The organism is Actinomyces sp. oral taxon 175 str. F0384 (assembly GCF_000223355.1).
Lineage (GTDB): Bacteria > Actinomycetota > Actinomycetes > Actinomycetales > Actinomycetaceae > Actinomyces > Actinomyces oris.
Genome location: NZ_AFUR01000001.1, coordinates 1 through 230,686, shown reverse-complemented (window position 1 = coordinate 230,686; position 230,686 = coordinate 1). Strand labels below are relative to the sequence as shown.

The 230,686-nt window shown below is 69.3% G+C and carries 187 protein-coding genes, 5 tRNA genes and 1 pseudogene (1 of these 193 cut by a window edge); 82 read left to right on the top strand and 111 right to left on the bottom strand.

Features of this window, described 5'->3' with window-relative positions; all coding sequences use genetic code 11:
- On the bottom strand, positions 1-508 hold the start of the coding sequence (gene ychF / locus HMPREF9058_RS00930) for a redox-regulated ATPase YchF (RefSeq protein WP_009405440.1). It extends 596 nt beyond the left edge of the window; the window shows 508 of its 1,104 coding nt (coding positions 1-508); its start codon is at positions 506-508; the stop codon falls past the left edge of the window.
- An 80-nt stretch (positions 509-588) separates the two neighbouring features.
- On the bottom strand, positions 589-2,139 hold the full coding sequence (locus HMPREF9058_RS00925; protein WP_009406347.1) for an esterase family protein: 1,551 nt from the start codon (positions 2,137-2,139) through the stop codon (positions 589-591).
- Between the two features lie 443 nt (positions 2,140-2,582).
- Between HMPREF9058_RS00925 and HMPREF9058_RS00920 the strand changes: the two genes are divergently transcribed.
- From HMPREF9058_RS00920 to HMPREF9058_RS00875, 10 genes are all read left to right on the top strand, one after another.
- On the top strand, positions 2,583-3,878 hold the full coding sequence (locus HMPREF9058_RS00920; protein ID WP_009406115.1) for a DNA recombination protein RmuC: 1,296 nt from the start codon (positions 2,583-2,585) through the stop codon (positions 3,876-3,878).
- Positions 3,879-4,036: 158 nt separating this feature from the next.
- Complete coding sequence (locus tag HMPREF9058_RS00915; RefSeq protein ID WP_009747610.1) at positions 4,037-4,294, top strand: GlsB/YeaQ/YmgE family stress response membrane protein; 258 nt, start codon at positions 4,037-4,039, stop codon at positions 4,292-4,294.
- 286 nt (positions 4,295-4,580) lie between these two features.
- Entirely contained in the window at positions 4,581-5,057 is a 477-nt protein-coding gene (locus HMPREF9058_RS00910; RefSeq protein WP_009406062.1) for an Asp23/Gls24 family envelope stress response protein, read from the top strand.
- Positions 5,058-5,090: 33 nt separating this feature from the next.
- Positions 5,091-5,267 (top strand): hypothetical protein, encoded by a 177-nt coding sequence (locus tag HMPREF9058_RS13565; protein WP_003789010.1) that lies wholly within the window; start codon positions 5,091-5,093, stop codon positions 5,265-5,267.
- Between the two features lie 2 nt (positions 5,268-5,269).
- Positions 5,270-5,686 (top strand): Asp23/Gls24 family envelope stress response protein, encoded by a 417-nt coding sequence (locus HMPREF9058_RS00900; RefSeq protein WP_009406016.1) that lies wholly within the window; start codon positions 5,270-5,272, stop codon positions 5,684-5,686.
- On the top strand, positions 5,683-6,231 hold the full coding sequence (locus HMPREF9058_RS00895) for a DUF6286 domain-containing protein (RefSeq protein ID WP_009747584.1): 549 nt from the start codon (positions 5,683-5,685) through the stop codon (positions 6,229-6,231). Before HMPREF9058_RS00900 ends, HMPREF9058_RS00895 begins: the two co-directional genes overlap by 4 nt.
- A gap of 13 nt (positions 6,232-6,244) precedes the next feature.
- Positions 6,245-6,892, top strand: a complete 648-nt coding sequence (locus HMPREF9058_RS00890; protein ID WP_009405937.1) for a hypothetical protein — start codon at positions 6,245-6,247, stop codon at positions 6,890-6,892.
- Positions 6,882-7,538, top strand: a complete 657-nt coding sequence (locus HMPREF9058_RS00885; protein WP_009747321.1) for an RNA polymerase sigma factor — start codon at positions 6,882-6,884, stop codon at positions 7,536-7,538. The genes HMPREF9058_RS00890 and HMPREF9058_RS00885 overlap by 11 nt, the downstream gene beginning before the upstream one ends.
- Positions 7,535-8,086, top strand: coding sequence for a hypothetical protein (locus tag HMPREF9058_RS00880; RefSeq protein ID WP_009405750.1), 552 nt, complete (start codon positions 7,535-7,537; stop codon positions 8,084-8,086). The genes HMPREF9058_RS00885 and HMPREF9058_RS00880 overlap by 4 nt, the downstream gene beginning before the upstream one ends.
- Entirely contained in the window at positions 8,076-8,447 is a 372-nt protein-coding gene (locus HMPREF9058_RS00875; RefSeq protein ID WP_009406382.1) for a hypothetical protein, read from the top strand. The genes HMPREF9058_RS00880 and HMPREF9058_RS00875 overlap by 11 nt, the downstream gene beginning before the upstream one ends.
- 150 nt (positions 8,448-8,597) lie before the next feature.
- On the opposite strand, the gene HMPREF9058_RS00870 is transcribed toward HMPREF9058_RS00875, so the two are convergent.
- Positions 8,598-10,049, bottom strand: coding sequence for an amino acid permease (locus HMPREF9058_RS00870; protein ID WP_139018956.1), 1,452 nt, complete (start codon positions 10,047-10,049; stop codon positions 8,598-8,600).
- Positions 10,050-10,346: 297 nt separating this feature from the next.
- Positions 10,347-11,396, bottom strand: coding sequence for a 4-hydroxy-3-methylbut-2-enyl diphosphate reductase (locus HMPREF9058_RS00865; RefSeq protein ID WP_043537701.1), 1,050 nt, complete (start codon positions 11,394-11,396; stop codon positions 10,347-10,349).
- Between the two features lie 62 nt (positions 11,397-11,458).
- Here HMPREF9058_RS00865 and xseA point away from each other — a divergent pair, with 62 nt between their 5' ends.
- The 3 genes from xseA (at position 11,459) to HMPREF9058_RS00850 (ending at position 15,029) form a co-directional block, all read left to right on the top strand.
- Complete coding sequence (gene xseA / locus HMPREF9058_RS00860; protein WP_009405638.1) at positions 11,459-12,847, top strand: exodeoxyribonuclease VII large subunit; 1,389 nt, start codon at positions 11,459-11,461, stop codon at positions 12,845-12,847.
- Positions 12,848-13,142: 295 nt separating this feature from the next.
- On the top strand, positions 13,143-13,493 hold the full coding sequence (locus HMPREF9058_RS12865) for an exodeoxyribonuclease VII small subunit (RefSeq protein WP_009406146.1): 351 nt from the start codon (positions 13,143-13,145) through the stop codon (positions 13,491-13,493).
- A 594-nt stretch (positions 13,494-14,087) separates the two neighbouring features.
- Entirely contained in the window at positions 14,088-15,029 is a 942-nt protein-coding gene (locus HMPREF9058_RS00850; RefSeq protein ID WP_009747602.1) for a carbohydrate kinase, read from the top strand.
- Between the two features lie 127 nt (positions 15,030-15,156).
- On the opposite strand, the gene HMPREF9058_RS00845 is transcribed toward HMPREF9058_RS00850, so the two are convergent.
- The 4 genes from HMPREF9058_RS00845 to HMPREF9058_RS00830 form a co-directional block, all read right to left on the bottom strand.
- Positions 15,157-16,290, bottom strand: a complete 1,134-nt coding sequence (locus tag HMPREF9058_RS00845) for an AEC family transporter (protein WP_009747344.1) — start codon at positions 16,288-16,290, stop codon at positions 15,157-15,159.
- Between the two features lie 180 nt (positions 16,291-16,470).
- Positions 16,471-17,442, bottom strand: coding sequence for an endonuclease/exonuclease/phosphatase family protein (locus tag HMPREF9058_RS00840; RefSeq protein WP_009405801.1), 972 nt, complete (start codon positions 17,440-17,442; stop codon positions 16,471-16,473).
- Positions 17,439-17,924 carry a peptide-methionine (R)-S-oxide reductase MsrB gene (gene msrB, locus HMPREF9058_RS00835; RefSeq protein ID WP_009405973.1) on the bottom strand — a complete coding sequence of 162 codons (486 nt, stop codon included), beginning with the start codon at positions 17,922-17,924 and terminating at the stop codon, positions 17,439-17,441. Before msrB ends, HMPREF9058_RS00840 begins: the two co-directional genes overlap by 4 nt.
- 97 nt (positions 17,925-18,021) lie before the next feature.
- Complete coding sequence (locus tag HMPREF9058_RS00830; protein ID WP_009747451.1) at positions 18,022-19,446, bottom strand: mechanosensitive ion channel family protein; 1,425 nt, start codon at positions 19,444-19,446, stop codon at positions 18,022-18,024.
- Positions 19,447-19,611: 165 nt separating this feature from the next.
- On the opposite strand from HMPREF9058_RS00830, the gene HMPREF9058_RS00825 reads away from it, so the two are divergent.
- A complete protein-coding gene (locus HMPREF9058_RS00825; RefSeq protein ID WP_009406163.1) occupies positions 19,612-19,941 on the top strand; it encodes a PadR family transcriptional regulator in 330 nt (109 codons plus the stop codon).
- Entirely contained in the window at positions 19,941-20,456 is a 516-nt protein-coding gene (locus HMPREF9058_RS00820) for a permease prefix domain 1-containing protein (protein WP_009747416.1), read from the top strand. The genes HMPREF9058_RS00825 and HMPREF9058_RS00820 overlap by 1 nt, the downstream gene beginning before the upstream one ends.
- A gap of 77 nt (positions 20,457-20,533) precedes the next feature.
- Here HMPREF9058_RS00820 and HMPREF9058_RS00815 read toward each other — a convergent pair.
- The 3 genes from HMPREF9058_RS00815 to HMPREF9058_RS00805 all read right to left on the bottom strand — a co-directional run bounded on the left by HMPREF9058_RS00815 (position 20,534) and on the right by HMPREF9058_RS00805 (position 20,838).
- Positions 20,534-20,606, bottom strand: a tRNA-Phe gene (locus HMPREF9058_RS00815).
- 47 nt (positions 20,607-20,653) lie between these two features.
- Positions 20,654-20,727, bottom strand: a tRNA-Asp gene (locus HMPREF9058_RS00810).
- A gap of 38 nt (positions 20,728-20,765) precedes the next feature.
- Positions 20,766-20,838: transfer RNA gene (locus HMPREF9058_RS00805), tRNA-Glu, on the bottom strand.
- Positions 20,839-21,063: 225 nt separating this feature from the next.
- Here HMPREF9058_RS00805 and HMPREF9058_RS00800 point away from each other — a divergent pair.
- Together HMPREF9058_RS00800 and HMPREF9058_RS00795 are read left to right on the top strand one after the other, a co-directional pair.
- Positions 21,064-21,438 (top strand): metallopeptidase family protein, encoded by a 375-nt coding sequence (locus tag HMPREF9058_RS00800; RefSeq protein ID WP_175284681.1) that lies wholly within the window; start codon positions 21,064-21,066, stop codon positions 21,436-21,438.
- Positions 21,439-21,507: 69 nt separating this feature from the next.
- Positions 21,508-22,842 carry a glycoside hydrolase family 3 N-terminal domain-containing protein gene (locus tag HMPREF9058_RS00795; protein WP_009747553.1) on the top strand — a complete coding sequence of 445 codons (1,335 nt, stop codon included), beginning with the start codon at positions 21,508-21,510 and terminating at the stop codon, positions 22,840-22,842.
- Between the two features lie 84 nt (positions 22,843-22,926).
- Here the strand turns inward: HMPREF9058_RS00795 and HMPREF9058_RS00790 are convergent, their stop codons facing one another.
- Positions 22,927-25,530 (bottom strand): hypothetical protein, encoded by a 2,604-nt coding sequence (locus HMPREF9058_RS00790; protein WP_009405628.1) that lies wholly within the window; start codon positions 25,528-25,530, stop codon positions 22,927-22,929.
- Between the two features lie 292 nt (positions 25,531-25,822).
- Here HMPREF9058_RS00790 and HMPREF9058_RS00785 point away from each other — a divergent pair, with 292 nt between their 5' ends.
- The 10 genes from HMPREF9058_RS00785 (at position 25,823) to HMPREF9058_RS12860 (ending at position 44,940) form a co-directional block, all read left to right on the top strand.
- Positions 25,823-26,659 (top strand): ABC transporter ATP-binding protein, encoded by an 837-nt coding sequence (locus HMPREF9058_RS00785; RefSeq protein ID WP_009406305.1) that lies wholly within the window; start codon positions 25,823-25,825, stop codon positions 26,657-26,659.
- Between the two features lie 3 nt (positions 26,660-26,662).
- The gene (locus HMPREF9058_RS00780) at positions 26,663-29,236 is read left to right on the top strand and encodes an ABC transporter permease (protein WP_009406138.1); all 2,574 of its coding nucleotides are present in this window, start codon (positions 26,663-26,665) and stop codon (positions 29,234-29,236) included.
- A 271-nt stretch (positions 29,237-29,507) separates the two neighbouring features.
- On the top strand, positions 29,508-31,376 hold the full coding sequence (locus HMPREF9058_RS00775; RefSeq protein WP_009406265.1) for an ABC transporter ATP-binding protein: 1,869 nt from the start codon (positions 29,508-29,510) through the stop codon (positions 31,374-31,376).
- Positions 31,376-33,112 carry an ABC transporter ATP-binding protein gene (locus HMPREF9058_RS00770; RefSeq protein WP_009405607.1) on the top strand — a complete coding sequence of 579 codons (1,737 nt, stop codon included), beginning with the start codon at positions 31,376-31,378 and terminating at the stop codon, positions 33,110-33,112. The genes HMPREF9058_RS00775 and HMPREF9058_RS00770 overlap by 1 nt, the downstream gene beginning before the upstream one ends.
- A 329-nt stretch (positions 33,113-33,441) precedes the next feature.
- Positions 33,442-33,930 carry a phage holin family protein gene (locus HMPREF9058_RS00765; RefSeq protein ID WP_009405738.1) on the top strand — a complete coding sequence of 163 codons (489 nt, stop codon included), beginning with the start codon at positions 33,442-33,444 and terminating at the stop codon, positions 33,928-33,930.
- The gene (locus tag HMPREF9058_RS00760) at positions 33,927-34,430 is read left to right on the top strand and encodes a DUF3618 domain-containing protein (protein ID WP_009747535.1); all 504 of its coding nucleotides are present in this window, start codon (positions 33,927-33,929) and stop codon (positions 34,428-34,430) included. Before HMPREF9058_RS00765 ends, HMPREF9058_RS00760 begins: the two co-directional genes overlap by 4 nt.
- A complete protein-coding gene (locus HMPREF9058_RS00755; protein ID WP_009406238.1) occupies positions 34,427-34,873 on the top strand; it encodes a DUF3618 domain-containing protein in 447 nt (148 codons plus the stop codon). The genes HMPREF9058_RS00760 and HMPREF9058_RS00755 overlap by 4 nt, the downstream gene beginning before the upstream one ends.
- Positions 34,874-35,574: 701 nt before the next feature.
- On the top strand, positions 35,575-38,652 hold the full coding sequence (locus HMPREF9058_RS00750) for a helicase-related protein (protein WP_254654017.1): 3,078 nt from the start codon (positions 35,575-35,577) through the stop codon (positions 38,650-38,652).
- Positions 38,652-43,385 carry a hypothetical protein gene (locus HMPREF9058_RS00745; RefSeq protein WP_009747352.1) on the top strand — a complete coding sequence of 1,578 codons (4,734 nt, stop codon included), beginning with the start codon at positions 38,652-38,654 and terminating at the stop codon, positions 43,383-43,385. Before HMPREF9058_RS00750 ends, HMPREF9058_RS00745 begins: the two co-directional genes overlap by 1 nt.
- Before the next feature lie 169 nt (positions 43,386-43,554).
- Positions 43,555-44,940, top strand: coding sequence for a hypothetical protein (locus HMPREF9058_RS12860; RefSeq protein ID WP_009405740.1), 1,386 nt, complete (start codon positions 43,555-43,557; stop codon positions 44,938-44,940).
- Between the two features lie 487 nt (positions 44,941-45,427).
- Here HMPREF9058_RS12860 and HMPREF9058_RS00740 read toward each other — a convergent pair whose 3' ends face one another.
- The 3 genes from HMPREF9058_RS00740 to HMPREF9058_RS00735 form a co-directional block, all read right to left on the bottom strand.
- Complete coding sequence (locus HMPREF9058_RS00740; RefSeq protein ID WP_009406328.1) at positions 45,428-45,679, bottom strand: hypothetical protein; 252 nt, start codon at positions 45,677-45,679, stop codon at positions 45,428-45,430.
- A 159-nt stretch (positions 45,680-45,838) separates the two neighbouring features.
- Positions 45,839-46,102 carry a type II toxin-antitoxin system RelE/ParE family toxin gene (locus HMPREF9058_RS12855; protein WP_009406325.1) on the bottom strand — a complete coding sequence of 88 codons (264 nt, stop codon included), beginning with the start codon at positions 46,100-46,102 and terminating at the stop codon, positions 45,839-45,841.
- Positions 46,099-46,359, bottom strand: coding sequence for a type II toxin-antitoxin system Phd/YefM family antitoxin (locus HMPREF9058_RS00735; protein WP_009747519.1), 261 nt, complete (start codon positions 46,357-46,359; stop codon positions 46,099-46,101). Before HMPREF9058_RS00735 ends, HMPREF9058_RS12855 begins: the two co-directional genes overlap by 4 nt.
- Before the next feature lie 210 nt (positions 46,360-46,569).
- On the opposite strand from HMPREF9058_RS00735, the gene HMPREF9058_RS00730 reads away from it, so the two are divergent.
- From HMPREF9058_RS00730 to HMPREF9058_RS00720, 3 genes are all read left to right on the top strand, one after another.
- Positions 46,570-53,118 (top strand): DEAD/DEAH box helicase, encoded by a 6,549-nt coding sequence (locus HMPREF9058_RS00730; protein WP_009406042.1) that lies wholly within the window; start codon positions 46,570-46,572, stop codon positions 53,116-53,118.
- 1 nt (position 53,119) lies between these two features.
- The gene (locus HMPREF9058_RS00725; RefSeq protein WP_009747372.1) at positions 53,120-55,606 is read left to right on the top strand and encodes a 3'-5' exonuclease; all 2,487 of its coding nucleotides are present in this window, start codon (positions 53,120-53,122) and stop codon (positions 55,604-55,606) included.
- Positions 55,607-56,159: 553 nt separating this feature from the next.
- Positions 56,160-56,363, top strand: a complete 204-nt coding sequence (locus HMPREF9058_RS00720; RefSeq protein WP_003781441.1) for a DUF3073 domain-containing protein — start codon at positions 56,160-56,162, stop codon at positions 56,361-56,363.
- 269 nt (positions 56,364-56,632) lie between these two features.
- Here HMPREF9058_RS00720 and purM read toward each other — a convergent pair whose 3' ends face one another.
- From purM to HMPREF9058_RS00705, 3 genes are all read right to left on the bottom strand, one after another.
- Positions 56,633-57,784 (bottom strand): phosphoribosylformylglycinamidine cyclo-ligase, encoded by a 1,152-nt coding sequence (purM, locus tag HMPREF9058_RS00715; protein ID WP_009747268.1) that lies wholly within the window; start codon positions 57,782-57,784, stop codon positions 56,633-56,635.
- Between the two features lie 143 nt (positions 57,785-57,927).
- Positions 57,928-59,601 (bottom strand): amidophosphoribosyltransferase, encoded by a 1,674-nt coding sequence (gene purF / locus HMPREF9058_RS00710; RefSeq protein WP_083816356.1) that lies wholly within the window; start codon positions 59,599-59,601, stop codon positions 57,928-57,930.
- A gap of 259 nt (positions 59,602-59,860) precedes the next feature.
- Entirely contained in the window at positions 59,861-60,727 is an 867-nt protein-coding gene (locus HMPREF9058_RS00705; RefSeq protein ID WP_009405591.1) for a DMT family transporter, read from the bottom strand.
- A 36-nt stretch (positions 60,728-60,763) separates the two neighbouring features.
- Between HMPREF9058_RS00705 and HMPREF9058_RS00700 the strand changes: the two genes are divergently transcribed.
- Positions 60,764-61,282, top strand: a complete 519-nt coding sequence (locus HMPREF9058_RS00700) for a TetR/AcrR family transcriptional regulator (RefSeq protein ID WP_009406275.1) — start codon at positions 60,764-60,766, stop codon at positions 61,280-61,282.
- Between the two features lie 13 nt (positions 61,283-61,295).
- Here the strand turns inward: HMPREF9058_RS00700 and HMPREF9058_RS00695 are convergent, their stop codons facing one another.
- The 7 genes from HMPREF9058_RS00695 to gdhA form a co-directional block, all read right to left on the bottom strand.
- Positions 61,296-62,948, bottom strand: coding sequence for an RNB domain-containing ribonuclease (locus tag HMPREF9058_RS00695; RefSeq protein ID WP_009747634.1), 1,653 nt, complete (start codon positions 62,946-62,948; stop codon positions 61,296-61,298).
- 468 nt (positions 62,949-63,416) lie between these two features.
- On the bottom strand, positions 63,417-63,854 hold the full coding sequence (locus HMPREF9058_RS00690; protein WP_009406045.1) for a sterol carrier family protein: 438 nt from the start codon (positions 63,852-63,854) through the stop codon (positions 63,417-63,419).
- A gap of 513 nt (positions 63,855-64,367) precedes the next feature.
- A complete protein-coding gene (locus HMPREF9058_RS00685) occupies positions 64,368-66,530 on the bottom strand; it encodes a fructose-specific PTS transporter subunit EIIC (RefSeq protein WP_009406490.1) in 2,163 nt (720 codons plus the stop codon).
- A 252-nt stretch (positions 66,531-66,782) separates the two neighbouring features.
- Positions 66,783-67,793 carry a 1-phosphofructokinase family hexose kinase gene (locus HMPREF9058_RS00680; protein WP_009405571.1) on the bottom strand — a complete coding sequence of 337 codons (1,011 nt, stop codon included), beginning with the start codon at positions 67,791-67,793 and terminating at the stop codon, positions 66,783-66,785.
- Positions 67,790-68,554 carry a DeoR/GlpR family DNA-binding transcription regulator gene (locus tag HMPREF9058_RS00675; RefSeq protein WP_009406393.1) on the bottom strand — a complete coding sequence of 255 codons (765 nt, stop codon included), beginning with the start codon at positions 68,552-68,554 and terminating at the stop codon, positions 67,790-67,792. Before HMPREF9058_RS00675 ends, HMPREF9058_RS00680 begins: the two co-directional genes overlap by 4 nt.
- Positions 68,555-69,069: 515 nt before the next feature.
- On the bottom strand, positions 69,070-71,499 hold the full coding sequence (locus tag HMPREF9058_RS00670; RefSeq protein WP_009406327.1) for a 5'-nucleotidase C-terminal domain-containing protein: 2,430 nt from the start codon (positions 71,497-71,499) through the stop codon (positions 69,070-69,072).
- Positions 71,500-71,850: 351 nt separating this feature from the next.
- Positions 71,851-73,188 (bottom strand): NADP-specific glutamate dehydrogenase, encoded by a 1,338-nt coding sequence (gene gdhA, locus HMPREF9058_RS00665; RefSeq protein ID WP_009405620.1) that lies wholly within the window; start codon positions 73,186-73,188, stop codon positions 71,851-71,853.
- A gap of 187 nt (positions 73,189-73,375) precedes the next feature.
- Here gdhA and HMPREF9058_RS00660 point away from each other — a divergent pair, with 187 nt between their 5' ends.
- Positions 73,376-74,209: a class I SAM-dependent methyltransferase gene (locus HMPREF9058_RS00660; RefSeq protein WP_009747576.1), complete on the top strand. Its 834-nt coding sequence runs from the start codon at positions 73,376-73,378 to the stop codon at positions 74,207-74,209.
- 42 nt (positions 74,210-74,251) lie between these two features.
- On the opposite strand, the gene HMPREF9058_RS00655 is transcribed toward HMPREF9058_RS00660, so the two are convergent.
- A complete protein-coding gene (locus HMPREF9058_RS00655; protein ID WP_009406241.1) occupies positions 74,252-75,265 on the bottom strand; it encodes a TIGR01777 family oxidoreductase in 1,014 nt (337 codons plus the stop codon).
- Between the two features lie 163 nt (positions 75,266-75,428).
- Between HMPREF9058_RS00655 and HMPREF9058_RS00650 the strand changes: the two genes are divergently transcribed.
- Positions 75,429-76,430: a hypothetical protein gene (locus HMPREF9058_RS00650; protein WP_009747424.1), complete on the top strand. Its 1,002-nt coding sequence runs from the start codon at positions 75,429-75,431 to the stop codon at positions 76,428-76,430.
- Positions 76,431-76,436: 6 nt separating this feature from the next.
- Here HMPREF9058_RS00650 and HMPREF9058_RS00645 read toward each other — a convergent pair whose 3' ends face one another.
- From HMPREF9058_RS00645 to HMPREF9058_RS00635, 3 genes are all read right to left on the bottom strand, one after another.
- Positions 76,437-77,174, bottom strand: coding sequence for a phosphatidylcholine/phosphatidylserine synthase (locus HMPREF9058_RS00645; RefSeq protein WP_009406105.1), 738 nt, complete (start codon positions 77,172-77,174; stop codon positions 76,437-76,439).
- Positions 77,175-77,369: 195 nt separating this feature from the next.
- The gene (locus HMPREF9058_RS00640; protein WP_043537552.1) at positions 77,370-81,410 is read right to left on the bottom strand and encodes a hypothetical protein; all 4,041 of its coding nucleotides are present in this window, start codon (positions 81,408-81,410) and stop codon (positions 77,370-77,372) included.
- 546 nt (positions 81,411-81,956) lie between these two features.
- Entirely contained in the window at positions 81,957-82,349 is a 393-nt protein-coding gene (locus HMPREF9058_RS00635; RefSeq protein ID WP_009405993.1) for a VOC family protein, read from the bottom strand.
- Between the two features lie 55 nt (positions 82,350-82,404).
- Here HMPREF9058_RS00635 and HMPREF9058_RS13560 point away from each other — a divergent pair, with 55 nt between their 5' ends.
- Complete coding sequence (locus tag HMPREF9058_RS13560; protein WP_175284658.1) at positions 82,405-82,926, top strand: hypothetical protein; 522 nt, start codon at positions 82,405-82,407, stop codon at positions 82,924-82,926.
- Between the two features lie 186 nt (positions 82,927-83,112).
- Here HMPREF9058_RS13560 and purL read toward each other — a convergent pair whose 3' ends face one another.
- Positions 83,113-85,473, bottom strand: coding sequence for a phosphoribosylformylglycinamidine synthase subunit PurL (gene purL, locus HMPREF9058_RS00625; RefSeq protein ID WP_009406114.1), 2,361 nt, complete (start codon positions 85,471-85,473; stop codon positions 83,113-83,115).
- Positions 85,474-85,700: 227 nt separating this feature from the next.
- On the opposite strand from purL, the gene HMPREF9058_RS00620 reads away from it, so the two are divergent.
- The 5 genes from HMPREF9058_RS00620 (at position 85,701) to HMPREF9058_RS00600 (ending at position 89,102) form a co-directional block, all read left to right on the top strand.
- Positions 85,701-87,113 (top strand): glycosyltransferase, encoded by a 1,413-nt coding sequence (locus HMPREF9058_RS00620; RefSeq protein WP_009405550.1) that lies wholly within the window; start codon positions 85,701-85,703, stop codon positions 87,111-87,113.
- A 177-nt stretch (positions 87,114-87,290) separates the two neighbouring features.
- Positions 87,291-87,626 (top strand): helix-turn-helix transcriptional regulator, encoded by a 336-nt coding sequence (locus HMPREF9058_RS00615; protein ID WP_009405462.1) that lies wholly within the window; start codon positions 87,291-87,293, stop codon positions 87,624-87,626.
- The gene (locus tag HMPREF9058_RS00610) at positions 87,619-88,053 is read left to right on the top strand and encodes an SRPBCC domain-containing protein (protein WP_009406375.1); all 435 of its coding nucleotides are present in this window, start codon (positions 87,619-87,621) and stop codon (positions 88,051-88,053) included. The genes HMPREF9058_RS00615 and HMPREF9058_RS00610 overlap by 8 nt, the downstream gene beginning before the upstream one ends.
- Positions 88,054-88,074: 21 nt before the next feature.
- Positions 88,075-88,446, top strand: a complete 372-nt coding sequence (locus HMPREF9058_RS00605; RefSeq protein WP_009405625.1) for a TfoX/Sxy family protein — start codon at positions 88,075-88,077, stop codon at positions 88,444-88,446.
- Complete coding sequence (locus tag HMPREF9058_RS00600; protein WP_009406288.1) at positions 88,443-89,102, top strand: DUF2461 domain-containing protein; 660 nt, start codon at positions 88,443-88,445, stop codon at positions 89,100-89,102. Before HMPREF9058_RS00605 ends, HMPREF9058_RS00600 begins: the two co-directional genes overlap by 4 nt.
- 510 nt (positions 89,103-89,612) lie before the next feature.
- On the opposite strand, the gene purQ is transcribed toward HMPREF9058_RS00600, so the two are convergent.
- The 7 genes from purQ to purD all read right to left on the bottom strand — a co-directional run bounded on the left by purQ (position 89,613) and on the right by purD (position 95,809).
- Positions 89,613-90,335, bottom strand: a complete 723-nt coding sequence (gene purQ, locus HMPREF9058_RS00595; RefSeq protein WP_009406249.1) for a phosphoribosylformylglycinamidine synthase subunit PurQ — start codon at positions 90,333-90,335, stop codon at positions 89,613-89,615.
- Positions 90,336-90,338: 3 nt separating this feature from the next.
- Positions 90,339-90,593, bottom strand: a complete 255-nt coding sequence (purS, locus tag HMPREF9058_RS00590; RefSeq protein WP_009747555.1) for a phosphoribosylformylglycinamidine synthase subunit PurS — start codon at positions 90,591-90,593, stop codon at positions 90,339-90,341.
- Between the two features lie 87 nt (positions 90,594-90,680).
- A complete protein-coding gene (locus tag HMPREF9058_RS00585) occupies positions 90,681-91,262 on the bottom strand; it encodes a hypothetical protein (protein ID WP_254654016.1) in 582 nt (193 codons plus the stop codon).
- On the bottom strand, positions 91,190-92,428 hold the full coding sequence (locus HMPREF9058_RS13690; RefSeq protein WP_009405568.1) for a hypothetical protein: 1,239 nt from the start codon (positions 92,426-92,428) through the stop codon (positions 91,190-91,192). Before HMPREF9058_RS13690 ends, HMPREF9058_RS00585 begins: the two co-directional genes overlap by 73 nt.
- Positions 92,425-93,114, bottom strand: a complete 690-nt coding sequence (locus tag HMPREF9058_RS00580) for a hypothetical protein (protein ID WP_009747390.1) — start codon at positions 93,112-93,114, stop codon at positions 92,425-92,427. The genes HMPREF9058_RS13690 and HMPREF9058_RS00580 overlap by 4 nt, the downstream gene beginning before the upstream one ends.
- Entirely contained in the window at positions 93,111-94,061 is a 951-nt protein-coding gene (locus HMPREF9058_RS00575) for a phosphoribosylaminoimidazolesuccinocarboxamide synthase (protein ID WP_009405742.1), read from the bottom strand. The genes HMPREF9058_RS00580 and HMPREF9058_RS00575 overlap by 4 nt, the downstream gene beginning before the upstream one ends.
- Positions 94,062-94,492: 431 nt before the next feature.
- Positions 94,493-95,809, bottom strand: coding sequence for a phosphoribosylamine--glycine ligase (purD, locus tag HMPREF9058_RS00570; protein ID WP_009747511.1), 1,317 nt, complete (start codon positions 95,807-95,809; stop codon positions 94,493-94,495).
- A gap of 293 nt (positions 95,810-96,102) precedes the next feature.
- On the opposite strand from purD, the gene HMPREF9058_RS00565 reads away from it, so the two are divergent.
- Positions 96,103-97,410, top strand: coding sequence for a hypothetical protein (locus HMPREF9058_RS00565; RefSeq protein WP_254654015.1), 1,308 nt, complete (start codon positions 96,103-96,105; stop codon positions 97,408-97,410).
- A 105-nt stretch (positions 97,411-97,515) separates the two neighbouring features.
- Complete coding sequence (locus HMPREF9058_RS00560) at positions 97,516-99,828, top strand: TerD family protein (protein ID WP_009747621.1); 2,313 nt, start codon at positions 97,516-97,518, stop codon at positions 99,826-99,828.
- A gap of 124 nt (positions 99,829-99,952) precedes the next feature.
- On the opposite strand, the gene HMPREF9058_RS00555 is transcribed toward HMPREF9058_RS00560, so the two are convergent.
- Positions 99,953-100,735, bottom strand: coding sequence for a VOC family protein (locus tag HMPREF9058_RS00555; protein WP_009406281.1), 783 nt, complete (start codon positions 100,733-100,735; stop codon positions 99,953-99,955).
- 138 nt (positions 100,736-100,873) lie between these two features.
- Positions 100,874-101,701, bottom strand: coding sequence for a helix-turn-helix transcriptional regulator (locus tag HMPREF9058_RS00550; protein WP_043537693.1), 828 nt, complete (start codon positions 101,699-101,701; stop codon positions 100,874-100,876).
- A 210-nt stretch (positions 101,702-101,911) separates the two neighbouring features.
- Here HMPREF9058_RS00550 and HMPREF9058_RS00545 point away from each other — a divergent pair, with 210 nt between their 5' ends.
- The 3 genes from HMPREF9058_RS00545 (at position 101,912) to HMPREF9058_RS00535 (ending at position 103,171) form a co-directional block, all read left to right on the top strand.
- A complete protein-coding gene (locus HMPREF9058_RS00545; protein WP_003787711.1) occupies positions 101,912-102,109 on the top strand; it encodes a type II toxin-antitoxin system VapB family antitoxin in 198 nt (65 codons plus the stop codon).
- A complete protein-coding gene (locus HMPREF9058_RS00540) occupies positions 102,106-102,483 on the top strand; it encodes a type II toxin-antitoxin system VapC family toxin (protein ID WP_009405961.1) in 378 nt (125 codons plus the stop codon). The genes HMPREF9058_RS00545 and HMPREF9058_RS00540 overlap by 4 nt, the downstream gene beginning before the upstream one ends.
- 82 nt (positions 102,484-102,565) lie before the next feature.
- Positions 102,566-103,171 carry a hypothetical protein gene (locus tag HMPREF9058_RS00535; RefSeq protein WP_043537551.1) on the top strand — a complete coding sequence of 202 codons (606 nt, stop codon included), beginning with the start codon at positions 102,566-102,568 and terminating at the stop codon, positions 103,169-103,171.
- Here HMPREF9058_RS00535 and HMPREF9058_RS00530 read toward each other — a convergent pair.
- Together HMPREF9058_RS00530 and HMPREF9058_RS00525 are read right to left on the bottom strand one after the other, a co-directional pair.
- Positions 103,159-104,409, bottom strand: coding sequence for a hypothetical protein (locus HMPREF9058_RS00530; protein WP_009747436.1), 1,251 nt, complete (start codon positions 104,407-104,409; stop codon positions 103,159-103,161). The genes HMPREF9058_RS00535 and HMPREF9058_RS00530 overlap by 13 nt on opposite strands.
- A 979-nt stretch (positions 104,410-105,388) precedes the next feature.
- Entirely contained in the window at positions 105,389-107,236 is a 1,848-nt protein-coding gene (locus HMPREF9058_RS00525) for a phosphoenolpyruvate carboxykinase (GTP) (RefSeq protein ID WP_009747636.1), read from the bottom strand.
- 243 nt (positions 107,237-107,479) lie between these two features.
- Between HMPREF9058_RS00525 and HMPREF9058_RS00520 the strand changes: the two genes are divergently transcribed.
- The 5 genes from HMPREF9058_RS00520 to HMPREF9058_RS00500 all read left to right on the top strand — a co-directional run bounded on the left by HMPREF9058_RS00520 (position 107,480) and on the right by HMPREF9058_RS00500 (position 112,472).
- Positions 107,480-108,331: a hypothetical protein gene (locus HMPREF9058_RS00520; protein ID WP_043537550.1), complete on the top strand. Its 852-nt coding sequence runs from the start codon at positions 107,480-107,482 to the stop codon at positions 108,329-108,331.
- A gap of 48 nt (positions 108,332-108,379) precedes the next feature.
- A complete protein-coding gene (locus HMPREF9058_RS00515; RefSeq protein WP_043537549.1) occupies positions 108,380-109,423 on the top strand; it encodes a hypothetical protein in 1,044 nt (347 codons plus the stop codon).
- Positions 109,424-109,499: 76 nt separating this feature from the next.
- Positions 109,500-110,375, top strand: a complete 876-nt coding sequence (locus tag HMPREF9058_RS00510; protein WP_043537548.1) for a hypothetical protein — start codon at positions 109,500-109,502, stop codon at positions 110,373-110,375.
- 263 nt (positions 110,376-110,638) lie between these two features.
- Entirely contained in the window at positions 110,639-111,391 is a 753-nt protein-coding gene (locus tag HMPREF9058_RS00505) for a hypothetical protein (RefSeq protein WP_009405756.1), read from the top strand.
- 94 nt (positions 111,392-111,485) lie between these two features.
- A complete protein-coding gene (locus HMPREF9058_RS00500) occupies positions 111,486-112,472 on the top strand; it encodes a hypothetical protein (protein WP_043537546.1) in 987 nt (328 codons plus the stop codon).
- 269 nt (positions 112,473-112,741) lie between these two features.
- On the opposite strand, the gene HMPREF9058_RS00495 is transcribed toward HMPREF9058_RS00500, so the two are convergent.
- Positions 112,742-114,028 carry an adenylosuccinate synthase gene (locus HMPREF9058_RS00495; RefSeq protein WP_009747422.1) on the bottom strand — a complete coding sequence of 429 codons (1,287 nt, stop codon included), beginning with the start codon at positions 114,026-114,028 and terminating at the stop codon, positions 112,742-112,744.
- 126 nt (positions 114,029-114,154) lie between these two features.
- Here HMPREF9058_RS00495 and HMPREF9058_RS00490 point away from each other — a divergent pair, with 126 nt between their 5' ends.
- Positions 114,155-115,273 carry a viral protein TPX gene (locus HMPREF9058_RS00490; RefSeq protein WP_043537692.1) on the top strand — a complete coding sequence of 373 codons (1,119 nt, stop codon included), beginning with the start codon at positions 114,155-114,157 and terminating at the stop codon, positions 115,271-115,273.
- Between the two features lie 96 nt (positions 115,274-115,369).
- Here the strand turns inward: HMPREF9058_RS00490 and HMPREF9058_RS00485 are convergent, their stop codons facing one another.
- The 9 genes from HMPREF9058_RS00485 to HMPREF9058_RS00445 form a co-directional block, all read right to left on the bottom strand.
- The gene (locus tag HMPREF9058_RS00485; protein WP_009405679.1) at positions 115,370-116,026 is read right to left on the bottom strand and encodes a DUF624 domain-containing protein; all 657 of its coding nucleotides are present in this window, start codon (positions 116,024-116,026) and stop codon (positions 115,370-115,372) included.
- A gap of 112 nt (positions 116,027-116,138) precedes the next feature.
- Positions 116,139-117,026: a carbohydrate ABC transporter permease gene (locus HMPREF9058_RS00480; protein WP_009406407.1), complete on the bottom strand. Its 888-nt coding sequence runs from the start codon at positions 117,024-117,026 to the stop codon at positions 116,139-116,141.
- Positions 117,023-117,868: a carbohydrate ABC transporter permease gene (locus tag HMPREF9058_RS00475; RefSeq protein ID WP_009406368.1), complete on the bottom strand. Its 846-nt coding sequence runs from the start codon at positions 117,866-117,868 to the stop codon at positions 117,023-117,025. Before HMPREF9058_RS00475 ends, HMPREF9058_RS00480 begins: the two co-directional genes overlap by 4 nt.
- A 191-nt stretch (positions 117,869-118,059) precedes the next feature.
- Positions 118,060-119,403 carry an ABC transporter substrate-binding protein gene (locus HMPREF9058_RS00470; protein ID WP_009405466.1) on the bottom strand — a complete coding sequence of 448 codons (1,344 nt, stop codon included), beginning with the start codon at positions 119,401-119,403 and terminating at the stop codon, positions 118,060-118,062.
- 400 nt (positions 119,404-119,803) lie between these two features.
- Positions 119,804-120,853 (bottom strand): class II fructose-bisphosphate aldolase, encoded by a 1,050-nt coding sequence (gene fbaA, locus HMPREF9058_RS00465; RefSeq protein WP_009747394.1) that lies wholly within the window; start codon positions 120,851-120,853, stop codon positions 119,804-119,806.
- Positions 120,854-121,050: 197 nt separating this feature from the next.
- Positions 121,051-121,704 carry a TrmH family RNA methyltransferase gene (locus HMPREF9058_RS00460; protein ID WP_254654074.1) on the bottom strand — a complete coding sequence of 218 codons (654 nt, stop codon included), beginning with the start codon at positions 121,702-121,704 and terminating at the stop codon, positions 121,051-121,053.
- A 98-nt stretch (positions 121,705-121,802) separates the two neighbouring features.
- The gene (gene pyrE / locus HMPREF9058_RS00455; protein WP_009747411.1) at positions 121,803-122,372 is read right to left on the bottom strand and encodes an orotate phosphoribosyltransferase; all 570 of its coding nucleotides are present in this window, start codon (positions 122,370-122,372) and stop codon (positions 121,803-121,805) included.
- Between the two features lie 123 nt (positions 122,373-122,495).
- Positions 122,496-122,993 (bottom strand): thiol peroxidase, encoded by a 498-nt coding sequence (gene tpx, locus HMPREF9058_RS00450; protein WP_043537690.1) that lies wholly within the window; start codon positions 122,991-122,993, stop codon positions 122,496-122,498.
- A gap of 230 nt (positions 122,994-123,223) precedes the next feature.
- Positions 123,224-123,997, bottom strand: a complete 774-nt coding sequence (locus HMPREF9058_RS00445) for an SDR family oxidoreductase (protein ID WP_009406350.1) — start codon at positions 123,995-123,997, stop codon at positions 123,224-123,226.
- A gap of 64 nt (positions 123,998-124,061) precedes the next feature.
- Between HMPREF9058_RS00445 and HMPREF9058_RS00440 the strand changes: the two genes are divergently transcribed.
- The 4 genes from HMPREF9058_RS00440 (at position 124,062) to HMPREF9058_RS00425 (ending at position 127,658) form a co-directional block, all read left to right on the top strand.
- The gene (locus tag HMPREF9058_RS00440) at positions 124,062-124,871 is read left to right on the top strand and encodes an exodeoxyribonuclease III (RefSeq protein WP_043537545.1); all 810 of its coding nucleotides are present in this window, start codon (positions 124,062-124,064) and stop codon (positions 124,869-124,871) included.
- Between the two features lie 186 nt (positions 124,872-125,057).
- Positions 125,058-125,777, top strand: coding sequence for a hypothetical protein (locus tag HMPREF9058_RS00435; RefSeq protein WP_009747590.1), 720 nt, complete (start codon positions 125,058-125,060; stop codon positions 125,775-125,777).
- Between the two features lie 145 nt (positions 125,778-125,922).
- Positions 125,923-126,666: a hypothetical protein gene (locus tag HMPREF9058_RS00430; protein ID WP_254654014.1), complete on the top strand. Its 744-nt coding sequence runs from the start codon at positions 125,923-125,925 to the stop codon at positions 126,664-126,666.
- Positions 126,667-126,950: 284 nt separating this feature from the next.
- Positions 126,951-127,658, top strand: a complete 708-nt coding sequence (locus HMPREF9058_RS00425) for a hypothetical protein (protein ID WP_009405877.1) — start codon at positions 126,951-126,953, stop codon at positions 127,656-127,658.
- A 62-nt stretch (positions 127,659-127,720) separates the two neighbouring features.
- On the opposite strand, the gene HMPREF9058_RS00420 is transcribed toward HMPREF9058_RS00425, so the two are convergent.
- On the bottom strand, positions 127,721-128,572 hold the full coding sequence (locus HMPREF9058_RS00420) for a serine hydrolase (RefSeq protein ID WP_009747265.1): 852 nt from the start codon (positions 128,570-128,572) through the stop codon (positions 127,721-127,723).
- A gap of 233 nt (positions 128,573-128,805) precedes the next feature.
- Here HMPREF9058_RS00420 and HMPREF9058_RS00415 point away from each other — a divergent pair, with 233 nt between their 5' ends.
- Complete coding sequence (locus tag HMPREF9058_RS00415; RefSeq protein WP_009406430.1) at positions 128,806-129,648, top strand: 3'-5' exonuclease; 843 nt, start codon at positions 128,806-128,808, stop codon at positions 129,646-129,648.
- Between the two features lie 303 nt (positions 129,649-129,951).
- Here HMPREF9058_RS00415 and HMPREF9058_RS00410 read toward each other — a convergent pair whose 3' ends face one another.
- From HMPREF9058_RS00410 to HMPREF9058_RS13685, 3 genes are all read right to left on the bottom strand, one after another.
- Entirely contained in the window at positions 129,952-131,079 is a 1,128-nt protein-coding gene (locus HMPREF9058_RS00410) for a hypothetical protein (protein WP_009405558.1), read from the bottom strand.
- Positions 131,076-131,711 carry a dCTP deaminase gene (gene dcd / locus HMPREF9058_RS00405; protein WP_009406034.1) on the bottom strand — a complete coding sequence of 212 codons (636 nt, stop codon included), beginning with the start codon at positions 131,709-131,711 and terminating at the stop codon, positions 131,076-131,078. Before dcd ends, HMPREF9058_RS00410 begins: the two co-directional genes overlap by 4 nt.
- 78 nt (positions 131,712-131,789) lie before the next feature.
- Positions 131,790-132,308 carry a TM2 domain-containing protein gene (locus HMPREF9058_RS13685; RefSeq protein ID WP_254654013.1) on the bottom strand — a complete coding sequence of 173 codons (519 nt, stop codon included), beginning with the start codon at positions 132,306-132,308 and terminating at the stop codon, positions 131,790-131,792.
- Between the two features lie 167 nt (positions 132,309-132,475).
- On the opposite strand from HMPREF9058_RS13685, the gene HMPREF9058_RS00395 reads away from it, so the two are divergent.
- A tRNA-Gly gene (locus tag HMPREF9058_RS00395) sits at positions 132,476-132,549 on the top strand.
- A gap of 305 nt (positions 132,550-132,854) precedes the next feature.
- Here the strand turns inward: HMPREF9058_RS00395 and HMPREF9058_RS00390 are convergent.
- The 14 genes from HMPREF9058_RS00390 to HMPREF9058_RS00325 all read right to left on the bottom strand — a co-directional run bounded on the left by HMPREF9058_RS00390 (position 132,855) and on the right by HMPREF9058_RS00325 (position 146,819).
- Positions 132,855-134,072 carry an extracellular solute-binding protein gene (locus tag HMPREF9058_RS00390; RefSeq protein ID WP_009406094.1) on the bottom strand — a complete coding sequence of 406 codons (1,218 nt, stop codon included), beginning with the start codon at positions 134,070-134,072 and terminating at the stop codon, positions 132,855-132,857.
- Positions 134,073-134,259: 187 nt separating this feature from the next.
- A complete protein-coding gene (locus tag HMPREF9058_RS00385; protein WP_009405540.1) occupies positions 134,260-134,967 on the bottom strand; it encodes a M50 family metallopeptidase in 708 nt (235 codons plus the stop codon).
- A gap of 54 nt (positions 134,968-135,021) precedes the next feature.
- Entirely contained in the window at positions 135,022-135,714 is a 693-nt protein-coding gene (locus HMPREF9058_RS00380) for a TetR/AcrR family transcriptional regulator (RefSeq protein WP_009406248.1), read from the bottom strand.
- Between the two features lie 148 nt (positions 135,715-135,862).
- Positions 135,863-136,360 (bottom strand): NUDIX domain-containing protein, encoded by a 498-nt coding sequence (locus HMPREF9058_RS00375; protein ID WP_009747338.1) that lies wholly within the window; start codon positions 136,358-136,360, stop codon positions 135,863-135,865.
- Positions 136,357-137,382, bottom strand: a complete 1,026-nt coding sequence (locus tag HMPREF9058_RS00370; protein WP_254654012.1) for a hypothetical protein — start codon at positions 137,380-137,382, stop codon at positions 136,357-136,359. The genes HMPREF9058_RS00375 and HMPREF9058_RS00370 overlap by 4 nt, the downstream gene beginning before the upstream one ends.
- Positions 137,382-138,485 (bottom strand): VWA domain-containing protein, encoded by a 1,104-nt coding sequence (locus HMPREF9058_RS00365; protein WP_009406415.1) that lies wholly within the window; start codon positions 138,483-138,485, stop codon positions 137,382-137,384. Before HMPREF9058_RS00365 ends, HMPREF9058_RS00370 begins: the two co-directional genes overlap by 1 nt.
- The gene (locus HMPREF9058_RS00360) at positions 138,482-139,594 is read right to left on the bottom strand and encodes a VWA domain-containing protein (RefSeq protein WP_003787792.1); all 1,113 of its coding nucleotides are present in this window, start codon (positions 139,592-139,594) and stop codon (positions 138,482-138,484) included. Before HMPREF9058_RS00360 ends, HMPREF9058_RS00365 begins: the two co-directional genes overlap by 4 nt.
- Positions 139,588-140,109 (bottom strand): hypothetical protein, encoded by a 522-nt coding sequence (locus HMPREF9058_RS00355; RefSeq protein ID WP_009405425.1) that lies wholly within the window; start codon positions 140,107-140,109, stop codon positions 139,588-139,590. Before HMPREF9058_RS00355 ends, HMPREF9058_RS00360 begins: the two co-directional genes overlap by 7 nt.
- A gap of 3 nt (positions 140,110-140,112) precedes the next feature.
- Positions 140,113-141,114, bottom strand: a complete 1,002-nt coding sequence (locus tag HMPREF9058_RS00350; RefSeq protein WP_003787794.1) for a DUF58 domain-containing protein — start codon at positions 141,112-141,114, stop codon at positions 140,113-140,115.
- A 23-nt stretch (positions 141,115-141,137) separates the two neighbouring features.
- Complete coding sequence (locus HMPREF9058_RS00345; RefSeq protein WP_139018953.1) at positions 141,138-142,478, bottom strand: MoxR family ATPase; 1,341 nt, start codon at positions 142,476-142,478, stop codon at positions 141,138-141,140.
- 219 nt (positions 142,479-142,697) lie between these two features.
- Positions 142,698-143,615 (bottom strand): DUF2993 domain-containing protein, encoded by a 918-nt coding sequence (locus HMPREF9058_RS00340; RefSeq protein WP_009406323.1) that lies wholly within the window; start codon positions 143,613-143,615, stop codon positions 142,698-142,700.
- A 16-nt stretch (positions 143,616-143,631) separates the two neighbouring features.
- Positions 143,632-144,465 (bottom strand): hypothetical protein, encoded by an 834-nt coding sequence (locus HMPREF9058_RS00335; protein ID WP_009405622.1) that lies wholly within the window; start codon positions 144,463-144,465, stop codon positions 143,632-143,634.
- 99 nt (positions 144,466-144,564) lie between these two features.
- On the bottom strand, positions 144,565-145,956 hold the full coding sequence (locus HMPREF9058_RS00330; protein WP_009406178.1) for a hypothetical protein: 1,392 nt from the start codon (positions 145,954-145,956) through the stop codon (positions 144,565-144,567).
- The gene (locus HMPREF9058_RS00325; protein ID WP_009747650.1) at positions 145,953-146,819 is read right to left on the bottom strand and encodes a PP2C family serine/threonine-protein phosphatase; all 867 of its coding nucleotides are present in this window, start codon (positions 146,817-146,819) and stop codon (positions 145,953-145,955) included. The genes HMPREF9058_RS00330 and HMPREF9058_RS00325 overlap by 4 nt, the downstream gene beginning before the upstream one ends.
- 90 nt (positions 146,820-146,909) lie before the next feature.
- On the opposite strand from HMPREF9058_RS00325, the gene HMPREF9058_RS13935 reads away from it, so the two are divergent.
- The 7 genes from HMPREF9058_RS13935 (at position 146,910) to HMPREF9058_RS00295 (ending at position 153,814) form a co-directional block, all read left to right on the top strand.
- Complete coding sequence (locus tag HMPREF9058_RS13935) at positions 146,910-147,035, top strand: hypothetical protein (RefSeq protein ID WP_302621217.1); 126 nt, start codon at positions 146,910-146,912, stop codon at positions 147,033-147,035.
- Between the two features lie 196 nt (positions 147,036-147,231).
- Entirely contained in the window at positions 147,232-148,533 is a 1,302-nt protein-coding gene (locus HMPREF9058_RS00320; protein ID WP_009406494.1) for a hypothetical protein, read from the top strand.
- Between the two features lie 104 nt (positions 148,534-148,637).
- Positions 148,638-149,891, top strand: coding sequence for an MFS transporter (locus HMPREF9058_RS00315; protein WP_009405584.1), 1,254 nt, complete (start codon positions 148,638-148,640; stop codon positions 149,889-149,891).
- A gap of 147 nt (positions 149,892-150,038) precedes the next feature.
- The gene (locus HMPREF9058_RS00310) at positions 150,039-151,310 is read left to right on the top strand and encodes a glycosyltransferase 87 family protein (protein WP_009747521.1); all 1,272 of its coding nucleotides are present in this window, start codon (positions 150,039-150,041) and stop codon (positions 151,308-151,310) included.
- A 182-nt stretch (positions 151,311-151,492) separates the two neighbouring features.
- Entirely contained in the window at positions 151,493-152,767 is a 1,275-nt protein-coding gene (locus tag HMPREF9058_RS00305; RefSeq protein ID WP_009406050.1) for an App1 family protein, read from the top strand.
- Positions 152,768-153,008: 241 nt separating this feature from the next.
- Positions 153,009-153,338 carry a hypothetical protein gene (locus HMPREF9058_RS00300; protein WP_009406470.1) on the top strand — a complete coding sequence of 110 codons (330 nt, stop codon included), beginning with the start codon at positions 153,009-153,011 and terminating at the stop codon, positions 153,336-153,338.
- A 158-nt stretch (positions 153,339-153,496) separates the two neighbouring features.
- A complete protein-coding gene (locus HMPREF9058_RS00295; protein ID WP_009406192.1) occupies positions 153,497-153,814 on the top strand; it encodes a hypothetical protein in 318 nt (105 codons plus the stop codon).
- 62 nt (positions 153,815-153,876) lie between these two features.
- On the opposite strand, the gene HMPREF9058_RS00290 is transcribed toward HMPREF9058_RS00295, so the two are convergent.
- Positions 153,877-154,686, bottom strand: coding sequence for a trimeric intracellular cation channel family protein (locus HMPREF9058_RS00290; RefSeq protein ID WP_009405643.1), 810 nt, complete (start codon positions 154,684-154,686; stop codon positions 153,877-153,879).
- 197 nt (positions 154,687-154,883) lie between these two features.
- Here HMPREF9058_RS00290 and HMPREF9058_RS00285 point away from each other — a divergent pair, with 197 nt between their 5' ends.
- The 3 genes from HMPREF9058_RS00285 to HMPREF9058_RS00275 all read left to right on the top strand — a co-directional run bounded on the left by HMPREF9058_RS00285 (position 154,884) and on the right by HMPREF9058_RS00275 (position 157,893).
- Entirely contained in the window at positions 154,884-155,798 is a 915-nt protein-coding gene (locus HMPREF9058_RS00285) for a cation diffusion facilitator family transporter (RefSeq protein ID WP_009747291.1), read from the top strand.
- Positions 155,799-155,864: 66 nt separating this feature from the next.
- Positions 155,865-156,776: a copper homeostasis protein CutC gene (locus HMPREF9058_RS00280; protein WP_009405732.1), complete on the top strand. Its 912-nt coding sequence runs from the start codon at positions 155,865-155,867 to the stop codon at positions 156,774-156,776.
- Between the two features lie 295 nt (positions 156,777-157,071).
- The gene (locus HMPREF9058_RS00275; RefSeq protein ID WP_009747469.1) at positions 157,072-157,893 is read left to right on the top strand and encodes a S9 family peptidase; all 822 of its coding nucleotides are present in this window, start codon (positions 157,072-157,074) and stop codon (positions 157,891-157,893) included.
- A 71-nt stretch (positions 157,894-157,964) separates the two neighbouring features.
- Here HMPREF9058_RS00275 and HMPREF9058_RS00270 read toward each other — a convergent pair whose 3' ends face one another.
- Complete coding sequence (locus tag HMPREF9058_RS00270) at positions 157,965-159,530, bottom strand: hypothetical protein (RefSeq protein ID WP_254654011.1); 1,566 nt, start codon at positions 159,528-159,530, stop codon at positions 157,965-157,967.
- Between the two features lie 106 nt (positions 159,531-159,636).
- Here HMPREF9058_RS00270 and HMPREF9058_RS00265 point away from each other — a divergent pair, with 106 nt between their 5' ends.
- The 4 genes from HMPREF9058_RS00265 to HMPREF9058_RS00250 all read left to right on the top strand — a co-directional run bounded on the left by HMPREF9058_RS00265 (position 159,637) and on the right by HMPREF9058_RS00250 (position 168,086).
- Positions 159,637-164,418 (top strand): DUF3418 domain-containing protein, encoded by a 4,782-nt coding sequence (locus HMPREF9058_RS00265; RefSeq protein ID WP_009747332.1) that lies wholly within the window; start codon positions 159,637-159,639, stop codon positions 164,416-164,418.
- Positions 164,419-164,592: 174 nt separating this feature from the next.
- Entirely contained in the window at positions 164,593-165,669 is a 1,077-nt protein-coding gene (locus HMPREF9058_RS00260; RefSeq protein WP_009405527.1) for a hypothetical protein, read from the top strand.
- Between the two features lie 105 nt (positions 165,670-165,774).
- Positions 165,775-166,929 carry a hypothetical protein gene (locus HMPREF9058_RS00255; protein WP_009406304.1) on the top strand — a complete coding sequence of 385 codons (1,155 nt, stop codon included), beginning with the start codon at positions 165,775-165,777 and terminating at the stop codon, positions 166,927-166,929.
- Positions 166,930-167,147: 218 nt separating this feature from the next.
- A complete protein-coding gene (locus HMPREF9058_RS00250; protein WP_009405729.1) occupies positions 167,148-168,086 on the top strand; it encodes an ABC transporter permease subunit in 939 nt (312 codons plus the stop codon).
- Between the two features lie 717 nt (positions 168,087-168,803).
- On the opposite strand, the gene HMPREF9058_RS00245 is transcribed toward HMPREF9058_RS00250, so the two are convergent.
- Together HMPREF9058_RS00245 and HMPREF9058_RS00240 are read right to left on the bottom strand one after the other, a co-directional pair.
- Entirely contained in the window at positions 168,804-170,330 is a 1,527-nt protein-coding gene (locus HMPREF9058_RS00245; RefSeq protein ID WP_009405486.1) for a phospholipase D-like domain-containing protein, read from the bottom strand.
- A 425-nt stretch (positions 170,331-170,755) separates the two neighbouring features.
- Positions 170,756-171,874, bottom strand: a complete 1,119-nt coding sequence (locus HMPREF9058_RS00240; protein WP_254654010.1) for a hemagglutinin — start codon at positions 171,872-171,874, stop codon at positions 170,756-170,758.
- 151 nt (positions 171,875-172,025) lie between these two features.
- Here HMPREF9058_RS00240 and HMPREF9058_RS00235 point away from each other — a divergent pair, with 151 nt between their 5' ends.
- The 3 genes from HMPREF9058_RS00235 (at position 172,026) to HMPREF9058_RS00225 (ending at position 173,806) form a co-directional block, all read left to right on the top strand.
- A complete protein-coding gene (locus HMPREF9058_RS00235; RefSeq protein ID WP_009405683.1) occupies positions 172,026-172,580 on the top strand; it encodes a SprT-like domain-containing protein in 555 nt (184 codons plus the stop codon).
- A 29-nt stretch (positions 172,581-172,609) separates the two neighbouring features.
- Entirely contained in the window at positions 172,610-172,939 is a 330-nt protein-coding gene (locus tag HMPREF9058_RS00230; protein WP_003787857.1) for a heavy metal-binding domain-containing protein, read from the top strand.
- A gap of 438 nt (positions 172,940-173,377) precedes the next feature.
- Positions 173,378-173,806, top strand: a complete 429-nt coding sequence (locus tag HMPREF9058_RS00225) for a DUF2218 domain-containing protein (RefSeq protein WP_009747606.1) — start codon at positions 173,378-173,380, stop codon at positions 173,804-173,806.
- An 87-nt stretch (positions 173,807-173,893) separates the two neighbouring features.
- Here HMPREF9058_RS00225 and HMPREF9058_RS00220 read toward each other — a convergent pair whose 3' ends face one another.
- From HMPREF9058_RS00220 to HMPREF9058_RS00200, 5 genes and pseudogenes are all read right to left on the bottom strand, one after another.
- Positions 173,894-175,339 (bottom strand): MFS transporter, encoded by a 1,446-nt coding sequence (locus HMPREF9058_RS00220; RefSeq protein WP_043537544.1) that lies wholly within the window; start codon positions 175,337-175,339, stop codon positions 173,894-173,896.
- A gap of 61 nt (positions 175,340-175,400) precedes the next feature.
- A pseudogene (locus HMPREF9058_RS00215) lies at positions 175,401-176,245 on the bottom strand (2-C-methyl-D-erythritol 4-phosphate cytidylyltransferase).
- A 47-nt stretch (positions 176,246-176,292) separates the two neighbouring features.
- Positions 176,293-176,775 carry a CarD family transcriptional regulator gene (locus HMPREF9058_RS00210; protein WP_003779424.1) on the bottom strand — a complete coding sequence of 161 codons (483 nt, stop codon included), beginning with the start codon at positions 176,773-176,775 and terminating at the stop codon, positions 176,293-176,295.
- A 143-nt stretch (positions 176,776-176,918) separates the two neighbouring features.
- Positions 176,919-177,650, bottom strand: coding sequence for a response regulator transcription factor (locus HMPREF9058_RS00205; RefSeq protein WP_043537685.1), 732 nt, complete (start codon positions 177,648-177,650; stop codon positions 176,919-176,921).
- 71 nt (positions 177,651-177,721) lie between these two features.
- A complete protein-coding gene (locus tag HMPREF9058_RS00200) occupies positions 177,722-178,957 on the bottom strand; it encodes a cell wall metabolism sensor histidine kinase WalK (protein WP_009405920.1) in 1,236 nt (411 codons plus the stop codon).
- Positions 178,958-179,160: 203 nt separating this feature from the next.
- Here HMPREF9058_RS00200 and phoU point away from each other — a divergent pair, with 203 nt between their 5' ends.
- A complete protein-coding gene (gene phoU / locus HMPREF9058_RS00195; protein WP_003787867.1) occupies positions 179,161-179,841 on the top strand; it encodes a phosphate signaling complex protein PhoU in 681 nt (226 codons plus the stop codon).
- A gap of 90 nt (positions 179,842-179,931) precedes the next feature.
- On the opposite strand, the gene HMPREF9058_RS00190 is transcribed toward phoU, so the two are convergent.
- The 3 genes from HMPREF9058_RS00190 to HMPREF9058_RS00180 form a co-directional block, all read right to left on the bottom strand.
- Positions 179,932-180,669 (bottom strand): phosphoglyceromutase, encoded by a 738-nt coding sequence (locus tag HMPREF9058_RS00190; protein ID WP_009406077.1) that lies wholly within the window; start codon positions 180,667-180,669, stop codon positions 179,932-179,934.
- A 268-nt stretch (positions 180,670-180,937) separates the two neighbouring features.
- Positions 180,938-181,267 (bottom strand): Lsr2 family protein, encoded by a 330-nt coding sequence (locus HMPREF9058_RS00185; protein ID WP_009406140.1) that lies wholly within the window; start codon positions 181,265-181,267, stop codon positions 180,938-180,940.
- Between the two features lie 613 nt (positions 181,268-181,880).
- A tRNA-Thr gene (locus tag HMPREF9058_RS00180) sits at positions 181,881-181,953 on the bottom strand.
- A 316-nt stretch (positions 181,954-182,269) separates the two neighbouring features.
- Between HMPREF9058_RS00180 and HMPREF9058_RS00175 the strand changes: the two genes are divergently transcribed.
- Together HMPREF9058_RS00175 and HMPREF9058_RS00170 are read left to right on the top strand one after the other, a co-directional pair.
- Positions 182,270-183,817, top strand: coding sequence for an amino acid permease (locus tag HMPREF9058_RS00175; RefSeq protein ID WP_009747588.1), 1,548 nt, complete (start codon positions 182,270-182,272; stop codon positions 183,815-183,817).
- A 19-nt stretch (positions 183,818-183,836) separates the two neighbouring features.
- Complete coding sequence (locus HMPREF9058_RS00170) at positions 183,837-184,835, top strand: asparaginase (protein WP_009747591.1); 999 nt, start codon at positions 183,837-183,839, stop codon at positions 184,833-184,835.
- A gap of 136 nt (positions 184,836-184,971) precedes the next feature.
- On the opposite strand, the gene HMPREF9058_RS00165 is transcribed toward HMPREF9058_RS00170, so the two are convergent.
- The 13 genes from HMPREF9058_RS00165 to HMPREF9058_RS00105 all read right to left on the bottom strand — a co-directional run bounded on the left by HMPREF9058_RS00165 (position 184,972) and on the right by HMPREF9058_RS00105 (position 198,949).
- The gene (locus HMPREF9058_RS00165; RefSeq protein WP_043537543.1) at positions 184,972-186,579 is read right to left on the bottom strand and encodes an alpha/beta hydrolase; all 1,608 of its coding nucleotides are present in this window, start codon (positions 186,577-186,579) and stop codon (positions 184,972-184,974) included.
- Positions 186,580-186,666: 87 nt separating this feature from the next.
- Positions 186,667-188,337, bottom strand: a complete 1,671-nt coding sequence (locus HMPREF9058_RS00160) for an alpha/beta hydrolase (RefSeq protein WP_083816330.1) — start codon at positions 188,335-188,337, stop codon at positions 186,667-186,669.
- Positions 188,338-188,587: 250 nt separating this feature from the next.
- Positions 188,588-190,225, bottom strand: coding sequence for an alpha/beta hydrolase (locus HMPREF9058_RS00155; RefSeq protein WP_009405565.1), 1,638 nt, complete (start codon positions 190,223-190,225; stop codon positions 188,588-188,590).
- 81 nt (positions 190,226-190,306) lie between these two features.
- Entirely contained in the window at positions 190,307-190,891 is a 585-nt protein-coding gene (locus HMPREF9058_RS00150; protein ID WP_009747301.1) for a hypothetical protein, read from the bottom strand.
- A 118-nt stretch (positions 190,892-191,009) separates the two neighbouring features.
- Complete coding sequence (locus HMPREF9058_RS00145; protein WP_009405867.1) at positions 191,010-192,263, bottom strand: DNA polymerase III subunit delta'; 1,254 nt, start codon at positions 192,261-192,263, stop codon at positions 191,010-191,012.
- A complete protein-coding gene (gene tmk / locus HMPREF9058_RS00140; protein WP_009747430.1) occupies positions 192,260-193,048 on the bottom strand; it encodes a dTMP kinase in 789 nt (262 codons plus the stop codon). Before tmk ends, HMPREF9058_RS00145 begins: the two co-directional genes overlap by 4 nt.
- Before the next feature lie 139 nt (positions 193,049-193,187).
- Positions 193,188-193,997 carry an ABC-2 transporter permease gene (locus HMPREF9058_RS00135; protein ID WP_009405883.1) on the bottom strand — a complete coding sequence of 270 codons (810 nt, stop codon included), beginning with the start codon at positions 193,995-193,997 and terminating at the stop codon, positions 193,188-193,190.
- A 43-nt stretch (positions 193,998-194,040) separates the two neighbouring features.
- Complete coding sequence (locus tag HMPREF9058_RS00130; RefSeq protein WP_009406355.1) at positions 194,041-194,766, bottom strand: hypothetical protein; 726 nt, start codon at positions 194,764-194,766, stop codon at positions 194,041-194,043.
- Positions 194,763-195,473, bottom strand: coding sequence for an ABC-2 transporter permease (locus HMPREF9058_RS00125; RefSeq protein WP_009405460.1), 711 nt, complete (start codon positions 195,471-195,473; stop codon positions 194,763-194,765). Before HMPREF9058_RS00125 ends, HMPREF9058_RS00130 begins: the two co-directional genes overlap by 4 nt.
- Entirely contained in the window at positions 195,466-196,293 is an 828-nt protein-coding gene (locus tag HMPREF9058_RS00120) for an ABC transporter ATP-binding protein (protein ID WP_009747323.1), read from the bottom strand. Before HMPREF9058_RS00120 ends, HMPREF9058_RS00125 begins: the two co-directional genes overlap by 8 nt.
- Complete coding sequence (locus HMPREF9058_RS00115; RefSeq protein ID WP_009405699.1) at positions 196,290-196,691, bottom strand: GntR family transcriptional regulator; 402 nt, start codon at positions 196,689-196,691, stop codon at positions 196,290-196,292. Before HMPREF9058_RS00115 ends, HMPREF9058_RS00120 begins: the two co-directional genes overlap by 4 nt.
- Before the next feature lie 258 nt (positions 196,692-196,949).
- Positions 196,950-197,615: a DUF3060 domain-containing protein gene (locus tag HMPREF9058_RS00110; RefSeq protein ID WP_009406048.1), complete on the bottom strand. Its 666-nt coding sequence runs from the start codon at positions 197,613-197,615 to the stop codon at positions 196,950-196,952.
- A gap of 80 nt (positions 197,616-197,695) precedes the next feature.
- Positions 197,696-198,949, bottom strand: a complete 1,254-nt coding sequence (locus tag HMPREF9058_RS00105; protein WP_043537542.1) for an OmpA family protein — start codon at positions 198,947-198,949, stop codon at positions 197,696-197,698.
- 238 nt (positions 198,950-199,187) lie between these two features.
- Between HMPREF9058_RS00105 and HMPREF9058_RS00100 the strand changes: the two genes are divergently transcribed.
- Entirely contained in the window at positions 199,188-199,838 is a 651-nt protein-coding gene (locus HMPREF9058_RS00100; protein ID WP_254654008.1) for a hypothetical protein, read from the top strand.
- 114 nt (positions 199,839-199,952) lie between these two features.
- On the top strand, positions 199,953-200,879 hold the full coding sequence (locus HMPREF9058_RS13680; protein ID WP_254654007.1) for a hypothetical protein: 927 nt from the start codon (positions 199,953-199,955) through the stop codon (positions 200,877-200,879).
- 69 nt (positions 200,880-200,948) lie between these two features.
- On the opposite strand, the gene HMPREF9058_RS13265 is transcribed toward HMPREF9058_RS13680, so the two are convergent.
- The 9 genes from HMPREF9058_RS13265 to HMPREF9058_RS00065 form a co-directional block, all read right to left on the bottom strand.
- Positions 200,949-201,467 (bottom strand): hypothetical protein, encoded by a 519-nt coding sequence (locus HMPREF9058_RS13265; RefSeq protein ID WP_139018906.1) that lies wholly within the window; start codon positions 201,465-201,467, stop codon positions 200,949-200,951.
- Positions 201,468-201,641: 174 nt separating this feature from the next.
- On the bottom strand, positions 201,642-203,858 hold the full coding sequence (locus HMPREF9058_RS12840; RefSeq protein WP_009747389.1) for a DUF6571 family protein: 2,217 nt from the start codon (positions 203,856-203,858) through the stop codon (positions 201,642-201,644).
- Between the two features lie 51 nt (positions 203,859-203,909).
- On the bottom strand, positions 203,910-204,290 hold the full coding sequence (locus tag HMPREF9058_RS13260) for a hypothetical protein (protein ID WP_009406148.1): 381 nt from the start codon (positions 204,288-204,290) through the stop codon (positions 203,910-203,912).
- A 95-nt stretch (positions 204,291-204,385) separates the two neighbouring features.
- On the bottom strand, positions 204,386-205,642 hold the full coding sequence (locus tag HMPREF9058_RS00090; RefSeq protein WP_009405621.1) for a sensor histidine kinase KdpD: 1,257 nt from the start codon (positions 205,640-205,642) through the stop codon (positions 204,386-204,388).
- Positions 205,639-206,367 carry a response regulator transcription factor gene (locus tag HMPREF9058_RS00085; protein ID WP_009406309.1) on the bottom strand — a complete coding sequence of 243 codons (729 nt, stop codon included), beginning with the start codon at positions 206,365-206,367 and terminating at the stop codon, positions 205,639-205,641. The genes HMPREF9058_RS00090 and HMPREF9058_RS00085 overlap by 4 nt, the downstream gene beginning before the upstream one ends.
- Positions 206,368-206,374: 7 nt before the next feature.
- On the bottom strand, positions 206,375-206,992 hold the full coding sequence (locus HMPREF9058_RS00080) for a DUF3060 domain-containing protein (protein WP_009406026.1): 618 nt from the start codon (positions 206,990-206,992) through the stop codon (positions 206,375-206,377).
- 476 nt (positions 206,993-207,468) lie between these two features.
- Positions 207,469-210,366, bottom strand: coding sequence for a type I DNA topoisomerase (gene topA, locus HMPREF9058_RS00075; protein ID WP_009405700.1), 2,898 nt, complete (start codon positions 210,364-210,366; stop codon positions 207,469-207,471).
- Between the two features lie 223 nt (positions 210,367-210,589).
- Positions 210,590-211,924, bottom strand: a complete 1,335-nt coding sequence (locus HMPREF9058_RS00070) for a hypothetical protein (protein WP_009405427.1) — start codon at positions 211,922-211,924, stop codon at positions 210,590-210,592.
- 169 nt (positions 211,925-212,093) lie between these two features.
- On the bottom strand, positions 212,094-213,446 hold the full coding sequence (locus HMPREF9058_RS00065; RefSeq protein WP_009405879.1) for a PAS domain S-box protein: 1,353 nt from the start codon (positions 213,444-213,446) through the stop codon (positions 212,094-212,096).
- Between the two features lie 302 nt (positions 213,447-213,748).
- Here HMPREF9058_RS00065 and HMPREF9058_RS00060 point away from each other — a divergent pair, with 302 nt between their 5' ends.
- Complete coding sequence (locus HMPREF9058_RS00060; RefSeq protein WP_009406511.1) at positions 213,749-214,495, top strand: response regulator transcription factor; 747 nt, start codon at positions 213,749-213,751, stop codon at positions 214,493-214,495.
- A gap of 10 nt (positions 214,496-214,505) precedes the next feature.
- The gene (locus tag HMPREF9058_RS00055) at positions 214,506-216,188 is read left to right on the top strand and encodes a cell wall metabolism sensor histidine kinase WalK (RefSeq protein WP_009406298.1); all 1,683 of its coding nucleotides are present in this window, start codon (positions 214,506-214,508) and stop codon (positions 216,186-216,188) included.
- Positions 216,189-216,197: 9 nt separating this feature from the next.
- On the opposite strand, the gene HMPREF9058_RS00050 is transcribed toward HMPREF9058_RS00055, so the two are convergent.
- The 6 genes from HMPREF9058_RS00050 to HMPREF9058_RS00025 all read right to left on the bottom strand — a co-directional run bounded on the left by HMPREF9058_RS00050 (position 216,198) and on the right by HMPREF9058_RS00025 (position 227,876).
- On the bottom strand, positions 216,198-217,181 hold the full coding sequence (locus HMPREF9058_RS00050) for a phosphatase PAP2 family protein (RefSeq protein WP_043537682.1): 984 nt from the start codon (positions 217,179-217,181) through the stop codon (positions 216,198-216,200).
- Between the two features lie 68 nt (positions 217,182-217,249).
- On the bottom strand, positions 217,250-218,614 hold the full coding sequence (locus HMPREF9058_RS00045; RefSeq protein ID WP_009406395.1) for a class C sortase: 1,365 nt from the start codon (positions 218,612-218,614) through the stop codon (positions 217,250-217,252).
- 205 nt (positions 218,615-218,819) lie between these two features.
- A complete protein-coding gene (locus HMPREF9058_RS00040) occupies positions 218,820-220,421 on the bottom strand; it encodes a SpaH/EbpB family LPXTG-anchored major pilin (protein ID WP_009747618.1) in 1,602 nt (533 codons plus the stop codon).
- Between the two features lie 89 nt (positions 220,422-220,510).
- Positions 220,511-224,689, bottom strand: coding sequence for a SpaA isopeptide-forming pilin-related protein (locus HMPREF9058_RS00035; RefSeq protein ID WP_009406135.1), 4,179 nt, complete (start codon positions 224,687-224,689; stop codon positions 220,511-220,513).
- A gap of 386 nt (positions 224,690-225,075) precedes the next feature.
- Positions 225,076-226,779, bottom strand: a complete 1,704-nt coding sequence (locus HMPREF9058_RS00030; protein ID WP_009747460.1) for a methyltransferase — start codon at positions 226,777-226,779, stop codon at positions 225,076-225,078.
- Between the two features lie 86 nt (positions 226,780-226,865).
- Entirely contained in the window at positions 226,866-227,876 is a 1,011-nt protein-coding gene (locus HMPREF9058_RS00025) for an MsnO8 family LLM class oxidoreductase (protein WP_009405935.1), read from the bottom strand.
- A 316-nt stretch (positions 227,877-228,192) separates the two neighbouring features.
- Between HMPREF9058_RS00025 and HMPREF9058_RS00020 the strand changes: the two genes are divergently transcribed.
- Both HMPREF9058_RS00020 and HMPREF9058_RS00015 read left to right on the top strand, forming a co-directional pair.
- The gene (locus HMPREF9058_RS00020; RefSeq protein WP_009747315.1) at positions 228,193-228,771 is read left to right on the top strand and encodes a peroxiredoxin; all 579 of its coding nucleotides are present in this window, start codon (positions 228,193-228,195) and stop codon (positions 228,769-228,771) included.
- Between the two features lie 56 nt (positions 228,772-228,827).
- Positions 228,828-229,358 (top strand): carboxymuconolactone decarboxylase family protein, encoded by a 531-nt coding sequence (locus HMPREF9058_RS00015; RefSeq protein WP_009405795.1) that lies wholly within the window; start codon positions 228,828-228,830, stop codon positions 229,356-229,358.
- A gap of 105 nt (positions 229,359-229,463) precedes the next feature.
- Here the strand turns inward: HMPREF9058_RS00015 and HMPREF9058_RS00010 are convergent, their stop codons facing one another.
- Positions 229,464-229,976, bottom strand: coding sequence for a PH domain-containing protein (locus HMPREF9058_RS00010; protein WP_009747236.1), 513 nt, complete (start codon positions 229,974-229,976; stop codon positions 229,464-229,466).
- Positions 229,977-230,059: 83 nt separating this feature from the next.
- Positions 230,060-230,686 (bottom strand): hypothetical protein (locus HMPREF9058_RS00005; RefSeq protein ID WP_009406164.1); only part of this gene is annotated, 627 nt, incomplete at its 5' end.

The following is a 230,686-nucleotide window of genomic DNA, read 5'->3' as shown; positions in this document are numbered from 1 at the left end:
CCTTGAGGGCCGCCTGCGCCGTCTCCAGCACCACCGGCTCAGTCTTCCTACCCCGCACCTCCTTCTCCAGGCGCGGGATCGCCTTCTCCAGGGTCTGCATATCCGCCAGCACCAGCTCGGTGCTGATCGTCTCGATGTCCCCGGCCGGCTCCACCTTCCCATCCACGTGGACCACGTCCGGGTCCTCGAAGGCGCGCGTCACCATGCAGATGGCGTCCGCCTCGCGGATGTTGGCCAGGAACTGGTTGCCCAGCCCCTCGCCCTCGCTGGCGCCGCGCACGATCCCGGCGATGTCCACGAAGGAGACCGTCGCCGGCACCACCCTCGCGGAGTGGAACAGCTCGGCGAGCTTGTCCAGGCGCGCGTCCGGCAGGGGCACAACCCCCACGTTCGGCTCAATGGTCGCGAACGGGTAGTTGGCGGCCAGGACGGTCGCGCGGGTCAGAGCATTGAACAGGGTGGACTTGCCGACGTTGGGCAGTCCGACGATTCCGATGGTAAGTGCCACGCAGGAGAGTTTAGACGGCCCCTGTGACACTGTGCGCCCCGACGGCGTCTCCGGGCCGGGTCACGCCGTCGGCACCCCGCTTACTTACCGGCCCTCTCGTTCACCCGGACCGAGGCCCGCAGATCACGCCACGAGGTGTAGAAGCCCCCGCTGGCGTTGGCCCCGATCCCGGCCGTGACCGCAACCAGGCCCGCCGCCACCAGGATCACCACGACCCGCCCCAGGATCGCGCCGCCCAGCCGCGCCACCGACCGCCTACCGCCATCGCGCCGTCGGCCCCAGCGGGGTGACCAGAACATGACCACCCCCAGCGCCCCCAGCGAGGCGACCACGGCCACGATGATCGTGCCCAGACCGTTGATCTCGAACGGCATGGCGCGCACCGGCGAGACCGACCCCACCACGCGCTGGTCCTTGGGCGTCTCCGACAGGGGCTTCACACCGGCGGCGGTGGCCTTGGCCCAGGTATCGCCCTGGGGCGCCGTCACGCCGGCCGCCTTGAACACGGCCGGGTCCGAGCCCCACCACGTCAGCAGCGACGGGAAGTAGTTGTTCCACAGGGTCCAGGAGTGCCCACCCGAGGCCGGGGTGTCGACCGTCAACGAGTCCGGCTTGCGCACCGCGTCATCCATGAGCCAGGCGGCCCGGGCCGCACCGGAGGAGTCGTCCTGCGCCCCCAGGACGTAGAAGCGCATGCCGTCGGGCTTGCGCTTCCCCAGCATGGTGGACAGCCCGTTCTGCGCCTGGAGCGTCTTGCCGCTGTGCGCCAGCGAGCCCTCACCGGGCAGGTCGTAGGACGACATGACCCCCACCGCGCCGAAGCGCTGCGGGACGTCGTAGGCGGTCCGGGCCGCGCAGTAGGCGCCCGCAGAAATCCCCATAATCATCCAGCCGGCCCGCTGCGTGGTGACGTTGGGGAAGGTCGCCTGGATCATGCGGGGAATCTCCTCCGCGGTCCAGGTCCCCACGGCCGGGCGGCCGGCGATGTTGACGCAGTCGGGCTGGCCGCCGTCCACGTTGAGCGAGGGGAACACCAGGATCGACGGCGGGATGCGGCCGGCGTCGATCGCCTCCTGGAGCCGCTGAGGTGAGGCGATGCCCGTCACCAGGGACTGCGGGTCACCGACCCAGCCGTGGAGCCCCTCGAGGACGTTGTAGGTGCGGCCGTCGTCGGGCCGGTAGCCCGCCGGCAGGACGACGCGCACCGGCAGCTTGATGCCGCTGACCGGGCCGGTCCAGGTGGCCTCCTTCGAACCGTCGCCGACGTCGTGGAAGGAAGCCTTCCAGGCCGAGGCCGGGACGGCACCGTAGGCGGATGCCTGCGGCAGGGGCGCGATGCGAGAGGTGGCCTGGGTGCGAGGGGTCAGGGCTTTGACGACGTCGCCGACGTTGCGCACGTAGTGCATGGGCCGGTTGATGAGCAGGCCCCCAAGCACGATGACGAGCACCACCGGCACGCCCACCATGACGGTGCGCGCCGTGTAGCGGCCCACGGCCCGCAGTACCGCGCGCAGCGTGGGGCGGGCGAGTCGGGTGGGACTGTCCGCGCCGCTGGCACGCGTGGTGGCCGGAACAGTTCGCGGCAGAAGGACCGCGGCGACGATGGTGGTCAGAACGGCAAGGACCAGCACGACTGCGATCGTTCGGAGGCTGGTCAGCGGGATGCTGCGCAAGAGGCTCACGTCCGATAAGCATGGCACCACCTGCCCAAATACCCATCATCCAGGAGTCGCAGAAGGACCGTGCTCTTGGTCTCCTCCCCTCCGCCGTAGGCAGGATCGGGCAGGACCCAGGACTGTTGCCCCAGGTCCGAACGGTCGGTTGGTACATGCCCGGGAGAAATATGCCCGACGACGCCGCAGGAGCGGGCCGGTGGGCCGGATCGGCGAGCAGGCGGGTGGGCCGGATCGGCGAGCAGGCGGGTGGGCCGGATCGGCGAGGCGGGGTCGTGCCGGTCCGTTCGACGGACGGACGGGCCGGTCGAACCAGCCAGGCGGGGCGATCTGCGCAGGCGGGGCTCCGGGGGGCTTAAGGGCGCCGAATAGATGTCGCACCTCTGGGGCACCATCAGTTCATGAGCTCCTCAGCGGTCCTTCTTCCCATCCTGCTGCTCCTCGTCGGCCTGGTGATCGGCGCGGTCATCGGCTACCTCGGTGCGCTCGCCCGGCGCACCACCGCGCACCAGTCCGAGGGCGAGCAGGTGGCCGAGCTGCGAGCGCAGGCCGCCCAGTGGCAGGCCCGGGCCGAGGAGCTGTCCTCGCGCACCCAGGTGGCCGAGGAACGCGCCGAGCGGGACGGCTCCGTGCTGCGGGCGCTCGCACCTGTACGCAGCCAGCTGGAGCAGGTGGGGGCCCGGGTGGAGTCCTTGGAGAAGCAGCGGGCCGAGCAGCACGCGGCCCTGGCCGAGCAGCTGAGGGCCACCGCCCTGCGCGAGCAGGACCTGGCCCGCTCCACGGCCTCTCTGGAGGGGGCGCTGCGCTCACGCTCGGCACGCGGCATGTGGGGTGAGGTCGAGCTGGCCCGGGTCCTGGAGGCCTCCGGGATGATGCGGCACGTGGACTTCTCCGAGCAGCGCACCATCGGGGCTCTGGTCCAGCGGCGCGGTGGCCCGGCCGGCGCACCGGGCGCAGTGGGCTCAGTGGGCTCGGCGGGTTCGGTGGGCTCGGCCGCCGGTGAGGGTGCTGCCGGCCGCTCCCGTCCGGACGTCGTCGTCCATCTGCCCGGGGAGGGATACCTGGCCGTGGACGCGAAGGCGCCCATGGACTCCTACCTGGCGGCCACCACCGTCCAGGGCTCCGGCCCCGAGGACGAGGAGCGGCGCGGGCAGCTTCTGGAAGCTCATGCCCGGGCGCTACGCGGGCACGTCGACCAGCTCGCCGCGCACCGCTACGACCGGGCACTGGGGGACTCCCCCGAGCTCGTGGTCCTCTTCGTCCCGGCGGAGGCGGTGCTCTCGGCCGCCCTGGAGGCGGATCCCGCACTCCTGGAGCACGCGCTGGGGCGCGGCGTCGCCCTGGCCTCGCCCGTGTCGCTGCTGACCCTGCTGCGCACCTGCGCCACGGCCTGGGCCCGCACTGCCGTCAACGACGACGCCCGCGAGCTGCTGGAGCTCGGCCGCACCCTCTACGAGCGCCTGGGGACCGTCGCCGGTCACCTCGACACCCTCGGTGGGGCACTGCGGCGCAGCGTCACCGCCTACAACAAGGCGGTCGGCTCCATGGAGAACCGCCTCCTGGTAACCGCCCGCTCCCTGGAGACCCTCGGGGAGCAGGTGGACTCCCCCACGCTCATCAGTGCCGACGCCGCCCAGATACGCACCTTCACCGCACCCGAGCTCACCGCCGACGGGCACCCCATCTCCATGTCGTAACGCATGCCACACTCTCAGTCCGTGACGATTGACGCTTCCATGGCGTCTATCAGGCAGCGTTGCCTGCCATCTCATGACTGGCTGACACGCTGCCAGAACGTTTCCATACCCGGTGGGCGGATGCCTCCCCTCATCGGACCTTCTCGGAGGAAGTCATCATGCTGTCATTCATCGGAATGATTATCGCCGGTGCCGTGCTCGGCGCCCTCGCCCGCCTCGTCATGCGGGGCGAGCAGAACATCTCGGTCCTCTGGACCATCGTGCTGGGCGCCGTGGGCGCACTCGTCGGAGGCGCGGTCGCCAGCTTCTTCGGCGTCGCCCACACCAACGGCATCGACTGGATCCGTTGGGCCCTGTCCCTCGTCGCCGCCATCGTGGCGATCTCCGTCTACCTGGGCGTCACCGGCCGCAAGTAGCCCTTCAGCGCCCTGAAGCGGGTTCCGCAGAGGCAGCCACCGCCTCCACGGAACCCGCTTCAATTTTTGTGACGCAAGCCATGACGCAAGGTCGTGAGGATTCCCCAGCTTGCGGCGTCCTACCTACAGCGCGGCAATCAAGACGGGTAGCAACACCAGTCAGTCACGTCGGCCACTCACCCGAGCGGGCCACGGCAGCCACTACGGCGCCGTGACGGACCAGTTGCTGGGCCGCGCGCCACACATCCCGTCACCATCCATTCACGGATCAACGAAAGAGGCTCCTATGAGCAACAACGCCATCCCCCAGACCGGTCAGCAGCGCGAGCGCAACGAGCAGGCCGAGGAGGACAAGACCCCCCGCGGCCCCCTCCAGACCTCGCACGGCGTGACCACCATTGAGGAGAACGTCGTCGCCAAGATCGCCGGTATGGCCGCTCGTGAGGTGCCCGGCGTCTACGACATGGGCAACGCCGTGCGTCGCGCCTTCAGCGCCGTGACCGACCGCATCCCCAACGCCCAGACCAACGTCGCCGGCGGCATCAGCGTCCAGAAGGGCGAGACCCAGGCCGCCGTCGAGGTCACCGTGGTCGTTGAGTACGGTGTCTCCATCGTCGAGGTCTCTGACGCCATCCGCCGCAATATCATCGAGCAGATCGAGGGCACCACCGGCCTGGAGGTCGTCGAGGTCAACATCAACGTCACCGACGTCCACCTGCCCGACGACGACTCCGGCAGCTCCGAGGCCGCCGACCTCAAGTGACCCGTCCTGACGCCCTGATCTGAGGAGCTCTCAATGAAGACAACGTACCTGGCCCTCCTGGTGGGCCTGTTCCTTGGCACCATTCTCGCCTTCGGCTCTTTCGCCGACTTCGTCCTGGTGGCCCTGTGCGGCGCGGCCGGACTGGGGGTGGGCCTCTACCTGGAGGGCCGGGTCGATGTCCACAGCATCCTGGATCGGCGAAAGAAGTGACGATGGCGACCGCTACCCAGCCCGCCATCACGCAGCCGGGGCCCGCCCAGGACGAGGCCTCCTCCTGGGAGCAGCGCGGCACCACCACCATTCCGGCCAAGGTCGTCGCCCAGATCGCCGCCCAGGCCGCCTATGAGACCGGCAACGTCGGCTCCAACGCCGGGGGGCTCCTGGGAATCGGCGCCCGCCGCAACTTCGCCTCCCGGCCGGAGGCCCAGTGCGAGCTCTACGGGCAGGTCGCCGTCCTCCACCTGGACCTCGGCCTGGTCTTTCCCACGCCACTGTCCTCCACCGTTGACGATCTGCGCGCCCACGTGCGCGGCCGCGTCGAGCACCTCACCGGGCTGAGCGTCGGCAAGATCACCATCGAGATCTCCTGGCTCAATCCGAGCAGCCACGTCAGGAAGAGCCTGAAATGAGAACACCCGTCCCGAAACTCATTCGTCGCCCCTCTCGCAGCACCCCCAGTGTCATCCTGGCACTGCTGCTGCTCACGGCCGGAGGCCTGGGGGCCTGGCTGGCGGGGCACCGGATCATCACCGGCACCTGGCCGGACCGCACCGTCACCACGCTCGACGCCATCGGCTCTGCCATCCTCGGCTCCGTCGCGGTGCTCGCCGCCGCCGGGATCGCCGCGGTGTGCGCCCTGGCCATGATCCTCGCGGCCCTGTGGCCGGGTCTGCCCGAGCGCGTCGCGCTCCTCCCAGACACCGTCCCCGGCCAGACCGCGGTGAGGCGCCGTGACCTGGCCAGCCTGGTGAGGACCCAGGTCGAGCAGATCGGCGGGGTCCACTCCGCCACCGTCACCACCCGTCGCTCCAGGGTCGACGTCGTCGTCCTCAGTGTCCTGGACGACCTCGCCCCGGTGCAGGAAGCCGCCCGTAAGACGACCGACGAGGCCCTGGAGACACTCCAGCCCGCGGGCATCACGCGCAGCCGCGTGCGGATCAAGCGCACGAGCTGAAGGAGATACGACCATGCGTTCAGTTTCTGGTGTCCTCAACCGGACGGCCCTGGCCGGCTGCGGGCTTCTCATCGCGGCGGCGTCATCCTGGGTCCTGGCCTCCGGCCTCAGTGCCGGTCGCTCCTGGCCCGATGCCGCCCCCTACCTGGCCACGGCGCAGGACCGAGTCGGCGGCCTCATCGCAGCCCAGGCGCACTGGCTCCTGCCGGTGGCCGCGCTGGTCTCCGTGCTCGCCGTCATCGCCGGGTTGGTCCTGCTCGCCATGCAGATCCCCCGCAAAGCGGCCGCCTCCCCCCTGAGGCTTAGCGACTCCGAGGGCGTCCTCATGGCCACCGTCGCCCCCGAGGTCCTGTCACAGGCCCTGTCCGAGCGGGCCGAGGACGTCCCCGGGGTGGAGCAGTGCGCCGTGTGGGTCACCGGTTCCCCCAGCAGTCTGTGGGTGCAGGCGGACGCCACCGTGTCCCAGGACTGCGAGGTCGCATGGGCCGTGGCGGAGCTCAGGGGCCGGCTCGAGGATGACGTGACCACGTCCCTGGGCACGCGCCCCCGGCAGGTCGACGTCCTGGTGGGGCTGGAGCGCTCCACGAGCAAGCGCAGCGTCTCGCAGACCGTCACGGGGCAGCACTCGCCCAAGACCATCGGGAACGGCGATGGCGCGTGAGACGCGGGACGAGGCCGCAGCGGCGCATCGCCCGCGTCCAGACCACGCCGCACAATCGAGCGTCTCGTCCACCGCGTCGCATGACAAGGACCGCTACCTGGTCCTGCGCGCCCAGGACGGAGACATCAACGCCTTCGAGCAGCTCGTCGAGCGTTATCAGGGCCGCCTGTTCCGCACCGCCTACATGATCGTGCGCAACCGTCACGACAGTGAGGACATCGTCCAGGACACCCTCATCCAGGCCTGGCGCAGTCTTCACCTCGTCAGGGAGCCCGCCGCCTTCCGGGGCTGGCTCATGCGGATCTGCACCAACAAAGCCACCAGCATGGCGCGCAAGCGTCAGCGCCGGGCCACCGACGCCTACGACGCCGAGGGCCTGGAGACCGCGAGCGCCATGGCGGAGACGACGTCGAACAGCACCGCTGACCCGGCCGATTCCAGCGAGGTCAACGCCCAGATCGAGGCGCTGGCCGACCTGTTGGCCTCCGTGCAGCCCGAGCTGCGCATCGTCTGGGTGCTCCGAGAGGTCGACGACATGTCCTACGAAGAGATCGCCCAGACCCTGAACCTGACCGAGTCCACCGTCCGAGGGAGGCTGGCACGCGCCCGTTCTCTCGTCATGCGCCAGATGAAGGAGTGGGCATGAGCACCGTCAACCAGCTCTCACACAGCGTCCGACGCGCGACGGCGTCGGCCACCAAGTCCTTCGCCCGGTCTCATGAGCAGGACGACGCCGACACGCGGGAGTACCAGCGTCTGATCGCCTCCCTGCACGAGGAGTGGGACCGGCTGGAGTCTCAGGCGAGCGCCTCGGTCATGCCCAAGCGCCACCTGATGGATGCCATCCTCGCCGAGACCCGTCACGGCGCCCAGGTGGAGATGCCCGCCACCGACCTGGGCCCCTACAGCATGTCCGAGTTCTCGCTGCGGGCGCTCATCCGACGCACCGTGGACGGCGTGCCCGGGGCGCGCGCCCTGTGCTCCGCCTGCGAGCACGCGCCCTCAGGCGAGGGTCACCGCGGCCTGGGGGTTCCACAGACCATCTCCTGCCGGATCTCCGCCCACCTCAGCGTGGACAGCCTGCCGCAGCTCGGCCAGCAGGTGCGCGACGCCGTTCGGGCCGCCTGCCATGAGAACCTTAGGGTGTCCCCAACCGTCAACGTCCACATCGAGGATCTCCACGATGACGACTAGTCTCTCAGCGGCCGAGCTGGCCCACCTGGTCACTGCTGTCCCCGGCGTCCGAGCAATCGAGCCGGGGATCGGCAGCACGTTGAGGGCGCTCGATAGCCGCATGCGCCAGCAGGATCCTCAGCAGGCCCGCTTCGGAGTGATCGTCGAGGAGGGCTCGAGCCGGGCCGTCATCGAGATCGGTATCGATGGCTCACGGCCCGTCAAGGACATCGTGCGCGACGTCCAGGAGGCCATCATCGGCTCCCTGTCCCAGGCGAACGAGTCCGACGGCGCCTCCGAGGCCCAGGAGGGCTCCGGCTCCTCCGACGTCGGGGAGGAGAACATGCCTCAGGTCACGGTGCGGGTCCAGTCCCTGCTGTAGGCGCTCAGCCCACAGCAGCACCAACCTCGTGCAGGTTCCAGCACGAGACGACGTCGGGGCACCGGTCAGATGATCGGTGCCCCGACGTCGGTCATGGGGTACAAGGGGCGAGCCCAGCGGCCACGGAGGTTCGGCCGGGCTCAGCCAGGCTCAGCTGCGCTCGTCAACAACGGCGCCCGAGACGTCGGCCTCCTCCAGGCGCACCATGCGCGACCCGGTCACCAGGCGGTGCCCCAGCCAGATGGCCCCAAAGACCGGCAGTCCGATGTAGGAGGAGAGCACCTCCACCAGCTGGCCCTTGAAGACCGCCTCGTAGTTCTGGCCCAGGATCACCAGGGCGCACAGGGTGAAGGCCAGGACCGGCCCCAGCGGGAACCAGGGCGCCTGGTAGGGGAGGTCGGCCGGGTCGTTGCCCTGGAGCACGTAGGCGCGCCGGAAGCGGAAGTGGCACACGGCGATACCCAACCACACGATGAAGCCGCACAGGGCGGAGACGTTGAGCAGCCACGTGTAGGCGGTGTCCTGTCCCACCACGGCGGTCAGGAAGCCGGCGGCCCCCACCAGCGCCGTCGCCCCCAGGGCCCGCACCGGGACCCCATGGCGGTTGACATAGGCGAACCAGGCCGGTGCCTGGCCCTGCAGGGCCATCGAGTGCAGCATGCGGGTCGAGGCGTACAGGCCCGAGTTCCCGGCGCTGAGCACGGCGGTGAGGATGACCGCGTTCATGATGGCGGCCGCGATCCCGATCCCCGCCCGCTCGAAGACCAGGGTGAAGGGCGAGTAGGAGATGTCGGAGGTATCCGAACGCAGCAGGTTGGGGTCGGTGTACGGAACCAGGAAGCCGACCACCGTGATCGCCCCGATGTAGAAGATCATGATCCGCCAGAACACCGTGTGGATCGCCTTGGGCACGTCCCGGCGCGGGTTGCGGGCCTCACCGGCCGCCACGCCCACCAGCTCGGTGCCCTGGAAGGAGAACCCGGCCACCATGAACACCGACACGATGGCCAGCATCCCGCCGTGGAAGGGGGCGTCGCCGGTGGTCCAGTTGCTGAAGCCCGGGGACGTCCCACCGATGATGCCGGCGATCATCGCCAGGCCTGCCACGAGGAAGACGATGACCGTGACCACCTTGATGGCCGACAGCCAGAACTCCCCCTCCCCGAAGGCGCGGGCGGACAGAGCGTTGAGCGTCGTCAGCAGTGCTAGGAACAGTGCCGCCCAGATCCACGAGGGCACCCCCGGCAGCCAGTAGCCCATGACGATTCCGGCGGCCACCAGCTCGGCCGCCACCGTGATCGCCCAGTTGAACCAGTAGTTCCAGCCCATGGCGAAGCCGAAGGAGGGGCTGACGAACCTGGTGGCGTAGGTCTGGAAGGAGCCGGCCACCGGCATGTGCGCCGTCATCTCGCCCAGGGACTGCATGAGCAGCAGCACCATGAGGCCGATGGCCGCGTAGGCGACCAGGGCGCCGCCCGGGCCGGCCGTAGAGACCGTGGCGCCCGAGGCCACGAACAGCCCCGTGCCGATGGCGCCGCCGATAGCGATCATCTGCATGTGCCTGTTGGTCAGGCTCCGGTGCAGCCCGCCGTCCTCCTCCAGGGTCTCGTTGGAGACCTGGCCGGAGCCGCCGGAGACCACCGCGCCCACGGGGTCTGCGGAGGTCACAGGGTCAGCACTGTCGGAGCTGCCGGCGCCGTCGGCAGCGGGCCGCCCACCCGACGCGGCGGGGGCAGGGCCACTGGGGGCCGACTCGTCATGAGAATGTGTCACCCGACCGAGGGTAATGGTCACCTACGCAACCCGGCGTTCACCTTCGGCCTGTCTCACGCAGCCGGGCGTGTGCTGACGCTCACGGCCGGCCCTGCGGACGGCCCCGTCACCAGGGGCGACGCGGCCTCAGCAGGTGTGGTCGGCGGCCGGCTCACGGCGCTTGTGAGCTGAGGCGGCCCCCTGGGCCGCCATGAGGTCGGCGCGCAGGTTCTTGGGCAGAGAGAAGGAGATCTTCTCCGTGGTGGTGCGCACTTCCTCGACGTCGTCGAAGCCGAACTCGGCCAGGCGCTCCACCACCTCGCGCACCAGGATCTCCGGCACCGAGGCGCCCGAGGTCAGGCCGACCGTCTCCACGCCGTCGAACCAGGACGGGTCGATCTCGCTGGCGAAGTCCACCCGGTGGGCGGCGCCCGCACCGGCCTCAAGGGCCACCTCCTTGAGGCGCACCGAGTTCGAGGAGTTGCCGGAGCCGACCACGATCATGAGGTCCACCCTCGGGGCGATCTTCTTGACCGCGGCCTGACGGTTCTGGGTGGCGTAGCAGATGTCCTCACCGGGCGGATCGATCATCTCCGGGAAGCGCTCGCGCAGCAGGCGCACCGTCTCCAGGGTCTCGTCGACGCTCAGGGTGGTCTGGCTGATCCACACGACCTTGGAGGGGTCGCGCACCTCGACCTGGTCCACCTCGTGGGGGCCGTTGACGACCTGGATGTGGTCGGGGGCCTCGCCCTGGGTGCCCTCGACCTCCTCGTGGCCGGTGTGGCCCACGAGGATGATGTCGTAGTCCTTGTCCGCGAAGCGCACCGCCTGCTTGTGCACCTTGGTCACCAGCGGGCAGGTCGCGTCAATCGTGTCCAGCCGGCGCTCGGCGGCCTCGGCGTGGACCGCCGGGGAGACGCCGTGGGCGGAGAAGACGACGCGGGCGCCCACCGGCACCTCGTCGGTCTCGGAGACGAAGATGGCGCCGCGCTTGGAGAGGGTCTCCACGACGTACTTGTTGTGGACGATCTCCTTGCGCACGTAGATCGGCGCCCCGTAGTGGGCCAGGGCCTGCTCCACGGCGTCGACGGCGCGGTCCACGCCGGCGCAGTAGCCGCGCGGGGAGGCCATGAGGATCCGCTTGCCGCCCTTGGGAGAGGGGGCCGCGGCGTCGGTGTGCTCACTGGAGAGCTCGATGGTCGTCACGGTCACCACTGTGCCACAGTGGGACCCAGGTCCCCAGTGGTGGACGTGGCACAGTGGTGCATGTGACAGGCCAGAGCCCCTCCCAGCCCAGCCCGCAGCCCTCCCCCGGTGCCGGCCGCGCGTCCGGCCCCGACGCGGGCGGCGGCCCCGGCAACTCCGGCAGCCCCGACAGCCCCCGGGAGCTGGCGCCGCGAGCGAACCTCACCACCGCGGAGAACCCGTGGCCGCTGCGGCTGCTGTCCTCCAAGATCGACCAGTACGTGGCCCGCATGAGCCAGGTGTGGGTGGAGGGGCAGGTCATTCAGCTCAACCGCCGCCCCGGCGCCGGCATGGCCTTCCTCACCCTGAGGGACACGGACGCCGATATCTCCATGTCGGTGTCCATCTACGCCCGGGTCCTCGACGCCGTTCTGGCCCGCACCGGCGCCGAGCTTGGCGAAGGAGCCCGCGTGGTGGTGCGCGCCAAGCCCACCTTCTGGGCCAAGCGGGGCTCGCTCCAGCTGCAGGCCGACGACATCCGGCCCGTCGGCGTCGGCGACCTGCTGGCGCGCATTGAGCAGCTGCGCCGCATCCTGGCCGCCGAGGGCCTGTTCGACGCCGAGCGCAAGCGACCCCTGCCCTTCCTGCCGCGCAAGGTGGGCCTCGTGTGCGGGCGCCAGGCCAAGGCCAAGGACGACGTGCTCGTCAACGCCCGCCTGCGCTGGCCCGGCCTGCCCTTCGAGGTGCGCGAGGTCGCCGTCCAGGGGGCGCGCGCCGTCGGCGAGGTCACTCGGGCCATCCAGGAGCTCGACACCGATGCGCAGATCGACGTCATCGTCGTGGCCCGCGGGGGCGGCGCCGTCGAGGACCTGCTGCCCTTCTCCGATGAGGGGCTCGTGCGCGCCGCGGCCGCCTGCCGCACGCCGCTGGTCTCGGCGATCGGCCACGAGACCGACTGCCCCCTGCTGGACCTGGTGGCCGACTACCGGGCCTCCACCCCCACCGACGCCGCCCGCCGGATCGTCCCCGACCTCGCCCAGGAGACCGTGGGCCTGGACTCGGCCCGCGAGCGCCTGCGCAGCGTGCTCGCCTCGCGGCTGGATGCCGAGCAGGCGGCCCTGGACCAGCTGCGGGCCCGGCCGGTCATGGCCGACCCCACCTCGATCGTGCGCGACCGGGTGATCGAGCTGGGGCAGGCCCGCGACAGGATGCGCCGGGCCGTGGAGCATCGCCTGTCGCTGGCGGCCGCGGATCTGCGCGCCGACCGCGCCCGGCTGACGGCCCTGTCGCCGCAGGGGGTCCTGGATCGCGGCTACACGATTCTGCGCACTCCCGGCGGCAAGGTCATCACCAGCGCCGAGGACGTCAAGAAGGGCGATCTCATCGAGGGGGTCCTGGCTTCGGGGCGGCTCGTCGCCCAGGTAGTCGGCGCCACCAAGCCCCGGCCCGCCGATATCGACTGAGCGGCAGCTAAGTGCCGGCTGCACTTCGGGCACCGCGCCGACACAAGCGCTAGTCAATCGCGCCTGGATCGCGCGCATCGGGCGGACCCGGGCGGTGAAACTCACAGAGGCCGGCCGCGAGGCACTGGCGCAGGCAGGTTTGGAGGGAGTGCTGACACGCCTCGATGAAACGGCCTCCAACGACGCAGCCGGGTAGCGGTCTGACGTGTCGGTCTGGGCACTTTCGCGCCGAGGACATCACCTGGGCCCGCCTTGTCCACTCCGCCCCCGGGCCGGTCCGTGCGAGAATCGGGGTGTGAGCTCCGAGATGAACCCCGGCCCGTACTCCGACCAGTACCCAGACGAGTACTCACCCCAGAGCAGCCCCTACTCGGCGTCCTCAGGGGCGTCAGGGTCTTCAGCGTCGTCTGCCCCTGCCGCAGGCGGGGCGTCCGGCGCCAATGAGGACGTCGCCTCGCTCAGCTATGAGCGGGCCCGTGAGGAGCTGGTGGCTGTCGTGCAACGCCTTGAGGCGGGCTCCGTCCCCCTGGAGGACTCCTTGGCGCTGTGGGAGCGCGGTGAGGCCCTGGCCCAGCGCTGCCAGACCTGGCTCGATGAGGCCCGCGCCCGCCTGGCCGCGGTCGCGCAGGAGGACCCTGAAGACTGACGCGACCTGGGACTGACCAGGCATGACCCGCCGGGCCAGCAGTTCCAGGCCGCGCGTGCCCGCACGCGCGACGAATCGACCGTCGTGGCAACGTGGCCGTTTGTCCGGGGGCCTGGCATGCGCCCGCCTGCGCGGCGGACTGACCGAGTTGCCCGGGCCCCTCTGGCGGTGGCGCCCCCATCGAGGGCCGCTGGGAACCAGCGCAGGAGCCCGGAAGGAGCCGTGGATGTCCAAATCGGACACAAAGGCTTGGGTCGCACTCATCCGGTCGAAACACAACCGCATGATTCCAAGGTTTTCATTCATGCGGCCTGTGCGCTGAAAGCCCTTTGTATCCGATTTGGACATTCTTGGGCGAGACGAGCCCTGTGGGCGGCGCCGGATCGGTAGTCTGTGGGCATTCACCCCCGGACGCGCGCATCGACCAGCGCGCCGGCCGCTTCCGGGCAGTGTGGCGCCGCCGCGTTCCTCATCCGCCCGAGTCCCCTCACCGCCTCTTGCCATCTCCCGGTCCACCACTCCGGCCAGCTCTCCACCCCTCGCACGTCTCAGCTCACTACCACCGGACCCCGGTCCTGCACGAAGGAGTCACCCATGACCGCACCCGGCCGCCCAGGATCCGCTCTCGTCATCGGCGAGGCCCTGGTTGATGTCGTCATCCACCCCGGGCAGGAGCCCGTGGACATCCCCGGCGGCTCGCCTGCCAACGTCGCCCTGGGACTGGCGCGCCTGGGCCGCGACGCCGAGCTGCACTGCTGGATCGGCACCGACGAGCGCGGCCAGGCCGTGCGCTCCCACCTGGAGGCCTCCGGGGTCCGTCTGGCTCCGGGCGCCGACGGTGCGGCGCGCACCTCCACGGCACAGGCCACCATCGGCGAGGACCGCGCCGCCAGCTACGTCTTCGACCTGGACTGGAACCCGCCGCGCCCGACACTGCCCGACGGGCAGGCGCCGCTGCTGGTGCACACCGGCTCGATCGCCGCGATCCTGGCGCCCGGCGCCGCCACCGTGGAGCAGGTGCTGCGCGAGACCCGAGCCACCTCCACCATTGCCTACGACCCCAATGCCCGGCCTCAGCTCATGGGTGAGCCCGAGGACGCCCGAGAGGTCGTCGAGCGCCTGGTGGGCTTGTCGGACCTGGTCAAGTGCTCCGATGAGGACATCGCCTGGCTCTACGGCCAGGACGCGGACCTGGAGACGGTGCTGCGCTCCTGGCTGGAGAAGGGCGCGGCCGTCGTGGTCGTCACGCGCGGCAAGCAGGGGGCCCTGGCCCTGTCCGCCTCGGGGGTGCGCCTCGAGGTGCCCGCCGACCCGAGCGTCGTGGTGGCGGACACGGTGGGCGCCGGCGACTCCTTCATGGGCGGTCTGGAGGATGCCCTGTGGAGCGAGGACCTCGTGGGTGCGGACCGGCGCGAGGCGCTGCGCGCGGTGGACACCGCGACCCTGGAACGGATCGTGCGCCACGCCGCGGCCATCGCCGACATCACGGTCTCGCGGGCCGGAGCCAACCCTCCCACTCGCGACGAGCTTCCCTGACAGGCCCCGCCGCGACGAGGTCGTGGATTAACCCGCGAGATCGCACCCTGAACCCTCGACAGCGCGACCTCAGGCACGACTGCGCGGATGAGGGAAACGCCGGCACCGGGCAGTGCTAGCCGCGGGCTCAGTGCAGGAGCGCAGCGGCCAGCAGGACCACGGGCACGAATCCGGCCGTCGTCAGCAGGACGGCGTCGCGGGCCAGGTCCTTGGCCGCTCCGTAGCGCGAGGCGTACATGAAGACGTTCTGCGCCGTGGGCAGGGCGGCGGTGACGACCGGGGCAAGCAGCTGGCCTCCGCTGAGTCCCGCCGCCAGTCCGACGACGACGGCCAGCCCCGGCATGACGGCAAGCTTCCAGCCCACGGCCAGCCACAGGCCGCTGCGCCGACCCGCGCCACGCTGGGACGTCGACCTCACCCCGTGCGCCGGCTCCTCCTCCACCCGGAGAAGTCGGCCTCCCGCGGTGTCGATCTCGTGCGCCTCCGATCCGGCCTCCGCCGCCGGTAGCTCCTGACCCTGACGGTCCTTCCCCTGGCGGGCTGACTGGGCCGGCGAGCCCTGCGGGGACGGGGACGCCTCCTCCGGCGCGGGATTGCGCAGGGGCCGGGGCGCCCCGGCCAGGCTCATCCCCAGGGCCAGCATCATGAGCGGCACGGCGACGCGCCCGAGCATCTCCAGGCCCTGGGCCGGGTAGCCGCCGCCCCACTCCTTGAGGTCCACCCCACCCAGGTTCGCCGCGGTCCCGGCCACGACTCCCCACAGCAGCGGGTTGCGCAGCGGTACGGTCAGGGTCGCCAGGCGGGACGGGTTGCCGCGGCGGGTGACGGCGTCGAGCACGGTGAAGGTGGCCGGGGTGAGCACGAGGAGCTGGAGCAGGAGGATCGGGGCGATGGTGGCCGCATCCCCCAGGACGAGGACGGCCACCGGGATCCCCAGGTTCGCGGCATTGACGTAGCCGGAGGCGAGCGCGCCGATGGTGGCCTCGGCGGTGGGGCGGCGCAGCACGAGGCGGTGGAGGCACCAGGCCGAGACGATGGCCGTGAGCTCGGCGGCCACGGCCACAGCGGTGGAGCGGGAGAGGACCGCCGTCAGGTCAGCGCGGCTCAGCGTGGTCACGAGTAGGGCCGGGGTGGCGGCGAAGAAGCAGACGCGGGTGAGGACCCCGTCGGCGTCAGCGGGCACGGCGCGGGTGCGCACCAGCAGCCAACCGACGGCGATGACCGCGCCGAAGACGGCCAGTCCCGCCACCACATCAGCCATGGTCTCCCCCTCTCATGGGCCCCGCCGCACCGAGGTCGTAGGGTAGCCCGCGCGGTCGCACCCTTTACCCCTCGACCGCGCGGCCTACAGTACGACCGTGCGGGCAGGGCTGCGGCGGGGCCCGACAACGACGAAGCCGGCAGTACGACCTCGCGGGTACTGGGCCCTGGCGGACGCCCCTCAGCCGACCGGCTCGAGGTCCACCCAGGTGCCGACGTGGTCGGAGATGATGAAGGAGCTCGTGCCCCACTCCACGGCACGCAGGAGCGGGCTCCCGTCGGCCGCGGCGGCCTCATCGGTCAGCGGCAGGCCGTCGGGGCCGGTGGGCCACAGGTCGGTCAGCACGTGGTCGATGCGCCGCTTGGGGTCGGCTGCTGGGAAGGTGAGCCCCTCCCCCACGGTCCGCCCGAGCCCCAGGACGTCGACCTGCTCGGCGGAGAGGTTGTAGTCGCCCACGAGCAGGTGCGGCCCGGGCAGCCCGGCGAGCGCCCCCCAGGCGGCGGCGAGCTGGCGCGCCGCCATGGACTCGCGGGTCGCCAGGTGGGTGGAGGCGACCGAGAGCTGCCGGATCGGCCCGCCAGCGCCTTCGGGCACCTCGAGGGTGGCGGCCACCATGACGCGCTGGGAGGCGGTGGACACGTGGTAGGAGCGCGGGTCCCAGGCCCGCTTGCCGCGCTTCTCCACGCTGGAGGCCCCGCGCCCCAGGCGCTTGACGTGCCAGCCGGAGACCGGGAAGCGCGACAGGAGGGCGTTGCCGTAGCCGATCGGCCCGGCCCCGACGGCGGCGCGCAGCGGCCCCAGGACGTCATCGGTCGGCGAGCTCAGCGCGGTGCGCAGGGGCCGACGGCGCAGCCCCACCACCGGCCCGGCGTAGCTGGCGGAGAAACGACAGGTCGGCATGCCCAGCTCCTCGGCGAGGAAGGCCGCCTGGTGGAGGCGCCCGGAGCGGGCCTGCCCCAGGTCCACCTCCTGGAGGGCGATGATGTCGGGGGCCAGCTCGGCGATCTGCTCGGCCGTGGCCCGCATAACGGCACGGGCGGTGGCGGGGTCGGAGATGTCGGCGCCGGCCAGCGAGCCGGTCGAGGCGCTGCCGTCACCGGCCCCGGCGCCAGGCAGGCCATGCTGGAGGTTGAGGCTCAGGACCCGGATCATGCTTGCTCCTCCTCGAAGGTCAGGCTCACGGAGTTCATACAGTAGCGCTGGCCGGTGGGGGTCTGGGGGGCGTCGTCGAAGACGTGTCCCAGGTGGCTGTGGCAGGTGGCGCAGCGGACCTCGGTGCGCACCATGCCGTGGGAGGTGTCGGTGCTCAGGGTGACCGCCTCGGAGTCGGAGGGGTCGTAGAAGGAGGGCCAGCCGCAGTGGGAGTCGAACTTGGTGGTGGAGCGGAACAGCTCGGCGCCGCAGCCGCGGCAGCGGTAGACGCCCTCGCGGTGCTCGTCGAGCAGGGCTCCGGTGAAGGGGCGCTCGGTGCCGGCCTCGCGCAGCACGTGGTACTCCATGGGGGTCAGGGCGGCGCGCCACTGGGCGTCGGTGCGCGCGGCGGCCTCCAGGTCGAGGATCGGGCCGTCGAGGGCCGGGCCGGAGGGCTCGGAGGCGGGCGTCACGGAGGGGTCGCTGCTGGCGTTCGTAGTCATGGGCTCATCGTCACCCGCCCGACGACGCCGGGCGACCTGCGTTCACGCAGCGAAAACTCACCCATCCGCCGGGGCGTCGGCCACGTAGCGGCTCGGCTCACCTGGGTCCCAGGCCCCCGCGCCGGGCGCGGTGCAGCAGGGAGCGCCCCATGGCCCGCCCCAGGGTGACGGCCCGCCGGGCCCCCAGCCCGTGGGCGGCGCTCTCCCCCTCGGCCTCCGTGGTCGCGGCGCCATCGCCTCCGTTGTCTGGAGCGGCCGTGGTGGCGCTGGCGGGGCCGACCTTCTGCTTGGCGACGATCTGCTCAGCGGCGCGGGCCACCTCCTCGGGGCCGAGGTCCTGGGTGACCTCGACCTGCTCAACCTCCACTCGCGTGCGCGGCAGGGCATAGGGGGCCTCCCGCTGGAGCCAGGAAACCAGCTCTTCGCGCACGTAGGACTTGAGGGCGCCGACGTCGCCGGGGTCGTCCCCCGTCAGGACGATGCGCACGGTGACGTGGCCGCCGACGGCGTCGAAGACCTCCAGGGAGGCCTGGCGCCCGTCCCAGACCGGCGAGGCGGCCACGAGGCGGGCCAGCTCGGCGCGCAGCGAGGCGATGGGCACGCGCCAGTCCAGGTCGAGGGTGAAGGAGCCGGTGGCCTGGGAGCCTCCGCGCGTCCAGTTGGCGAAGGGGTTCTCGGTGAAGTGGGTCGAGGGCAGGATGAGCCGCCGGTCGTCCCAGGTGCGCATGACCACGTAGGTCAGGGTGATCTCCTCGATGGTGCCCTGCTCGTTATCGACGACGACGATGTCGTCCACCCGGATGGCGTCGGTGGTGGCCAGCTGGAGGCCGGCGAAGACGTTGCCGAGCATGGAGCGGGCGGCCATACCGGCGATGACGGAGGCCAGGCCGGCCGAGGCGAGCAGCGAGCCCATGGCGAACTGGACGCTGGGGAAGGTCATGATGGCGCTGACGAGCCCGGCGATGACGATGACGACCTGGGCGACGCGCCGGATGATCTGGCTCTGGGTGGTCACCCGGTTGGCGCGCCCCTGGTTCCCGCCGGCCTGCGCCCCCTTGACGACGGTGGACTCGATGGCCTTGGCGAAGGCAACGACGAGCCAGGTCACCGCGAAGATGAGGGCAATGGTGACCCCGCGTTCGATGACCACCATCGTCGTGGAGTCGCTCTTGGTGTGCCGCAGCCCGGTCAGGGCGAGCTGGGAGCCCAGGAAGGCTCCGGTCATGGCGCCGACGGCGACGATCGGCCGGCGTCCGAAGTCCACGATCTCGCGGTACAGGAGGCGCCGCCGGCCCATGAACGTCAGGATCGCCACCACCACGAAGGCGATGACCAGGCCGATGACGACTCCCACGCCGGCCTGCCAGGCGATGGTGACCAGGTCGTTGGTCGTCTTGGTCACCGCCTTGACGGTCTCGTCGACGTTGACTTCGGGCACACCCGTGGGAGTGGGCGTGGTCGAGGCACTCGCACTGGGATCTGCGCTGGGGGTCGCGGGAGGGGTGGTGGCTGCGACGAGCATGAAGCCACCTTAAGCAGCCCGGCTGTGCCTGGGCTGTGACGTATGGCCGCCAGCGGAAGCATCCCCCTCCAACACCCGCTTGACGTACTACGTGTGCCGTAGTACGTTAGATGCACACAAGGACCTCAGGGCCCCGTCATCACGAACCAAGGAAGGAGGGTTCACATGATTAGCGCAGACGCCATTCGCGGCTACATCGACCTCATCGTCCTGTCCCTGCTCAAGCGACAGCCGTCCTACGCCTACGATCTGGCCAAGACCATCACCGAGGTCTCCGACGGCGAGTACACCATCAAGCAGACCACGCTCTACACGGCCCTCAAGCGCCTGGAGTCCACCGGCCTGGCGGCCTCCTACTCGGGAGTGTCCGACTCCGGCAAGTCCCGCACCTACTACCGCCTCACCTCCGAAGGCACCACCCACCTGACCGCCAAGGTCGCCGAGTGGGAGGACACCAAGACCCTCATCGACCGCTTCGCGAAAGGAGCCCACTGATGGACACCATCGAGACCTTCCTCGACAACATGTTCGCCCCCTACCCCGCCACCCCTCGCCTGATCGAGGCCCGCTCCGAGCTGCGCGCCATGATGGAGGACGCCTACAACGACGCCATCGCCCAGGGCAAGACCCACAATGAGGCGGTCGGGCAGGTCATCACCGACTTCGGCAACCTTCACGAGCTGGCCCCGGTCCTGGGCATCGCTCAGGACATCCAGCCCGGCGGCGCTCCGCAGGTGGCCCCCGCCGGCGCCCCGACGACATTCGCCCCCAATCGTCCCACCACCCCCGCCCCTGTCGGCCAGCCGTCCTCCTGGCAGGGAGAGCAGGACGATGACGATCCCTTCACCACCCTCGTGGCCGGGATCTACTGGCCGGCCACTCTCATCATCTACCTGCTGTGGAGCTTCCTGTTCAGCGCCTGGGACATCTCCTGGATCATCTGGCCGGTGGCCGCCGTCGCCTTCGGCATCTTCGCCACCGTGCGCCGCTACCGGCGCGACCGCCAGTGAGTCCCTCCGCCCCGGCGCGGGGCTCACCTGGTCATGAGCGAAGGCCCGGAACCTTGTGGGTTCCGGGCCTTTCGCAGTGGCTCCGACCGGCGTCGATCCGGTGACCTTTCGATTTTCAGTCGAACGCTCTACCAACTGAGCTACAGAGCCTCGGGATGGAATCGGCCCGACCATTTCTGATCGGACCGACCGTTCCGCGACCTCGACGGGACTTGAACCCGCGACCTCCGCCGTGACAGGGCGGCGCGCTAACCAACTGCGCCACGAGGCCAGTGTGAATTCACTGTGTTATTCACTTGTGCGAATCCGTACCCCCAACGGGATTCGAACCCGTGCTACCGCCGTGAAAGGGCGGGGTCCTAGGCCGCTAGACGATGGGGGCCAGGGGCCTTCGACGTCGTCGCGCCTCGAACCGGGATGAACACTAAGGGGACAGTCTTCCGCAGCGCAAATCCCAGGAGCGTGACCCTCCTCACCGCTCGGTTTTCGGCGGAATTCCGGCCCGCGAGGACTGCCGGGCCGGAGCCGGGCGGTCTGGCAGGCTGTGCCCGTGAGCCACGAGCAGCAGCAGGAGCCTGACCGCCCCCGGGAGCCGCAGCCTGTCAGGATGTCGCATCAGGACTTCGAGGACGTCGTCAGCGACGCCCTCGACCGGATCCCGGAGGACCTGGCCGAGGTGATGGATAACGTCGTCGTCCTCGTTCAGGACGAGCCCGATCCGGAGATGCTCACCGAGGATGACTACGACGATTCCGGCATGCCCACGCTCCTGGGTCTGTACGACGGCGTTCCCCTGACCGAGCGCGATGAGGGCTGGTCCATGGTGCTGCCCGACCGCATCCTCATCTTCCGCGGCCCCTTGGAGCGCTGGTGCACGAGTCGCGAGGAGCTGGAGGAGGAGATCACCGTGACCGTCATCCACGAGGTGGCCCACCACTTCGGCATCCCCGACGAGCGCCTCCACGAGCTGGGCTGGGAGTAGCGCCGCGAGCAGTGCATGAACAGACCGTCAGGGTCATGACCTCGCGAGCACCCAGGGACCTGTCTTAGTGTGGCCGACATGAACGACCGTCATCGGCCTGCAGCTCCGGATGCCGGGGAGACTCCCACCCCCGCCGACCCGAGCACGTCCCCGCAGCACCACATGAGTCGACGACCAGTGCTCCTGGCGGCCCTGGTGGGCGCCGGGTCCCTGGCGGGATGCTCCCTCATCCCCGGCTCCTCGTCGGCCGGCTCCTCCCCCAGTGCGAAGCCCCAGGCCCCAGAGCCGGCGACGTCGAGCGCCGCCCCCTCGCCCACCGCGGCCGCGAGCCCGGCTCCGTCGGCCACGGCGACGGCAACGGCCACCGACGGAGCGCTGGCGGGTTGGAGCCTGGAGGAGAAGGTCGGCCAGCTCATGATGGTCGGGGTGGACGCCCAGGCCCCCAAGCAGTCCTCCAACGAGGCCGTTGACACCCACCATGTCGGCAACATCTTCATCGCCGGACGCACCACGGCGGGCAGCCAGGCGACCCAGAAGGTCATCAGCTCCTTCACCTCCAAGGTCGGCCCGGGCACGACCCACGCCACCCCGATGCTCGTGGCCACCGACCAGGAGGGCGGCGAGGTCCAGGTCCTGGCCGGATCGGGCTTCTCCGACATCCCCTCGGCGCTGGACCAGTCGGCTCAGCCGCGCGACCAGCTGGTGGCCTCGGCGCGCACCTGGGGCAAGGAGCTGGCCGACGTCGGCGTCAACATGAACCTGGCCCCGGTCGCCGACCTGGTCGACATTGCCCGGCCGGCCTCCAACGAGCCCATCGGCCGCTGGGGGCGGGAGTACGGGCACGACGCCGCCACGGTCTCCTCCCAGGCCGGCGCCTTCGCCGAGGGGATGCAGGCCTCGAAGGTCATCCCCACCTACAAGCACTTCCCGGGCCTGGGGCGGGTGAAGGACAACACGGACACCTCTGCGGGCGTCGTCGACTCCACCACGACCCGCAGCGCCGACACCGCCGTCAGTGTCATCTTTGGCGCCGCCATCGCCGCCGGGGCGCCGGTCATCATGGTCTCCTCGGCCACATACTCCCTCATCGACCCCTCAGCGCCGGCGGTCTTCTCCTCGACGATCGTCACCGACATGCTGCGCAGGGAGATGGGCTTCTCCGGGGTGGTCATCACCGACGACGTCTCCGCCGCCGTCCAGGTCCAGGACGTGAGCGCGGGCGATCGGGCCGTGCGGGCGATCCGGGCCGGCTGCGACATCGTGCTGGCCTCGGCGGACCCGACAGTGGCCGCAGACATGGTCAAGGCCCTCATCGCCACCGCCCGGTCCGATCCGGCCTTCGCGGCGCGGGTGGACGAGTCGGCCACGCGGGTGCTGAACCTGAAGAAGAGCCTGCAGTCCTGACACGCGCCGAGATGCGCATCGGCCCGCCTTGAGCCAGTGGCTCGGGGCGGGCCGATCACGTTGTCGGGCGAGCCGGCTCAGGTCTCAGCGAAGCTTGGTGGTGCCCTGGGAGGTTCCGTTGGACTCGATGCGCTTGGCCAGACAGTGGTCGGAGTCGTAGCCCTGGGCGTCGCACCAGGCATTGGCCTGGTCGCCGTCGGAGTAGGTATCACCCTGCAGGGTCACCCACCAGCCGCCGGTGTCGTAGACCGGCCACTGGCTGGTGTCGATGATGACGGCCTTCGGGTTGGTCTGCTGCGTCTTGAGGTACTCGGCGAGGATCGAGCGTTTGGTCCAGGTCTGCCCGTCGGCCACGAGCCCCACCTGCTTGGAGGACAGCTGCGGGGTCCACTTGCCCCGCAAGCTGTTCATGACGATGGGGTAGTCGTGCTTGATCTGCCACTGGATGGCGTCTCCGGCGGCCTGCTCGTCCTGCGCCTCCTGGTTGGCGTTGGAGCTCGCGGAGGAGGCGATGGTCATCGCGGAGTTCGTCGAGCTCTTCGCGGTGGCGGTCGATGAGGAGCCGCGGTCGAAGGAGGGCCGGACCGTCAGGCCCTTGAGGTCGAGGTCCTTGGCGGTGCGGAAGTAGTGCTGCTCGCCGAAGCGCAGCGTCACCGCCCGGCCGCCGTTGGGGATGATGAGCGGGTCGCTGGAAAGGTCGAAGGTTCCCGAGGCCACAAGGTGGTCGACGTCGGCGCCGCCGGTGGGGCTGGTGGAGCTGTAGACGAGGACCTGGCTGGACGATCCGGCCAGGAAGTCGCCCTCGGCGCAGGAGGTCGCCATGTTGCCGTGGACCTTGAGCTCGCCCTGGCCGTCCTCCACCGAGGTGATCGTGAAGGTGGGCATGCTGGAGCAGGCCTTGACCGCGCCCGAGGGCAGGGCCGCGGCGGTCGACGTGGCCGCGGCGTCGGCCTGACCGTTCTGCTTGCCGTCCTCGCCCCCGTTGCTGTCGGCCTTGTCCTGGGAGGTGTCCCCACTCTTGTCCTTGTTGGCGAAGTGGCTGCCGGCCCACAGGCCGCCTCCGCCGACGATGACGAGCAGGAGGACCACGATGATCGCGACCAGGCGACCGCTGCTGGACTTCGACGGCTGCTTCTGCTGGGGAGGCGGCATCTGAGCCACCATCTGGGGGCCGAACATGTCCAGTTCCACGGCCGGCTGAGCGGCGGAGAAGCCCGACGGCGCCCCACTGGGGGTCTCGGCCCAGGCGGCGATGTCCTCGGCCGACGGCGGCGGGGGCACGGGGAAGGCCACCGACTCGGCCGAGCCCGCTGTCCAGCCGGAGGTCACGGCCGCGGACTGGGCTGACGCCGTGACGTCAGTCGTGTCAGCCGAGTCGACCTCGTGCCACTGCGATGCGGGGGCGAGGACGGTCGTGTCGTTGTTGTCGGAGTCCGCAGCCTCGTCGACGGCGCCCTCCGCCTCCGCATCGGGCTCAGTGGCAGCCTCAGCCGCATCGGAGTCCTCAGCGGGTTCGTCAGTTCCCGGTTCCTCGGCCGCATCAGAGGGCTCCGCGACGCGCTCGTCGGCAGACTCGTCGACGGCGGTTTCCTCAACTGCCTGCTCTCCAGAGGCCTCGTCCTCAGGCTGATCGGTCCCCGACTCCCGAACCTCGTCGGCATCCGCGGCCACCTCGTCGGCGACCTCCGGCTCTGCGTCGGGCTCAGTGGCAGTCTCAGCCCCCTCGGTGTCTTCGGAGTGCTCGGCAGACTCCTCTGTCTCCGGCTCGACACCGGCCTCGCCAGAGCCGCCATCGGCAGCATCCTCAGCCGCGCCGGAGTCCTCGGCAGGCTGGTCTTCCGAATCCGGGCTCTCAGCCTCGGCATCCTCAACGTCTTCGGAGTCCTCGTCAGACTCGTCAGTCCCCGGTTCCTCGGCCTCATCGGCAGGCTCCGCGCTGCGCTCATCGGCAGACTCGTCAACGGCGGCGTCCTTGACGTGCGGGTCCTCCGAAGCCTGGCTCTCAGCCTCGGCATCCTCAGCGCCCTCGGAGTCCTCGGCAGGCTCGTCCGTCTTCTGGTCGTCACCAGCCTCGCCAGGGTCCTCGGCATCCACGGTCTCCTCGGCGGCGTCCTCCGCATCGGGCTCGATGGCAGCCTCAGCCGCAGACTCCGTGACCTGGGCGTCCTCAACCGCATCAGGACTCTCGACGGGTTCTTCTGCGTCCTGGTTGTCACCAGCCTCGCCAAAGTCGGCGCCAGCGACACCTTCGACCTCATCGCCGTCAACCGGCCCGGGCTCATCGGCCGCCTCGTCCTCGTCCACCGGCGTGCCGCCGTCTCCGGCCGACTCGGTCGGCTCCGTCGGCTCCGTCTGCGCCGGGTCCCCCTGACTGAAAGCAGGGTCCACAGTGGGCTCGCCGGCCGCACTAACAGCCGCAGCCCCTGCGTCACCCACGCCACCAGCAGCACTGGCGGCCGCGTCGTCGGTCAGGTAGCCGCGCGCCCGGAGATTGGCGAGGACCTCGACGTTCCCGGTACTAGCCAGCCAGCCGAGCAGGTCGGGATAGGCGGCCGGGTTGGTCGACAGCGGCGCCCACAGGTCGGGCCGGCTCTGTGCGATGGCGGCCTGCAGGGCCTGGTCCGGAGTCTGAGCGGCAACCGTCGCATCGGCCTGATGCGCCGCCATCATGAGCTGAACCGGATCCATGCAGAGCCTTTCCGGGAGAACGTATGGGTGACCTCGACTGATCGGGCGCGCAGCCAACCCATCCCGGGTCCTTCACCAGGCTCCGATCATCCCCGATGGTAATCACGAATCGTCGGAAAAGTTAGAAAACGGACTCCACCTCGACGAACGCCCGCATCCTCCAAGCGCCCATTCCACCCCGCGTCTCAGGGACCTCCCCGACCCCGGCTCAGGGTCGAGCCTCCACGCGCTCAGGGGACCTGTCCTCCGCCAGGAGGATTCACCCGCCCCATGCCACTGCCAGACTGAACCTATGAGTAGTTCCACCCCCGTCGCCGCATCCTCCGTCCTCACACCTCACCATCCGGTGGATGACCCCGTGGTCTCCGCACGCAACCTCACCAAGGTCTACGGCCGTGGATCGGGCGCCGTCACAGCGCTCGACTCGGTCAACGTCGACATCGCCCGTGCCCGCTTCACCGCCATCATGGGGCCGTCCGGCTCCGGCAAGTCCACACTCATGCACTGCCTGGCCGGCCTGGACTCGATCACCTCCGGGGAGATCATGCTCGACGGCGACATGGTCTCCTCCATGAATCAGCGTCGCCTCACCCGCCTGCGCCGCGAGCGCATCGGCTTCATCTTCCAGTCCTTCAACCTGGTCCCCACCCTCACGGCGGCAGAGAACATCACCCTGCCCCTGGATATCGCCCGCAAGAAGGTCAACCCGCAGCGCTTCGACCAGGTCATCGACGCCGTCGGCCTCAGGGAGCGCCTGTCCCACCGGCCCGCCGAGCTCTCGGGCGGCCAGGTCCAGCGCGTGGCCTGCGCCCGGGCGCTCGTGGGCGAGCCGGCGGTCGTCTTCGCCGACGAGCCCACCGGCAACCTGGACTCCCACTCCACCGACCAGGTCCTGGAGATCCTGCGCCGCAGCGTCGACGACCTGGGGCAGTCGGTGGTCATGGTGACCCACGAGCCGGAGGCGGCCGCCTGGGCCGACACCGTCATCTTCCTGCGCGACGGGCACGTCGTCGCCCAGCTGGACGACCCCGACCGCGACCGGGTCCTGGACGCCCTGCGCGAGCTGAGCGAGACCGAGCCCACCCCCGCAGCCGCCCCGCAGTCCGGCTCGGCCGTCAAGGGGGCCTGAGCCATGAGACGAGTCGCCTGGCGCTCTGTGCGCGCCCACGCCAAACAATTCTTCCTGACCACCTTCGCCGTCATGCTCGGGGTGGCGTTCCTGTCGGGCACGCTCGCCCTGCGCGCCTCCATGTCGGAGACCTTCTCCAATCTGACCTCCTCCACCGTCACCTCGGACCTGTACGCCCAAGGCCCCAAGATCGCCGGCAGCGGCTCCTCCAACTCGACGCAGACCAAGCCCATCGACAGCTCCCTGACCGAGCAGATCAAGCAGATCGACGGCGTCGAGGCCGCCAACCCCGGCGTCCAGATGGTCGGGGTCCTCGTGGGCTCCAACGACGCCCCGGTGACCACCACCGGCGCCCCCACACTCTTCATACCGCTGTACGACAACGAGAAGGGCCTGACCTGGGCCCAGGGCCACAAGCCTCAAGGGGCCGGTGAGATCACCCTGGAGTCCGGAGCCCTGAAGAACTCCGGTCTCAAGGTCGGGGACAAGACCCACATCGTGGTGCAGGGCTCACCCAGCGAGGTCACCGTGGTCGGCGAGTTCCACTACGAGTCCTCCATGGCCAGCGCGACGGTCGTGGGCGTGGACCCGAACTGGCTCATGCCCATCGCCGCCCCGGACGGGAAGGTGACGACCATCGCCGTCGACGTCGCTCAGGGCTCCTCAGTGGACACCGTCAAGTCCGAGATCACCAAGATCCTTCCCGACGGCGCCCAGGTCCAGACCCGCGCCGAGGTCATCAAGGAGCAGAACAAGGCCATTGAGGAGCAGCTGGGCTTCGTTCAGGTCTTCCTGCTGGTCTTCGTCGTCGTCGCGATGTTCGTGGGCTCCTTCATCATCATGAACTCCTTCGCGATGAGCGTGCGTCAGCGGGTCAAGGAGTTCGCCCTGCTGCGGGCGGTCGGGGCCTCGCCGGCCTCCGTGTTCGGCGTGGTGTTCCTGCAGGCGGTCGTCATCGGCGTCGTCGGCTCCGCCCTGGGCGTGGCCGCGGGTGCGGGGCTGCTGGCCGGACTGTCCGCGCTGCTCGACGCCGCCGGCATGCCGCTGCTGGAGGGCACAGGCCTGAGCGGGACGATCATCGCGATCTCACTGGCGGTGGGGCTGGCTGTCACCGTCGTCGGCGCTCTGCTGCCGGCTCGGGAGGCCGCCCTGACCCACCCGGTCGAGGCCATGCGCGGCGTGTCAGGTTCCCGGGAGAAGTCCCTGGTGCTGCGCACGATCCTGGGCGGGCTGCTGCTGGCGGCCGGAGCGGCCGCGATCGCCGCCGCGTGGGTGAACGCGGACCTGACGCAGCGCGGTCTCATCATGGGGCTGGGCGCGGGCGGCACCGTCCTGGGGCTGCTCATCGTCTCCCCGACCCTGGCCCGCCCAGTGGTGGCGGTGCTGGGCCTGCCCTTCCGGCTGCTGCGGCCCGCCGGCCGCCTGGCGGTGCGCAACATCGTCCACAACCCGCGCCGCACGGCCAACACCTCCGGCGCCCTCATGGTGGGTATGGCCCTGGTGTGCGCCGGCGCCACGCTGGCCGCCTCCTTCCAGTCCTCGACCTCCGACGAGATCGACAAGTCCCTCAAGGCCGACCTCGTGGTCCAGCCGGCCACCATCGGCAGCCTGGGCACCCGGCTCTCGGCCGACAAGGCCAAGGAGATCGCCGCCATCGACGGGGTCAAGGAGACCTCCTCCTACTCCATCTACGTCGACTCCGTCACCAAGCCCGACGGCAGCCAGACCCCCACCGCCACCGTCATCGTCGTCGATCCCGCCACCTACTCCAAGGCCTACGACGTCTCCGCGAGCGCCGGGTCGATGAAGGATCTGGACGCCACCCACGTGGCCGCGAAGAAGGACGAGGGCCTCAAGCTCGGGGACAAGGTCTCCGTCACCGGCCCCACCGGGTCGGTTGAGGCCACGGTCAGCGCCGTCGTCGACCCGAAGGGAACCGGCGGGAACTACTACATCGCCCCCGAGCTGGCTGCGGCAGTGGGCTCCTGGAACTCCCCGGGCACCACCACGGACCCGACCCACGTCCTGGACTCGCCGCAGGGCATGCTCCTGACCCTCAAGGAGGGCACCGACCTCGACACGGTGCGGGGCAAGGCCCGCGACATCGTGGCTGGCACCTACCAGTACGCGGTGCGCGACGCCAGCGAGATCTCCGACCAGGTCGGTCAGCAGATCAACCGGATGCTCGCCGTCCTCTACGGCCTGCTGGGACTGAGCATCGCCATCGCCATCCTGGGCATCGTCAACACCCTGGTGCTCTCGGTCTCGGAGCGCACCCGAGAGATCGGGCTCATGCGCGCCGTCGGCCTGGGCAAGGCCCAGCTGTCCGGGGAGATCATCACCGAGTCGGTCCTCACCTCCCTGTACGGCACTGTCCTGGGCGGGGCGACCGGGGTGGTCCTGGCCGCCGCCCTCAAGGAGGTCCTGGAGGATCAGGGGCTGACGAGCCTCAGCATCCCCTGGGGCCAGATGGTGGGCATGCTCGTACTCTCCGTGGTGGTCGGCGTCATCGCGGCCCTGTGGCCGGCACTGCGCGCCTCCCGGATTCCCGTCCTGGACGCCATCGCCACCGAGTGAGCGGCGTTCGCCGAGTAAGCCGAGCAAGCCCGGCGCCCCGGCCGACCCCCGAGAGGGGCGGGCCGGGGCGCCGGCACGTCTGCGCGGCCCGTCCGGCAGCTGCCCGAGTCGCGCCCGGCGCGTATTCCCGCGCCCGGTATCTTCCTTGTCACCGCCTCTGCCTCTGCCGCGCCGGCTTCCCCTCCGATAGCCTCATGCGATCATGCCCGAATCGTCCTCCCGGTCGTTCCCGACCGTCCCGACCGCGCTGTCCGCCCTGACCGCACAGTCCATGACCCCCGACGCCCCGCTGCCCCATCCCCCGTCCTTGGGGGCCGGGGCGCTTCTGCGCTGGCTGCTGCGCCGCGCCGCCGTCCCGGTCACCCTGGCGACCCTGGCGGCCTGCACCTCCAACATCATCCAGGCGATCGTGCCGGCCTTCCTGGGGCAGGCCCTGGACGCCGGCATCGAGAACGGTCTCAACGGCCGCGTCTGGGGCATCGGCGCGCTGCTGCTGGTGCTGTTCGTCGTCTACGCCATCGGGGACACGATGCTGTCCTACTTCGGGGTGACGGCCTGGATGCGCACCGCCTTCGACGTCGACCGGATCGTGGGCCGGCAGATCTCCGCCACCGGCAAGGACCTGTCCCGGCAGGTCTCCACCGGTGAGGTCGCCACCATCATCGCCTCCGACGCCGACTACCTGGGCAAGCTCATCGAGTACGTGCCGGCCCTGCTGGGGGCGGCGGCAAGCTTCCTCGTCGTGGCCGTCCTCATGCTGCGCACCTCGGTGAGCCTGGGGCTCATCGTCATCCTGGGCATGCCGCTGGTGGCGGCCATCGTCACCCTGGTCATCCGCCCCCTGCAGAAGCGTCAGGCCGTCCAGCGCGAGGCCCAGTCCGCGGTCACCACGATCACCACGGACACGGTGGCGGGGCTGCGGATCCTGCGGGGCATCGGCGGGGAGGACGTCTTCGCCCGCCGCTACCGGGACGCCTCCCAGGAGCTGCGGCGCCGCGGCGTCGAGGTGGCCTCCTCGCAGGCCACTCTCATGACCCTCCAGGTGCTGCTGCCCGGGCTCTTCGCCGCGATCGTCGTGTGGGTGGCGGCGCGCATGGCCGTGGCCGGCAGCCTCACCCCCGGCGGGCTCATCACCTTCTACGGCTATACCGCCTACCTGTCCTGGCCGCTGTGGGTGTTCACCAGCTCCGTGCAGGACTACACCCGGGCTGTCGTCGGCGCCCGGCGCCTGAGCCGCCTGCTGGAGGTGGCGCCGGCCGCCGGCAGCCTCGTGGAGCGCCTCAGCCTGGACCCGGCCGCCGCCCACCCCGTCAGCGGCGACCTGGTGGACACCGGCAGCGGCCTGCGCCTGGAGGAGGGCCGCATGACGGCCCTCGTGTGCCCCGACCCGCAGGTCTCCGCCGACCTGGCCATGCGCCTGGGGCGCTTCACCGACGCCGGCCCCACCGTGACCCTGGCGGGCCGGCCACTGACCACCATGCCCCTGGAGCAGGTGCGCGCCAGCGTCGTCGTCTCCGGCGCCACCGCCCAGCTCTTCACCGGGACCCTGCGTGAGGCCCTCGACGTGCGCGGCGGCCCCGACCCGCAGCCGGCGGGCCTGGAGGACCTCGTGCGCGCCGAGACCGAGCGCACCACCGGGGCCGACGTCGACCAGCAGGTCCGCCCCCAGGAGCGCGAGGCCCCCGGCGACGACCGACTCATCGAGGCCATCGGGATCGCCGACGCCGGTGACGTCCTGACCTCCCTGAGCGAGGGCCTGGCCGGAATGATTACGGAGAAGGGCCGGTCCCTATCCGGCGGGCAGCGTCAGCGCGTGGCCCTGGCCCGGGCGCTGCTGACCGAGGCGCCCACGCTCGTGCTCATCGAGCCGACCTCCGCCCTGGACTCCCACACCGAGGCCCGGGTGGCCGCCCAGGTGCACCGGGCGCGCGCCGGGCGCACGACCGTCGTCGTCACCGCCTCGCCGCTGGTCCTGGAGGCCTGCGACGAGGTCGTCCTCCTGGACTCCAGCGGGACCGAGCTGCTGCGCTCCACGCACCGCGAGCTCATGGCGATGGCCCGCGACGGCCACGCGCAGGCGGCCGACTACCGCGCCGTCGTCTCACGGGCCATGGGTGAGGATGCGGAGGCGAGCTGCTGATGGCACTTCCCGTCGCGCCCGGGCCCGTCGCCCTGCGCAAGACCTTCCGCATCATGGCCTCCTACCGGGGGCGCTTCGCCGTCGTCCTGGCCCTCCAGATCACGGCGGTCCTGTCCACGCTCGTGGCCCCCCAGCTGCTGGGGCGGCTGGTCGGGCGGGTCTCGGCCGGGCGGGCCGACGCCGGCTACGTGGACCGGATCGTGCTGACCATCATCGCGGTCACGCTCGTGGGGGCGCTCATCAACCGCTTCGCCCAGAAGCACGCCCGCACCCTGGGCGAGTCGGTCTTCGCGGACCTGCGCGAGCGCATGATGAACCGGGTGGTGCACCTGCCGCTGAGCGCCGTGGAGTCCGCCGGCACCGGCGACCTCGTGGGGCGCACCACCACCGACGTCTCCCGCATCGAGTTCCTCGTGCGGGTGGGGATCCCCCAGATCCTCGTGTGCGTGGTGACGATCGTCTTCACTCTCCTTGCCGCCGCCGTCGCCGACCCCCTTCTGGCGCTCGGGCTGCTCGTCATCGCCCCGCCCGTGTGGTCGATGATGCGCTGGTACCTGCCGATCTCCATCCCCGCCTACCGAGCCGAGTCGGCCGCCCAGGCCCGCCTCAACGGGGCGGTCTCCGAGACGGTCGAGCACGCCGAGACCGTGGACGCGCTGGGCATCGGGGCGCGCCGCGAGCGGGCCATCATGGCCTCCATCAAGGAGGCCTGGTCCCTGGAGCGCTACACGGCGGCGCTGCGGGTGCGCCTGTTCATGGTACTCGACGTCGCTTGGCGGGCACCCGTCGTCGCCGTCCTCCTGTGGGGAGGGTTCCTGGCCGGCCGCGGCTACGCGACCCTGGAGGCGATCACCACGGTCGCCCTGTACTCCATGGAGCTGCGCAAGCCGGTGGGCCAGCTCATGTTCTGGGTCGACCAGGTCCAGATCGCCCAGGCCTCCCTGTCCCGCATCCTGGGGGTGGAGGAGGTCCCCGACGACCGTACCCCCACCGGCCAGGAGCCCCAGGGCACGCGGATCGTGCTCGACGACGTGCGCTTCTCCTACCGGGAGGGCGTCGAGGTGCTCCACGGGATCGACCTGGAGCTCGTGCCCGGGGAGCGGCTGGCCGTCGTCGGGCCCTCGGGGTCGGGCAAGTCCACGCTGGGGCGGATGCTGGCGGGCATCAACCCGCCCACCTCCGGGAGCGTCACCGTGGGCGGGGTGTCGCTGACGGACCTGACCGAGGACGAGCTGCGCCGCCACGTGGCCCTGGTGACTCAGGAGCACCACGTGTTCGTCGGCACCGTGGCGGACAACGTGCGCCTGGGGCGACCGGGCGCCTCCGACGACACGATCCGCGAGGCGATCGAGGCCATAGGGGCCGATGCCTGGGTGGACGGGCTGCCCGAGGGGATGGACACGATGGTCGGCTCGGGGCACCTCGAGCTGAGCCCCGCCCAGGCCCAGGAAGTGGCGCTGGCCCGGCTGGTGCTGCTGGACCCGCACACGCTCATCCTGGACGAGGCCACCTCACTGCTGGACCCGCGCGCCGCCCGCACCCTGGAGCGGACCCTGTCCACGGCGCTGGCCGGGCGCACCGTCATCGAGGTGGCCCATCGTCTCTACACGGCCGCCGACGCCGACCGGGTCGCCGTCGTCATGGACGGGCGGATCGTGGAGCTCGGCACCCACGACGAGCTCGTGGCCCTCGGCGGGGAGTACGCGCGCCTCTGGCAGGCCTGGAACCAGGAGTAGCCGGGCGGAGGTGCGGTGGGGAGACCCGTGAGTCGGCCGTGCCGACGTCGGGCACCGGGCCGGTCCGCGCCGTCGGCACGGTTAGGGCCGCCGGTACGGTTCAGGCCACCCTGCCGATCAGGGCGACGATGGCGGCCCTTCACAGATCGCCGGTGGCGAAAGCCGGCCCTTATCACCCAAACCTACAAACCCGCTCGGGCCTGCGTTGTTCCACGAGGGCGCAGGCTGTGAGATTCTTAGGGTGGCGAGTCGTCCCACTGTCGCGATCCCGCCGCCTCGCAGTCAGCTGACTGCGTCCAACGCCGTGCCTCACACAAGAAGGTTCGTTCATGCCCAACAACCAGCCACCTCCCCCGCCGTCGCAGGCGACGTCGTCGGCCTCCACCACGCCTCCTCGCAGGGCCGCCGGCAGCGCCCAGCCCACGCTCGGGGAGCTCATCGCCCGCATCTCGGAGAACATCTCCGCGCTGGTGCGCGGCGAGATCGACCTGGCCAAGGCCAAGGGCCAGCGCATGGCCAAGGAGATGGGGCTGGGGGCCGGGCTGCTCGCCGCCGCCGGGGTGCTGGCCCTGTTCATCTTCGGGCTGCTGCTGGGTGCCCTGACGACCGGGCTGTCCCACGTCATGCCGCTGTGGGCCGCCTTCCTCGTGGTGGCGCTGATCCTCACCCTCATCGCCGTGCCGATGGCCCTCATCGGCATCAAGCGCCTCAAGGCCGCCAAGGCCGACACGCCGACGCCGCAGGAGGGGCTGAAGGAGTCCGTCAACGCCGTCAAGGGGGCCGTGACCTCCGGCCTGCAGAGGGGGAACGCCCAGTGAGCACCCACGCCGCACCCACGCCCGTCCCCGCCGCGTCGGCCGCGCCCGCCGTGGAGGCCGCACAGGCGGCGCCGTCGGCTGACGACGTCCTGTCCGACCTGGCGGCCAGGCGTCTGGCGCTGGCCGCCGACGTCGACGAGCTCGCCGCGCGCCTGGCCCCGAACAACCTGGCCAAGGTCGCCAAGCACAAGGCCCGCGAGAAGGTCCAGGAGCTGCGCAGCCAGGCCGTCAGCAAGGTCCAGGACACAGCCGGGCAGGTCAAGAACCGCCTGGCCTCCCTGGCCGGCGGCGGCACCGACCCCGAGGGCGGGGTCGACACCTACGACCCCAGCACGCGGACCCTCGGCCAGCGCGTCTCCCGGCTGTTCGACGACGCCCGCGACGGCGACCCCGCCTCCCTGGGGATCGTCACGGTTGCGGGACTCGCCCTGGCGGGCCTCAGCGTGACGGCGACCGTCGCCGCGGTCAAGGCCTTCCGCGCCCGGGCGGCTCGGGCATGACCAGCGGGCAGCAGGCCGGCGCCTCCGGCGCTGAGGGTGCCGGGGCCGCAGGGTCTGGGTCGCTGAGCCCCGAGCAGATCGAGGAGCGGCTGCGCGCTCAGCGCGAGGCCCTGGCGGCGAGCGTCGACGAGTTCGCCTCCCGGGTCGACCCGCGCACGCAGGCGAGGGAGGCCGGGGAGCACCTGCGCGAGCAGGCGAGCGCCAAGGCCGAGCATCTGCGTGAGCAGGCTGCGGCCGGGGCCGGTCGTTTGCGTGAGCAGGCGGAGGCCAGCGCCGGCCGACTGCGCGAGGGGGCCCGACGCTGGGCCGAGCAGGCGGAGGAGACCTGGGAGCGTGCCAAGCAGGGCGACTCCGAGGCATCGTCTCGACTCGCCAAGGCGGCCGCCGTCGCCGGAGGCGTGGTGACCGCCGGCATCGTCCTGACCCGCCTCGCCCGCCGCTGAGGCCAGCGCCGCACACCGAGAACACGCAGCCTCTCCCCATCAACCACATCACCCACCCGCCGAGGACGCACCATCGGGCTCGCGGACTGCATCCCTGGGATCAGTCCTCAGCCCCTAGGGTGCGTCCTCGCTTCGCATCGGCGTTCCACCGTACTCCAGCGCCAGGAGCCAGTCGTCCGCATCGGGAACTGCGATGTCCGCCGGGGACGTACTTCTCCTCCAGATCACTGTGTTCAAACCTCAGTGACCTGGAGGAGAACGCAGTCCTCGATCACAAAGTACGTCCTCGAGGGTGCGTCCTCGCGCACTGATAGTTGGGAGAACAGCTTCCCGTCATACCTGAGCAAGGCAGTAGGGCGCGCTCCCACCAAACAAGATGTGTCCCAAGCCGCACCTACGCTGTCTGGCCCTGTACCTCGAGTTCCCCTAACCTCATCCCATAACTCCCCGCCGTCCTCCGGGACTGGCGGGGTCTATTTTTCTTTGCAGGAGGCTACTCGTGGCCCTCAAAATGGCGGTCGTCGTTGACTACCAGAACGCCCACCTCACGGCGGCAGGCCTGTACATGCCCGGGCGTCCTCCCGAAGACACAGGCCCGCCGGCTCTTCTCTCACTGATCCCGCACCGGCCCGCAGGTCACAGATCAGTCACTGCCCCGAATTGGTCTCGACCACCTGCGCCGGCGTCCTAAAATCACTTCCGTGACAACGGCGCCCACGACTCCCCAGGATGCGGTGACGGATCCTGCTCCTTCCCTCCCTTCTCTTGATGTCGCTCCGGGCTCTGTGGTCCGGGTGCGCGACGAGGACTGGCTGGTAACTCAGGTCTCCACCACGTCTGACGGCATGCTGGTGACGGTGCAGGGCCTGTCCGAGCTGGTTCGGGACACGACGGCGCAGTTCTCCGCTGGTCTTGACCACATCGTCCCGGTGGATCCGCGCCACACCCGGGTCATCGCGGACACCTCCACCCGTCACCGGCTCTCGCGCCTGTGGCTGGAGGCGACGCTGCGCAAGACGGCCCTCCCGGCGACCTCCACCGACCTGGCCGTGGTCAGTGACGTCCTCGCCGACCCGCTGGCCTACCAGCTGACGGCGGTTCGCCAGGCCCTGGACCCGGCGAACCTGCGCCCGCGTATCCTCCTGGCTGACACCGTGGGCCTGGGCAAGACCCTGGAGATCGGCATGATTCTGGCCGAGCTCGTGCGCCGCGGCCGGGGCGACCGCATTCTCATCGTCACGCCCCGTCACGTGCTCGAGCAGATGCAGCACGAGATGTGGTCGCGCTTCGCCCTGCCCTTCGTGCGCCTGGACTCGGTGGGCATTCAGCGGGTGCGCCGTTCGGTGCCGGCCTCACGCAACCCGTTCTCGGTGTTCCACCGCGCGATCATCTCCATCGACACGCTGAAGTCGGACCGCTACCTCAACCATCTGCGCAAGCAGCGTTGGGACGCGGTCGTCATCGACGAGTCGCACAACGTCACCAACAAGGGCACGCTCAACAACCGGCTCGCGGACATCCTGGCCCGTCAGACCGATGCCCTTATCCTGGCCTCGGCCACGCCCCACAACGGCAACCCGAAGTCCTTCGCCGAGCTCATCCGTCTGCTGGAGCCGACGGCGGTGCGCGCGGACGGCTCCCTCGATGAGGAGGCGGTGCGTCGTCTCGTCATCCGCCGTCACCGTCACTCCGACGAGGTGCGCGACGTCGTGGGCGGCCGCTGGAAGGAGCGGCTGACTCCGGTCAACAAGCCGGTGAAGCCCTCTCCGGCTGAGGACGCGGTGGCCGGCGAGCTGTCACGCACCTGGCTACACCGTGACGGCGCCTCGGCACCGGGTGGCCCCAAGCCCTCCGCCCGCGGCGGCGACTCCCTGTTCGCCTGGACCCTCGCCAAGTCCTTCCTGTCCTCGCCTGCGGCCCTCATCCAGACGATCGACGAGCGCCTGGCCCGACGCCGCAGCCGAGCAGCAGCAGCTGGCTCCACCCCGGAGCCCTCGGAGCAGTCCCAGGCGCTGACCCGCCTGCGCGAGCTGGCCGTGGAGGCCAACACGACGGCCTCGGGCAAGTACCAGGAGCTACTGGCCGAGCTGCGCCGCATCGGGATCGGCCCCAGGTCGACCGAGCGCGTCGTCGTCTTCGCCGAGCGCATCGCGACGCTGACCTGGCTGGCCGAGCACCTGCGCGAGGACCTGCGCCTGCCCGACGATGCGGTGCGGGTCATGCACGGGAGCCTGTCGGACGTGGAGCAGCAGGAGATCGTCGAGCAGTTCCGCCAGGCCCACACGCCGGTGCGCGTCCTGGTGACTGGCGACGTCGCCTCGGAGGGCGTCAACCTGCACGCCCAGTGCCATGAGCTCATCCACTATGACATCCCCTGGTCGCTTATTCGCATCGAGCAGCGCAACGGCCGCATCGACCGCTACGGCCAGTCCGTCTCACCGCAGATCACGACCCTGCTGCTGAGCCCATCGGACACGCACTTCTCCGGCGATGTCCACGTCCTCAAGCGCTTGATGGAGAAGGAGGATCAGGCGCACCGGGCCCTGGGCGACGCCGCCTCCCTCATGGGCCTGTACTCGGGCGAGCGTGAGGAGAATGCGATCCGCGATGCACTGGCGGCCGGGAAGGACATTGACGTCGTCGTCCCCGACGCCGACGACACCCTCAACCTGGATCCGATGGCGGCCCTGTTCGCGAAGCTGACGGGCACGGCCGAGGCCAAGGGCGACGGCGCTGCTGCCCCCACCGATGCCAAGGACTCTCCTGCTGCTCCAAGCAATCCCAGCGACCCGGCCGGTCCAGCCACCGCCACCCAGCCCACTGCCCCGCTGGCGACGTCGACGCTGTACGAGACCCAGCTGGACTATCTGCGCCAGGCCCTCACCGAGCTTTATGAGCGCCCCGAGGAGCCCGAGCAGCGCCAGACCGGCGGCGGGGGCGTCTCCTGGCGCGAGCACGGCACGCAGCACGTGGTGGAGATGGTGCCCCCGGCGGGGCTGCGCCATCGCCTGTCAGTGCTGCCGCAGTCCTACCTGCGTGAGCGCCGTGTCCAGGAGCACCTCAAGCTGGCGACGACGCAGACGAAGGGCGCACGTCTTCTCACGGAGGCCCTGAGTGACTCCTCGGACTCCTCCTGGCCGGAGGCTCACTACCTGGGGCCGCTGCACCCGGTGCTGGACTGGGCCGGCGACCGGGTGCTGGCCAAGCTCGGCCGCTCCTCAGTGTTCGCGGTACGCGGCGACGTCGACTCACCGACCGTCCTGCTTCTGGGGACTCTGACGAACCAGGCGGGCCGGACGGTGTCGATGGTGTGTGTCAGTATCGCCTTCCCCTACCTGGACCTGGCGGCCGCGCAGTCGGAGCTGGATGCGGGCCGGCCGGTCGAGGCGGTGCCGATCGGGCAGGTGCACGACTCCCCCACCGCCATGTTCGAGGCGGTGGGCATCTCCCGGCAGCTGCGGAACTCTGGGCCGGTGACGCAGACCAGTCTGCTGGAGGCGCTCATCCCTCCGGCGGTGGATACGGCTAAGGACCACATGAGACTGACCCTCGACGCAGCGGAGGAACAGGCGACGGCTCGGGTGGAGGCCTGGGCGGAGCGCGCGAATGCCTGGGATGACGAGGCCGGTCGCCTCATCCAGAACCGCCATCTGCGCGAGCAGCGGATCACGGTGGCTCAGGAGCGCGAGCTCAGGAAACAGCACCGGCCCGCGCACACGCTGGTGCGCCCGCTGCTGGTGGTGGTGCCGCAGGACTTCGGGATGGAAGGGGATCTCTGATGGCGGTGTCGGATGCGCTGGTCGTCGGCGAGGACTGGATCAGCGAGCACTACTTCACGACCGACGCCACCAAGGAGTCCTTCCTGGCGCGCGTGCTGGAGCGTCGCAAGGAGTGGGAGGCCCTGGAGAAGCCGGCCGATCCCGGTACTGCCTCGACGCCGACGCCTCGCTCCCGGTTCCGTTCCGAGCGCTCCCGCTTGGAGGAGCTGCTGGCGGCCCTTCCCGCCGACGACGCAGGCTCCCTGACCGGCGCCGCCCTGGAGGCGGCCGGCGAGCTCGATGCGCTTCTGCGCGAGATTCTGGGCTTCACGTCGTCGGAGTACCGGCTGACCGAGCGGGGTCCGGTGACCCTGGTGAGGCCGGTGGGCGATGAGGGCCCGGCGCCGCTGGCGCTGCTGCGCGCCCGCCCGGTGACGACGGTGGAGGACCTGCTGGTCAAGGACGCCCCCACGCTCGCTGAGGAGTGGCAGCCCGTGGACCTGGGGGACCCCGACGCCCCGGTCCTGGAGGGAGCCGAGCCGGTCGAGTCAGTGTCCCGGGCACTGTCGACGCTCATGACGGATGGTCACAGCCCGGCCTTCGCCCTGGTCCTGGCGGGCCAGTGGGCGCTGGTGGCGGAGCGGGAGCGGTGGCCGGAGGGCCGCTGGCTGGCGGTGAACGTGCAGCTCGTCGTCGAGCGTCATGAGGCCACGCGCGGCGGCGAGGTGGAGCGGGCGCTGACCTGCCTGGATGCTCGTTCTCTGCTGCCGACGGCGGAGGGCGAGACGTGGTGGGCGGCCACCTTGGAGGACTCGGCGGCCCACACGGTGGGGGTCTCGAAGGATCTGCGTGAGGGCGTGCGCTCCTCGATTGAGATCCTTGCGAATGAGGTGGTGCGCCGTCGCGCTGCGCGGGGGCTGGAGCCGCTGCCCCAGGAGCGGGCGCAGGATCTGGCCCTGCAGTCGCTGCGCTACATCTACCGGATCATCTTCCTGCTGTATGCGGAGGCGAGCCCCGAGCTGGGGGTCCTGCCGGTGGGCGCCACCGAGTACGACGCCGGCTACGGCCTGGATCGTCTGCGCGAGCTGGCCTTGAGGGAGTTGCATGAGGAGTCGGCCCTGGCGGGCACGCACATTTACGAGTCCTTGGACCGACTGTTCCACCTGGTCGATGAGGGGCACAACGAGCAGGTGCCGGCCGCGCAGGAGGGCAGCTTCGATGGATTGGTCTTCCGGCCGATGCGCGCCGACCTTTTCCGCCCGGCGGCGACTGCCCTCATTGACGAGGTGGGTCTGGGCAACGGGGCGCTGCTGCGGGTACTGCGCCACCTGCTGCTGACTAAGGAGAACAGCAAGGGCGGCCGTGGCTTCATCTCCTACGTGGAGCTGGGTATCAACCAGCTGGGCGCCGTCTACGAGGGGCTGATGAGCTACTCGGGTTCCTTCGCCACCGAGCGCCTGTGGGAGGTGGCGCCGGGCGGGGACGCCTCGAAGGGCTCGTGGGTGGTGCCCGAGGACGTCATGGAGGGCCTGGAGGAGAAGGACTTCGTGACGGTGGAGGATGAGGTGACGGGCGAGCGCCGCAACGTCACCTATGAGAAGGGCCAGTTCGTCTACCGGCTTTCCGGCCGGGACCGGCAGCGCTCGGCTTCCTTCTACACCCCGGAGGTGCTGACGCGTTTCACGGTGCAGCAGGCGCTGGAGGAGCTGCTGGATCAGGATGGGCGGAAGACGAGTGCTGAGGAGATTCTGCATCTGACGGTGTGCGAGCCGGCGCTGGGGTCGGGGGCCTTCGCGATCGAGGCGGTGCGACAGCTGGCGGAGCAGTACCTCTCGCGGCGTGAGCGCGAGCTGGGCCGGCGCGTGGACCCTGAGGAGCGGCCCCGGGAGCTGGCGAAGGTGAAGGCATATCTCGCCCTGCACCAGGTCTACGGGGTGGACCTCAATGCGACGGCGGTGGAGCTGGCGGAGGTGTCCCTGTGGCTGGACACGATGGTGGAGGGGCTGGCGGCCCCCTGGTTCGGGCTGCGGCTGCGGCGCGGTAACTCCCTGGTGGGAGCACGCCGGGCCCTGTACTCGACCTCCCAGCTGAAGAAGCGGGCCTGGCTGTCGGCCACGCCGGTGGCCGAGCCGCTGAGCCAGGTGGCGGCTGTGCTCGACGACGCCGATGTCGCCTCACGGCACCGGATCGGTGGGGCGCTGGACGTCTCTGGGTGCATCCATCATTTCCTCCTGCCGGCCAAGGGCTGGGGCAGTGCGGTGGAGGCCCCCAAGCAGGTACGGGACCTGGTTGATGCCGGCAGGCTCAAGGCCCTCAAGACATGGCGTAAGGACATCACGAAGGCACTGAGCACGACTCAGGCCTTGCGGCTGACGGCCTTGGCCCGACGCGTGGAGGTCCTGTGGGAGATGACCTTGCGGCGCCTGCGGGTGGCGGAAGCGGAGGCCTCGCGCCGTATCGACCTGTGGGGCCGCGAGGCGCAGGAGGGCTCCGGTTCAACGGTGTCCCGTGAGGAGATTGAGGCCTACCTGGCGGCACCGGGTTCGGCGTACCGGCGGCTGCGGCTGGTCATGGACGCGTGGTGCGCCCTGTGGTTCTGGCCGCTGACCACGGATGTGACGCCGCCGAGTCTCGATGAGTGGCTGGGCGCGCTGGAGGGGCTGCTGGGCAAGCAGGTCAAGGACGCCAAGGGCACCGATGGGACCCTGGTGGATGCTTCCTCTTGGGCGGAGCTGGAGACCATGGAGGAGGTTGAGCTCGGTCTCGCCGGAGCCCGCAAAGTGCAGTCGGTTGTTGACGAGCATGAGTGGTTCACCGTGGTTCGGGAGGTAGCGGAGGCACAGGGTTTCTTCCACTGGGAGCTGGACTTTGCCACCGTCTTCGCCCGCGGCGGCTTCGACCTTCAGGTAGGGAACCCGCCGTGGGTGAGGCCCGACGTCTCGGTCGAGACCCTTCTGGCCGATGGCGATCCCTGGTGGATGCTCACGAAGAAGCCGTCGCTTGCGGACCGGCAGGAGCGCCTGCCGCAGACTCTGGCACGTCCTGGCGTCCTCGCCACAGTGCTCGACGGGGCCGCCGAGACTGAGGTCCTCGCTGAGTTCATCAGCGACCAGACCGTTTACTCAATCATGGAAGGACGCCCCGACCTCTATCGGGCCTTCATGTGCCAAGCCTGGGAGCACCAGAGTGGGCGGGGCATCTCTTCACTCATCCATATGGAGACCCACTTCACCGACGCCAAGACTCCAGGACTCCGCGCCGCTACCTATCGGCATTTGCGCCGGCACTGGCAGTTCATCAACGAACTCCATCTATTCGAAATCCAGAACCAAAAACAGTACGGCGTCAACATCTACGGAACGGAGCGGGCACCATTATTCCTTCACGCGACATCGCTGTACCATCCCGAGACTGTGCAGCGCTCCCTCGTCCACGATGGCAGCGGAGAGGAACCAGGATTCAAGGATCCACACACCGGGACCTGGGACTTACGGTCACACGCAGCCCGAATTCAGTCTGTTGACGAATCTACGTTGACGACCTGGAGAACGGTGACCAAAGCCGACGACTGGCAGTCCACACCTATGGTGTCGACAGTCAATTCCGCAGCATCACGCACGCTCGCAACACTGGGCTCCCGACCACGCATCGGTGCTCGCAGCCTCCAGTTCTCGACTGGCTGGAACGAAACAACAGACTTTCAAAAAGGGCTGTTCTCAAAACAATGGGGACCAGCATCCTGGAAAAATGCGATCCTTCAAGGATCACATCTCTATGTATCCACGCCGTTATACAAACAACCAAACCAGACGATGGCTAATCAGCGCGACTGGACTGCAACCGACCTGGAGTCCCTTCCTTCAAGCATTCAGCCAGTTACCCAGTACAAGCCTGCGGGTGACCATGCCACCTACGACCGCCTCTACACCCACTGGCGCAATCACTCCGCCTTCGAATACTACCGCGTAGCTTGGCGCAACATGGCGCCACTGACGGGTGAACGCACTCTTGTTCCATCAATTATCCCTACAGGAACCGCGCATCTCCAGTCCGTGACATCGACATCCACACCCACGAGCAGCGTGCATTATATCCCGATGATCGCAGGCGTTTCTTCATCGCTCATTTCTGACTTCATGATTCGAGCCGCAGGGCGTGGCCACATTAATGGAGCGGACTTCTCGCTTCTACCGTCGCTTGACACGAGCCACTTCCTCACTATGGCGGTCATACTCCGAGCTCTTCGTCTCAACTGTATATCCGATGTTTACGCGGACCTGTGGGCCGAATGTTGGCATGAGTCATTCATGACTGATTCTCCGATTCTGGAACGTTATGACAAGCGTCCGATTGGTCCGGAGTGGACTGCGGATACGCCCTTGCGTCGGGCGGAGGATCGTCGTAATGCTCAGGCGGAGATCGATGTCATGGTGGCGATGATGCTGGGCGTGCCGATCGAGGACTTGTGCACGATCTACCGCACCCAGTTCGCGGTGCTGTACGACTATGACCATGGCCGCGGCCAGGGCGCCTACGTCTATGACGCGAACGGCCGTCAGCTACCGACTCCAGTCCGCCAGGCCTGGGAGAAGCGCCAACGCCCGACCGCCAATGAGGACATGCCATTATCGGAGCGTACTCACACCCATCCTGGCTCTGGCGTCTCCTACGTCTACGACCTCCCCTTCCGCATCCGCGACCGCGAATCCGACTTCCGCCGCATCCACACCGCCCTCACCCAGAAATCCGCCTGAACACCCTAATCTTTCCCCTCACATGAACCAGATTAGAGGCTTCAGGCATTACATCGGAGATCTATAGAAACTGCCCCATCAAGACCAACATTAGTTCACATACGGACCAAATACATGCTTCATCATACAATTTACTTAATCCATTAATCGGCAACAGGGAACAGAATCCATGACAGAAATACCCAAATCACCCTCGCCCCAACCCACCACCTTGGACACAAACGCCATACCCCTAGGCGAGCGCTCCTGGCACGCAATCCTTCAACACGTCATGGAATTCGGCGATGAAGCCGAAACCTCGTACTTGGAGATAAAAAGCGCACTGGACATCAAAAGCGTTCGAGGAGCAGCACACGCCAACAAGCACGCAGTGGCTAAGATCGCTAAGTTTCTACTCGGCGCCGCAAACCGATCACCCAAGGACGCAGCTCGATATTTTCAGGGATACGCAGTTTTAGTCATTGGCGCCGAGAAGGGACAGGCCCTCGGAGTGCCTCGCGGCATAGAACTGCATGACTTAGAGAATTCACTTCGTCCTTATCTGGGCCCAAAGTTTCCTAATTTCGAACTGGGACGAATCACCCTTAGCGATGAACGGGAGGTGCTACTTATTATCGCTCCACCTCCAAAGGATGGAGAACAGATCTACCCATGCTGCAAGAATTACCAACCCGAAGAAAGGCGCGACAACCTCCGCGATGGCGCCATCTACGTACGTGGATCAAGCAGTACTCGGGAGGCCCGGCACGAGGAGGTCCTCGCTTTAGTAGAACGTTCACGAGACCGAAAGAAGCCTCCGATCGACCTCGAGGTTAGTCTAGACGGACCAATATACCGAGTAGGCGAAATAGATGACACGCTAAATAGATTATACGATCAAGAAGAGCAACATTTTAACGAGAGAATCGCGGAGCAGTATAGGCGCGAAAACAATACTGTGTCACGATTCCCTTTCATGCAACCCCTCCCTTTCGCGAAACCGATGACTGGCAACGAAATGGAAGAGGCGCTCCGAGCCTGGAAGGACGCACGCCCTGAGTACATCTCCACTGGACGGCAACACTTACTTGGCGTCAGCCTAGATTTCTCTCGCATTCAAGTGGTTAGCCACGGCAAGTTCATTGCCAAACCACAGCTATCAGTACATTTTTACGGATGCGAGATTTTAGAATGGAACGACCCAGATAATGCTGATTTAGAGAAACTGGTTGAGCCAGTCATACACAAAACGGACGCCTTCGGATACAGGATTGACACTGGCACTCTTTCAATCAATATACCCCATCGGGAGCCAACCTTTGGCAATGACCCCAATAAAGCATGGATGGCCTTTGACACAGAATCATTCCGCCCCAACACGCCATGGCACAGCGGAAGCAAAGAATGCATCCTCGTTGCTCGAGACATTTCATCCGAACACATAGAGGCCACATGGACGTTAACTGAAGATGGTAATGACGAAGTAGTGACAGGAGGTTTCACCATCAAAACCGAACCGCCTGTTTCTGCAAGCGATCTGGTGTTACATAATTTTTTAGAACGAAACTTCACATAATACCGCTTCACCTAACTCCTCTTACAATGCGGAAATCTTGTATGACACACATCCGAGGCGAAGGCGGTATGCAGATCACCCTCGTCGAGGATCGCAACCACACAATCAGGTTTTCCGGCGAATATTAAGTTCCCTGTTGCGACAAGATCATCAAACTCCTCATCGGGCGGGAATTCAGCAATTTCACGGCGGCGCGATTCATGCTTTCCGCTCTCCAGAAAACGCCCGGTCGTTACACTATCAGACCAACGTAGCACTAAACTCAGGGTCCCGGCGTAAGTTGACATCATTGGATATGCCTGCCTGTGGCGCCTTTCTCAGCAACGCCAATGTTTTTGGGATAACAGAAATGGCGAGGAGATGGGAGGCTGCACCCAATTCAAAGGAGCGACGTTCAAATGTTCACAATGACATAAACTTGTTAAGAGCACCCACCGACGATTTTTTATACCTCGGATCGAACTACCTGCAGAATTCACAGACGACCTCAGGCGGCGTGGAAACGTTTATTCGCACCTTGGCGAGTCATGCCCAATACATCCCCGATCGCTTGCCATGACAGGCCAACATCGCGTGCAACCATCACAGCCTCATCCAGCTCACGCTCGGCGGCACGAAGACGTATCTGCGCGACCGCAATTCTCGCGAGAGCGGGATCGCCGACCGTAGCCACAGGATCCGGGCCATCCCCGTTGTTGGCGTTTTCGATCTCGTCAAGCATCTCTTCGACGGTCTTCATACTTCACTTTTTCCTCAAGAAGTTCTCGCGCACAGCCATAGCACGAAGCGCAAGATCTTCATTATCATTGGCGCGGAACTCGAGCAAGCGACCGACGAAAGATTTCGACGATAATGACGCTAGCAGTCTGACGGATGATCTAGTGCGGGGCACCCGTCGCTACCTTCGGCGATAGACCTCACGACGGTGACCAACGGCGAGGACGAGAACTACCAAGACTCCATCATCGATTTCGTAAATGATGCGGTAGTTGCCGGTGCGCACACGCCATTCACCATGCCCTCCAACGAGCTTCTTGGCGCCAGCTGGGCGGGGCTCCTGAGCAAGCAACTCGACGACAGCTTGAATCCGGCGTTGGGTGCGGCCGTCCAGCTTGCGCAGCTGACGGGCGGAGGCCGGGCTGAACTGGATCTGGTAGGTCATGCGAGCCCGAGGTCAGCCTTGACCTCGTCCCAGGGGATGGTGCCGTGCTTTGCGATCTCAGCTCGGGCGGCGTCGGCAGCCTCAATGTCCGCCAGATCCTCCGCCGCCTGGGTAAGCCGCTCCAGGTCATCCGCGTCGATCACCGCGGCCACGCGGCGGCCCCTGCGGGTGAGGAACACAGGCGCATGGGTCACCCGGGCGTCGTCGATGACATCGGCGAGCCTGTTGCGCGCAGCGGTAACAGTCATTTCAGTCATAAAAGACATTATGGACGAAAAGTGCGGGAATGTACATTCCGTTACTAACAAGCGTCTCACCCCTCACGTAGCCTGCGGTAGCCTCTGACCTGCGGGATCACTCCCGGAACAACGACGATCCGCGCGAAGTGGCGCCGGCCCCAGCAGACACCACTCCCGAACACCATTCGCCGCATCCACCCCACCGCCCATCACCACCACGCTCCAGCTATGACGCTCCTCCTCCCTAGCCTCCAGGCCGAACGCATCCGTCGGTCCATCGTCGACTACCTCTCGACGACCTTCGCCCTCACCGACGCCGAGCCACGGCGCGTACTCACCGACTTCCTGGAGGACGAGAAGCAGGGAGTCTTCGTCGGCCCCTTCGTCCGCCTGCGCCTGCCCTACCTGGCCGCGAGCGCCCGCCCCGGCACAACCGACCCGGCCCACCCCACCGACCGCCCCCTCGACTGGGACCCGGGCCTCACCCCTTACCAGCACCAGGAGGACTCCTACCGGCGCCTGACCACTAAGGGCGGCCACCACCCCGAGCCGACCATCGTCACCACCGGCACCGGCTCAGGTAAGACCGAGTCCTTCCTCCACCCCGTCCTCGACCACGTCCTGCGCGCCCGCGCCCAGGGCGTCACCGGCATCAAGGCCCTCATCCTCTACCCCATGAACGCCCTGGCCTCTGACCAGGCCAGCCGCCTCGCCAGCCTCATCACCAAGGATCCCGTCCTGGCCGGCGTGCGCGCCGCCATCTACACCGGGGACTCCTCCGCCAGCCCCCGCAAGCACGTCACCGCCGACTCCCTCATCACCGACCGCTACGTCATCCGCGACAACCCGCCGGACATCCTGCTCACCAACTACAAGATGCTCGACCAGCTCCTCCTGCGCCCCGAGGACCGCGAGCTGTGGCGGGCCTCAGCCGGGTCGCTCACCTACCTGGTCCTCGACGAGTTCCACACCTACGACGGCGCCCAGGGCACCGACGTCGCCATGCTGCTGCGGCGCCTGGGCCTGACCCTGCGCGCCCACCTGCCCGCCGATCACCCCCGCCAGGAGGCCTTCGCCTCCGCCCCACTCGGCCCCGTGTGCCCTGTGGCAACCTCCGCCACCCTCGGGGACGGCGGCGACCCCTCCCAGATGCTCGCCTTCGCCCGCGACGTCTTCGGAACCGACCTGCCCACCAGCGCCGTCGTCACCGAGACCCGCGCCGCGCTCGACCAGTGGGCCGCCACGCACCGCCAGGTGGCCGAGTCCAAGGGCCTGGCCGACCGCGCCCTGCGCCTGCGTTCCCTGCCCGGTGAGAACCTGCAGGCCCTGGCGCGCCTCGCCGAGGCCGGCTCCCCCAACCCCGAGGAACTGCTCCGCGGCGTCGTCGCCCACCTCTACGACCTGCCCGAAGAAGTGGAGGACACCCTGGACGCCGCCGGCCTCGCCTCCGCCCTCCAGGCCCACCCCGACGTCCTGGACCTCGTGCGCACCGCCGAGCACTCCACGTCACTGGCCGACCTCGCCCGTGGCCTCCTGGGCCCCATCCCCGAGTCGGGCCTGGCCCGGCGGGTCCTCTCCGCGATCCTGGCCGCCCTGTCCGTCGTGCGCGCCGGACTCGACGGCAACCCCGACCGCAGCGCAGTCAACGTAGAGGTCACCCTGTGGATCCGGGAGGTCACCCGCGTCGACCGGGCCCTGAGCTCCCTGCCCTCCTTCCGCTGGGCCGACGCCGCCTCCGAGCAGACACAGGTCGAGGAGCCCGCGCGCCCCGCCCTGTACTGCCGCTCCTGCGGGCGCTCCGGCTGGGGCATCGTCCTGGCCCCCACCGGCCAGAAGGAGAAGGACGACCAGAACCACGTGCGCCGCGACCGCAAGTCCGGCGACCCCCGCTTCCGGGCCCTCCTGCACGCCCCCGGGGAGGACGCCGACTACCGCACCCGCGCCGAGGCCGGCGAGATCAACCTGGAGGCCCGCCACCCCGGGCTGCGCTGGTACTCCATCAACAGCCGCGAAATCCTCACCCGCCGCCCGGACCAGGAGAGCACCGAGGCCAAGGAGGGCCTCGTCCTGCCGGTCCTCATGCTCACCGGGGACGAGCGCAGCATCACCGAGGACTCCACCAACGACGTCTGCCCCTCCTGCGGGACCAAGGACTCCATCCGCTTCCTCGGCTCGGCCGTCGCCACCCTCCTGTCGGTGTCCCTGACCACCCTGTTCGGCGACGACGCCCTCGACAACACCGAAAAGCGTGCCCTCATCTTCACCGACTCCGTGCAGGACGCCGCCCACCGCGCCGGCTACGTCAACCAGCGCTCCCACACGATGAGCCTGCGCTCGGCCCTGCGCGGGGCGCTGCGAGCAGAGATGCCCATTGAGGAGTGGGCCGAGGCCACTCTCGACGACGCCCAGGCCAGCGCCTTCGACCGCTACCGGCTGGTCCCCGCGGCCCTGTCCGAGCACCAGCGATTCAAGCCCTACTGGGACCCGAAAGCCCCGGCCTCCAAGCGCAGCCGCGCCAAGCCGCACGTGCGCCGTCGGCTCCTGTTCGACATCGCCCTGGAGGTGGGGCTCCAGTCCACCTACGGGCGCACCCTGGAGGCCACCGGCTCGGTCACCGTCCACGTCAGCGCCGGGCGCGCCAACGCCCTGGTGGCCCTTGCCCGTCAGGCCCTCGGCACCGACCAGCAGGGCGTCCTCGACGGCTTCAAGGACACCAGCGACGCGGACCTGCTCGCCTGGGTGCGCGGCACCCTGGAGCACATGCGCCGCGAGGGCGCCATCGACCACGAATGGCTCTCGCACTACAAGCGCGACGACGGCAAGCGCCTGTGGATCTGGTACAAGCGCGACCGCAATCAGGGCCAGCCGGCCTTCCCCACCGGGCGCGCCGCCCCGGCCTTCCCCCAGGTCGGCGGCGGCCTCGACACCCGCAAGTCGGCCTTCACGCCAGTGGGCTCCTCGAAGTCCTGGTACGCCACCTGGGCCCGCAAGTGCCTGGGAGTCGTGCCCACCCACGCCTCCCGTCTGGCCTGCGCGCTCCTGGCCCACCTGGCCGAGGCCGGGATCCTCAGCGTCACCACCACCGACTCCGGAGGCACCGTCTACGGGCTGCCGGCCGGCCGCGTCGTCGTCTCCCCGCTGCGGGAGACCACGCGCGAGGCCCTGCTCCTGGTGTGCGACACCTGCCGCACCCAGCTGCCCGCCGCCATCGCCACCGTCGACCAGCTCGACAGCGCCCCCTGCCTGGCCGCCACCTGCCCCGGCCACCTGAGGGCCCAGCCGCACCCAGCCGAGAGCTTCTACCGCAGCATGTACGCCGGGGCCCACGTGCGCCGGGTCGACTCCCACGAGCACACCTCCCTGCTCGATGCCAAGGAGCGCGCCGACGTCGAGACCGGGTTCAAGCGCCCCACACAGGTGCCCGGTGACCCCAACATCCTCGTGGCCACCCCCACCCTGGAGATGGGTATCGACATCGGGGACCTGTCCACCGTCATGCTCGGTTCCCTGCCGGCCACCGTCGCCTCCTACGTGCAGCGGGTGGGCCGCGCGGGCCGCCGCAGCGGCTCGGCGCTCGCCCTGGCCTACGTGCCCGGCAGGCGCAGCCAGCTCCCGATCCTCGAGGCCCCGGATCGGCTCCTCAACGGCTCTGTCGCGCCGCCGTCGACCTACCTGGGGGCCGAGGAGATCCTGCGCCGCCAGTTCCTGGCCTCCGTCATCGACACCCTCGCCCGCGAGAACCACCCGGCCATCCCCTCCGGCGGTCACGGCGGCGGCACCGCGAAGACCGCCCTGGGTGCCACCGGCGAGGGCTCGCTCATCACCACGCTGTGCGAGCGGATCGAGCGCGACGGCGCCCTGCTGGTACAGGCCTTCACCACCGCCTTCCAGGAGCGCACGCCGGCGCTCGACCGGCTCAGCAGCTGGGTGACCCAGGACGCCGGCGCCGGACCCCGCGAGATGCTCCAGCGCGCCGCGGCCGAGCACCGCGCCGAGTCCGAGCAGCTCCACCGCCAGGAGCGCCAGATCCGCGAGGCCCTGCCCGAGCTCAAGGTCGCCGCCGAGCGCCCCAACGCCACCGAGGAGGACAAGCGGGCCCATCGCTCCGCCGAAGGAGCCCGGAAGGCGGCCGAGTCCCGGATCTTCGACCTGGATCGTGAGCACTGGGTCTCGGCCCTGGAGCGCCACGGCATCCTGCCCAACTACACCCTCATCGACGACTCCGTGCGCCTGTCCGCCCGCGTCTCCTGGCGCGACCCAGACGACGACGAGTTCCACTCCGAGCCCTGCGATGTCGATCGAGCCTCCGTCCACGCCCTGCACGAGTTCGCCCCAGGCGCCACCTTCTACACCCGCGGCCTGGAGATGGAGATCGAGGGCATTGACGCCTCCGACCTGAACAACCAGGCCCAGTGGTGGTTCTGCTGCAAGGCCTGCGGCTACATCGACGTGCGCGAGCCGCAGGAGACCCGGCCCGCCGCGCCCACGGAGTGCCCCAGGTGCCGCGACACCGACATTGCCGAGGTCGGACGGGCCCGGCGGGTCCTGCGCCTGAGCCGGGTCTTCGCTGACGTCTCCCAGGACGACGCCCGCATCGGGGACTCCAGCGACGAGCGGCTCCGCACCCACTTCGAGGTCCTGCCCCTAGCCGACTTCGACCCCACCCGCGCGGTGCGCCAGTGGAACGTGGAGGCCTCCGGGTTCGGGGTGACCCGCTACCGCGGCATGAACCTGCGCTGGCTCAACACCGGGCGGCCCCTGGCCGGCCAGAGCGTCGACCGGGTCTCCGGCAACGCCCTCTCCTCGCGGGACTTCCGCCTGTGCGAGGCCTGCGGCAAGCTCGACACGGACACGCGGGCCACCTCCGCCCGGGAGCACCGACCCTGGTGCCGCTACCGCAGCGACTCCGCTGAGCACGTGATCGCCGTCGATCTCATGCGCGAGCTGAGCACCGAGGCACTCGCCTTCGTCCTGCCGCTGGGTTTCGCCACCGACCGGGTGGGGGTGGACTCGCTGGCTTCCGCGATCCTCCTGGGGCTGGAGATCACCACCGGCGGCTCCCCCGACCACCTGGGCATCGCCTCCGTCCCCCACCCCGTGGCCGGCGGCGCCCCCGGCGAGACCCGTCCCGCCCTCCTGCTGCACGACACCGTGCCCGGGGGCACCGGCTACCTCACCGACCATGACGACTCCAGCCGGCTCTGGAACCTCCTCATTCGCACCGGCCAGCGCCTGGAGAACTGCCCGTGCCGCGCCGAGGGCAAGGACATGTGCCCGGACTGTCTGCGGCCCCACGCCGTCTCCGCTGAGGTGACCCGCGCCGCAGCCCTGCACGCCATCGGCCAGCTCTTGGGACGGGAGAACAACAGCGCCCAGGACACCGAGGGCGTGTTCGCCGAGCTCGACCCGGACCTCCCCCAGTGGACGGTCACCGACGAGGCCGTGCGCGCCGGCACTGGGGAGAGCCCCCTGGAGGTGCGCTTCCGCGCCGCACTCGCCGAGCTCCTGGGCAGGAAGATGGCCGTGCGCACCACCAGCGACCCCTCGGGTGCGCCCGCGTTGGAGATCGACGGGGGCCGCTGGCGGATCCGTCCCCAGCTTGACGCCCGCGGCACCCGCCCCGACTTCACCTGCCTGCGTCCCGGCGGGCGCAGTCCCATCGCCATCTTCACCGACGGCCACAATTTCCACGCCAGTCGCAAGTACAACCGTCTCGCCGACGACGCCGACAAACGTGCACGCCTGCGTGCCGCCGGCTACCGGGTCATCTCCGTAAGCGTCGAGGACCTGGACGGGCCGTGGAACCCGGCCTGGCTGAATGAGGCCGCCGTCGCCCAGCTCAAGAACGGCTCCCTGGGGGCCGCGCGTGCCGGCGGCGTCACCGACCAGGCCATCGACGCCTGGCGCGGCGGGCCAATGGCGCTGCTGGAGACGATGCTCAGCGATGACAACGAGGACCCCGAGGCCAGTCCGACCACCGCCGCTCTGGCGGCTTTGGCCGACTCCGCCTGGGGACCGCTCATCGTCGGCGCCGCCAGCCACCTGCCCCTGGGACAAAACGCGTCCCTGCGGTACTCCTCCACCCAGGGCACCGGGGCGGACCCGTTGTGGGAAGCGTTGCGCGTGCTGCAGCCTGAGGCCGAGCTGCCCGAGCCGGCTGGTGCTGCTGATGCCGCAGGCGCTCCTGCGGCATCGACGCACTCCGGTTCGGTTTTCGCCATCCCCCACCTTGCCCTGGCGGTCCAGCTCACCGGTACCTCCACCACAGGGATGGCCCTCGTGCTGGACGACTCCGATGAGGCTGTGGGGACTCCCGAGCACTCGGAGGCCTGGCTGGCCTGGCTGCGGCTCAGCAACGTGCTCGCCCTGGCTCAGGTGCCCGTGGACATCACCACGACTAGCCGGGCCCTGGCCGAGCTGCGCGCCCGCGCCCAGGCCGAGGTCGCTGTGGCGGATGTCGCCGGCAGCTCAGCCACCATGAGCGATCTCGGTTGGGACAACGTCGACCAGGACCTCACTCCCGAGCCTGTCCTGGCTCTTCTGCCCCACCTGGCTGCGGCCGGCCTCCCCCACGAGGGCGACGGCATCGAGGTTGGCGGCATCATGACGGACCTGTCCTGGGCTGCTCCCAAGGTTGCTGTCCTCACCGAGCCGCTGGACGGCGACGAGGAGGCCCTGACGGCGGCCGGCTGGCGCGTCATCGTCACCGGCGACGATCCGGCCCGCACCGCCACCGATATCTGCGCGCTCATCCCCGAGCTCCTGGAAGGACACTGACATGGCCACGATCCTGTTGCCCAGCAGCAAGACGAAGGACGCCACCGCCAAGGACCCCTCCCTCAGGGCGAAGATCGGGCCGTTCATCAGCAAGCTGTCCACCATGGCCACGAGCTCGGGGCTGCACCTGGAGCCCATTCGTGGATCGCGGGACCGGCGTGTGCGTACCGCGCGCGTCACCGACTTCTACCGGGCCGTCCTATTCGAGCTCGCCGCTGACGGCGAGGTCGTCTACGTCATTCACGGCATCTGGCCACATGACGAGGCCATCAAGATCGCCGAATCCGTCACCGTCCACGTCAACCCCCGCAATGGCATCACCGAGGTCGTCAACGTCGGGGACCTCATCGGCCTGGATCCCCGTGCCGTTGAGGAGGCGCGGCGCACGGCCCAGGCCGAGCTCGCCGCCGCCCAGCGCGAGGCCGATGAGCTCGCCCGCGAGACGGCCCGCATCCAGGCCGCCAACGCTGAGGCGCGCCGTCGCAACGAGGAAGCCAGAGGAGCCGACGCCGGTTCCGCGCCCACCCAGGCAGCTGGCACCGAGGTGGTCGCAGCGGGGGGCCAGCGGGGCGAAGGCGGAACGGCTGCCGGAGTGGCCGTCGGGGCCGCCGCTGTGCCGGGCGCCGTCGTCGTTCCCAGCCGGGACCAGGCACCGGTGTGGCCCGACGGACTCACCGTGGAGATGCTGCACGACGAGCTCGGCATTGACGTCCGACTCGGCGCAGCAGCACTGGCGGCGCAGCGCGAGTCCCAGCTCCTCGACCTGGCCTCCACCGCCCGGGTCGCCTGGCAGGGCGAGGCGCTGCTCAACCTGGCCACGGGGGCGACGATTGAGGAGATCCGTGAGGACTTCGGGCTGCGGCCCTCGCGTGACGTATCCGCAGAGCCCACCGACGCCGACCTCATCGCCGGTCTGCGTACTCGCGCGGCACGCTCGACCTTCACCTGGTTGGAAAGTGACGAGGACCTGCGCCGCGCCATCGAGGGGCTCAGCTTCGCCGAGTGGCAGCTCTTCCTGCACCCCCAGCAGAGGGCCCTCGTGGAGCGGCGCGCGAACGGCCCCATGCGTGTCTCGGGCGGCGCCGGAACCGGGAAGACCGTCATTGCCGTGCACCGCGCCGTCGAGCTGGCCAAGCGGGACAAGGCTGACGGGCAGGAGCCGCGGATCCTGCTGACGACCTACACGCGCAACCTCGCCGACGACCTGCGCCGTCAGGTCGCCCAGCTCGAACCACGGCTGCCCTTCACCGAGAAGCTGAGCGAGCCAGGAGTCATGGTCAGCGGCCTGGACCGGGTGGCGCGCATGATCCTCCAGCAGGCCGGGGCCAAGATTTCCCCCATCGCCCAGGAGGTCATCGGCCAGCCGCGCGGGCGAGTGCTCACCTACCCCAGGGAGAACGTGTGGCAGGAGGTCCTCACCCTCATGGGCGATGAGCTGCCCGAGGGCCTGCGCTCCGCCGACTTCCTGGAGTCCGAGTACGAGCTGATCGTGCTCCCCCAGCGCGTGACGACTCTCAAGCAGTACCTGCGCGTGCGCCGCCCCGGTCGGGGCGTGGCCCTGGACCGGTCCAAGCGGGCCGCCGTGTGGAAGGCGATGGAGCGCTACCGGGACCGCAGCGCCGACCTGGGCGTGACCTCCTTTGACGAACAGCTCGCGCTGGCCGCCGCCTGGCTCGATCACAAGGCAGCCCTTGGCACGCCCCGACCTTTCCGGCACGTACTCGTCGATGAGGCGCAGGACCTCACGCCCGCTCACCTGCAGCTGCTGCGGGCGCTGGTGGAACCTGGCCCAGACGACCTGTTCCTGGCTGAGGACTCCCACCAGCGGATCTACGGCAAGAAGATCACGCTGAGCCACTACGGGATCCAGGTGCGCGGGAGGTCGCGGCGGCTGACGCGCAACTATCGCACCACCCGTCAGAACCTCGATGTCGCCTTCGGGATCCTCGATCCCGGCACCTATGAAGACATGGAGGGGCAGGCCGAGGAGCACCACTACGTCTCACCGCGCTCCGGGCCCGAGCCGCTGCTGCTACACGCCACCGACCGCGCCGACGAGCTGAGCAAGGCCGCTGAGCTGCTGACAGTGTGGCTGGAGCAGGACCGAGACAGTGAGGACAGCGCCCCGGAGAGCATCGCCATCCTCGTGCGTGACCGCTACCAGCGCGACGCCGTCGTCAACGGTCTGGCACAGCACGGGGTAGAGGTGCGCGCCGTGGACCGGGAGGCGGCCGGTCGGGGCAGGCCCGTGGTCATGACGATGCACCGCGCCAAGGGCCTGGAGTTCCGCAAGGTCCTGCTCTTCGACGTCTCGAAGAACGCGATCCCTCGGCCGCTGCGGGACCAGCAGTACTCCGACGCAGACAGCGACGACGCCCTCCTGCGGGAGCGTTCCTTGCTGTACGTGGCCGCGACCCGCGCCCGAGACCAGCTCGCCATCTCCTGGAGCGGCGAGGCCAGCCCCCTCATCACCGCCCTCGCGCCGTAGGTTGTAGCCTCTCAGCTGCGTTTTCACAAGTTGGGCACCCAGGCCCACCAGCCGAGGACGCACCATCGGGCTCGTGGACTGCACCCCCAGGGTCAGTCCTCGGCCCCTAGGGTGCGTCCTCGCGGCTCGGCCGGTCAGGGCCGCCACCCGCGCACCCGTCAGGGCCGCCACCCCCCGCACATGTCAGGCCCTTCGCGTACGCCCCCGGCGAAGTGCCTGCCCCGACTCACCAGGCAGCCTCCCTTCCCGTTCCCAGGAGTCCCCGAGCCAGCAGCCCCGCACCCTTGAGATTCCCTGCCTCTCTGAAGGAACGTCGGGCCGATATTGGGCAGCATCCGCAGGCCCACTGAGGGCCTACCGAAGACCCTCTGGGCAATCCCTATGGGACTCTTGGACCCCGTGTCCAACATGTGGGGTGTGCGTCACCACGACTCTCCCCCGGTGTCTGAATGGTGCTCGTGACCGTTGACGTTGTACGGTTGCCCCACGACATATTTGACCAGGAAGAGCGCGCCCACGTGCGCGCCGTGACACGTTGGAGGGGGTCGAGCCTATGGGGCGCGGCCGTCAGAAGGCCAAGGCAACCAAGGTTGCCCGTAAGCTCAAGTACTTCAGCCCGGAGACTGATTACAAGGCTCTGGAGCGGGAGCTCGTCTCAGCGTCCTCGGGATCTGAGCCTGACGACGAGATCGACTACGAGGAGCTGGCCGCCAAGTATGCCGTCGACGACGATGACTGGGACGAGGGCGGCAAGTAGCCCCACCCAGTGAGGGCCGGAGGAATGCACCTGCCGGCCCTTCCTCGCGCCTACGAACGCGCACGTCGAGGCCGTCGGGCGGCCATCCGTGTCACTCTCGGCGACTTTTCACTCCCGAACCGAAACACCTGTGTCGCATCGACCCAGGTCAGGGCGGTGCTGCCCTGACCCGTTTCTCCAGAACCGGCCCGGTGGGGTGTGAATAGTCGCCATCCGTGACACCTCGCGACGCGAACGCCCCGCTGGCACAGCGGGGCGTTCGCCGTGGCTCAGGCGGTGTAGGTGCCGTGGATGTCGACCGCTCCCCCGTCGACGCCCTTCGTGCCGGAGACGACCCGGCCCTGAGCCTCATACTTCCCGGCGTCGTGCACCTCGCCCAGCACCCAGGCGGGAATCTCAGAGCCCTCGGCGACCCGCAGGACGGCGTCGACCACGCCCGGCTCGACAACGGCCACCATTCCCACGCCCAGGTTGAGGGTGCCCTCGAGGTCCTCCCACGGCACCGAGCCGAGCTCGCGCACGGTGGAGAAGACCGGCGGCACCGTCCAGGAGGAGCGGTCGACGTCGGCGATGAGCCCATCCGGTAGGACCCGGGCGACGTTGGCGGCCAGCCCCCCACCGGTGATGTGGGACAGGGCGTGGATCGGACCCGGAGCGGCCGGCGAGGAGAGGGTCTCCAGCATGGCCAGGCACACTCGGGTGTACAGGCGTGTGGGCTCGAGCAGCTCCTGTCCCAGGGTGCGGCCGAACTCAGGGACCTCGCGCTCCAGGCCCCAGCCGGCGTGCTCGATGACGCGGCGCACCAGGGAGTAGCCGTTGGAGTGCAGCCCGGAGGCGCCCAGGGCGACCAGGACGTCGCCGGCGCGCACCTTCTCGGCACCGAGCATGCGGTCGGCCTCGACGACGCCGGTGGCGGCCCCGGCGACGTCGTACTCGTCTGGGGCCATGAGGCCGGGGTGCTCGGCGGTCTCCCCGCCCAGCAGCGGGGTGCCGATGGCGGCGCAGGCCTGGGCGATGCCGCGCACGATGTCGGCGATCCGCTCGGGGACGACGTGCCCGCAGGCGATGTAGTCGGTCATGAGCAGGGGGCGGGCCCCGACCACGACGATGTCGTCGACGACCATGCCCACCAGGTCCTGGCCGATGGTGTCGTGGATGTCGAGGGCCTGGGCGATGGCGACCTTGGTGCCCACTCCGTCGGTGGAGGTGGCCAGCAGGGGGCGGCGGTAGTCGCGCAGGGTGGAGACGTCCACGAGCCCGGCGAAGCCCCCGACGCCGCCGACGACGGCCGGGGTCATGGTGGAGGCCACGGCGTCCTTCATGAGCGCGACGGCCCGGTCCCCGGCGGCGGTGTCCACGCCGGCGTCGGCGTAGGTGATGGCGGGGGCGGGCTGCTCAGGCTGCTCGGGCTGCTGGGTCATGTGGGGGCTCCTTGTGGACTCGGGTCGAAGGTGCGGTGGCGGGTGGAATGGGGCGAGGGCGCGGCGGGTGGCCGGTGCGCATCGCCGACGTCGGACCGGGAGGACCGGGGCCGGCCGGGGCGCGGCGGGCGCCGGGCCCCGGACTAGGTCGTCGATCCCAGGGGGCTGCCGGAGGCCAGGTCCGGGCGGGTGATGCTGCCCGGCGGCACGGTACGGCCGGCGTCGTCGGCCTGATCGCGGCGCCGACCGCGGTAGGCGGTGGGGACACGGCGCACCGGGATGGCGGCGCCCGTCAGGCTGCGCACGGGCGGCGGGATCGGGTAGTCGCCGGTGAAGCAGGCCAGGCACAGCTCGTCGGCCTTCTGGCCGCTGGCGGCCACCATGCCCTCGACGGACAGGAAGCCCAGGGAGTCGGCGCCGATGGATTGACCGATCTCCTCCACGCTCATGCCGGTGGCGATGAGCTCGGCGCGGGTGGCGAAGTCGATGCCGTAGAAGCAGGGCCACATGACCGGCGGGGAGGAGATGCGCACGTGGACCTCGGCGGCGCCGGCCTCGCGCAGCATCCGCACCAGGGCCCGCTGGGTGTTGCCGCGCACGATGGAGTCGTCGACGACGACGAGGCGCTTGCCTTCGATGACCTCGCGCAGGGGGTTGAGCTTGAGGCGGATGCCGAGCTGGCGCAGGGTCTGGGTGGGCTGGATGAAGGTGCGCCCCACGTAGGCGTTCTTCACCAGGCCCTGCCCGTAGGGGATGCCGGAGGCCTGGGCGTAGCCGATGGCGGCCGGGGTGCCCGACTCCGGCGTGGCGATGACGAGGTCGGCTTCCACCGGGTGCTCGCGGGCCAGGGCCGCGCCCATCTCGTTGCGTGAGGTGATGACGCTGCGCCCGGCGATGCGGGTGTCGGGGCGGGCCAGGTAGACGTACTCGAAGACGCAGCCGGCCCGGCGGGCGGTGGCGAAGCGAGTGGAGCGCACGCCGTCCTCGTCGATCTCGATGAGCTCGCCGGGCTCGATCTCGCGCACGAAGGCGGCGCCGACGATGTCCAGGGCGGCGGTCTCGGATGCCACGGCCCACCCGTTGCCCAGTCGCCCGAGCACCAGGGGGCGCACCCCGTGGGGGTCGCGGGCGGCGTAGAGGGTGCGCTCGTCCATGAAGACCAGGGAGAAGGCGCCGCGCAGCATGGGCAGGACCCGGCGGGCGGCCTGGTGGACGCTCAAGGGTGCCGGTGCGCTGTAGACGGCGTCGAGCTCGGCGTCGTCGGTGATGCCGGAGGTGAGGATGTCGGCGGCCGAGTCCCAGCCCTCCAGGGCGCCGCGCTCGGAGACGAGGTTGAGCAGGGCGGCCAGGACGGCGGTGTCGGTGGAGGAGCCGCGGCCGAGCTCGCCGCTGAGGTCCTCCCCGGAGGTGGCGTGCACGGCGTCCATGAGCTCGCGGGTGTTGGTGAGGTTGCCGTTGTGGGCCAGGGCGAGGGTGGAGCCGGCCGCCGGGCCGAGCATCGGCTGGGCGTTCTCCCAGGTGGTGGCGCCCTGGGTGGCGTAACGGACGTGGCCGACGGCGATATGGCCGGTGAGGTTGGACAGGGCCTGGTCGTCGAAGACCTGGGAGACCAGGCCGAGGTCCTTGTAGACGAGGATCTGGGAGCCGTTGGAGGTGGCGATGCCGGCCGACTCCTGGCCGCGGTGCTGGAGGGCGTACAGGCCGAAGTAGGTCAGGCGGGAGACCTCCTCGCCGGGGGCCCAGACGCCGAAGACACCGCACTCCTCACGCGGCGAGGGCTCGAGCTCATTGGAGTGGTCGTCGGGCAGGGCGGTCAGGCCGGGGACGCCGGTGGGCGCTGCGGAAGCCGCAGGAGCCCCGGGGGCCTCAGGGGCCGCCGGGTCGGGCGGGCTCGGACGGCTGGTCCGCCCCAGGGGCTCGGAGGAGTCGGCCCGCGGTGTGGGGCGGGCGCCGTCGGGATGGTCGAAGGTGATCTGCGAGGGGTTCTCACCGGTGCGCACACGCACAGTCTGTCACGCCCGGGCGCCGTCTGACCATTGCGTCCGCCGGAGCCGGTCAGCGCGGGCGGCTTCGGAATCAGCTGGCGCCCATCAGGACTCCGACGACGATCATCGAGACGCCCAGTATGGATCGCCTGGTGAAGGGCTCACGTAGGAGCCACACGCCGGCGATGACACCGAAGACGACGTTGAGGCTCCGGGAGGTGGCGACGACGGACGGAGGCCCGAAGCGCATGGCGACAAGCACCAGCGCGTAGCTCGCCGGCACCAGCACCGCGATCGGGAGGGCTCGGGTCCAGCCTGCAGCCAAAGCAGCGGGCAGCTCGCGACGACGCCGGCCCAGCACGATGGTGAGCAGCACGAACTGAGCCAGACTGGACAGCGCCATGTAGGGCACGACCGCGACGTGCAGCTCCGCGACGGCAAAAGCGTCCCACAGGGTGTAGGCGGCGGTGCAGGAAGCGACGGCGCCGCCCGCCCAGAGGCCTCGGGCCCGGGTCAGATTCCGCCAGGTGACCCTCGAGGCGAGGACGACGCCGACGAGGACCGCCATCAGCGCGAGCGTCTGGATGGCACTCGGGCCCCCGGTCCACGGCGCCACCACCGCCGTCACCAGAACCGGCGCCAGTCCGCGTGAGACCGGGTAGACCACTGACAGGTCCGCCGCCGAGTAGGCGCGTTGGAGAACCGCCGCGTAGGCCGTGTGCAGCGCCGTGCTGACGAGGGCCGCCCACCAGGCCGGCCCCAGACCTCCCCATATCGCCCCCACTGTCAGTACCACGAGCCACAGCGGTGCGGTGATGGCGCTGTAGACCCACACGAAGGCGACATCCGAGGTACCGGACCTCTTCACCAGCACGTTCCACAGGGCGTGCAGGGCGGACCCGGCCGAGACCAGGGCGAGGGAGTATCCGAAAGCCATCATGTAGACGTTGTCTACCATGTTGTAGACGCCGTCTACAAGAGGCAGGCTAGGGCCATGAGCCAGACAACGGAGGACCGTCTGATCCAAGCAGGGCGGCAGCTGCTCGAAGACGACGGCATCAGCGCGGTGACGGTGCGGGAGGTGGCTCGGCGCTGCGGCGTCTCCCACGGAGCACCGAGACGCCACTTCCCCACCCTCGCGCTGCTACTGGCCGCGATCGCCGAGGTGTGCCTCGGAGAGCTCCGCGAGCGCATCGCTGACGCCGGAGGAAGCCTCAAGGGGACCGCGAGGGCCTACGTCGCCTACGCCGTCGAGCACCCCCACGCATTCGACCTCATCACCCGTCACGACGTGCTGGCCGGCAGCGGACGGGAGCTTCGGGCCACGTCCCTGCCGCTCCTTCAGCAGTGGCAGACCCGCTTCGCGGAGCAGCACCCGGACGCTCCCAACGCCACCGCGACCGCCGCCTGGGCGGCCATCCACGGCGTTGCCTCGCTCGCCTCACGGGGCGTGCTGGACCTGGTCGGAACCGATGCCCAGGAGCTGCTGGATCAGATTCTCCCGCAGGACTGACGCATCGGGCGCCTCAGGGCTGGTGCGTCAGGAGCTGGAAGCGGATGCCGGAGGTGGGGTCGGCGGACAGGAGGCGGACCCGCACGCGCTCACCCACCGGGAGGCCGCCGTCTAAGGCCTTCTTGCCGGCGCGGATCTCGGTGACGACGGCGGGCTCGGCCAGGACGAGCTCGCCGCGGCCGTCGCGCTCGGAGGTGATGACGCCGTCGAAGACCTCGCCCTCGTGTCCGCGCAGGACCAGGGCCTCCAGGGCGGTCAGGGCCCCGCGGCCGATGGCGCGGGCGCGCTTACCGGTCTGCTCCATGACGCCCGGCAGGTCGGGCAGCGCCTGGAGGACCCACTCGGGCACGGGCGCCTGGGCGCAGGCGGCGATGCAGACCTCCTCGCCGTAGCGGTCCACGAGTCGTCGCAGCGGCGCGGTGACGTGGGCGTAGCGGGCGGCGATCGCGGAGTGGACGGCCTCCTCGGAGTCGGCGGCCTCGTCGTCGGCGGGGACCCCGACGCCACCCACCCCGAAGGCGAGGTAGCCCGATCCGCGGAAGAGGGACATGGCCTGCTCCAGGAATGCGGCGTGGGCGGGGATGGCGTGGTCCAGTCCGCGCACGAGCTCGGGGTAGGGCTGGGCGGCCGGCCAGTCGATGCCCAGGGCCGCGGCGACGCGCCGCAGGCGGGCGTAGTCCTCGGGGCGCGCCGGCGGCAGGGTCCGCAGGATGCCGATGCCGCACTCGACCATGATCCGGGCGGCGCACATGCCGGTGAGCAGGGAGATCTGGGCGTTGTACTGCTCGGCGGGCACGGGCACGCGGTAGGCGAGCCGGTAGCCGGCCGGGCCGGCGCTCTTGGCGGGCTCGGCGGGCTCGGCGTCACCCGACGGCGACGGCTCCCCTGCTACCTCTGTTGCTTCTGCTGCCTCGGTCACCTCGACGACCTGCTCGGGCGTGGTCATGCTGATGCCGCCGCGGGCGGCCTCGCGCTCCAGGCGCAGGCGGCCGATTTCGGCCAGGAGCTCGGGCAGGTCGGCGGGTGCCTCCTGGGGCAGGGCTCCCTGTCCGTCGATGGCGTCCTGGACCTGGGCGTAGCTGAGGCGCGCCCGCGAGCGCACGAGGGCCCGCTCGACGCGGGCGGAGACGACCTCTCCGCGTTCGTCGAGGTCGATGGTCCACAGGCAGGCCGGGCGCTCCGCATCCTCCAGGAGGGAGGCGGCGCCGTGGGAGAGGACCTCGGGGTGCAGGGGCGTGGCCGTGTCGGGGGCGTAGATGGTCTCGCCGCGGCGGCGCAGCTCGACGTCCAGGGCGCCGCCGGGGGTGACGAAGGTGGCCAGGGAAGCGATGGCGTAGTGGACTCGGTAGGTGGCCGACGGCTCGGGGGCGGCCCCGGTCCCCACACCGGCCTGTGCGGGCAGGCGCTCCAGGAGCACCGCCTGGTCAAGGTCCATGGAGCCGGGCGGGTCGATGGTGACCAGCTCCAGGTCGCGGGCGTCGCGGGCGCCGTCGGCCAGGAGACGGGCGGGGCCGTCCTGGGCCCAGGCGCCGGCGGCGGCCTCCGCCTCGGCGAGGGCCTCGGGCGGGAAGGCGGCAGGCACCTCGTAGTGCGCGCGCAACGCGTCCAAGGTCCGGGCGACCTCGGCGGGCGGGGCGGTGTAGGTGCTCAGGCGCGTGCGACTCATGGGATGAACCTACCGGCGCGGGCCCTCAGCGCAGCAACCAACGGGCGGATGGGGCAGAATCGGCCCAATCTGTCACGGGCGGCGACTTTTAGGACCGAGTGCGCTCCGCAGACGACCAGTCAGAACGCATTAACGCTGGTCAGGACCTTGCGCCCTGACGCCTGCCCCGACAGCACGCGTTGAAAAGTCGCCATTCGTGACACTTTCGTCCTCTGCGCGGTTGGCACAACAGTCCGCGAAGCCTCAGGACATGGGGTAACCGGCCCCAACGAGTCCGCGGAGCAGCCCCGGCTCCCAAAGCGACAGTCAGAATCGGAGCGGTGCTACGGCGGCACGGCGACGGCCATACCGGCACCGGTCCTCGGGGCAGTGCCCAACGGGCGCGCACAGCCCCAGCGCGCCCCACACATCGACCAAAACTTCAGAATCGACGCGGCTCCGGGTCGTTTTTGAAGAAAATGTTGATGTTTACCCGGGGAGCCGGACCAGGGGCAGGTAGGCGGACAGGTCGCAGCGCTCACCGGAGGCGTGCAGGGCGCCGCCGGCCAGGGCGTCCTGCCAGGCGAGTCGGCCGGTAGCCAGGGCCAGCCAGGTGGCGGCGTCGGTCTCGACGACGCTGGGCGGGGTGCCCCGGCGGTGGACGGTGCCGGCGACGGCCTGGGTGACACCGAAGGGCGGGACCCGCACCTCGACCGAGCGCCCGGGCGCGCAGGCGGCGAGCTCCTCGAGGGTGTAGCGCACGGCGGTGGCGGTCATCCGACGTCGGGCGGCCCGGTCAGTGGGACTGGCGGAGTCGGCACCGTTCCCAGCTCCGGCCGGTTCGTCGTCGGACGTGCCCTGCTCCTGGGCCCACTGGCGCAGGGCCTGGGCGCCGGCGTCGGGGTCGATGCGTCGTCTTGCAGCCATGGCGCGAAGCCTATGCCGGAGCAGCCCGGAACTGACAGGCGATCCCAGCCCGACGGCACCTCGCGCCAGGCCTGGCCCATCGGGGACTGCGTTCTGCGCCCAGGACGTACTTCTCCCCCAAACGACTGCGCCCGGGCCGTCACCTTCTGTAGGAGAACGCAGTCCTCGACCGAAAAGTACGTCCTCGATCCGGGGCGGCACAGTCCACAGGAACGTTCCGCGCAGCCGGGGGCATCCTGCGCGGCGGGGTGCGTGTCGTCCCGGCCGGGGGCATTCGACGCCGTCGGGGACAGGATTCCTGTCCCCGCACGCGCGGATCGCACCCGACGGGAGGAGAGCGTCCCCGTGCGCGCGAGATGTCCCCGACGGGAGGGGTGCGTCCCCGGCCGCGTGAAGCGTCCCCGCCGAGGGCCACCGAGCCCCACGACCCCGGCCCCTGAGGTCCTCACACGCATCATGCGAGGCCCCACACCTGGCGGGACCCCGCACGACGCGGCGATGAGGCTCGCCGGCTCAAGCGGCAGCCGCGGCCTGCGCCTCAACGCCCTTCTTGCCGTCCGCGTTGCGCCCCAGCCCCTTGAGGACGATGACCAGCGCGGTGCTCACCACCGTCCCGGCCAGGATCGCCAGAAGGAAGCCACCGAAGTTGGTGATGGCGAAGGCGACGAACACACCGCCGTGGGGCGCACGGGAGCCGACGTGCATCGCCATGGTCATCGCACCGGTGATCGCCCCGCCGGCCATGGTGGCCGGGATGACGCGCAGCGGGTCGGCGGCGGCGAAGGGGATGGCTCCCTCGGAGATGAAGGACAGCCCCAGCAGCCAGGCGCTGCGCCCGTTCTCGACCTCGGCCTTGGTGAACAGCCGCGAGCGCAGGAAGGTCGCGGCGGACATCGCCAGCGGCGGCACCATGCCGGCGGCCATGACGGTGGCCATGATCTCGTAGGGAGCAGTGTTGCTGGCGCTGGCCGCGGACAGTCCCGCGGTGCCGAACAGGTAGGCGGCCTTGTTGACCGGCCCGCCCAGGTCGAAGCACATCATGAGCCCGAGGATGACGCCGAGCAGCACGGCCGACCCGCCCCCGGACATGGAGGTCAGCCCGTCCTGCAGCGCGGTCATGAGGGCGGCAAGCGGCAGCCCGAGGACCAGGTACATGACGGCGCCGACCACCAGCGTGGTGCCCAACGGGATGATGACCACGGGCATGAGCCCCCGCAGCCAGGCCGGCACGCCGAGCCCGGCGAGCCAGGCCGCGAAGTAGCCCGCGAGGATGCCGCCGACCAGGCCGCCGATGAACCCGGCACCGACCTCGACCGCGACGACCCCCATGACGAATCCGGGCGCGATCCCGGGCCTGCCGGCCAGCCCGAAGGAGATGTAGCCGGCCAGCGCCGGGACGAGGAAGCTCATGGCCGCCTGCCCCAGCAGGAACAGCGTCCACCCGATGTACAGCAGCAGCCCGGACTGGGAGACGGTGATCGTCTCGGTGCCGACGACGTCGCCGGCCGAGTTCTTGATCTCGTGGACGAACTCGTTGCCGGGCAGGTTCCACAGGGAGTAGTCGCTGATGGAGATCTTCTCGTAGAGGTTGGCCACGTCGTACCCGGCCAGGAGGAAGCCCAGCGCAATGAGCAGACCGCCGGCGGCCACGAAGGGGATCATGTAGGACACCCCGGTCATGACGGACCTCTGGAGGCGCCGGGCCCAGTGCTCGGAGCCCTCCTCACTCTCCTCGGCGGACTCGCCGCCGGCCGGCACTCGGGCGGCGCTCGGGTCGTCGACGGCGGCCAGGGCCTTGTCCACCAGGGAGCCGGCATCGTTCACGGCGGCCTTGACGCCGACGTCGATGACGGGCTTGCCGGCGAAGCGCTCGCGGCCCTTGACGGGCAGGTCGTGGGCGAAGATGACGGCGCTGGCCCGCTTGATGAGCTCGGGGTCGAGGGCGTCGATCTTGCCCGAGCCCTGGCCCTCGATGGCCACGGTGATGCCGCGGTCCTTGCCGGCCTGCTCCAGGGCCTCGGCGGCCATGAAGGTGTGGGCGATGCCGGTGGGGCACGAGGAGACCCCCACGATGACGGTCTCACCCTCCGCCTGAACCGACGACGCCGCAGCGGCCTTGGTCTGCGCGGCACCAACCCCTGCGGCTGAGTCCGCGGCGCTTCCAGCCTTGCCGGCCTCGCTGTCCTCGGCGCCCTCCCCGCCGTCGAGAAGCTCGGGCTGGACCTGCCCGGTGACGATTCGGGTGATCTCCTCGGCGTCGGCGGCCTGGCGCAGGGCGTCGGTGAACTCGGTCTGCATGAGTCCGCGGGCGAGCTTGGCCAGGAGCTGGAGGTGGAAGTCGTCGGCACCGTCGGGGGCGGCGATCATGAAGATGAGGTCGGCGGCCTGTCCGTCGGCGGCCCCGAAGTCGACCGGCTCGGCCAGGCGGGCGAAGCCGAGGCTGGGGGCCAGGACGTGGGGGCTGCGGCAGTGCGGGATGGCGATGCCGCCGGGGATCCCGGTGGGAGCGGTGGACTCGCGCTTCTTGGCGTCGGCGGCCAGGCCGTCGGGGCTGGAGGCCCGGCCGGCGCCGGCCACGGTGGCGGCCAGGAACTCGATGACGTCTTCCTTGCCCGGGCCGGCGTCGGCGTCGAGCGCGACCAGCTCGGGGATGATGAGGGGCTTGTTCTCGGTCATGGTCTTCCTTGGTGTCCGAGGTGCCGTCGCCCGGTGGGCTGCGGCGGGTCACAGGTGGTCAAGGGTGGTGGGCGGCGGTCATGCGGTCGGTGATGGTGATGCGGTGGGTCGGCGGGCGGGTGGTGAACAGGTCAGTGGACGGTCAGTGGCGGAGCCGGTTCGGCGGCCGGTAGCCGCAGCCTGCAGCCGCCGGCGCATGCGGGGGCCGCGGGCTCGCGGGTCCGCGGCCCCGGCGCCTGCGGGTGCCCCAACTCAGGAGAGCCGGGTGACGACGGCCGCCTGCTCGGGCAGGTCAGCGGGCGTGGGCAGGGTGGTTCCGGGCAGGGAGGCGGCGGCCGAGCCGTAGGCCATGGCGGTGCGCAGGCGCTCGGCCTCGTCGCCGCCGTTGACGTCGGCCAGGATGTAGCCGGCCACTGAGGAGTCCCCGGCGCCGACGGTGGAGACCACCGGGACCTCGGGGGCGGTGGCGTGCCAGGCGCCGTCGGCGGTCACCAGGACGGCGCCGGCGGGGCCGAGGGTCACCATGACGGCGCCGAGCCCCAGGCCCACCAGGAGGCGGGCGGCGTCGACGACGGGACCGTAGTTCCCCTGGACGGCACCCTCCTCGAGGGCCATGGCGCGCTCGGCGGGCAGGCCGGCGAGCTGACCGAGCTCCTCACCGTTGGGCTTGATGAGGTCGGGGGCCGATGCGGGCAGCTCGGCGGCCAGGGCCGCCAGGGGCTCGTCGGAGGTGTCGACGGCGATGCGCAGCCCCGGAGCGGCCTCCCGCAGGAGCCCCACGAGGCGGGCGTACCACCTGGCCGGCGCACCCGGCGGCAGGGAGCCGGACAGGACCGCCCAGTGGTGGGTGTCGGCTTCGGCCGACACCCCCGTGAGGGTGAGGGTCTCCAGGAGGGCCTGCTCGACGGCGTCGATCTCCTCCCCACTCAGGCCCGCCCCCAGCTCGTTGAGCTTGGTGGTGGTGCCGTCGGGCTCGGTGACGGCGGTGTTGATGCGGGCGGGTCCGGCCACGGGCACGGATCGCACGGTGAGGCCGGGCAGCTCGAGGGCGCCCAGGGCGGTGAGGATGGGGTCGTTCTCTGCGGCGGGCAGGACGGCGGTGGCCGCACGCCCGGCGTTGGACAGGACGCGGGCGACGTTGACGCCCTTGCCTCCCGGTTCCATGACGACGCCGGTCAGGCGCTGGACGGCGCCGCGCTGGAGGGGTCCGGGCAGGGAGACGGTGCGGTCGAGGGACGGGTTGGGTGTGAGGGTCAGGATCATGCGACAAGGACCTCGGTTTCGGTGGCGGTGAGCTGGTCGATGAGTGCGGGCGGGAGCTCGACGTCGGTGACCAGGAGGTCGATGTCGTCGAGGGAGGCGAAGGAGACCAGGTGCTCCTGGCCGATCTTGGTGGAGTCGACCAGGGCCACCACCTGGCGGGCGCTGCGCACCATGGCGCGTTTGACGGTGGCTTCGTCGGGGTCGGGCGTGGACAGTCCGTGGGCTGCGCTCAGGCCGTTGGCTCCCAGGACGGCGACGTCGACCCTCAGGGTGGACAGGGCCTCGACGGCTTCGGGGCCGACGGCGGCCTGGGTGAGTCCGCGTAGCTGGCCGCCGAGGATCCGTACCCGGGTGCGTCCGGCGCCGGCCAACCAGGCGGCGGTCAGGACGGAGTTGGTGATGACGGTCAGGTCGGTGTCGCCCGGCAGGAGGCGGGCGAGCGAGCCGGTGGTGGTTCCGGCGTCGATGAGGAGGGTAGTGCCGGGCTTCGGTGCGAGCCGCGCCAGGGCGGCTCGGGCGATGGCCTGCTTGGCGGTGGGGTTGACCTGCTCGCGCTGGGTCACGCCGGTCTCCGGCAGGGCGGGGGCGGGGATGGCGCCGCCGTGGACCTTGCGCAGGGCGCCACTGCGGTCCAGGGCGGTCAGGTCGCGGCGGATCGTCTCGGGGGTGACGTCGAAGTGCTCGGCGAGCTCGGTGACGAGAACCCGCCCTGCACCGCGTACCTGCTCCACGATCTGGCGGTGCCTGTCCTCAATGCGCATGTTCACCTCCTGGAAGGTCCGTGCCGTAAGCCCAGTACGCCCGTTCGGGCATCCACTCGACCCTGAATGTTTGAACAGACGTAAGAGTATGTCCGTTCAGACATACACGTCTACCCCTTTGTGATCCACAATACAATCCATAGGTTGTTTTGAGAACAGGGTCCGCCCAACGGGCACCACCGCCCCATCGAGGACGTCCTTCTGCGACCAGGACTGCGTTCTCCCCCAAAAGACGACGGTGAGATCCCAGTAGCCTGGAGGAGAACGCAGTCCCCGACCGGAAAGTACGTCCTCGGCGCGAACCGCAGTCCCCACAACCCCGGCCGCCCGGGCCGCCCGAACCATCCCCGGTGACGCCCCGTCGTCGACGCCCCGCAGACAGCACTCGTGCCCGCCCCCCCGAGTGGGGAGGCGGGCACGAGTCTCGATCCGCGTGTCGCTGCGGGTCAGCCTGGAGCGGTCTGCGTCAGCCTGACCCAGCCGGCATCAGCCGAGTCAGCCGGCGTCAGGCAGCGTCAGGCGACCTGCCGTCTGCGGCGCAGGATGAGGTAGCCGCCGACGACGAGCAGGGCGAGGGCGAGTACCCCCGCACCGAGTGAGGCGCCGGTGCGGGCCAGAGGACTATCGCCGGCCGCCTGGTTCGGACGCTCGGCTCCGGCCGCCTGGGCGGGCGCTCCGGACGCGGTCGGAGTGGCGGTGGCTGCGGGCTGCGCGCCGCTCCCCGCAGACGGCTCGGTGCCGCCGCCCACAGAGGTCTCACCAGCACCAGGGCCGCCCTGTGGGGTGGATGCCGCCTTGCCGCCGGCCCCGTCCGCCGCAGCGTCAGCGCCCGTCGCCGTGCTGTCTCCCGAGTCCGCTCCAGGGTCAGCCGCATCCTCATCCTCGATCTCGACCGAGAAGCGATTGAGAACCGTGCCTGCGGCGTCGAGGGTCTCGACTGAGGCCCAGCGGCAGGTGGTGGCCTGGACCGTGCGGCAGGCGCGCGTGGGGGCGTCGGCCGGGAAGGTGAGGTTGAAGTCGACCCGCCCGGTGGTCGGGCCGGTGGGGTTGACGGTGAGGTCGAGGTCCTTGGTCAGGATCTCCTGATCCCCCGCGCTGACGCGCACGCGCCGGGCGCCGGCGGCCTGCTCGGTGGGGTTGGTGTAGGCCAGGGAGTCCAGGGTCACGGAGACCGTGTCGGTGCTGCGCGCGCCACCTGAGCTGATGTACACGGGCCCCACAGTCATCGCGGTCTGCCGCTTGGAGTAGTCGGCTGTGACGGGCTTGTCGCCGAAGGAGGCCAGGTAGGCGGAGGTGACGTCGCGGTCGAGGACGCCGGTGTTGGTCGCGGGCTTGTCCTTCAGGACGGTGTAGCCGTCGCCTCCTGCCAGCAGGAAGGAGTTGGAGGCGACGACGACGCTGTCGCCGTCGGCCAGCGGCTTGCCGTCGACGAGGATCTCGCGGATCGCGGGGGCAGCTCCGGGCTCGCCCCCGTATGCGGGATCGGTGGTGGCCTCGGTGAGGACGTCGACGTTCCTGGACAGCCCCAGGGTGAGCACGGGGCGGCTGGAGCCGGGCTGCCACTGTTGGGACAGCAGAGCCTTGAGCTCGGCGCCGGTGAGGGTCGTGTAGGCCATCTCGTTGCCGAAGGGCTGGACGGTGTAGGCCTCCCCCGAGGTCAGGACCCCATCACCCTCCGAGCCGGAGGCGGCGTAGAGCAGGTCGGCGCGCACGCCGCCGGGGTTCATGATGCCCACGTAGCGGGTGGAGCCGGTGGGCTGGATGTCGGTGGCGACCCAGCTGCGGAAGGACTCAGCGATGAGGTTGGATGCGGTGGACTCGGTGCCGCGGTTGGCGCCGGGGCCCGAGCCGTCCGAGCCGCGCAGGAAGTCCGAGCCGATCTTGGCCAGCGGCTTGCCGCCCTCGGCGGCGGAGTCCTTCTCCGCCTGGGACACGATTCCGGCGACGCCGTAGGCATCGGTGGTGCAGCTCGAGCTGCGCAGGTCCTCGTTGTCAGCACTGACCACTGAGGTCTTCCGGCTGGCGGGGTCATAGCTCAGGCGGATGCGTCCCAGCGCCCAGCCGTAGTGGTCGGCCTGGACGACGGCGATCTGGTTGCCCTCGGCGCCGGTGACGGTCTTGGCGAAGGGCACGTGGGTGTGCCCGGAGAAGACGGCGTCGACATTCTTGGAGAAGCTCGTGGCCGTGGAGGCCGCGTCCTCATGGCTGAGCACGACGACGACGTCGGCCTCACCGTTGGCCGGGTCGCCGTCCTTGAGGTCGGCGGCACGGGCGTTGGCGGCGGCGACCGCTGGGCTCAGAGTGAGGGTGGACAGGGCAGAGGGTGACACGAGGGTGGGAAGCTCATCGGTGACGACGCCGACGAAGCCGACGCGCACACCGCCGACCTCCTTGATGAAGGTCCCCTTGCCGCCGCCCTCGGCGCTCAAGGGAGTCGAGCCGGAGACGTTGGCGGCCAGGATCGGGAAGTTCGACGCGGGCAGGATGCGGGTCTCCAGGTCGGTCAGGCCCTGGTCGAGCTCGTGGTTGCCCAGGGCGGAGACATCCAGGGACATCGCGTTGAGCGCCTCCATGGTGGGGCGGTCCTGGAGGATGGAGGAGACGTAGGCCGATCCGCCCACGGAGTCTCCGGCGGAGACGAACAGCGTGTTGGGGTTGGCGGCGCGGGCGGAGGAGACCTCGCAGGCCAGCGTGACAGCACCGGGGTCCTCAACGGATGTCTGTCCGGTGGCGCTGTCCGTCTGAGTGGTTCGGGAGATGTGGCCGTGCAGGTCGGTGATGCCCAGCAGGTCGATGGTGGTGGCGCCGGCGGCCGGAGAGTCGGCCGGGGCGGCCGCCTCGTCAGCACCGGCAGGAGGGTTGAGCGGGAAGGGACTGAGGGCTGTCAGAGTCAGCGCGCACATGACGGCGCTGACCCTGACGGCCCGCGTGGGGCGCAGTCGCATGTCGTTCCTTGTCAGGCGGAGGGATGGTGACCCGGGAGAAGGTGAGGAGAGGAACATGGGTCACCGTATGCGCCCCTGCGATACGGGGCATTATTTTTCGTGGCACTCACTGACATTCATCAGACGGCGCTCGTACCCGCCTCCCCCGGGTGCCCGTCCACGCCGTCGGGCCATGCCTCCACCGCGGGAGCGAGGCGAGGAACGAGCCGCGCGGATGGTTGCCATGAGCGTCGATCCCACTCCCCTCCCATGCCCACGCCCCGTCCCACGCGACAACGACGGCGTCCGCCGCCTCGTTCTCAGAGGCGACGGACGCCGTCGCTGTGGGCGCGAGCCCCGATCAGCCAGGTATCAGACGATGCCGTGGGCGATCATGACGTCGGCAACGCGGGTGAAACCGGCCGCGTTGGCGCCGAGCACGTAGTCGCCGGGGCGGCCGTACTCCTCGGCCGCGGCGACGCAGGAGTCGTGGATGTCGGCCATGATGCCGGTCAGCTTGGCCTCGGCGGTGGCGAAGTCCCAGCGGGTGCGGCCGGCGTTCTGCTCCATCTCGAGGGCAGAGGTCGCCACGCCACCGGCGTTGGCGGCCTTACCGGGACCGAAGAGGATGCCGGCCTTCTGGAAGGCCTCGACGGCCTCCGGGGTGGAGGGCATGTTGGCGCCCTCGGAGACCACGCCGCAGCCGCCCCGCAGCAGGGTGTTCGCGGCGTCGCCGTCGAGCTCGTTCTGGGTGGCGCAGGGCAGGGCGACGTCGCCGGGGACGTCCCACACGGAGCCGCCGGTCACGAGGCGGGCACCGGGGCGACGCTCGACGTAGTCGGCCACGCGGCCGCGCTCGACCTCCTTGACCTGCTTGAGCAGCTCGAGGTCCACCCCGGCCTCGTCGACAACGTAGCCGGAGGAGTCGGAGAAGGTGATGGGGGTGGCGCCGAGCTGCTGGGCCTTCTCGATGGCGTAGATCGCCACGTTCCCGGCACCGGAGACGAGGACCTTCTTGCCCTCGAGGGACTCGCCCTTGGTGGCGAGCATGGACTGGGCGAAGAGCACGGTGCCGTAGCCGGTGGCCTCGGTGCGCACGAGGGAGCCGCCCCAGGCCAGGCCCTTACCGGTGAGAACGCCGGCGTCGTAGGAGTTCCGCAGGCGCTTGTACTGGCCGAACATGTAGCCGATCTCGCGGCCGCCCACGCCGATGTCGCCGGCGGGCACGTCGGTGGAGGGGCCGATGTGGCGGGCCAGCTCGGTCATGAAGGACTGGCAGAAGCGCATGACCTCGGCGTCGGAGCGGCCGTGCGGGTCGAAGTCGGAGCCGCCCTTGCCGCCGCCGATGCCCTGGGCGGTCAGGGCGTTCTTGAAGATCTGCTCGAAGCCGAGGAACTTGATGATGCCGGCGTTGACCGAGGGGTGGAAGCGCAGGCCGCCCTTGTAGGGGCCCAGCGCGGAGTTGAACTCGATGCGGAAGCCGCGGTTGACGTGGACCTGGCCGGCGTCGTCGACCCAGGGAACCCGGAACATGATCTGGCGCTCGGGCTCGACGATGCGCTCCAGGAGGGCGCCCTCGGCGTAGTGGGGGTGCTTGGCGATGACGGGATCGAGGGACTCGAGCACCTCGTGGACGGCCTGATGGAACTCGACCTCTCCACGGTTGCGAGCCACAACCTGCTCATAGACCTTTTCGACAACGTCCTGCATGGGGGACTCCTTCGCCTAGCGGAATAAGCTCAGCACCTGGCTGGTCGCCGCGGCGCCGCGAGAAGACTTCCACCGAGACGTTCACTGAGACGAAACATCTCGCGATCCGGAGGAAACATAGCCGTCGCAAAGGCCGCATTCCGGACATTCACGCAACACAGATCACATTCCTGGAGGATCTGGAGACATGAATAGTGAACAGCTTCCAGACGGTTCAGGCGAGACGGCCCGCTACACCCACGGCCACAGCGCGGCGGTGCTCAGCGCGCACTCGCGGCGCGGCGCGGCGGACTCGGCCGCCTACCTGCTTGCCCACCTGCATACGGGCATGGACCTGCTCGACGTCGGCTGCGGGCCGGCGTCCATCACTGCGGATCTCGCCGAGCGCGTCGCCCCGGGGCGGGTCGTGGCCCTCGATGCCGCGGCCGGCGCCCTGGAGGCGGCTCGGGCGACGCTTCGCGAACGGGGCCTGTCCGAGCAGGTGGAGCTGACCTGCGGGGACGTCATGGCCCTGCCCTTCGAGGACGCCTCCTTCGACGTCGTCCACGCCCACCAGGTCCTTCAGCACCTCGCGGACCCGGTGGGCGCCCTGGCCGAGATGCGCCGCGTCACCCGCCCCGGCGGGATCGTGGCCGTGCGCGACGCCGTCTACTCCGCCATGACCTGGTTCCCCGAGCCCACGGGTATGGAGCAGTGGCGCTCGGTCTACATGGCCACCGCCCGGGCCAACGGCGGCGAGCCCGACGCCGGGAGCCGGCTACTGTCCTGGGCCCGGGCGGCGGGCTTCACCGACGTGACGGCCTCGGCCTCCACCTGGTGCTACGCCACGCCCGCCGATCGGGCCTGGCAGTCGCAGACCTGGGCGCAGCGGTGCCTGACCTCTTTCGGTCCGCGGGCCGTCGAGCTGGGACTGGCGGACGGGGCCGACCTGGAGGCGATGGCCCAGGCGTGGCGGCAGTGGGGAGACAGCGAGGACGCCTGGTTCGTCGTCGTGCACGGTGAGGTCCTGGCGCGCGTCTGAGTTGAGTGCGGGTGCGCGGGATCGACCGGCACCGGGCGGGCGTCAGGTGCCCAGCGCCCAGATCGAGGCCGCGTCCGGCGCGGTGAAGCGGAATCCGGAGGCGAGCAGCGCCTGAGGCACTGCGCGCTGGGAGGCACCGAGCAGCTCGGCGAGCATGCCGCCGACGCTTCCGGCACCCCCGGCCGCCCCGGCCCTGCCCGCCCGGTCCAGCAGGAGCTGGGGCACCACCGCCACCGAGGGCGGGCCGCCGGCGCGCGACAGCAGCCGGTGGAGGTCGCGGTTGCGCAGCGGCTCGGGCGCGGTCAGGTTGACCGGCCCGCGGACGTCGTCGTGCTCGATGGCCCACAGGAGCCCGGCCGCGGCATCCTCCAGGGCGATCCACGGCTGCCACTGGTCACCGCGGCCCAGCCGGGCCCCCGCCCCGACCCGGTAGGCGGCACCGAGGATCCTCCCCAGCCCGCCCGAGGAGCTGACCACCAGGCCCGTGCGGGACTGGACCGTGCGCAGACCGGCTCTCGCCGCCGGGCCCGCAACGGACTCCCAGCGCCGGCACAGCTCGGACAGGAATCCCTCACCAGGGCCGCTGGCCTCGGTGAGGATCTCGTCGCCCCGGTCCCCGTAGAAGCCGGTGGCCGATCCGCTCAGCAGGACCTCGGGCCGCCCGGCCGGGGGCAGGCCCGCGGCGACCCGGGCGATGAGGGCGGTGGTGGACAGGCGTGAGGCCGCCAGCTCGCGACGGCGCGCCGGTGTCCAGGGGCGCGGCGCGATCGGGGCGCCCGACAGGCAGACCACGGCCCTGGCGCCCTCCAGGGCGCTGGGCGGCAGGAGGCGCTCGGCGGGTGCCCACCAGGCGTGCTCCCTGCCGGAGTCATCGACCTCGATGCCCTCCCGCGGCGCCTGGCCCGCTGCGCTGCGGTGGAGGATCCGGATCCTCCAGCCGCTGTCCCGGGCCAGGTCCGCCAGGCGGGATCCGATGAGGCCCGCTCCGGCCACGACGAGCAACCCCGGGTCGCCGCGCCGGCTGGACCGCTCTGAGGGGGTGGCGTGAGTACTCATGTACTCAGCCTAGGCGCTCGGCCGCCCCACGGGCCCCGGTCCCGGCCGCGCCCCTACCGACGACGCAAGAGGAGGCGGGTTTCCGCTCTCTTCTGGCCAGGAGTGAGCCGTATCGGTTCACAGGATGCACACAACGGGCACCCACTCCTTTAGGCTCTTCCCAATGCCCGAACACACCCCCGCTTCCCGCTCCTCCGTGATGGATCTGATGGCTCTGCGCTCCGTCACGGAGCTTCCCGTCACCCGGCGCCATGTCCTGGACCCCGAGGTCCTGCGGACGGTGGCGGCCGTCGACCGGGTCGGCGACCTGACGCGCTTCAACGTCGCTGAGGTGCCCGAGCTGGCCCAGCTCTCCGCCCCTGAGGAGCTGCTGGCGCCCGACGAGCGCGGCTGGGCCCTGGGGCACGCCCTGTCTCTGGCCGTGGAGCACGGGCAGCGCCTGTGGCTGAGCGAGGTTCCCACGCAGCGACTAGGGCTGCTGCGGAGCGTCCTGGGTGAGCACCTCGTCCACGTCGCCTCCCCGCAGGCGCCCGACGGCGTCGAGGCACCGCGGACCGACGGGGCCGCTCAGGGCGAGGGCAGCGTCGTCGTCGCCGTGAGCCCGCGCCGTCTCCTGGACGAGTGGGCCACCGGGACGCCTGAGCAGATCCGCTACCTGCGCACTGTGCTGGAGGGGACGGACCCGTTGCGCGTCTCCCGGCACACCCTGGCTGCCCTGCAGGAGGCGAAGGTGGACCTGGTGCCGCGCGCCGGCATCGTCCGCCTGCTGCACAACCCCCGTTTCCTGGCCTACGCGACGGTGTTCATCTACTCCTCGCTGCGGGCGCTCCCGGCCGTCTACGCCCCCGGCTTCCGCGGCAACCCCTGGGTGCTGTGGGCCATCGACATCGTCACTGCGGTGCCCTACACGTGGGGGATCATCGCCATGGTGGCGGGTAAGCGGCGCCGCATCCGCTTCGCCGGCTTCCTCGTCACCCTCATCACCTTCGTGGCGCCCTACGTGTACTTCTTCCTGGCCGGCGACGACGGGCACGGCAACCAGTACCCCGGCTGGGTCATCATGGTGGTCATCGGCCTGGTGCTGGCCACCTTCCTGCTGGAGGGCGGCCGCTGGCTGCGCGACGTGGCGGTCGCCCGGGGGCTGCGCGCCCCCGGGGACGGTTAGTCCGGCCTACGCCGCTGCCGCAGTCGATTCCTCCCCGCGGATCGAGCGCAGCACCCCGGCAAGCAGGAACCACCCGCCCGAGACGATGAGGACAGCGACCAGGCTGAGCGGCCGGTAGGGGTAGATCGCCACCAGCCAGCAGGTGGCCAGGAACCATACGGCCACCGCACCGATGTTGAGGGCGCGGAAGCGCTTGACGCGGGCCGGGTGCGCGTAGTGCGTGGGCACCAGGGTCAGCACCACGAAGATGAGGGTGACGATGATGTTGAAGACCGCCGGGGTCTGAAGCACGTAGAACATGAGGGCCACGATGTTCCAGGCGGCCGGGAAGCCCACGAAGTAGTAGTCGGTGGACTTCCACTGCTTGTTGGCGTAGCAGAACATCGACGAGCTCAGGACGAGGGCCATGAGCAGTCCCGCCAACGGTCTGGGGCCCATTGGCAGGGCCACGTACATGAAGACCGCCGGGATGAAGGTCCAGGTGAGGTAGTCGACGACGATGTCGACGATGCCGCCGTCGAACCAGGGGATGATCTCGGAGACCCGGGCGCGCCGGGCCAGGGTGCCGTCGACGCCGTCGACGACGAGGGCGACGAGCAGCCAGACCCACATCCACGTGAACTCCCGGCGGGGGTGGATGGTGGCGAGCATGGCCAGGCTGGCCCACACCAGTCCGGACATGGTCAAGATGTGCACTGCCCAGGCGGCGACACGGGCCCGTGCCGGGTACTGCGCCGTCGACACAGACGTCCCCTCTCGGTGGATAACACTGACGGCCGGAAGTCTATGCGGTTCACAGCCCCGGCACCTATCCCCCGGCGCCACTCTTGAGCGATCCCCGTCTCCCTCGGACCGCTCGAGAGGCGAGTGCGCCCCCGTACCTGCCGGTCGGGGGCGCACTCGATGTGCCGGGCGCCGGGGAGGCGCACGGGAGATGACTCACATGCTCACGTTGCGGAAGTCGAAGGGGTAGATCCCCATGGGGTTCCAGTGGGCGATGAGGCGCGCACCGCAGGGCCGATCGTGGGCCCACAGCTCGCTGCTGATGACGACGCCGCCGCCCTCCAGCTCGCTGAGGTCGAGGCGGTGGTGGCCGTCGACGTAGTCGTCGGCCTGCTCAAGGGGGTAGAGGGTCAGGTCCGACGCGGGGCTCGACAGGCCCGCCAGCTGCTCATCGAGGCCGGCCAGGTCGTTGCCGGCCATGCCGTAGCGACTGGCCAGCTCGTTGACGTCACGGCGCGCGATGGCGGCGACGAACTCCTGGACCTCGGTGTAGATCCGCTGGCGCAGGTCCGCGCTCCCCCAGGGCGCCGGGGTCGGCTCAGTCAGCTCGGCAGGCTCAGCGGGCTCGGCCGGCTCAGCGGGCTCGGCCGGCTCTTCCTCGGCGCTCGGCCGGTCCTCGGCGGCAGCCTCGGCCTGCGCGGTCTGAGCGGCCTCAGTCTCCGCGGACTCGAGCGGCCTGTCCGAGTTCTCCTGGCCCTGCGGGCGCTCGGCGGGGACCTGCTCGGCCGGGGCCTGCTCAGCCTGGACCTCTGGCGGCACCGCGTGGTCCTCGAGCTCGCCCTCAGGCGTTGAAACGGTCGGCGCGGAGGTGGCCTCAGCGCCGGAGGGCACCGGCACCTCGGGGGCCGCCGCGTCGGCCACATCGGTAGCCTCGGCGACGTCGGTGACGTCCACAGGGCCAGCGGCGCGCGCCGTCTCAGCGGTGTCCGCGACGGGCGGCACCGTCGCCTCGACTGGGGCAACGACCTCGGGGGCCTGCTTCGGCGCCGGCCCACCGGCCTCCTCGGAGAGGTCGAGGGTGACCTCATCGCCCTCGTGGCCGGCGGCGTCGGCCGGGGTCAGGGAGAGCTCGAGCTGGTCGGGGGCGACAGTCTCACCGGTGGGCGCGGCCACAGGCTCACCACCGGCATGCTCGACGGCGGGGATCGCCACCGGCTCATAGGCGGACTCGGCCGTGCCGGAGGACTGGGCCACCTCGGTCGGCAGAGCCAGCTCAGGCTCGGCGGTCACGGCCGCTTCAGCGCCGTCCTCGACGACGTGCTCCGAGGCGGCGTCGGCCGGGGTCTGAGCCGTGGCGGCGGCATGCCGGGCCCGGCGCGCGTTGTCAGCGGGCTCCGTGACGGGAGCCGGGACGGCGAGCGCGTCGGCACCGGCCTCAGCGTCGACCTCCTGGCTGGCCTCTGAGGTGCTCAGCACGGGCTGCTGCTCCTTCTCGGGAGCGGTCAAGCTCTGCGGCATCTCAACCATCGCGGGCGGCGTCACGGCCGGGGCGCTCACCTCACCGTCCACGAGGCCCTGGTCCACGGGGAAGGGCTGGACAAGGAGGGTCTCCCCCGTCGGCGCGGCGACCGGTTCGGTCTCGGCCGGCGCGACCGGCTGCCCGAGGGCATCGGGGGCCTCAGGGGTCTCAGCGGCCTCGGCCGGCGTGTGAGCGGTCTCCGCCGCGTGCCGGGCCTGGTGGGCTGCGGCCGGATCCACCGCCTCGGGGGCGGGGGCCGGTGCGGGGATCTCGGAGTCCTCGGCCTCGGTGGAGCCGGACTCCTCGACCTGCGGGTCCTGCGCCTGGGCGGGAGCCTCCTCGATGAGGGGATCACCAGCGGGGGCCGACGGCTCCGGGGCCTGGGCGGGGGCATCCGCCTGGGCGGGGGCGTCATCAGGGGACTGGGAAGCGACGGGCTGCTCGACGTCGGCACCGGACTGGGCCGGGGCAGGCTCGGTCTCCTGCTGCGCGGGTGCGGCGAAGACGGAGGGGGCAACGGCGGGCTCGCCGAGCGCGTCGGCCTCCGGCACCTCCGGCGCCTCGGAGGGCTCGGTGTTCTCGGGAGCCGGAGACTCCTCGGGAACCTGGGGCTCATCAACCGGCTCGGGCGCCGTCGGGTCCTCGTCAGCGGCCTCGGCCGGGGACGGCTCCGCGACGGCCTCGGGCAACGGGTCGTGGTTGAGGAACTGGCGCCGCTCCACGCCCACGCGGGTGAGCTGGCCGGCAAGGATCTCGGGGCGGCCGAGGTAGTCCCAAACCTCCCCGGGGCCCGAGCGCAGACTCAGGGAGGGAGCGTCGAGGATGGCGACCCCGCCGTCGGGCAGGAAGCACAGGAACAGCCCGGTCATCTCGCCGGTGGTGGCGTCCCACAGGCGCACGGTGCCGTCCTCGGAGCCGGTGAGAATCCTGGTGCCGTCGGGGCTCCACTGCGCGTCGGTGACGCCGAAACGGTGGCCGGCCAGGGACAGGACGACCTTGCCGGAGACCTCGTCCCACACGCGCACGACGCCGTCGTCGAAGCCGGCCAGCACCTTGGTGCCGTCGGGGCTCCAGGCGTAGGAGCGGACCATGGCGGCGGCGTCGCGCAGCGTCACGAGCTCGCCGGAGGTGATGACGTCCCAGACGTGGGCGGCGCCGTCGGCGCTGCCGGTGACGACACGCGGGCCCCCTTGAGTCCACACGACGTCGCGCACCCAGTTGCCGGTGTAGGTGTGGATGACCTCGCCGGTGGCGGCGTCCCAGATGCGGGCTGTCCCATCCTGGGAGCCGGTCAGGGCGCGCTGGCCGTTGGGGCTCCAGGCGACCGAGGTAATCATGTCACTGTGGCCCTCGAGGGTCAGGAGGCGCTCGCCGCGGGCGGCGTCCCAGATCGCGGCGCGGTCGTCCCCCAGTCCGGTGAGGATGCGCTCGCTGTCCGGACTCCAGGCGATGTCGTTGACGTCGTCCTCCCCGGCGGTCAGGGCCTGGACGACGTCGCCGGTGGAGGCATCCAGGATGAGGACGCGCGGCGAGAGGTAGGAGGAGGTGGCCAGGCGGGTGCCGTCCGGGCTCCAGACGACCTCGCTCAGCTCCCGGGCACCGTTGTCGACGGTGAGGCGCGGCTGACCGGTGGCGGCGTCCCAGACGCGGTTGCCGCCGATCTTGGCGCCGATGCTGAGCCTGGTGCCGTCCGGGCTCCAGGAGACGGTCTCCACGGAGTTACCGGCCCCCAGGACGAGCTGGGTCTGGCCGGTGGCGGCGTCCCAGACGCGCACGGTGTCATCGTGCGAGCCGGTGGCCACACGGCTCGAGTCCGGGCTCCAGGCCAGGGCACAGGCCCACTGGTTGTGGCCGCGCAGGCTGAGCAGCTCCTCGCCGGTGGCGGCGTCCCAGATGTGGGCGGTGGTGCCGGAGATGTCGTCGGTGATGATGCGGCTGCCGTCGGGGCTCCAGGAGACGACGCTGACCCAGCGGCGCTCACGGCCATGGAGGCTGAGGACCTCCTCGCCGGTAGCGGCGTCCCAGACCCGGGGCTCGGCCGAGTCGAAGGCGGTGATGATGCGGCGCGAGTCCGGGCTCCATGACAGGCCGGTCATCGGCTCGATCGGGCCGACGTGGGTCGGCCTGCCGTCGGGGCCCATGGTGGCGCCGCGCCCCACGAAGGCCATGGGGCCCACTCGCAGCAGCTCGGTGCCGGTGGTGACGTCCCAGACGCGGGCGGTGCCGTCGTCGGAGGCGGTGGCCACGCGGGTCCCGTCCGGGCTCCACGACACCGCAGTGAGGTGCTCGGTGTGCCCTGACAGGGTGCGTACCACCTGACCGCTGGTGGCGTCCCAGATGCGGGCCGAGGCGTCGTCGAAGCTGGTGAGGATGCGGGTGGAGTCGGGGCTCCAGGCCACCGCCCCGCCCACGCCGGAGCCGCCGACCCCCAGGGTCAGCAGGTCGGCGCCGGTGGTCGCATCCCAGACGCGCACGCTGTGGTCCTCCGCCGCAGTGAGCAGCCGCGTGCCATCGGGGCTCCAGGCCACTGCGCTGATGGACAGGCTGGGGCCGGCCAGGGCGAACAGCTCGGTGCCGCGGTTCGCGTCCCAGACGCGGGCCGTGCCGTCGTGCGATCCGGACAGGAGCCGCGTGCCGTCCGGGCTCCAGGCCACACCCCACAGCGCGTCGAAGTGGCCGGCATACAGTGACACCTCACGAGGGTCGATCGTCGTCGAGGTCTCTGAAGGCACAGTCATGGTTGAAGTCTAGAGATCTCTGCGAGGTATCTGCGGCATCTTGAGCCGATTGCGAGCAGTTACCTGAGTGATATCTGGCAAATCCGCGGCTGAGAGGGCGCCACGCCGGGTGCGCGACACGCTGAGACGCCGCCTTCCGCACCACCGCGCCCCGTTCGGGCGGGTGCGGGAGGGCGTTGCACTGCCTGCCTCGGCCGGCGCGCCCGCCGCTTCGATATCTTCCTGAGACTCCCGGGGAATTGGCGGGAATTGTCTCCGGGGCGGCCTCGATGTCAATTCAGGCGCCGCGCGAGCCCAACACCGCCGCCTCCCGTACCGCAGACTCCTCCTCCCCACCATCTCCGGGCCTGCCACCAACACTGACGGGGACATTCCACGCGGCCGGGTGCGTGTCCTTCCGGGCGGGGGCATCCTGCGCGTTTGGGGACAGGATTCCCGTCCCCCGACGGCGTCGAATGTCCCCGTCCGTACAGAAATGTCCCCGGCTGTAGAGGAATGTCCCCGACGGCGGGCTCACCCAGCGGAGGTGAGGCGCGCAGGCGGCGGTCAGTAGCCGGCGCCGTGGAAGACGGCCTCGAGGTTGTTGCCGTCGGGGTCGAGGACGAAGGCCCCGTAGTAGCCGGGGTGGTAGTGCGGGCGCTCGCCGGGACCGCCGTTGTCGGTGCCGCCCGCCGCCAGGGCCGCCTCATGGAAGGCGTCCACCTGCGCCGTCGAGGACGCCGCCAGCGCGATATGGCAGGGCGTCGGGTTCTCCGCCGGGGCCAGCCACAGGTCGGCGTGGATCGGGGCGTCCTCCGGCGCGCCGGGCATCGGCCCGCCCAGTCCGGTGACGGGCCCGAACTCCATGACGACGCGGTAGCCCAGCGGCGCGAGCGCCGCCTCATAGAAGGCCTTCGAGGCCGCCGGATCACTGACATTCACAGAGGCATGATCGATCATGCCTCCAGGCTACCCACTGGTTGATACACGGCGGGCGCATTGACAGGCTTCAGCCATGACATCTTCCGCAGCCCCCTCCTCCGAGAACTCCCCAACCTCCTCGCCCTCCGATGACACAGCCACCCCCTCCTCGCGACGCACGCGATCGACCACCGTGTGGGCCTCGATCCCATTGATCGCTTGGGGAGTTCAGATGGTGAGCGCCACGATGTCCCTTGGTTCCAGCAATGGCTCCGCCAAGCCTACTCAGGACTACGAAAACGGACTGACGAGCTCTGTCGATCTTGCCTTCCCGCAGGCGATCAGTGGCGTGGTCCTGTTCCTGGCCTTGATGGGTGTTCTCATAGCGATATACCTCGCCACGACCGACCGAGCAGTGGGCGCGGCCGCACTCAGCATGGTTCTGGCCGGCATCTCCCTGTCGGTCTCTCTGACCTACCTCGTCATGTCAGCGGCGCCCGACCACGTCATCTGGTACGACGGGCGCTACCTGGTGAACGTCCTGCCCGCGGTGGTGCTCCTGGCCTCGGCTGTGACGCTCGACCGGCATGCGTCGACACCTGAGGTGGCGCGGTAAGGAGGCACGTCGCCGACGCAGCGGGGCTGACCGACGGGGACATGCTGACCGACGGGGGCATTCCACGCGGCCGGGTGCGTGTCACTCCGGGCGGGGCCATCCTGCGCGTCCGGGGACAGGATTCCCGTCCCCGACGGCGTCGAAGGTCCCCGGCTGCACGAGAATGTCCCCGACGGCGAACGGGTCTCAGAACAGCGCCGGCAGGACACCCTCGACGTCGGCCCCGAGCTCGGCCAGGTCCAGGACGAGGGGACGCCCGGCACCGCCGTCGGAGAGCAGGTCACTGCCGGCCACGACGAGCAGGTCGCCGCCGGTGGTCCCCAGGCGCGCCACGGCGACGTCCTCGGCCTCGGCGGCCGCGGTGACGGCGGGCACGAGCTCCTCGCGCACGGCGACGATCGCGCGGGCCCCGGACTCGGAGAACAGGGCGGTGAAGTCGTCCACGCCCTCCTCCTGGATGGCGGTCAGGTCCACGCTGGCGCCGACGCCGCAGCGCAGGCAGGAGTCCACGAGGGTCTGGATGAGGCCGCCGGTCGAGCAGTCGTGGGCGGCGCGCACCAGCGGCTCGCCGCCGGGGCCCTCCGCCTCGCTCAGGGCCAGCAGGACCCGCCCGAGCGCCATCTCCGCCTCGAGGTCGACGCGCGGGGGCAGCCCACCGAGGTGGTCGTGGACCACGCGGGACCAGGCCGAGCCGTCGAGCTCGTCGGCGGTGGTGCCCAGGGCCATGATGGCCAGGCCCTCCTCGTGCCAGCCCGAGGGGTTGGCACGGCGCACGTCGTCCATGACGCCCAGGACGCCGACGACGGGCGTGGGGTTGATCGAGGAGTCGATCTGCCCCTTGACCTTGCCGTGGGAGTTGTAGAGGGAGACGTTGCCGCCGGTGACCGGCACGCCCATGACGGCGCAGGCGTCGGCCAGGCCGGTGATGGCCTCGACGAGCTGCCACATGGCGTCGGGGTCCTCCGGCGAGCCGAAGTTGAGGCAGTCGGTGACGGCCAGGGGCCGGGCGCCCACGGTGCACACGTTGCGGTAGGACTCGGCCAGGGCCTGGGCGGCGCCGGTGGCGGGGTCGAGCTTGGTGAAGCGGCCGTTGGCGTCGGTGGAGATGGCCACGCCGCGGCCGGAGGCCTCATCGACGCGGATGACGCCGGCGTCGTCGGGCTGGCACAGGGCGGTGTCGCCACGCACAAAGCGGTCGTACTGGTCGGTCACCCAGGCGGTGGAGGCCTGGTTGGGACTGGTGACGACGGCGCGCACCTGCTCGGCCAGCTCGGTGGTGGACTCGGGGCGGGCCAGGCGCTCAGTGGTGTCGGCGTTGAGCGCGTCCTGCCAGGCGGGGCGGGCGTAGGGGCGCTCGTAGGTGGGGCCCTCGTGGGCCACGGTGCGCGGGTCGACGTCGACGATCCGCTCCCCGAAGTGGTCGATGGTCAGGCGGCCCGAGCCGTTGACCTCCCCGATGACGGCGGCCTCGACGTCCCACTTGTCGATGACGGCCATGAACTCCTCGAGCTTGTCGGGCGCGACGACGGCCATCATGCGCTCCTGGGACTCGCTCATGAGGATCTCCCCGGCGGTCAGGGTGGGGTCGCGCAGGAGCACCTTCTCCAGGTCGACGTGCATGCCGCCGTCGCCGTTGGAGGCCAGCTCGGAGGTGGCGCAGGAGATGCCGGCGGCGCCCAGGTCCTGGATGCCGAGCACGAGCCCGGCGCCGAACAGGTCGAGGCAGCACTCGATGAGGACCTTCTCCATGAAGGGGTCGCCCACCTGGACGCTGGGGCGCTTGGCGGGCATGCCGTCCTCGAAGGACTCCGAGGCCAGGATGGAGGCCCCGCCGATGCCGTCCCCGCCGGTGCGGGCACCGAAGAGCACCACCTTGTTGCCGGCGCCGGTGGCGTTGGCCAGGTGGATGTCCTCGTGGCGCAGCACGCCCACGCACAAGGCGTTGACCAGTGGGTTCTCCTGGTAGGAGGAGTCGAACTCGGTCTCGCCGCCGATGTTGGGCAGGCCCAGGGAGTTGCCGTAGGTGCCCACGCCGGCCACGACGCCGTGGACGACGCGCGCGGTGTCGGGGTGGTCGACGGCGCCGAAGCGCAGCTGGTCCATGACGGCCACGGGCCGCGCGCCCATGGAGATGATGTCGCGCACGATGCCGCCCACTCCGGTGGCGGCCCCCTGGTAGGGCTCGACGTAGCTGGGGTGGTTGTGGGACTCGACCTTGTAGGTCACGGCCCAGCCGTCACCGATGTCGACGACACCGGCGTTCTCCCCCATGCCGACCAGGAGGTGCTCGCGCATCTCGGGGGTGGTCTTGGCGCCGAACTGGCGCAGGTGAATCTTGGAGGACTTGTAGGAGCAGTGCTCGGACCACATAACCGAGTACATGGCCAGCTCGGCGTTGGTGGGGCGGCGCCCCAGCAGCTCGCGGATGGACTCGTACTCGTCGGCCTTGAGGCCCAGCTCCTTCCAGGGCATCTCGCGTTCGGGCGTCGCGGCGGCGTCGGCGACGGTGTCGGGGTGGGCGGCTGGGATCATGGGCTCGGACGCCATGGGGGCTCCTGGTTGACGAGGGAGTGCGGCCGGGCCAAGCCTACCCACGCCCACGGAACCTCACACCACCACCCGCGCGGGACCGAGCCCCGCACACCCCGAGCACTCCACGCGAGCCCGATCGGCGCTCTGCGGAATCCAGCCAGAAGAATGCCGAAACAGCAACAAGACGCCACGCCCACACCCAAAGTGCTGCGCCTCACAGGATTTCGGGGGAAGATCGTGTCATGAGAGACATCGACGTCGCCCCGCTGCCCCTGTCGCACTTGGAGAGCCACCTGGACGAGGTGGCCATCAAACGACTGCACACGAGCCTGACGGGGGCCGAGGCCCTGCTGGAGGGGCGCACCGTGTGGACGGTCACGCCGTCGGCAGCCGCCGGCTCGGGGCCGGCGGAGACGGTCGCCCCCCTCGTGGGCTACTCCCTGGGTGCAGGCCTCAACGTGCGCTGGCTGACCCTGGACGCCCCCGAGGAGTTCACCCGGATCGCGGCCCGCCTGCATGCCGGCATCCACGGGGACCACGGCGACGGCGGCAAGCTCGGGGACAAGCAGCGCGACATCTACGAGCACGTCCTGGCCTCCAACGCGGAGAACATCGTCGAGGAGGTCCGCCCCGACGACGTCGTCATCCTTCACGACCCACCCACGGCGGGGCTGGCCAAGGCTCTCAAGGCGGCGGGCGCCACGGTCATCTGGCGCTGCCACGCCGGGGCCGAGGGCGCGGGCGAGGCCGCCGACTACGCCTGGGCCTTCCTGGACCGCTACCTGGAGGACGTGGACCTCGTCATCGTCTCCCGCCCCGAGTACCGGCCGCCCTACATCGAGGCCGAGCGCTGCGCGGTCCTGGCTCCCTCCATCGACGCCGACTCCCCCAAGAACCGGGTCCTGGACCTGGACGAGGCCTGGTCGGTGGCGCGCCTGTCCGGGCTCTTCGCCGGCGAGCCGCCCTTCGAGGCGGTGCCCTTCATGCGTCACGACGGGCGCGCCGACGCCTTCCGCGGCCTGGCCGACGAACCGGTCCTGGCCGGTGGTCCGGTGCCGCTGGGTGCCCGGGTCGTCACCCAGGTCAACCGCTGGGACCGTCTCAAGGGCGGCCTGGAGCTGGTGGAGGCCTTCGCCGAGAACATCGCCGTGCTGCCCGAGGACGCCCACCTGCTGCTGGTCGGCCCGACCCCGGACGGTCCCGAGTCGCAGGCCACCCTCACCCAGATCGTGGAGCGCTGCTCGGTGCTGCCGGAATCGGTCGCCTCGCGGATCCACGTGGCCGCGGTGAGCATGGAGGACCGGGAGGTCAACGCCACCGTCGTCAACGCCGTCCAGCGAGTCAGCTCGGTCGTCACCCAGCGCTCCCTCATCGAGGCCTTCGGACTGACCGTGGCCGAGGCGATGTGGAAGAAGGCCCCGGTAGTCGCCTCCGCGGTGGGCGGCATCCGCGACCAGATCGACGACGGCGTCGACGGCGTCCTGGTCGACCCGGCCGACGGCGCCGCCTGGGCGGAAGCCGTGCGCGACCTGCTGCTCTTCCCCGAGCGGGCCCAGGAGATGGGGCTGGCCGCCCACGAGTCCGTGCGCCGGGAGTTCCTGTCCAACCGGCACCTGCAGGACCTCCTGCAGATCGTGGCCGACCTGGTGGGCTGATGAGCCAGCAACGAGACACTCGGCGGTCGGTCGCTCCGAGGGGCGGCCGACCGCCGTCGCCTGAGGCACCTCAGAAGAACCGACCAGCAGCCGTGGCGACCCATACCGGCACACAAGCGCTCATGAGTACAAATATCCATTTGTGTTAGTGTGGGGACGTCAGCCGAGGAGGAGCGCGTGGGAGCACCAGAGACGATCGACGTCGACATGACGCTGCGAGCGCTGGCTGACGGCAACCGTCGGGCAATCCTACGCGTCATCCGTTCAGGGCCGCAGCCGGTCGGCGCCGTCGCACAGGCAGTTGGACTGTCGCAGCAGACCGCCTCGCACCATCTCCGGACTCTTCAGAAAGCGGGACTGGCGACCGTCACCACCGATCACACGCGCCGCCTGTACGCACTCAACACGGATGGACTTGCAGCCGTGCGCTCTTACCTCGACGACTTCTGGCCCGAGAGGCTGACGGCCCTCAAGTCCGCCGTCGAGCAGCGAGAGGAGAAGCAGCATGGCTGAGTTTCAGGACTCCATCGAGATCGAGGCACCCCCGCAGGCGGTCTTCAAGTACCTCACCACCAACGAGGGCATGACGGCGTGGATGGGGCAGTACGCCGATCTCGATCCGACGCCGGGCGGCCGATTCGCGGTCGACATCGCCGGCTACCCCGTGCGGGGTGAGTACCTCGTGGTCGAGCCCTTCCAGCGCGTGGTGGTCTCGTGGGGATTCGCCGGCAGCGACGAGCTGCCCGCCGGCACCTCCAAGGTCGAGTTCCTCCTGACTCCGATCACTGGTGGCACGCGTGTGGACCTGCGCCACCTCGACCTGCCGGAGTCCGAGGTCCGCGGGCACGCGCACGGCTGGGCCCACTTCATGCCTCGCCTCAAGGTTGCCGGTGCGGGCGGAGACGCCGGCCCGGACAACTGGCAGCCCTTGACCAACTGACCGCCAACAGGAGACGAAGCGATGGCAGCCATGACACCCAAGCAACACCACCTCGTTCAGCGCGTCCGCGCGCTGGTCGATGACAAACCGGATGTGCGCGAGGTCCCCATGTTCGGAGGCCGCGCGATCATGGTCAACGACAAGATGATCGTCAGCGCCGGGAAGACCGGGGACCTCCTGGTGCGCGTCGCCGCGGACCGCCACGAGACGCTCCTGGGCGAGCCGGGCGCCGAGCAGGCCCACATGGGCGCCGGGCGAGAGATGGGAGCCGGATGGATCACCGTCGCACCCGAGGCCATCGCCGACGACGACCGCCTCACCTTCTGGGTTGACGCCGCGATGCAGCACAACCGTGCCGTCACTGGCGGGCAATCGGGAAGCGACGAATCATGAGCACCTTCCAAGGGCTACCGACAGCCCTTTTCGAGTTCTTCGCCGACCTGGCGCAGGACAACTCGAAGGACTTCTGGGACGCCAACAAGCAACGTTGGCAGCGGGACGTGAAAGCCCCTATGAGTGCATTGGTTGACGAGCTCTCCGCAGAGTTCGGTCCTTTGCGCATGTTCCGCCCCAACCGTGACCTGCGTTTCGCCCGCGACAAGGCCCCTTACAAGCTCTGGACAGGCGCTACCAGCACCCCTCAGGCCACCGGCGGAATCGGCTACTACCTCAGTGTGTCGACCACCGGTATCACCACCGGCTACGGAGCCATGCGGATGACCGCCGACCAACTTCGCCGCTTCAGGGGCGCCATCGATGCCGACATCAGCGGAATCCGCTTCGAGGAGCTCACCCAAGAGCTCGCCGCACAGGGGCTGCCCGTCTCACCCGGCGCCGACCAGCCATTGAAAAACGCACCGCGAGGCTGGTCGACCGACCACCCCCGTATCAATTTCCTCAGATGGAAAGGGGCCGCAGTCGTTCAGGACTGGCCCACCGACACTTGGATGCACACTCCCCAGGTACACGAGAGGATTCGAGACACCTGGGCCGCCGTCGAGCCTCTCAGGGCATGGCTCGACGAGAACGTCTCACCCCACGATCACTGATCGGGGAGCGGACAGCAGTCGCGCACTGGAGGGGCCGGCCCAGGGGACTTCATCACATCGCGGGCCGAGTTATCCACAGGTCGTGTCCACAGGCTTGTGCATGACTGTGGGGGCTTGTGGGATGTCGCCATTCCACCTGTGCACAACACCCGCTCGGTGCCAGCACCCCGGGCGGACACCCCCGCAGACACCTCCCCGCGCAGCGCCCACTCCACCTTGACGAGACATCTCTACACACCGAGTTTTGGCTGAAAATCCGGGACAATCATCCAATCAGTCGCACTCGCCCTCTCGGTCATCCCGAGGCGGAGCCCCCGGAAGCCGCCACAGCACATTCCTCATCGCCATGCAACTTGAGCACGGTCACGACCAGGTCCGCCGAGCAAGGGGCGGCCCGGTTCTCTCCACAGTTCTACACAGGCGCGAGGCGGATCTGTGGATAACGCGGCAGGGAATGATTCGGCACCCACCCCTGAGGGCTGTCAGGGGTGGGTGCCGGATACGGGGTCGTCAGACGGCCAGCAGCGAGTCGATGGCGGAGCGGAAGACTCCCAGACCGTCGGTCCCGGTGCGCGGACCGGCCTGCGAGTCGGGACCGAAACCGGGCTCCACGGCGTGCTCGGGGTGGGGCATGAGTCCGACGACGTTGCCGCGTTCATTGCGTACGCCGGCGATGTCGCGGGCCGAGCCGTTGGGGTTGCCCACGTAGCGGAAGACGACGAGGCCCTCCCCCTCGAGGCGGTCGAGCTCCTCGGGCGAGGCGATGAAGTTGCCCTCGCCGTTCTTCATGGGAACGACGATCTCCTCCCCCTCCGCGTACCGGTTGGTCCAGGCGGTCTGCGTGGTCTCCACGCGCAGGCGCTGCTCGAAGCAGAAGAAGCGCTGGTTCGCGTTGCGCAGGAGGGCGCCGGGCAGGAGGTGGGCCTCGGCGAGGATCTGGAAGCCGTTGCAGATGCCGAGCACCGGCATGCCGCGCTCGGCGGCGGCCACGACCTCCTCCATGACGGGGGCGAAGCGGGCGATGGCGCCGCAGCGCAGGTAGTCGCCGTAGGAGAAGCCTCCGGGCACGACGACGGCATCGACCCCGCGCAGGTCGGCGTCCTTGTGCCAGAGGCTCACTGCCTCAGCGCCGGCCAGGCGCACGGCGCGGGCGGCGTCGACGTCGTCGAGCGTCCCTGGGAAGGTGATAACGCCGATGCGGGCAGCAGGAGAGCTGCTGAGCGAGTCACTCACGGCTCAGGCCTCCTCGTCAGCGGCGACGGAGACGACGTCCTCGATGATCGGGTTGGACAGGAGGGTGTCGGCGGCCTCGCGGGCGGCGGCCAGGTGCTCCTCGGTGACGGGACCGTCCACGGTCAGCTCGAAGCGACGGCCCTGCCGCACCCCGGTGAACTGCTCGAAGCCGAGGCGGGGAAGGCTTCTGACCACCGCCTTGCCCTGGGGGTCAAGAATCTCGGGCTTGGGCATGACCTCGACGACGATGCGTCCCATGGGTGCTCCTCGGATCAGGCGGGATGAGTGCGCAGCCCAAGACTACCCGTATGCAGCCCGGGACACTGCCTGCGGTCTCGAAGTGGCTCAGACCTGGCCGAGCCACTCGCCTGCCAACCGAATCGCCACGACTCCACCCAGGGTGAGGGCGGCCGTGGCGATGAGCCAGCTGGAGCCCAGGATGAGGGCGACGACGGCGCAGACCACGGCGCTGGCGAGCATGAACCCGCCCACGGCGCCGGCAACACCGGCGGGGGCGTGGAGGGACTGGTCGACGGTGGAGGTGCCCATGACCGGTGTGGGACCGGAGTCCACAGTGGGGGCCGTCTCGTCGCCGCGCCCGGAGGTGCCCGGAAGGAGCGGTCCGCGAGCGCGGGCCACCAGTCGGGCGGGGTCGTGGACCTTGACGGACCCGGTGGTCAGGCCGGCGGCGGCGTCGAGCACACCGGGCTTCCAACGCTCGGCCTCACGGCGCACAGGCGTGCCTCCGGCCCAGGCCAGGTACCCGGCGGCGGCCACCAGCCCGGCACCGCCGAGGACTGCGACGAGCCACGGCGGGATCCACGGGTGTCCGGCCTCGGCGTTACGGGCCAGGTTCATGGCCGAGGCGGTGGCCAGGACCAGGCCGAGCAGGGCGAAGGCCACGCCGGCCAGGCGCTGGCGGCGCACGGCCGCCGGCCACGGGGAGCGGGTCCGGGCGCTGGAGCTCTTGGCGCTTCCGCGCCCCACGCCCCAGTCAGTGCCCGAGGAGGGGCGACGGGGTCCGCGTCCCTTGGCGGGGCCGCGCCCACCCCCCAGTCAGTGCCTCCCTGGGCTTTGATCTCGTCGGCGTCCAGGGCGTTGGTGGCCGCCTCCCAAGCACTGGACTCGGCCAGGATGCCGGCGTCCTCCTCGGGCTGGGCCGCAGGGCTCGTGGGCGCTGCGGGGGAAGCGGTGGCGGCACTGGGGCGTGTCTGGTAGCCGCGGCCGCGGGCGGAGGGGGCTGCGGCGCTGGGGGCCGAGGCGGCCGGTGCCGCTGGTGCGGGTGCGGGTGCGGGTGCGGCCGGTGCTGCGGTCGCCGACGGCGGCGGCGCAGCCGCCACAGAGGCCGCAGATGCCGCGGATGCCGTGGAGGCACTGCTGGGCACGGCCTCGGGCTTGCCCTGGGAGATGGTGAAGACGCGGGTGGTGGTGGTTCCCGTCTGGGGTGCGCTGCCGGGCCCGTCGACGGCGGTGGGGCGCACGACGGGTCGCGGTGAACGGCTCTCGGCGCCGTTGGCGGCCGCAGTCCGCTGCCGCTGGGTCGCCGGGGAGGAGGGGGCGCCAGCGGTGCCGGCGGCCCTGGCGGGGAGCGAGTCCGGGTCGCCCGTCGGGACGGACGCACCGTGGCCCCCGGGGGTGTCAGCAGGTCCGCCGACGGCGCGCAGGGCGACCGGGGAGGCGGGCGAACCGGCGGACAGGGCAGAGCCGGCCCAGCCGGTGGGCTCGTCGGACACGTCGGCCAGGTCGATGGCGATGGCGGCGTCGACGGCGTCAGCGGTTCCTGAGGCGATGGCCTGGGCCGCGGCCGAGCGCAGGTCCTCCTCCGTCATGACTGCCGCACCGCTCGCATCATGGGCGCCGGCGGAGCTGGCGGCCGAGCCGGCGGCGGAGGCCGCGGAGACTCCCGAGGCGGATGAGGTAGCCGAGGCGGACGAGCCGGTGGGGGCCGGGTTGTTGCCGGAGCGGACGACCTCCAGCAGCCCGTTGCCGCCGGGCCGGGCGGAGGCGCTCTTCGGCCGTGGGGTCCGCTTGGGCATGATGCCCCAGTTGACGGACCCCTGCTCGTTGTCGGGACGTCGGTCACGAGGGGTCATGAGATCACCTGTCCCAGGATGGAGGCGAGCCCCAGGGCCACGAGCACGAAGCCGGTGGCGCCGAGCAGGAGCTGGCCGACACGGATGAGGGTCTCGCCGGTGGAGGTCCCGGCCAGGCGCTCGTCGGCCGCACGCCCGAACGACGTCGCGGCCAGCGCGGTGGTGAGGGGGCCGGAGACCACGTCGAGGGTGGTCAGCTCACGCCGGCCGGTCGACTCGGGCACGAGCACCTTGGTTCCCGGCACGGTGAGCGTTGCCAGATCGGTGCCGGGAAGGGCTGCGCCGTCGGTTCCCGAGCCCCGCTGGGAGGACTGGGAGCCCTTGGCCCCCTTGCTGCGGGCGCCCTTGGCACTGCCTCCCTTCTTGGAGGACTCGTCGCCCTGCCGGGCCCGGGCCGCCCGGACCCGGTTGCGCTCCAGCCGCAGGCGGGGGGCATTGACCACCAGGGAGCGGGCGGAGAGCCTCAAGGAGGCCAGCATGCCCAGCCCCACGAGGACCAGGGCGATACCACCCAGGACCCGGGAGGTCCCGGCCGCCCCGAGGGCTGAGGTGATGGCGGCCGACAGTGCCAGCACGACCGTCAGGACGATGAGACCGACCAGGACGTAGAAGCCCGGCCCCGGTTTGAAGGCGCGGGTGGTGCTCCCGGTATCGGGAAGCTCCGATGCGGGTGAGGTCGTGGTCATGACAGCTCCAGGGGGTGGCCGGTCAGCCGCTCGTAGGCCTCGAGGTAGCGGGCTCGGGTCCGTTCGACGACGTCGGCGGGCAGGGCCGGAGGCTCCTGGCCGCCGTCCCGGTCCCAGCCGGAGGCCGGGGAGGTGAGCCAGTCGCGCACGTACTGCTTGTCGAAGGAGGGCGTGACCCGGCCGGGCTCCCAGGCGTCGGCTGGCCAGAAGCGGGAGGAGTCGGGGGTGAGGACCTCGTCGCCCAGAACCAGGTCGCCGTCGGCGTCGGTGCCGAGCTCGAACTTGGTGTCGGCCAGGATGATGCCGCGGTCCCAGGCGATCTCGGCGGCCCGGGAGTAGAGGGCCAGAGTGGTCTCGCGCAGGGCGGTGGCGGGCCCCTCCCCCACCATCTGGACGACGCGCTCGAAGGTGACGTTCTCGTCGTGCTCCCCGAGCTCGGCCTTGGCGGCGGGGGTGAAGATCGGCTCGGGCAGGCGGGAGGCCTCGGTCAGGCCCTCGGGCAGGGCGACGCCGCACACGGAGCGGCCCTGTCGGTACTCGACCAGGCCGGAGCCGGTGAGGTAGCCGCGGGCCACGCACTCGACCGGGTACATCTCCAGCCGCCGGCAGATCATGGCGCGTCCGGCGACCTGGGCGGGAACGTCGAGGGAGACGAGGTGGTTCGGGACGACGTCGGCGAGCTGCTCGAACCACCAGGCGCTCAGGGCCGTGAGGACCTTGCCCTTGTCCGGGATCGGGGTCGCCAGGATGTGGTCGTAGGCGCTGATGCGGTCCGAGGCGACCACGAGGAGCACGTCCTGCCCACCCCACGGGCCATCGGAGGTGGGGGCGTAGACGTCCCGGACCTTGCCGCTGGAGCGGTGCTCCCACCCGGGGACGGTGGGAGGCAGGGAGCCGGCTGCTGAGGCACTGGGACCGACTGAGGCGGAACTCGCGGACTGAGTCATGCCCCCATCCTGCCATCGGCGGGCACCCTGTGTCCGGTCCCGGGCCGCGGCGGCGCCCGCAGGGTTCACCCTTGGAGGATCATCCAAATACCGCGCCATTGCACGCATTTGTCCGGGTCGGGTCGTCGGTGGGAGTCGGGGAGCTACCGGAGTAAATCCCACCGACGGGATGGGAGCGGCTCTCACCTCCCACCCGCTCCGGTCGGCCGGACAAGGGGCTGACGTGGGTCAACACCGGCGCCGGAACCCGCCCCTCCCATCCGGCGAGGGGGCACGGGCCCCCCTCAGGAAAGAGCGGTGCAGTGTGCGTTTGGTCTCGGAAGAAGTGCGTGCGTCACGGGCACCGCCTCCAGCGGCCGGGTCTGACGGCGCGGTCTTCCTAGGTTCAGCGCAGGGCGAGCCGCGCGCCGTGGTTGCGACGGCGAGGAACTCTACTCGGCCCCGTCGGCGCTGGCAGCGCTGCCGACGCTGCTAACGCTGCTAACTCTGCCTTCACTCGCCGCCTGGGCGATGTCGGTGCGGTACTGGGCGCCCTCAAGGTTGATGCGCTCGACGGCCTCGTAGGCGCGTTCCCGCGCCGCCTCGAGGGTTGCTCCCAGGGCGACGACGGACAGGACCCGCCCGCCGACGGCGACCAGCTCCCCGCGCTCGGTGGTGCCGGTGCCGGCGTGCAGCACGTGGACGTCGTCGAGCTCCTCGGCGGCCTCGATCCCGGTGATGGTGCCGCCGGTGGTGACGGTCCCGGGGTAGCCGGGGGCGGCGATGACGACGTCGACGGCGCTCTGCTCGGACCAGGTGGGCTCGGGGGCCTCGGCGAGGCGGCCGGTGGCGGCGGCGTGGAGGAGCTCGGGCAGGGAGGAGGTCAGGCGGGCCAGGACGGCCTGGGTCTCGGGGTCGCCGAAGCGCACGTTGAACTCGACGACGCGCAGGCCGCGGCTGGTCAGGGCCAGGCCGCAGTAGAGCAGGCCGATGAAGCTGGTGCCGCGGCGGGCCATCTCGTCGACGACGGGTTGAGCGACCTCGCGCACCACCTGCTCGGTGAGGTCCGCCGGGGCCCAGGACAGGGGCGAGTAGGCGCCCATGCCGCCGGTGTTGGGGCCGGCGTCGTCGTTGAGGAGGCGCTTGAAGTCCTGGGCGGGGGCCAGGGGGCGGACGGTGGCGCCGTCGCACACGCAGAACACAGAGGCCTCGGGGCCGTCGAGGTAGTCCTCGACGACGACGCGACCGCTGCCGCGAGTCAGGCAGGCGTGGCCGTGGGCCAGGGCGACGGGGCGCTCGTCGGTGACGACGACGCCCTTACCGGCGGCCAGGCCGTCCTCCTTGACGACGTAGGGGGCCCCGAAGCGGTCCAGGGCTGCAGACAGCTCGGCCTCGGTGGTGCACACGGCGGCCTCGGCGGTGGGGACGCCCGCGGCGGTCATGATCTCCTTGGCGAAAGCCTTCGAGCCCTCCAGGCGGGCGGCCTCCGCGCCGGGGCCGAAGCAGGGGATCCCGGCGTCGCGCACGGCGTCGGCGACACCAGCGACCAGGGGCGCCTCGGGGCCGACGACGACGAGATCCGCCTTCATCTGCGTGGCCAGGGCCACGACCTCCTCGGGGACACTGGGGTCGATGTTGAGGTTCGTGGCAATGGCTGAGGTGCCGGGGTTTCCCGGAGCGACGATGAGCTCGGAGGTCTGCGGATCACGGGCGAGGGCACGGGCCAGGGCGTGCTCGCGCGCGCCGGAGCCGAGGAGCAGGATCTTCACGGCGACAGCCTAGATGATGGAGGCCGCATGAGGCCCGGAATCACGGGCCCCGCGCGCCTACGCCCGGAGGATATCTCCGATCGGCGGACGAGCTACGGTCGGGTCTCTCCGGGATGACTCCTCTCCTACCGTGAAGAGCAAACCTAAGAAATCGTCAGCGCGAGAAAATATGCTGAGGAGTAGGCATTCAGCACACAGTGGCTGACGACGTTGAACGGAGAGATCTTGTGACCAGCGCGGCGATCAGCACTGTGAACGGTGCGGTGAACCCTGAGGTGGAGTTGTCCAATCGCGTGGCTGCACTCCTGGGAACCACCTTGACCGAGGCGGACGTGCACCAGTTCCTGCTCGACGCCGCCGCCATCCTGGGCACCGAGTCCTTCGCCGTCTACGGCCCGGATCTCTTCTTCCGTTGGAGAATCGGGGAGCGGATCGTCGAGATCGAGCCGGACTATCGCCCGCTGAAAGGCGAGTACGAGCTGACTGTCGACTCCTACAACCCCACCTACCCCATCGATACCGACGAGTATCAGAGCTTCAAGTGGGGCGAGGCCGAGGACTATCCGTACCTTTGGACGGTAGAGCTGGGGAGGGCCCCGGTCAGCGACTGGGGCCCAGGAGAGGCCCACGTCGTCAACTGGGAGATGTTCGAGGAGACCACGGCGAAGACTCTCGGCGGCCTTCCCGACAACCTGGCCCTCATGCCGCCGCAGTGGCGCCGTCCCTTCACTCTTCGCTGGGACATGGGCGCCTCCGGGCTGGGGCTGGTCTCCTTCACCGGCACGGTCGAGGGCCTCACGGTCACCGTCGAGGCCACCGGGGAAGAGGTCCTCATCCCCCGCAATCTCCTCGGCAGCGAGCGAAGCCAGATCAGTATACGCGACGTCGTCGCCGGCCTGGCCGGTGGGCGCCCCCTCAGTGATATTCGCTTCGCCGGCTCCGAGGGCTTCGGCGACTATGGTCTCATCGCCGCCAGCCCCAGCGGAGACGAGAACGATATGGAAAGGGACGATATCGAGTTCCTCCTGGAGGATCGGGGGAAGGACTCGCCCGGACCGGCGATGACGATGGACGAGCTTCGCAGGCTGGCTGCCTCCACGCCCGCGCCCACCGGTCCCGACCGGCCACCGGTGAACTGGCAGGCCGTACCGATGCGGATCGGACTGTCCATCCCCCAGATCCTCTCCGTCGTCGAGCAGGTCCTCGACGGCGCCGCCATCACGAGCGTTCTCAAGCGGCTCGGCGGCCGCCCGGGCATCAGGTTGGACCGCCCTATTCTGCGCGGAGACGGCTGGCTCGCGGAGAAATCGCGATTCTCCGGCACCTGGGGCATCGAGGTGGTCACTAAGCCTGAGGGGGATGAGGAGGAGCGGCTGCGCTTCGACGACCGCCACGTGGCCGACTACACCTGGCGAATTGCCCAGGCCCTGGAGCAGCGCTATGGATTCCCCTACGGGATACGCACCACGAACGACGGGTTCCTCATGCGCCTGTTCCAGGTCGGGGACCACGGAGTCGAGGTGACCAGCGGATTCAGCAAGGTTGAGGTTGAGATCGACTCCTTCCGGACGCTGCTGGAGAACTCGTACGGACGCTACTGAGTCACCCAGCCGCCTTCCACCCCCAGTGCGAGGAGCGACGCTCCGGTAGGCTCACGTCACTTCCGGGACGCGGAGTCCCCGGAGGGCGATACGTCAGGAGGTCCCGTGGGAGTCAATCAGTCCTCTGCGACGACGGCGACCGACGCAGGAGCCGGCGCGGCCACCGCCTCCGCCCCTGGCGCTGAGGCGACCGCGGAGCTCAACGCGGTGACGATCCGCCGGCTCGGGGCCGTCTATGTCCCGCCGGCCGCTGACGGGCCGGCGCCGTCGTACTCCGCCTCACCGCAGGGTGCGGAGCCCACGCCGCAGCGGGGCAGCGACGCGGGTGTCGACACGGCCCTGACCACGCTGCGCGCCCTGGGCTACCGGCTCTCCGACCCGGCCCGGAAGGCCCTCGCCCACCCCGAGCAGGCCTGGGCGCTGGTCAATGCCGTCGCCCGCCTTACCTCCGGCTCACCGGCCGCCGAGTACCGGCCCTTCTACCCCGACTTCCCCATCCAGGTCCGCACCGCCTCCGAGGCGACGCTGCTGGTCAACGCCGCCCTGCACTACCTGGGCGACGTCGTCGGGGTCCGGATCCTGCCGGACTACCGGCCCAGCCCCCGCGAGCCCCTGCCGGGAGACGACGGCGCCCTCACCGAGCTGGGCCTGGCCACGGTGCAGGACCTGGAGCGGATCGTGGCCGACCTCGTCGCCCAGGCGACCCCCTTCAGCGCCCAGGACCGCGCGGACCTGACGGCCCTGCGCGACTTCGGCCCCGAGGCGGCGCCACACGTGGCGGTCAAGGAGAACCTCGCCGTCCTCACCGTCGTCTTCCCGGGCCTGGACTTCTCCGCCTCCTACCGCACCGTCACCGACGTGCTGCGCCTGGCGGTCGCCCTGGCGGGCGGCGACGTCTCCCTGGCTGAGCCGTGCAGGTTCCCCTCCTTCTCCCGTGCGCAGCGGCGCCGGCTGCTGGGGCTGCTCGACGCCGTCGGGCAGGCCCAGGACAGCCGGGACTCGGCCGAGGAGATGGCTCGGCGCTGCGAGCGGTGGAAGCGGCTGGCCCGCCACCTGCGCCCCGGCGACTACGCGCGTCGCTTCCCGCGCGCCACCAAGCTGCTGCACCAGGTCGCCTCCGGGGACGCCGAAGCGGGTTTCACCTCACGCTTGGAGGAGGCCCTGGCGCGCCGCGACGTCGATGGCGCTCTTCGCCTGTTGTCCGCCCGCCCCGGGGTCTTCGCTCGCCGTCTCAACCATCTGCTGCGACTGTGCGCCGATGAGGCCGCCCGCGAGCGCGTGGTCGCCGAGTTCGCCCGGGTCGCGCCCGAGGTCGCCCTGCCGGTTCTGGTGCGCCTGTGGGAGTACTTCGCCTCCCCCGGGCCGGACGCCCTGCCGTGGCGGGTGGTTGCCATCAAGGCGGCCACGGGCACCAAGACGACGCTCATCCCCTCCACCCGCCGACCAGGCCCGGCCGACGCGGCGGTGGTTCGCGCCGTCGAGGAAGCCCTACGGCAGCGGAAGCGCCTGGGGCGGATCGCCGTCGACCAGGGGATGTACGAGGGCTACACGACTCCGGTGGGACTGCGCTCGGCCTCACCGGGTATGCGCACGGCCGGGCGCGGCACCCGACTGCCGCTGCCCGAGGGCGAGACGATCCGTTTCTTCTTGCACTGGCGCGACCTGCCGGAGGCCCCTCCCAAGGCCCCGGGGCCTGCCGGACCTGCTGCCGCCGAGGACAGGGACACCCGCGTGGACCTGGACCTGTCGGCCTTCTTCGTCTCCGAGGACTTCACGCGCACCGAGCAGATCGCCTACTACAACCTGCGCTCGACGGCGGCCGTGCACTCCGGGGACCTCACCTCAGCGCCCGACGGGGCGGCCGAGTTCATCGACGTCACCCTGGCCGAGGCGCTGCGGCAGGGGTGGCGCTACGTCGTCATGACGGTCCACTCCTTCTCCCACCACCGGCTCAGTGAGGTGCCCGAGTGCTGGGCGGGGGCGATGGCCCGCGGCGCGGATCCGCAGAGCGGGGAGGTCTTCGAGGCCTCCACCGTCATGCAGCGCCTCGACCTGGTCTCTCCCACGTTCAACGCAACGCCCTTTGTCATCGACCTCGCCGAGCGCCGCCTCATCTGGTGGGACCTGCCCGTGGGGGTGGGCGAGCACCAGGTGGCGAACCTGGATCGCAGCAGCAACCGGGTCCTGGCGCACCTGCTCGACCTGCTGGAGGGGCGGCGCATGCCGCTGGCGCACCTGCTGGGGCTCCTGGCCGACGACGTCGTCGAGGACCCCAATGAGGCCGAGATGGTCTTCGGTGAGGGCGGGATCCTGCCGTGGCAGACCGAGCGGATCCTGGCGCTGCTGGGCCCCGCGGAGGTCACGGCGGAGGCAACCTCTGGATCGGACGGGGACGCCAAGGGCCGGCAGGCGGAGTAACCTGGGCCGCGTCCGGCCATGAGGGTGCTTCCTTCTGCCTTCACATTTCTCCCAGCGCCTTCGCTTCCCGGACGCAGTCGGGCGGGGCCATCAGTGGCCCCGCCCGACTATTGCTGCGTGAGGATCAGAAAGTGGTAAGCAGGAAGCGCGCACCGTGCGGGTCTGCCACCTCCACCATGCGCCCGAACGTGAAGTCGAAGGGCTCGACGATGACAGTTCCTCTCAGCTCGCACACGCGCTGGGCGGCGGCGTCGGCGTCCTCAACCCCGAAGTAGATGCGCCAGTGCGAAGGGATTTCCTCTCGCCCGAAGTAGCCGGCCCGACCAACGCCGCACACAGATCTGCCCCCGACGACGCTTGTGTAGAAGTCCTGTTCCTGGTCGGCGATCGTCAGCCGGCGGGTGGGCCACCCGGCGACCTCCCGGTAGAAGCGCTCGGCCGGCTCCAGGTCACTGGCCAGGACGTCGAACCACACCGGCATCCCGGCCTGGTAGGGGTAGGGCCCCTCGCAGTCCTCGTCCTGCAGGAGTCCGACGACGTTGCCGTCGAGGTCTGCGGCGAGGGCGTAGGCCATGGTCTCCGTGACGCCAGTGGGCTCCACAACGACGCTCCCGCCGCTCATCTCAGCGCCTGCGGCTGCGGTGCGGACGTCGTCGACCAGGAAGCTCACCCTCCAGCCAGGGTCCCCGGGCGCCGCGTCAGCAGGCTCGAAGGAGCCAATGAGCCGGCCTCCGTGATGCACCTCGGTGGTCAGCGGCTCGCCCGGTTCGGCGCGGGTGATCTCCCAGCCGAGAAGGTCCCGGTAGAACGCGGCCGAGGCATCGATGTCCGGGGTGTACAGCTCGATCCAGCAGGGAAAGCCGGCAAGGCGCTCGGTAGGCAGGGCATTGGCGGTGGCGTCGGTCATCGGTGGCTCCTTTGCGTATCCAGCTGCATGTCGGGGGACATCTTGACGTTCCATGACGGTAGACCGACCGGCACACAGCGGACGACTCCGATCCTGCTCTCTTGAGCGACGCCCTTTTCAGGCCATCTCAGACGACCGTCAGACCACCATCGCCGCCAGCGCCACGAGGACCGCCGGGTCCCATGGGAGAGCGGCGCGCACCGGCAGGGTGATGGGGCCGGGGACGGGCTCCACTGGAACATGCAGCCGCGCAACGAGGGGGCTTGTGGGGGCCAGCTGTTCGTGGACGTCGGCGCCGTCGGGAAAGATGGTGGCAAGAATCCAGGGAGAGCCCGGGACTATGGGCAGCTCCACCTCGTCGATGTGTCGGCGCAGTGTGCCGCTGGTCGGCAGCCCGCTGGGGACGGGACGGGGAAAGGTGCCGACCCACTGATAGGGGGCCGGCCCGAGCGCGCGACGCTTCTCCTCGGGGACATCAAGGCGGATGCGGATTCTTCCAGCCGACGGGACCAGGAGGCTCACGGCCGGTTGGGTGCGCTCGGCGACCCGGTCGGCGATGCGACGCAGAGAACCGGGTGGGGTTCCGACGTCGCGCAGGAAACGGCGGCTGAAGGTACCCACTGAGCTGTAGCCGACTTCGTGGCAGGTCTCGACCACGCCCAGTCGGTGGGTGATGAGGAGGTGCTTGGCCTCCTGCAGTCTCCAAGCAGCCAGGTAGTCCATGGGCGAGGTGCCGACGACGGACGTGAAGACCCGGGTGAGATGGGAGGGACTGTAGGCGAGGTGCTCGGAGAGGTCCCCGACGGTGACACGTTCACGGAAACGGGTGCGCAGGTACCGGGTGGCACTTAACGCCAGGTCAGCGGCGGGCGCGTCAAGAGGTGGACCCGTCTGTACGTCGTCGACGGCCGGAACCGAGCAGGCCGATCCTGGCGACATGAGCCCGTCAGGTGGGTGCTGGCACATGAACAGCACGTTACACAGCGGTGACTTCCAGAACGAGGGCCCATCTCTTCCTATTCATCTCCAACCCACTGTCCGGCATCGTCGCCGGCCCGAAGTGGCTGCCCGCTCCGTCGAGCGAGATCGGTCAGCTCATGACCGATCACTGGTCATCACATGGCAGATGCACTAGAATCTGCATCATCTGGTGATGATTCTGGTGTAGGAGGTATCGTGCGAACCACCGTGACACTCAGTGACGACCTCATTGCCAACGCTCAGGAGCTCACAGGCATCACTGAGCGCACCGAGCTGCTGCGGGCCGGCCTGGAGACCCTGGTCAGAGTGGAGAGCGCGCGTCGCCTTGCAGCCCTCGGCGGCTCTGATCGGACGGCGAGCGCCGCTCCACGACGTCGGAGCGCCAGCCAGTGATCCTTGTCGACACCTCGGTATGGATCGATCACTTCCACCACTCGGACCCAGTACTCGTCAGCCTGCTGCACGAGGACGAGATTGGGGCCCATCCACTCGTGGCGGAGGAGCTGGCGATGGGATCACTCAGGTCCAGAGATGACGTCCTCAAGCACTTAGCGCACCTCCGCCAGTTCCCAGCCCTCTCACATGACGAGTTACTGGCTCTGGTCGCAGCTCATGCACTGTGGGGCCGGGGACTCAGCCCAGTCGATGCACACCTGCTCGGCTCCGTCATGCTGGTCCCCGGCGCCCGCCTGTGGACACGCGACAAGCGATTGCTCCGCGCTGCCGAAGAGCGCGGAGTCTCCTTCACCGAAGGAACCGCCTGCTGAGGCCCTGAAACAGGCCGGGTCACTGAATACCTGACTTGCTACGCTACAACGGCAGTCGAAGTACGCTCAGAAACACGGACCGATGTCAGCTCCCCAGAATCAGCCCCCGTACCAGCCGCCGTACCAGCCCCAGTATCAGGCCGCGCCTCCCTACGGGCAGCAGCGCCCCCGCCAGACGCACGTCGGAAAGCTGGTCGTGGCGATCATCCTGTTCGTCATCGGCCCATTGATGGGACTGGCCATCTGGGGCATCGGGTCGGTCATCACCGTCGCCAGCATCGCCACCAGTGGTGACGTCGTCACCAACGGTCAGCAGGTCAGCCTGAGCAGCAATGACGAACGCGCTCTGTACGTATCGAGAACCGCCGCCGCCAACAACTGCACCGTTGTGGACCCTGACGGCAAGGATGTCCGCACCTCCCCCAACGGCGGGATGAACATCTCCAACAACGACGGCGAGTTCAGTTCGGTTCTCACCTTCAAAGCCGACAAGTCGGGAGGCTACCGGGTCTCATGTGAGGGTCTGGATGGCACTGACGCGATCCTCGTGGGCCCCACCATCACGTTCAGCAAGTTCGTGGTGCCCCTCGTCGCCGGCCTGGCCGCAGGGGCGATCTGCTGGATCCTTGCCACCATCCTGCTGATCTGGCGCCACCGGGCCCTGGCCACCCAGAATCAGGCAGGCTGACCCCGGTGAGGAACCGCTAAACCGATCCCGCGTTCGAGGGTCTCGCGCTCCTCCTGCATGCCGGCATTCCCAAGGGGGACATAACGGCCGGTCTCCCGGGTCGCGCCGTGGGCGACCCCCCAGAGCCAGATCGCCTCACACCTGGCGACCAGCTGTTCCTGCCGGCGCTGAAAGCTCCCCCACGTGACACCGGCGCCATCCAGGGCCAGGTGCTTCCCGTTGCCATAGACGACGAAGATCCGGTCCCCCGCAACGAACAATCCGGAGCGGGACTCCGGCCAGACGCACGAGCGTCTTCCCACGCGAATCCCCTGCTCGTCCACAACAACTCGAGGGAAGCACTCGTAGATCTTGTAGAGCGGATACGCCATGGTCACCGGTCCGAGCAGAAGGAAGAGCACCGCGAAAGCCATATCCGATCCGCTGAGCGGCTTGGTCTCGAAGAACAGCTGCTGACCACCGATCACCAGGAACAGCACCCCCATGCCGATGAGGAAGAGCCCACCGTTGCACAGGTGCTCCTTGACTCTGCGCCAGAGCGGGGTGCAGAACACCAGGCGGCTGCGCTGCAGCATCTTCTCCGCCCCGTGGCGGCCCCGGGCCGCCACGAGATGAGGGTCCTCGCTGACAGCGGCCTCCTCCGAGACACCCCATCCCCGCGCATAGATGTAGTACTGCAAGTCCCCCACAGCCGCAGCGGCGCGGTCCTCAGAGCTCCCCCATGTCATCCCGATGACGCATCCGGGAAGCCGAATGGCATCATCGCCGTCGCCGTTCTCGATGGAGATCCGAGTCCGCTCAATGAATCCGCCGTACGACGACGGCCCGTCAGTCAGGTTGAGCGTCGACAGCGTGAACCTCGAGGCCACCGACTCCCAGGGGCGCCGCTCGGTGAACAGCAGGCGGCGCATGGCGATGCCGTCCTGGCTCAGCACCGTCCGACGCCGCAGGGTATTGATCGCCCAGACCACCGGAATGCCGAACATGATCACCCAGATCATGGCGTCATTGGCTTCAAACTCGGTGATGTAGGGGCTCATCAACGGCAGAGTGTTGTAGACCACGCCGGGCGCCCCCACCGCGAGCACCAGCAGCGCACAGCAGCGGATCATCACTGAGCGCCGTAGGAGCAGGCGCCCATCAGACGTCTCCGTGGCCCACCACCGCATCGACTTCCCGAGCGTCTCGTCGAACAGGTCCCCCCGACCGCCACCGAGGTCGTTGTCCTGCCATTTCATGCTCCGCACCTTCCACGCCGCTGCAGGTCGCCGGCACGATGGGAGAGCAATCCACGCGCCCACCATCGGCCCTTCGTCACTGTAGTAGCGGCCGCGGCGCCGATTCGCGTTCTCCGATGGGCACCGTTCACCATCCCGTCTACGACGTCGTCCCGCGTGGACGCGCCACACGGTTCGAGGCCTGTGCCCGGCGCTCATGTGTTGTCTCATGCCTTCTGAGACTTTCGGATGTCATGACATCTCACGACACCGGTGAGTGCGTCTGCCAGATGGGAGAGCTGCTGATTCTCCCTGCCGGAGGGGTGCCTTGGTCACTGTGGTGGCTGCCGGCGTCGTCTGGATGCACTGCACGAGGATGGGGTGCTACTGGACGAGAGTTGGGAGTACTGGGGGTAGGTGGGGCCTTCGTGCAGTAGGCACAACCCTTGGCCAGTGGATCCCGACCCTCGTGGAGCAGGCCGGCTCGAGCCAAATCGGGCCAACTCTGGGAGGGGCCGAAGCCGAACCCTGACCACCAGACCCTGCGCAGGCGGCGGGCAGGGGACGGTGGGGGCGGACCTGTGACCGGGCGCCGGGCCGTGCCGCAAGAACCCCGAACTCACTCCTACGAGGCCGGTGTCCACAGCGCTGACATTAGCGGGCCAGACGTCGGTGCACCCAGCGGGGATCGTTGGAATACTGCGGTTTCTCTCCGGCGTGCAGCGCCGATACGGGGTTAATGTCAGCGCTGTGGACACCAGCGACCTGCCAGGACCCGCCAGGCCTCTTCCCTTCGGCGCTTCGTCGCCGACAGGACAGTCAACATGCCCCCGGCGCTCAGCTCTCGAGCCTGAGGGCGCCTCCTCGACACCGACACGGCGCGTAGCAGCCACCCAGCCGGCGGCGAGGGTGGCAACAGCAGCAACCAGCGGGGGCTCCGACCGGCGAACCGGTCGGAGCCCCCGTCTCAGTCCTCCTCAGGGAAGGACCTCAGCTGAGATCAGGCCTTCTTGGCCTCATCGATGCGCGCACGGAACTTGGCGAGCTGCTCCTTGATGGCCTCGGGCAGCTTGTCACCGAACTGCTTGTAGTACTCCTCGGTGTCGTCCATCTCGGCGGCCCAGGCCTCGGGGTCGATGTCGTACATCTTGGCCCACTCCTCCTCGCCCAGGTCGAGGCCCTCGAGGTTGAAGTCCTCGAACTTGGGGTAGCGGCCGGTGACGCCGTCGACGGCCTCAACCTCACCGGAGGCACGGCGCACGATCCAGTCGAGCACGCGGGAGTTGTCGCCGTAGCCGGGCCAGATGAACTTGCCGTTCTCGTCCTTGCGGAACCAGTTGACCTGGTAGACCTTGGGGAACTTGTCGCCCAGCTTCTCCTGCATCTCCAGCCAGTGCGACCAGTAGTCGGCCATGTGGTAGCCGCAGAAGGGCAGCATGGCCATGGGGTCGTGACGCAGGGAGCCGACCTTGGCGTCCAGGGCGGCGGCGGTGACCTCAGAGGCCACGGCGGAGCCGATGAACACGCCGTGGGCATTCTCGTACTGCTCGGCGACCAGCGGCACGTTGGTGGCGCGGCGACCGCCGAAGAGGATGGCGTCGATGGCCACGCCCTCGGGGGCCTCCCAGTCGGGGCAGATGATCGGGCACTGCGAGGCCGGGGTGGTGAAGCGGCTGTTGGGGTGAGCGGCCTTCTTGCCCTCGGCGGCGTCGGCCGGGGTGAAGTCGTTGCCCTGCCAGTCGATGAGGTGCTCCGGCATCGGGGCGTCGATGCCCTCCCACCACACGTCACCGTCGTCGGTCAGGGCGACGTTGGTGAAGATGGTGTTGGCCTTCATGGTGTCCATGGCCATGGGGTTGGTGTCGTAGGAGGTGCCGGGGGCGACACCGAAGAAGCCGGCCTCGGGGTTGATGGCGCGCAGGCGGCCGTCGGGGCCGGGGCGCATCCAGGCGATGTCGTCACCGACGGTCTCGACCTTGTAGCCCGGGATGGTGGGCTGGAGCATGGCGAGGTTGGTCTTGCCGCAGGCGCTCGGGAAGGCGGCGGTGACGTGGTACTGCTTGCCGCTCTTCTCGTCGGTCAGACGCAGGATGAGCATGTGCTCGGCCATCCAGCCGTCGCGGCGGGCCATGGTCGATGCGATGCGCAGTGCGTAGCACTTCTTGCCCAGCAGGGCGTTGCCGCCGTAGCCGGAGCCGAAGGACCAGATCTCGTTGGTCTCCGGGAAGTGGGTGATGTACTTCTCGTCGTTGCAAGGCCAGGTGGTGTCCTTCTCGTGCTCGGCCAGCGGGGCGCCGACAGAGTGGACGGCCGGGACCCAGGGGCGGCCCTCAGCGATGAGGTCCATGGCGGCCGCACCCATGCGGGTCATGATCCGCATGTTGACTACCACGTAGGGGGAGTCGGTCAGCTCGATGCCGAGCTGGGAGATGGGGCCGCCCAGCGGACCCATGGAGAAGGGGATCACGTAGAGGGTCCGGCCGCGCATGGCGCCGTCGAACTTCTCGTGGAGGATCTTCTTCATCTCGGCCGGGTCGTACCAGTTGTTGGTCGGGCCGGCGTCCTCTTCCTTCTCGGAGCAGATGAAGGTCCTGGACTCCACACGGGCGACGTCGCTGGGCAGGGAGCGCGCGAGGAAGGAGTTGGGGCGCTTGTCGGGGTTGAGGCGCGTGAACACGCCGGACTCCACCATCTCGGTGGTGAGGCGGTCCCACTCCTCCTGTGAACCGTCCGCGAAGTAGACGTTCTCGGGCTTGGCCAGCTCGGCGATGCGTGTGACGAATTCGATGACATCCTCAGGGGCGTTAGCCGGCGCGGCGGCGCGGACGTCCTTCTCAGACACAGTCATGCGAGTCCCTTCCTTGGGTATGTTGATCCGGTGAGCGCGCCGTTGCCGACTCGCTCGGTCGAGAGCAATCCTCCCCCACCGGGCGCCCCAGGTCACATCGCCGAAGGTCCCAACTGGGCCTCTCTGCCCGGCCGGACCGGCATGTGATCGGCCACATTCGGGAGGATGGCGGCTTTTGCCGCCTTTGAAACGGCGTCGTTCCGCCCTCAGTGAAGGTCCAGTGCGAGCGTGTAGCGTGCCCGCATGTCCGTCGCGCCGTCCTCCGCGTCCAGTCCCACGAGCCCCGTCTCGCGTCCTCTGCCCCGCCCGCCGGCGCTCCGGGCGCTTCGACCGGCCGTCGTGGCGACCGCCGCCTGCCTGGCGCTGTCGGCCTGCACCGCCCACATGGACATGACCATCCGCTCTCAGGGCAGCTACGACGTCGCCCTGGAGATGCGCGATACCAGCGGAACCGTCTTCCCGAAGGGAAAGGCCCCCGACTGCTCGACCTACTCCGACCCCACCGCCCTGGGCGTGCCCGAGGGCACCACGGTCAAGGCCACCCCGATCACCGGCGACGACGGAATCGGCTGCCAGGTCAGCATCAGCGGGGTCAAGGTCCCCCAGGCCTCACAGGCCGAGCCCAACACGATCGTCGTGCGCGACGGCGAGGTCTACAAGGTGACGATCCAGCCCTTCCCCTCCGACCCCTCCCAGGACGCCAACGGGGCCGCAGGCGCGCAGGGCAACGCATCTCAGACCCCTGCCGCGCCATCGGGCGACTCGGGTGGCCCAGGCGGAGCCCAGCCGAGCAGCACGTCCTTCAAGGGCCTGGTCGACACCAAGGTCTCCGTTACCTTTCCCGGCGCGGTGACGCAGTCAGGCGGGGGGAAGGTCTCGGGCACCACGGTCACCTGGGACGACCCGGACACGGTGGCCAAGGGCGTGAGCGCCTCGGGCTACGCCCAGGACTCGCGGGGGGTATCGTGGTGGACTCGTTCCCGCATCTGGCTGACCGCGGGGCTGGCCCTGCTCGGCGGCGTCCTGACAGTGGCCGTCCTACGACGGCGCAGCAGCGGACGCGCACCCCGCAAGGCGGCGCCGGGGCGACACTGAGCACTCCGACTATTCCACGTTGTCACAGCACCGATTTAGACTCGACACATGAATCATGACTCCCGCACTGTCAGGCGACGAGTGGCCGTGGCGGTACTGACGGGCCTCGCACTGCTGCTGGCCGGATGCGGGGCTCACTACGACTTCGTCATCCATGACAACGAGACCGCCGACCTGTCCTACGTCATGTGGGACTCGTCGGGGCTGTCGCTCATCAGCAGGGAGAGCTGCACCCAGGCGAAGCTCGAGAAGTCCACCCCCCTGCCCAAGGGAGTCAAGGCGAACTACACCTTCACGTCCCACAACGGCCAGCCGGCGTGCCAGGTCACAGCCAAGTCGGTTCCCCTCAAGAACCTGCAGACCGACATCTGGACGATCAAGCACCAGGGCGGGAAGTACGTCTTCGACCTGTCCCCCGAGGCACTGAGCAAGCTCGGCAAGGACGACTCCCTGCCCACCTCCCCGGGCACCTCGGGAGGAATGAAGATCTCAGTATCCGTGACCTTTCCCGAAGAGGTGACGAAGTCCAACGGGAGGAATGACGACAACAAGGTCACCTGGGACAACGTGATGGAGAGCTCTGAGGCTCTCCACGCCGAGGGCGGGGACGGCACGTTCCATCTGCAGTGGTGGATGATCGCGACGGCCGTCGCCGTCGTCCTCCTCATCGTTGTCGGCGTCGTGGTGTATCTCCTCAAGACTCGTCGGGCCAATCAGCTGGCTCCAGCACCGCCCTACGGCCAGGTCTATGGTCAAGCCTTTCAGGGGGCCGAGGCGACCAGCACCATGCCTCCGGAGGTCTATACCGGCGGCCCGTACCAGTCTCCCCCTAGCCCCCTGCCGCCGATGCCGGGATCGACCCACCCCTATCCCGTCACCAACCTTCGCGACGGCTACGCCCCCTACGTCGACTCGGGCCAGGACACCAGCGTTCTCCCTCCACCTCAGTCCCCTGGAGGCGCCGGCGTCTTCAGCACCTATGGCGCCCAGCAGTGGGGACCCCAGGCGCCCGGACCGGGATACACGCAGATGCCCTACCAGGAGGGGCACGGTCACACCGACTTCCAGCCCCCGTCTCAGCAGCCCCAGTGACGGTCTGCCCGGAGCGGGGAACGATACCCATGACGATCCGGTTACAACCTGGCATCCGACCCGCTACTGTGTGGGCATGACACCTGCCATCGCCCATCGCATCCCTAGGCCCCTGTCCGTCTTGACGGCTCTTGCGGTGCTCGCTCTGTCCGCACCCCTCGCGCTGCTCGGCACCCCGGGACACGCCGCCCCCATGGACGACGACTCCTCAAACCCCGGCCTGAAGATCACCTCCGACATCGTCATCAAGTCCGACGACACCTACTCCGTGAAAGCGGTGATGACCGACAACAGCGGTTTCGGCATCTTCAGCGAAGACAACTGTAAAGTCGACGATTTCTCGCAGACGCAGTTCGGCAAGAACTCCAAGAACGCCAAGGCCACGTTCAAGGAGGATGGCGACTCGACTATCTGCACGATTGAAGGCTCCGCTTCCATCAAGGACAGCGACGGCACAATTAAGCATCAGGGCAGCGAGTACGTCGTCAAGATCGGCACCGACGAGGCAATCGGTGACATGGACCAGCTCGACGTCACCCAGTCCATCACCTTCCCTGGAAAGGTCACAGAGGCCGACGGCGGCAAGGTCGATGGCAACAAGGTCACCTTTACCGACATCAAGTCCCACACCGTGAAGGGCGGAGACGGCTCCATCCCCATGTGGGTCTGGATCATCGTCGGAGTCGGCGCCCTGGCACTGATCGGCGGCCTGGTCGCCTTCCTCGTCATCCGCAGCAAGAAGAACAAGCCCCAGGCTCCTTACGGAACGCCCGTCCAGGGCTATGACCCGAACCAGGCCTTCCCGGCTCAGCCCGGCCAGCAGGCGGGCTACGGCGCTCCCCAGGCCCAGCCCGGCTATGGCGCTCCCGACCAGCAGGCGGGCTACGGCGCCCCCCAGGCCCAGCCCGGCCAGCAGACCGGCTACGGCGCTCCTGGACAAGGCTCCTACTGACCCCATTGACCCCTCGCGTTGTTGTGGCCCTCAGATCTGACGATCCCGGGGCCACAACATCTTTCTCCGCACCTTCACTCCCCATGCGGAGATCCCATCAACACCGACCAACTAGGGTGAGAACTATGGCCGTGACCGTCCCCAAACACCGCTCCGTGGGAACGCCCGTCTTTCTGGCGTTTCTCTTGTCTCTGACACTCCTGATCCCTCCAAGTCACGCGGTCACCTCCGCCGCGAGTGACGATTCCGACCCCTCGATTTCCGTGCGGATCGTCATCAACCAGGATGACACCTACAACATGACCGTCGTCGGGCAAGTCAAGAGCAAGTCCTCGTCCGCCAGGCGGAACTTGAAGGACGGCTGCAACTCTTCTGACGGCGGAGGGCCGTTCAAAGACCTGAAGGCCTCCTACTCCGAGCGCGACGGCTTCCCCACCTGCACACTCTCAGGCAAGTCGATCGACATCTCCGAGGTCGATGGCTTCATCGAGCACAAGGACGACGAGTACGTCCTCGACACCAAGAAGGGCAACCTTCCCTCCTCGTCTTCCGGACTCGACAGTGAGTACACGCTCTCCGTCACGTTCCCGGGCCAGGTCACGGATGCCGACGGCGGCAAGGTCAGTGGGAACACGGTGACCTTCACCGAGCCGGGAAGGTACCGAGTCAGCGGCAAGGACACTCCCGCCTTCCCCTGGGTATGGGTGATCGTGGGGGTTGTGGTGGTCGGAGCGATCGGCGGCGGCCTCTTCTGGTTCCTCAAGCGCAAGAAGACGGCGCAGCAGCAGGCCTACGCGGTCAGCGCCCCGGGATACGCACCGCAGCAGCAGCCCTACGCTCCTGGCCAGATGCAAACTCCTGGCCAGATGCAGGCTCCCGGCGCCATGCCTCCGTCCCCCTCCGGCTTCGTCGCCCAAGGTGACAACCAGCCCGGACCGGACGGCACGATGCCTCCGGGGGCCGTACCGCCTCCCCCTGGCTACCCGTCAGCACCCCCGCCCTCCAGCTGGGGCTGAGCTCCGACGGCGGTGCGGAGGGCGTCGCACCGAGTGGCGACGCCCTCCGCACCGCCATGCAGTCAACCCGACCCGCACCATTCGAAGGCTGTACATGCGTTATCTCGCCCTGAGACACAACCCCGCGACGAGTCTCGCCGGGATGCTCTGTCTGGCCGCCTCGCTCTTCCTGGCGGTGGCGGCAAGCCCCACCAGCGCCGCGCTACCTGCACAGCTCACGAGCAAGGAGAAAATCAACTTCGAGCTTGCCATCAAGTCCGATGAAGAGCTGACGACCACCATCACGATCACGTCACCGGCCTCCAGAGAAAAGAGCCTGAAGGAGGACTGCGTCCAAGAGACGTTCTCACAGGCCGCCACCCCACCCGACATTACGTTCACCAACGACAACGGGACTCCGACCTGCAAGGCCACGTACACCACCCCCGTATCCAGGAACAACTACGTGACTCATGACGGAGACGAGTACGTCGTCGACACCCATGATGACTCCGCACCCAAGGACGGCAGCGCCGACACCTTCTCCCTCACAGTCGTCTTCCCCGGTGAGGTGACGGAATCCGGAGGGGGCAAGGTTGAGGGAGATCAACAGAACAAGGTCTCCTTCAGCAGCTTCTACAATCAGAAGGCCCGCGGCAAGGACACCGCCCAGGCGGCGTCTCAGCCCAGTTCGACACCCTCGCCCAGTTCGACGCCCGCATCCAGCTCCGCACCCTCATCCAGTTCAACGGCCACCCCCGGTTCTACGTCCTCGTCGCAGTCATCGGGCGGAAAGGGAGCTATCGTCGTCACACTCATTGTGATTGCTGTGGTCGGAGGAGTTGTCGCTATCGTCAGCAACACGCTCAAGAAGAACCGGGAGAAGAAGTACCTGGATGCGCTGGGGCAGCAGTCGCTTCAGGCAAGCACTCTTATGCCCACTTCCCATCCGGCCGCCTTCCCCTCTCCAGCACAGGCAGGCCCACCTCCCGCCCAACCCGGCTACTCACCTGCCCCTCAGCAGTATCAGCCGCCGCAGTCTCAGGGACCGGCCCCCGCTCCGCACTTTCCACCGAACCACAACGGCTACGGAGGCTACTGAGGCTCAGACTCGGGTGGGCGTCAATCCGCTCGCATGATGACTCCCCCGACAGCAGGTCCGGATCGACGCGGACCACGACGAGGACATCGGAGAAGGATCGGACCCGGAAAGGGACATCGCTCCTGAACTGCCCTGCACGCATCACAATGGTCATCATGCGGGCAGCACCACGGCCGGCCCACGGTGGGCACGCTCCCGGAAGCTCTCTATTCCGCTTCCTGAGCGCGGCGCCGTCGAGCAGCCGCTATCGCTGACGCCGCGCCCTCACGTCACCCGATGAGCGAGTGACGTGAGATCGTGGCCTCGCGACCCGGCCCGACGCCGATGGCGGAGATACGGCAGCGGGCCAGCTCCTCAATGCGCAGCACGTAGTCCTGGGCCGCCTGAGGCAGGTCGGCGAAGCTGCGGACCTCACTGATGTCCTCGCTCCAGCCGGGCAGCTCCTCGTAGACGGGGACGGCGTGGTGGAAGCCGGACTGGGTCAGCGGCATCTCCTGGGTGACGGTGCCGTCGATGTCATAGGCGACACACACGGGAATGGTCTCGTGCCCGGTGAGGACGTCGAGCTTGGTCATCACCAGGTCGGTCAGCCCGTTGACGCGTGCCGCGTAGCGGGTGACGACGGCGTCGTGCCAGCCGCAGCGCCGCGGCCTGCCGGTGGTGACCCCGTACTCACCGCCCTCGGTGCGAAGACGCTCCCCCATGTCGTCAAGCAGCTCGGTGGGGAAGGGCCCCTCGCCCACGCGGGTCGTGTAGGCCTTGACGACACCGACGACCGAGTCGATCCGGGTGGGTCCCACACCGGTACCCGTGCAGGCGCCGCCGGCAGTGGGGTTGGAGGAGGTGACGAAGGGGTAGGTGCCGTGGTCGATGTCGAGCATCGTGGCCTGGCCGGCCTCGAACAGGACGGTCTTGCCCTGATCGAGGGCGTGGTTGAGTACCAGGGAGCAGTCGACGACCATGGGCCGGACCCGATCCGCGTAGGACAGCAGCTCGTCGGCAACGGCGTCGGCATCGATGGCGGCCCGGTTGAAGACCTTGAGGAAGAGGCTGTTCTTCTGGTCCAGGGCGGAGTGCACCTTCTGACGCAGGATCGACTCGTCGAAGAGGTCCTGGACGCGGATGCCCACGCGGTTCATCTTGTCCGCATACGTCGGTCCGATCCCACGGCCGGTGGTGCCCAGCTGGCGCGCGCCCAGGAAGCGCTCGGTGGTGCGGTCCAGAACCCGGTTGTAGGAGGGGATGATGTGGGCGTTGGCGCTGATGAGGAGGCTGGAGGCGTCCTTGCCACGGGAGGTGATCTCAGCGATCTCGTTGAAGAGGACCTCCAGGTCGACGACGACGCCGTTACCGATGATGGGGGTGACCCCGGGAGTGAGCACACCGGCCGGCAGGAGGTGGAAGGCGAACTTCTCGCCGTCGATGACGACGGTGTGTCCGGCGTTGTTGCCGCCGTTGAACTTCACGACGTAGTCGACGTCCTGACCGAGCTGGTCAGTCGCCTTGCCCTTTCCCTCGTCTCCCCACTGGGTCCCGACGACGACAACGGCTGGCATGGCTGCTCCCTGACTTCAGTGACGGCGTGCCGGTGGACACACCGTCCTCTAGCCTACCGGAGCCGGGTGGAGAGATCCCCACCGGTGTCCCCCACCAACAGATACAGGAGGCGATACGGTGTGGACATGCCTCATGTCTTCGCCCGCCCTATCTCCGCGCCGCGCTCCGTGCTGGCGAGCCTCTTCGTTCTGACCGTATCCGCCGCCTTGACCTTGGCCGGTGCGCCTGCGCATGGTCTCCCAACAGCCCCAGACTCGTCACTCCTGTTCGAAGCCACCATTGACATCGTCCTCGACGAGGATGACACCTACACGTTGAAGGCAGTCATGACCGACCACACCGGTTTGGGCGCTCTGACTGAGAGTGACTGCAAGGGAAACTTATTCAACGGCGGCAATGCGAAAGCCACGTTCAAGGAGAACGGGGACACCCGGACCTGCACCATCGAGGGCAACGACAGCATCGATAACAGCGATGGCCAGATCAAGCACAAGGGCGACGAGTACATCGTCACGACCGGAGGCTCGTCTGATACATCCAGCTCACCCCCGTCCGATGGGGTGAAGTACTCCCAGAGCGTTACTTTCCCCGGTAAGGTCACAGAGGCCGACGGGGGCAAGGTCGAGGGCAACAAGGTCACCTTCGACAACCTGGATTCGCACAAGGTCAAGGGGAAGGACAAGGCCCCCAAGAAGGCAGCGGCCAGCAGCAAGCAGGCCTCCACGGAAGAGGAGGAGGACAGCGGCTCCACTCCGGTCTGGGTGTGGGTGGTTGTCGGCGTGATCGCGGTGGCCATCGTGAGCGGCGTCGCGGCTGCGGTCGTCATGAACCAGCGGAAGAAGAACCAGCCCCAGTTCAATCCTTACGCGGCTCCTGCACAGGGCTACGACCCCAACCAAGCACCCCTCGGCCAGCCGATGCAACAGGTCTACCAGCCGGGCTACACCGACCCAGCCGCGCAGCCCTATCAGCAGGGACAGCCGACGCCGCAGCCCTACCAGCCCGGTTACACCGACCCCGCTGCTCAGCCCTACCAGCAGGGACAGCCGACGCCGCAGCCCTACCAGCCCGGTTACACCGACCCCGCTGCTCAGCCCTACCAGCAGGGTCAGCCGGCACCGCAGCCCTACCAGCCGGTTCAGCAGCCCTACCAGCCGGGCTACGGGGAACCCGCCACCCAGCCCTACCAGCAGGCCCAGCCCTACCAGCAGCCGTTCAACAACCAGCCCGGCGCGTGGTACTAACGAGCTCCTCAAGGCGCGTGGCCCCGGAATCAGTCGATTCCGGGGCCATGACGCACAGTGGGGACGTTGCACTCACCGACAACGTGTTCGCACCCTTCAGGGCTCCGACGTCGAAGCACCGCGGAGCGCCACCATGGTGGAGCGCTGCAGAAGAGCGATGAGGTAGGTCTGGAAAGCCGGCCCGAGAAGAACCATGAACCAGGTGACCGCGGCCCGCGAGGCCGCCAGCCCCCAGAAGACGATCGCAGGCGCCGCCACGATCACCAGAGCGAGCACGGTGACTCCAAGACGCCCCACCGCGAGACGAAGCGCATTGGACAGGTGGCGGTGGACCGGGGCGTCGAAGAAGGCGGCCAGCGGCAGCAGCCAGACGAGGATCGCGGCCAGGAGCACTTCCCCGGCCAGCACCAGCCCGGACAGTGAACCGCTCACTCCGCCGTTGTGCTCCCCCAGGGAGGAGTCGGACAGGAGCAAGTACTCCCAGGTACTCAGGGCCACCAGGACGAGTACTGGCAGCCACCAGGCCAGGGACTGGCGCAGGTTGAGACGGAAGGAGCGCCACCAGGTGCTCATGACCGCCGGATCGTCGTCGGCCACCATCTCACCGGCCACCCGGGCGCAGGCCGTCAGGGAGGCGCCCGCCGTCACCACCGGCAGGCAGCCCGCCAGGGTGAGGACGTTGAGGATGACGACATCCGCCGCTGCGGACCAGGCCCGGTAGGCCGGGCTGTCAGGGCCGGGGAACAGCGCCACAGGGGCTCCTTCGTGGGGACTCGAGCAGTAACAGGTGGACATGATACGGGCGGTTCTCAAGGCCGGCAGTGGGGCCTTGAGAACCGCCCGTATCAGGACTCGTGAGGGGGTATCAGCCCTTGACCGCTCCTGCGGCCACACCCTCGATGATGTGCTTCTGGCCGAAGAGGTAGAAGGCGACGATCGGGACGATGGCGAAGACGAGCATGGCCATCTGGGCACCGAGGTCCTTGTTTCCGTTGGATCCCGTCAGGGCCTGGATGACGATCGGAATCGTCTTGTAGCGCTCGTCCTGGCCGATGACGAGGTTGGGCAGGAGGAAGTCGTTCCACACCCACATGGCGTTGAGGATCGCCACCGTGACCGCCGTCGGCTTGAGCAGCGGCATGACCACCTTGAAGTAGGTCTGCAGCGGCGAGCAGCCGTCCATGTAGGCGGCCTCCTCGATCTCCAGGGGGATCGACTTGATGAAGCCGGCGAACAGGAACACCGACAGCCCCCCACCGAAACCGAGGTAGAGGACGATCATGCCCCAGGGAGTGGCCAGGCCGAGCATGTCGGCCACCTTGACGGTGGGGAACATGACCATCTGGAAGGGAGCGATCATGGAGAAGGCGAAGGCGTAGTAGATCATGGCGGTCCACCACGTCTTGATGCGGGTGATGTAGTAGGCGGTCATCGCCGTGAGGAACACGATGACGACGACAGAACCCACGGTGATGAACAGCGACCAGCCCATGGCGCTGGCGAAGCCCGACAGGGCCAGGCCGGTGGCGTAGTTGCCCAGGCCGACCGAACTCTTCGATGTCGGCAGGCTAAAGGGCTCGTTGGAGATGAAGATGTTCCCCTTGAAAGAGTTGACAAGAACAAAGACGAGGGGGATCACCCACACGAGGACGAGGACGATCAGCAGACCGAACAGGACGTTCTGGCCGGTACTGCGCCGAGCAGCCTTCTCGAGAGCAGCTTCAGATGTCTTTGTCTGGACGGCAGCGCTCATGCGTCGACCTCCTTGGAACGAGTGGCGCGCAGCTGGATGAGCGCGATGGCGGCAACAATGAGGAAGAAAATGACGGCCTCGGCCTGGGCCACACCCTCCTGATGATTCTTCACGTACATCGTGTTGACGATGTTGAGAGCCGCCATTTCGGTCTGCTTGGCAGGATTACCGTTGGTCAGGGCGAGGTTCTGGTCGTACATCTTGAAGGTGTTGGCCAGAGTGAGGAACAGACAGATGGTGATCGAGGGCATGATCATCGGCAGCGTCACGTTGCGCAGCGTCTGCCACTTGCTGGCGCCGTCGATCTGCGAGGCCTCGATGAGCTCGGGCGGCACGTTCTGAAGGCCGGCGATGTAGATGACCATCATGTAGCCCATGAGCTGCCAGTTGACGAGCATGACCAGGCCAGCCAGTCCCAGTCGCCAGTCATTGACGATCGTCTGACCCCAGCGCTGGAGAATCGCATTGAGCATCACCTGCCAGGTGAAGCCCAGGACGATGCCGCCGATGAGGTTGGGCATGAAGAAGACCGCGCGGAAGAAGTTGGTACCGCGCAGCTTGCGGGTCAGGATGTATGCCAGGGCGAAGGCACCCAGGTTCACCGTGATGATCGAGATGATCGACACGAGCGCAGTGAACCCCAGCGCGGGAAGGAAGTGGCTCCTCTCACTGAACGCCCTGACGTAGTTGTCAGTGCCCACGAACCGAACGTTGGTGAGGGTGCTGAACTTGGTGAAGGAGAGATAGAGCCCCATGAAGAAGGGGACGATGAACGCGATCATGAAGGCCAACAGGGTCGGCCCTGCAAAAACTGGGAAGAACTTTTTCAGTGCCTTGGTCATAACTACCTCGAGGTGAGACCGGCACCCGCCGGGCCGCGGGTACCGGAGGGTTCCCACCGGGGCGGCATCGCGCAAAACGAGCTGCTCGGGCGTGCCGCCCCGACAGGAGAGGGGTTGGGGAGATGAGTCGTCGTCATGCCGTCGTCGACAGGCTCAGGCGGGCCTGGACCGGCTGACGCGACTCGACGGCGTCAGCCCTCCTTGGCCTCCTTCTTCTCCGTCGCCCAGTCGGAGACGAAGAAGTCCTTGACCTTCGCCCAGTCCTCCTTGCCGGTGGCGTACTGAGCCAGGTGCTGGCCGAGCTGGTTCTTGAAGTCCTGGCTCGGGAAGGTCGGGAAGACCCACTTGACGGGCGTGAGGTCCTTGTTGTTGATGGCCTCGGAGACCTCCTTGCCCAGCGGGTCGGAGGGGGCCAGCTCGGCGTATGCCTTGTAGGGCGCGATGATGCTGAGCTTCTCGGCGGCCATCTTGGAGCCCTCGGCGTCGGTGAACAGCCAGGTGAGGAAGTCCTTGGTAGCCTTCTGGTCGCCCTCGGCGGCCTCGGAGTTGACCGTCAGGTAGTTCTCGGTGCCGACGGCGATGTTGGACTTGTCCTCGCCGGAGACGCCGATGTAGATCGGCAGGAAGTGGATGTCCTCCTTCTTGACGACGTTGCCCGACTCGCTCTCGACCTGCGACCATGCCCAGTTTCCGTTCTGGACCATGGCGGCCTTACCGACGGCGAACTCCGACATGGAGTCCTTGACGCTCTTGGCCCCGGTCTGCTCGGCCGGCACCGTGGAGTTCTTGAGGTAGAGGTCGAAGATCTGCTTGTAGTTCTCCGAGTAGGTCAGCTTGATCTCGTCGAGGTTGTCGACCTTGGCGTCGCGGTACTCGTAGTAGACCGGGTAGTTGGCCAGGTGGGTCTGCCAGCGCCAGTCCTCTCCGGGGGCGAAGGAGGTGGCCGCGAAGACGCCTTCGATACCGAGCTCGGCCTTCTTGGCCTGCATGTCCTCAACGACCTCCTTGAGCTTGTCGAAGCCCTTGATCTGATCGACGGCAGTGGCCTTGGCACCCTCCATGGCGAAGTACTTCTTGAGGATGGCGGCGTTGTAGACGATGCCGTAGCCCTCGATGGCCAGCGGCACACCCACGACCTTGCCCTCGTCGCCCTTGAGGGCCAGGGACTCATCGGTCAGCTGCTTGGTGAACTCGGCGTCGGACAGGTCGGAGGCGTAGTCCTTCCAGTTGCCGTATCCCACGGGGCCGTTGAGGTTGAACAGCGTGGGCGGGTTGGACTTCGCGATCTCCGTCTTGAGGGTCTGCTCGTAGGTGCCGGAAGCAGCGGTGACGACCTTGACGTTCACACCGGTCTTCTTGGTGTAGGCGGCCGCGACCTCCTTGAACCCCTGCTCCGCCTCGGGCTTGAAGTTGAGGAAGTAGACGCCACCGGCGCCATCGGATCCGGACGAGCCCTTCGAGCAGGCCGCCAGGGTCGCGGCGACAGCGATCGCAGCGGTTCCACCGAGCATGGAGCGGCGGGAGATGAGTCGCATTGGGGTCCTCCTTTGGACGCATGGGACAGGCGCGGACAGAGGCGTCCGCAAGGCGCGACTGCCGTGTCGCCGGCGGCGGAGCCGTCGGTTCAACGGCGACGACCTATCATGGCACATTTCGGCCCGCATTGCTGCAAGGTTTGCAATCAGTGGCCTGGGTCTCAGTTTGGGATCTTTCGTGCGACACCCTGTTTTCCTTGGCAGGCCAAAGATTCCACTCCTTACTCCGATAGGCGCTTCCTTCACCGACACCTTCTGCAACTATGCAACGATCGGTCAGTTCGTCGTCGAGAACCTTCCCACCACCCCCTGCACAAGCAGGACGTGGCCCCGGCACCGCATGGGTACCGGGGCCACGTACAGCGATCAGTCGCCGTTCACCCCTGTGCGGGGTGGGGACTCACTTGCGGGCGGAGCCGACGGAGCCGAGGCGCTCGCAGGCCTCGACGACGCGGGCGGCCATGCCCTCCTCAGCGGCCTTGCCCCAGGCGCGCGGGTCGTACTGCTTCTTGTTGCCGACCTCGCCGTCGATCTTGAGGACACCCTCGTAGTTGGTGTACATCCAGCCGGCGACCGGGCGGGTGTAGGCGTACTGGGTGTCGGTGTCGACGTTCATCTTGATGACGCCGTTGCGCACCGCGGTGGCGATCTCCTCGTCGGTGGAGCCGGAGCCACCGTGCATGACCAGGTCGAAGGGCGAGCTCTTGTCGCCGACCTTGGAGGACAGGCGGTCACCGAGGCGCTTGGCCACGTCCTCCTGGATCTCGCCGAGGATCTCCGGGCGGAGCTTGACGTGGCCGGGCTTGTAGGAGCCGTGCACGTTACCGAAGGTCAGAGCGGTGATGTAGCGGCCGTTCTCACCCAGGCCGAGGGCCTCGATGGCCTTCCAGGCGTCGTCGGCGGTGGTGTAGAGGTTGGCGTTCTCCTCACCCTTGATGCCGTCTTCCTCGCCACCCACGGCACCGATCTCGATCTCGAGGACGACGTTGGCGGCCTTGGCGCGCTTGAGCATGTCGACGGCGATCTCGATGTTGTCGTCGAGAGCCTCGGCGGAGCCGTCCCACATGTGGGAGTTGAACATCGGCAGCTCACCGTTCTTGACCTGCTCGGCCTCGATCTCCAGGAGCGGGTGGATCCAGTCGGCCAGGAGCTTCTTGGGGCAGTGGTCGGTGTGCAGACCAATGGTGACGGGGTAGAGGTCACCCACGGCGCGGGCGTAGGCGGTGAAGGCGATCGAGCCCTTGACGCGGTCGAGGCGCGAGGAACCGGACCAGTAGGCGGCACCACCGTTGGAGATCTGGACGATGCCGTCGGACTCGGCGTCGGCGAAGCCCTTGAGGGCCGCGGACAGAGTCTGGGACGAGGTGACGTTGATCGCGGGGATGGCGTACTTGCCGGCCTTCGCGCGGTCAAGCATGTCGGCGTAGGACTCCGGGGTTGCAATGGCCACTGGGTGCCTCCTGATGTCTGTATGAGTCAGTGGTGCGGGGCCGATTGTTCCACGATTTCGAGGCCACGTGAACCGGATCATGGTCCCAGGTCGGGCGCCGGCCAAGCAGCAGTCCGGCAGCATGGCCTCTGTTCAGGGGCGGTTTGGCCCCGCCTCCCACGGGGCGGGCCGTCCCAGCGGGCCGCGACGGCCCCGGGTCAGTCGGGCGCCGGCCCCGCGTGCTGGAGGATCCAGGTGTGCATGGCCACGGCCGCGGCGGCCGCCACGTTGATGGATCGGGTGGAGCCGTACTGACCGATGCGCAGCAGCCGGGAGCAGCCGGCGCTCAGCTCGGGGCTGATGCCCTCCCCCTCGGAGCCGAAGACCATGAGGCAGCGCTCGGGCAGGTCGGCGGCCTCCAGGGGCTGGGCCCCGGGGCCGTTGTCGATGCCGATGACCTCATAGCCCTCGGCCCGCGCCCAGGCGAGCAGCTCGCCGGGCTCGGGGTGGTGGCGCACGTCCAGGTAGCGATTGGTGACCATGGCGCCGCGCTTGTTCCAGCGGCGTCGGCCGATGATGTGGACGCCGGCCACGTTGAAGGCGTTGGCACTGCGCACGATGGAGCCGATGTTGAGGTCCTGGCTGACGTTCTCGATGGCGATGTGCAGCCGGTGGGCACGGGCGGCCAGGTCGGCGCGGATGGCCGCGATGGTCCAGTAGCGGTAGCGGTCGACGACATTGCGCCTGTCGCCGTCGGCGAGCAGCTCGCGGTCGTAGCGGAGGTCGGTGGGCCAGGCCTCGGGGCCGCCAGGCCAGGGGCCGACGCCGACCTGGCGGACGTCGGCCGGCCGGTCCGCCTCCGGACCCGCCACAGAATCTGCTGAGGGCGCCGCGGACAGGTGCTCCCCCTCAGGCAGGTCGGCGGGAGCCGCCGGCTCCGCCCCGCCCGCCTGCTGGCGTCGTCGGTTGCTCACTCCAGGCCGAGGTCGGCCAGACCGAGCGCCGCGTAGTAGGGCAGGCCGGCGGCCTCGATGCGCTCGCGCGCGCCGGTGGCCCGGTCCACGATGACGGCCACGGCCCGCACGTCGGCACCCGCCTCGCGCAGGGCCTCGACGGCCTCCAGGGGTGAGCCGCCGGTGGTGGAGGTGTCCTCCAGGACCACCACGCGGCGCCCAGCGACGTCGGGTCCCTCGATGCGCCGGCGCATGCCGTGGTCCTTGGCGGCCTTGCGCACGACGAAGGCGTCCAGGTCCAGGCCACGCGAGGCCGCGGCGTGCAGCATGGCGGCGGCCACGGGGTCGGCCCCCATGGTCAGGCCGCCGACGGCGTCGATCTCGTCGGTGCCCAGGCCCGCCTCCTCGAGGAGGTCGAGCATGACGTGGCCGATGAGGGGGGCGGCCTCGTGATGGAGGGTGGCGCGGCGCATGTCCACGTAGAAGTCGGACTCGAGGCCGGAGGCGAGGGTGACCTTGCCGCGGACGACGGACAGCTCGTTGACGAGCTCGGCCAGGCGGGTGATGTGGGAGTCGTTGGTGCTCACGGCTCCGATGGTAGTGGGACTCGGGGGCTGCGCGCCGGGTAGACACCCACTGCGGACAGGAACCCGCCCTTGCCCGCGCGGTGCGGACGGGGCGGGCTCCTGGCGGCTCAGCGGAAGAAGGAGTCAGGACAGGGCGGCCACGGCGGCGTCGTAGTCGGGCTCCTGGCCGACCTCGGGGACCTGCTCGGTGTAGACGACCTTGCCGGACTCATCGAGGACCACGACAGCGCGCGACAGCAAGCCGGCCAGCGGGCCGTCGGCCAGGGTGACGCCGTAGTCGGCGCCGAAGGTGGAGCGGAAGGTCGAGCCGGTGACCACGTTGGTGAGGCCCTCGGCGCCGCAGAAGCGGGCTCCGGCGAAGGGCAGGTCGGCGGAGACGCAGACCACGGTCGTGTTGTCCAGCTCGGAGGCCAGCTTGTTGAACTGACGCACGGAGGCGGCGCACACCCCGGTGTCCACCGAGGGGAAGATGTTGAGGACCACGCGGCGGCCGGCCAGGGACTGGCTGGTGACCGGGGCGAGGTCAGCGCCCACGAGGTCGAAGGCGGGCGCGGCCGCGCCCACAGCGGGCAGCTCGCCGACGGTGCTAACGGGGTCTCCGTGGAAGGTAATAGAAGCCATGGTGCGATCGTTGCAGGTCACGGCGCCCCTGGCCAGCGGGGGCGCTCAGCCCTGGGCGATTCCGCGACTCTGTCACGATTGGCGACTTTTAGGAGGCAGTATCCGCCAGTATCCGCCAACCTCGCCGCGTCTGCGCTGGTCAGCGCCTTGGGAAGGTCGACAGCAACGGCGATCGCTCCCGAATAGTCGCCATCTGTGACACTTTGCGCCGCCGGCGAGCCCCGACGGCCTCAGTCGCGCCCCTGGCCGGAGCGTTCCGGCCCGACCACTCGGCGCACGAACCAGCGGGGCGCCAGCCGCAGCACGGCGTTCGCACTGCGGTAGCGCAGGCTCGGGGTGCAGATGACCTGGCCGCGCCGCACCGCCGCCAGAGCGTCGATGGCCACTCGTTCGGCGTCCAACCACAGCGGCTCCTTCCACTGGGTCTCGTCGATGCCGGCCGCGGCGTGGAAACCGGTGTGCACCAGCCCCGGGCACAGCGCCGTGGCGCTCACCCCGGTGCCGGCGAGCTCGGCGGCCAGCCCCTCGGTGAAGCGCAGCACCCAGGCCTTGTGGGCCGCATAGGTACCCATGGCGGTGTGCGCGGTCATGGAGGAGACGTTGAGAATGGCGCCGCGGCCGCGCTCCACCATGGCGCCGGCCGCCGCGTGGGAGGCCACCATGACCGCTCGGACCATGACGTTGAGGGCATCCTCCTCGCGGGCCAGGTCTCCCCCGACGAAGCGCTGCCCCAGCCCGAAGCCGGCGTTGTTGACCAGGAGTCCCACGGGCTTGCTCGTCTCCTGCAGGCGCTCGGCGACACGCTCAAGCTCATCGCGCTTGGACAGGTCGGCCTGCAGAGTCTCCACCTGGACGCCTGCGAACTGGCGCATCTCCTCGGCCACCACCCGCAGCCGCTCGGGGGTGCGCGCCACGAGGACGAGGTCATGACGGGCCTGGGCGAGCTGCCAGGCGATCTCCAGGCCGAGACCGCTCGTGGCCCCGGTGACAAGTGCTATTCCCATGGCCGCAGACTACGAGCGATTGGTGAGTGCTCAATGGGAATCAGACACCGGCTACTCTGCTGCCATGCGCCTGGCCACCTGGAACGTCAACTCCATCCGCACCCGCGTCGACCGCGTCCTGGCCTTCCTGGAGCGTGAGGACATCGATGCCCTGGCGATGCAGGAGATCAAGTGCCGCCCCGACCAGTTCCCGGTCGAGCCCTTCGAGGCCGCCGGCTACGAGCTGGCCATCCACGGGCTCAACCAGTGGAACGGGGTGGCGATCGCCTCACGCGTGGGCCTCGACGACGTCACCACCTCCTTCCCGGGCCAGCCCGCCTGGGCGGCCAAGCCCGAGGCCGAGCCGGTCGTCGAGGCCCGGGCGCTCGGGGCAACGGTGGGTGCGGCCTCGGATGCGGCGCCGGTGCGTCTGTGGAGCCTGTACGTGCCCAACGGTCGCGAGCTCACCCACCCGCACTACACGTACAAGCTCGACTGGCTGCGGGTGCTGCGCGACGACGTCGCCGCCTGGCTCGAGGCCGACCCCGACCTGCCACTGGCGCTGGTGGGCGACTGGAACGTGGCGCCCCGAGACGAGGACGTGTGGGACATGAGCGTCTTCGAGGGCGCCACCCACGTCTCGGAGCCGGAGCGCGAGGCCTTCGCCGCCTTCGCCGAGGCGGGCATGAGTGAGGTCACGCGCGAACGGGTCACCAACTACACGTACTGGGACTACCAGAAGCTGCGCTTCCCGAGGAACGAGGGGATGCGCATTGACTTCGTCTATGCCTCGCCGGCCCTGGCGGGCCGCGTCACCGGCGCCGCCATCGACCGCGACGAGCGCAAGGGCAAGGGCGCCTCCGACCACGTCCCCGTCATCGTCGAGGTCAGCTGAGGCCGAGCCGCAGCCGGAGCTCCGGCCGGGAGGCGGGCACGAGGCCGGCAACGCACCGCCGGAGACCTGCGACTCCAGCCGGCGAAAGACAATCAGGAATCCAGCCAGATTATTCCGTAAATATTTGTGTAGAAATTAAACTCCACTACCCTCTGAACCTCGACATGTCGGACATATTATGTCCGTATGAAATATACGACCAGGCCGGTCAGTCGGCGCACAGCTCTCACCCTCTCCTCCCTGACCGCCCTGGCGTTGACGGCATGCTCGGGGAAGCAGGCCACCTCCGAACCCAGCACACAGCCGCCAGCCGCCCCACAACCCGGAGGCTCTCCCTCCTCCCCATCCCCCACGGAGACACCGACACCGAGCAGCTCCCCCTCCACAACGGCCACTCCTACAGCGAGCGATCCGTCGACGCCACCCACGCACGGCGCCGACGACGTCACTCCCTCCACCTCATCGGCCGAGGACGGAACCCTCACCAACACCCAGGGACGCGACCTCACTCGAGGCGACTTGTTCAACCCCCCGCTCTCCCTGAAAGAAGATCTCTACAACGTGGCCACCATTAGTAAGAAGAAGGGAATTGGTGCGCGTTTGAGAGACAGCGACGGCGTCGAGGCCGAGCTCCGACTGGAGAACCGGTTCCGCAAGCTCACCTTCAACGCCGGACAGGACAATAACTCAGAATCCTCCGACCTCACCCTCAGAGTCGAGGTGTACCGGGACGGAAAGAGTGACCAGTTCATCGATATCCCCTTCAATGAGATCAAGCCCTTCGAAATAGACGTCACTAACACCAACGCACTCAAGATCGACCTCATTCCGTTAGATCGAGAAGGACACAAGTACAACGGCTCCAGGTCCCTCACTGCCGTCATGTTCGATATGAGGCTCGAGTAACGAGGAATACGGACGTATTGTGAAGTACATCCAGCAACGCCCCTCCAACACCACTGGTAAGCAAAAGAAGAGACAGCCCGCCGGCTGGCTAGGAATTTTACGCAACCACTGGCAGCCCATTACGGCAGTGCTGAGTCTTGTTCTCATGACACTGACGTTGGTGGCAACGCTTCCTGGAGCCACCAATGAAACCTACGCTCTGATCGACAAGCTCAGAGGGCAGTCCTCACCTACGTCCTTCCATCGCTCGCCCTCCGAGCCGCCCTCTCCCTCACCCACCCTAGAGACTCACTCCGCTACAGCCGACGAGGAATCCTCGCAGACAACCTCACCAGCATCGGGCTGCTACGACGGCAACACACCGACGCCGTGCGACTCACGGCACTCGCGGGAGGTGTTCGCCAAGCCGGCCGGCTCTTCCTGCGACGCAAGTGCGCTCATCCTCTACATGGGAGGCACCCCCGGCGTCGACCTCCTCGCCTCAGGCCTCGACGTCAAGCCTCTTGAGAACGCGGAGGACCGGTGTGTCGTCGAGAGGCCGTCGGGAATGCCGAACGCTCCGCTCAAGGACATCTGGGTCTCCGACAACGACCACAACGGATACAAGGACGGTGGCGAGTTCCGCCGGTGCTTCTCCCGCCAGGGGCAGGCGACCTCCTGCGACGCCGAGCACGCCTCAGAGGAGTTCTACGACGCACCCGAGGAGGTCAACTGCAACAAGAAGTACGAGGACTTCTCCGGACGCCCCGTCGACCACAGCATTCGGGTGACTCGACAGCCCAGAGACCACCGGATCGTCTGCCGGGCGGAGGTGCAGGTGAGTACTGACAGGCTGACTGCCTCAGTCCGCGATCTTGAGAACGCCACTCTCCCTATCAAGCAGAACTGACCATACGTTCACCAACCGGACAGCCCAGCCGGACAATCCAGGCACCTGAGACCAAAGCCCCAACGAGGCGCCTCTCCACTCCGGAGAGGAACCCCCGAGAACAGACCTCAAGAGAGCATAAGTATTCGCCCGCAGATACAGTTTCTCCTAGATTCTCTCCATATGGCTGCCTCTCATCAATACTATTCGCTCGAGCGGTCGAAATATGCTGTGCCCACGCTCTTCCCATATCGGTTTTTGACATCACACCGAAGCCCATATCTCGGCGCCGCTATTCTCGCGCCATGAGCTACTCGAAACTCTCCCCCGCGCGTCGAATCGCCGCCACCCTTCTTCCCATCACCGCCCTGTCCCTGGCCGCCTGCGGCAGCCTGCCCTTCGCCTCTCAGGACGCATCCCCCACCACAGAGACGAGCGCCGCCACCCCTTCATCCACCCCCTCTCCCACTCCATCTCCGTCCGCATCGGCCTCCGCCACCGACAGCGCCACAGATATGGCGTCAGCCACCGCGTCGGAGGACCCCTCCGCCTCAGCCGAGGCCACCACCAACGGGCTCACCCCCGAGAACAGCAAGGGACGCGAGCTCAGGCTCTCCGACTTCCAGAAGCCGCCAGTGACGAGTGGCTGGCAGGAGAAGCGCTACGACGTCGCCTCCACCACCAACACCATGGGCATCGGCACCAAGCTCGACTGGCAGAACGACGACGAGATCGAGCTGCGTCTGGCCAACAAGTTCCAGAAGGTCACCTTCACCGCCGGCCAGGCCAATGACTCCCAGAGCTCCGACCTCATCGTGAGGGTCGCAATCTTCGCCGACGGCAAGGAGATCGAGACAGTCGACGTCCCCTTCAACGACGCCCACGCCTTCGAGGTCAAGGCCGCGAACGTCAACGCCCTGAAGATCACCTTCAAGGCTCTCGACCAAAAGCAGGAGATGCCGCAGATCGACGACAGCACTATCGGCGTCATCCTCAACGTCAAGGCCGAGTAACAGGTCGGCAGGCCGCCGTCACCGGCGCGCCTGCCCTCCACGAACGACAGGGTCTACAAGGCCTACACGGCCAGGATCTGGTCGCCGAGCTCGGACCATGTCCGCCGGTGAACCGCCCCGAAGGGCTCGGCCCCCAGGAAGACGGCCTGGCGCTCGGCGACCGGATCGACCCAGATGAAGGAGCCCGACTGGCCGAAGTGCCCGAAGGTCTGCTCGCTGTTGCCGGCCCCGGTCCAGTGCGGGGACTTGGCTCCGCGCACCTCCACCCCCAGCCCGAAGGGGTTGGGGGTCTGTCGTCCGTACCCGGGTAGGACGCCGTCGAGGCCGGGCAGGACCGGCGTGCGGGCTCGCTGCGCGAGCGCGGGCGAGACGAGCCTCGGCGCGGCCAGCTCGCGGGCGAACAGGGACAGGTCGCGGGCGCTGCCCTCCCCGGAGTGGGCGGGGGATCCGGGGATGAGGACACTGGCCATCCCCAGGGGCTCGAGCACGGTGGTCTCCACCCAGGTCTCCAGGGGCGTGCCCGTGGCCTCCTCGAGCCGCTCCCCCAGGATCTCGATGCCGCGGTTGGAGTAGATGCGGCGCGTGCCCGGGGCCGCCAGGCGCTCGTCGGAGTCGGCCGCGATCCCCGAGGAGTGGGACAGCAGGTTCTCGATGGTCGCGCCGTCGGGCGCGGGCGAACCGGCGGGGGCCCCCAGGTCCAGCAGTCCCCGGTCGACGGCGACCAGGGCCGCCCAGACAACGATCGGCTTGGTCACCGAGGCGAAGGGGAAGACCTCATCGACGTCCCCGGCCTCGAGGAGCACGCCCTCACCGGCGGCGGAGCTGCCGGTCACGACGAGGGCGGTCGGGAAGGGGAAGGCGGCCAGCGCCGGCAGGGCAGGGGCCGGCACCTGAGGGGTATCCGGGTTGGTCATCGCTCCTCCTCACCTGGGATCGGCTCTCGACGCGGCCGGCCGAGCGCCCTCGCGACCGTACCTTACGCCCGGGGGCCGACCCCGACCTCCATCGGCGAACCGTAGGGCACGGCCGCGAGCGCCGGCCGCCCGGAGCCACCCGGGCCGGCCCACAGCCGGCCCGGAGCACCCCGGCCACGACCCGACGCGCCGTGACTGGGCGAAACCTGCCGGCTCGCGAGAGGATCGGGGCGATGCCCTTCTACCACCGCCCACCCGCCGACCGCGGCCCGCTGCGCCCCCGCTCCCCCATGGCCCCCGGCCAGGCGGCCGCCACTCCCACACCCGCGGAGCTGGCCGAAGCAACCGGGGTCGGCTACGCCGTCGTCGACTTGGAGACCACCGGTCTGTCCCCCACAACGGACTCGATCCTGGAGGTCGCGCTCGTACTGACCGACGCCGCCGGGCGCGTCGAGCGCAGCTGGTCCACGCTCATCGACCCCGGCGCGGGTGTGGACGTGGGCCCCACCCATATCCACGGTCTTGTCGCCGAGGAGCTCATCGGGGCGCCCGGCTTCGATGAGGTCGCCGACCTGCTGGCGGCCGACCTGGCCGGGAGGGCGGTGGTGGCCCACAACGCCCGCTTCGACGTCGGATTCCTCACCCAGGCGCTGGGAACGCGGGGGCTGCTCGACCGGGGCGCGCGGGTGCCGCGGGTGTGCACGATGGAGTGGGCGCGCCATTTCATGACGACGCCGTCGCGCCGGCTGACCACCTGCTGCGAGGTGGCCGGGGTGGAGATCGGCCGCCACCACAATGCGCTCGACGACGCCCTGGCCGCTGCTGGCCTGCTGCGCCACTACCTGGCGGTGGGGGCTCAGCGGGGCGAGGAGCCGGTGGCTTGGGCCCGCTCGCTCGTTGAGGCTCGCCGGTTCACCGGCTGGCACTGGGACGCGGCAAGGGCTCGGGCCGGCGTCGAGCGTCTCACGGCGCGCACCACGCCCGGTGCTGAGCGAGCCCGGCCCGAGCCCGAGTCCGCGGGGCCGACCCGCCCTGGATCAGGGCCACCGGGGCGGGTGTCGCCGCTCCGTTCCTGATCGGGGACTTACTTCTCCCACGAGGACTGCGTTCTCCTCCAGACGACTGGGGTACGGCCTCAGTCGTCTGGAGGAGAAGTACGTTCTGGGCGGGAAACGCAGTCCCCGATTCAGCCGACCATGCCCCGGCCGGCTGCTCCACATCGCACGGGACGTCTCGCCCCGGGGCTGTCCGCACGGGCGCAGCCCCACGGCTCGGGGCGCCCCACGCCTCATCGACTGGCACCCGGCCCTCGCTCAGCAGGTCACGACGACGGCGCCCTCAAGGGACCCGCGCGGCGCCCACGCCTCTGGCGAGATCGCTCAGGCCTCGGCGGCGTCCTCGCCCAGGGAGACGAGGAATCCATCGTCGTCCACGGCCACCCCGGAGACGGCGGTCACCAGGACGGTGGCGAGCTCCTCGACCAGGTCCCGGGCGGTCTGCCGCTCGCGGCGCCGGGAGCGGGAGACCACTTCAGCGTAGGCGTCGGCCTGGTCCTGCGGGATCCAGCGCAGGTCGTAGGACAGAACCGCCCCGCGCGCCCACGGCTCGCCGCGCACGGCCAGGGGCAGCCCATCGGTGGCGCCGGCACGCACCTCGATGCGCCCCCAGCCCTCGTGCTCGGGGTCTACCGGGGTGACGACCGCGTAGCCGTCACGCACCTCCTCAATGACATTACCGGTGGCGGCGGCGACGATCTCCTGGCGCATCGTGTCCTGGCGGACCTTCTCCGAGCCGCGCCAGGCCTTCTCGAAAACATCCGGGCCGATACGCTCGACGAGGCTCTCCAGCTGCTCGGGGTCGATGGCGTCCAGCCCGACGGCGCCGCGGGGCTGAACCGCCTCCAGCGCGGCGCTCACCTCGGGGGCCACGGGCTGCAGGACGGCCACCAGGTCCTCCGGGCCGAGCCACACCGGGGCGTAGACGGTCAGGGAGGCCGAGACCTCCGGGCTGGGCTCGACCAGCACCGGGTCCTCTTTGTCTCCTCCGGGGATGAGCCGCAGGGCCCCGGCCAGGCGGCGGGCGATGGCGCGCAGGCGCGTGAGGGCCACCAGCTCGGCCCCCGTGGGCTGGGCATGGGGGAAGGCGTCGGAGAGCGGATCCAGGCCGGCGAGCTCGGCCGGCAGGGCGCCGGCACGGATGCGGGGGCAGTCCAGGATCATCAGCTGCGTGGTCCACTCCGGCGCACCCAGGAGGCCACGCATCTCGGCGTCGACCTTCCAGGGCCCCAGCAGGGAGACCCCGGGGAAGAGCTGGAGGCTGGAGACCCCCACCCAGCCGGACTGGATGTCCTGGGACAGGGCCAGGGCCTCCACCTCGTCGGGGGCGACGTCGTCGGCCAGGAGCAGGACGTGGTTGGTGTCCAGCAGCCCGACCGGCAGCATGGAGGCGGCGGTGAAGGTGCCGGTGTCGGTGGGCAGGGAGACCGCGAAGTCGGTCGAGTCGCTCATAGGTGCTTCTCCTGGGAGATGGGAGCGGCGCCGTCGGCGGGGGCCGCCGGGGTGTCGGGGATGCGGGTGCGGTGGAAGGACTGGTGGGAGCGGGAGGCCGTCGGTCCGCGCTGGCCCTGGTAGCGCGAGCCGGTGGCGCCCGAGCCGTAGGGGGCCTGGGCCGGGCTGGACAGGCGGAAGAAGCACAGCTGTCCCACCTTCATCCCCGGCCAGAGCTTGATAGGCATGGTGGCCGTGTTGGACAGCTCCAGGGTGACGTGACCGGTGAAGCCGGGGTCGATGAATCCGGCGGTGGAGTGGGTCAGCAGCCCCAGGCGCCCCAGGCTCGACTTGCCCTCCAGACGGGCGGCGACGTCGTCGGGCAGGGTGATGCGCTCATAGGTGGCGCCCAGGACGAACTCCCCGGGGTGCAGGACGAAGGGCTCGTCGGCCCCGACGTCGACGAGGTGGGTCAGCCCCTCCTGGTCGGCGGCCGGGTCGATGACCGGGTAGCGGTGGTTGTCGAAGAGACGGAACCAACGGTCCAGGCGCACATCAATGGAGGCCGGCTGAATCATCTCGGGGTCGTAGGGGTCGAGGACGACCCGTCCGGCGTCGAGCTCGGTGCGGATATCGCGGTCTGAGAGCAGCACGGGCCCGATTGTGCCAGGTCCACCCGGAGGCGTCACACGGATTCCGGCCCCGGGGATCCGGGAGGCCCCTACCGCGCCTCAGCTGCTCAGCGGCACGCCGGAAGCGTCAACACCCCACGGCGCCTCGCCGGGGCGGGCCACCAGGATGAGGATGCCCTCGATGAAGGCCCAGATGGCGATCGGAAGAGCCAGGATCCCGCAGCTCAAGAGCGTGCCCAGGAGCTGGAAGAGAGCCTTGCCCGTGTAGCCCAGGTAGAAGTTGTGGATCCCGAGGGTGCCGAGGAACAGCGCCAGGATGCCTGCGGCCACCTTGGACTTGCTCGGATAGCCGGGAGGACCGTAAGCGGGAACGGGGCCGTAGCCGGGAGGAGCACTGTAGCCAGGGGGCGCGTTGTATCCGGGCTGGGGCCCGTAAGCGCCTTGCGGGTCATACCCCGGCTGGGCGCCGGGAGCGTAGGGGCCGCCGTAGGGCGGGTACCCACCTGACGGGTAGTCCGTGGGGACGGGCCCCGCGGGCAGCGCCGGCACATCCGGCCAAGGACTCGCCGTGAGCCCAGTCGGATCAGTGGGCTCGTGAGGGTTGGAGGGATCGGTCATGCGCTCATCACACCTATGAAGACGTCAGGGAATCCGTTGGCGAGTGTAGTGGGCAAACGCGTCGCCGACGCGGTTCGCGAGGCCCCTGCGCAGGCCAATTTGCGTAGACGGCCGGAGTCTGGGTTAGACTTCCGCACGCACCTGGGACGCACGTCCTCTGGTGCCACGCGGGTGTAGTTCAATGGTAGAACTTCAGCTTCCCAAGCTGACAGCGCGGGTTCGATTCCCGTCACCCGCTCCAGCCCGAGGGTCCGGACCGTCACGGTTCGGGCCCTCGTTGTTGCGCGGCCCTGGTTGGCGCGCGCGGAGGCGGCCTCGGGGTGGCAGCCTGTGGGGCCGGGGGCATTCGACGCCGTCGAGAACAGGGCTGCACGGCCGGGGACATTTCTGTACGGCCGAGTGCGTGTCCTTCCGGCCGGGGACAGTCGACGCCGTCGGGGACAGGATTCCCGTCCCCGCACGCGTGACATGTCCCCGACCGGAAGAGAAAGTCCCCGACCGCGTGGAGTGGCCCCAGCGGCGCCAGCCAGCCCTGCCGGCCAGGGGTCAGGACAGGACGGCCTGCAGGTTGACCTGGGCGCTGCCCAGGATGGCGGCCGGGTCGCCTCCGGCCAGCCCGGGCAGCTCGTTGTCGAAGGTGGCGATGACGTCCGAGGTGCCGGAGGCGGAGGGCACGGGCTGGGAGTACTCGACGCCGGCCAGGAAGGCCGCCTGGTCGGCGTGCTTGCCCTTCCAGGTCTCGCCGGCGGACTTGCCGGCGGGGACCGTGCCCGCCGCACCGGCCAGGGCCACCTGCCGCTCGGCAGCGGTGAGGTACTCCACGAGCTTGATGGCGTCGGCCTTGTGCTTGGACGCCTCCACGACTCCGTAGAAGGTGGGGAACTGCAGGGTCCCCTTGCCGCCGCTGCCGGCCGGCAGCTCGACCACCTTGTAGGAGATGCCCGAGTAGGTGTCCGCCAGGGTCTTGGTCAGGGCCTCGGTCTCGATCACCATGGCGGCCTGCCCCTGGCCGAAGGCGTCGGCGGCGGATCCGGCGGGCAGGTCGGCGCCCCAGCCGGCCGACCCGGAGGACAGGAGCGTCTTGACCTGGGTCAGGCCCGCCACCGAGCCCTCCGAGGAGGCTGTGGCCTTCGTACCGTCGGCGCTGGTCAGTCCCCCACCGCCCTGGACGAGGAAGGCGCCCACACGCGTGTAGGAGGCATCGAGGGTCAGGCCGACGACCCCGCCGGAGGTGAGCTTGGCGGCCACCTGGTCGAGCTGCTCCCAGCTGGTCGGGAAGTCCGAGTCGCTCAGGCCCGCGGCCGACCACAGCGAGGTGTTGACGTACAGGGCGAGCGTGGAGACATCCCGGGGCGCCGCGGCGATCTTCTCCTGCCGGGTGGCACTGGTCAGCAGCGCGGGGTTCGCGTCCTTGACGGCGGCCGCCCCCCTGTCCCAGGAGTGCAGGGCACCGGCGTAGCTGGACAGCTGGGCCGGGTCGAGGACGACGACGTCGATGCTCGGCTCGGCCGTGATCCCACGGGCCAGCTCCTGGGAGACGTCGGAGACGGGCTTGATGTCCACCTCCACCTTGGTCTCCTTGGTGAATGCCTCCACCGCCTTGGACAGCGCCTCCGCGGCGGCCTCGCCCGCGTCGGGGACGATGAGCGCCATCTTGCCCTCCTCGGTGGCCTCGTCCTTCGACTTCGACGAGCAGGCGGCGAGGGTGGCCGCGGCGGCCAGCCCCAGAGAGGTCAGGGCGAACGTCCTGCGGGTGAGCATCATGTGTTCTCCTAGAGGGAATCCCGGAGTGCCCGGGAGCGGGATGAGCCCGGGGCCGCGACGGCGCCTGTGGGCTCGCGATGAGCGACGTCGGGCGGGGACGGCGGGAGGGCACTGCGGGCCCCGCGTCGCCAGGAGGAAGCGTAGGCCATGTGGGTGGCGAGCTCGGACTCGAGCCCCCGCCCTCACCTCACAGGAGATCGCGCAGGGCCAGCACGACGACGCCGGTGGCCGCCGCGTCCACGAGGAACCAGCTGGCCAGCCACACCCCGGCGGGCACCCGGGTCAGGTGGGCCAGGGTGCGGTGGTCCTGGCTCGGGTCGCGCGAGGCGGCGACGTCGCGCAGGGAGTCCCAGGCCCCCACCAGCAGGGCCAGCCCGGTCCCGGCGACGACGCCGTCGCGCCACTGCCCGCCCCACCACCACAGGGCCCCGGTCAAAGCGGCCACGAGCAGGACCAGCAGGACCGTGCGCACGGAGCGGGACATGACCAGCAGGACCGCCAGGAGGACCAGACCCAGCAGCAGGACCGCGCTCGCCCAGCCCTTGAGGGCCAGGAGCACGACGACGGCGCCGAGGACGGCGGGGGCGGGGTAGCCGGCCCAGGAGGTGGCCACCCGGCCGGGCCCGGTGGGCTTGCCGGCGGTGACGGCGTGCCCGGACAGGTCCCGGCTCACCACGAATCCGAGGAAGCGCCGTCCCACCATGAGGCCGACGGCGGCGTGCCCGGCCTCGTGGACGATCGTCACCAGGGTGCGTCCCCAGCGGCGGGCCGGGGCCCAGGCCAGGACGATGAGGAGGATCGCCAGCGCCGGCCACAGCACGCCGGGATCCAGGCCGACGACGCTCGAGGCGCGGGCCAGCAGGTCGTTCCAGGTGTCAGTCCAGCTCAAGTTCACGAGCGGAAGTCTGCCAGGCCCGCCCGCGTGCACGGCAGGCCGCGGCTCACGCTGTCAGCCGACCGCGCTGTGACGAAGCGAACCGGGGGCCTCGGCTCCCTCCAGGGGCTCGGTGGCGCGGGGCTGGGCAATGATCGGCACCGCGTGGGCGGGCTGGCGGGCCCCCACCGCCCGCAGCACGAAGGCGTCCAGGCTCTCCAGGTAGGCCCGCCGCTGCTCCGGATCCGAGGGGGTCGGGCGCCCGCCCATGACGGTGGCGTGGATGAGGGGGATGACCTGCTCGGGCTCCTGGGCGGGGATGAGCCCCTGGTCCATGGCGTCGGTGAGGATCGAGGAGAGCATCTGGGCCACGAGTGCCCCGTGGGCCTTGAGGCGCCCGGCGGTCCCGCGCGAGACCGCCCCGGACAGGGGCCCCGAGGTCGGGAAGTGGAAGTGCCGGGCGATGAGGGCCTGCTGGCGCACGTAGATGCGCAAGCGGTCGATCGGGTCCTGGGTGCCGGCCAGCGCCCGGGAGAGTTCCTCGGCGTAGCGGCCGGCCTCGTGCTCCATGAAGGCCAGGAGGAGGTCCTCCTTGTCCGCGAAGTGGTTGTAGACGGCCGTGCGCCCCACGCCCGCGTGGTTGGCGACGTCGGACAGGGTGATCTTGTCGAAGCTGCGCTGGCTCATGAGCTCGGACAGCGCCTGGAACAGGGCGGTGCGCGTGCGCTCTCGATGCTCGGCCAGTGAGGAACCCAGAATCTTCGGCATGAGGCAACCCTAACTTACGAGATGACGCGGACGATAGAAGTGTCAGAAACTGGGACGGGCCGGCGCCGTGGGACTGCTGACGTCCTCGGGCCCGCGACCCCGGGGAGGGCCGCCCGCCTGCGCCCCGCCGTCGGCGCCCCGGTGTCCATCAGCGTCTCAGGGCGTCCACGAGCGCGTCGATGATCGGCAGGTCCGCCTCCAGCCACGGCAGCCGGCGCAGCTGGTCGGGCGGATCCAGGCGCACCCACTCCAGGCGTTGGTGGTCGCCTCCGGCCCTGCCCCGCTCCCAGGGGTGGGCGGGCTCGGCCAGCCACACCCGCATCCTGAAGCCGTGCATGGCCGGCCAGGCCGGGGCGTCGTCGCCGGGAACGCTGTTCGGTGGCGCCGCAACCGCCAGCTGTCGGGGAACGACGAGCTCGGGCCCCAGGCGGACGCCCAGACCGATCTCCTCGTCCAGCTCGCGGGCCAGGGCCTGCTCGGGCCGCTCGGCGGGCTCGACCTTGCCCCCGGGCAGCTCGAACTGACCGGCGTGCTCAGGCGGGTAGGAGCGGGCCGCGCACAGCAGGGTGGTCGGATGCTCCAGGTCGTCCAGGACCGCGGCCGCCACGACGAGGCGGGAGGCCCGCCCCGTATCGGAGTCACTCACCAGGGCTTTCCCCCTCCTTCGCCGCCGCCGGACTCCTCAGTGGTTCCCGGGCTGCCGTTGTTGCGGTCCCGCAGTCGCTTGGCCCGGTCATCGACCGGGGTCGGGGTCGGCTTGGCGCTCGGGGTGCCGGAGGAGGTCTCGCCCGGCGAGCTCGACGACGACGGGCTCGAGCTCGGGTCGCTGCTGGGCTGGGAGGAGGCGCTCGAGCTCGGGTCACTGCTGGGCTGAGAGGAGGGGTTCGAGCTCGGGTCACTGCTGGGCGTGGCCGAGGGGTTCGAGCTCGGGTCGCTGCTGGGCGTGGCCGAGGGGTTCGGGCTCGGGGAGGGATTCTGCTCGGGCGGGGGCGGCACCTCGCAGGCATCGGCCGCCTTCTTGGCCGCCTCGATGTGCTCAGTGACCGCCGCGGAGCTCCCGCTCTCCTGGGCCTGGGCCGCCAGGGTGAGGTGGGCGACGTACAGGTTGGTGCGCACCATGCACTCCGGGGAGCCGGCCTCCTTCACCTTGGTCTCCGGGTCAACCTTGGCCTTGGGCGCCTCGCTGAGAGCCTGGTTGAGGGTCGTCACCGCGGAGGTCGGATCCTTCGCGGCGAGCTGACCGGTGCCCAGGTTGAAGTGGACGCGCCACTGCTCCAGCCACGGATTGATCCTGGCGACCGTGCGGTAGCGCGACAGGGCCGTGTCGTAGTGGCCCGCTGCCGCGGCGCGGTTTCCGGCCAGGGAGATGAGGAAGATCGAGCCGAGCCACAGGGAGATGATGGTGACCAGAGCCGCGGGCACCCCGCCGATCGCCAGGAGTCGACGACGCCGCTTGAGGCGGGCCTCGCGCCGCCTGGGGTCCTCGGGGGCCTGGGAGGAGGCATCGTCCTTCGGGTCCGCGTTCTGCAGGTAGTCGACCTCCTGCTCCGAGGGGGCACCGCCTGCCCCTGGCGCACCCGGGGCATTCTGTGCGCCGTCGGCAGCACCGGGCTGCGTCCCGCCGCCGCCCTGCCCGGGGACCTCGCCGGGGGTGTGTCCTGTCGTCATCATCGTCCCCTTCCCATGAGAAGCCGCAGGCGACGGTCGGCTCGCATGAGGTCGAGGATCTCCCACAGCAGCAGACCGAAGGCGATGAGTCCCAGTGGCCAGGTCAGGTACACCCGGGCGTTGGTCTTGGCCCGCCCGTCGGAGGTGACGGCCTCGATGTCGAGGTTGGTGAACTTGCTCGTCGGGTCATCCCCCGAGCCGCCGGTGCGGTGGTAGTAGGGCAGCCCCAGGTCCTTGGCCACCTTCTGGAGCTCCTCGGCGTCGATCTTCGACACCCCGGGCTGCCCGCCCTGGCCGTCGGTGATGTAGTCGGACTGGGTGTGCTCGCCGGTGGACGGCGAGCCGTCGTAGCTGCGCATCTTGCCGCCCTCGGTCGAGCCGTAGCCCAGCACTGCTCCGCCGTCGACGAGACCGGCCAGGGACTGCCAGGAGATGCCGGCGTTGTCGGCCGTCTGAGCGCCGCGGCCGTTGTCGGTGGCCTCGCCGTCGGAGAAGATGTAGACGAGGCGGATGTCCTTGGGCTCGGACTGGCGGGACTGCGCCAGCGTCTGCCCCAGCACCGGAAGCGCCACCTCCAGCGAGGAGCCGACGGAGTGGCCCGTGACCTCCTGCTTGAAGGAGCCGATCCAGGCGTCGACGGCGTTGGTGTCGTGAGTCAGCGGCAGCTCCCTGGCCGCCGTGTTGTCCAGGGCGATGATGGAGAAGCGCGAGTCCGGGAAGGCCTCACGGATGGCCCGCATGTCGGCGCGCACGCCGTCGAGCCTGGTGGAGGCCGACTGGTCGACGCCGTCGGGCCCCTTGCCCTGGTAGTCCTCCGCGGCCATGGAACCGGTGCGGTCCACCACCATGTAGATCTCCACGTTGGAGACGCTGATGGCCTCGCTGCCGCGGATCGCCGGCCCCGCCAGCGCCAGCACGATGACGACGACGATGGCCAGGCGCCTCCACCAGGCCCGGCGAGCGGCCGGCTCGGCATCGTCACGGACCAGGCGGCGTCGGGCCACGATGAGCAACCCCGTCAGGGCGGCCGCCACGAGCAGGACAAGGATCCACCAGGTGACCGGGATGAACGCGAAGTCCCCGATGATCGGAACCGGCTTCATGCTCGCCTCCAGGTGGTCAGTCCCAGGTAGCCCAGAAGCACCAGTGAGAGCGTGATGACGAGCCGCTGGGGGACGTCGGTGCGGCGGGTCTGCTTGCGGCCCCCGAGCGCGGAGACCTCGGTCTTCTCCAGCTCCTTGACGATCTGGCCCCCAGTGCCGGAGTCCTCGACGTCGTAGAAGCGCCCCTTGCCCTGCTCCTCGGTGACGGTCTTGAGCTCCTCGCGGGACTCCTCGGGAGTCTTGTCGAGCAGGTCCTGGTAGGGCTGGTCCTCGTCGGCGCCGTAGATGGAGAACAGGCGGATCTTGCGCTCGGCCAGGAGCTTGGCGGCGTCGGGCAGGGGATAGATCTGCTCGTTGTCGGGGTCGATGACCTGGTTGTCGGTGGCCAGGATGATGGAGCGGGAGCGCTCCAGGCCCTGGTTGTCGAAGGCCTGGGCACACGAGGCGAGCCCGTCGCCGGCCAGGGAGGAGCCGTTGATGCTGGAGTTCACCGTGCCGCCGAAGGCCTCCTGGTAGGCGAGCTGCTGCTTGTAGGTGACGTTCTCCGGGTCGATGTCCAGCACGTCGCCCAGCTCGCTGAGCTGGTCACGCAGCAGCTCGTAGTCGTCCGTGAGCGGCACGATGGTCTGCGCGGCCGAGTTCCAGGCCACGATCCCCACCCGCTCGCCGTCGAAGTCCTCCAGGATCTCGGAGAAGGTCGTCAGGACCGAGGAGTCGATCCTGACCATCGACGTCGACACGTCCAGGCACAGGACGATGTCTCGGTTGGCCAGGGCGTCGGAGCGCTCGGTGACGCGCACGGGCCGACCGGCGATGGCGGCGGCGCTCACCAGGCCCGAGACCAGCAGGACCGCCAGGAGCGCGTGCAGCCAGCGCTGAGCCCGGATGCGCTTGCGCACCGCCGGCAGCTGGAACAGGCTCGCCGAGTTGGCCAGACGGCGGGGCAGCTCGACGACCTGCTCGCTCCCCCGTCGGCTCCAGGACAGCCCGGAGCGCTTGGGCGCCCCGGTGGAAGGTCCCAGGCCGGAGCGGCGGTCGATGATGAACACCGCGATGATCGCCGCAGCGGCGATGACGACGAGAACAATGAACAACCAGAGCATCACCATCGGGTGACCACCTCCCTGGCGTGGGTAAGGGCCTCCTGCGCGGCGGCCTGCGGCTCACGGTCGAAGGAGGGCTGCTCCCACACGGCCAGCAGCTCTCCGACGTGCCCCAGCGGGTTGATGTCCAGGGGACGGCCCGCCGCGCGCACACTGCGCCGGCGCTCCTCCACCGAGCTCGGCCCGGCGGTCGCGGCCATGTCGAGGATCTCCGAGACCGTGGCGGTGGTGATCTCCTCCCCGCTGCGGGCCTCGGCGAAGCCGCGCAGCAGCGCGGCCAGCTCCAGGTGCAGCTCGCGCAGGTCCAGATCACCGGCGTCCCAGCGCTGGGAGATCTCGCTGAGACGCTCACCCCACTGGCGGCGCTCACGGGGCGCCATGGGGATGTCTCCGACCTCCTGGGAGATGTCGCGGCGGGTCACCAGGAAGGTCCGCAGCAGCCAGGCGGTCACCAGCAGGAGGCCGACGACCATGACGATGACCATCCAAATCGGCATGAGGACCGGGGGCATGATCTGCATGGGTCACCGCCTCCCTCTGGCCACGGCGGCGCGCTCACGCTGGAGGAGCTCGGCGATGGAATCGATGAGCGTCTCCTCGGAGGAGACGACGCCGTACTCCAGGTGCCGGGCGTCGAGCACCTGCTCGACGCTGGTGCGCCACTGCTCGCGCACCACGGCCGCCTGAGCGGCCAGGTAGGAGTCCGCGCGCAGGAAGGCGGGGATCTCGAAGGGCAGGTCGATGTCCCGCCCGCGGCCGCCGTCCGGGCGCAGCGGGTCGTCGTCCTCGATCTGGACGACGATCATCTCGTGCTGGATCGACAGGCGCCGCAGCCAGGTCGCGGCGTCGGGGCCGGGGTGGGCGGTGTCGGTGATGAGGATGACCAGGCTGCGGCGGCGGTGCCAGGTGCTCACCCGCTCCATGAGGCGCGGCAGGCTGGAGGGAGGGGCCCCGGGGGCCAGCTCGAAGACGCCGGGCGCCCCCTCAACGGGAGCGTCGAGGTCCTCGTAGGTGCGGGCCAGCAGCGCCAGCAGGGTCTCCACGTGCTTGGCCCCGGAACGGGCCGGACGCGAGATCATCCGGCCGGCGTCACCGGCCACGAGCGCCACCGAGTCCCCCCGCATCCGGGCCAGGTAGGCGAAGACCTCCGCCACTCCCAGGGCCAGGTCGCGCTTGTCCTCGCCCGAGGGGGTCATCGCCGCCATGGTCCGGCCCGTGTCCACGGCCAGCACCATGGGCATCATGGACTCGCGCTGGTAGCGCTTGATGACCGGCTGCCCCAGGCGGGCCGAGGACTTCCAGTCGATGTCGGAGATGTCGTCGCCGGGCCGGTAGAAGGACATGTCGTCGAAGTCCTGCCCGCGTCCGACGAACACCGACTTGTGGCGCCCGTCGAGCAGCCCCGTGGCGCGGCGCAGGGTCGGCAGGCTCAGAGCCGCGCGCAGACGCTCGATCCGCGAACCGCGCCGGCCCTCGCCGGAATCGGACTCGGGCGCCCCGGGAGCGCCGTGTACCTCCGTGCTCATCGCTGTGCTGGTCCCCACCGGGCTCAGGGCGTGGGGACGGCCGCGAAGATGGCGTCGATGATCGCCTCGGGCGCGACTCCGTCGGCCAGGGCGTCATAGGTGAGCACCAGCCGGTGGCGCAGCACCCCGTGACGCAGCAGGCGGACGTCGTCGGGGATGACGTAGGTGCGCCCCTCCTGGAGGGCGACGGCCTGGGCCACCTTCATGAGCGCGATGCCTCCACGGGGGGAGGCCCCCACGCGCACCTGGCGGTCCAGGCCGGGCACGGGCCGCGGTCCTCCGCCGCGGGAGGTGTTGATGAGGGCGACGATGTACTGCTTGATGACGGGATCGACGTAGACCCGCTCGGCGGCCCGCTGCAGCCACTCGACGTCGTCGGTGGAGATGGGCCGACCGGTCACGGGCTGGTCGAAGGTCCCGTTGGAGATGCGGTCCAGGACGTCGGCCTCCTCGGAGGGCCGCGGGTAGGTGAGCACCTCCTTCATGAGGAAGCGGTCCATCTGCGCCTCGGGCAGGACGTAGGTGCCCTCCTCCTCGATGGGGTTCTGGGTGGCCAGGACCATGAAGGGGTGGGGCAGGGGGTAGACGACGCCGCCGATGGAGGTCTGGCGCTCCTGCATGGCCTCGAGCATGGCCGACTGGGTCTTGGCGCTGGAGCGGTTGATCTCGTCGAGCAGGACGATGTTGGCGTGGACCGGCCCCAGCTGGGTGGTCATCTCGCCGGTGGAGGAGTTGAGGATCTGGGTGCCCACGATGTCGTTGGGCATGAGGTCGGGCGTGCACTGGATGCGCCGGAAGGAGCCGGAGACCGCCGAGGCCAGCGTCTGGGCGGCGGTGGTCTTGGCCAGGCCCGGCACCGACTCCAGCAGGATGTGCCCACTGGACATGAGGGCGGTCACCAGGGCCCTGCGCAGCTGCTCCTGACCGACGACGCGCTGGGAGAAGATGTTGGCCACTGACTTGAGCAGCTCGCCGGCGCGCTCCACGTCGGCGTCCCCGGCGCCTCGACGGCTGGAGGCGGCCCGGGCCTCGCGGCGCAGCGTCTCGCGGGAGGGCAGGGGGCCGGTGTCGACCTTCTCCTCGGCCGGCGCCGCCGGTCCGGAGGGGTAGCCGGGAACCGTCATCCTGGATGACGCGGTCGGCACGGAGCCGGCCCCGGCGGTCTGCGGGTCGATCTGAGGAGGGACCGAGGGCGGCTGCTGCGCCGAGGCCGCAGTCCCCTGCCCGGCAGAGGAACCGACGGGCTGACCGGCCGCTCGGGCCGCCGGCTGCCCGGCCGGCTGGCCGCTGGGCTGACCGTACTGCTGGCCACTGCCCCAGCCACCCGGCTGACTGCCGGGTTGGGCGCGGTGCTCGGGCTGCATGCTCATGGTTCTCCTCGCTCAGTTCTGGCTTGATTCCTCGCGCCACGTGCTCGCGCCTGGATAGGCGACGCATTGGCAGGCTATACGAGCCGGGGCCACCTGTGGCGCGAGCGACGGGGAAGTCCTCCCCACAGCGCCGGCAAGCCTCCACTTTTCACCGGGTTCACGCCACTTTGAAGGAAATGTGAGACGAGTCGTCACGGGGTGGCCGCCCCGGGATCAGAGCTGGCCGAGGTTCACCCGGCTCCCGGCCAGGCTCAGCCGGAGCCCGTCATTGGTGACGATGGCGCTGGTCGGACGCAGCCCCGACGGCAGGGACTTCGCGGGGATCGTGATCTGCGGGGAGTCCAGCCCGACATAGCTGAGCATGCTGTCCTGCCCCGTGCCGACGTCGACGCCGAGGGTGTTCCCGCTCATCCGGGTGGAAGTGATGGTCAGGATCAGGCTGCCGTCGACACCCAGCGACGGGGCGATCTCAGCCTCACCACGCAGACCGAGCACGGACATCGAGGCCTGGATGACCCCCGGATCCTGGGCGCTCGTCCCGGTACGCTTGGCCTGAAGGGTGATGCCCTTGAGCTTGGGGTGCGATGCGGCGGCGAGCGTGGCCACCTGCTGCCAGCTGACGGTGCCCGTCGCCGCCACCGTGTCGGTCTGATAGGGCTTGTGCAGGCTGATGTGGCTCAGATCGACGTCGACGTCGCTGAGCGTGACCGAGGCGTTGCTCTGCCCCTTGGAGGTGATCGTCAGGCTCGGGGAGTCCACGCTCAGACTGTCCAGTGAGCCGCCGACGACCTGACTCAGAACGATTCCCCTGGTGGCGATCCGGGCGTCCGGACTGAGCCCCGGCAGGGCCGAGCGCACGGCGGAGTCGACCTGCCCGCGCACGAGGTACTCCGCCCCGACAGCCCCGGCGCTCAGGATGACGACGAGCACCACCAGGACAGCCACCCACCGTCGAGCGCGACGTCGGCCGGCAGGGCGGGGAAAGTCATCCTCGAAGAACTCCTCCTGCGAGAGGTCGTCCTCCTCGGGATCGTCCGCCAGGACCTCATCGAGGAGGGCCCGATCGGAGAGCTCCTCCTCGGTCACGTCCTCGCGCGCCCGAGGCGAGTCCGCGTCACTGTGGTGACTCATCGCTCCTCGCGCCACGTCATCGCCTCGGCGCCGACGGCGAGCTCTGGGCTACCGGGGCGGTGCTCACTGAGCGCTCGGCCGTCTGGTCGGCGGGGGCCTGGTTGGCGGCCCACTCCTCGTCAAGCATGTAGAGGTCCTCGGCGGTGACCATGAGAGTGGACACGGCGTGCTCCACCAGGGCGGTACGCCGGTTGGAGGCGGCTCCGGCCACCCGGCCGCCGCGCAGCCCGCGCACCCCCACCCGGTCGAGCTTCTCGCAGACGTTGTCGAGCTTGCGATTGAACTTGGTCAGCGGCCAACCCAGGCGCGCCGCGGCCGCCGCGGAGGAGGGGATCTCGGCGGCCCCGGTCCCGGCCCGTTTGAGCACCGGCTCGGACAGCGCCAGGACGAGCAGCAGCTGGGAGCGGGTCATCGGAGTCACCCCGATGGTGGTCTGGCCGGAGGACTGGCGCACGCCGTCGATCCCGGAGAAACGGTCCTCCCCGGAGGTGATGAGGTTGATCTCGTAGGTGGTGGGGCCTGCGGAGAAGGTGAGGATGACCCGTGGGAAGACCAGCGGCATACGGGCGCCCGGGGCCAGCCGGGACTGGACCAGCCCCTCGCCGTCGGTCAGGGTGGCCGACAACCGCGAGCCCTCGTTGGCGATCCACCAGAGGTTCTCGGAGTGGGCGAAGACCAGGAAGCGGCGGTGGAGGTAGGGGTTGTCGTCGATATCGAGGTCTCCGCCTCGGCCGATGACGAAGGTGTCGGCCGGAGCGACCCGGTGAATCTCTCCGGAGAAGTCCAGGACGAGCTCGTCGGGCTGCTCAGGATCGACCTCCGGCATCTCCGTCCACGTCAGGTCGCTCATGAATTCTCCTTCCACGGTCCCGGCTCATGATCGGCCGGGTCCAGTCTCGCTGAGATGCCGGAACCGCACCGGCCAAGCACAACCACTCGGACAGTGACCTCAGCCACTACGGGGCCTCAGCCACGACGGCGGATCGATACGGAGAGTCACTCCGTCACCAACATCCATGAGGTCCCCCATGAAGACCGGCGTCGGCATTCCCGATCCCAGCAGGATCGGCGTCGCACCGGGGCGAGCCAGGACGGTGCCGTTGGACGAGCCCAGGTCCTGAGCCAGGACGCTCCACCCCGAGGTCGTGAGCATGAGGTGGGAGCGCGAGACCATGTGCTGCGGGCTGGCCACCGGGACCAGGGCCACGATGTGCGGGTCGCCCCCGGCCTGCACCTGGGGGGCGCGTCCGATGACGACGTCGCCGGCGACCTCGACGGCGGCGCCGGTTGACAGGGTCAGCGTGGCCAGAGCCGGCCGGCGCACGTAGGAAAACACTCCCGTCAGGGGCTGGGCACAGATCAGGCACTCCCGGAGCTCGGGAGGATTGGGGTGCCCCTGGGGGCAGATCGAGGCCCGCACGGGGGGCGCCGCGATCAGCGCCGCCTCGGAGGCAGAGACGACCTCCGTGTTGGGCAGGGCCTCCAAGGGCTGGGGCTCCCGAACGGGCTGGGGCTGCTTGCTCTTGGAGTTGTCCGGCGCCGTGGGGGTGTTGGCCGTCGGGCTGCCGCCCGAGCTCGCCGAGGGGGCGGTGGGGGCCCGGTGGGCGCCGCGGCGCCGACGCCCCGAGCCGGGCTCCGGCTCGGGGTAGTCCGGAAACGGGCTCACGTCGCCGGTCTCCAGGCCCTCCGCAGCGGCCTCGGTGGTCTGCGAGAGCTGCTGCTGCGGCGGCTCGACGGGGTCGTCGGGGTCCTCCCAGACGCCCGTCTCCAGCAGCTCGGGAGCCGAGTCCGTGGAGCTGTCGGATTCGGCTGGAGACACAGCCTTGGCGGAGGAAGGGGCCTGGGCGGGGGAAGCGACCTCGGTAGGAGAATCGGCCGCGGCGGGAGAAGGCACCTCCAGGGGCGCCGGCTCCGGCTCCGGGGCAGCCTCCTGGGGCGAGCCGGAGATCGGGGAGATCGGGGTGATCGGTCTGAGCAGCGTGGTCTCGTCACTGGGCTCGGCCGGGACGATCCCGCTGTGCTGCGGCGCCATGGACCGCAGGTCCGAGCGCCGCAGCGCTGCGGCCCGCGAGGGCGCGGCGTCTTGCGGGGAGGGCGCGCTCAGGGCCGCGGGGGCCGCCGGCCCCACCGTCGGCAGGTAGGTGCCGCCCAGGGCCTGCAGGACCCGCAGGCCCGTCTCCACGGAGACGCCACCGGCCTGCGAGCCGGCAGCCGGGTTGATGACGGCGGTCCCGTCAACGCCGTCGACCCGCAGAGCACCGTCCGACAGGCGCGTCAGCCCCTCGGGCAGCGGAATCCGCTCGCGTGGCAGGGATGGGGAGGGAACCGGGGAGATCGTCACTGCGCCCCCTGACTGCTCGCGCCACCGGGGCGGGACGGGTGCGCCGTCGGCGGAAGATCCGGCACCTGGAGGGCGTCGACGACGACGGCGGTGGTGTTGTCATGCCCTCCGCCCTCCAGGGAGGCGGCCACAAGGAGCTCGGCCGTGCGCTGCGCCGTGCACCCGGCCGCCAGCACGGTGGCGATGGCCTCGTCGTCGAGCTCGTCACTGAGTCCGTCGGAGCAGATGAGGAGCCGGTCCCCGGCGGCCACCGGAACGCTGTAGAGGTCCGGGACGCCGGAGTCGGCGATGCCACCGCCCAGCGCCCGGGTGACGATGTTGCGGCGGGAGTCGCGGCGCGCCTGCTCGGGGGTGAGCTCGCCGGTCTCGATGAGAATCTGGACCCGGGAGTGGTCGCGGGTGACCTGGGAGAGCATGTCACCGCGCAGCAGGTAGACCCGGGCGTCCCCGATGTTGAAGATGACCCAGGTGGGACGCGTCACCCCCTGCTCGTCCGGAATCCAGGTCAGGATGACGCCGGCGATCGTCGCGCCGGGCAGGTAGGCGGCGTGGGACGGGATGGCGATGATCGCCTCCTGCGCGGCCACCACCGCGCGGACCACCGTGTCGATGTCGGTGATGGTCGCCCCGGCCAGGGAGTACAGGGAGTCGAGGGCCACCTGCGTGGCCATGCGGCCGGCGGCGTGCCCGCCCATGCCATCGACGACGACGAAGGCCGGAGCGATGGCGAGGTAGCCGTCCTCGTTGATCGTCCGCAGGCGCCCCACGTCAGTGGCCGCACCGACAACGACCTCCGAGGCCCTGATGCCGTCCTCACCGCGGATCACGATGGCATCGGCATCAGCACGAACGTGCTCGGTCATCGGCTCCCTTTCACTTGCGTCGCGTGCACTCCCCTAGTAAACCCCAGCACCCCGTCCGGAACCACCGCGCCACCGCCCTGATTCCACCATGTGGGAGCCCACACCCGATCGGAGGCCGGCGGCGCCGGCCCCGCTGCACCCGCCGAACGGGCCTGCCTCACCGCCGCCATCGGCGACGATCCGCCGTCGTCGGACACTGACGGGCTGCGGCCGTGACCCGTCAGGCAGTCGGATTCACGGTGTCCTCAGGTAGTCTTCCAACGTGGCCGGCTGACCGACCCCAATGCCGCCGAGGTGGTACTGCGTTCCCTGACTCGGTATCACGGGCGGCCCGACACCCGACCCGCGACGGCCCCAGGTGCCGGTCACAACCTGGACCGACGTCGTTTTCCCGACCCTCGAAGGACCCAGCATGTCTCAGGCCAAGGACGAGCTTGTCGCGCGAGCGCAGGATCCCAATGCAGAGTTGGAGACCCTCCACCAGCTGGCGCAGAACTACCCCGGCCTGCGCCCCTACATCGCCGCCAACCCACGCACCTATCCCGCCCTCCTGGAGTGGTTGGGAACCCTGGGTGACCCCGCGGTCGACGCAGCCCTGGCCTCTCGCAACAGCCATCCCCAGTCAGCGCCGTCGGCGCAGTCGGCGCAGTCATCGCCACAGCTGGCGGTGGTCTCGCCCCCCGGCGCCCAGCACAGCGCCCCGTCGGCCAGGTCCTCCGAGGCCCCCACGCAGGTGACCCTGCCCCGTTCGCTCCAGCCCGGCAGCGCGGTCTCCGGCGCCTCTGCGATCTCCGCCACCAGCTCGAGGAGCGCCGCGAGCGCACCGAGCGCCTTCAACGCTGCCGGCGCGAACACGCAGGTTGACGGCTTCCAGGCCGCGGGTGACCCGACTGTCTCGGTGCCCACGTCCCACCCCGCCCAGGCAATGGCCTCCCAGTCACCGGCCCGGCCGGTTCAGCCCGCCCTGCAGCAGACCTTCCAGCAGTCCGCGAACGTCTCTCAGGCGCAGAGCCCGGTCATTCCGGCTCCCGTGCAGCAGGCCCCCGCAGTGGCCGGCGACGACGGCGTCTTCGGCGTCGGCACCGAGGACGACGACTCCGAGGCCCCGTCCTCCTTCCTGACCTCCAACCGCATCCTGCTCATCCTGGCGCTCCTGGTGGCCACCGTCCTGGTCTTCCTGGCGACCTGGTACCTCTCCGGGGGCAGTGACAAGGGCTCGGCCGCCGACTCGGGCACCGAGGCCCCGGCCGACTCCGGCCAGGCCGCGGCTCAAGACGGCTCCTCCCCGGCCGCCCAGTCCGCCTCCCCCTCGGCCTCGGCCACCCCGAGTGCCTCGGCAACCCCCACGCTCAAGGCGCCGGCACCCGCCAACGCTCAGGAGCTGTCCGCCTTCGACGCCCCCAGCGGCAACATCAGCTGCACCCTGAATGACAACAACCTCACCTGCGTCATCAACGAGCACGCCTCGACCGCTTCCTGCCCGTCCTCGAAGCCGCTGACGGTCACGATCGGCACGGACGGGAAGTCCAGCCAGAGCTGCGGGTCCACCTTCTCCACCAAGGGCGTCAGCCTCAGCTACGGCTCCGCCGCCAAGAACTCCACCTTCGCCTGTGAGTCGGCAGACTCCGGCATGCAGTGCTGGAGCCAGGTCACCGGTCAGGGCTTCATCCTCAGCCGCGAGAGCGTGACCCCCACCACCCACCGCAGCAACTGATCCGTTTCACCCCAGGTCGGAGCCCCGCCCGCCGGGGCTCCGACCCGTTCTATTCCTCTGAACTTCCTCTGAGCCACACCTTCCAGCAGCGCACGACGTCCGACATGGCCACCTCCTACCGAACGATCCTCATTCACCCCGGCGCCCGCTCCTTCACGAGCGCCGGGCTCATCGCCCGTTTCCCCATGTCCATGGTGGGGATCTCCACGATCCTGGCGGTCGAGGAGCTCTACGGCTCCTACACGGCCGCGGGCCTGGTCAGCGCCGCGAACTTCGTAGCCATGGCCATCGGGGCGCCGATCCTGGCCCGCTGCGTCGACCGCTACGGCCAGTCGCGGGTCATGCTGCCCGCGGTGCTCGTGTCGTCCTTGAGCCTGGTGGGGCTGGCCGGCGCCGCCGCCGTGCACGCGCACCTGGGGACCCTGGCCGCCCTGTCAGCCCTGGCCGGTGGGCTGGCCGGTTCCATGGGCTCACTGGTGCGGGCGCGCTGGACGGCGATGCTCACCCGCCCCGAGGAGGTTCACGCGGCCTTCTCCCTGGAGGCGGCCCTGGACGAGGTGGCCTTCATTCTCGGGCCGGTGCTGGCCACGGCCCTGTGCACGACGCCGTTCCTGCCGGTGATCTCGGGCTGGGTGTGCTGTGTGGTGATGCAGCTGGTCGGGGGGCTGTGGTTCCTCGGCCAGCGCGCCACTGAGCCCGCGCCGCACCCGACTCGGCCGCGGCGCACCGCTGAGGCCGCCGAGCAGTCGGATCAGGCCGCGGCGCACCCACCGGTGATGCGCTACGGCGCGATGGTGTCCATCGCCATCGTCTTCCTCATCCTGGGGGCCCTGTTCGGGGCCAACGACGTCGCCGCGGTCGCCTTCGCCACCGAGGCCGGGCACAAGTCGGCCTCGGGCCTGGTCCTGGCGGTGTGGGGCGTGGGCTCCTTCGGCGCGGCCCTCCTCTACGGCTCGCGCACGTGGGGGTGGCCGCTGTGGAAGCAGCTCATGGCCGGACTGGTGGGGCTGGCGGTGGGGGCCTCGACCTTCGGTTTCGCCCCGAGCCTGGTGGTGCTGTCCGTCCTGGCACTCCTGACGGGGCTGGCCATCGCCCCCACCCTGACCAGCGGCAACAACATCGTGCAGGTGACGGTGGCCCCCTCCCAGCTGACCGAGGGTCTGGCCTGGGTGAGCACGGCCCTCAACATCGGGGTCTCGATCGGGTCCCTGCTGGCGGGGCAGGCCACCGACGCCGGTGGCTCGCGCGCCGGGTACCTGGCGGTGGCCGCCTTCGCCTGGGGCGCCGTCGTGGTTGGTGTCCTGGGGCTGCCGGCGCTCAGGCGAGCGCGGACCAGCGGCTCGCTGGGCGGTCACTGAGCGTCCTCGGCGGGAGACACAGTTCCCAGCGTTCTTGGTGACTCTTCTACACTCAGCACGATGCCGATCGCAGGAAATCCACAACACGCCCCCCTTCCCTCCCAGTCGGGCACCGGCCCCACGGGGCACCCCGGCCGTGGGAGCGGGATGCCTGCCGCCCGACCTCCGCGGCTGGCGGCGGCCGCACACGCCGTCGCCTCATCGCCCGTCGTCGCCGCTTTGGGATGGCTGGCCCTGCTGGTGCCCGCCTACTGGTCTTTGGTGGATGAGCACGGCCAGTGGCTGTTCAAGCTGGATTCCTTCGTCTACTACGAGGCCGTCCGTCAGTGGCTCGACGGCGGGGACCTCTACAGCTGGTACGCCAACCCGGGCCAGCACCTGTGGCCCTTCACCTACACGCCCCTGGCGGCCTGGGTGATCTCGCCCCTGACCTGGATGTCGTACCAGCAGGCCACCGTGCTGCTGATCGTGGCCACACCGCTGTGCGCAGCCGTGACCGCCTACGCGGTTCTCAGGCGGCTGGCCGTCGCGCCCCGGATGGCACGCAGCCTGGCACCGTGGCTGGCGCTCATCGGGGTCATCGCCCTGGAGCCCTTCCCCAAGACCATGGAGTACGCGCAGGTCAACGCCATTCTCATGGCGCTGGTGGCCGTGGACCTGTTCCTGGTTCCTGAGCGCTCGCGCTGGCGCGGGGCCCTCAGCGGCCTGGCCGCGGCGATCAAGCTGACGCCGGCGGTCGCGATCCTGGTGCTCCTGGCGCGCCGGGAGTGGCGGGCGGCGGCCACCATGGCGGGCAGCGCCGTCGGACTGACGCTCCTGGCCGCCCTGGCGGCCCCCGCCGAGTCCTGGGAGTTCTTCACCTCGGCCATGTGGGATCCGGGGCGCGCCGGTTTCGCCGACTACTCGGGCAATCAGAACCTCAAGGGCGCGATCGCCCGGGGGTTGCCGGAGGCCGCCTGGAACCTCACCTGGGCGGTGTGCTCCCTGCTCGCCGTCGTGGTGGCCTGGTTCCTGTGCCGCCGGCTGGACCGGTTGCGGGGAGCCGGCGGCGCGGCCGGGGGTCCCGGGCAGGACGACGGCCTGATCCTGTCCCTCCAGATCAGCGTGGTCATGGTGCTCGGCCTGCTCATCTCCCCCATCTCCTGGTCGCACCACTGGGTGTGGTGCCTGCCCGTGCTCATGTCGGTCGCGGCGGCGGCCTGGCGCTGGCGCTCGACCGCGCTCGGCGTGGCCGGCGCCGCCGGGTTCCTCGTCTTCGTCCTGGCGATGCAGTGGTGGTTCCCCGAGCAGAACCACGTGGAGCAGAACTGGCCCGCCTGGGCCAAGGCCGTCGGCTCGAGCTACACCTGGTGGGCCCTGGGCTGCGGGGCCGTCCTGTGGTGGGCGAGCGGCCGGCGGCTCAAGGCCCTGCACCACTGAGAGCCGCTGAGAGCCGCTGAGAGGCGCTGACAGGCGCTGACAGGCGCTGACAGGCGCTCGCGGTCGTACCGTAGGTCGCGCTATCGAGGGTTCAGGGTACGACCCCGCGACCTACCCTACGACCGCGCGATCCACCCGACGAACGCAACGATTGGAACCCCTGAGTCGTCTAGGATCCAGGGGTGCCCCTCTCCGACATCGCCCGCGCCGTCGAGGACCGGTTCCATCGCGATACCGTCCCGGTCCTCAAGCGTCAGGGCTGGCGGCCCCGCGTCATTCCCTACGACGGCTACGGCACCAGCGCCCCGGCTCAGCCCGGCCCGACGGCGCCGCAGCACCAGGAGCAGCACCAGAACACTGCGACCCAGCGCAGCGTGGCCGGAGCCCACCGGCGCCCCGCCTCAGCCTCCCGCGGGACCTGCTCCGGTTCCTCCCAGCCCACTCAGCCCTCCCGGCCCGCTCCCATGGCCCGGGTCCTGGCCCGCATGGTGATGCGTCCCCAGGACGCCCCCGCCGAGGGACCCCTGTTCCGCTCCCTGCCCGACACTCTTCCCGTCAGCGCCGCCCAGGCCCGCAGCTTCGCCATGACCGGGCTGAGCGATGCGCAGCGCGGCTGGCGCCTGTTCATCGAGGTGCCGGTGGCCTTCCTGCCGGTGACGGTCCACGTGGGCCGGGCCAGCGTGCGCACCCGGGCCGACCGCAGCGGCTACATCGACGTCGTCGTGCGCGACCACGGCCTGGAGCCGGGCTGGCACGAGGCCAGGATCGAGGCGATGGGGGCGCACACGGTCGCCGCCAAGGTCCTCATCATCCCCGAGGGCCCGCGCCTGGGCATCATCTCCGACATCGACGACACCGCCATGGTCACGCATGTCCCCCGCGTGCTCGTGGCCGCCTGGAACCAGCTCGTCAAGTACTCCTCGGCGCGCGAGCCCGTCCCCGGGATGGCCGAGCTCTACTCGCGCATCCAGGCCGCCCACCCGGGCACCCCGATGATGTACCTGTCCACCGGGGCCTGGAACGTGGTCCCCACCCTGCGCTCCTTCTTCTCCCGCCACGGCTTCCCCTCGGGACCCGCGCTCATGACCGACTGGGGGCCGACCAACACCGGCTGGTTCCGCTCGGGCATCGAGCACAAGCGCACCGAGCTGCGCCGACTCATGATCGACCTGCCCCAGATCACCTGGATCCTCTTCGGCGACGACGGCCAGCACGACCCGCACATCTACGGCGAGGCCGCCCGCCACCACGCCGACCGGATCGCCGCCGTCGCCATCCGCCGCCTGACCGCCACCCAGCAGGTGCTCGCCGGAGGGTTGACCGCCCACCCCATGGGCATCGGGCCGGAGGCCCGGACCCTGGCCGAGGCCGACGTGCCCGTCGTCGTGGGCGCCGACGGCTACGAGTTGGCCCGGCGCCTGCCCCGCGAGCTGCTGGAGGCCGCGCCGCGCCGCTGACAGCCTCACGGCGACCACCGCTGAGAGCGGGCCGTTTCCCGGCCGCCCCCTCCATGCGGCATGTCTCACGCAGGCCCCTCCACCGGCCTCGATGCCCGCCAGCATGCGGATCGACGCACAGCCCGCCCGGTTCACAGGGACGGCACAGGCCCGCCCTACACGGACGACAGGCCCCGGCGGTTACCTGGGTTCATCGGGGCGAGCGCCCCCGTTCCCATCCCCAGCGAACAGGAGGAATCACATGTCCCCCTTCTCTACAGACTCCACCGGTCCGGCAGAGCCCACCAGCCCCACCGGCCCGAACGGCCCCACTAGCTCCGCCGCCTCGACGGCGGCCTCGCTGCGCCGCCACGCGATCCTGGCCGACCTCAACGTGCTGCAGGTCGCCACCCTCATGGGCACCGGGCTGCTGGTGACGCTCGGCGTCATCCTGGGCGGCCGCTCCTACATCACCACCGTCACGCCGGACGGCCTGATCGCCTCCCAGCCGAGCGCCCACGGCACCAGCCTCCAGGACCCCGCGGCGGGCTTGATCCCCTCCACCGGCGACTCCTCGGAGAAGACCGTGTGATTCCAGGGTGAGGGCCGCCCAGGCCCCGCGGCCGCCCCGCGCGTGACGCTGTGGGCGATCACGCGGTCCCCGAACCCCCTTCACGTCAGTCGCCCCGGCCCCCGGCCGGTATGGTGATGACGCACCCAGCAGTGCTTCCTTCAAGCTCAGGAGACGATATGGCCGGCAAGATCCCCTTCATCCTCGGACTCGGCGCGGGATACGTGCTCGGGACCCGCGCCGGGCGCGCCCAGTACGAGCGCATCAAGACCGCGGCCTCCAAGGTCGCCGAGCAGCCCTTCGTGCGCACCCGGGTCGACGCCGCCTCCAGTCACGTCAAGCAGGCCGTGCGCACCCAGGGCGAGGCCGTCACCGAGAAGGTCGCCGACGCCGTCAAGGAGCGGCTCTTCGGGGCACCCTCGAGCAAGGGCGGCGCCCAGTCCCAGCCCGTCGACGCCGGTCAGGCCAGCGTGCGCCCGGTCGGCGAGAGTTCCTGAGGCCGGCTCGAGGCCAACCAACTGAGCCCGGCTAACGGCCCGGCTAACCCCGCAGTCCGCCCCTAGCCCTGCTCGGGCTGCTGGGAGGAGGTGCCCTCCTGCGCCGTCTGCCCGCCGCGGCCGCGCCAGGAGGGGGCCTTGAGCGGCCCCATCATGAGCCCCCGGCGCCAGCCCACGAGCGCGCCGTTCGCCGCGCGCCGCCCGGCCCGGCGCCGTTCCCGGTCGGAGATGACCGGCAGCTGCCAGGAGCGCCAGTAGGCGAGCACGCACAGGCCCGCACCGACCACGGTGGACACGAGCATGGCGTGAGCATCGGCCACCCCCGCCTTGATGGCCACGACCTGGGTGCCGGCGGCGATGAGCGCCGGGATCGCGTAAAGCTTGTTGCCCCCGAAGACGGCCGGAGTCTCCCCCACCGCGACGTCGCGGATCATGGAGCCGCCGATGGCGGTGAGGCAGCCCAGCAGGAGCGCCGGCATGACGCCGAGCCCATAGGTGAGGGCCTTCGAGGCCCCGGTGGCGGCCCAGCAGCCCAGGATGACGGCGTCGGCCACCACGAGCAGGCGCCGGGTGGGCCGCGAGGTCAGCGGCACGAACCAGGCCACCGTCGCCCCCAGGCAGGCCGTGTAGAGGTAGTAGGGGTCGGTCAGGGCGAAGGGCGGGCCGGCCTGGATCATGACGTCGCGCAGGATGCCGCCGGCGGTGGCCGTGAGCATGGCCAGGACGACGAAGCCCACCAGGTCGAAGTTCTTGCGCCGGGCGATGAGCCCGCCCAGGATCCCGTTGAGCAGGACCCCGCACAGGTCCAGCAGCCGGAAGGTGTCGGTCAGGGACGCCGGCATGTGAAGCGTGAGGGAAGAGAGGTCCAGCACCTCGGTTGCCCGCCTTTCGCTCCTGTCATGGTGGCGTCCCGCCGTCGATCCCGGTGTCGGACCGGCAGCCCGCCGCTACCGGGCACCTTAGTGCACGGCACAGCGCGGGGCGGACACCCGACCGCCGCGGACCGCGCGTTGCGGCGACACGAAACCTCGGGTGGTCAGAGCGCTGAGGCCCGCGCCATGATCGGGTCGTGTCCTCCCGCTACTCACCCCCCAAGGACCTGAGCCGCTACGCGTGGCTGTCCATCGGTGCCGCACTGGCCACGATCGCGCTCAAGGGGGCCGCGGCCTGGCTGACCGGCTCCGTGGGTCTGCTCTCCGACGCCGCCGAGTCCGTGGTCAACCTCATCGCCGCCGTCGTCGCCCTCATCGTGCTGAAGATCGCGGCCAAGCCGGCCGACGCCGACCACCAGTTCGGGCATTCCAAGGCCGAGTACTTCTCGGCCGTCGTCGAGGGCGTCATGATCTTCGTGGCCGCCGCCGTCATCATCATCTCCGCCATCGAGCGTTTTATCCACCCGCAGATGCCCGAGCAGCTGGGGGTGGGTCTGGCGGTCTCGGTCATCGCCTCGCTCCTCAACGGTGCGGTGGCGTGGGTGCTCTACCGGGCCGGGCGCCGCGAGCGCTCCATGACCCTGGTGGCCGACGCCAAGCACCTGGCCACTGACGTCGTCACCTCCGCCGCGGTCCTGGTCGGGGTGGCACTGGTGGCCGTCTTCGGCTCGGCCGTGCTCGACGCCGTCGTCGCCCTGGGGGCCGGGCTCAACATTATGTGGACCGGCTTCACGCTCATTCGTGACTCGGTGGGCGGTCTCATGGACATCGCCCCGTCCGCTGAGGTGCTCCAGCGCGTGGAGGAGGTTCTGGCGCGCCACCGCCAGGTGGGCATGATCGACTTCCACGCGGTGCGGGTGCGCGAGGCCGGCAACCGGCGCTTCATGGAGCTGCACGTACTGGTTCCGGCGGCCTGGAGCGTCAAGAAGGGGCACGACTTCACCGAGCAGGTCATCGACGAGCTCATCGAGGCCGACACCAGCCTGCGCATCTCGGCGCACCTGGAGCCCATTGAGGACCCCAAGTCCTACGAGGATCTGGAGGACATGTGAAGAACTCCCAGGTCAAGTCGGTTTCCATCACCGTGCGGACATGTCAGACTCGGCCCCATGAATGCAATGAGGCTCGCCGGCTCAGCACCGTCGCTGCGCCAGCACACGATCACCGCTCCCGTCCCCGCCTGGCGTCACCCCAGCCACGTCGTCCTGGAGACCTGCGTCGAGGACGTTGAGGGCGTGAGGATCTCCGCCCGGGCCGGGGCTGACCGGGCCGAGCTGGGCGCGAACCTCACCGCCGCCGGCACCACCCCCTCGATCGGCACCATCGAGGCCGCCATCTTCGCCGCCGCCGAGCAGGTCGAGCAGCGCCGTGCCCAGGCCGGCGCCCACTGGGCGGAGAAGCCCGAGGCCGCCGCCCCCTTCGGCCTGCGGATCCTCATCCGTCCCCGGGGCGGGTCCTTCGTCTACAACGCCGATGAGGGCCGGGCGATGATCGCCGACGTGCGGCGCATCGCCACCCTGGCCCTGGAGATGGCCGAGTTCACCCGCCCCCAGGCCACGGGCGGGGGGCGCACGACGCTGCCGCCGGCGGTGGACCTGGGCTTCGTCGTCGGTGCCCTGACCGAGGACGGCACCATTGACCGCGGCCTCGTGCGCCTGCTGGTCGACATGGCCAATGGCGCCCCCGTCACCTTCCATCGGGCCTTCGATCAGTGCCGCGACACCGTCGAGGCCTACGGGGACCTGGAGGGACTCGGCGTGCGCTACGTCCTGACCAGTGGGGCGGCCCAGACCGCGGCCGACGGCGCCTCGGTGATCGCCGGGCTGGTGGCCAGTGGCGGGCCGACCGTGGTCGCGGCCGGGGCCGTGCGCCCCGACGGCCTGGTCGACCTCGTGGAGTCCACCGGCGTGCGCGAGGTCCACATGCGCTGCCCCCGCGAGGGACTGACCCCCGACGAGCCCCAGCGCACCGATGAGGCCCTGGTGCGCCGCGCCGTCGAGACGGTCCGCGCGGTACCGCTTCCCGCGTAGCTCGGCAGCCCCGCCCGTCCCTGCCCTCCTCCCGCCCGACGGCGGAGCCGAGGCCGGGTGCGCATCCCCGACGACTCGGGGTACGCACCCCGGCCTGGCACCTTTGTCACCCTCCTCGGCCCTTGGTCCCCGGTCCGGCATCCTCCGTTGCCGGAGAATCCTCACGGTTCGTAGATATCTACAGCCCGGCGAGCGTCCGGAGGTCTCGACGCCTTCGTCACGCTCGAAGCGCAATCGGGAGAACTACCGATGCATCCCCCATGCTCACCCCTATTTTCTGTCTTAGGTTGACCCCATGAACGACGTCCGCATCGATACCCCACGCGGGATCACCCTGGCCGGCACCCTCCAGCTGCCTGCCGGAGCCGCCCCCATCGATCTGGAGGTTTCTACGACGTCGGAGGACACCCAGCCCCCACAGGCGCGACCTGAGGGCGTGGTCCTGCTGGCGCACGACTTCCTCACCGACCGTCACGGTCAGGGCGGGAGGCTGGACTGGATCGGTGCCCGCTACCGCGAGGCGGGTCTGGCCACGCTCAACCTGGACTTCTCGGGTCTGGGTGAGTCCGACGACGACGTCATCACGCTGGCGGGCGAGGCCGAGGACCTGCGGGCGGCCTCCAGCTGGCTGGCCGGCCTGGGCTTCACCCGGCAGATGATCCACGCCAACGGTTTCGGGGCGACGGCGGCGCTCCTGGCGAGGCCCGAGCATGTGCGCACGGCGGTGCTCGTGGGGGCCATCGTGGGGCCGCAGTCGATCCTGTGGGAGGAGATCTTCTCCCCCGAGCAGCTCGATGAGCTCGCCCAGCACGGACTGACGCGCCTGGTGGATGACAACCCCAACTCCCGTGAGTGGAACGTCCTGTCCAAGGAGACGCTGGCGGACTTCTCCATGCAGGATCCGCAGCGCACCCTGGCGGATCTGCCCTGGCCGGTGCTCATGGTGCACGGGGTGCTGTCCAACGAGCTGCCCGACACCGCTGAGGCCACCGCCGAGGGCTTCCCGCTGCTGCCCGACTCCAGCCAGATGGTCCATGTCCACGCCGAGACCCTGGAGCAGGCCCAGGAGGAGGTCGCCCGCCTGAGCCTGGAGTGGGCGCAGCGCCGCCTGCGCTGAGCGGCCGCCCGGCTCCTTGCGCCGGGTGGCGACGGCACCGCCGTCGGCACGCGCAAGGAGAGCCGGGCGGATCAGGACGGGCGGTAGGCCTTGACGGCGCCGTTCTCCTCGTAGGTGATGAGGAAGTCGCCTTCGGCGTTGAAGCCGCCCCTCCTCTTCAGGGGAAGCGGCGCGGGGCTCTCACCGGTGGACATGTCGACGAGGTGCAGATCTGTCTCAGCCTCGCTCTTGCGCTCGAAGAAGACGCCGATCTCCCCGTCTCCGGAGTGGTGGACGCCTTGGATGGGCACGCCCTGGCAGCCGCCGGGGAACTTCACGGACAGCGAGTTGTCCTCGCCGAGGTCGATTCTCTGGCCGGCCACCGTGATGGACGTGCACTCCTTATCATCCTTGTTGATCGAGTAGGTCGATGGCGCCCAGGAGGTGTCGCCGTTCTTGAGCCAGGCGCGCGTCTGGTCGAGGGTGAAATCATGGGGTGACCACGGGTAGTCGGTGAAGTCGTCGGGAACGCCTACATCGAAGGTCTCCTTGACCGAACCATCGGGGTTGATGAGGGTCACGCTATCCGGTCGCCCCGAGGATGAGGGATGAGAGTCGAAGATCATCCAGCCGTCCTTCATGGCAGTGGGTGAGGTGTCCATCGAGACTCCTTCAATCGGGGAGGCCTGACCGGTGGTGAGGTCGACATGCAGGTACTGCGTCTTCCTGCCCTGGGAGATGCTCGCTATCGCGTAGTGATCGAACTGGGGCGAGATGAAGGCGTTCTCGGAGCCGGGGTCGTCGAAGGGGAGCTTCTTCTGCCAGACGCGCTGCTTCGAGGAGGACCACATGGTGCACGTTGCACCTTCGCAGGAGATCGCTTTGTCTGCGTTGATGGCGATCGAGGCCCCCGCCTTCCAGGGAGCATCCTCATGCTTCTGGGAGCCGAGGTCTACGAGCTTGTCGTCCTCGACCAGCTTTCCGTTCCATACGTCGGGGTAGTAAAACTCTTCCTCCGACTCGAAGTCCTCCTCCCACAGGAGCTTGGGGGCATTGCTCTTCAGAGAGAACACCTCGACATGCATCTGGCCGCTTTCGGAGACCACCCGGATGACATAGTCGCCGACATGCTCGATCGAGACACGGCCTTCGGGGCCGGGCTCGTTCTTGGGGGCGTCGAGAGCCCAGACCTCCTCATAGCCGTTAGCCCAGGCCTTGCTCCAGCCCGATGTCGGCTTCGTCAGGTCAGTTGGAGCCCCGTCTCGGCCATGCAGCCACCAGTAGGCCGCTCCCCCTCCGGCAACCGCGAGGACCAGCACGATCACGACCGCCACAATGACGGCGGTGTGCCGTCTGCGCTTGGGCGCCCCGCCGTCGGGGGCGCCCGGGTAGACCGGACCGGTCTGGTAGGGCACGGGCGCCCCTGCCGGGAGGTACGGAGGCTGGGCCGGCTGCTGCATGACCGGCTGACCGGGAAGGCCGCCCGCCGCAGGCGGATTCTGCCAACCCACCGCGCCCTGAGGACCGTAGGGCGCCGGCATGGGTTGAGAGGCCTGCGGGCCGTAGGGAGGCTGAGGCCCGTAAGGAGGCTGAGACCCGCCGGCACCGTGCGGGAAGGGCCCGGAGGAGTGGCCCGGCCACTGGGGAGTATCCGTCATGTCGGTGAGTATTTCACGCAGGGCCCCCATCGGCTCGGCCTTTGGCGGCGGTCCTGTCGCGGGGCGATCGGGCGGAGGGGCGCATATAGGGGACAATGGGCCACCTATGGAACAGGGCGAGCACCTCAAGCAGAACCAGGGCGACGACCACGCAGGTGGCCTCCGAGGCCAGCAGGACGGCGACCTCAGCGCGCGCAGCACCGAGACCGCGCAGGCGCCCGCCGACGGGCCGGACGGGCAGGCCGCCACCCCTGCACGAGGCGGCGCACCGGACCAGCAGAGGCGCAGCTCCCAGCGCGGTGGCGGCAGGCGTCGGGGCCGGCGCCCGGGCCGCACCGAGAGCAGGCGCCGCAACGCCTGGAAGGGCTACTCCCCCGAGCAGCTCGCCGCCCGCGCCGCCGCCGTCCCGGCGATCGTCTACCCCGAGGAGCTGCCGGTCTCCGCCCGCCGCGAGGAGATCGCCGCCGCCATCGCCGAGCACCAGGTCGTCATCGTCGCCGGTGAGACCGGCAGCGGTAAGACCACCCAGCTGCCCAAGATCTGCCTGGAGCTGGGCCGGGGCGTGACCGGGATGATCGGCCACACCCAGCCGCGACGCATTGCCGCCCGCAGCGTGGCCGAACGCATCGCCTCCGAGCTGGGCACCCCGATCGGGCGTGACGGCGTCGTCGGCTATCAGGTGCGTTTCACCGAGGAGGTCGGCGAGAACACCCTGGTCAAGCTCATGACTGACGGCATCCTGCTGGCGGAGATCCAGTCCGATCCCCAGCTGCGCCGATACGACACGATCATCGTGGACGAGGCCCACGAGCGCAGCCTCAACATCGACTTCATCCTGGGCTATCTGGCGCGTCTGCTGCCCCAGCGCCCCGACCTCAAGGTCATCATCACCTCGGCCACCATCGACTCCGAGCGCTTCGCCGAGCACTTCGGCCGCGAGCAGGTCGGCGACCGCGGGCAGCCCTTCACCGTTCCCGCCCCGGTCATCGAGGTCTCCGGGCGCACCTACCCCGTTGAGGTGCGCTACCGCCCGCTGGCTCCCGACGACGCCCCGCCCGCCTCCGACGACGCCGGCGGTGAGCCGGCCAAGCCCGCCGCCCCCCAGCCCGGCCCGGCGGGACCCGGCGAGCTGAGCGAGGCCGAGCTGGAGGCCCTGACCTCCCCCGACCCGGCGGTGCGCGCCGCGGCCCGGGCCCGCCGTGAGGCCATCCGCTCCGGCGCCGGCCCCACCGCGCTCGCGCCCCGCAACCAGGGGGCCCGCGGCAAGGGCCGGGGCCGGTCCGGCTCCGCGGCCGCCGAGTCCGGCGAGCCCAAGGACCAGGTGACCGGGATCCTCGACGCCGTCGACGAGCTCCTGGGCGAGCCCAGCGGCGACATCCTCATCTTCCTGGCCGGTGAGCGCGATATCCGCGACACCGAGGCGGCCCTCATCGACCACCTGGGGGCGCGCTACACGCCCGACGGCCGCTCGCGCACGCCGGGGGCCATCGAGGTCGTCCCCCTGTACTCGCGCCTGAGCGCCGCCGAGCAGCACCGGGTCTTCGAGGCCCACCAAGTGCGCCGCATCGTCCTGGCCACGAACGTGGCCGAGACCTCCCTGACGGTTCCCGGGATCCGCTACGTCGTCGACCCGGGCCTGGCGCGCATCTCCCGCTACTCCAACCGCACCAAGGTTCAGCGCCTACCGATCGAGCCGGTCAGCCGGGCCAGCGCCAACCAGCGGGCGGGCCGCTGCGGGCGCGTGGCCGACGGCATCGCCATCCGCCTGTACTCGCAGGCCGACTTCGAGGCGCGCCCGGAGTACACCGAGCCGGAGATCCTGCGCACCTCACTGGCCAGCGTCATTCTGCAGATGGCGGCCCTGGGGCTGGGGGCGGTGGAGGACTTCCCCTTCCTGGACGCCCCGGACTCCCGCCAGGTCCGCTCCGGCCTGCAGCTGCTCACGGAGATCGGTGCCATCGAGCCGGCCGGGGCCGCCTCCGCCCGCTCCGACGACGCCCCGGGGCAGGGCCGCCGGGGGCCGCGCCTGACGGAGATCGGGCGGCGCCTGGCGCGCCTGCCCATCGACCCGCGCCTGGGGCGCATGCTCCTGGAGGCTGGTGAGCTGGGCTGCGTCGGGGAGGTCATGGTCATCGTGGCGGCCCTGTCCATCCAGGACGTGCGCGAGCGCCCGGCGGACAAGCAGGAGGCCTCCGACGCCCTGCACCGGCGCTTCGCGGATCCGACGAGTGACTTCCTGACCTACCTGAACCTGTGGCGCTACCTGCGCACGCAGAGCCGCGAGCTGTCCGGCTCGGCCTTCCGGCGCATGTGCCGCGCCGAGTTCCTGCACTACCTGCGGGTGCGCGAGTGGCAGGACGTCCACACCCAGCTGCGCCAGCTGGCCCGCCCCTTGGGGCTGGACGCGGCCCCGGTGGAGCTGCCGACGGCCCGTTCGATCCGGGCGGCCACCGAGGCCCTGGAGCCGGGCAGCCACGCCGCCCAGATCGCCAACGGGGGTGTGGCGGCCGCCGTCGTGGCCCTGGGGCGCAGCGCGGACACGCCCGACGCCGACGCGATCCACCGCTCACTGCTGGTGGGGCTGCTGTCCAATGTGGGGAACTGGGATGAGCGTCGTCGGGAGTACGCCGGCGCGCGCGGGACCCGTTTCACGATCTGGCCGGGCTCGGGCCTGCGCCGCAAGACCTATGACTGGGTGATGACCGCCGAGCTGGTGGAGACCTCCCGGCTCTTCGCGCGCACGGTGGCCAAGGTGGACTCGCGGTGGATCGAGCAGGTGGCGGACCGGGCGGGCCTGACCCGCCACGTCTTCGGCGAGCCGTACTGGTCGACCCGCCAGGGGGCGGCCATGGTTCACGAGAAGGTGCTGCTCTACGGGATGACGCTGGTGGCGGACCGGCCGGCGACGCTGGCGAGCGTGGGGACGGACTCGGCCCGCCAGGTCGCCCGGGAGATGTTCATCCGCTCGGGCCTGGTGGAGGGCGGCTGGCACGCCCGCCACGGCTTCGTGGAGCGCAACCGGGAGCTCATCGAGGAGCTTCAGGACGTGGAGCGGCGTCGGCGCGAGCACGGGCTGCTGGCCGACGACGCCGCCCTGTTCGACTTCTACGACGACCGGATCCCCGAGGAGGTGACCTCCGCGGCGGCCTTCGACGCCTGGTGGAAGGAGCAGCGGCGCACCACCCCGGACCTGCTGGACTTCACCCGGGAGCTGCTGCTGCCCGGTGGGGGCGACGCGAGCGGCTTCCCGGACACGTGGGTGCAGGGGGACCTGACCCTGGGCCTGGACTACGTGTTCGAGCCGGGTCACCCCGAGGACGGGGTGAGTGTCCAGGTGCCGGTGGAGGTGCTGGGGCGCCTGAGCCCGGAGGGCTTCGACTGGCTGGTGCCGGGGATGCGGGCTGAGCTGTGCGTGGCCACGATCCGGGCGCTGCCCAAGCGGGTGCGCCGCCAGCTGGTGCCGGCCCCGGACGTGGGCGCCCAGGTGTGGGCGCAGATCGCCCAGGAGTTCCCGACGCCGTCGGGTGCGAGCTGCCCCGAGGTGCCCTTCGAGGAGGCCTTCAGCCGGGTGGTGCTCAGGCTCAAGGGCGTGGAGATCACGGAGGAGGACTGGGCCGAGGCGGCCGAGCGGCTGCCGGACCACCTGGCGATGGGCTTCGCTGCCCTGGATGCGCGGGGCCGGGTCATTGGCCGTGGCCGGGACCTGGTTGCGCTCCAGCAGCGGCTGTCGGGCAAGACGGAGGCAGCCGTGCGCTCGGTGGTGCGCGGCGCGCTGGCCCAGGCGATGGCCGAGGCCCAGGAACGCCAGGGCGCGCAGGGCGGGAAGCCCGGCCGCAAGGGCCGTAAGAAGAAGGGCGGGCGGCCGGCTGCCGCTCAGCGTCCGGGCGGCGCCGCTGGGACCGCAGGAGGCGCGGGAGGCTCAGGGGCCGGTGCTGGAGCCGGCCTGGAGGAGCGCCGGGGCCTGACCGACTGGCCTCGGGGTGTGCCGGGCCTGGGTGACCCGGATGCCTCGACGATCCCGGCCTCGGTGGAGTCGGCGGGCCGGGCCGGCCTGGTGGTGCGCGGCTACCCCGCCCTGGTGGCGAACGGGACCAGGAGCGCAGACTTGAGGATCCTGCCCGACGCCGCCGCCCAGCTGGGCGCTCATGGCGCCGGGGTGACGGCGCTGGCCCTGGTGCGCACGGCCTTGCCGACGGCCCGGGTGACGAGCCGGTGGAGCGCCCAGGAGTCGCTCATCCTGGCGGCCAGTCCCTACCGGAGCACGGAGGCTCTCGTGGAGGACGTGCAGGCGGCTGCCGCACGGATCGTGGCCGGGCGCTGGGCGGCGTCGGCCTCCGGCTGCGCGCTGACTGAGGTGCGCAGGCGGGAGGTCTTCGAGGCACTGGTCGGTGTCATGCGCAGTGAGCTCGAGGACGAGGTCTACCGGGTGGCCCGGTACGCGGCCGCGGCGCTCAAGGCGGCCCGGGAGGTGGAGCGCGTGGTGGGTGAGCACACCTCCCTGACGCTGCTGAACACGCTGCAGGAGGTGCGCGAGCACGCGGCCGCCCTGGTTCCGGAGGGTTTCATTACCGCCACCCCGCCGGAGCACCTGGCGCATCTGGAGCGCTACCTGCGGGCCCTGGTGATGCGGGTGGAGAAGGCGGCCTCCTCGCCGTCGGCCGCCTCGCAGGACACTGCCCTGGCCTTCCAGGTCTCCCAGGCCCGGGAGGTGGTGGACAAGGCCCGCGCCAGGGCGGCCTCGCTGCCGGCCGACCCGCAGCGTGAGGCCCTCCTGGAGGAGGCGCGCTGGATGGTGGAGGAGCTGCGGGTGAGCCTGTTCGCCCAGACGCTGGGCACGAGCCGCAAGGTGAGCCTCCAGCGCATCACCAAGCTGGTCAGCGGTATTTGACCCTGTACCGGCGCCTCGCCTCTCAGCTGCCGCCTCCCTTCACACAGCATCAGTGTCATGACCTCATTCATCGAGCCGGGCCCCGCCCTCACCGCCGCACTGTCGGACTGAAAGCCCCCACCGCCGCGACCGATCGGGAAGAATGCTTCCAATCAGCCAGTAAGGGAGCAGCCGATGCCTGACGAGCAGACCACACCTGAACAAGGAGGAACCAAGTCGGAAGAAGCCCCGACTGCCGACTCGAGCAACGAAGCCTCTGCCAGCCGGAGGAAACCGTCGTCGGGCAGGTCGTTAGGGTGGTGGGCTGTCTGTTTCGTGCTGGTCGTACTTGTGTTGATCATCGGTGGTTACGGTTGCTTACTCTATGTCAACCTGCACCCTGACAGCGGCCCGGACGGCTTCCAAGTCCGGCGCGTTGCCAGCACAGCCTCCAACTACCTCTCAAGCGACCCCTCGGTCACCTCAGCAGAGGCAACAGGAGCAGAAGCCAACATCAACGGAAGCTCCGTGACAGTCGACGCCCACCTCAAGGACGGCACCAGCGTGGAGGCGGCCGCCAACCTACTGGCCTCAACCCGGCAGAAAACACTCCAGGAGGAGCCCGACTACTCAGGCGATTTCATCATCTCGGTGTCCTGGACCATCAAGGGCAGCACCATCGACGTCGATGTGCAGTGTCAACGAGACCCCGACTCAATCCGGACCGACGTGAAACGAGCACTCACCCCCGTCGGAGAAGCGAAGACCTTCACCGGCAACATCGACGAGTATCAGGGACCGACAATCGACTACGGACAGGTCATCACAACCCCCACCAACCTGACCCAACCAAACGTCAAGAAATCCTCCAAGACCTTCACCATGAACGGCTGGAAGGTCACCTCCACCCCCAAAACTGACGGCCAGTTCAGCAACCCACCCTTTGACCAGCTCATCACCGCCACCAAACAGGCCAGCCCCGCAGGCACCATCGACCTCGACGGCACCACCCTGTCCGTCACCGGCCTAGTCACCGACGAGAACAAAGGCCTCACACCCGAGGCAGCAGCACCCGTCGTCCACGCCGTCGCCAACTGCCAAGCCGCAAAACTGACCACACTCCAACTCAACATCTGGGCACTGAACACCACATCCAGCGTCGCCGACCCCTGGCTGACCTTCACCTGCAACAACGGCACCTGGACACCCACACACGAAAGCACAAGAGGCCAAGACGAAACCACCATCCTCAACAAAGCCGCCGAACTCTAGCAGCCCCACCGTTCGTTCATCGCCTCTGCACCGTCGGACCAAACGCCCCCGCCACCACAATGGATCGGCAAGAATGCCTCCAATGAGTCAGCAAGGGAGCAGCCGATGCCCGACGAGCAGACCGATCCAGACCAGGGAGAGTCCCCCACCGTCTCTTCCGTGCAGGGTCAAGAGGCGATTGGACGCGATGACGCCGACGGCACCGCCACCCGCGCCAACGATGAGACGGCTTCCGGTGAGGTGCCCGTAGAGTCGGCGTCGGTGGAGCAGCACCCCCTGAAGCGGAGCGCTCCTCGTGGGCCGGGGTGCTTCAAGCTGGGCTGCGTGACCCTGGTACTCCTTCTGGTGACGGTCGGCGGGTTCCTCTACATCGTGGCGGCTGGCCTGGACCCGAGCCTGGGGCCCGGTAACGCCGGCGCCCGAAACGTCGCCAAGGCCGCAGTCACGAGCCTCTCCAAGAACCCAAGCGTTGAGTCGACGCAAATCATGCAGGCAGGAGCCAACTCAAACACTGGCTCGGTAGCTGAGGTCAAGGCGCATCTCAAGGCCGACACCCCAGTGGACAGCGCTGCCGACATGCTGCCTTCAACCTGCAGCGCCGCCCAACGAAACAGCGTATGGGGCACGGTGACCGTCGGGATCATCTTCACCTGGAACATGAAGGGCACCGAGATCGACGTCTACTTCAACTGCCGCGGCCCAGCCTCCAAACTGCGCACCGGCGTTCAGCACGACCTAGCCCCAGCAAGCGAGGCCGCAACGATCATGCGCAACGGTGACACGTCATCTCTTGAGGTCGACTACGCAGACGTCACCACACCACCGTCCACGCTGACCGCTACGTCCGGCTCACCAACCATCAAGACCTTTACCATGAACGGCTGGAAGGTCACTTCCACCAGCAACACCGAAGGACAGTTCCCCACCACCGTCTCCTTCGAGCAGGTCATCACCGCCGCCAGACAGGCCAGCCCCGCCGGCAGCATCGACCTCAACGGCACCACCCTGTCCGTCACCGGCCTGGTCACCGATGAACGCAAAGGCCTCACCCCCGAGGCAGCAGCACCCGTCATCCACACCGTCGCCGACTGCCAATCCGCAGGACTCACCACACTCCAGCTCAACGACGAGGCAAGAAAGGAGCCCTCCAGCGACGACCTCTGGCTGACCTTCACCTGCAACAACGGCACCTGGGCGTCGCAGTTCGACTCCCCCAGCCCCAGCGACACCGAAATCCTCAACAAAGCCGCCGAGTTGTAGCCAACCTGCCTCCCACCTGCTCTGCTCCCAGGCCAGCGGGCGCCCCGCGGGCCAAGCAACGACTCATCGTCCCCGCAGAGGACCCCTCCTCCCTCAGAGGGAGGAGACCGCCCCTACTGCGTTCAGCCACCGGGACGATCACACCAGGACCCGGCCCTCCTAGCCTGGAATCGTTCAGGAAGAACAAAGGCCACGAGCATCCCGAGGACTGACGCACTATGACCACCACCATCGACGCCGCAGCCGGCCCGGCCATGGGCGTCCACCGTTTCGAGGCCCTCCAGAAAACCACCCCCGTCTCCCGGGCATCCCGCACCGGACGGCATCGGACCTTGGAGACCGCCGGCCGCCCCAGTCGCCCCCGCGTGGCCGGTCGGCAGTCCTTCGCCGGCGCGGTGCGCGCCGAGTGGATCAAGCTGCACACCCTGACCTCCACCTGGGTCACATCGGTCATCACAATCGCCATCACGGTCCTGTTCGGCGCGGGCCTGGCCATCGGCTACGCCGGCTCCCCCGATCGGGCCGACCAGGCCAAGACCATGATCGCCGCGGGCTCGGTGCTGGGCATGATCGTCGTCGCCGTCCTGGGTGCCCTGGTGATAACCGGCGAGTACGCCTCGGGGCAGATCCGCTCCTCGATGATGGCCGTTCCCCGCCGCGGGCGCCTGTTCACGGCGAAGGCGCTCGTCGGATCGGCCTTCTCCTTCGTCCTCGGGGTCCTCAGCGTGGCGCTGGCCTACGCCGCCTCCTACCCGTTCATGAAGGGCCACGCCGGTTCTCTCACTGATACCCACTACCTGGGGCTGTTCTGGGGCACCGGCTTGTCCTTCGCGATCATCTCACTCATGGCCCAGGGGGTCGGTCACCTCACTCGCTCGACGGCGGGCGCCATCACCGTGGTGGTCTCGGTGCTGTTCGTCGTCCCCCTTCCCTTCCAGATGATGGCCGGCCACTGGACGTGGGCGAACAAGGTCCTGGGACTCCTGCCGGACACCCTATCCACCGCCGTCTCCGACCCCTTCAGTCTGGCCACCCAGTGGGGACAGGCCGGCACCGCCACCTTCCTCCAGCACTGGCAGGCCATCGCCGTCTTCGCGGCCTGGGCCATCATCCCGATGGTGATCGCCGCAGTCGTCTTCACCCGCCGCGACGCCTGAGCCACCGGCTCACGCGTCCCATCAGACCCTTTCTCCGGTTCCACACAGTCGGCCCCCGCACCCTCTCCCGGTGCGGGGGCCGACGACGTCGATACGTGTTGATCTGCTCGGATCAGCCCTGGGGCTGGTCATCCCGGTACTTGCGCATACAGGAGTGCCTGGTCCGATACAGACGAGCCCCCGTCCCCACCAGAACTCCACTCCAGCCAACTGCTAGCGCCCACACCCATGCAGGGATGCCCACAAAATCACCTCTTCTGACGAAAGGACCGCTTATTGCAGTAACCGAAACACCCCCGGGGGACATCGACCTCAAACACAAATTCGCTTAGGCCCGAAACAGCCCCTACCGGCAGTACAGACAGCGCCTCTCCCTCTGGAAAACCCACCCAACCGGCGTCTCGAGACGTCACGACATTCGAAACCCCCAGAAGCCATGAGACAACGCACTGGCAGCCCGGATCGTTCAGCGCCGAGGCTGGTCCTCCCGGTATTTGCGCATCCAGGAGCGTCTGGTCCGGTACAGACGGATCCCCGTTCCAATCGTGATGCTGACCCACATGAGCAACATGCCCCACATCCACTGCGGGATATCCACGGCGCACCTCCCTTCCCGACAGCCGGTCGCCATGCCAAGGCTTCTCAGGCACCATGATATGACCGCCTGCACATTTTGTCCCGGCGCTTTGCTCGTCGAGGCGCCCAGCCTCGCCCCCGCTACAGTACGGCGGACATGAGGCGGCAGACGTTGTCCACGTAGCGGTTGTACCAGGGCTCGGTGGCCCACAGTTCGGGAGTCAGCTCGGTGCAGGCGGCCCGGTAGGCGGCGTCATTGTTGCGGAGCAGGTCGTCGAGGTCCCCTCCGAAGGCCAGCAGCATGACCTCGTAGTTGAGGGCGAAGGAGCGGAAGTCCATGTTGGAGGAACCGATGACCCCGACCTCGTCGTCGACCGTCATGTACTTCGAATGCAGGACGATCGGAGAGGGGTAGAGGTAGATCCGCACCCCCGCCGCCAGCAGCGCCGAGTAGTAGGAGCGCTGGGCGTGACTGACGATGAACTGGTCGGACTCCTTGCCCACGAACAGCTCGACCTCCACCCCCCGGTAAGCAGCAGACGTCATCGCCGCCAGCAGCGCCTCGTCGGGGATGAAGTAGGGGCTGGTGATGGACACGCGCCGCTTGGCCCCGTGGATGAGGGCCAGGAACATCCGCAGGTTCGGCTCGGTGGGGTAGCCCGGCCCGGAGGGAATGAGCTGCATGGCGTTGACGACGGCGCCCGGACGCCCGGGCCTGGGGGCCGGCGTGCCCACCGGGATTCCCGGCAGCCCCGCCATCTCCGGCAGGGTCTCGGCCGGCGTCCCCAGCGCCAGGTCGAAGGCCTCGAGCTGCTCGCCGGCCTCGAAGAACCAGTCCATGGCGAAGACGGCCTGGGCCTCCAGGACGATCTCTCCGGTGACCTCCACCGACAGGTCCTCCCAGCGGCGCCCGGCCCGCACATTGCGCCGGGTCCGGTAGGAGGGGTCGATGACGTTGTGGCTGCCGATGAAGCCTCTCTCACCATCGATGACCAGGATCTTGCGGTGGTTGCGCAGGTCCGGGCGGCGCCAGCGGCGTTTGAGCGGCAGCAGCGGCATCATGAGGCGCCAGCGAATGCCTGCGTCGGTCATGCGCTGGCAGAACTGCTTCCAGCCGGGGTACTTGCGGCTGCCCAGGTGGTCCAGGAGGAGGCGCACCGTGACGCCGCGGGCCACCGCGCGCTCCAGGGCGGCGAAGAAGACGTCGGTGACCTCGTCCCAGCTCATGATGTAGAACTCGACGTGGATGTGATCGGTGGCGGAGTCAATGGCTCGGGCCATGGCCTCGTAGGTGCTGCGGGGATCGGCGTGGACGGCCACCACTTCGCCGCTGACGCAGGGCAGGCCGGTGAGCCGGCGGTTCATGCGCAGCGCCCCGGCCAGGTAGGTCGAGGGCCGGGCACCCTTGGGCAGGTCAGGCATGGAGCGGGTGTAGTCGAGGGTGATCTCGTTGACGGTGTGCTGCTGGCGGCGACGCGTGCCGTGGACCCACGGGCTGCCGATGAGCAGATAGAGCGGGAGCCCCACGAGGGGCAGCAGGAAGATGAGCAGCAGCCAGGCGGTCGACGACGACGGGCGGCGGTTCTCCGGAACCGTGCCCAGCGCGGCGATCTTAATGAGGTACTCGATGACGACCCAGGTGGTCGCCAGTACCGGCGGCAGCGTCATGCTCGCATCATGTCATGCCCGCGGACTGGTCCCCGCAAAAACGCCTGGGCGCGGACCGGATGGTCCTACGCCCAGGCACTGCGAAGGCCCGCCCCGGTTCACCACCGGGTCGGGCCCTTCGCAACGAGGTCGCTTACCGGTTCCCATTCGGCAGCGGGTCCTCCTTCACCGAAACGCCCGAGCACATTCCCTTGGCTGTGGCCCAGACTCAGTGGTGGCCGGTCAGTGGTACTCCCCAGTACCTCACGGTCGCCACCGTTCAGCGGTGACTATGACTCTGCCGATGCTGTCTGAGAGAAGCCTGGAAATCGCGCATCTAAATGATGACGCTTGATGACGATATGGTCACGGCCTTCCGGGCGCACTGGCAGCCTCCCTCACATCCCTTGAAATAGTGCGGAATCCGCCCCTGTTCGTGGGCGCCCTCAGGCCGACGTCGGAGCGCCGAAGAGGGTCTTGAAGTAGCCGTAGAAGTTCCAGTTGCCCCACGAGGTGCACTGGTCCCCGCCGTGGGCGGCGGCCTCATTGGGCTGGAAGGGCGTGTAGTTGTACAGGCCCGCTGTCGCCTGGTTGGCCACCGTCACCTCACCGCTGCCGCACTGCGCGTCGGGCGAGTAGGCGATCCGTGTGGGCCGCTGGGCCACGACGTCGTAGCCACCCGGATCGAGACGATAGCGATGGAACTGGGAGGCCGCCCCGTAGAGCTGGGAGGGGAAGCCGGCCCACTGGGGGTCGCAGGCCCCGTGGTCGGGACAGGCGTAGCCGGCAGCGACCTCGTAGTCGCGTGCGCTCAGGCTCGCACCGGAGGCGGTAAGCAGCCCCTGCTCCTTGTGAATCAGGACCAGGAGCACCTGGGGGTTGATGTCGCAGGCCTGGGAAACCTCCCAGATGACGTCGGCCGCGCTGGCGCCGGAGGCGGCCTCGATGCCTCCGGGACAGAAGGTGCTGGCCTGGCGGGCCGGCACGGAGAAGGTGGCGCCGGCCAGGCACTCGGTGCCGTCACTGCCCGGCTGGCAGCCGGCGTTGACGCGAGCGAGAAAGGCGGCGATCTCCTCGCGTGTCATGGCCTGGGAGTCGTAGAAGACCTCGTCATCGATGATGCGGGCGGCGTTGAAACCACTGGCGTCGGGCACCAGGGGCGCGGGCGCAGAAAGTGTGCCGGCATCGGTGGCCTTGCCCCACCCCAGCGCGAGGCCGCCGAGCGAGGAACCGGTGGCACGCAGCACGAGGAGTCCTACCAGGAGCGTGACCAGGAAGGCGGCCAGGACGAGGCCGATCGGGCTTTTCAGGAAGGACTGAACGGAACCGCCCCTGCGCCCCCGCCCCCGTCCGGCGCCGGCACGCAGGAGCCCGAGGCGCCCACGGCCGCCTCGACTCCCCTTCGCCTTCCTGGGGCGCTGACTCGCATCCTCCCGCCGGGCGCGGTCAGTGCCGCGCTGCGCGGCTGGGCGGGCGCTGCGCGGAGCTCGTGCGGGCTGGGGCGAGCCGGTTCCTGCGGTGCTTCGTTGGGGCCGCGGACGTCGGCCGGAGGGATGGTGGGACATCGGCGCCATCGTGTCACATCACGGGCCGACGCACGGCCCGAAGCGGCCCGGGCCTCCCGCGGCGAGTGCCCGATCAGGAGCTGGCGGGAGGCGATGCGCCCCACAGCGCCGCCGTCGGCCGGGTGAGTCCGCCGTCGCATACCGTGGGGCCGTGAATCTGCCCGATGTCCTGAGCCTGGCGCGCTCCCTCATGGAGGAGGCCGATGTCGGCGACTGGGACCTGGCCTTCGACCGGGCGCGCCGGCGGGCCGGCCAGACGGATCATGCTCGACGTCGGATCACGCTCAGCCGCCACCTCATGAGCCTGTACGACGAGGCCCAGGTCCGCGAGACGGTCCTGCACGAGATCGCCCACGCCCGCGTCGGCCCCCGCCACGGGCACGACGCCGTCTGGGCCACCGAGGCGACCCGGTTGGGGGCGACGGGCCGCAGGCTCATTGACGCTCAGGCCCCGCGGCTCCGAGGACGCTGGGTGGGCAGGTGCCCGGCGGGCCACGAGGTGGACCGCATGCGCCGTCCGGCCTCACCCGTCTCGTGCTCGCGCTGCGCCCCTCGATTCAGCCTGGAGCACCTCCTGGCGTGGAGCCTCGACGGCGAGCCCGTCCCCCATGAGCGGATCAGCGAGCGCTACAGCCGCCTCCTGAGGCAGGCGCATATCCACCCACCGGACGATCCCGCAGGCTCCTCCAGGACACTATCGTCCTGACCACCACCATCCCCGTGAAGGAGCAGCTCATGATCGTCACCACCACCCCCACCGTCGAGGGATACCCCGTCACCCAGTACCTGCGAGTCGTCTGCGGTGAGACCGTCGCAGGAGTCAACTTCCTCAAGGACATGGCCGCGGGGTTCCGGAACTTCGTGGGAGGCCGTTCCCAGTCCTACGAGGAAGAGCTGATCCAGGCCCGGGAGACGGCCCTGGCGGAAATGGTGCAGCGCGCCCAGGAGCTCGGCGCTGAAGGCGTCGTCGGCGTCGACCTCGACTACGAGACGCTGGGGACGGACAACGGCATGCTCATGGTGACCGCCTCGGGCACCGCGGTGCGGTTCTCCCCTGTCTCCTGAGCGAAACTGAGCCCCAGCCCCATTCAGGGGAAGGCTTGAGTCACTGAAACAACCCGCCCGCGAATTTCCCAGATTTTTCCCAGGGATCTGTCCCTCGTCCTCACAGGGTGAGGGCGTTACATAGTAGTCACCGCCGGACAGGGACGGTCTCGAGGGTTGGGGAGCCCGATGACAGATCGCTCCTCTGAGATGGGGTCGGGTCATAGGGAGCCTGGCATCATCGTTCCGGCGAAGGAGGAACCGCCTCCTCGGGTGCATGGGACCCCGGGTCGCAGGTGGGACCTCGCGAGGCTTGGGCCCGCGGTTCGGACTTCCGAACCGCGGGCCGAGTCCTTTCTCGGCCCCGTCGGGTATGCCCAGTCCGGCTTCCTGTCCCGCTCTCGCGCTATGAGAGAACTTGTGAGGACCGCGGCCGACCAAGCGCGTCAGGATAAGGGCATGACTGACTCCGCCGGCTCAGCACAGCCCGTCTTCTCCCGTCGCTCCACTGCTCGCGTGCGCACGGACCGCCCCTCTCGCTACGGCAAGCAGCTGGCTTCTCACATGGGCCGCAAGATCACCACCACATGGGATGAGGCATCCCAGACCGGCTCCCTGATTTTCGACCGTGAGGGGGTCGCCACCGGCGCCGTCGAGTTCTCCTGTCACGATGACATCCTCCAGCTCGACCTGGCTGCCGACGACGCGCACCTCGAGCGCCTCGAGCAGGTCACTGGAATCCACTTGGCCCGCTTCGGCGCCAAGGAGGGGCTCGTCGTGAGCTGGATCCGTCAGGACGGGGCCCCCGGGACCACTCAGGGGCCGCTGACTCCGGAGGATCTCGAGCGCATGCGCGCCGAGCGCGAGGCCCGCCAGGCCTCATCGTGATGAAGCGCCGCTCGGTCGTACCTTAGGTCGCGAGGTCGTACCCTGACCCCTCGACTTCGAGGCATAGGGCACGACCGCGACGGCGGCCTACGCGGTCGACTCCTCCTCGGCGACGGGGTTGCCCACGCGCAGCATGAGGAGCAGCCCTGTGGCCAGCACGGCGACGATCCCGAGGATCCCCCAGTAGTTCGCGCCCGGCCCGACGATGCGCGTCCCCAGGTAGATGAAGATGCCGTACATCGCGGGCGCCATGAAGGAGACCGCGCGCCCGGTGGTCGCGTAGAGCCCGAAGATCTCGCCCTCCTGTCCCTCGGGGATGAGCCGGGCCAGGAAGGATCGGGCGGCCGACTGGGCCGGCCCCACGCAGGCCGACAGCAGCAGGCCCAGCACCCAGAAGGCCACGGTCCCGGCGGAGTGCAGGAAGAACACCAGCAGCCCGGCCACCACCAGGATGATGAGGCTGGCCATGATGACGTTGCGCGGCCCGAAGCGGTCATCGAGCCGCCCGGCCCAGATGGTGGCGATGCCGGCCACGATGTTGGCCACGATGGCGAAGATGATGACGTCGCCCGATGAGAAGCCGAAGGTGTTCTGGGCGATGATGCCGCCGTAGGTGAAGACCCCGGCCAGCCCGTCCCTGAAGACGGCGGCGGCCAGCAGGAACCACAGCAGGCGCGGCTGGAAGTGGTGCAGCTGGAGTAGGGTGCGCCACAGCAGCTTGTAGGAGGTCAGGATCGACTCCTTGCGCCTGCCCTGGTGGGAGACGGCCTCTACCGGCTCGGCCTCCATGGCGGCCCGGTCCCGTCCCGGCTCAGCGGTCGCCATCCCCTCGCTGACCTCCGCGACGTGCTCGGCGTGAGAGCGCCCGAGCCTGCGGGAGCGGTTGATGAGGACGGGAAGGGCGGACAGGCCGAACCAGGCCGCCGACACGAGCATGGCGACGCGTACCCCCATCCCGCTTCCGGCCGCGAAGGAGACCAGGGGGCTCGGCCCCACGAGAGCGACGTAGAGGATGAGCAGCAGGACGATGCCGCCGAGGTAGCCCATCCCCCACCCCAGCCCGCTGACGGCACCAATGCGGTCCTTGGAGGCCAGGTGGTTGAGGATGGCGTTGTAGTTGACCGAGGCCAGCTCGAAGAAGATGTTGCCGACCCCCAGCAGGACGATGCCGAACCACAGGTAGCCGGGCTCGGGCCGCACCAGGAACAGGGCCGCCGAGACCGCCACCACCACCGCGGTGTAGCCCCCGAGCCAGAAGACGGTCCGCCCGCCCCGATCCGAGCGCTGCCCGGTCACCGGCGCCAGCAGGGCGATGAACAGACCGGCGATGGCCAGCCCGAGGGACAGCGCCGACTCGTTGTCCGCCTTGGCCCCGAAGGAGTCGCTGACCAGGTAGACGGTGAAGACGAAGGTGGTGATGACCGCGTTGAAGGCCGCCGACCCCCAGTCCCACAGGCCCCAGGCGATGACGGGCCAGGACAGGAGCCGGGTGCGGGAGCCGGCCTGCGTCGGAGCAGTCACTGTCGTGCTCATGGAAGAGACGATAGAGCCATCCGGGCCGGCGGCGGTACCGAAAGGGAAACAGACCTGATCGTCAGTTCTCCCCACCGGTCCCGGCAGGGCGCTCCCCCTGCGCGGACTGCCGCACCAGGAGCAGCTCGGCCAGGGCAAGATCCATCGGCGTGGTCACCTTCATGGCGCGCTCGTCACCGGCAACGACGACGACGCTGCCGCCGCAGGCCTCAACGAGGCCGGCGTCGTCGGAGGCGGCGAGCGCCTCGTCCCCGGCCCGCTCGGCACCGGCGCGGTGGGCGGCGACGAGCACGGGGGTCGAGAATCCCTGGGGGGTCTGGACCGCCCGGAGCCGGTCGCGTCGGGGGGTGCCGACGACGGGCTCGGGCTCCCCCGCGGGCGGGCCTCGACCTCCTTGACGGTATCGGTCACGGGCAGCGCCGGGACCACCGCCTCGTGTCCGGCCCGCACGGCCGCGACCACCCGCTGCGCCACCTCCGGCGGCGTCAGCGCCCGCGCGGCGTCGTGGACGATGACGACGTCGGCCTGCGGTACGGCGGCCAGGGCCGCTGCGAGCCCGAGGGCCACAGAGGCCTGTCGGGAGCGGGGCGAGCCGGCCACGACCTCGATCCCAGGGCGGCGGCCCGCCACGGCCCCGACCGATCCGTCCGCCAGGCCCGCGAGCTCGGCGCGGAACCGGTCGACCTCCTCAGCGGGGGCGGTGACGACGACGTGGCTGACAACCCCCGAGGCGATGAGCCCGGCCGCCGCCCGTCGCAGGAGGCTGACGCCGCCCACCGGGACAAGGGCCTTGGGGACCCCGGCACCCAGGCGGGAACCGGAGCCCGCCGCAGTGAGAACGGCGACCGCCCCACCCGGAGCGGACTCGGGCGGGGCGGATACTTGGGATGAAGGGCTGGTGCTCACGGACAGGACGCTACCGCGTCCCCGACGCGCTGAGCACGAGCGCTGCGTTAGGAGGCGAGGACCTCGTCCAGGCGGGACTCCGCCTCCTCCTCAGGGGTCTTCTGGGCCAGGGCCAGCTCGGAGACGAGAATCTGGCGGGCCTTGGCGAGCATGCGCTTCTCGCCGGCGGACAGGCCGCGGTCCGTGTCCCGGCGGGAGAGGTCCCGCACGACCTCGGCGACCTTAATGACGTCCCCGGAGGCGATCTTCTCCTGGTTGGCCTTGAAACGGCGAGACCAGTTCGTGGGCTCCTCGGTCAGCGGCGCCCGCAGCACCTCGAAGACCTTTTCCAAACCGGTCTCATCAACCACATCACGGACGCCGATGAGCTCAACGCTTTCGGCTGGAACCAAGATGGTCAGGTCACCCTGGGCCACCTCGAGCTGCAGATACGTCTTCTCCTCACCGCGTACCTTGCGCTGCCGGATGTCAATGATCCGGGCGGCCCCGTGGTGCGGGTAGACGACAGTCTCACCGACTTCATAGGTCATAAGGATGACTCTCCAGACTGGTTTGCGGACCTCTAGTTTATCAGGTCATTCCGCGCAAAGATCGGGGACGTATCTCACAGAGGTCACGGCGGGCACGGCCCGGGACCGGGGGCGAGAACTGCGCCGCCACCCGCACTGGAGAATCAGTGCTCCGAATCCCCGTCCAGGCGATAGCCGAGCCCCCTGACCGTGGTGATGAGAACCGGTTTGGAGGCGTCGGCCTCAATCCGGCCCCGGAGCCGTTTGATATGGACGTCCAGAGTTTTCGTGTCGCCCTCATAATCGGGCCCCCACAGGCGCTCCAGGATCTGGCTGCGGGTGAGCACGCGGCCGGGGTGACGCAGAAACAGCTCGAGGAGCTCGAACTCCCGCAGCGGCATGGCGACCACCTCGCCGTCGACCCTGACCTCGTGGCGCTCGACGTCCATCCGCACCCCGCCGGCGACCAGCACCGGCTCGGGCTCCGGGGCGGCCGCGCGGCTACGGCGCAGAACCGCCTTGAGGCGCGCCAAGAGCTCCCGGTAGGAGTAGGGCTTGGTAACGTAGTCGTCGGCCCCGATCTCCAGGCCGACGATCTTGTCCAGCTCGGTGTCCTTGGCGGTGAGCATGATGACCGGCACGGAGGAGGAGCGCCGGATCCGGGTGCACACCTCCGTCCCGTCCAGGCGGGGCAGCATGAGGTCCAGCAGGACCAGATCAATGGGACCGACCCCGCCGGGGCGCCGGGAGGCCTCGAAGATCTCGACGGCGCGCTGGCCGTCCTCGGCCTCGACCACCTCGAAGCCGTCGCGCCGCAGCCCGTAGGCGAGCGGGTCGCGGAAGTTCTCCTCGTCCTCGACCAGGAGGATCCGCGTCGGGCCGCCCACCGCCGTCATCGACGACGCGGCCAGTGCGCCGGAGGGCGCAGACGGCCCCGAGCCCGACGCCGCGGAGCGCTCCGCCGGGCTCATGACCCGCTCCCGGGGACGTGCTCCGCCGCGACGTCGACGAGTTGATCCTGAACCGAACCAGTCCCGACCGACTCACCCTCCACCGGTTCGCCCTCACCCAGACGCGGCAGCACGAGGGTGAAGGTGGAGCCGCGCCCCGGGGCGGACCACAGCTCGACGGTGCCGCCGTGGTCGGCGGCCACGTGCTTGACGATGCTCAGCCCCAGGCCGGTGCCCCCGGTGGCGCGCGAGCGGGCCTTGTCCACGCGGTAGAAGCGCTCGAAGACGCGCTCCTGCTCCTCCTTGGGGATGCCGATGCCCTGGTCGACCACGGCGATGCGCACGATGTCGGGGTCCTCCGCGTCCAGCGAGACGCCCACCGAGACCCGGGTGCGCGGCTCGGAGTAGCGGATGGCGTTGTCCAGCAGGTTGCGCACGGCGGTGGTGATGAGGGCGGCGTCGCCGCGCACCCGCAGTCCCTTGGTACCGCCGGACACGAGGGTGATCTGGCGGCCGTCGGCCTCGACGCGCACCCGGTCCACGGCCTCGGCGACGACGTCGTCGATGTCAACGACCTCGGGCTCGGCCAGGGCGTCGCCCTCCTGGAGGCGGGTGAGCTCGATGATCTCCTGGACCAGGACGCCCAGGCGGCGGGCCTCCTTGCGCATACGCCCGGAGTAGTCGCGCACGAAGTCGGGGTCGTCTGCGCCGGCCTCGACGGTCTCGGCCAGCAGCTGGATCGCGCCGACCGGGGTCTTGAGCTCGTGGGAGACGTTGGCGACGAAGTCGCGGCGCATGGCCTCAACCCGGCGGGCGGCGGTGTGGTCCTCGATGAGGATGAGGACGCGACCCTGGCCGATACCGGCCACGCGCACCTGCAGGTGGAACTGGCCCGCACCCGACACCCTCCCCCGGGCCACGGTGACGGCCGCGTCCTGCGCCTGGCCCGAGGCCCGCACGCGCCCCACCATCGCCACCACGGTCGGCTCGATGACGGCGTCGTCGCGCACGATGTTGAAGGTGTAGGCCGACGCCGAGGCGCGCAGGACCTCGTCGTCGTCATCGAGGACGACAACGGTCGAGCGCAGCGCCGCCAGCACCGGGACGGCCGTATCGGTCCCGGCCAGGCCGGCCAGGTCGGCGGCGCTCGTGGCCGCCCTGCGCTCACGCCGGGACAGCGCAACACCGATCCCCACCCCCAGGCACATGAGGCCGGCGGCGACAAGGAGGAGAACGGTAACGGTCAGGCCCACGCCTCTAGGGTAGATGAGCCCCGACGGCGCCCACCGTCCGGCGCCGCCTGTGGGCGTGCCGCTTGCGGCGGGGTCTCAGGACTGCTGTGCTTGGGGACAACATCCTTGGCGGCGGCCTCGGCGGGATCGGCGAGCAGCGTCGTCGAGCCACGTCACCGACCGGCCCGAACCATCGGTCCTCGCCCCCGAACAGGAGCAGCCTCATGCGCGCCATCTTCAACCAGGAGCTCAAGCAGCTGGGCTCCGACCTCGAGTCCATGGCCAACCAGGTCGCCACCGCGATCGAGCGGGCCGCGGAGTCCCTGCGCCAGGGGGACATCGTCATCGCCGAGCAGGTGATCGACGCCGACGAGCGCATCAACGACCTCCAGCGCGACATCGACGACCTGTGCGTCATGCTGCTGGCCCGTCAGCAGCCGGTGGCCGGGGACCTGCGCAATGTCCTGTCCGCGCTGCGCATGGCCCAGACCCTGGAGCGCCAGGGCGACCTGGCCCGCCACGTGGCGGCCATCGCCCGCGGCCGCTACCCCGAGCCGCCGCTGCCCGAGCCGGTCCTGGGGCTCATCCTGGAGATGGCGGACCTGGCGGTGCGCGCCGGCAAGGACGTCGCCCGCCTCATCTCGACGCGGGACCTGGAGCTGGCCTCCGTCATTCAGACCAACGACGCCGAGCTCGACGCCCTGCACCGCCGCTCCTTCCAGATGATCCTGGACCCTGCTCACGACCTGAGCCGCCAGCAGGTCATCGACGCCGTCCTCATGGGCCGCTTCCTGGAGCGCTTCGGCGACCACTCCACGTCGGTGGCCAGCCGCGTGGCCTACCTCGTCTCGGGAGCCTCCATGCCCGAGACGCATGACGCTGAGGACGCCGACGCGCTCCACTGAGCACCTGGAACCAATGACGCGGGCGGCGTCGGGCCTTCCTTGAGGTCCGACGCCGCCCGCGTCATGGAGGGTGCGGTAGGCCGCCGGGGCTCACTTGCCCTGGTTGGCCACCGCTGCGATCTTGGCCTCGGCCTCGGGGTCGAGGTAGCGGCCGCCCTTCTTGAGGGGCTTGAGGGTCTCCTCGTCGAGCTCGTAGACCAGCGGGATCCCGGTGGGGATGTTGACACCGGCGATGTCGTCGTCGGAGATGTCGTCGAGGTGCTTGACGATGGCGCGCAGCGAGTTGCCGTGGGCGGCGATCATGACGGTCTTGCCGGTCTTGATCTCGGGGACGATGGTGCCCTCCCAGTAGGGCAGGAGGCGCTCGAGGACGTCCTTGAGGCACTCAGTGGCCGGGATGGGCTCACCGGCGTAGCGGGGGTCGGCGTCCTGGGAGAACTCCGAGCCGGCCTCGATGGCCGGCGGCGGCACGTCGTAGGAGCGGCGCCACTGCATGAACTGCTCCTCCCCGTACTCGTCCCGGATCTCCTTCTTGTTCTTGCCCTGCAGGGCGCCGTAGTGGCGCTCGTTGAGGCGCCAGTTGCGCTCGACCGGGATCCAGTGGCGGTCCGCGGCGTCCAGGGACAGGTTGGCGGTCATGATGGCGCGGCGCAGCATCGAGGTGAAGAGCTTCTCGGGGAGGACGCCGGCCTCCTTGAGCAGCTCGCCACCGTGGACGGCCTCGGCGCGGCCCTTGTCTGACAGTGGGACATCGACCCAGCCGGTGAAGAGGTTCTTCGCGTTCCATTCGCTCTCGCCGTGGCGGAGCAGTACGAGGGTGTAAGCCATGGCCCTATCCTGCCAGGATCACGGGCATGGCGCGAGGCCCAAGAGGCCCAGGAGAGCGCCTCCACGGTGGGGTACCGTCGCATCGCCCCGAAGGCACGACCGGCGGTGATACCGCCCGCTCACGGAACGAATTCACGTACTGAAAACACAACGACCCTGGTAATGCGCCTGAGCGCACAACCAGAGTCGTGGTGCGAGGTGGCAGTCAGCTCGAGAATGACCCGATGCGGGGTGCCGGCAGCATCTGAGCCGGGCGCCCCACGTTCCCTCAGTTGCCGGGGTTGACCTCGTAGTAGGCCTTGCGCACCTCAGCGGAGACGCGGCCGCGGTCAGAAACCTCAAGGCCCTGCTCACGGGCCCACTCGCGAATCTTCTGAGTGTCAGAGGGGCCGCTGGAACGACGACGACCGGAACTACGGCGGCCGCCGGTGCGACGAGCCTTTCCGATCCATTCCTCAAGGGACTCACGAAGAGCGGCTGCGTGCTCGTCGTTCAGGTCGATCTCGTAGGAGACGCCATCAAGGGCGAAGGTGACGGTCTGATTGGCCTCGGACCCGTCGACATCGTCGACGAGGATGACCTGAGTCTTCTGTGCCATGATTCCTCATTCTGAGTGGAGGGAGCGGGCCTGAAGGATGTATCCCGCTGCGGACAACGTTAGATTAAACAATAGTTGCCCTCAATGCAACACGGCTATTCGTCGCCCCCATTACCGGCCGCTGCCCCAATCACCCAGCGATGCGCGATGACATACCACCCCGAAGGTCTTGACGACTGAGACGAAAACTGTGAAAGCACTGAGGTCATGTTTGGAGATCCCCACGAGACTCGGCGGAACAATCCAGGCATGGCACCCCACCTCCTCCCGCTGCATAGAGGTATCCAACGACCAGTCAATCAGAGGCGGCCAATCTCCCAGATGACTCTCAGATAGCGGTGGGGGATTCTCTCAGCCGGAAGACAATGCCTGAAGCGCCACCACCCTCACCCTGAGGAACATCACGTCAAGCCAGGAGAATCCTCCCCGGTCAAGCCGCGACACCCCCTTGCCGCTCGACGGCGAAGGATTTCGGCCATGCGGTCATCCCCAAAACCCGGGCCAGGAACGACCACTGCGGCCACCGAATGTGCCGGACGGCACACCGAGCGGCTGCGGGCAGGGCGCCGGGAACCCAAAAGCCCCGGAAGGCATGACCTCCCGGGGCTGATCGAGCCGCCTGTGGGAATCGAACCCACGACCTATTCATTACGAGTGAATCGCTCTGCCGACTGAGCTAAGGCGGCGCTGGCACAAGCAGCAGAGCCGAACATACCGGCCTCGCGGCCGCCACCGCAATCCAGCGCCGCGGGGAGAACCGTGTTCCTCGACACAGTTAACCGCCCGCCTCGCCGCATCGGCACCACCGTCGAGGACAAAGAGCCCTCCAAACCCCCAGGCCTCCCCGGATTCCCCGACTCAGCACTGGATCATGACGACGTCGTGGCACATCCTGGACAGGAGTGCGCCTGAGCCCAACAGCCGCCCCGAATCACCCGCAACATCCAGGCCCGGTATTGTCCGCACGTCATTCAACAGGTCTCCCTCTCCGTAAGGATCCCCATGAGCGAGTCTCCGTCCAGCCACTCCCCCACCTCTCCAGCGCCACATTCGGGTGCGTCGCCGTCACCCTCCCGAGCTTCCCAGCCCGACCAGATCCGGGACCGCGGCGACGCCGGATACAACAAGTCGCTGAAGAACCGCCACCTGCAGATGATCGCCATTGGCGGCTCCATCGGCACGGGTCTTTTCATGGGTGCCGGCGGCCGACTCAAGGAGGGCGGGGCGGGGCTGATGTTCGCCTATGCCGTCTGCGGAATCTTCGCCTTCCTCATGGTGCGCGCTCTGGGCGAGCTCGCCATCCGCAGACCCTCCTCCGGAGCATTCGTCTCCTACGCCCGTGAGTTCCTCGGCGAGAAGGGCGCCTACATCACCGGCTGGTTCTTCTTCCTGGACTGGTCGGTCACCGTCATGGCGGACATCACGGCCGTGGCCAACTATCTCCACTACTGGACGGCTCTGAAGGTTGTCCCGCAGTGGGTCTTCGCGCTCATCGCGCTCGTCCTGGTCTTCATCCTCAACATGCTCAACGTCAAGATGTTCGGTGAGGCCGAGTTCTGGTTCGCGCTCATCAAGGTCGCCGCCATCGTGTCCTTCATGGTGGTGGCCATCGTCGCCATTGTTCTCGGGCTTCACACCGGAACGGACCCCCAGGGAGGCGCGATCACCGCAGGAGCTCACAACATCCTCGAAAACGGAGGCCTCTTCCCCAAGGGATTCCCGATCGTCTTCGCCCTGACCCTCGGCGTCGTCTTCGCCTTCGGCGGCACGGAGATGGTGGGAGTGGCCGCAGGTGAGGCCACGGAGGCCGAGAAGATCCTGCCCAAGGCGATCAACTCGATGATTCTGCGCATCTTCGTCTTCTACGTCGGCTCGGTCATGCTGCTGGCACTGGTCCTGCCCTACACCTCCTACTCCAAGACCGAGTCGCCCTTCGTCACCTTCTTCTCCGGGATCGGTGTGCCCTATGCCGGCGACATCATCCAGGTCGTGGTCCTCACCGCCGCGCTGTCCTCCCTCAACGCCGGCCTGTACGCCACCGGACGCACCCTGCGCTCCATGGCGGTGGCCGGTGAGGCCCCTCGGGTGGCGGCCGGGCTCAACAAGCACCAGGTTCCTGCCGGGGGCATCATCATCACCTCCGCCCTGGGGCTGCTCGGCGTCGTCCTCAACGCCTACCTGCCCGGTGACGCCTTCGACATCGTCATGAACCTGGCCGGCATCGGCATCGCCGGGACCTGGGGAGCCATCCTCGTCACCCACCTCGCCTTCCTGCGGCGGGTGCAGGAGGGCAAGGAGGTGCGCCCGGCCTACCGGATGCCCTGGGCCCCCTGGTCCAACTACGCGGCCCTGGCCTTCTTCACCATCGTCGTGGTCTCGAACGTGGCCGACCCGGCCGGACGTTGGACTCTGGCCCTGTTCGCCATCGTCGCCGTCATGATGGTGGCAGGCTGGTACGCGGTGCGGGGACGCATTCGGGGCGACCTGCTCGATGACGTCCTCGCCGACGAGGTGGACGAAGCCGCATCCGCCCCGTCGCACGAGGCCTGAGCGACAGGAGGCTGAGCCCATGCACGTTCACATCATCTACACCGGGGGCACCATCGGGATGGTGGACTCCCCTCACGGTCTCGTTCCCGGTGCGGATCTGGAGGGGTGGCTCCACTCGCTGCTGGAGGGCACGCCCCTGGCGCGCTCGGTGTCGGTGACCTCGCTGGCCCCGCTCATCGACTCCTCGAACGCCACCCCGCTGTCCTGGCAGGCGATCGTGGACGACCTGCGCGCCCACGCCGCAGCCGACCCGCAGGCCGCCTTCGTCATCCTGCACGGGACCGACACCATGGCCTACACCAGTGCCGCCCTGTCCTATGCGCTGGCGGATCTGAGCGCTCCGGTCGTCGTCACCGGTTCCCAGCTCCCCCTCGGAGAACTGGGAACCGACGCCGCGGCGAATGTCACTGGGGCGCTCAAGGCCGCCACCTCCGGGCGCCTGAGCGGGGTGGCGCTGTTCTTCGGACATCGGCTCCTGGCCGGGAACCGGGTCACGAAGTCCTCCTCGTGGGCCTTCACCGGTTTCGAGTCCCCCAATGCGGCTCCTCTGGCCACCACTGGCGCCCCGTGGCAGTGGGCCCCAAGCACCCGGGCCGGAGCCGGTTGGAAGGACGCCGCCCCCTACGCCCGTCACGACGTCGTCGTGGTCGACCTGGTCCCGGGCATCACCGCGGCCCGCCTGGAGGCGCTGCTGACACCGCTGCCCGAGGCCGTGATCCTGCGGGCCTTCGGAGTCGGCAACGTGCCGTCCCAGGAGCCGGGGCTGACCGACGTCGTCGAGCGAGTGATCGATGCCGGGACGGCCGTCATCGTCACCTCCCAGTGCCACGAGTCCGAGGTCCTCCTGGGGCACTACGAGGCCGGGGACGCACTGGCCCGCAGTGGCGCCGTCGGCAGCCACGACATGACCCTGGAGGCCGCCTACGCCAAGGTCCAGTTCCTGCTCTCGCAGGGACTGACGGGAGACGACCTGGCCGGCTGGATGGGACGATCCATCGCCGGTGAGCTGAGCCAGTGAGCCGAGCCAGCAGGAGTCGAGCAGCGCCGGCACCCGTGCTGCTCGACTGAGTAATCGGCCCCGGACGACGCGACTGTCGTCCGGGGCCGCTCTCATGGCCTGCGGGAACCGGGAGGGCCGGCTGGCCTGGCGATGGTCAGCAGGTGAGTCCCTTGGCCGGCATCGTCCCGTTGAGCAGGTAGGTGTCCACGGCCTTCTTGACGCAGTCGTTGGAGCGCCCGTAGGCGGTGTGCCCGTTGCCCTTCCAGGTCATGAGCTGACCGGTCTCGAGCTGATCGGCCAGTGCCTCGGACCAGGCGTAGGGCGTGGCCGGGTCGCCGGTGGTGCCCACCACGAGGATCGGCGCGGCACCGGAGGCCGTGATCTTCTCGCGCTTGCGGCTCGACGTGTGGCCCCAGCCCTGGCAGTAGGCGTCGGGGTAGAGCAGCTGGGAGCCGAAGGTGGGCGAGGCCTCGTTGACGGCCTTGGCCTCCTCCTCCCAGGAGGAGCTGTCCCCCTGGACCGGGTAGTCCAGGCAGTTGACCGCCATGAGGGCCTCAGCGCCGTTACCGGAGTAGCTGCCGTCGCTCTGGCGGGAGGAGACGGCGTCGGCGATGGCCAGCAGCGCGCTTCCGTCCGGACTGCCCACCTTGCCCATCGCCTGGGACAGCGCCAGGGTGAGGGAGGGCCACAGCTGGGTCTGGTACATCGAGCCCAGCACCCCGTAGACGGCCAGGTCGTAGGTCAGCGGCCGCTTGTCGTCGGAGGTCGGCAGGGGCGCCGCCTTCGTGGACTCGAGGAACTCGCGGACCTGGGAGACTCCGGAGTCGACGTCCCCGCTCAGGGGGCAGCCCAGCTTGGAGCTCTGGCAGTTCTGCACGTAGGCCCGCAGCGAGGCCTCGAAGCCCTTGGCCTGCCCCAGGGACAGGTCCGCGGCGCTCAGGGAGGGGTCGACGGCGCCGTCGAGGACCAGCCGCCCGGTGTTGGCGGGGAACAGCTCGGCGTAGGTGGCCCCCAGGTAGGTGCCGTAGGAGAAGCCCAGGTAGGTCAGCGCCTGCTGGCCGTCAACCGCCCGCAGGATGTCGAGGTCCTTGGCGGCGCTGATGGTGTCGATGTGGTCCAGGAGCCCCGCGGGGCTGGTCTTCGACGCGCAGGCCTCCCCCATCTTCTGCGCCCGCTCCTGGGTGGCGGCGGCCGAGGGGGTCGCCGGGTCGTTCGCCCCGGCCCGTTCGGCGTCGAGCTCGGCGTCGGTCAGGCAGTCGACCGCCGTGGAGGCGCCCACGCCACGCGGGTCGAAGCCGACGACGTCGTAGGAGCTGGTGAGATTCTTGGAGAAGTAGGAGCCGGCGCTCTCGACCAGCTCGATGCCCGACCCTCCCGGCCCACCCGGGTTGACGAACAGCGAGCCGACGGAGTCCCCGCTAGCGGCCCGCTTCTTCACCGCGATCTCGATCGTCTCGCCGCCGGGGTTGTCGTAGTCCAGCGGCACCTTGACCTTGGCGCAGGTGAAGCCGGTGTCCTTCCCCGACTTCGCCTCGCCCATCCCCTTCTTGTCACAGGCGTACCAGGAGACCTTCTGGTTGTAGAAGCTCTCCAGCCCGGCCGGAATCGTTGCCGTGGCCGACGCCGTTGCCGGCGTTGCCTTGATATCGGTGTCATCCTGGCAGGCGGTCAGGCCCCCGCACACCAGAAGTGCGGAGAGAGCCACGAGCAGAGGCTTGATACGAGGCCGAGGCGAGGTCGCAGTAGTCACGATGTGAACCATATGCTGCCGTGCCACCGGGGGCCTCCTCCTGGAGACGGAGTGGGAAGAAGTTCCCATCGAGGCCCCCGGGGCGGGGACGGTCCAGTTTCACTGTCCGTTCTTGCAGGTCAGCCCCTCCTTGGGCATAGTCCCGCTGATGAGGTAGGTGTCGACGGCCTTCTGGACGCAGGCCCCCGAGCGGCCGTACGCGGTGTGCCCGCTGCCCTCCCAGGTCAGGAGCCGGCCGGACTCGAGCTGATCGGCCAGGGCCTGGGACCAGGCATAGGGCGTGGCCGGGTCGCCGGTGGTGCCCACCACCAGGATGGGGGCCGCCCCCTTGGCATGGATGGGCGCGGGCTTGCGGGTCACGTTGTGCCCCCAGGCCTGGCAGCGCGCATCCTGGTTACCCAAAGAGGCGCCGAAGGTGGGCGAGCTCTGGAGGATCTGCTGGTACTCCTTCTCCCAGCTGGTCATATCGCCCTGGACGGGGATGTCCAGGCAGTTGACGGCATAGAAGGTCGGAGCGCTGCCCCCGGCCGCCACCTTGCCGTAGAGCACCTGGATGTAGGAGCCGTCCTTCTGGGTGATGGCCTGGTCGAGGGCGTAGGTGAGGAGGGGCCAGTACTCGGAGGTGTACAGGAATCGGCGAACGACGCTGCGGATCGTGCTGCCGTCCACGGTGACGTTCGGGTCTGAGGTCTTCAGCGGTGCCTGATCGGCCGAGGAGATGAGGGTGCGAACCTGCTGGACTCCGGCGTCGGCATCACCGGTCAGGGGGCAGCTCTGGCCCTCCTGGACGGCCTGGCCGGACTGGCACTGCTGGACGTAGGTGCGCAGTGCGGTCTCGAAGCCCTGGGCCTGCCCGGAGGCCCGGTCCCCCAGCGACAGGGAGGGGTCGACGGCGCCGTCGAGGACCATGCGGCCGGTGTTGGCGGGGAAGAGCTCAGCGTAGTGAGCACCCAGGTAGGTGCCGTAGGAGAAGCCCAGGTAGTTGAGCTTCTGGTCCCCGGACAGCGCCCGCAGCACATCAAGATCCCGAGCCACCGAGACGGTATCCACATGGTCGAGCAGCCCGGCCGGCTTGGTGTGGGCGGCGCAGTTGGCCTCCTCCTGCTTGAAGTCCTTGGTGATCTCCTCGATCAGGGACGGGAAGGCGACATTGGCCTCTACTCCGCCGTCGGCGGCAGGATTCTCAGCGTCCCGGAAGGGGGTGGGGTCGTCCCCGGCGACGTCGGCGACGAGGGAGCCGGGTTGGGGCTCGTTGACGCCCATGCCTCCCTGGGCGGCCTTGGCGGGCTGCTGGCCCGCGCCGTCATCGCAGGTGATGGGGGTGGAGGCGCCGACGCCGCGGGGGTCGAAGCCGATGATGTCGTAGGCCTGGTTGAGGGTGGGCGAGAACTGGGTCTCGTTGTTCTCCACCATCTCCACCCCGGAGTAGCCGGGGCCGCCGGGGTTGACGAAGAGGGTGCCCTGGCGAACCGAGCCGGTGGCCAGGTGCTTCTTCATCGCGATCTCAATGGTCTGGCCACCCGGCTGGGAGTAGTCCAAAGGCACTGTGACCTTGGCGCACTGAAAACCGGTCTTCTCAGCCGACTTCTCCATCCCACCGGTGGCCACGCAGTCGTACCACTCGACCTTCTGACTGTAGAAGGACTCCAGCCCCTGGGGAACCGCCGCCTTAGACGACGCAGCCGGAGCCGGCCCTGCGGCGGGCAGCGCAGCAGTGGGGACCGCACCGGCCCCCACCCCCAGACACACACCCGCCACAGCCGCCAGCACCCCAGCAGACACCCGACGGCGCCCCGGGCCGACTCGTCGCGGACCAGACAATTCATTCACGCTATTTTTCATAACCGTTATATTACAAACAGTAAACGGACGTGTCCGCGTCATGAGCAGGCATCTGAGAGAAGAAAGGAACCGTGGTTGGGGCGCCTGCCTCCGGCTCCCCAACCACGGTGATGCGTACCCGCAGCCCCTGACGCCCCTCAGCGGGACGCCGGTCGGAGGGCGGCGGTTCCTCGAGAGCTCACTGCTTGCCGTGGCACGTCAGTCCCTTCTTAGGCATGGTGCCGGTGAGCAGGTAGGTGTCGACCGCCTGGGTGACGCAGGGGCCGTGCCCGGAGTTGGTGTAGGCCGCGTGCCCGTTGCCCTCCCAGGTGAGGAGCTGACCGGAGTCCAGTTGGTCTGCCAGCGCCTCCGCCCACTCGTACGGAGTGGCCGGGTCGCCGGTCGTCCCGATCACGAGGATCGGCGCGGCCCCCTTGGCGTGGAGCGCCTTGGACGGCTGGGTGCCGGTGTGCCCCCAGGCCTGGCAGCCGAGGTCGCCGGCCTCCGTGACGGTTGCGAAGCGGGGGGCGATCCTCTCCAGCTCCTTGCTCTGCGCCGTCCAGGTGGCCATGTTGCCCTCGACCCGGTAGTCCAGGCAGTTGATGCCGATGTTCGCTCCGGTGTTGACCTGGGGCTGCGCGGCGATCTCGTCCGCCATGGCCCTGAAAGTTGAGGCGTCGTGCTGGTTGATGACCTGCCCCAGGGCCTCACTGACGGCGCTCCATGAGCTCTCCGGGAAATAGAGCATGAACCCCACGATCCGCTTCATCTCCTCACCCGTCACCGGACGATTCGGATCCGATGAGGGCACGGGCGACTGGTTGGCCGAGGTGAAGACGTCTCCGATCTGCTGGACGCCCGCGTCGGTGCCACCAGACAGAGGACAGCTCTGTCCCGACTGGCACCAGGCGACATAGTTGCGCAGCGCCCGTTCGAAGCCGCGGGCCTGCCCCTGCCTGCGTTCGTTGTAGCTCAGGCTGGGGTCCAGGGCGCCGTCGAGGACCAGCCGCCCAGTGTTGGCCGGGAAGAGCTCGGCGTAGGTGGCCCCCAGGTAGGTGCCGTAGGAGAAGCCCGCGTAGTTGAGCTTCTGGTCGCCGGACAGCGCCCGCAGAATATCGAGATCCCGGGCCACTGAGACGGTGTCCACATGGTCGAGCAGCTCAGTCGGCTTGGTGCGGGCGGCGCAGTCGGACTCCAGCTGTTTGAAGCGTTCGGAGATGACGGCGGCCCGCTTCTCGAATGCTATGGGGGCACCTGCGCCATCGACTGGAGAGACTCCCTCCATCGCCTTCGCCTCCGCTTCGGTGCTGCAGGTGATGGCGGTGGAGGAGCCGATGCCGCGGGGATCGAAGCCGATGATGTCATAGGCTCTCTGCACACCGGCGAAGGTCGTCGTCGCCGTCGCGCCGACGCTGTCCACCCCGGACGCACCGGGGCCGCCGGGGTTGACGAAGAGGGTGCCCTGACGCGTCGAGCCGGTGGCCAGGTGCTTCTTCATCGCGATCTCAATGGTCTGGCCACCCGGCTGGGAGTAGTCCAGCGGCACGGCGACCTTGGCGCACTGAAAACCGGTCTTCTCGGCCGACCTCTCCACTCCGGCAGCGGCCACGCAGTCGTACCACTCGACCTTCTGACCATAGAAGGACTCCAGCCCCTGGGGCACCGCCGCCTTGGACGACGCTGCCGGAGCCGGCCCTGCGGCGGGCAGCGCAGCAGCGGGGACCGCACCGGCCCCCACCCCCAGACACACTCCCGCCACAGCCGCCAGCACCCCAGCAGACACCCGACGGCGTCGAAGCCCTTCGGGGCGTCGCCTCGCCTCCGCGAGCGCAGGCACGGTCCGATTCCTTGGATGATGCTTCGTTCTCGTTTCCATACCCAGCATGGTATGAACCGATCGGTCAGTGTGTGATCCCTCTCAGGGATGAGATGGGCCGTTGCCCTCTCGGCCGCGAGTCCCGGTGCCCTCCGGGTCCTCGGCGGGCACCAGCCCCCATGAGGCGGCCCAGGCCCAGAGCCGGTCGAGCTCCTCCTCCATGAGGTAGCGGGCCCTGGGCTCGGTAAGTGCTCGAGTACTCATTCCTCCCAGTACCACCGTGCCCGCCTCACCGCGCACCGTCACCTGCACGCTCGGGCCTGCCTCGCGGACACGCAAGGCGGATCGGGGTTGCGGGGTGATGTCGAAGGCCTCCCGGGAGCCGGGCCAGGCGAGGTCGTAGGAGCGCAGCAGCGTCCTGCTGTGGATGCCGCTCCGGTCGAAGATGGTTCGCGGCCGCAGGGTCAGGTAGCCCATGAGGAGGCACAGTGCCGCCGCCGCGAAGCAGGCGAGCATTCCCCGGTACTGCCCGGAGGCCATGATCGCCAGCCCGATGGCCAGACCCAGGAGGCCGACGGCGGTCAGTCCCCAGGCGATGACTCGCTCCTGCGGGCTCGACCTGCGGATGATCGGCTCGAACCGAGCGGTGTGCCCGCCGCCCTCGCCCCCTGGCTGTATAACGGTCATGTCACGACTCTTCCACACCGGGCCGTGGCCGTCCTGGTTTTGACGGGCGCGTCGACGGTCGCTTGGGTGCTACGACGACGGCCTCATGCCCCACCCCAGGCCGGATGGGGCATGGCGCTCAGCTTCCTTCGGCCTGGGGTCGCAGCTGCACCATGAGAGCCTCGACGGCCAGCAGGGGGGCGGCGTTGGAGCGCAGGCGGCTGCGGCACTCCTCGATGGCGGCGATGCGGGCCAGGGACTGCTCGGGGCTCGTCGTGCGGGCGGCCTGGTCGACGGCGTCGGACAGGTCAAGGTTGACGCGCTCGACGTCGCTGCCCATCTGAGTGGTGAGGACGTCGCGGTAGAAGGACAGCAGGTCAATCATGGCCCGGTCCAGCACGTCGGTGCGGGCGCGTTTGGCGCGGCGCTTCTGGTCCTCCTCGAGCTGGCGGATCTGGGCGCGCAGGGCCGCCGGGATCTTCCCGTCGCTCTCCAGGCCGAGGGCGCGGGTGAGCTCGGCCTTCTCGCGGGCGTCGCGCTCGGCGGTGGCCTCCTTGGCCTCGGACTCGGCGGCCTCCACCAGGGAGGCGGCGGCCAGGACCGCGTCACCGACGCTGCGCAGGGAGACGGGGGCGAGCAGGAGGCGGCGGCGCCGGTCCCAGGCGTCGGCGTCGGTGGCCAGGTGGCGGGCGAGCCCGATATGCGACTGGCTGGCCCGGGCGGCCCGGGCGGCCAGCTCGGGGTCGGCTCCGTCGCGGCGCACGAGGAGCTCGGCGACGGCGTCGGCCGGCGGGATCCGCAGCGTCACCAGGCGGCAGCGGGAGCGGATGGTGGGCAGGACGTCGTCGGCGCTGGGGGTGCACAGCAGCCAGACGGTCTGGGGCGGGGGCTCCTCGATGGACTTGAGCAGGACGTTGGTGGTGCGCTCGGCCATGCGGTCGGCGTCCTCGACGAGGATGACGCGCCAGCGCCCGGTCCAGGGGCGGCGCTGGGCCTCACCGATGAGGGTCTTGACCTCCTCCATGGTGATGATGAGCTTCTCGGTGGCCAGGCGCACGACGTCGGGGTGGGAGCCTGCCATGACGTCACGGCAGGGCTTGCACTGCCCGCATCCGGGCACGGGGCCGGTGCACTGCAGGGCGGCGGCGAAGGCGCGGGCGGCGTTCGAGCGGCCCGATCCGGGTGGGCCGGTCACGAGCCAGGCGTGGGTCATGGCGAGCCCGGCCGCTGCAGCCGCCGCGGAACCGGCTCCCCCGTCTGATCCTTCCTTGGGGGCGAGACCGGCGGCGGCCTGTGCCTCGCGCTGCTCAGCTGCTTCTCGGGCGGCCTGGGCTGCGGCGGTGAAGGCGGCCACGACGCTTTCCTGGCCGACGACGTCCTCCCACACGCTCATGAGCCCGCCTCCTCGCCCGACCCGGCGGCGCTGCGGCGGGCGGCGGCCTCCACGAAGGCCTCCAGGCCCAGGAGCACGCCCTGGTGGGCCCCGCCGTGGGCGAGGTGCACGCCGTGGCGGCGCACGGCGGCGACAACGGCCTCGATGACGTCGTCGGCCACCTGGTCGACGGGCCGGTCGGCGTCGACGACGACGAAGCGCTCGGGCTCGGCCTGGGCCAAGGTGAGGAACTGCTCGCGCAGGGCCACGCGGAAGGCGTCCCCCTCCTGCTCGAGGCGGTCCTTGGCGCCGCGGCTGGTGGTGCGTCGCTCGGCGAGGTCGGGGTCGCCGTCGAGCAGGACGGTCAGGTTCGGCAGGAGGCCCTCGGTGGCCCACAGGGACAGGTCGCGGACCTCCTGGGGGCCGAGTGATCGGGCCGCGCCCTGGTAGGCGACGGAGGAGTCGAGGTAGCGGTCGGCCAGGACGACGGCGCCGCGTTCGAGGGCGGGCCGTACGCGGGTGGCGATGTGGTGGGCGCGGTCGGCGGCGTACAGGAGGGCCTCGGCGCGCGGGGCGACGTGCCCGCCGTGCAGGAGGAGGCGGCGGATCTCGACGCCGAGCTCCGTGCCGCCCGGTTCACGGGTGAGGATGTGGTCCACGTCCGCCGCGGTCAGCAGGTCGGCGAGGATGCGGATCTGCGTCGTCTTGCCGACGCCGTCGCCTCCCTCGAAGGAGATGAACAGACCGGGGCCGGACGGGGGCGGGACGGGGGCGCCGGGAGCAGCGGGCGGGGCAGCGGTGGTCACGAGCCCAGGGTAACGGCCCGTGGGGAAGGTCCCGGGAGCGCATCCCGGTCACCGTTGGGCGCACTGAGCGAAGCCAGGCCCTTATCCGTGAAACGGAGTCCTCACCGACCACCACCACTCGTATTCTCAGGCGATCCTCTCAGTGGTCCTGTGTGAGGTAGACACGGCAACAGATCTGCCAGGAGGCGCCCAGTCCCGCTGCGGAGAGCGCGGCGATGAGCCCAAGCCCCCAGGCCAGCACCACCTGCCGGGGCATGGCCTCCTGCGCGATCACCACCCCGATGACCGCGGGCAGAGTCACGATGACGCAGACGGCAAGGCCCCACAGGTCGAGCACCGGCTGGGAGGAGGTTCCGCCGCGAGCCACGAGCAGGGGAGGCATCACCACGACAATCACCCCCAAGCCGATCAGAAACGTCAGATGCAGGCCCACGGCATCATCCGATGCCACACCTCCGAGCAGCACCGCTGCGGAGGTCCCGAGGAGCATGATCGCCCAGCCGACCACGAGCAGGAGGTAGCGGGCAGCCAGGACATCGAGACGGCTGACGGGCAGTGCCCCGTAGAGCTGGCGCATCTGGGTCTCACGGGAGGGCCGCCACAGATCCACGCCCACCACCAGCACCGCGCCCAGCAGGTAGTACACCAGTCTGTCCGGGTACGGGTAGAACACTCCCAGCCACTCCCTCACCCTGGGCACGGCCACCCCCAGGGCGCTGAGCGCCACCACCGCCAGCACCAGCAGCCCGGTATCCCACCTCCGCACGACGAGCAGCTCCAGGCGCATGACGGCGCGCACCGTCTCCCACCGGGTCAGGGCACCCGGCCCCCGCACCGCCGCAGGAGCAGTGGGAGCCTGAGTGCCGCGGGACTCGGCGGCGGCGGGCAGGGTGGCTGCGGCCCGCGCAGCAGACACGACGGACTCGGACATGGGCACGGACTCGGGCATGGTCGATCTCCTCACTTCTTCTCGCTTCTTCCTCGGCCGGGCCTCAGTGGTCCTGGCGCCCGTACCAGCGGAGGGCCACCACCAGGGAGGCGCCCAGGAGGGCGGGGCAGGCCAAGGCAGCCAGGACGGCTGGCACCGGCTCGCGCAGTACCTCGGCCACGGGTCCTGCCAGCAGTGGGGTGCCGCCGTAGAGGGCCCCGGCTCCCGCCCCGAGGCACAGCCCCCACACCCACAGGGCCCGCTCGGGGGCCAGGCACAGGAACAGGGGCAGCCCGAGGGCCGCGGACAGGCAGATGACGAGCAGGCCGGCCATGAGACCGCCCCAGTCACCGGTGAGAGCGGCCGCCGGTACGCAGACCAGGCCGGAGAGGAGCGCCAGGGCGACCCCCTCGACCCAGCGGGCACCGACCAGCTCGCTGCGCCGCAGTGGCAGCGCCCCGTAGAGGCGCTCCATGTGGTGAGCGGACTCGACGGCCCCCTGGGCGTACTGGGCGCACAGTCCCAGGGCGACCCCCGCCATCACCGTCGTCTGCAGACGGCCGGCCAGGACGTCCATGGCGATGAACGGCGCCAGCGCCAGGGGCAGGAGGAGCAGTGGACCGCGACGGCGCAGCACGATGAGGTCGAGTCGCAGCACTGCCCCCACCCCGGCGAGCGCCGTCTCGCCGCTGCCCTCAGGGCCTGCCTGCCCAGTCGCCGCGGTCGCTCCGATGCCCCGGCTGCTATCGGGCGCTGTCCCCGTCGTCGTCCCCATCATCGTGGCGCTCACTGGTCCTGCTTGAGGTAGAGGCGGTGGCTCAGCACCCACAGGCCGATGAGGACACCAGCCCCCAGGGCCAGGAGCAGGCCGCCTCCCGTCGCCCCCGCAGCGAGGTCCCGGATCGGCCCGAAGCTGGATACCAGCAGGCCCAGCGCCCCGATGGCGAGAATCGAAACCGTCCAGACGAGCAGACCGAGCCCACGCCCGAAGTGCAGGAACACGGGAATTCCCATGGCCTGCCCCACGATGAGGACGAGAGGAAGGACGAGCAGCCGCCCCGGGTGTACGCCCAGAGGGAGGCCTATGGCCGCATAGAGGGCCGAGGCGGCCAGAAGATGCAGGATCGCAAGCGCCCAGTAGGAGTTGACGACGTCGGCCCGGGAGACGGGCAGCGAGGCCAGCAGACGGTTGATGTCGGAGTGCTCGGCCATCACTCCCGAGAGGCCCCCAACCAGGGCCGTCCCCGCGAGGAACCCACTAACCGGGGCGATACTGCCGGAGACGATGCCGGCGGCGCCGACAATGAGGAGAAGGCCGAGGAGGGAGGGCAGGGGACCCCGCAGGCCCAGGAGATGCAACCGCACCAGCGAGATCACCCGAGCGCCCCGTCCGGGCCCGGCCGCGGCGCCCCTCGTCATCGAGCCGGCCGGCACCTCGGCCACTGCGACCGCCTCGGCGGGGCGCTCGCGTCGATCCGTGGTCATGAGGTCATTCACGGCCCGCCTCCTTGGCGATGTGCACGGCGAGGTCCTCAATGGTGGGGACCTCGACGACGATGCGGTCCGTCAGCGCCTCGGCGGCGTCGGCCGGCATCATGGCCTCCCAGCCCAGCGACGTGCTGCGCAGCCCGAGGCTGGCCTGGCGCACGGCGTCGGTCAGGTGCTCGGGGATGCCGCGCACGAGACGGAAGGAGTCGATGATCTCCTCAGCGGTGCCGTTGGCCACGACCCTGCCCCGACTGAGGATGACCAGGTAGTCGGCCAGCCGATCGAGGTCGGAGGTGATGTGGGTGGAGAACAGGATGGTGCGGCCCTCCTCCACCATGAACTGGGCGAGCATGTCCACCATCTCACTGCGGGCCAAGGGGTCCAGCCCACCGGTGGGCTCATCGAGGATGAGCAGCTCGGGATCGTGGGCCAGGGCCACCGCCATCTGCAGGCGCATGCCCATGCCTCGACTGAGCTCCTTGACCTTCTTGGTGGGATTGAGGCCCGCAGCCTGGAGCTCGGCGTCGTAGCGCTCCTGGGACCAGGTGGGGAAGAAGCGCCCGATGCCGCGACCCAGGTCCTTCAGGCGCCACTCGGGGTTGTAGGGCGGGGCATCGAAGACGACGCCGATGCGCTCGTGTCCCACAGTGGTGGCCGAGCCGGAATCCGGGTGGATCATGCCCAGGGCGGCCTTGATGGTGGTGGTCTTCCCCGAGCCGTTGGCCCCGACGAAGCCCGTCACGTAACCGGCGGGGACGGAGAAGGTGACATCGTTGAGGCTGAAGTCCGGGTAGTGCTTGGTCAGGTGGGAGATCTCGACAGGGTTCACTTCTTGTCCTTGGAGGTGGTGGAGGTGGTGATGATGGTCTGAAGCATGGTGTGGAGCTCCTCATCGCTGAGCTGGGCGAGGCGCGCACGCTCCACGGCACGGTCGAGGTGCTCCTCGACCTCCCGCAGCACCTGCTCGCGCACCAGCTCGGAGTCCCGGGGCAGGACGAAGTAGCCCTTGCCGGGAACATTGGCCAGGAAGCCCTCGGCGACGAGGTCGGAGTAGGCGCGGGTGGTGGTGATGACGCTGACGCGCAGGTCCCGGGCCAGAGCCCGGATCGAGGGCAGCATCTCGTCGGCCTCTACCTGGCCGGTCAGGATTGCGTCCCTGACCTGCTGGGCGATCTGCTCGTAGATGGGAACTCCTGCCGTGTTGGACAGGACGACCGAGAGCGGCATGGCAACTCCTTCTGTACATACACACTATAGACAGTATGTGCACGGGGGAGTCAAGTGCTGGTCCACCGCATTCGGTGTGGGACACCGGTGGCCGAGGCGCCTCGGAGCAGAGACGACCCCGGCGACCGGGCCCAGGTGCAGGCCCAGTCGCCGGGATTCAGGAACGGGTCCGGTCACCGCACCCTTCAGACGCCGCCGCTGCGCGCCGTCGACTGCCGCGATGGCAGCCGGGCGGGGGAAGGCCGGCGAGGCGGGGCTTCAGCCCTCGCTTCCCTGCTGGCGGGTCTCAGTGTTGTGGCCGAAGTCCTCCACCTTCGGACTGTTGCCGGCCCAGACCACCTCCGCGTTGGTTCCCTTGATGACGACGCGGTCGACGTCCTTGACGTAGACGGTGACGTTGTTGCCGGAGATGGTCAGCAGGCCGACGTAGTCGGCGAAGACCTTCGTGTTGTTGGCGGCAACACTGAGACTGTTCACCTCCCCCTCGATACGGACGTCGTCGCCGGACTTGTTCAGGAGCATGGTCGGGCTCGCCGAGACGGTCTGCTCCACGAACTCCAGGTCGCTCAGCCAGTCACTGTCGGTGATGGTCGCCCGAGCGCCGGGGCGCTCACCACTCGCGGGCTGGGCGCCGGCCTCGGGTGCGCTGGAGCCGACGGCGGCAGGCGAGGCCTGTTCCTGGGTACTGGGCGCAGCGGCCTGCGATCGGGGCGCCTGGGAGGCGGTCGTCGCAGTCGTTGACGGCAACGACGCTACCGGCTGCTCCGACGGCGAGCCCTCCTGGCCCGCTGCTGCGGCGGTTCCCTGGTCGGTCGAGCCTCCACCCACTGAGATGGAGCAGGCGCTGATGCCGGTCAGGGACAGGGCCACGAGGATGACGGCGGCTGCGCGGCGAGGACGGAGGGGACGAGTGGTCGGGGACATGGTTCTTCTCCGGTATTCAGATGTGGTGAGGGCGGTCGGGTGGGCATCATGCACGTGCGGTCTGATGGCCGGGCGGCGGTTCAGAAGGCCGGGACGAAGACCTCGACGCGGCGGTTGAGGCGGCGACCGGCGGGGTTGTCGGAGCCGTCGGGGTTCTCGTTGGGGGCCACCGGCTTGGTCTCGCCGTAGCCGACGGCCTCCAGGTCGGCGGCCACGCCGTCGGACTTCAGGGCGCTTGAGACGGCCTGTGCCCGCTGCTCGGAGAGCTTCTGGTTGAAGGCGTCGTCGGAGACGGAGTCGGTGTGGCCCTGGATTTGAACCTTGGGGGCCTTGGAGTCCTTGATGACGGTGGCCAGGTTGGTGAGCGTGGTCGAGGCCTCGCCGCGCAGCTCGGATGAGCCGAAGTCGAACAGGACGCTGTCCTCCAGGGTGATGACGGTGCCGCAGGACTGCACGGGCTTGGCGGCGTCGATGGAGGGGAAGGTGCCGACCTTGCCGGCCTTGGGGACGGGCTTGGCCGAGATCGTGGAGCCGTTGACGATGGCGGTGCCGTCGCCAAGGTTGGTGATGGAGATCGTGCCGTCGCTGTAGGTGCCCGAGCCGTCACCGTTGTTGGTGATGGAGACCTTGCCGTCGCTGTAGGTGCCCGAGCCCTTGCCGTCGAGGGTGATGGACTCCCCCGTGGTGGAGTTGCTGTAGGTCCCTGATCCGTCACCGTTGACGGTGACCGAGAGGTAGTCGTCGCTGTAGGTGCCCGAGCCGTCACCGTTGTTGGTGATGGAGACCTTCCCGTCGGAGTAGGTGCCCGAGCCGTCACCGTTGTTGGTGATGGAAACCTTGCCGTCGCTGAAGGTGCCCGAACCGTCACCGTTGTTGGTGACTGAGGTGCTCCCCGAGCTCGTGGTCATCGAGCCATCACCGCCCAGGACCGTGGAGCCGGAGACGAGCGATCCGCTCGCGTCGCAGCGGGCGGGCCTGACTGTGATGCCGGGCTGAGAGGTGATGGAGCGCGTGAGATCCGGGGTGAAGGCGCCCGTGGACTGGGTGAGCAGGCTGAGATCGGGCAGGGAGATCATGGGGATCGGGGGGATCTGTCCGGGCTCGTAGCCGGCGACGGCCTGGCCCGCAGAGGCGGCCGTTCCCGACGCCGAGGCGGAGGCGGAGCCCTGGGCGCTTCCCGCGGAGCCGGCGGAGTCCGAGCCGGCCTGACTGGCCTGGGCCTGCTGCCCCTGAGCCTGCGAGGACGAGCCGCCTCCGACGGACAGGGAGCAGCCGCTCAGCGCGAGGGCGGTGATGAGGGCCAGGGAGGGCAGGGAGATGAGTGCTTTCGTCATGCCCTGAACGTTACTGAATCGTTGTCGCCGCCCGGTTCCTGCCCTGTCGCAGGACTGCGACAGGGCAGGAACGAGGCCCGGGGACTCCGGCATGGGGAGCACAACCGTGATGCGGCCGTGACTGTCGGGCTATAGTCGAATCATTGCGGCCTGCCGGTTGATTCCGGCTATCACCGATTGGAGCGTACTCATGAGACAGCGTGGTTCTCGTCGTCGATTCGCGGGGATGGCGGGCGCCGTGCTGCTCGCCGGCTCCCTGGTGCTGGCCGGGTGCTCGTCAAGCAGCCCGAAGGGCGGCGGCACCGTGCCACCACTGAACACCGCAGCCAGTAGCGCCAGCGCATCCACTGGTGCGACGGCGTCGGCCGGGGCCTCGGCATCGCCAGGAGCGAGCAGCGCCGCCGGCACCGGCCCCGTGACCCCGGAGTCGATGTCCGACCCGGACCTGGGCTACACGGTCGTCTCCATCCCGGAGAACCTCGACCCCACCCAGACCGAGGTCCTGCGCGCCTACTTCGCCTACGACAAGGCGACCTGGCGCCTCTGGTTCAGAAACGAGGGCCTCGACACCATGCATACCGTCGCCACAGGTCAGTTGTTGACAGAAATTAAACACAACGCCGCTAAGAAGAATGGGAGCCTGTCTCGACCCCCGGTAAAAATATCGGTGAGCGAAGTGACCGCCTCCAATGACGGTAATGGCTACACTGTCGCGACATGTCTCGACAAGACTCAGATGACATCAGTTGATGCGCAAGGGAAAGATATCACCGACCCCAACAATCAAATCTATCTGCCGTCCGCAACATTCATGACGCAAGGACCCAACGGCACTTGGCGAGCCAGCCTTGAAGATAGTGGCACCCCCAACAGCTGCTCGGTGAACTGACGAGAGGATCCCCAAGTGCGCAAGCAACCAATGGCGACAGGAACTGCATTTCTACTGCTCATCACCAGCCTATCTGCAGCGCCAACTGCATATGCCGGGAAGGACAGCAGTCAGGTGGACGCCTCGTCGACGCAGAGTGTGGGCGGCGGGGAGATCTCGGTGAACATCACCGAGCAGTACACGACAGCCTCATCCGGAGGCGGCGGAGGCGAAACGGTCTCGTCGTCGACATCCATAAGCGTCAAGCCCTCCTGCTACTACGAGAAGCAAAAAGATCAATCGCAGGTAGGCAGAGACGCCTTCGACATCCAGGACAGCGGCAAACTCAATCAGCCAGATGAGGTCGAAAGGATGTATTCCGGTTACAAGCAATGGATGAAAGATAGGCAACCGGGAACCTGGTGGCACGTAGAATGCAACAGGGACGCCTTCGAGGACCTGAGCGCCATGCAAGCCGCCCGCAACCGCATGACCCCCAATGGGGCACCTTACCTGTGGGTCCCGGACAGCGAAAACGGTGGGAAGCCGCCGGCGCCCTATATCTCCGGGCGCACGCTCGCGACTGCGGCGTGGAAGGCGGTGAAGATTCCGCAACCGACCATTGAGACCAACCCCAAGGTCGGTTCTCAGGGCGCCACCCTGGTCGGGATGGACACCTGGGTGTGGGCCACGGGCAACACCCCGCGCTCGGTGACCGTCACCGCTTCCGCAGGGGCCACGTCGGCGACAGTCACGGCAGCCTCGGCCGGTCTCCAGCTCTCCGCCCCCGACGGGAAGCCCTCATGTCAGGGTTTTGGTATTGCCTGGCACTCAGGAATGCCTGAGGGATCGAGCCCCTGCACCATCTCCTTCAACCGCAGCTCGGCGCACCTGGGCGGCACGACCCCGCTGACGGTGTCCGTGGCCTACTCAGCCACCTACACCGCCACCGACGGCTCCGGCGGTGACCTGCCCGCGATCACCGCCACCAACACCATCAACCTGCCGGTCGCCGAGGTCCAGACCCTCACTACCAACAGCAAGAACCCCCGTCAGAACTGAATCCACCCACGCAGCAGGGACGACATCGCGGGCACGCCCCACCGCGCGCAGCAGAAACGACGGCTGCGCCTATGGCACCTCCTTGCGCCTCAGAGTTGGCCCGTCAGCAACTGGCGGAATGGCGGGAATCATTTCCCGAACCAAAGCCTTCATACCTTCGAGCGATTTCGGCCCGTACGTGTGTCCCGAAAAGTTATTGTAAACGAGTTCCACCTGAAGTGCATGGTTATCCGGGTACAGCCAAGCAACAGAGATCCCATCGTCATGCGCCCACATGTAGCCTCGCCCTTCGATTCCGTCAAGGACCAGTCGCTCGTGCCCCTCGGCTTCAATCTCACTGAACAAGTGCCCACTGTCCACACTCAGGATACCACCTGGAGCATATGCGATAAGTAGCGAAGAGAGATTGTCGTCACCGCTCTCGTGCCCTGTGATCGTACAGTAGAAAGCACTCTCTTGCGGCACCTTGGTCGGGTCAGTGGAATCATTACTGTGACGGTACACATACTCTTCAGAATGGAAGGACAGCCCCTCTAGCAGCAATCGATTCGAGACCACTTCACATAGGGTGTCATCTGCAGAAAACACAGCGCTATCAGAAGGAGTACTGGAGTCCCCTCCCCCCTTGCTATCACCCCGGACGCATGAGGTGACCCCCGAGAACAGGAAGACAGCGGCAACTGCGCAACTCAAGCCCATGAACGAACGTCGCATACGCCCCACCTTTGAATCTATCTCAATGGCATCCACTAACCAAACCACTTAGTTTGTTCTCGGAGCCGCAGCGGCCTTACCTCCTGCAACTTGATGTTCAGCATCAACCTGACCATCGGCAACAGATGACTCCACTTTGTTCAAGGGCCTCAGGTTACTGTCACCCGCAACTCCGTTATTCTTCCAATCTAACATTTCTGCTACCTGCTCATTGCTAAGAGAGTTCGCATCAATCGACGGACGCCCATTGGCGTCCTCACGATACCATCCCGTTTTATTATGCTCAGGAGATGGCTTCACGCCTTCCCCTGAAGCCATCTCATGATTAAGAACAATTGCGTACCCTTGAGCTTTGCGACGGTTGTAAGAGTTCTCGGCCGAGTTAGTTGTATCAACCTCGGGGGAACCCAGCTGTTTCAATATAAAATCAGTTGTCATCGGTTGCGTGATGTTCGATGCGATAGAGTACGCAGCTGGAGCCCCTGTTCCTGCACTTGCCGCACTGATCATCAAACCGATCGCAGTGTTCGCAACGGCCATCGAAGTACCAACAGTTTTATTTCGCTGTTCTTCTATCTTAGCTGCATCATCCTTATTCTTTTTGATGTCATCATCAAAACGCATGTTAGAAAGCTGCTCCAAGTATGCCGTCGTTGCTGCGCTCTGCTGATACTTGTTTTTAAAGTCTTCCTCTCCAGATCCATTCTTAGCGGCGCTAGCGGCAGCCTCAATTCGTTTCCCGTGATATTTTCCAGCAGCAACAGATACTGTCGCCATGGCATCCGAATTGTTCCCGAACCTGTATACAAGAGTCGAAATATCTTTGGCGTCAACTCCCCATTTGTTAAGACCCGGTCCATCCCCGGACCCTGAGTATGAACTGCCGGAACTCGCCGCCGCTAACTCTTCTGGAGAATTCGCAACAACCACAGCCATATTCTTTTGCATCGCTTCCGAAAACTTCTCTTTAGGCCATTTATCGCTAGCGAAATACTTCATTCCTTTTGCGGCTGCATACGTTGCCCGTGCATCACCTTCAGCGTCGGGGTGATCAGCATCGGGATTCCTAAACGATGAAGCTTGAGCAAGTGCAGCCGAAAAATTTTCGATCGGACGAGCAGCTTTGCGCTTGGATGATTTCGGTGCCGGAATGGCGTCCCAGTCACGCGAAGTGAGCTTTTCCCATCGATGCTGGGTGTCCTTGTCTGGGTTCCAATTGCCATCCTTATCGACCGATCCTTTTCCACTGAGATAAGCGAGGGAAAGGTCTTTATCTTTGGCCATGAGTTCCATGACGCCAGCAAGCGGGTCTGTTGAATACTCAGTAGTTAAATAGGTAGTTCCAGACGAGATGGTCTTTGGGTCTATTTCCTCAAGGACATCCGCTGCATTAAGAATAAAACCGGAGCCATACTTTGTTCCAGTCGTTGTCACAAGCGCGTTGAACGCTGCGGCGTCATCCGGCGATTTTGAAGTATAAATCGCGACTCCGAAGTCTTTTCCTAGCCCCTCCCCTCCGACACCAGGCTGAGACGCCCCAGCCAGAAGGTGTCCAAGGGTATCTGTCATGAGCTGGATTTTGTTGGGGTCCGTCGCGAACGTCTGATTAGCGTTGTTAACCAGGGTGAGGTAGGCTCGAGCCCCTCCGACAGACTTCACAAATGAGGCTCCGTACGCTGGGACGTCTTGATGCTTTTCTATTTCCGCTCTGAGTTTCTCGGCTTTCGCCGCGTCACCAGAGTTTACCGCCGTTTGAAGTTCCTGCGCTTGCTTTTTTGCATTGGCGGCAGCTTGCGTATTATATGTCCGAACGTTAGAAGCGGTATCCATACTTGCCCAATAGGCCGCAGTGTCAGTTGTTCCCTCAGGAGGGTCAGGAAGGTAGTATGTGTACGTCCCATCAGGATTCTTATTGTCAACCCCATTAGAATTGAGGTTGACGACCTCTGTCCTGCGAGCGTTCAGCTCCCTTGCCAAGCCGATGATGGCGGAGGCGCACCCGGCCAGCGTTGTTGACGACCCGTCTCCGCCCAATGAATCAGGTTGAGTTGAGGACCCATCAGGAGAAGAAGGACCCGCCCCCCCAGGAGTGCTGGGAGCACTGCCGTAGGCGCGTGCAGCCTCTTCCACTGTTCCAACGGGGTGAGAGTTATTCTCGCTGGATTTGTAGATCTTAGACCTTTGAGAGGAGACAAAGGCGCCATACTCATTCAGGCGACCCTCCTGCGTCTTAGCCTTTTCGGGATCAATCTTAAAGAATGCCATGTTTATTGTACTCCGTCATTCGGTTTTTCAAAGTGCGCCAACTGCCGTGGATTAGAATATTTTCCAGTTCGCTTCTGTTGAATGCTCGTTCGGATCAACTTTTTTCCCTGGATACGCTTCCTGCTGCGACGCCGCGGAACTTAGGTCACTAATAATCGTCGCCATGACTCCAGAATCGGAATCAACAGAGTCAACAGCCGTCGTCATCTTTGCAGACAGCGTCTCCGCCACAGGGGAATCCCATATCCCATCAAGTCCCGACTTCAAGGTCTCAACAGAGCCTCCCGAGGTCGGCGACCACCCACGAAGATTAGTTTGCGAGGTCCTCGCCGTGGAAAGAACATTATTAGTGGCAATCAACTTTTTGTTGTCGACCTTCCCATCATTTGACTTGCCATCTTTCGAATCGGCAGGAGGGGGATTCTCGCTCATCGAGGCTCCTTAGCTTCACTACGGACTTCCAATCCCAGGTCACTTTACCGTAACACCCACAGATCCGCCCGCGTATGTAGAGGCTCGGTTCAGGTTCAGGAGGCGACCGGCGGCCCCGCGACGGGCAGGCTCAGCCATACCCGGGTCCCCACGCCCTCACGGGAGGCCATGCGCACGCTGCCGCCGTGGCGACGCACGATCGTGGACACCAGCGCCAGCCCCAGCCCCGAGCCCGGCAGGCCCCGGGCGTTACCGGCCCGGGCCAGCTCACTCCACACGGCCGGCAGGTCCGCCTGCGGCATCCCGATCCCAGTATCGGCCACCTCGATGGTGACGGTTCCCGACTCCTCCCGACCGCGCACCTCCACGGTCCCGCCGGGCGAGGTGTACTTCGAGGCGTTGGAGATGACGTTGTAGACGGCCGAGTACAGCAGGTCGCCGTCGCCGCGCACATGCGACAGCGGCCACGGAACCTGCGGCAGGTCCAGGCGGATTCTGGGCCCGCCCCCACGCGCCGCCCCCTCCTCGCCGACCGCCTGGGCGGCGTCGTGGACGGTCTCAGCGATATCGACGTCCTCCAGTGAGAGCGCGGCCGTCTCCAAGTCGGCCAGCTTGCGCAGATCCGTCACCAAGCGCCCCATGCGGCGGGCCTGAGCGTCGACGACGTCGACCCGGGCCTGCAGCTCGTGAGGCGGGGCCTGCGGCAGGTCGGCGACGGCGGCCCGCACCGCCGTCAGCGGGTTCTTCAGCTCGTGGTCCAGCCGGCGCAGGAACTGCTGGTGACGGGACCACGCCTCCTCCTGGGCCTGGCTTCGCCCCCGCTGCACCGCCAGGCGCAGCCTGCGGCGGATCACGGTCACAGCCAGGGCGAGCAGCAGCAGCACGATCCCGATCTCCGCCACCACCAGCGGCACTGCCGTGGAGATCACCACCGGAGCCAGCCCGAAGGTCGCATAGGAGGCCGCCACTGCGACGGCCACGACCGCCACCGCCAGCACCCATCCGATCCAGGCGGCCCGCCGGGGCTTCTCCGTAGGGGGGTCCAGAGGTGCAGGGGCGGCTTCGGCGGCGGCCCCGGCCAAGACCTCGACGCTCCGAGGCTCAGCCGTCGGCCGCTGCGGGTCGGCCTGCAGCGGATGGAGGTCGGCCGACTGCGGACGGTTCCCCAGGTCACCCGCCAGCGGGGGGCCGGCCGGCTGCGCGGCCGGCACCCCGGGCCGGGTGACCGGCACGGTACGCGGCCCACCCACGTCCACCGCCGGCTCCATGTAGCGGGTACTGCCGTCCTGCGCGGGCGCCGGACGCGGCGGGACCGAGGGCGGCAGTTGCGGCGGGATCGACGAGCCGCTCATGCCCGGACCTCGGCCCGGAAGCGGTAGCCGACGGAGGGGACCGTTTCGATGTAGGTGGGGTTGGCGGCGTCGTCGCCCAGGGCCTGGCGGATCTCGCGGATGCGGTGGTCGACGGCGCGCGTGGAGGTGGCGAAGTCGATGCCCCACAGGGAGGCCAGCAGGGCGTCCCGGGTGTGGAGCTCACCGGGATGGCTCATGAGGTAGTCCAGGAGCATCGTGGCCTTGGGAGTGAGCGTCACCTCGCGCCCCGACAGGGTCACCCGCCGCGAGGTCCGCTCCAGGAGCAGCTCACCGGCCATGAGCCGGGAGGCGGAGGTCAGCGGCTGGGCCACGCCGCGGGTGCGGCGCAGCACTGCGCGGATCCGGGAGGCGAGCTCGGCGGGGTCGAAGGGCTTGGACAGGTAGTCGTCGGCGCCGTCGTCGAGGGCTGAGACCCGCTCGTAGGAGGCATCCACCTGGGTCAGCAGGATGATGGGGGTCCAGGCCCCACCGGCCCTGACCCGCCGCACCAGCTCGCGGCCGTCCATCCTGGGCATGAGGACGTCGGAGACGATGATGTCCACCTGGTAGGAGGCCAGGATGTCCATGGCCTCCGCCCCGTCCGAGGCGAGCAGGACCCGGTACCCGCCGCGCTCCAGGTAAGGGCCCAGGGAGCGGCGGATGGGGGCCTCGTCGTCGACGAGCAGGACAGTGGCGGACGGAGCCGGTGCGGCGGGCTGAGTCACGGCAGTCTCACTGGGAGAGCTTCCCGGTGGTGTTGTTGGCGCCGCCGTCCTGGACCGCCGGGTCGTCGCCCAGCCAGTGGACGGTGACGCCCGAGCCCTGGATGTTGAGGTGGTCGATGTCGCGGGCGTAGACGGTGACGTTGGAGCCCTGGACGGTGAGGGTGTCGACGTCCTCCGCGGCGATCTTGACGTCAGAGCCCTGGACCGTCAGCGTGTTGAGGTCACCCACCAGGTTGAGAGTGCTGCCGGCACCCTGAACGACATAGTCACCGGAGACCTCGGTGCGCTGACCGGTGCTCTGGATGTCCTTCCAGGTGGGGTCCGTGATGGGGGCGTCGTCGCCGTCCTTGTCGTCATCCTTGTCGCCGTCCTTGTTGCCGGGGGCGGCCGTGGCCTGGGCCGAGCCACCGGAGGAGGACTGGGAGTCGGCAGTGGCGGCCCCCTTGGCATCGGTCTTGGACGAGCCCTTGGAGTCGGCGCCCTGAGTGTCCTTCTGCTCGGACTGGGCGGCGGGCGAGCCGGAGTCCCCGGAGCCGGAGCCGTTGACGGACAAGGAGCAGGCGCCCAGGCTCAGGGACAGGGCCAGGGCGGCGGTACCGGCGAGAACGATCTTGGGCAGACGCATGATGAGGTCCTCTCAGGAATCATGTGGGGAGTTGTACAAGGAATACAATACCGGCCGATTATCCCCTCCTCGTCGCAGTGCTGTCGCAGAACTGCGACACCGGCCGCGATGATGCTCACGGGTCACTGGGCTTGCGCGGACGGGGGCATTCTGCGCCGTCGGGGACCCTTGCTCGCAGCCGGGGGCATTCGACGCCGTCGGGGACAGGAAGCCGGTCCCCGGACGCGCGGACTGTCCCCGACCGGAGGGGAACGCACCCGTCCGCGTGGAATGTCCCCGGCCAGGGCTCACGACGACGGCCAGCAGCAGTGACCTGCGGCGGCAACCGGAGGCAGTGGCCGGCGACGGCAGCAGCAGCGACCTGCGGCGGCAACCGGCGGCAGTGGCCGGCGACGGCAGCAGCAGTGCCGGAGGCCTGCACCAACGCTGCACGTCCACGCCAAGGCCGCAGGCCCGCACCGCCACCGCGGAGCCCCTCAGCCCTCCGTCGAGGCGGCCGCCTTGCTCGTCGCCGTCTTAGTGGCGGTCTTCTTGGTGGCGGCCTTCTTCGTGGTGGTCTTCTTCGTCGTCGTGGCCTTCTTGGCGGTGGTCTTGCGGGTGGTGCGCTTCTTGGCCGGGCCCTTGGCGCGCTTGTCCGCGAGCAGCTCGAAGGCCCGCTCGGCGCTGATGGTGGCCGGGTCCTCACTGCGGGGCACGGTGACGTTGGTCTGCCCGTCGGTGATGTAGGGGCCGAAGCGACCGTCCTTGATGACCACCGGCTTCTCAGTGGCCGGGTCCTGACCCAGCTCGCGCAGCGGTCCACGGGCGGCCGCCTGACCTCGACGCCGCTTGGGCTGGGCGAAGATCTCCAGGGCCTGCTCCAGGGTGACGGTGAAGATCTGCTCCTCGGTCTCCAGGGAGCGCGAGTCCGTACCCTTCTTGAGATAGGGACCGTAGCGGCCGTTCTGGGCGGTGATGTCCTCCCCCGACTCCGGGTCCTGCCCGACGACGCGCGGCAGGCTCAGCAGGTCCAGGGCCTGCTCCAGGGTCACGGTGGACAGGTCCATGGAACGCAGGAGGCTGGCGGTGCGGGGCTTGGGCTTGGCCGCCTTGGTGGTCTTCTTCGTCTTCGCAGTCTTCGCCGCCTCCGCATCGGCCGTCTCCTCCGGCTCGGGCAGGACCTCGGTGACGTAGGGGCCGTAGCGGCCGTCCTTGGCGATGATGACGTGCCCACTGGCCGGGTCGACGCCGAGCTCGCGGCCGTCGTCGGCGGCGCGGGTGAAGAGCTCGCGGGCCTTGTCCACGGTCAGCTCGTCGGGGGCGAGGTCGGCCGGCACGTTGGCGCGCTTGCCCTCGCCATCCTCCAGGTAGGGGCCGTAGCGCCCCACCCGCAGGGTGATGCCCTCGCCGATCTCGATGGAGTTGACGGCGCGGGCGTCGATCTCGCCGAGGTTGTCCACCAGCCCCTTGAGCCCCTGGGCACGCAGCGCGGCGGCCGCGGCCTCGAGCTCGCCCGAGGCGGCCTGGGCGGTCTCCGGACCACCGGCATCGCCCTGCCCGTTGTAGAAGCGCCGCAGCCAGGCGACCCGGTCCTCCTCGCCGGCGGCGATCCGGTCGAGGTCGCGCTCCATGGAGGCGGTGAAGTCGTAGTCGACGAGCTCGGTGAAGTTCTCCTCCAGCAGCCGGGTGACGGCGAAGGCGAGCCAGGTGGGCACCAGGGCCTGGCCGCGGTGGTCGACGTAGCCGCGGTCGGAGATGGTGGACATGGTGGCCGCGTACGTTGAGGGGCGGCCGATCTCGCGCTCCTCAAGGGCCTTGACCAGGGAGGCCTCGGTGTAGCGCGGCGGCGGCGTGGTCTCGTGACCGGAGGCCTCGGCAGCCAGGGCGGCCAGCTCCTGCCCGGCGATCATCGAGGGCAGGCGCACGTCCTTGGAGTCCTTGGCGGCGGCGTCGTCCTGGTAGCGCTCGGCGTCGCGCCCCTCCTCGTAGGCGGCCAGGAAGCCGCGGAAGGTGATGACCGTGCCCGACGCCGTCAGGCCGGCCGTGGAGAAGGTCGGGCCGGAGTCGCGCGACTCGCCGGCCACCGGCGTCAGCGGCACCTCGACGGTCACCGTGGCGGTCGAGCCGACGGCGTCGGCCATCTGGGAGGCCACGGTCCGCTTCCAGATGAGCTCGTAGAGGCGGAACTGGGCTCCGGTGAGCTCGCCGGAGACCTGGGCCGGGGTGCGGAAGTGGTCGCCGGCGGGGCGGATCGCCTCGTGCGCCTCCTGGGCGCCCTTGGACTTGGAGGCGTAGACGCGGGGGCGCTCGGGCACGTACTCGGCCCCGTAGAGCTCGGCCACCTGCGAGCGGGCCGCGGCCACGGCCTGGCCGGACAGAACCGTGGAGTCGGTGCGCATGTAGGTGATGAAGCCGTTCTCGTAGAGGCCCTGCGCCACGCGCATGGTCTCGCGCGGGTTCATGCGCAGCTTGCGGGAGGCCTCCTGCTGGAGGGTGGAGGTGGTGAAGGGGGCGGCCGGGCGGCGCTTGTAGGGCTTGTCCTCAACCCCGACCACCCGCGGCTCTCCCCGGCCGATGGCCTCGGCCACGGCCGTGGCCCCCACCTGGTGGAGGTGGACGGCGGAGGCCTTGAGCGCGGCGGGGCGCAGCTGGCCGTCGTCGTTGAAGTCACGGCCGGTGGCCACGCGCCGCCCGTCGAGGGTGACGAGCCGGGCGGTGAAGGAGGCCTCCTGGCGGGCGGTGACGTCCACGGCGGACAGGACGGTGGAGAAGGTGGCCTCCACCCCCCAGTAGGAGGCGGAGCGGAAGGCCATGCGCTCGCGCTCGCGCTCGACGACGAGGCGGGTGGCCACCGACTGCACGCGCCCGGCGGACAGGCCGGCACGGACCTTGCGCCACAGGACCGGGCTGACCTCATAGCCCACGAGGCGATCCAGGATGCGGCGGGTCTCCTGGGCGTCGACGAGGTGGATGTCCAGCTCGCGGGTGTTGTCCAGGGCCCGGGTGACGGCCTCGCGGGTGATCTCGGTGAAGACCATGCGGCGCACCGGCACCTTGGGCTTGAGGACCTGCTGGAGGTGCCAGGCGATGGCCTCGCCCTCGCGGTCGTCGTCGGTGGCCAGGTAGAGCTCGTCGGCCTCCTTGAGGGCCTTCTTGAGCTGGGTGACCGTCTTCTTCTTGTCGGGGTTGACGACGTAGTAGGGGGTGAAGTCGTCCTCGACGTCGACCGCGAACTTCCCGTAGGGCCCCTTCTTCATGGTGGCGGGCAGCTCGGAGGGCTGCGGCAGGTCGCGGATGTGCCCCACGGAGGCCTCGACGTCGAACTCCGGACCCAGGTAGCCGGCGATGGAGCGCACCTTGTTGGGGGACTCCACGATGACGAGCTTGGTGGACACGTAAAGCCTTCCTCACGGGTGGTGCGCGGCTGGCCGCGGCGGGTGGGTCTGCGGGCGGTTGTCGCCGGGCCCTGGAGATCACCGCGGGATCGTGAGGATCCGGGCGATCCGGGGCCCCGACGAAGGGGGACGGCGGGGAGTCGGCGAGTGCCGGCTCCCAGCCGACTGTAACGCACCACCCACCTTTTCCAGCCAGGCAGTGCCCGGAAGAACGACTTTCGTCTCAGATGAGCTCGGCCAGGGCGCTGCGCACGGCCGCCAGGCGCTGAGCGGCGATGTTCTCGTCGTAGGGCAGGTGCAGTCCGCGGCACTCGGCGGCCAGCTCGGCCAGGGAGCGGACCTCGGGGAAGCCGCGGGAGGCGAGCTGGGCGACCTCGTCGATGATCGGCGAGCCCGAGGAGCCGGCCCCGCCGCCACGCAGGTCCACCCACTGCCCCAGGCGCCGGGCCGCGCGGTCCAGGCTGGAGGTCACGGTGCGCAGGGCGTCGTTGAGCTGGGCGACCTGGGTGCTCACGGCCTGCAGCACGGGCCCCAGGCCGCGGAAGCCGGACTCCAGCGCCTCGCACAGGTCCGTCAGGGAGTGCACGGCGTCCACCTCAGTGCCATCGAGGATGGACTGGGCGAAGCGCCCCACCATGAGGGTGAGCAGGCGCATGAGGGCCACGGAGAAGCGCAGCTCGGTGACCGACTGGTGCAGGACCTTGAGCCGCGAGGGCAGTGCGTTCAGCTCGGCGCCCGCGATGCCGGTGAGCTCGGCGATGCGCTCGCTGAGCATGAGCACCTTGGTCTGGGCGCTGTCGCCGACGTCGTGGGAGACCAGCTGGCCGATGCGCCCCACCCGCGCCTCCACCGCCCGGGCCGAGTCGTGGGTGGCCTCCATGGTGGTGATGAGCCGCAGGTACTCATCGAGCTCGTAGACCAGGGCGTCGGTGTCCTTCTCCATGGCGGCCACCGCGTTGAGGATCCGGGCCACGGCGCCCAGCCCCTCGGGGGCGGCCGCCGGGACGCGCACCCCGGCGGTGACCAGGGCGGCCACCTCACGCGGCAGGGTCGCCAAGGTCATGTCGTGCAGGGAGGGGAAGCCCAGGGCCGCCAGCTCCGCGGCCAGCTCACGACCACCGAACTCGCCGAGCTGGTGGCGTGAGGCGCCCCGGGCCTGAAGGTCACGCTCCTTGGCGCGCACCCGGCGGTAGGCCTCCTCGACCCGGTCCCTGGTGGCCCCGTCCATCGGCTTGATCCGCACCGACAGGTAGCCCTGGCGCAGCGGCACGATGGTGGCGAAGACCCGATAGTCCAGGCCGTCCACGGCACGGTTGGTGATGTAGCCGCAGGCCGGGCGCCGGGTCTGCAGATCGTCCCAGATGAGGCGGAACAGACCCGCCGGCATGTCCAGGTGACGAATGATGTTGTGCGGAGCCCCGATGAGACGCTCACGCGAGTAACGCGACAGCGTATCGAACGTCCGGTTCGTGTTCTGGATGACGCCTTTGAGATCCGTGGTGGAAAAGAAGATGTCCTGCGGATCGAACAAACGCTCGTAACCGACCTGCGACTCCATGGTGCTTTCCTTCAGGGTGAATAATTCGCGGGAGCACCTCGCCAGAGGACTATTCCTTCAGCTCCTCACACAGTGCCGGGAAGAAGGTAACGAAACGTGTGTGCCCGCGGAAGACAGTTTATGACATTGTCACCAATAAGGTGGGACCTATCTTGTAGATTATCGACAATTACTCCCCCAGGTGGCTCAGAGTCTCACGAACCGTCGCCACCCGCTGACGGATGACGGGTTCGTCCAAGGTCACAACGACACCGCGGGCCTTGGCGGCCAGCTCGGCCAACGAGGCCGTCTCCGGGAAGCCCTGCTCACCCACGGCGACGGCCTCACTCAGGGCCGCCTCGGCGTCGACACCCTCGACGAGCGCCTGGGCCCCCTCGTCCTGAAGAGCGCGGATCCAGCGCTGGAAGGGCCGCTTGACGCGGTCGAGGTTACTGACCACGGAGCGAAGATCGCCCTCCAGGCGCTCGGCCAGATTCGCCGCCTCCTGGCAGGAGGGCACGAGCTCCTCCAGGTCGGAGAGCATCGCCTCGGCGAGGTCGCCGATGGCGTCGCCGGACTCCCCCTCCTGGCCGTCCAGGACGGCGGCGGCGAAGATGCCCGCCATGAGGGTGTGCAGACGCATCATCGAGCTGCGGAAGCGCACCTCGGAGGCCGCCTCGTAGAGCGCCACGAGGGAGGAGTTGAGCTGGCGCAGTACCTCAACGGCCTGAGCCCCACGCTCCTTGACTCGCTCGGAGACGGTGGGCACGGAGGACTCGGCGTCGGGACTGGTCACCTCCCCCATGAGGGAGCCCACGCGGTCGGCCCGGTCAATGACCGAGCGCACCCCTCCGGCCCAGGAGCCCAGGCCGTTGATGAGCTCCTGGTACTCGCCGAGCTGGTAGATGAGCTCGTCGGTGTCCCGCTCGATGGCGGCGACGGCCTGCAGGACGGCGGACATGGGGTTGTCCGACTCGGCGCGCGGCGGCACCCGCACGCCCTCGACGACCAGCAGGGCCAGCTCGCGCGGCAGGGCGGCCCGGGCGAAGTTGTGCAGGTCGTGGTACTGAAGCTTCGCCAGCTCCTCGGTCAGCAGCGCCGCCCCGTGCTCGGCGACCTCCCGGCGCCCGTGGCCCTCCTCGGCGTAGGCACGCTCGGCGGCGCGCACGCGGGCGTAGATCTCCTTGACGGGCGTGAACATGGCGTGGTTGGTCGGGCGCACACGCACGGACAGGTAGCCGTCGGCCAGCGGAGCGATCGTGGCGAAGACCCAGTAGTCCCGTCCGTCCTGGGCCCGGTTGAGCACGTAGACGCAGGAGGAGCGTCCCTGCTCGAGCTCGTCCCACATAAGCTTGAAGGCACCGGCGGGCATGTCGTCGTGCCGGATGATGTTGTGCGGAGAGCCGACGAGCTCCTCGGGGCTGTAACGGGACAGCGAATCAAAGACCCGGTTGGTCCTGCGAATGACACCCTTGGTATCCGTCGTTGAGAAGAACAGGTCCTCGGCACCGAAGCGGCGCTCGTTGCCATCGACGTATTCCATGTCTCTCCTGCTGTTGCTGTCTGAGGGATGTATGAGGGAAATGAGGTCGACGCCGGTTCACCGACGGCGACACACTTGATGAGGGACGGCAGAGATACACTTGGCCGCTCTCTCGGGGGCTACGCTATGAAGTAACGTTCCGGTGCACGCGAATGTGGAGATCAACAACCAAGACGCATACCCGCTTAAGCATGTCACAGCGTTCGAGCCGCCGCGTCTCCGTTCGGTCTCAGATCGGTAACACAGTCGAGACACAGGTTGCGCTGTGGTCGAGCATAGCGCCTTCCTGTTGAATAGATGACGTGACTAACGCCCCCACCGAGAACCTCACCCGTGCCGACGGCTCCCCCTTGCGCGTCCTGGTCGTCGACGACGAGCAGATGCTCGCCGACCTGCTCGCCTCCGCCCTGCGTTACGAGGGATGGGAGGTCACCACTGCCGGGACCGGGATCGCAGCCGTGCGCTCCGCCCAGGAGATCGACCCCGACGTCATCGTCCTGGACATCATGCTTCCCGACTTCGACGGACTGGAGGTCATGCGCCGGGTGCGCGGCCACCGCCCGAACGTGCCGGTCCTGTTCCTGACGGCCAAGGACGCCGTCGAGGACCGCGTGGCCGGGCTGACCGCAGGCGGCGACGACTACGTGACCAAGCCCTTCTCCCTGGAGGAGGTCGTGGCCCGGCTGCGTGCCCTCCTGCGCCGCTCCGGGGCCAGCGAGGAGAAACCGGCCTCCATCCTGGAGGTCGGGGACCTGCGCATGGACGAGGACTCCCACGAGGTCTGGCGGGGCGAGGACGAGATCCAGCTGACCGCCACCGAGTTCGAGCTGCTGCGCTACCTCATGCGCAACCCCCGCCGGGTCCTGTCCAAGCCGCAGATCCTGGACCGGGTGTGGAACTACGACTTCGGCGGGCAGGCCAATATCGTCGAGCTCTACATCTCCTACCTGCGCCGCAAGATCGACAAGGGCCGCGAGCCCATGATCCACACGATGCGCGGCGTCGGATACGTCCTCAAGCCGGCCGCCGGCACCGATGAGCGCGGCTGAGCGCCCACAGATGTCCCAGCAGCCGGCACCGACCGGGCGGCGGATGAGCCTGCGCTCATGGCGGCCCGGCTCACTGCTCACGCCTCCCCGCAGTCTGCGCACCCGGCTGGTGGTCGGGGTGCTCGGGCTGGTCCTGGTCATGGCGGCCGTCATGAGCGCCTTCTCCACCGTCAGCCTGCGCCACACGCTCATGGCGCGCACGGACAGCCAGCTGATGGCGGCCGCCCAGCGCGCCGCCGACAAGCGCCACGACCTGACCCAGGAGGCCAGGAAGGCCTCCGATGAGGCGGCCCAGGAGGACACGAAGAACCAGGGAGACCAGCCCGACGCCGCCGGCGGAGGCCCCGATAAGCCCGGGATCCCTCCCGGCCTGGATGCCGCCGGACAGTCGACCGGCACGCTGACGCTCATTACTCCGCAGACGTCATCCTCCGACGGTGAGACCAGTGAGACCGCCGCTTACATCGATAAGAACGGCCACTACGCGTCCATCTCCAAGGAGGACTGCCGGCTGCTGCTGTCCCAGGCCACGGAGGACCACCCCGTCACCGTGGATCTGCACCACCTGGGCAGCTACCGGGTGGTGGCCACCCGCGATGAGGCCTCGGGCAGCACGGTCATCACCGGGCTCTCCCTGGAGGGGGACAAGGGGCTCATCCGCACCCAGCTGCTCATCGAGCTGGCGGTGGCCCTGGTGGGCGCCCTCGTGGTGGCCCTGGCCGGGCGGACCATGGTGCGCTCCTCGCTGGCGCCCCTGGAGCGGGTGGCCCGCACCGCGCACCGCGTGGCCTCCCAGCCGCTGGAGCGCGGCGAGGTGAGCATCGAGGACCGCGTGGAGAAGGCGGACCTGGACTCCTCGGCCGAGGTCGGGCAGGTCGGCGGCGCCCTCAACACGCTGCTGGGGCACGTGGAGTCCGCTCTGGCCGCGCGCCAGCGCTCAGAGACGCAGGTGCGCCAGTTCGTGGCCGACGCCTCCCACGAGCTGCGCACGCCGCTGGCCTCGATCCGCGGCTACACCGAGCTCATCCGCCGCGAGGGCGCTGACGCCGACCTGCCGGAGGAGGCCACCTACGCCCTGGAGCGCGTGCACTCCGAGTCGGTGCGGATGACGGCGCTCGTCGAGGACCTGCTGCTGCTGGCCCGCCTGGATGCCGGGCGCGAGCTGCGCCGCGAGGAGGTGGACCTGGTCGGCCTCCTGGTGGACACGGTGGCCGACGCCCGCGCGGCCGGCCCCGACCACGACTGGCAGCTGGATCTGGCCGTCCTGGAGCCTCCGGCCGACGCCACGCCGGAGGAGGCCGAGGACTTCCTGCCCGAGCCTCCGCTGGTCATCGGCGATGAGGCCCGTCTGCGTCAGGTCGTCGTCAACCTCCTGGCCAACGCCCGGGTGCACACGCCGGCCGGTAGCCACGTGACCACGACGCTGGCCCGCGAGGGGGACACGCTCATCGTGCGCATCCACGACGACGGCCCGGGGATCGCTCCCGACGTGCGCGACCGCCTCTTCGAGCGCTTCGCCCGGGGGGACTCCTCACGTGAGCGGCGCACCGGTTCGACGGGCCTGGGCATGTCGATCGCTCTGGCCATCGTCCAGTCCCACGGCGGGAGCATCGACGTCGACTCCTCCACCGCGCCCGAGGACCACGGGACCACCTTCAGCGTCAGGCTCCCGGCCGCCGCCGTCGAGGAGTAAGGCCGCGCGTCAGTCGCGGTGGCGGGCCTCGTGCTTGCGGCGGGTGCGGCCCCAGTCGGTCAGCGAGACGAGCGCGGACAGGGCCAGGCAGGTGACGCCGACGACGGCCACCGACCCGGTGGCGTAGGCGCCGAAGAGCTGCCAGCGCGTCTCCGGGCCGCCCAGGTGCCACCACACCCAGGCCCCCAGGGCGAGCGCCCCCAGGGTACACACGATGCCGGCGGCCGCCATGAGAATGTTGCCGAGGAGCTGGTGCCACAGGCGCGGCCCGGCGGCCGTCACCGGGATCGTCCCCACGGTGGTCAGCCCGGGCACCTCACCGGAGCTCTCCTCCCCGGTCCCCTCGCGCAGGGACCAGGGGGCGCGCCAGGCCCCGCCGGCCACGGCGAGAGCGCCCCAGGCCACGGGCACGAAGATCCCGGCCAGGACGTCGGAGGGGCGGTGCCACTGGCACACCAGGGTGGAGTAGCCCATGGCGATGGTGAACAGTCCCCCGGCCCAGGCCGACAGCGGCCGCCAGCGCCGCCCGGACAGCAGGATGAGGGCGACCGCGGCCGAGGCCGCCATGGTGGTGTGCCCCGAGGGCAGGGTGTTGGCGTTGTCCCAGCGCTCGGTGATGTTGAAGTCGGGCCGCCACAGGAACTGGTACTTGAGGATCTGGGTGGTCAGGTTGGCCCCGACCACGGCGACGACGGCCCACACCGCGCGCCGGTGGCTGCGCCGCAGCAGACCGATGACGAGGATCGTCACCACCAGGACGACCGCGGCCGGCATGGACACCACCGACAGGAGCCTGCGGGCGTGGGCGCTCACGTAGTGCGAGCCGATCTCCGAGCCCTCCAGGGCCATGGCGTCGAGGGCCTGGCCGGTGTGGGTGAACACGAACAGCCCCCACAGGCCGAGCGTCGCCGCCAGGCAGGACAGGGCCAGCAGGACCCCGCGCAGGCGCAGCTGTCCCAGGGAGCGGGAGGACTGCGACTGGAAGGAGGCCACCGGCCGATCGTAGGTTCTCGCACGCACCAACCAATAGGAAGTCAGCAGCGATTCCTGTGCGGGACTGCTCACGACTCACGTGCCTTCAGGTCGCTGAAGGGGTCCTCCCCCTGGCCGCCTGCGGCCGGGGTGATCGGCCCGTAGGGGGAGGCCGTCCTGGGGGCCGACTGCTCGATGGGAGCGACCTGCGGGTCCTGGGAGGCGTCGCTTCCGGCGCTCTGCCTCGCGGCGGCCGATGGGCTGATGACCTCGAGCTCGCTGGTGTCATCGGTGAACTGCGCATCGGCCACGGCTGCCCCGGCGGCCCCGGCGGGGCCGACGACGTCCTGCAGGGGGCGTCCGGGCCAGCGCTCGCGCGCACCGTCGTCGAGTGAGTCATCACCGCGGCCTGCCTCGCGGGCGGCTGAGCCCTTGACGGCTCGCCCGGCGGCACCACGGGTGCGACGACGACGCGTCCACCACAGGCGCACGAGGATTCCGACGACGACGGCCAGGATGATGACAACGGCCACGATGATGGCCTTCATCCAGGTCTGCATGGGGGCGGGCAGGGCCTTGGCCTCCTCGGCCGCGGCGGCCGTGGGGTCCATGGGGACGCGCTCGCCGGTGACCAGGAGGCGGTGGGAGTTGACGCCGTAGGGCGTGCAGGTGATGAGGGTGACCAGGTCGCGTCCGGGGACCTTGCGCAGGGAGTCGGTCTCCTCGGGCTTGACGACGGTGATGTCGTTGACCTCGTACTTGAGGGTCTGCCCCAAGGAGGAGACGTAGAAGACGTCGCCCTTCTTGAGCTGGTTGAGGTTGTCGAACATGGTCGCGGTGGAAAGCCCGGTGTGACCGGTGAGGACCGAGTGGGTGGAGGGGCCTCCGATCGGCAGGCTCGTGCCGAACAGGTGCCCGACTCCCTCCGTCAGGGTGCGGCTGTCGGTGCCGTGGTAGATGGGCAGGCTCACGTGGATGGAGGGGATGACGATCCGGGCCATGACCGGGTCGATGTCCATCTCGTGGAGGTAGGCCTGGTACTGGGGGGTGTCGGGGCGCTGCGACTCGAGCCAGGGGTCGAGGATCGGCGCGCTCTCCAGGTTGTTGTTGTAGGTCTCGGCGGAGGCGCGCTCCTTGGCGACGGTGTCCGGCCCGGCCGAGTTCACCGTGGCGGTGTACATCTTGGCCAGGCGCTGCTGCTCGTCGTTGTTGTGCTGGGTCGCCATGACCGGGTACAGGAGGACGGCGACGCCGACCAGGACCAGGACCAGCGGCAACCAGGTCAGGAAGCGCTCGCGCAGGACCTTGCGTCGGGCCGCCTTCTTCGGGTCAACCTCCGAGGAGCCGGGGCCGTCCGGGCCGGACTGCACGGCCGCGCCGTCGGGCTCCCCCTGGGCCTGGTTCGTGCGGGACTGGGAGATGCGGTCGCGAAGTGATGGGAGTAGCGCTGTCACGGAGAACCGTGCCTTCCTGCGTCGGGTTGTCTGCGGAGCTCGCTGCGAGAGACGGTGGGGATCGGTTGTGGGTTTAACGATTGGCAGGGAGGATCCCTGCGACGCCCGTGTGGGGGAGACGGGTTCTCCCGCCTCCCCCACACGGAAGCAGTCAGCGTGATGACGGCCGGCTGGGGCCGGTCACCTCAGTGGCTGCCAGAGGCTGTCAGTGCTTGGCAACGTGACGGCGCTTGTTGGCGTAGGCGACCACCGCGCCACCGGCCACCAGCAGGGCGCCGGCGACGGTCAGGAAGATGACGCCGTTGGCACCGGTCAGCGGCAGGCGGAAGCCGGCGTTCTTCGGGATGTCGGTCACGGTCAGGTTGGTCGGGGCCTTCGCCTCGGCGTCAGCGGCCAGGACCCGGAAGGGGATCGGGTCGGCCTGGAGGGTGTAGCCCTCAGGCGCCTTGGTCTCCACGAGGCAGTAGTGGTCCTCGTCGGTCAGCTGGTCCTTCTTGGCACCGTTGACGTAGTCGTTGGCGCGCAGGTAGTTGATCTCCACGGTGCCCTGGCCGGCGGTGGTGAAGGTCTTCTCCCCACCGACGGTCAGCGGGTCGACGGTCGGGGTGCTGGGGTCGGAGTCACGCAGCGTGGCACCGCTGGCGGTCTTGGTGCACTCGTAGACCTGGAACTGGGCGCCGTTGTACTTGGTCTTGTCGGCCAGGTCGTCCGTACCGGTCTTGGTGACGACCACCTTGCCGTACTTGGAGAGCACGGGGGTGGTGGGGATGCCGGGGATGTCCGTGGTGGTACCGGGGTTGTTCGGGTCCCAGGTGAAGTTGGGGCTGTCGTTGGGGATGAGGCCCGCGGTGTTGGACAGGTCGCCCTCGAGGTTGACGGCGGCGTCGAACTTGGCGGTCAGGGTCACCTCGATCTTGGTGTCACCGTTGCCGTTGTAGCGCGCCTCGGAGGCCTTGCGACGGCCCTCCTCGGTGAGCTGGATGGTGGCCCAGTTGTGGTCCTTGCCCTCGGCGGTGATGAGGGTGTAGTCGGTGCCGTTCGCCAGGGTCACCTCGTTCTGACCGACGATCTTGACGACCGGGGTGAGGGCGTCCTTGTTGATGCGCTTGTCGAGGCGGTCAACGACCTCGTAGCGCTTGATACGTGCACCGCCGGGGTAGTCCACCTTCGGGATGGAGGTGGTGATGGTGTAGGTGATGTCGCGCCCGGAGCCGGGGGCCGGCTTGTCGGTCACCTGCTTGTCCACACCGGAGAGGGTGTTCTTGGGGTAGACGTGGACGTTGTAGTTCCACTTGGCGGTGTCCTGCGGGTTGGTCATCGGCAGGGTGACGACGAAGTCCTCGGCCGGGATGACCTTGTCCGGGGTGCGCGTCTCGCTGACGAGGTAGGCACCGACCTCGGTCTGGGCGTCGGTGAAGGAGGCCAGACCGTCAGCACCGGTGGTGATCTTCTGGGTGGTGGCACTCTTGAGGGCACCGGCCTTGACCACGTCACCCTTGAGGTCGGCGAGGGTCTTCCAGCCGTCGTAGGTGGTCAGGTCGACGTTCAGCTTGGTGATGGTGAACTCGACGTCGGAGACGGGCTTGCACTCGGCCTGGGGGTCCTCGTTACCGGTCCCCTCCTTGACGCCGTTGGTGTCGGTCTGCTCGCACTTGTGGACGGTCAGCGTGGTGGCCGCGTCGGGGTCGATGGTGGAGCCGTTCGGGTCAGCGGGTGCCGCCGCGCCGGTCGGGGCGACGAGCGCGCCGGCGGCGAGCGTCATCGCAGCGGCGAGGCCGAGGCCCCGGCGCGTGTTGAGGGAGTGCATTTCTGTTCTCTCCTGTGTTGTTGGGATGAATGAGGGATAGAAGGGGTGACCCGCGCGCGACGGAGCGGAGTCGTGGGTTCTTCTCGCGATCAGGCTGAGCGCCCGAACGAGGAAGTCTTTCGTTGACGCAGTGCCAGCAGGCCGGCGCCGGTGATGGCCGCGATTCCGACGGCGATGTTCATGCCGATTCCGCGTCCACCGGACAGTGGCAGGGTGCCGATCTGGAGGTCTCGGACGGTGATCGTGTCGTCGGACTTGCTGGCCCCGCTGCGCGAGACCGTCAGGGCCGAGCCGCCGGGAGTGGCGGTGATGAGCTCGATGCCCGTGTCGGTCACCTTGAAGCGGGCCGGCTTGGCCATGAGCTGGTGCCCGGCGGGAGCCTTGGTCTCCACCAGCCAGTACTCGCGGTTGATGGCCAGTCCCGTGGTGGTGAAGGTTCCGGTTCCCTTGCCGCCGGTGAAGGTCACGCCGTCGGTCAGGGGCTTGGCACCCGGGGTGGAGGGGTCCATCGGGTAGATGTCGAAGGCCGCGTCATCCAGGGGGCCCTGGCTGCCGGTCTTGACGATCGACAGGATGCGCTTGCCGGCATTGGGCGAGACGTTGGCGCAGGCCACGTCGTGGTCGGGCCGGGTGTCGGAGTCCTTGCCAGCCTGAGGAACGACCTTGTTGTACAGGCCGTGGCCGGGAACGAGGCGATCCTTCTCCGTGGTGCAGGCCAGCAGCTCATCGCTGTATCCGGCGGCCGACGGGTCGATCTTCACCGTGAAGGTGACGGTGTAGCGAATCGTCAGGCCCGAGTAGAGCTTCTCGTTGTCGGACAGGCGGTAGGAGCCGTCGGGCTGGGCCTCGACCGTCCGGGTCGGTCCCATCTCGCGCTGCACCTTGACCAGGGTCGGGTTGAGCCCGGGGGCGAAGGAGGGCTTGTCGTTGATCGGTCCGGTGGACACGGTCAGCGATCCCTCGTTGACCACGCTCACGGTGTAGACGACGTCGAAGGTCGAGCCGTTGCCCGGCTGGGTGGTGACCTCCTTGGAGAACTTCAGCTTGCCGTCGGTGGACAGGCAGCCGTGGTTGTTCCCCTCGCCGTCAGTGTCGCCTTCCATGGCGATGGTGTTGACCAGGCCGGAGGGCTTGCCGTCGGCGCGCTGGTGACCGCACTGGAAGTCGGACTCGTTGTAGCCCGGGGTGTTCTCGCGAACAGTGAAGGTCATCTGCATCGTGAAGGTACGGCTACCACCATCGGCCCCGGCCCGAGGAGCGGCGGCGAGGCTCTCGCCGGTGCCCCCCTTGATGAGGGTGATCGGTCCGTTGAAGGTACCGGTGGCGTCGTTCCTCCCGGGGAGGGTCACGCCCTGGGCGTCAACGCCCTTCTCCAGAATCCGCACCTTGTGCAGGTAGGTGCCTGCGGGCATCTGCGGGGTGTCGGTGAGGTCGGCGACCACCGGGCTGGCGACCAGCGAGGTGTTGGTGACCGTCACCGTGTAGCTGGAGGTGAAGGTGCCGTCACCGTTACGGACCACGTCAAGCGGGGTCTTGGAGGCCTTGAACTGGGGGTTGGCGGGCAGGGTGCCGCAGGCTGCGGCCTCCTTGGGCTGCCCGTCGCCCTTGGTGGTCACCGAGGCCTTGTTGTAGACGGCCTTGCCCTGACCGACGGCGCCGGGGGTGCAGGCTCCCTGGATGCCGGGCAGGCCGGCGTCGGGACCGGAGACGTTGAGCACCACCGTGTAGATGTGCTTCTGGCCCGCGGGCAGGGAGATGCCGGTCTTGACGTAGGGCACGCCGGCCTGAGGCGTCTCCGTGCCGGTGATGGCGCCACCGGAGATGCTGACCTTGTGGACGGTGACCCCGGTGGGGACCTGCCAGGCGTCATTGAGGTCGTAGGTGAGGCCCGCCTTGGCGGAGGGGTTGGTCACCGTGATGGTGTAGGTCTGGTCGAAGGTGGTGCGACCGTTGACCTTCTCGGTGCTCTTGGCGACCTTGGCGAAGGTCTTGTCGATACCGGCGTGCGGGACGACGGAGTTGACGACCTTGATCCGCACGGCTCCCTGCGAGGAGTCGGGCACGGTGAAGGTGACACCGCCGGCGTTGCCGTTGGCCGGGGCCACGGCGGTGGAGGCGAGCTCCCGCTCCTGGTTGCCGGGGTTGGTGACCACCTTGAAGGCGGCCGGGTCCTTCCAGCTGACGCTTCCGCCGGCCGAGGTTCCGGGCTGCTTGAGTCCCCTGGCGTCACGAGCATCCTCGGTGACGGTGCAGGTGGCGCCCACGCGCTGGGCGGGCAGGTCCGCGACGTTGCCCTTGGCATCCACCGGGATCTTGCCGGTGGAGGCACCCTTGCCGTCGGGACCCGGGGTGCAGGTGTAGCTCAGGGAGTAGGAGCCGGCCGTGGCGGCGTCGGAGGCGCCCTCAACGCTCTTGACCGCACTGACGGGGGTCTGCTGGGGCTTCTGGTGCACGACGCAGGTGACGTTCTTGCCCTCGCCCAGCACGAACTTGTTGTCCGCGCTGACGGGCACGTTGCTGCCGTCGTCGTTGGTGCAGACCCAGGGGCCGTTCTGCGAGTACCCGTCGGGGCCGTTGCCCGAGGACAGGCCGTAGGTGCCGCCGGCGGTGTAGACCTTGCTGACGGCGGGCGTGCCGCTGGCACCGGTGATGGTCTTCTGCCCGAAGAGCCCATCGGTGGCGGGCTTGGCGGTCAAGGTCCACTGCTCGGGCCTGGCGCTGCCGCCGTCGACGATGTTGACGAGGGTGACGCGCCCACGGCCGACGACGTACTCGTTGTGCCAGACGCACTTGACGGCGACCTCGTCCTGGCGCTCGGCCAGCTGGGTCTCATCGAGGCGGATGGTGCGCTGGTCGAGGTTCACGGAGTCGGACTTGTCCAGGCGGGTGGTTCCGTCGCGGCGCAGCAGCGGGGCGGCGCCGTTACTCACCGTGCAGCTGACGTCGCGCAGGAACCAGCCGGTGGACCAGACGTCACCAGTCGTCCGGTCGACGGCGGCCTGCGGGGTCGTGCCAGCCTCCTGCACCGTGGCGGCGTCGTTGGGGGCCAGCAGGGTGTAGTCCTTGGGGTCGACGTCCTCACCGCCCCAGGTGGGGGTCAGGGACTTGGGGGTCCCCCAGTTCTTGGCGCCGAAGGTTCCTTCCGGTGAGACGTTGACGTAGTCGAAGGTGGGGATCGTCAACGACCCTTGAACCGATGAGTCCGCCTTGACGTCCTTGGCGAAGGTCACCGGACGCTCCTGCTCGATCGAGCCGTAGAGGCAGCCGTAGGAGACGGCCCGCTCACGGGTGACGAAGCGGTCCTCCAGCTGGGAGGCCTCCTCCTTCTCCATATCGGCGCGGCACTGCTGGTTGTTTCCGTTGTTGACGAATCCCCACAGCTTGAGCTTGTACTTGATGCCGGTGTTGGGGTCCGTCCAGGCGGTGTCGGAGCGGTCGGACTTGATGTCGAGGATGTCGTCGGCGCAGCTGCGTCCGTTCTTGTCAGTGAAGTCCTGCGTCATGGAGCCGTTGAACCAGGCCAGGGAGCCGTTCTGGTACATGTAGGTGTAGGTGGACCCGTCGTAACGGCCAACATTCCCGTTCCGGTCATAGGCGTATTGCGTCCTCACCGACTGCTGGTCAGTGCCGTAGTCGCCGATGATGAGCTTGCCGTTCGAGTCGAGCTTCCCGGTGCACGTGTTGATCGTGTCGAACTCGGTCCACGGGAAGTCGGCCTGAATCGTCTGGGCGGTGTTGATATTGAAGCTGCCGTAGTAGGTGGTGCCCTTCGCCTGGGAGGGGTTGGTCACGGCGCTGTCATCGGAGTAGATCGGACTGTTGACGTGGCGCATCCGCCCCACGAGGAAGACGTTTCCGGCCTTGACACTCGTGGTGTTGGAGGGCTGGAAACCCAGCGAGGTCTGCACATCGCCCGGCTCGCCTTGGTAGTAGGTGGGGCAGGGGCCCTCGTCCACCTGGCGTCCATAACCGACCGCCGCGTACTGGCCGCTGCTGCCGTGAACATAGTCAGTCCAGTAGTTATTGGCCCCCGGCGTGTAGCGAGTGCAGGCACGCGAGTAGGCCCACTCCCACGGGTAGGAGTTGTAGCCGACTCCGTTCACCGTGTCGTACACCCGATCAACCGTGTCAACGGTGCGCACATAGGCGATCTGCACCGAGGTGTCCCCCAGGGGAATGGTGAGGTCATTGGTGGAGGCGTCCGCGGGAGGCGCCGTCCACGGCAGCGACACCATGGTCACCAGGACGATGGCAAGAGAACCGACCACCGCACAGAATCTGCGCAGTAGTCCTTCGCGCCCGCGCCGCGGGCGAAGTGATGACTGGGACATGCCGATGGATTCCGATCGTGAGGGATGGGTGCGCGGGGAGCGCACGACAAATGTGACTGCTGAGGAATGTAGGTCATCCGACCTCTTCCTCAACACCTCAGAATCGGCTCATGGGGCAACAATCGCGCATCATTGCACGTCGCAGACACTTTCCCTTGCAATGGCGCCGAACAGAGAGGGTTTCAGTTGTATCTCATTGATGACGGGGACGTCACGACGATAGAGGAAAGACAACAACAAACCCGCAACTATCTCAGAAAGGAATCATATCCACCGGACGTTCGCCGTCATTTGTTTCCCTCAAATCCCCATTCTGCCTGTCGTCACTTTCCTGGGCGCAGGAATCCCGTGGCCAGAAGATGACGGGCCGCCTCGACCATCTCCGCGCGCAGCGCCAGAGCGTCGGCTGCATTCAGCTCACTGAGGGCGGCGACCGCGGAGGCGACCTGCCCGACGCTCAGCTCGCCGTCGGCCACCCCGGCCAGGGCGGCCACCGCCGTGGAGGCTTGCAGAGTGCGCCCCAGTCCTCCGCCCTGACGCAGCAGGATGACCGTGGGCTCGGCCGCCCCCGGGATGAGGTGGCGCTCCTCGGTGACGTCGGGGGCCAGGAGCGGGCACAGGTCGGCGACGGCCTCGTCGTCGAGGCTGGCGAGCCGCTCGCGCACCTCCAGCACCTCGGCAACGTGCGGCCCCAGGACCCCCTGACCGGAGGTGGTCACCTCCTCCAGGAGGCGCCAGGGCTCGCGGGGGCACTGGGGACGGTGGACGATGAGGTAGCCGAAGCCGACGCCCCGCACGTCACGGGCCTCGAAGTCGTCGATCCACGCCTCCAGGGCGGCGTCGAAGGCCTCCGGGTCGCGCTCGGGGGTCAGGCCACCGTCGCGCAGCCACATGGTGGCGTACTCCACCGGGTCCTGGAGCTCGCGCTCAAGGATCCAGGCGTCGAGCCCCTCGGGGAGCCAGGCGGCCACGGCGTCGCGCCACGAGCCGGCGCCACGATGCTCCCAGTTGCCGAGCATGACCGCGCTCGCCCCAGGTTCGAGGTGCTCGCCGAGCCCGGAGACAAGCCCCGGCAGGATGGGGCCGCCGGCGTCGCGGTACTCCATGAGGGGCAGGCCGGCCTCGCGTACCGCCGGCGGGGTCAGGACGAAGGGCGGGTTGGAGGCGATGAGGTCGAAGCGGCGGCCGGCCACCGGCTCCAGGAGGGAGCCGTGCAGGAGCTCCAGGCGGCCGGTGCCGGAGCCGGGATCGACAGCGGTCTCGGAAGCGGCGTCGGCCTCTGAGTCGAGGTCGGAGCTGGGGGCGATGTCGGAGCCGGCGCCTGGAGCACCGGTGACGCTCACGCCGGCCAGGGCCGCGTTGAAGGCGGTGAAGGCCAGGGCGCGCGCGGAGATGTCGGTGGCCACCACGTGCTCGGCGTGACGCAGCAGGTAGAGGGTCTGGATGCCGCAGCCGCAGCCCAGGTCCAGGGCGGTGCGCACGGGCGTGCGCGGGGTCAGGCCCGCCAGGGTGAGGCCGGCGCCGCCGACGCCCAGGACGTGATCGGGGGCCAGGGCCCGGCCGGTGACGAGCTCGCCCAGGTCGGAGGCCACCCACCAGCGGACCTCGCCGGCGTCGTCGACGGCCTCGTGGGGGCGCAGGTCGACCAGGGCACGGACGTATCCGGCCCCGTCGGGCTCGCCGACCAGGCCGATGGCGGCGGCGCCCGCCGCTGCGGTGCGGGGCAGGGCGGCGTCGAGGGCGGTGGCGGGGACCGGATCGCCGAGCATGAACAGGGCGGTCAGGACGGCCACGGGTGAGGGGGCGGGCCCGGCGGCCAGGGCGGCGCGCACGGCTCGCAGGGCGGGCAGGCGGATCTCGCGGCGCAGGGCGGCGTCGGCGGCCTCGCCCAGGAGGGCGGCCACTGCCTCCACGCCCCAGCCGGAGTCGGCCAGGTCGGCCCGCAGGCTCGCCGCCTGCTCGGGCGTGGCCGCCGGGGGCGGGAAGGAGGAGGACTCAGAGGCGGACTGGGCGCTCGCGGGGCTCATGGAACCGACCGTAACGCGGGGCGCCGCTCATCTCCGGAGCCCCGCCGCACGGGAGGGCGCCGGGGTGCCCAGGGCTCCCCACCGGCTCACAGGAGACGGGCGGCGAGCTCGGCGTACTGGCGGGTCTTGACCTCGACGTCGTCGATGTAGCTGATGAGCATGACCTCCTCGGTGCCGTGGTTCTCGGCGAAGGAGGACAGGGCCTGGGCGACCTCGTCGTAGGTGCCCACGATGATGGCGGTGTCGCGCTCGAGGTAGCGCTCGACCTCGGCGCGGTAGGCGGCGTCGAGGGTGGCCGGGTCGCGGAAGCGCATGGGGCGGCCGGTGCGCAGGCTGAAGCGGGCGTCGGCGGCCACGAGTGCCTGTTCGCGGGCCTCCTCGCGGGTGGCGGCGGCGCTGACGCACAGGGCGGAGAGGGTCTGGCCACCGTGGATGGATCCGCGCCCGGGGCCCTCGGGGAGGTGGGCGCGGTAGTGGTTCATGATCTCGACCTGCTGACGACCGGTGAAGAACTGGGCGTAGGCGTAGTTGAGGTCGTGGACGCCGGCCCAGGCGGCCGACTGGCCCGAGGAGCCCAGGAGCCAGACCTCCGGCATCTGGGCCGGGAGGGGGCGGACCTCGACAGAGGCGTAGGGGTGGGTGGCGGGAAGCTCGTCGCGCAGGAGGGCGACCGTCTCCTCGATGAGGGCGTTGATGGCGTCGGGGTCGATGACGCGGCCCTGGTTGAGGGCGGCGGCCGCACGCATGTCCCCGCCGGGGGCGCGGCCCAGGCCCATGTCGACGCGGCCGGGGTGGAGGGTGGCCAGGGTGGCGAAGCGCTCGGCCATCTGGAGCGAGCCGTAGTGCATGGCCATGACGCCGCCCGAGCCCACCCGGATACGGTCGGTGGCGTCCAGGATGTGCATCATGAGTAAGTCGGGCGCCGAGGACAGGAAGGAGCCGGTGCTGTGGTGCTCGGCCAGCCAGAGGCGGTGGTAGCCGGACTCCTCCAGGCCGCGCCCCAGGCGGACGAGGTCCCCCAGGGTTCGGCGAACGTCTCCCCCCTCGAAGAGAGGGACCTGCTCGAGGACGCTGATCCGGCTGAGACGAGGACTCATGGCTTCTCCTGACCTGGTGGCGCGGGGGTGCGGCGACAGTGGGGCAACAGTGGGGCAATAGTGGGGCAACACCGCGGGGCGGTATCTCATTCCGCCGGGGCGGGCTGGAGCAGCCGGGCTCCGGCCGGGTCACCGCGGCGTCACCAGATAAGGCGCACCTTCTTAAAAATAGGAGATGGTTTAGTTGCGCCTATGAGGCTGGCGCCTTACGGTTGGACCGACGGAGCCGCCCCGCACCAGCCCCAACCGGGCCGGTGCAGGCCAGCGCAGACCCGCACCAACTCGCACCGCGATTCGCATCTTTCAGGAGGCACCCATGGCCGTTCTCACCATCGGAGACCAGTTCCCCGCCTACGAGCTCACCGCCGTCGTTCCCGGCAACCTCAAGGAGGTTGAGGCCAGCAAGCCCGAGGACTACTTCACCACCGTCTCCTCGCAGGTCCCCGCCGGCACCTGGCGCGTCGTCTTCTTCTGGCCCAAGGACTTCACCTTCGTGTGCCCCACCGAGATCGCCGCCTTCGGCGACCTCTACCAGGACTTCAAGGACCGCGACTGCGAGGTCGTGGGCGTCTCGGTGGACAACGAGTACACCCACTACGCCTGGCGCCGCAGCCACGACAAGCTCCAGGACCTGCCCTTCCCCATGGCCAGCGACCTCAACCGCGAGCTCACCGAGGCCCTGGGCATCAAGCGCGCCACCGGTGAGGCCGACCGCGCCACCTTCATCATCGACCCCCACAACGTCATCCAGTCGGTCTCCGTGACCGCCGACTCCGTGGGCCGCAACACCGAGGAGATCCTGCGCCAGCTCGACGCCCTCCAGTCCGACGAGCTGTGCGCCTGCAACTGGCAGGCCGGCGCCGCCACCATCGACGCCCTGGGCCAGATGGGCTGACGGGCCCCGCCCCAGCCCCTGACCTCGCCATCTCCACGACGACGAAACGAGAACACATGAGCATCGACAACCTGCGCTCCGCCCTGCCCGAGTGGGCCAAGGACCTCTCCCTGAACCTGTCCACCCTGTCCCGCTCCTCCTCGCTGACCGAGCAGCAGCAGTGGGGCACCTTCGTGGCCGCGGCCGCCGCGACCCGCAACGAGTCCGTGCTGGTCCAGGTCATGGAGGACGCCCGCACCCACCTGTCCGAGGAGGCCATCAACGCCGCCCTGGGCGCCGCCTCCATCATGGCGATGAACAACGTCGCCTACCGCACGCGCCACTTCCTGGGCTCGGCCTACGAGAACGAGCGCATGGGCCTGCGCATGAACATCATCAGCACCTCCGGCGGTGTGGACAAGGTCGACTTCGAGCTGTGGAGCCTGGCCGTGTCCACCATCAACGGCTGCGAGAAGTGCGTGACCGCCCACGAGGCCACGGTGCGCGGCGAGGGCCTGAGCACCGAGCAGGTCTGGGAGGCCGTGCGCATCGCCGCCACCCTGACCGGCGTGGCCCAGGCGGTCGGCGTCGTCGAGACCCTCGACTGACCCGATCACCACGACTCAGACGGCGGCCGCCGGCTCCCCCTCAGGGGACCGGCGGCCGCCGTCTTGTCTGCGTATCTACGCCCCGTATCTGCGCCTCGGTGCCGCTCAGCTGCGGGGGTCGGCGTCGATGGCGCCCTGGGTGTCGTTGAAGATCAGGTTGGAGATCTCGACCTGGACCGTCTCCACGTGGGGGACGTCGTGCAGGAGGAGCGGGTCGTCGGCGGAGGTCTGCAGGGCCAGCGTGCCGCAGCCGAAGAAACGGTCGGCGACGTCCTTGTCCAGCTGGATGTCGGAGATCCGGGTCAGGGGCAGGTCGTGGCCGATGCGGCTGATGATGCCGGAGCGGGTGATGATGCGCTTGGTGGTGATGGTGTAGGTGTGCATGTACCACTGCAGCCAGGGCAGGAGCAGCAGGGGGACGCTCGCGACGAGGATCACCACCCAGATCGCCACGATGCCCCAGGGCTGCCAGCTGGTGGGGGCCATGACCGAGGCGACGACGCCGACCACGAGCAGGAGGATCTCGACGACGAACCGCCACAGGAGGACCTTGATGTGGGTGTGCATGTGCCGCACCACGACCTCGTCGCGGCTCAGCAGCTTCTTCGACAGTGCCATGCCCCCATCGTGCCAGGCCGCCGGGGCTCGCGCACCCAAGAGGGCAGGAGTACCCGCTTGAGCGTGCCTCGGGCGGGGCGCCTTCACCCACTGAGCATGCTCATGCCGACCGAGGCGACGACCGGCGCGATCCCCAGGATGACGAAGGCCGGCAGGTGGCAGGCGCCCAGCGGTAGGACCAGGCGCACCGCGAGGCGCTCGGCTGCCTCCTCGTCGCGGGCATGCCTCCCCGCGCGCAGGCTCGCCGCCGTCGCCGCCAGGAGGGCGGCCGGTGAGGCCCCGTCCTCCCAGCCGGGACGCAGGCAGGACTCCAGGCGGGATCGCCGCGCCCTCCACTGCTCGTCCTCGGGCGCCTGCCAGGCCTCCTCCCACGGGGCGCCCAGCAGCAGGGCCCGCCCCACGACGCCGGCCCCCTCCTCTTCCAGGGCCGCGCCTAAGGCGGTGAGCACCCCGGGCACTGAGGCACCGGCACTCAGGGCGGCGGCGGCCAGGTCCAGGACCAGGGCCTCGTCAACGACCTCGCCCTCGGCCGTCGCGGCGCGGATGAGGCGCCTGGTCACCAGGTGCCCCACGACCATGAGCCCGATACCCAGCGCCCCTGCAGCGCTGCCGAGTCCGCCGTCGAGCAGGAGGGAGGCGGGGTCGGCGCCCACGAGCATCCCCAGCCCCAGGCCGACCACGGGCAGGCAGGCCAGGAGCCGGGCGGTGCT

Excerpts from the sequence above, each read along its gene's own strand:
- HMPREF9058_RS00920 (WP_009406115.1), top strand. The coding sequence starts at position 2,583 with ATGAGCTCCTCAGCGGTCCTTCTTCCCATCCTGCTGCTCCTCGTCGGC.
- HMPREF9058_RS00915 (WP_009747610.1), top strand. The coding sequence starts at position 4,037 with ATGCTGTCATTCATCGGAATGATTATCGCCGGTGCCGTGCTCGGCGCC.
- HMPREF9058_RS00910 (WP_009406062.1), top strand. The coding sequence starts at position 4,581 with ATGAGCAACAACGCCATCCCCCAGACCGGTCAGCAGCGCGAGCGCAAC.
- HMPREF9058_RS13565 (WP_003789010.1), top strand. The coding sequence starts at position 5,091 with ATGAAGACAACGTACCTGGCCCTCCTGGTGGGCCTGTTCCTTGGCACC.
- HMPREF9058_RS00900 (WP_009406016.1), top strand. The coding sequence starts at position 5,270 with ATGGCGACCGCTACCCAGCCCGCCATCACGCAGCCGGGGCCCGCCCAG.
- HMPREF9058_RS00895 (WP_009747584.1), top strand. The coding sequence starts at position 5,683 with ATGAGAACACCCGTCCCGAAACTCATTCGTCGCCCCTCTCGCAGCACC.
- HMPREF9058_RS00890 (WP_009405937.1), top strand. The coding sequence starts at position 6,245 with ATGCGTTCAGTTTCTGGTGTCCTCAACCGGACGGCCCTGGCCGGCTGC.
- HMPREF9058_RS00885 (WP_009747321.1), top strand. The coding sequence starts at position 6,882 with ATGGCGCGTGAGACGCGGGACGAGGCCGCAGCGGCGCATCGCCCGCGT.
- HMPREF9058_RS00880 (WP_009405750.1), top strand. The coding sequence starts at position 7,535 with ATGAGCACCGTCAACCAGCTCTCACACAGCGTCCGACGCGCGACGGCG.
- HMPREF9058_RS00875 (WP_009406382.1), top strand. The coding sequence starts at position 8,076 with ATGACGACTAGTCTCTCAGCGGCCGAGCTGGCCCACCTGGTCACTGCT.
- HMPREF9058_RS00850 (WP_009747602.1), top strand. The coding sequence starts at position 14,088 with ATGACCGCACCCGGCCGCCCAGGATCCGCTCTCGTCATCGGCGAGGCC.
- HMPREF9058_RS00845 (WP_009747344.1), bottom strand. The coding sequence starts at position 16,290 with ATGGCTGATGTGGTGGCGGGACTGGCCGTCTTCGGCGCGGTCATCGCC.
- HMPREF9058_RS00840 (WP_009405801.1), bottom strand. The coding sequence starts at position 17,442 with ATGATCCGGGTCCTGAGCCTCAACCTCCAGCATGGCCTGCCTGGCGCC.
- msrB (WP_009405973.1), bottom strand. The coding sequence starts at position 17,924 with ATGACTACGAACGCCAGCAGCGACCCCTCCGTGACGCCCGCCTCCGAG.
- HMPREF9058_RS00830 (WP_009747451.1), bottom strand. The coding sequence starts at position 19,446 with ATGCTCGTCGCAGCCACCACCCCTCCCGCGACCCCCAGCGCAGATCCC.
- HMPREF9058_RS00825 (WP_009406163.1), top strand. The coding sequence starts at position 19,612 with ATGATTAGCGCAGACGCCATTCGCGGCTACATCGACCTCATCGTCCTG.
- HMPREF9058_RS00820 (WP_009747416.1), top strand. The coding sequence starts at position 19,941 with ATGGACACCATCGAGACCTTCCTCGACAACATGTTCGCCCCCTACCCC.
- HMPREF9058_RS00800 (WP_175284681.1), top strand. The coding sequence starts at position 21,064 with ATGTCGCATCAGGACTTCGAGGACGTCGTCAGCGACGCCCTCGACCGG.
- HMPREF9058_RS00790 (WP_009405628.1), bottom strand. The coding sequence starts at position 25,530 with ATGGATCCGGTTCAGCTCATGATGGCGGCGCATCAGGCCGATGCGACG.
- HMPREF9058_RS00785 (WP_009406305.1), top strand. The coding sequence starts at position 25,823 with ATGAGTAGTTCCACCCCCGTCGCCGCATCCTCCGTCCTCACACCTCAC.
- HMPREF9058_RS00780 (WP_009406138.1), top strand. The coding sequence starts at position 26,663 with ATGAGACGAGTCGCCTGGCGCTCTGTGCGCGCCCACGCCAAACAATTC.
- HMPREF9058_RS00775 (WP_009406265.1), top strand. The coding sequence starts at position 29,508 with ATGACCCCCGACGCCCCGCTGCCCCATCCCCCGTCCTTGGGGGCCGGG.
- HMPREF9058_RS00770 (WP_009405607.1), top strand. The coding sequence starts at position 31,376 with ATGGCACTTCCCGTCGCGCCCGGGCCCGTCGCCCTGCGCAAGACCTTC.
- HMPREF9058_RS00765 (WP_009405738.1), top strand. The coding sequence starts at position 33,442 with ATGCCCAACAACCAGCCACCTCCCCCGCCGTCGCAGGCGACGTCGTCG.
- HMPREF9058_RS00755 (WP_009406238.1), top strand. The coding sequence starts at position 34,427 with ATGACCAGCGGGCAGCAGGCCGGCGCCTCCGGCGCTGAGGGTGCCGGG.
- HMPREF9058_RS00745 (WP_009747352.1), top strand. The coding sequence starts at position 38,652 with ATGGCGGTGTCGGATGCGCTGGTCGTCGGCGAGGACTGGATCAGCGAG.
- HMPREF9058_RS12860 (WP_009405740.1), top strand. The coding sequence starts at position 43,555 with ATGACAGAAATACCCAAATCACCCTCGCCCCAACCCACCACCTTGGAC.
- HMPREF9058_RS00740 (WP_009406328.1), bottom strand. The coding sequence starts at position 45,679 with ATGAAGACCGTCGAAGAGATGCTTGACGAGATCGAAAACGCCAACAAC.
- HMPREF9058_RS12855 (WP_009406325.1), bottom strand. The coding sequence starts at position 46,102 with ATGACCTACCAGATCCAGTTCAGCCCGGCCTCCGCCCGTCAGCTGCGC.
- HMPREF9058_RS00735 (WP_009747519.1), bottom strand. The coding sequence starts at position 46,359 with ATGACTGAAATGACTGTTACCGCTGCGCGCAACAGGCTCGCCGATGTC.
- HMPREF9058_RS00730 (WP_009406042.1), top strand. The coding sequence starts at position 46,570 with ATGACGCTCCTCCTCCCTAGCCTCCAGGCCGAACGCATCCGTCGGTCC.
- HMPREF9058_RS00725 (WP_009747372.1), top strand. The coding sequence starts at position 53,120 with ATGGCCACGATCCTGTTGCCCAGCAGCAAGACGAAGGACGCCACCGCC.
- HMPREF9058_RS00720 (WP_003781441.1), top strand. The coding sequence starts at position 56,160 with ATGGGGCGCGGCCGTCAGAAGGCCAAGGCAACCAAGGTTGCCCGTAAG.
- purM (WP_009747268.1), bottom strand. The coding sequence starts at position 57,784 with ATGACCCAGCAGCCCGAGCAGCCTGAGCAGCCCGCCCCCGCCATCACC.
- HMPREF9058_RS00705 (WP_009405591.1), bottom strand. The coding sequence starts at position 60,727 with ATGGTAGACAACGTCTACATGATGGCTTTCGGATACTCCCTCGCCCTG.
- HMPREF9058_RS00700 (WP_009406275.1), top strand. The coding sequence starts at position 60,764 with ATGAGCCAGACAACGGAGGACCGTCTGATCCAAGCAGGGCGGCAGCTG.
- HMPREF9058_RS00695 (WP_009747634.1), bottom strand. The coding sequence starts at position 62,948 with ATGAGTCGCACGCGCCTGAGCACCTACACCGCCCCGCCCGCCGAGGTC.
- HMPREF9058_RS00690 (WP_009406045.1), bottom strand. The coding sequence starts at position 63,854 with ATGGCTGCAAGACGACGCATCGACCCCGACGCCGGCGCCCAGGCCCTG.
- HMPREF9058_RS00685 (WP_009406490.1), bottom strand. The coding sequence starts at position 66,530 with ATGACCGAGAACAAGCCCCTCATCATCCCCGAGCTGGTCGCGCTCGAC.
- HMPREF9058_RS00680 (WP_009405571.1), bottom strand. The coding sequence starts at position 67,793 with ATGATCCTGACCCTCACACCCAACCCGTCCCTCGACCGCACCGTCTCC.
- HMPREF9058_RS00675 (WP_009406393.1), bottom strand. The coding sequence starts at position 68,554 with ATGCGCATTGAGGACAGGCACCGCCAGATCGTGGAGCAGGTACGCGGT.
- HMPREF9058_RS00670 (WP_009406327.1), bottom strand. The coding sequence starts at position 71,499 with ATGCGACTGCGCCCCACGCGGGCCGTCAGGGTCAGCGCCGTCATGTGC.
- gdhA (WP_009405620.1), bottom strand. The coding sequence starts at position 73,188 with ATGCAGGACGTTGTCGAAAAGGTCTATGAGCAGGTTGTGGCTCGCAAC.
- HMPREF9058_RS00660 (WP_009747576.1), top strand. The coding sequence starts at position 73,376 with ATGAATAGTGAACAGCTTCCAGACGGTTCAGGCGAGACGGCCCGCTAC.
- HMPREF9058_RS00655 (WP_009406241.1), bottom strand. The coding sequence starts at position 75,265 with ATGAGTACTCACGCCACCCCCTCAGAGCGGTCCAGCCGGCGCGGCGAC.
- HMPREF9058_RS00650 (WP_009747424.1), top strand. The coding sequence starts at position 75,429 with ATGCCCGAACACACCCCCGCTTCCCGCTCCTCCGTGATGGATCTGATG.
- HMPREF9058_RS00640 (WP_043537552.1), bottom strand. The coding sequence starts at position 81,410 with ATGACTGTGCCTTCAGAGACCTCGACGACGATCGACCCTCGTGAGGTG.
- HMPREF9058_RS00635 (WP_009405993.1), bottom strand. The coding sequence starts at position 82,349 with ATGATCGATCATGCCTCTGTGAATGTCAGTGATCCGGCGGCCTCGAAG.
- HMPREF9058_RS13560 (WP_175284658.1), top strand. The coding sequence starts at position 82,405 with ATGACATCTTCCGCAGCCCCCTCCTCCGAGAACTCCCCAACCTCCTCG.
- purL (WP_009406114.1), bottom strand. The coding sequence starts at position 85,473 with ATGGCGTCCGAGCCCATGATCCCAGCCGCCCACCCCGACACCGTCGCC.
- HMPREF9058_RS00620 (WP_009405550.1), top strand. The coding sequence starts at position 85,701 with ATGAGAGACATCGACGTCGCCCCGCTGCCCCTGTCGCACTTGGAGAGC.
- HMPREF9058_RS00610 (WP_009406375.1), top strand. The coding sequence starts at position 87,619 with ATGGCTGAGTTTCAGGACTCCATCGAGATCGAGGCACCCCCGCAGGCG.
- HMPREF9058_RS00605 (WP_009405625.1), top strand. The coding sequence starts at position 88,075 with ATGGCAGCCATGACACCCAAGCAACACCACCTCGTTCAGCGCGTCCGC.
- HMPREF9058_RS00600 (WP_009406288.1), top strand. The coding sequence starts at position 88,443 with ATGAGCACCTTCCAAGGGCTACCGACAGCCCTTTTCGAGTTCTTCGCC.
- purS (WP_009747555.1), bottom strand. The coding sequence starts at position 90,593 with ATGGGACGCATCGTCGTCGAGGTCATGCCCAAGCCCGAGATTCTTGAC.
- HMPREF9058_RS13690 (WP_009405568.1), bottom strand. The coding sequence starts at position 92,428 with ATGACCCCTCGTGACCGACGTCCCGACAACGAGCAGGGGTCCGTCAAC.
- HMPREF9058_RS00580 (WP_009747390.1), bottom strand. The coding sequence starts at position 93,114 with ATGACCACGACCTCACCCGCATCGGAGCTTCCCGATACCGGGAGCACC.
- HMPREF9058_RS00575 (WP_009405742.1), bottom strand. The coding sequence starts at position 94,061 with ATGACTCAGTCCGCGAGTTCCGCCTCAGTCGGTCCCAGTGCCTCAGCA.
- HMPREF9058_RS00555 (WP_009406281.1), bottom strand. The coding sequence starts at position 100,735 with ATGACCGACGCCACCGCCAATGCCCTGCCTACCGAGCGCCTTGCCGGC.
- HMPREF9058_RS00550 (WP_043537693.1), bottom strand. The coding sequence starts at position 101,701 with ATGTGCCAGCACCCACCTGACGGGCTCATGTCGCCAGGATCGGCCTGC.
- HMPREF9058_RS00535 (WP_043537551.1), top strand. The coding sequence starts at position 102,566 with ATGTCAGCTCCCCAGAATCAGCCCCCGTACCAGCCGCCGTACCAGCCC.
- HMPREF9058_RS00530 (WP_009747436.1), bottom strand. The coding sequence starts at position 104,409 with ATGAAATGGCAGGACAACGACCTCGGTGGCGGTCGGGGGGACCTGTTC.
- HMPREF9058_RS00525 (WP_009747636.1), bottom strand. The coding sequence starts at position 107,236 with ATGACTGTGTCTGAGAAGGACGTCCGCGCCGCCGCGCCGGCTAACGCC.
- HMPREF9058_RS00520 (WP_043537550.1), top strand. The coding sequence starts at position 107,480 with ATGTCCGTCGCGCCGTCCTCCGCGTCCAGTCCCACGAGCCCCGTCTCG.
- HMPREF9058_RS00515 (WP_043537549.1), top strand. The coding sequence starts at position 108,380 with ATGAATCATGACTCCCGCACTGTCAGGCGACGAGTGGCCGTGGCGGTA.
- HMPREF9058_RS00510 (WP_043537548.1), top strand. The coding sequence starts at position 109,500 with ATGACACCTGCCATCGCCCATCGCATCCCTAGGCCCCTGTCCGTCTTG.
- HMPREF9058_RS00500 (WP_043537546.1), top strand. The coding sequence starts at position 111,486 with ATGCGTTATCTCGCCCTGAGACACAACCCCGCGACGAGTCTCGCCGGG.
- HMPREF9058_RS00495 (WP_009747422.1), bottom strand. The coding sequence starts at position 114,028 with ATGCCAGCCGTTGTCGTCGTCGGGACCCAGTGGGGAGACGAGGGAAAG.
- HMPREF9058_RS00490 (WP_043537692.1), top strand. The coding sequence starts at position 114,155 with ATGCCTCATGTCTTCGCCCGCCCTATCTCCGCGCCGCGCTCCGTGCTG.
- HMPREF9058_RS00480 (WP_009406407.1), bottom strand. The coding sequence starts at position 117,026 with ATGAGCGCTGCCGTCCAGACAAAGACATCTGAAGCTGCTCTCGAGAAG.
- HMPREF9058_RS00475 (WP_009406368.1), bottom strand. The coding sequence starts at position 117,868 with ATGACCAAGGCACTGAAAAAGTTCTTCCCAGTTTTTGCAGGGCCGACC.
- HMPREF9058_RS00470 (WP_009405466.1), bottom strand. The coding sequence starts at position 119,403 with ATGCGACTCATCTCCCGCCGCTCCATGCTCGGTGGAACCGCTGCGATC.
- tpx (WP_043537690.1), bottom strand. The coding sequence starts at position 122,993 with ATGGCTTCTATTACCTTCCACGGAGACCCCGTTAGCACCGTCGGCGAG.
- HMPREF9058_RS00445 (WP_009406350.1), bottom strand. The coding sequence starts at position 123,997 with ATGGGAATAGCACTTGTCACCGGGGCCACGAGCGGTCTCGGCCTGGAG.
- HMPREF9058_RS00440 (WP_043537545.1), top strand. The coding sequence starts at position 124,062 with ATGCGCCTGGCCACCTGGAACGTCAACTCCATCCGCACCCGCGTCGAC.
- HMPREF9058_RS00435 (WP_009747590.1), top strand. The coding sequence starts at position 125,058 with ATGAAATATACGACCAGGCCGGTCAGTCGGCGCACAGCTCTCACCCTC.
- HMPREF9058_RS00430 (WP_254654014.1), top strand. The coding sequence starts at position 125,923 with ATGACACTGACGTTGGTGGCAACGCTTCCTGGAGCCACCAATGAAACC.
- HMPREF9058_RS00425 (WP_009405877.1), top strand. The coding sequence starts at position 126,951 with ATGAGCTACTCGAAACTCTCCCCCGCGCGTCGAATCGCCGCCACCCTT.
- HMPREF9058_RS00420 (WP_009747265.1), bottom strand. The coding sequence starts at position 128,572 with ATGACCAACCCGGATACCCCTCAGGTGCCGGCCCCTGCCCTGCCGGCG.
- HMPREF9058_RS00415 (WP_009406430.1), top strand. The coding sequence starts at position 128,806 with ATGCCCTTCTACCACCGCCCACCCGCCGACCGCGGCCCGCTGCGCCCC.
- HMPREF9058_RS00410 (WP_009405558.1), bottom strand. The coding sequence starts at position 131,079 with ATGAGCGACTCGACCGACTTCGCGGTCTCCCTGCCCACCGACACCGGC.
- HMPREF9058_RS13685 (WP_254654013.1), bottom strand. The coding sequence starts at position 132,308 with ATGACCGATCCCTCCAACCCTCACGAGCCCACTGATCCGACTGGGCTC.
- HMPREF9058_RS00390 (WP_009406094.1), bottom strand. The coding sequence starts at position 134,072 with ATGATGCTCACCCGCAGGACGTTCGCCCTGACCTCTCTGGGGCTGGCC.
- HMPREF9058_RS00380 (WP_009406248.1), bottom strand. The coding sequence starts at position 135,714 with ATGCCGAAGATTCTGGGTTCCTCACTGGCCGAGCATCGAGAGCGCACG.
- HMPREF9058_RS00370 (WP_254654012.1), bottom strand. The coding sequence starts at position 137,382 with ATGACGACAGGACACACCCCCGGCGAGGTCCCCGGGCAGGGCGGCGGC.
- HMPREF9058_RS00365 (WP_009406415.1), bottom strand. The coding sequence starts at position 138,485 with ATGAAGCCGGTTCCGATCATCGGGGACTTCGCGTTCATCCCGGTCACC.
- HMPREF9058_RS00360 (WP_003787792.1), bottom strand. The coding sequence starts at position 139,594 with ATGGTGATGCTCTGGTTGTTCATTGTTCTCGTCGTCATCGCCGCTGCG.
- HMPREF9058_RS00355 (WP_009405425.1), bottom strand. The coding sequence starts at position 140,109 with ATGCAGATCATGCCCCCGGTCCTCATGCCGATTTGGATGGTCATCGTC.
- HMPREF9058_RS00350 (WP_003787794.1), bottom strand. The coding sequence starts at position 141,114 with ATGAGCACGGAGGTACACGGCGCTCCCGGGGCGCCCGAGTCCGATTCC.
- HMPREF9058_RS00345 (WP_139018953.1), bottom strand. The coding sequence starts at position 142,478 with ATGCAGCCCGAGCACCGCGCCCAACCCGGCAGTCAGCCGGGTGGCTGG.
- HMPREF9058_RS00340 (WP_009406323.1), bottom strand. The coding sequence starts at position 143,615 with ATGAGTCACCACAGTGACGCGGACTCGCCTCGGGCGCGCGAGGACGTG.
- HMPREF9058_RS00335 (WP_009405622.1), bottom strand. The coding sequence starts at position 144,465 with ATGAGCGACCTGACGTGGACGGAGATGCCGGAGGTCGATCCTGAGCAG.
- HMPREF9058_RS00325 (WP_009747650.1), bottom strand. The coding sequence starts at position 146,819 with ATGACCGAGCACGTTCGTGCTGATGCCGATGCCATCGTGATCCGCGGT.
- HMPREF9058_RS00320 (WP_009406494.1), top strand. The coding sequence starts at position 147,232 with ATGTCTCAGGCCAAGGACGAGCTTGTCGCGCGAGCGCAGGATCCCAAT.
- HMPREF9058_RS00315 (WP_009405584.1), top strand. The coding sequence starts at position 148,638 with ATGGCCACCTCCTACCGAACGATCCTCATTCACCCCGGCGCCCGCTCC.
- HMPREF9058_RS00310 (WP_009747521.1), top strand. The coding sequence starts at position 150,039 with ATGCCTGCCGCCCGACCTCCGCGGCTGGCGGCGGCCGCACACGCCGTC.
- HMPREF9058_RS00300 (WP_009406470.1), top strand. The coding sequence starts at position 153,009 with ATGTCCCCCTTCTCTACAGACTCCACCGGTCCGGCAGAGCCCACCAGC.
- HMPREF9058_RS00295 (WP_009406192.1), top strand. The coding sequence starts at position 153,497 with ATGGCCGGCAAGATCCCCTTCATCCTCGGACTCGGCGCGGGATACGTG.
- HMPREF9058_RS00280 (WP_009405732.1), top strand. The coding sequence starts at position 155,865 with ATGAGGCTCGCCGGCTCAGCACCGTCGCTGCGCCAGCACACGATCACC.
- HMPREF9058_RS00275 (WP_009747469.1), top strand. The coding sequence starts at position 157,072 with ATGAACGACGTCCGCATCGATACCCCACGCGGGATCACCCTGGCCGGC.
- HMPREF9058_RS00270 (WP_254654011.1), bottom strand. The coding sequence starts at position 159,530 with ATGACGGATACTCCCCAGTGGCCGGGCCACTCCTCCGGGCCCTTCCCG.
- HMPREF9058_RS00265 (WP_009747332.1), top strand. The coding sequence starts at position 159,637 with ATGGAACAGGGCGAGCACCTCAAGCAGAACCAGGGCGACGACCACGCA.
- HMPREF9058_RS00260 (WP_009405527.1), top strand. The coding sequence starts at position 164,593 with ATGCCTGACGAGCAGACCACACCTGAACAAGGAGGAACCAAGTCGGAA.
- HMPREF9058_RS00255 (WP_009406304.1), top strand. The coding sequence starts at position 165,775 with ATGCCCGACGAGCAGACCGATCCAGACCAGGGAGAGTCCCCCACCGTC.
- HMPREF9058_RS00250 (WP_009405729.1), top strand. The coding sequence starts at position 167,148 with ATGACCACCACCATCGACGCCGCAGCCGGCCCGGCCATGGGCGTCCAC.
- HMPREF9058_RS00245 (WP_009405486.1), bottom strand. The coding sequence starts at position 170,330 with ATGACGCTGCCGCCGGTACTGGCGACCACCTGGGTCGTCATCGAGTAC.
- HMPREF9058_RS00240 (WP_254654010.1), bottom strand. The coding sequence starts at position 171,874 with ATGTCCCACCATCCCTCCGGCCGACGTCCGCGGCCCCAACGAAGCACC.
- HMPREF9058_RS00230 (WP_003787857.1), top strand. The coding sequence starts at position 172,610 with ATGATCGTCACCACCACCCCCACCGTCGAGGGATACCCCGTCACCCAG.
- HMPREF9058_RS00225 (WP_009747606.1), top strand. The coding sequence starts at position 173,378 with ATGACTGACTCCGCCGGCTCAGCACAGCCCGTCTTCTCCCGTCGCTCC.
- HMPREF9058_RS00220 (WP_043537544.1), bottom strand. The coding sequence starts at position 175,339 with ATGAGCACGACAGTGACTGCTCCGACGCAGGCCGGCTCCCGCACCCGG.
- HMPREF9058_RS00210 (WP_003779424.1), bottom strand. The coding sequence starts at position 176,775 with ATGACCTATGAAGTCGGTGAGACTGTCGTCTACCCGCACCACGGGGCC.
- HMPREF9058_RS00205 (WP_043537685.1), bottom strand. The coding sequence starts at position 177,650 with ATGACGGCGGTGGGCGGCCCGACGCGGATCCTCCTGGTCGAGGACGAG.
- phoU (WP_003787867.1), top strand. The coding sequence starts at position 179,161 with ATGCGCGCCATCTTCAACCAGGAGCTCAAGCAGCTGGGCTCCGACCTC.
- HMPREF9058_RS00190 (WP_009406077.1), bottom strand. The coding sequence starts at position 180,669 with ATGGCTTACACCCTCGTACTGCTCCGCCACGGCGAGAGCGAATGGAAC.
- HMPREF9058_RS00185 (WP_009406140.1), bottom strand. The coding sequence starts at position 181,267 with ATGGCACAGAAGACTCAGGTCATCCTCGTCGACGATGTCGACGGGTCC.
- HMPREF9058_RS00175 (WP_009747588.1), top strand. The coding sequence starts at position 182,270 with ATGAGCGAGTCTCCGTCCAGCCACTCCCCCACCTCTCCAGCGCCACAT.
- HMPREF9058_RS00170 (WP_009747591.1), top strand. The coding sequence starts at position 183,837 with ATGCACGTTCACATCATCTACACCGGGGGCACCATCGGGATGGTGGAC.
- HMPREF9058_RS00165 (WP_043537543.1), bottom strand. The coding sequence starts at position 186,579 with ATGGTTCACATCGTGACTACTGCGACCTCGCCTCGGCCTCGTATCAAG.
- HMPREF9058_RS00150 (WP_009747301.1), bottom strand. The coding sequence starts at position 190,891 with ATGACCGTTATACAGCCAGGGGGCGAGGGCGGCGGGCACACCGCTCGG.
- HMPREF9058_RS00145 (WP_009405867.1), bottom strand. The coding sequence starts at position 192,263 with ATGAGCGTGTGGGAGGACGTCGTCGGCCAGGAAAGCGTCGTGGCCGCC.
- HMPREF9058_RS00135 (WP_009405883.1), bottom strand. The coding sequence starts at position 193,997 with ATGCCCGAGTCCGTGCCCATGTCCGAGTCCGTCGTGTCTGCTGCGCGG.
- HMPREF9058_RS00115 (WP_009405699.1), bottom strand. The coding sequence starts at position 196,691 with ATGCCGCTCTCGGTCGTCCTGTCCAACACGGCAGGAGTTCCCATCTAC.
- HMPREF9058_RS00110 (WP_009406048.1), bottom strand. The coding sequence starts at position 197,615 with ATGTCCCCGACCACTCGTCCCCTCCGTCCTCGCCGCGCAGCCGCCGTC.
- HMPREF9058_RS00105 (WP_043537542.1), bottom strand. The coding sequence starts at position 198,949 with ATGACGAAAGCACTCATCTCCCTGCCCTCCCTGGCCCTCATCACCGCC.
- HMPREF9058_RS12840 (WP_009747389.1), bottom strand. The coding sequence starts at position 203,858 with ATGGCATTCTTTAAGATTGATCCCGAAAAGGCTAAGACGCAGGAGGGT.
- HMPREF9058_RS13260 (WP_009406148.1), bottom strand. The coding sequence starts at position 204,290 with ATGAGCGAGAATCCCCCTCCTGCCGATTCGAAAGATGGCAAGTCAAAT.
- HMPREF9058_RS00090 (WP_009405621.1), bottom strand. The coding sequence starts at position 205,642 with ATGAGCGGCTCGTCGATCCCGCCGCAACTGCCGCCCTCGGTCCCGCCG.
- HMPREF9058_RS00080 (WP_009406026.1), bottom strand. The coding sequence starts at position 206,992 with ATGCGTCTGCCCAAGATCGTTCTCGCCGGTACCGCCGCCCTGGCCCTG.
- HMPREF9058_RS00070 (WP_009405427.1), bottom strand. The coding sequence starts at position 211,924 with ATGGAGTCGCAGGTCGGTTACGAGCGTTTGTTCGATCCGCAGGACATC.
- HMPREF9058_RS00065 (WP_009405879.1), bottom strand. The coding sequence starts at position 213,446 with ATGGAATACGTCGATGGCAACGAGCGCCGCTTCGGTGCCGAGGACCTG.
- HMPREF9058_RS00055 (WP_009406298.1), top strand. The coding sequence starts at position 214,506 with ATGTCCCAGCAGCCGGCACCGACCGGGCGGCGGATGAGCCTGCGCTCA.
- HMPREF9058_RS00040 (WP_009747618.1), bottom strand. The coding sequence starts at position 220,421 with ATGCACTCCCTCAACACGCGCCGGGGCCTCGGCCTCGCCGCTGCGATG.
- HMPREF9058_RS00030 (WP_009747460.1), bottom strand. The coding sequence starts at position 226,779 with ATGAGCCCCGCGAGCGCCCAGTCCGCCTCTGAGTCCTCCTCCTTCCCG.
- HMPREF9058_RS00025 (WP_009405935.1), bottom strand. The coding sequence starts at position 227,876 with ATGAGTCCTCGTCTCAGCCGGATCAGCGTCCTCGAGCAGGTCCCTCTC.
- HMPREF9058_RS00020 (WP_009747315.1), top strand. The coding sequence starts at position 228,193 with ATGGCCGTTCTCACCATCGGAGACCAGTTCCCCGCCTACGAGCTCACC.
- HMPREF9058_RS00015 (WP_009405795.1), top strand. The coding sequence starts at position 228,828 with ATGAGCATCGACAACCTGCGCTCCGCCCTGCCCGAGTGGGCCAAGGAC.
- HMPREF9058_RS00010 (WP_009747236.1), bottom strand. The coding sequence starts at position 229,976 with ATGGCACTGTCGAAGAAGCTGCTGAGCCGCGACGAGGTCGTGGTGCGG.